The following is a 230,686-nucleotide window of genomic DNA, read 5'->3' as shown; positions in this document are numbered from 1 at the left end:
ATTACGCCGCACTCGTCTTTTTCGAAAAGGTCGTGGAGCGCGCTGCGCGGGAGGCTCCCGCCGTTAGCTTCGAATTGCTGCCTCTCGCGGACAACTACGATGACTGCCTCCGGCGCGGCGACGCCGATTTTTTGATTTTTCCGGAATTATTCATGTCGCGCACGCATCCCAGAGCGAGACTGTTCGACGAGACACTCGTGTGCGTAGGCTGCCGCTCGAACAAGCAGTTATCAGAGCGACTTACACTCGAGGAATACATGTCGATGGGGCACGTTGCGGTCAAATTCGGGAATACCCGAACGCCTTCCATTGAGGAATGGTATCTGCTCGAGCACGGCTTCAAGAGACATATTGAGGTCGTCGTCCAGGGATTCAGCATGATTCCATCCATGCTGTCAGGCACCGACCGTATAGCGACCATGCCTTTACGGCTGGTGAAGTATTTCGCAAAAACAATACCCCTGCGGATCGTCGAACTTCCGCTGCCACTCCCCACGTTCACCCAAGCCGTCCAATGGCCTGCCCTTCATAATGGCGATCAGGCAAGCCTCTGGATGCGCGAGGTGTTATTTCAGGAGGCGTCCCGTATAATTTCTCCACGACGGGCCAAGGGACGTCCAAGGCGTTCCTGAATTTTCGCGCGTCTCGCACCTAGACCAGGCTTTGCATCAATAGCCTGTCGTATACATGGATGCTAGCTGCAAGTGCGCCTGCGGCGTCGCCCGACGCGTGGGACTGCTCGACTCTCAATCGATCTTGCGATTGGCAACCGCTGGTCGGATCGACCGAGGCTGAGCGATCCTTGCCCCCATCTGCTGCCCTGCCTCATCCGGCAAGCCGAGCCACGGCTTCCGCAATCGGCATGTCGATCAGCGTGATCGCGTTTGCTGCAAGGAAACGGCGTTCGTTTTTGGTCAGCGTTGCCGCATCGATCACCGCAATTCGTGGGCCGTTGGAGCGCTTCATGATCTGTCGGGCGTAGGTGCGCAGCATCTGGTCGTCGAAGCGGCAGCCGACGAAGAACAGGCCCCGGTTGGTGCGCCGGTCCTGCACCACCTCAGGGATTGGCGTCTGGATATCGATTTCTGTCAGGACTTCGACATAGTCGGAATCTGAGACGAGGAAGTTTGCGGCCGGCCTAACGCTGCCGTGCGGCGTATAGAGAACCGTCCTTGCCGCTCGTCCGAGTTCGAGTTCCCTCCCTGAAAGATCGTAGGATTTTGTCCAAATGTCGCCGAATTCGTTCGCCCGCGTGACACCTTGTATCTCAACCACGTCTGTTCGACCGGTCTTAGCAAGGGCCGCGCGCATCGTCCCATCGTACCAGCTATCGATGATGAGGGAGAGCGGTAGGGTTGCGAACCAGGCGTGGAGCATGGTCGGCGCCACCGCTGCTGCGAAGATCTCGGCCATCCAGGTTTGAAGCGTACGGCGATGCCGGCGCTGTTCTATGAATTGCGCGACCGACCACATGTTGGTGCGTATCCTGGAAGGAGCGGTGGCCCGCAAGTTAAGTGCCGCGGCGACGGCTTCCGGTGTGTGCGGTACAGTCGGTTGCGCGCCGCTGAGCCGCAGGAGACCCGGACCGAGATAGGGGATGATCCCATCGGTGGCGAGCACTTCCTTCAATAGGTCAAGCCGCCTTTCGGCATCAAAGTTCCGAAAAATCACGAGACGCTCCGAGGTCAGAATCGTGTTCATGCTGTTTTCTCTCGCCGCCTAACTGCTATCCGCAGCATCAGTCCTTGTCGAAAATCCTCTTAGCCTCGACGGTGATCGGAAGAGGCGTATCCCGGGGCAGGTCGGGCAGGGCGATGCGCCAGCCGTTCTTGAGCGTTACAGCGCCACCCCATAGATCTTCCTTCTCGACCTTGATAATTGTCTCTTCGAGATCCTTCTTCGGAACATAGGCCGACAAGCCGGCGCTGGTTCTGCGGATCATTACCTTCATTTGGCTATCCCTTCATTGAGAACAGTGGCAGCCCTCTGGAGGCTCGTCAGTTCACGTGCGCGCATGCCGACAACGGTGCCGCGATCGACCCACTCGACGGCATAGACGTAGAACTGCTGGAGAAAGGTACCGATGTCGCGCACATAACCCTCGTCGCCCTTCCGCACCAGGTTTTCGCCGATATTTTTGCCGGGATAGGTGCCGTCATTCTTGACGTGGCGTGTGGCACGGACCCGCTCACCCGGCATGAATCGGGGCGGCTTGCGGATTTCCACTTCCTGTTCGCGTTGAAGGCCCATAGCGTTTCCTCCATTCCTCGGCTGCATGAAGTCAAAAGGAACCCGACGGCCCTCCGGAGGACACCGTGACTAGTCGGTAATCGCCTGGAGGTCAGGCGGGAACGCAGGTCTTTGGCACTGGACATACGGAGGCACATTGCTGCAATTCGAATTCTCCCTTGCATTCGGTGCACTTTTCCGGATCGATCACGTAGGCCTCTCCCTTGAACTTGATCGCGCCGGAGGGACATTCGAACTCACAGGCACCGCATTGGGTGCATTGGGATGCGATGATCCGGAAGGCCATTTTCAGCTCCTGGTTTTGTTGGAATGACGGGCGGTCAGGCCGTAGCCGCCAGTGGCTCGAGCCCAAATTCGGCGGCGTAAAGCGCGCTGATGGCCGTCTCGATGTAGTCATAGCCATAATCGTCCGTTACTCGGACTCCGGCCTTCGTGAGCTGATCCTTGGGGCAATCTCCTATTTTGGCGCACAACAGGATATCGATACCTTCGAGCGCAGCGATGACCTCATCGAGGGTGGACTCCTCGCCCCAGCCGCCGCGGCAATACTGCTCGACCTTGCGATGCCCGACGAGGTTGATCCCGATGGCCGAGGCTTCATAAACCTGGAATTCCTTCGCATGGCCGAAATGTTCGTTGATACGGCCGCCGCCTTTGGTGGCTACGGCGACGAGGAGTAACCCACTGGAGCCTGCCGTCTTGACCATCCCGATTGCCTCGCTCTTGGCCGCCACGTGATCACCTCGCTCGCGCGCGACCACCTCCCGATAGGTCTCGCGCTTGCTGGCGTCGTAGCTTACCTCGCCGGGAATCCGGTCTAGGGTAAATTCCCGGCCACGATCCTCGCCCAGCAGGCCGACCGCATCGGCCCGGCACTGCCGGCAATGGCGCATCAATCTGGCGCCCCCATCGAGACGATCTTGAAGCGTCTTCAGTTCGACCGCCCGCGGGCCGCGCTGCCCGGTCAGGCCGTAATGGGTGCCATGCTCCGGGTCGGAAATCAGCGGCATCACGTTATGCAGGAACGCGCCGCGCTCCTTGACCCATTTGTTCACCTCGATCAGGTGATCGTCGTTCACCCCGGGGATCATCACCGAATTGATCTTGGTGAGGATGCCGCGCGCGGTCAGCATTTCCAGACCCAACATCTGCCGCTCGTGCAGGATTTTGGCGGCTTCAAGCCCGGTAAAGCGGCGGTGGTCATGAAAAATCCAGGGATATATCTTCGCGCCGATTTCCGGATCGACCATGTTGATGGTGATCGTCACGTGATCAACGTTCATGTCAGCAAGCTCGTCGACATGGTCGGGCAGCGCTAGGCCGTTCGTCGAAAGGCACAGCTTGATGTCGGGGATTTCGCTCGCGACTCGTTCAAATGTCGCCTTTGTCTTCTTCCAGTCATAGCAGGCATCGCCCGGTCCGGCGATACCGAGCACGGAAAGCTGCGGGACTTCATTGGCGACCGCAATGACTTTTCGCAGCGCCTGATCCGGCGTGAGCCTTTCCGAGACGACCCCGGGCCGGCTTTCATTGGCGCAGTCATATTTACGATTGCAGTAGTTACACTGGATATTGCAGGCTGGTGCGACTGCGACGTGCATGCGTGCGAAATAGTGGTGCGCTTCTTCTGAATAGCAGGGATGGTCCTTGATCTTCTCCCAGGTAGCAGGGTCCACGTCGTCCGGCTTTGCGGGCGAGCCGCAGGACGAGGATGCGCAAGCACCGGACTTCGCGGTCGCCAGCAGCTGGTTCATGGTTGTCGTGCTGGTCAGGCTTTTAAGCGAAATCATCGGTGAGGACATTGAAGGCTCCGTTGCTGCATAACGTCGCGGTACAAAACGCAAGAGCCATGCCAACGAAAAGCGCTATTCCCTTCAATCGGTTAGCTTTTTTTGTCCGATTCCCTCCATTTCCTAGCCGACATGGTTTTGTGAGGTTTCCGACTGTGGACAGACAAGGGTTCGAAAGACGCCGCGCCTCAAACACACGAGGGGAGGCGGGGCAAGTTCGGCTTGACGGTCGACGTCACCAGCAGGCTTAGAACTTCTTTATCTCGATTTGGTGCCGGCGTAGAGCATAACCGACCTGACGCGGGGTGAGGCCGAGGACGCGAGCCGCCTTGGCCTGAACCCAGCCGGACTTCTCCATCGCATCGATCAGTCGCTCGCGCTCGGTCAGACGGGCACCCATTGCGGGGCAAGCAGGATCGTTCGGGTCGCAGGCGTTGGAGCACGACGCCTCGCTCTCCGAGCCGCCGACACGCCTGACTGTGAGCGGTGATCCAGCCGGCATTCCCCTGGCGAGGTCATCGGTGGCATTGCCGCCGTTTGAACCGTCGGCTCCTTTCCACAGTAGCGAAGAGAGGCACTGGCTGTTCTGGCAGGCGAAATCCGACTGAACGATCGTCGTGGATTGCGCGAGTGTTGCCGTCCTTCGCACGCAATTTTCAAGCTCACGGACGTTCCCAGGGAAACGGCATTGCGAGACCAGGTGGAGCGCCGACGGCGCGAAAGCGAGTTCGCGGCCGTTCTCCTTGTTGAATCGTTTGAGGAAAGCCTTTGCAAGGCGCGAAATATCGCCGGGTCGCTCTCTGAGCGGCGGCAAGACAATTGGCACCACACTGATGCGGTAATAAAGATCAGCCCTGAACTCTCCATTGGCGACAGCTGTCTCGAGGTCCCTGTTGGTGGCGCATATGAGCCGCACGTCGACTCTTAGCGTTCTGGTGCCGCCAACCCGCTCCAGTTCACCTTCTTGCAAGACGCGCAACAGCTTGGCCTGAAATGCAGGCGAGATCTCGCCGATCTCATCAAGCAACAGGGTTCCGCCATTGGCCAGTTCGAAACGGCCCGCGCGCTGCGAGATAGCCCCGGTGAAGGCACCCTTTTCATGCCCAAACAGCTCTGATTCCAGAACGCCTTCAGGCAATGCGGCGCAGTTCAACCTTACGAAAGGTTTCTTCCTCCGGGGTGAAAGCTCATGGATGGCCTGTGCGAAGAATTCCTTGCCGGTGCCGCTTTCGCCCCGCAGAAGGACGGTGGTATTGGTTGGGGCCACGGCCGAGACGGTTTCGAGCACCTGCTTGACTGCGGGACTTTCCCCGACGATCCAGTCGATTTTGGCAGGCAGACGCCCGCCGGTGTCGTTCCTCTCATCGTCTGGGGATTTTTCCCGTCTGCATTGCTCCTCCATGAGCCGCTGGCCATCCATGCCAAAACTGCGATGGAGCCAGATAGTCTGGCCGACAAGGTTGGCAACCATTGTGAGAAAGCGAACGTCTTCGTCATAGGGCAAGCCAGTGGCGTCACCCCTGACGCGGACGACCGACAGCGTTCCAAGAATCCTGCGCTCGGCCTTTACCGGGACACCAATAAAGCGACCTGGGATGGCGCCACCGTTCGAGGACGTCTGAAGGTGAGCCCGGAAGAGCTCCGATTTGCTGGCATCCTGTATGACGACGGGTGCCCCCGTAGCGACGATCTCGTCTATTGCGGCCTGCGGTATAACTCGGTCACGGCCGGATGGAGGTGAGGGCGTGACGCCGGCAGTCGCGACAATTTCTGGCTCGTTTTCATCGTCGAGGACGACGATTGCTCCATGACGCAAGTCGAGCATCGAGGAGAGAATGTTCACGACATTGGTGAGCATGATCTCCGGCCGGGTGGGGGCCATCAGGACTTTCGATATCTGGTAAATTACGCTGGAAATATCCGTCTTGGTTTTAATGGATGAATCAGACCGCCTTCCTTCATCGAACCGATCATGCAGCATGTGAACTCCTCAAGGGTTGTCAGGTGCTCCTCCAAGCGCCTTTTTTCTTCTGAACTCTGGAAGCATATGATTCCAAAGCCCTATTGTGCACATTTTCGACAACCTGAAAAATCCAATGCTGCTTGCGACATTCGCGGGAGGGCCTGCGAGCTAGTCATCCGAACTTGAAGAGGACACCGAAGCCGCCTCGCGGGTAATTCCACTCGATCTCACCACTTGCCTCGCAAAGGACTCTGCATGTGCCGCACTCCATGCACCCGTCGGCGGTGATCTCCACTTGGCCCTTGTCATTCAACTCATAGCATTTGGCCGGGCAGACGCTTGTAAGGGCGTAGAGTTTCGCGCTCGGCGACTGGTGCGGTCGCACTTTAATGTGCGGGCGTCCTGAATCGACCACATAGCGATTTTGATAAAGCTTTTCCTCTACGCGCAAGTTGGTGACTGCGATCGTCATCTCATCTCTCCTTCAGCGCCAGGCGAATGCCAAGCGGACTGCGTCACTAACGAGCCCCCAGCGCGAGCGCTCCTTGACGAAGGCCGCCGTCGTCGCCCGTTCCTTGTCGAGCTTCGGGGTGCTATCGACACGCATGAAGTTCTGTGCAGCCTGCGACAGCAATTGCGGATACGTCGTGAAGAAATTGCGGGAATTGGTGTGGAGCAGGGCGGGCATGTCCTTGTATTTCCGCAAATCTTTTATGACGAAGGACTTGTCCAGCTTCGACTTGTAGAGGGCGAGGTTCTCCTTGATCATTGGGTCCCCGCGTTTCTTGACCTGCAAGATGGCTTCACCGGCGAGGCGCCCGGACGTCATGGCGAGATTGGATCCCTCCCTGTGCACGGCGTTGTTGAGCTGCGCGGCGTCGCCTGCGACCACCCAGCCATTGCCGAAGAGTTGCGGGATTGCCTTGTAACCACCTTCCGGAATGAGATGAGCGGCATATTCCTTGACCTCCGAATCTGCGATCAGCGGCCGGACCGACGGATGGTTCTTGAAGTTCTCGAGCAGGTCGTAAGGGCTCTCCATTGTCGCGGCAAAATCCGAGACGAGGCAGCCGATGCCGATCGAGATCGACTCTTTGTTGGTGTAGAGAAAGGCGAGCCCGGCCATGCTGCGGGAGATGGTGCCGGCTGCCTCGATCACGCAGCCTTCGTTGGCCTTGAGGCCGAAGCGCTGGTCGATCACCTCTTCGGGCAGGAAATGCATTTCCTTGACTGCAAGCGCCACGGTTTCGGGTTTCGGCGTCTCACGCAAGCCAGCCCGCGTGCCGAGCAGCCCATTGACCCCTTCTGCGAGAACGACCACGTCCGCAAGGATCACGTCGCCGGTACGGTCGGTGTGAACGCCGATCACCTTTCCATCTGCATCGCGGGCGAGTTCCGTCACCGTCGTTTCGCACAGAACCGTCGCTCCCGCCTCGCGCACCTGGCGCGAAAACCACTTGTCGAACTGGGCGCGAATGACCGTATAGCGGTTTGGCCTCGACTCATTGAAGTCATCCGAGCGGTATTGCATCCCGACGTGGGATGTGTCGTCCATCATCCAGAAGCGTTGCTCGACCAGATGCCGCTCGAGAGGCGCATCATCCCGAAAGTCCGGGATGATTCTCTCCAGCATATTTGAGTACATGATGGCGCCCTGGACATTCTTGGAGCCCGGATACTCGCCGCGCTCCAGCTGCAGCACCTTCAGGCCGCGGCTCGCCATGGTGTAAGCGGCTGCGTTGCCGGCCATACCGGCCCCGATAACTATGGCGTCGAACTTTTCCTCGGTCATGGTCGTGCCCCTCAGTTCGCAAGCTTATCGCGACTGTGCGGCGACAGCCTATGGGTGAAGACTTCCGTCAAGGACGGCAGGAAGCGGATCGCATCGGTCACCACGCCGAGGTGAGCGAAATCGAAAATCGGCGCGTTTCGGTCGGTGTTGATCGCCACTATGAGATCAGCTCCCCCGACGCCAACCCGGTGCTGGATGGCGCCCGAGATCCCGGCCGCGATGTAGAGTTTCGGCCGGATGGTCTTGCCAGTTTGGCCGATCTGCCGATCAGCCGGCATCCAGCCCTTCTGGACCAGCGGGCGCGAACAGCCATATTCGGCCCCAATCGCCCGCGCGAGATTCTTTACAAGCTTCAGGTTCTCCGCCGCGCCGAGACCAAGGCCTCCGGCAACCACGACGTCGGCATAGGCGAGATTGGCGGTCGACGATTGGCCGTCGGAAAGAAAACCGAGGGCCTTGGTAACGATCTCTTCCTCTACCATCGGGACGTCGTGCTGAATGACACGCCCGATCGGCTTGTTCACGCGCTGCGGCATGGCCATGACCCTCGGCCGCACTGTTGCCATCTGCGGACGGCAGTTGAGGGTGTAGATTGTGCATAGCAGGGAGCCGCCGAAGGTCGGCCGTGTCGCGGCGAGCGAGCCTTCCGCATCCACATCAAGTTCGGTGCAGTCGGCCGTCAGTCCCGTCAACAACGTCGTCGCCACGGAACCGGCAAGATCGCGGCCGAGCGTGGTCGCACCGAGAAGCAGAATCTCCGGTTTGTATGTAGTGACCAAGTCCGTCATTGCTTTGGTGAAAGGCTCATTGCGGTAGTCTTCGAGGAGCGGCGCCTCGACCAGATAGGCAAGATCGGCGCCGTAAGCAAAGGCCTCGGCAACGGCATAAAGGGTGGCCTCTCCCGCCGGTCCGAGAACGACGCCGGCAAGCTCGACCCCTAGCTTGTCAGCGAGCTTGCGGCCTTCACCGAGCAGTTCGAAGGAGACGGGATGGACCTGGCCCCGCTCCAGCTCGATGAAGACCCAAACGTGCCGGTAGTCCTTGAAATGCTCGGGCAGTTCCTTCTTCATGCCGGCGCGGCCAGCGGCTGGAGGAGGGGTGCCTTGCTTCGTGTTCAACATCGTTGCTCCTTGCCTTCACGCGTCGCCATCGAAGGCGAGTTCGTCTTCCAGCGCCGGCTGGCGCGAGAAGATCCCGGCGATCAACGCATCGGCAAGATCGCGCGGCGTCTTTTCGGTGGTGTCGATTTGCTCCGCCTTTTCGGCCCGCGCAGCAGGGGCAAAGACGCGCTTGACGACGGTTGGAGATCCGCGCAGGCCGCATTTGGTGAGGTCCTCAATACCGGCGTCGGCCGCGCTCCACTTCACGATCCGGCTGCGCGCGGCGCGTAGCGCATCGTCGAGGGAGCCACGGCGGATCTCATTGGTGCCTTCCAGCATTGTAATGAGGCAAGGGAGCTTGCTCATCAGCGTCTGCGTGCCGCCTTCCGAGCGGCGCTCTACTGTGATTTCGCGCGTGTTTAGATCAATGGAGGCGATCTTCGCGACGTAGGTGAGCTGCAGGAGGTCGAGGCGCTTGGCGATGCCGGGCCCGACTTGGGCGGTGTCGCCGTCGATCGTCTGCTTGCCGGTGAAGACGATATCAGGCGTACCGAAGGTCTCGCCGATCTTCGCGATAGCTTGAGAAAGAGCGAATGAGGTCGCCAGAGTGTCGGAGCCGGCGAAATATCGGTCGGTCAAAAGTACCGCGCGGTCGGCGCCGTAAGTGAGCGCCTTGCGCAAAGCGTCCTCTGCCATGGGCGGCCCCATGGTGAGCACGGTGACCTCGCCGCCATGGGCGTCGCGCAATTTGAGTGCCTCCTCCAGGGCGAACAGGTCATAGGGGTTGATAATGGTTGGCACACCCTGGCGCATGATTGTGTTCGTCACCGGATGGACTCGTATCTGTGCGGAGTCCGGCACCTGCTTGATACAGATTACGATGTGCATGGCGGGTTCTTGCTCCCTCCTGTTCGGATGGCGGGCTTGGGACTTCATTTCCCTGCAAGCATCATTTGTGCCAAACGCGCCGCGCTCCCCCTATCGTTTTGAAAAGAGGAGCCTTTCCAGTTCAGAGGATGTCTGCGTCAGCGCCGAGTTGTCGGTTTCGCGACATCGGCGTGTCGCAACCGCGACGGGCTCATTTCTTCTCGATCGGCTTCAGGACGGAGTCGAACGGCACGAAGGCGCGGCCCGGTGGAGCGGAATTGTCCGGGTCGTGGTCCTTGAGCACCTTGAAGACCCGGTGCGCGAGCGGGGAGGAAGTCGCGAAATCCTCGTAGGCCCGTTCCAGCATGGCGCGGGCCCGAGCCGCGATCACCTGGTCGGGCAGACCGGAGAAGTCCTCTTCGCCGAGATATTGTCCCATACGCTTCATGATATGGAGACGTGAGACGTTGAGCACCTTCGGGTCATAGGATACGCCGAGCGCTGCGAAGAACTCCTCTGCAGCCGACAGACCCTTCAGCCGCGCGAGGATCTCTTTGACATCAATATGATGACTCTCATCAAAACACCTGCTCATTCCCATTCTCCCAACCGGTGGTCTCAAGTGTGTTCCCGCATCTGAGCTTCAGCCGTAAAGTGCGCGCTTCGAGGGAGGTGATGCGGTTGGCTGGCGAGCGATCGGGTCGGCAGCCGGGACGCCGGCTGAAGCGAGAGATACGGCAAGCCCCAACTGTTCTGCCGTAGCGAAGGCGACACCAGGCGCGTGCTCGCCGTCGCAGGGTCGAAAGAGTGAAGGCTTCATGAGCGGCGGCCGCATCTTCTATCTTGCCTTATCCGGATTGTGGTCTTCTGCACGTGCCTTACGACGGGGAGTGTCACGCATCTCCTCCACGATTCCGGGCATGACTTCGAGCACCCGGTCGACATCCTCCTCGCCGTTGTCGCGTGAGAAGGAGAACCGCACTGTCCCTTGTGCCGCCGTTTGAGGAATATTCATCGCGCGCAGGACATGGCTCGATTCCAGCGAGCCGGAGCTGCAGGCCGAGCCGGAGGAGCAGGCGATGCCATGGCGATTGAGTAGACGCAGCATGCCACCGCCTTCGGCGTGTTCGAAGGCGATGTTCGCGGTGTTCGGCAACCGGTCCAGCGGATCGCCGGTGACGAAGGCGTCTGGAACACGCTGGAGAACGCCTTTCTCCAGGCGGTCTCGGAGCGCTTTTACCCGTGTGTTCTCGTCATCCATGAATTTTGAGGCAAGTTCGGCCGCTTTGCCGAGTCCGACTATGCCGGGTGTATTCTCTGTACCCGCGCGCCTGCCGCGCTCCTGATGCCCCCCCTTGATCAGCGAGCGGAAGCGTACGCCGCGTTTTACGTAGAGCGCGCCGATCCCTTTTGGACCGTGCAGCTTATGGCTGGAGAGCGAAAGCATGTCGATTGCAGTCGATTTAAGGTCTATTGGAATCTTCCCGACCGCCTGGACCGCGTCTGTATGAAAAAGGGCACCGACCAGCTTGGCTTGCGCGGCAAGCTGAACCACGGGAAAGATTGTACCGGTCTCGTTATTCGCCCACATGAGCGAAACGATTGCTACATGCGCGGTGAGGGCGGCCCTGTAGGCATCGAGGTCGAGTCGGCCATAGTGATCCACCGGAATGCGGTGCACCTTGACGCCGCGGGTTATCTCAAGGTGCGCGCAGAGTGTCAGCACGGCCGGATGCTCGACGGCGGAAGTCACGATCTCTGTGCGCTCAGGCATCACCTCTAGCGCCGAAAGGATCGCCGTAGTGTCGCTTTCCGTCCCGCCCGAGGTGAATGCGATCTCATAATCGAACTCTGCGCCGATCAGCGCTTGCAACTGCTGGCGCGCCCTTCTCACCGCCACGCCGACGGAGGAGCCGAAAGCGTGCGTCGAAGAGGGATTTCCGAATTGATCCGTGAAGAATGGCAGCATGGCTTCAACCACTTCCGGATCGACCCGTGTCGTTGCGTTGTTATCGAGATAGATAGATCTCATGGCTGCATTCTCGGGGGGCGAGGAATGACGTGAACATTCATGTGCTCTGCCGCCCTGCTTGCGCGTGCAGTTGATGATGACCGAGGCCTGCAGACACGGGATCGAGGCGCGCGGCGGGGTGAGGGAGCTTGATCATGGCCGACGTTGACAAGGCTGCAGCCCCCGCAGCCCTCAGGTGAACGCATGCCCTTGACAGCTTTCCGACAAGCCGAATTTGCCGTATCGACGGCGGCCTTTGTTTTGCGTACAGGCCTCCTCTCACGTCGTGGCGCCTTCCGTGAACATTGCTGCATGGCCGCCGACAAGCATTTGCTCCACCGCTTTGGAGCCCGCGCCCCAGCCGCCAACAGGCTTCGTGTCGCAAATGGCCCGCTCGCTGGCAGTGAGGCAGTTGATACGGATGCCTTTCTGATCACGCCTTTATCGACACCAAAGCCTTTGCAGACGAGGGCGCCTGGCTCGTGATCCCAGGAGCGTCCCCTGCCGCGGAAATCGGCGCTCCTGGTAAAATTCACATCCGAACGGTGCGTTCTGTTCGGCGGCTGGCCGTCGATGAACCCCGCTTTCACCCGATGGATGAGGCGGTGCGCTTCGTCGGCAGTCGTTCCAATGATGAGTTCGGCAATCACTGACGAAGAGGGGATCGCAGAGCTGCAACGCAAAGACTGGGATTTCGCGGCTGTGACCGCTTCGGCAACAGGATCGACTGTGGTCATCAGTTCAAGCGTTTTGCTGCAGGAGATGGCGCCGGTCGCAGCGGCCTTGAGAACGCCGGCATTCATCGCGTTTAAAAAGTATTCCCCGACCATTTCCCAATAGTCCCACATAGGTTCGCTCACTATGTCAGGTGATCAGCCAAAGGACTTGCCGCAGGAGCACTTCTCTCGCGCGTTTGGATTGTCGAAGACAAACCCGGAGGAATCGACCCCGGTGACGAAGTCGACGGTCATACCGGCAATTTGGGGTTGCGAACCTGCGTCCACGAACACCGTAACCCCATCTGTCTCGATGACCACGTCGCCCTCACGCGCCAAGCTTTCCATTCCCATGACGTATTTGAAGCCCGCGCAGCCGCCTGCCTGGACCATGATGCGAAAACCTTCCACCGGCTCGGGGGCTCGGGAAAGCGCAGCTTTCATGCCGGCGACGGCATTCTCGGTGAGCGTGATCATGCGATGGTTTCTCCTCATTCCGAAGGGGTTTAGCGGGGTAACCGAGCAACCACCGTGCCAAGGAGAAAAGCATGTATAAACAACATCATGCTTTAACACTCTAGTGTCCCGTGTCCGACATCGTCGAACATGGGACAATATGGGGTGCGGAGGCCGGCCAATTCGCTTTGAAACCCGTACCGTCGTGTGGTTTGCCTACAGATGCTGGTCTTCGACTCGCCAGGGCCTTCCGCGGCGCTGTCAGGTGCGCGAAGGGGCCGCCAGGTGCGGCCGGTGTTTGACAATTAACGTAGACCTTGTGTGCCGTAAGGTTCGGCCTTGCGCATCGATCTCTTCACTCGGCCGAGTCCAGCGTCTCGAAGTGAAACGGGCCGCGTACACCGGTAGAAAAACGCTCAGCCGCATTGAGAGCTATTGCTAATCTTTCGCGAGGCGGAGAGTGGGAGCGGGCAAAAAGCGCGCCCAGTGCTATTTCTTGTCCGCATCCACAGGCGTCAAAGCCATCTACGGCCTCGCCAACCTGATAGTCGCAACCGATTTTGAAGAGCCGTCCGGCATAGCCGACAAGGAAGATGCCACCACGCTCGGCTTCGTACTGCCGCTGTGCGTAGCCACCATCTCGCAGACATTGGCGGAGCCCGTTCACAAAGTCGGTTACCATAAAAGCGTAGACATCAGTATCGGCATGCCTTTTTGGCAGCTCGAAGGAATGCGCCAACAACTGGCCCATCCTGAACGAGGTCGTAAAACCGAAGATGAAGTCCTGCTTGCGGAAGACCTTCCGATCGGCCCGGATGGTAAGGGAATGGCCGGCCACGCCAGCGCTGTCGCCGCCAATGTGAACTGACCCGTTGTCGATTAAACCGACAATGCACGTCATCCGCTGTGCTCCTCATATGGGCTATTCCAGCCTTCTGGATGTTGATTGTCGCGGCAATCAGCTCGACTGAAGCCACAGCGCTTGCGTCTGCCTCGAGTGTCAGTTGCAAGGATCATACCAAGCAGCGCCCAGCTCCCGTGATCGAAAGCGCGCTCGGGACTCCCGGTCCGTGTTAGGATGCCGACAGGCCTCTTCTAGACGATCGTATTCGGTGCAAGAGGACACGGGCGCTGTCGGCTTTTGTCGATTCCGAGACATCGTATTCGATCCATTTTCTGCTGCATGCTCATTTAAGTTGTTGAATACATCTCGGAATCAGTTCCGAGAGCTTTGCTACGCAGCTGGCACGAGTTTTGAAGGTCCCGTGTGACAAGGCGGCTGGAGCTGCCGACCGATATGACATCGGTCGATGGGAATGGAAGGACAAGCACCATGTCAGACCTGCGTCAGATCCGCGTTTTCTCGGGAACGGGCATCACCCGCGGAGTGCGAATATCCTATCGGCCCAGTCGGCAACGACACTCACAGTCGCCCAGCACCGGCGGATGGCCTCGTATGGACCTCGAGATGGACTTCGACGAACATGTGCTTGCCTGTGTCCTTTCGCGTGCGCTCGAGGAGATCGAGGCCGGCGAGGCGACGGCGACCGAGGCAACCGGTCTTTCGCGCGTCGAGTTGTTGGATATCCTGACCCGCAGTTTTCCCACAAGCCTTATCCACGGCTTCTCCTTGGAAGAGGTGACCGATCCCGAGATTGGTACGGAGGAGGAACTTCTGCGCGGACTGCTTCTAACGCATGCGCGGCCGGGCGACCCCGCGAGCGCCCGTTTTGCCAAGATCATCGCCCGGCGTGCCTTGCGCAATGACCATCTCTGGCAGGACCTCGGCCTCTTCGACCGGTCCGAGCTCAGCCGCTTGCTTGCCACGCACTTCCCGAACCTGGCGGCCGGCAACACCGGAAACATGAAATGGAAGAAGTATCTCTATTCCAAGCTCTGCGAGGCTGAGGGTTTTTCGCTTTGTGCAGCGCCCAGTTGCCGGGAATGCCACGAGTTCAAGGGTTGCTTTGGCTCGGAAGAGGGCGAGAGCCGCCTTGCACCGATCAAGAGCGGGACCGATTTGGACTAGAGCCGCTTTCGCGGGCGGTACGAGGCCGCCAGGGCTTGATCGCCATTAAAGGCCCAGCCGCTTTTCCCGGCGGCGTTGCACGGAGGTGGGGATGTTCATCGCCTCTCGATATTTTGTGATGGTGCGGCGCGCGATGTCGATACCCGTTTTCCTGAGTTGGGCCGCGATCTCCTCGTCTGAAAGCACATGATCGAGTGTTTCTGCGGTGATCATTGCCTTGATGCTATGGCGGACAGCTTCGGCGGAGTGTGCCTCGCCGCCTTGGGAGGAGGCGATTGCGACTGTGAAAAAATACTTTAATTCGAAGACGCCGCGCGGAGTGAGCATGTACTTGTTGGATGTCACCCGACTTACAGTAGACTCGTGCATGTCAATCGCGTCAGCGACGGTCTTAAGATTGAGAGGCCGAAGATGCGCGATGCCATGTTCCAGAAACACATCCTGCTGGCGAACGATTTCAGTCGCTACCTTGAGGATCGTCTTGGCGCGCTGATCGAGGCTGCGAACTAGCCAGCTTGCGTTTTGGAAGCATTCGTTGAGGAATGCCTGATCTTCTGAATTGTGTGCCGTCAGCCGAGAGACTTCGGCAAAATAGGTCTGATTAATCAGCACTTTGGGCAGCATGTCCGGATTAAGCTCGATTTGCCATCCACCTCCGGGTGAGGGCAGGACCCAGACGTCGGGTATGATATAGTCCGGACCTCCGGATTGGTATCGGTTTCCAGGCTTTGGATCGAGGGTACGGATTTCATGCAACATGTCGAGAATGTCGTCCTCATCGACACCACATTGGCGCTTCAGTGCCTGAAAATCGCGTTGCGCCAGCATCTCAAGATTGGCAACCAATGCTGCCATCGCGGGATCGAAACGGTCTCGCTGGCGCAGTTGTATCTCGAGGCATTCGCTGAGAGTTCGTGCGAATATTCCCGGTGGATCAAAGAGCTGCAAGGTTCCGAGAACCCGCTCTACATCGGCCTCTGCGACATTCAGCCTCCGGGCCAGTTCCAAAAGGTCTACATGAATATACCCAGTATCTTCCAGATGATCGGTAAGCTGGCTAGCGATCAGCCGCTCCTTTGGGGTGAATCCAGTAAGCGCCACCTGACGAGAGACATGGTCGTGCAATGTTTCCGTCGAGGCGGCAAACTCTTCGAGGGCGGGCCTTTCCCCCGCGGCAACATTGGCTGTGTCGCGGATTGATTTCCATTGCCTGAGCAGTTCCGTGGTCTCGGCCCTCATCGGCACGTCACCGTCTTTTTCGCGCGCGCCGATGTTCGGGTCTCCCCCCGAGACCGGCGACAGATCGCCCGCCGTCGCACAGTCGTTTGACGCCAACTCGAGGAACGGGTTCTTCTCTATTTCCTGCTCGACGAACTGATGCAGTTCGGCATGCGCCAGTTGCAACAAGCGTATCGACGCGATGAGTTGCGGCGTCATAACCAGCGATTGCTGCTGGCGTTGAAGAAGGCTTACAACGGACTCCATGTAGAGCGAAACTCCTGTCGAGCGACTACTGGGCTGTGCGTAATGGTAGCTGCGGGACGTTGGCTCCTTTAGGTCATGCGGCGGCGGGGGCCTTTAGCCGTTCAAGAACGTTCTGCGGAGAAGAGACGCCATAGGGATCGGCTTCGCAGTTGTCGGAGAAACCTTCCTCCTCGAACCACTGCTCGATCACGCCGTCATTGATTACGGCAGCGTAGCGCCAGGAGCGCATTCCGAATCCGAGATTGTCCTTGGCGACCAGCATGCCCATCTTGCGCGTGAATTCTCCCGAGCCGTCGGGAATGAGCGTGACCTTTTTCAGCCCCTGAGCCCTGCTCCAGGCGTTCATCACGAATGCATCGTTGACGGAGAGACAGTAGATTTCGTCAATGCGCTCCTTCTGGAACTCGGTGTAAAGGTCCTCGAAATCGGGCAGTTGATAGGTCGAGCAGGTTGGCGTGAAGGCACCTGGCAGCGAGAACAGGATGACGCGCTTGCCCTTGAAATAGTCGTCGGACGTCTTGTCTTCCCACCGGTACGGGTTTGGCCCCGCGATAGACTCATCGCGAACACGCGTCCGAAAAGTGACGAACGGGACCTTCTTTTTCACAGTCATCAATATTGCTCCTCTACTAGAAAAACGGACGCATCGCTCTCGATTGCGGCTGATGCGTACGGACCTTCGACCGACATTCCGGTCGTCGTGCAATTGCCATGCCATGTTATTGAATGCAGGAGGCGCACTGCTCTTGCATGGAGCAGCCTTGGTTTGCGCGGGAGGGTGGCCGCGCCCTCGCCCTCGCCAAGACCTGGGTTTGCATGCTTGGGGCTTTGTGTCCCGTCGTGTAGCCGCAAACCTTCCTGTCAGAAGCCGGACAAGAATGTCGGAAGCCGACCAAAAGTACCCCGGGGCCGGTCCATCGGTGCGGAGACGGTCGCCGTTCCAAGAATTAACCGGATGGGCTTCTAACACGCATCGCATCGATCTGAACGGCGAGAGTCTCCATCGAAATCAACGTCGGAAATCTTAACTCACTATGCGAATGAACTGACAACGATCACCGCCAGCAGACCCCATCCCATTGGGGCGAGATCATCCTGGATTCCGGGGCGCAATCATCTCGGAACAAAGGGGCGGCTTCACCGGAACCGGCGGCTACACGGCGCTTGCCGACTGCTTGCGCGACACTCGGCCTCCGAGCGAGCAAGGATTTGAGGTTCGCTTCGAGACACCGCCGGGCGAGCAGGCGCAGGTCGGGTCGAGATCGTGTCCCGTCAGGTGGTGTGGGTCCTGAGGATTAGGTGGCCATCAGTTTTTTCCGGCAGGGTCGGGTTGTTCAAGACCAACCTGATGGAAAGACCACCGATGACCGACGAGATGATGAACGTGCGCTCGCTTGTTGAGAAGAGCGCCGACGCGGATTTGTTGCGCGAGATGATTGGCTTTGCGGCCGAGCGGCTGATGGAGCTGGAGATCGGCAGCGCGACCGGTGCTGGCTACGGCGAGAAGAACCCGATGCGGCTCGCCCAACGCAACGGCTACCGTGACCGGGACTGGGAGACACGGGCTGGAACGGTCGAGCTTCGCATTCCGAAGCTGCGCAAAGGTAGCTATTTCCCGAGCTTTCTGGAGCCGCGTCGCATGGCGGAGAAGGCTCTGGCGGCGGTTATCCAGGAAGCTTACATCCAAGGCATCTCAACGCGTTCCGTCGACGATCTCGTCAAGGCGATGGGTATGAGCGGCATCTCCAAGAGCCAGGTGAGCCGCCTGTGCGAAGAGATCGATGTCAAGGTGAAGGCCTTCCTCGAAAGACCCATCGAGGGCGATTGGCCCTATCTCTGGATCGATGCCACCTATCTGAAGGTCCGGCGCGGTGGCCGCATCGTTTCCGTTGCCGTCATCATCGCCGTCGGCGTCAATACCGATGGCCGGCGCGAGGTTCTGGCATGGAAGTCGGCACTTCCGAAGCCGAGCCGATCTGGATCGGAATTCCTGCGTAGGCTCACGCGTCGAGGTCCGCGCGGTGTGAAGCTCGTCGTCTCCGATGCCCATGAGGGCCTCAAGGCCGCCGTCACCAAGGTTCTCAGCGCCACTTGGCGAAGATGCCGGGTTCACCTCATGAGGAACGTGCTGGCGCATGCCGGAAAGAGCGGCAGGCGCGATACATCGGAGGCTGCGAGCACCCAGTGGCGCAACGTCGCCGACCAGATACGGCCGAAAGTGCCCAAGCTCGCCGCCATCATGGATGATGCCGAAGAGGATGTGCTCGCCTACATGACCTTCCCGAAAGAGCACCGGGCCAAGCTGCATTCGACAAATCCGATCGAACGTCTCAATGGCGAAATCAAGCGACGCACCGAGGTCGTTGGCATCTTTCCCAACGACGATGCCATCGTCCGTCTCGTCGGCGCATTGCTGCTCAAGCAATACGATGAATGGGCGGTGCAGCGTGCCAGGTACATGACACTTGAGACAATGGCATCAATGAGCGATGATCCGCAAATCAGCCTGCCTGCAGTCGCACGCTGATATCCCCTCCGGCCCGCGCGGGAAACACGGCCCATTGCCGGAAGTTACACCACTCCCTGAGACACGATCCAGGTCGATTTTGCCCGGTGTCATGTCGGCTTCACCGATGAATCGACGACCTCGAGGATTGTCTGGTTGTTTTCGATGGTGCTGGGCTACAGCCGCCTTACCTGGGCGCGCGCTTCGTCATGCATCAGAACCTGCCGACCGTGGTGCGTTGGCACGTCGCTGCGTTTGAGGCGTTCCCGCGAGATCCTTTACGATCGCATGAAGACCGCGGTCTCCGGCGAAGGCGAGACAGAGGGTATTGTCTATAACCGTGCGCTTATTGATCTGCGCGTCACTACGACTTTCATTCCGGGCATGCCGTCCCTATCGGGCCAAGACGAAGGGCGCCGCTGCGGTTTCCCGAGGCGTGTGCCAAGCCGCGAACAGTTACAGGTCGCAACTTAAATGCTGGGTACTGTCGCAATGCCGACAGAATCGTATCGTCGCGAAAAATTGGAAACCTGCGCGGAAAGCTAACCCATTTAGCAGGAACGCTTTATCCTGTTGGCACGTCTCATGCTGCTTGGACTGCGAATTTTTGTCGTTGGTGCCGCACGGCAGTGGTTCCCAAGAAAATCGCGCATGTAGGACCAGGGATCGGGGCGGAGATGAGTAATTCCAATGCAAATTCACGACATTCATCACCCGATGGTCGCGGAACGCGTGTCAGTGCCGCGTGCCGCCCAACGCGGCTTCATTTCTATCTCGATCAGCCCGACCTCCTCAGACTGGCCTTCGGAGGCACGCCGACCGCAAAGCGGACGATATCGTCAATAAACTTTTGGCCCAGGCCGGGGTGCCGCGGTCTCGAGCGCCGCGACCGGCGATCTGGTGGGCGTACGGCTCTCATGCAGATACGCGGTGGGACGATGTCAAATGGTTCGAAACAGGTTGCGAGGCCGACCTTCGCGTTGCTGAGTCAATTTTCGAACGCCCCCTCCGTTGGTACCCGCTCAGCATGGACAGCGGGTCTAACCAGGAGGCGGAGCGATGCTTCGACATTTGGCAGACCCGCAAATGCGATAACGACACCGGCGTACTGTTGTTCGGTCTTGCCCTGTACATGGCATTGTCGATGCGAATCGAAGTCGAGGTAGCCGTTGCTCTTTGGCTTTGTCTGATCAGAGGTCGGTACAGGTCTTGCCACTGCATTGATTGGCCTGAATTGGAAATTTCTCTTTGACTGAGGTGTCGCGCATGCTCGGTTCTGTTCCACAGCGGCGACGAGGGCGCCTGGCTGACAAGCAGATAGGCGCATCATACAGCGCCTTCACATTGGGCGAGCCTCTTTGGGGCACGCTGGGCTTGGCTACAAATCTTCAGTGCGCCATCGGCGTCGCGTGCATGGCGGCCGCGCTAGCAGGCAAGTGGCGCTCAACGATTTGGAGGTGCATCTCAGTGAAGAATCAAAGCGCAATTGAATACGGCAACTTTGGCGACGTAGCAAAGTTCTATTTATCGAGGCCTCCATATGCCCATCGCCTCATCTCCATGCTTTCATCGTTTGCGAAGAGCTGTCAGACACCAAGCACAGTTGCGGATATCGGCGCCGGCACCGGGGCACTGACAATCCTTCTTGCCGATATGGGATGGATCTGCCGCGCAGTCGAGCCCGACGGCAGGATGTTAGAAGTAGGAAAATCCATCACATCGGGGCGGAACGACATCGAGTGGGTCCAATCCTCGGCTGAGGCGACAACACTCAGGTCGGCCGACTTTAGTTGGGTATGCGTCGGGAACTCATACCACTGGATGAAGCGTGAAGCTGCTCTTCGCGAGTTTCACCGTATTCTCAGGCCGGGAGGTATAATTTCCGTGATCTTCAACCTGTCGGACTTCGATGCTGACGATTTTCAAGCCCGGATCGAGGAAGAGATTCGCCGGAGGGCGCCCGACATTAAAAGAGCTCGGCCTCCGATCGAGGCAGCGATGGAAAAGTTGGAGGAAGACCTCGATTCCTCAGGTCTGTTTGAAAGCTGCGTGAGACTAACAGCGCGCCACATTGTCGAGATGAGCATCACCAACTATCTCGCATCGTGGAATACATCGCACGACCTTCGCAGCCAGATGAGCACAGAAGAGTGGAGCGATTTGCTGGCTTTCATTGAAGATGCTTCCAAAAAGCGAGGCCAACTTTCTCTTGTGTTCAAGACGAGCGCGTGGACGGCGGAGAAGCGGCACTCTGGGTGACCCGATCCAAACGATATTCTGCGGCTCTCTGTTGGACATTGATCACGGAGCCATTGTCTATGTCGATATACGAAGTCGAATCAGCCAGTGGCATCGCCCCGGTTCGCGCACTTATTGAGGAGTGGGGGATTGAGCCATTGGTCAATTGCGGCGGCGTCCGTACTCGATATGGAGGATCACGGACGCTGCCTGAGGCAATTGCGGAGATGGAGACGATCCAAAACCAATTCGTTGACATGGACGAACTAAACGTCGCCGCCGGCTCCGCGATGTCGCGACTCTTAGATGTGGAATGGGGTTTGGTTACAGGCGGGGCTTCCGCCGCAATAACGCTCGCAACGGCCGCGGCCATTGCCGGCCGCGACCCTTTCATCGCGATGTCGATGCCGTTTCACTGTCTGGAGCGTTCAATCGTGGCCCTGCCGAATGGCCACCTAAGCCCGTATGACATGGCAATCACAGGTGCGGGAGGAATATTGGTCGAAATCGGGGATATCGATGAGCTCTTTGCCGTCCGCGACAAGATCGCCTTAATGTTTTTTGTCGGCCTACGTGAAGCCGATGGCGCGATTACATTTTCTGCATGGCTGGAGGCGGCAGCCCGATTTGACGTCCCCGTCTTAGTCGACGCTGCATCTGAATTTCTGATTGGGCCAGAGCGTTGGACGCAGCGTGGCGCCGGCCTCGTCGCATATAGCGGCGCCAAGAGAATAGGTGGCCCAAGCGGTGCAGGTCTCCTCCTCGGCCGCCGTGACCTGGTGAAGGCCGCGACGCTACACACCGCACCCAACTTTGGGATCGGAAGAAGCATGAAGGTTAGCCGCGAGGAAGTTGTCGGCATGTTACGAGCGGTGGAACTAAACGCGAAGAATGGTTGCATGCTTTGGCAGCCAGACCGCGAGTTGGAATGCAGAGGAATGCTGGAATCGATTCGACTCGGGCTGTGCTCAATAGAAGGTGTTCGAGCCGAAGTTGTGGAGGGCACGCCAGCACTACCAATCCCGAGACTCAGGATAGAATGGGCGCCGAGCGCGATCACACGAAGCGGACCTTCCATCCTCGCCGCACTCCGGGACGGACGGCCAGCTATCGTCGTTGAAGAACAATGGGTAGCGGAGCACTCCATTACAATTGACGCGTTTTGCATGCAGCGCGGCGAAGAGGACGTTGTTCTCCGCCGTTTGGTCGAGGAGTTGGAGTCCCCACAGAAGGTGCAAGTCGAGCCGATTTCTCGCGGAAACAACTTAAGAAGGTCCGAGAGCTGCTGGACTTTGGCGACCTACTTCAATTCGTCTCCTCGCACGGGGCGTCTCGTCTTTTCGCAAGGGGACGGTCCTGTGCGAGGAGAATACGTTGATGACGATTTAATTGCGGAAGTACAAGGCTTTCGGAGGGGCGCCGTGCTGAACTTCTTTCTCAACACAGAGAAGTTCGGGAATCAGATCGTTATCAACTTTGTTGGCGCGGTACATGGCGACAAAGCAACTGGCACCGCCACATTCGGACGAATGCTTCCACAGAAGAACGCCTTCCTCCCCGACTTGAATAGAGACAAAATCCGTTGGACCGCAGAAAAATTGAACCCGGCCGGTCAGGACCGCGGTTTGTAAGCCGTGAAACCAGTGCGGAAACTCCTGATTGACAAGCCGCCCGGTCCCTCAGCGACGTGTGCGGATGCGGTGCAAGTTGAAAACAGTGTTCCTTTTCCTGGTGGTGACCCGAAGCCCGTGTCGCATCGCGGCTGCGTGCATACCGGAAGCTCTCGCCCCCTCGGATCGTGTGCATTTAGCCGGCGCTCCGCTGGCTCGCCGAAGCACGAGATGTGCAGACGGCAGGCGGGTTCGTCCGCGCTTAGCGCCCCTCGATGCAATCGGACAGTTATGTCGGTTTTGGTGATTTGACGACAGAGCTTTGTTTGGTCGGTTTTCGGATGTTCTTGGCTAACCTGCTGAAGGAAACCCAAGAACTTCCTTTTTTGATGCTGTGAACCAAATTGGCATGAATTTTGAGTCTGCCTATCGAGAGGCCGCGAGATCTGTTTGCGAGGAGCAACGCGATGGTGTTGCTGAGTAAGATCCTAAATGTGATGCGCTCTTACGGAGCATTCCTGCGCAGGGTGATGGTTCCGGCACTCGACGACCTGATTGGCTCCGGTGCGACAAAGGCCCATACAGACCAGTTCCCTCTAGATCTCATCGAGAGACATGGCCTGCAACTTGTCGACGTGCGCTGTGATGCTTTCCGATGGCACGAGATCGACGGCGAGGGCGGAATGCCAAGCGCATGTTGGCATTTTGAGTGCCTCTGCCAAGTCGGAGCGCCAGTGAGCCCGTGTCAGTGGCGTCTATTGCCGGGGAGTAGGCCATGATCCGCGCTCATTCAGAGATCGTTCGCACGAATAGCTTTTCCGCATCGATGGCTGATGGCGACGATTTGCTTCAAGAGGGGACGGCCGGTGACATTTTCCGGAAACTTGGAGCGGAACCGATAATCAACTGCACCGGCGTTCGCACATTGTATGGAGGCGGCAATCCAACTGAGGCTGTGATCGCGGCGATGAACTTGGCGAGCCGGGCTTTTGTCGATTTAAACGAGCTTGCAGAGGCGATAGGAAGGAAATTGGCCTCGCTTACCGGCGCAGAGTGGGGCTTTGTGACAGCAGGAAGTGTTGCCGCGCTATCTCAGGCGATCGCCGCGTGTGTCGCCGGCAACGATCCGGAGAAGATGAAAAAATTGCCGCTGCAACGCGGAAAAATGGTGGTAGTCGCCGCTGACCAGAGAATGCCGTACGAGGCCGCTATTCGAGCGGTCGGTTGCACCGTGACCGCCATCAAACGTGCTTCCGATCTTGATGACATGCCTTTAGAGGACATTGTTGCAATTTGCCTCGTTGGGCATGATATCCCAACATCCGCGCTGCCCTTCGAGCAGATGGCCAAGCGGGCCAAAGGCTATCGAATTCCTCTGATCGTAGACGCAGCCGGGTTGGCGCCCACCTTTCCAAACACTTGGCTCCTAAATGGCGCCGATCTCCTAATCCATTCAGGCGGAAAATATATTAGGGGGCCGCAATCAACCGGATTTCTCTTGGGCTCTAAGCGTTTATGCCGCGCAGCCTACTTGAACGGTCCACCCGGCCAGTCGTTCGGTCGATCGATGAAGGTCGGAAAGGATGAGATCGTTGGTGCGTACGTTGCCTTGGAACAATGGGTCGCAGGAGGAGAAGCGGCGCGCGCGATGAATCGGTGGCGCGCTTGCATTGCGGAGCTGGAACACGAATTTCTACGCTTGCCCGAGCTTTTCGTCGAGAGAATCGAACCAGATTCTGCGTTCTGTAATCCGCGGATTGCTGTTTCGTGGGATCGAGCGACATTTCCGATCTGCTCGCAGGTGATAGCCGAGAGACTAAGTCGAGCACTCCCGCGTATTATTTTGCATGATTATTGGCACGCACCTCAACGGATCGTTGTCGATCCAACCAATTTAACGTTAAACGAAGCCAAAATCGTCGGCCGTTCTATCGTCAGGGAAATTGCTGCCCCATCGGAACTCGCTGTTCTGCCAGCGAAGGAGGCGCTGAACGTATCAGGACATTGGGAACTCTCGGTTGAGTTCCTACACGGCGCTGCCACGCACGAATTCGTGCTGTTCCAGGACGGGCAAACCATTGCCGGAAACCATTTTGGCACCGAGGTTTCGGGAGTATGCCACGGCACCATTGTGGGACCGAGCTTAACGCTGATCTCACGGCTGCCCGGAGATCCCATGGGGTTGGACTATGAATTCGAAGGAATCTTGCACAGCGATTTGCTAACCGGCGTCGTGCATCTTGGCGCATCAACACCCAAACACAACGGCCTAAGCTTCAGGCGACAGTTCGGTCACGCGAATTGGAGCGGTCGACGCGTTGGCACATCGAACAACTCCAAAGGAGGAGACAATGCAAGTTGCTGACCGGCAGTCGTTCGGAATTTTCTCCGAAGTGGCAGAGACGTACACAAGGCGTCCGCCCTTTTCAAGGCGTCTTCTCAAAATGCTGGCCCATCAAACAAATGAGCAAGGCGAAAAGCCAACCTTCGCCGATGTTGGTGCTGGGACTGGCGCCATTGCTTACGCATTAGCCGACATCGGTCTTTCAGGTTATGCGATTGAACCTAACATTGAAATGGTCGCCGCGGGGCAGAGGCTTGGCGCAAGCTATCCGAACGTATCCTGGATCAACGCCGCCGGTGAAAAGACAAGTCTTCCCGACAGTTCGGTCGATTGGGTTTGCTACAGCTCCTCTTTCCATTGGGTAAATACGCGTGAGGCGCTTCAAGAGAGCATGCGAATTCTGCGGCCGCGCGGCTTCTTCACTATCACTTTTTTCCTCATGGACCTGGATAGTGACCCCTTCCAGATCGAAATCGAGAGTAGAATTCGCGACATGGCACCAGCCCTGAAGCGGGCGCGACCGCCGATCATGGCGCAGATGTCGACCTACGAGTCACTTCTCAACCAATATACAGGCCTCAAAAATTGCATCTCCCTCGCAACCACAGAGGCAATTGCGATGACTGAGGAGCAGTATGTTAACTACTGGGCCGGCTCGTATGACATTCCGAGCCAGGTTTCGCCGGAACTCTGGACCTCAATTCTGCAGATGATCGCCGAGACCTTTCGAGCCCGGCAACCCAGCAGTTTACGGTTCCGTTCTACCGCATGGCATGCTCAACGGGAGAGCTGAAATGCGGCAGAAGGGTGAACGCCTGAAAATCCGACGGGACCTGCTGGGGCATGTAGAGAAGGTGGCCGGCGATGCAAACCGGTCGCCTCAAGCCGGCATCCCGGGTTCTTGGATAATTGATTTTGAGATAAACGGCATTCGATCAACGGCGGGATTGGAGGTTTTGGAGGACGATGGCGCCCTTTCTGTACGGTTCCTGGAGGCCGGAACATCAATTCTAGGCCAGGTCCGTCATGCTGATCGCTTGTTCCTGCAGATAAGCTTTCGCGCCACCCACGATATCCTTCCTGCCAGTGGCATTCTCGAGGGATTTTTTCTTGGGGATGTTGCCTGTGGCCACATTTACGAAGCGACCGGGGAGGATATCCATCAAGCCAGATACATGTGGCGTGCGAGGCGAACTTCTGAAGTGTTGCACTAAGCCAGACGATCACGAATATGAGCACAGAGCGAAGTTGCGAGCGACCGTCTATCTTGCGGAACGAAAAATGTACTGTTGCTGCAATAGGCATTGCACTAATCATAAATTACGGCACATTATATTATTGTGTATCAGTGATTGTCAGCGACGTTGCTAAAGCATTTGCAGTGACGAGTGAATGGATATTTGCTTGTTTTTCCTTCGCCTTGTTTGCAAGCGCCCTGGTGTCCTTGATGGCGGGTCGGCTGATGGATACGCACGGCGCGGGCACCACGATGAAAGTCGCGTCTGTTGTAGGTGCGGCAAGCTTGGGATTGGCAGCAATCGCATGGAACGTCGCAGTGTTCGCCATCGCTCTATTTGGCATGCAAGTCGCGTCAGCATTTCTATTCTACGAAGCTGCATTCGTGTTTCTGGTGCAGCGAGATGTGGGACAGGCAAAGCGGCAAATCACTACGCTGACATTGATCGTTGGGTTTTCGTCAACATTATTCTGGCCGCTCACTGATTGGCTGCTCGCCTTGATCTCGTGGAGAGGGGTGTTCGCGATCTACATGGTCGCCGACATTCTCGTGGCTCTTCCATTGATCGTATGGGCGGTCGGAACAGGCTCCGTGCACTTAACCAGCCGAAATGACGACCATCAACGGCAGGTCAGCTCGGCACACCCTCCCAAGATGATAGATGTGGCATTAATCGCGATCGGTTTTTCTCTCACGACGTTCATCTTGTCGGCCTATCTTGGCCAGATGATCCCCATCCTTTCATCACTTGGTCTCGGCGCCACCGCACCATGGATCTCAGCGCTATTCGGACCGTCGCAGGTGCTGATACGTTTCTTTGCTGCGTCGTTAACCAGTACGATGCCCCCAGTGAAACTTACCCTCCTCTCGAGTATCCTGCTTTCGGTGGCTGGACCCATCCTTGAATTGAGCTCTGGCACCGTTTTTGGAGCAGTGATTTTTATGGTCCTGCTTGGATTTAGCTCCGGCCTGAATAGCATTTGCCGTGGAACGCTTCCGTTATCTGTGTTCGGAAGCCACGGTTATGGCAGGCGAGTGGCGTTGATTACCGGCGTGAGATTGCTGACCGCATCGGTTGCGCCGCTCGTTTATAGCGTCATACAGCAACAATCCGGGGCAACTATCGCATTGGCGGCTCTTACCGCCTGCGGCCTGGGAAGTATACTTGCCTTCGTGCTTCTCGCCGCCCTGCAACCCGTTAGCGATGGTAGATTGCCACTGTAGGCCCAGCTATAAATCCTCAACCACAAGCTCAACCCGATCTGACGACCAGCGGGTTTCTGAATAGCTAATCGGATGCAATTCCAAGTCGACGTCTACCTTTCGCGTGATGAGGACTGGACGTGAAGTCGGTTGAAAAAGACGCCTTGCCTCGTCCTCCGTCGGCGGTCTTGAACTGATGCGGGTGGTACGTCGCATATAATCGTTTATTCCGAATGATCGATAGGTATCGGTCGTGCTTTTGAGCTCAGCATAAACACGTGCGACATCCGGAAACCGGGTCGCTGAGAAATAGACCTCGCTGAGCGCAATAATAACTCTCCCGGCATATGAGTCGACAAAGATCCTCGTCACAAGCTCATCATTAGATAGCGATAGCGCTGCACGCACCTCCTCAGGCGCAGCAATCGTTTCGCTTCCAGTGATTCGATAATTTGCTTCGAGCTGCTGATCTTTCAGATTTTGCGTGAACCGCGTGCGCTCCGAGATCCGGTAGTGAATAACTTGCTCATGAACGAATGTTCCACGTCCCTGTTCGATGCGAACAAGTCCCTTGGCTTCAAGTTCCGACATTGTCTGTCGAAGAGTATGTCGCCCGACGTTAAAACGCGCCATCAATTCTGGCTCGGTGGGAAGCTTTGATCCTGCCGGATATTTTCCTGCGATCAGCTCCTCCGCAAGAACAGCCTCTATTTGCTTCCAGACAACGAGTCCCCGACGTCTTCCGCGGGTCTTTTGACCATCATTCGGCTTCATCTCATTCGACATCCGCTACTCCAAAAAATACAAGCAAAAAAATTCTTCATCCCTGTCACACTCTCGTAATCATCCGGATGTTTGATCCTGTCGTCTTTACGACATACAAATCCGTGGCGGAGTGGCTGCCTCGTCGTTGGTTTATATACGATAAGTATCGGGGGAATTTTTATGTTTAGTCGCATGTTTAGCGTGCCTGTGCTCACGCTCGGATTGATCGCAACGGCGATGCCGGCGTTCTCTGCAACGCTTCGAGTCGCGCATAACTTAGGATACGGCGGGCGCGAGTCAGTAGACCCTATTTCGCCGGTAAGATTTTTCCCTATAAATCAGATGCTGTACGATCCACTAGTGTGGCCAGATAACAATGGAAAGCCCAGTCCGGCGCTGGCAACCTCATGGTTCAACTCTCCCGACTTTCGAACGTGGACTTTTACCATCAGGAAGGATGTTCGGTTCCATAATGGGGACGCCATGACGGCACGGGATGTCGCCTTCTCACTTCAGCGAGTTCTCAGCCCGAAGTTAGCGAGTCCCGTAAGGTCCGTTCTCAGCTTCATCGAAGACGTAAAGGTCATCGATGCTTCTACAGTTGCCGTCCACTTGAAGCAGCCCCACGCCGATTTTCCGATCGTGCTCATGGACTACCGCGTTCGCGTTGTCTCTGCAAAGTCGCTAGCTGACAATACTGACGCGATATACGACAGCGGTATCGGGACAGGCCCATTCAAGCTTCAAAACTTGGATCCCGAAGGCACCACAGTTCTGGTTGCAAATCTGGATTACTGGGGCGGAAAGCCGGGCGTGGATGAGGTAGATGTAATCGCAATCCCCGATACGGACGCACGCAATCAAGCATTGTTGGCCGGTCAGATTGATATGTCAGAAGTTACTGGAACCGAAGAGAGACTATTTGGCGGTACCAGCAACTTTGTAGTTCAGAAAATCCCGGCTGGGGCATGGAACCCGATCGTCATGCGGACAGACACGCCGCCTTTTAATGATCCACGTGTGCGAAAGGCTCTCAAGTTGCTCGCAGATCGCAAAGCGCTGCTCCGTTCGGTGCTCGGCGAAGAAAACGGAATTGTGGCCTGCGACGAGCCAGTCTGGCCGGGAGACCCCTACTTCGATGCAGAAATTAAATGTGAGCCCGACCTCCCCATGGCAAAGAAGCTGCTCAGCGAAGCAGGTTTTGCTGACGGATTAACGCTTGATCTCTATACGTCGTCAGTCGAACCGAGCATGATCCCTCTTGCAGAGGCGTACCAAGCGCAAGCCGCTCAGGCAGGTGTTAACATCAATGTTCGCGTGGTCCCTGCCGATGGATACTGGACCAATATCTGGCTCAAACCAAATTATCCGTTTGTGGTTGGCAACTGGGGACAACGGCCGGCGGATCAGGTCCTGAATGAAGTTTTTCGCTCAAATGCAAAGTGGAATGAGTCGGCTTGGAACAGGCCGGACTTCGACAGCCTCCTGGACGAAGCGCGCAAGAGTGGGAGCTTCGACGAACGGAAAGCGGTTTACGGGAAGGCTCAGAAGGTGCTTTCGGAAGAAGGTGGCGCATTCGTGCCTTTCTTCAAATACGAGACTCGTGTCTACAGTCTTGACGTAACACATGTCGATGCGGTGCCAGATATTCTTATGCGCTGGCAGAATATCGCCAAACAGTAGAACGGTAGACTTGGCATCATGCTTATCCGGGCAGCGCTGTCGCGTATTGTGACCCTCTTTTTGACACTCTGTGTATGCTTCGTTGCACTCGAGGCATTGCCCGGAGATGCATGCACAAGCTTTCTCGAGCAAGATGCACAGGATTCTCTGTTGCTTAACAATTGCCGGAGTCAACTTGGCCTTGATCAAACTTTCCCATATCGGATCGGAAAGTTGATATCGGGGTTATTTCATGGTGATCTAGGAACATCCTTGGCAAGGAACCGACCTGTTGCGGAAATCCTAGCGCCACGGCTCCTGAATACCTTTCTTCTCGTAGGGTTTTCGGCCCTAATTGCGATTCCGATCTCTTTTGGGTTTGGAATAGCTGCGGCCGTGAAACGCGACTCTTTTTTTGACATAGCCTCCTCAGCATTAATTATAATGGCGATGGCTATACCGGAGTTTGTAATAGCCACGATATTAATACTAATATTTTCGATTTTTCTTAGAATACTTCCAGCTGTTTCGATAATCTCAGGAAACGACACAGTTATACAGATTCTTGCAAATGCCGCCTTGCCGATCGGTGTTCTTTCTATAGTTATGATCGCCCACATTATGCGAGTTATGCGTACCTCTATGATAGATATCCTTGACAGTGACTTTATAAAGGTTGGAACATTCCGCGGCCTTTCTTTCTCGCGGCTCGTATTTCGCCACGCCTTACCGTCTGCGCTTCCGCCAGCGCTCAATGTAACCGCTATGAGTTTGGCGTCTCTCTTGGGTGGCGTAGTCGTCATCGAGCGAGTGTTTAACTACCCCGGACTCGGCACGTTAACACTTCAAGCAATTCACGACAGGGATATGCCTGTGGTTCAAGCGACCGTGATCATCTTCACAGCAACTTATGTCGGGCTCGGGATGCTGGCCGACTTCGCCTCATCACTTGCAGATCCCAGCCTTCGGAGAATTAGGGTATGACCACATTTGCTGTCATGGTCTCAAGAGCAACTGATCATACAACGAGAGGATTCTTCAAGTTCGTCCGGTCTTTAATTTCCACACCCTCGGGAAGCTTAGGGGTAACACTCGTTGGGGTGCACCTACTGGCAGCTTTTTTCGGAGGACTGCTGGCATCGCACGATCCGATCCGCCAAGATTCGACGCAAATTCTTACAGCTCCGGGTTTCGATCACATCTTCGGAACCGATCAAATGGGAAGAGATGTTTTTTCCCGAACACTTGTCGGCGGACGCATCGCCATGGCTATGACAGGGGTGAGCGCGATTCTCGCAGTGGGCTGGGGTGCTGTTGCAGGGATCGCGGCGGCAATGCGGGGAGGTATCGTTGACGCCGTTCTAATGCGCTTAGTCGAAGCCGTCGGCGCTCTACCCTATCTTCTTTTCCTTCTTTTGCTTGCAAGTATCTCATCCGCTGGGGTTTACGCTCTAATTCCAGCACTCGCTTTGTTTTACGGAACAGCGGTGGTTCGGGTGGCAAGGGCGGCAACTCATGCAGTCGTTTCTTCGGACTTCGTGGCAGCCGCACGTGTGCGTGGTGAGACGAGCAGGCAAATCTTGCTTCGAGAGATATTGCCGAACGTCCTTGACGTTATAGTCGTAGACGGGGCTCTTCGATGGTCTTCGATGCTTCTCGGCTTTAGCTCACTGTCCTTCTTAGGTTTTGGTGTGTCACCCCCGACACCCGACTGGGGACTGATGGTCTCCGATGCGCGCAACGTCCTGTCCGTTGCGCCGTGGGCTGCACTATGCCCCTGCGTGGCGTTGGCATCGCTAATACTTGGCTTCAACTTTCTTGCCGACGCCGTGGCCAAATCTATCGGAATCGATCGCTGCCTGGCCATTTAGCGGAGTGAACTGATGCAAGAAGCACCTCTTCTTAAGATTGAGAACCTTACGGTTGGCTTGGCCAATAGCAAGGGTCGTCCGGTTATCAAGGATATCAATCTTGAGATCTTTCCGGGCGATACGATCGGTATCGTAGGCGAGTCAGGTAGTGGGAAAAGTACTCTCGCGTTGACAATGCTTGGACATTTCAAAGGTGGCCTCAAGGTGGAGACGGGGAAGGTGACGCTCGCAGGCATTAACGTCCTGAAGGAGACTGTCGCCCGGCTCAAATCGATCTATGGCAACGTGGTCGGTTACGTCCCGCAAAATGCAGGAAAATCACTTACGCCGTCGAAAAGAATCGGCCGTCTGATAGAAGAGGTCCTTGAATGCAACACGGGTCTTCCAAGGCCGCGACGTCGCGAACGGATGTTGAATTTGTTACGCACTGTGCAACTGCGGAACGTCGAAGACATCGCGCAGCGCTATCCCTATCAATTGTCCGGAGGGGAGCAACAAAGATGCGCGATAGCGCTGGCGCTAGCCGGAGATGCGAAGCTTTTGATTCTCGATGAACCGACTTCGGCGCTCGATGCGACTACTCATGATGAACTCCTTTCGACAGTGAGACGTCTTATTTTCGAAAAACAGCTTGCGATTGCATGTGTCACACATGACATGGGAGTTGTAGCGCGGCTGTGCTCACGTGTTGCGGTCATGTATGCGGGTTCGATTGTGGAAATCGGTAGTAGCTCCGAAATACTCAATGCTCCACAGCATCCGTATACTCAAGGCTTGATTCAATCGATACCAAAGCTGGCGCACAGTTGGCTCCCCGCCGCGATAGCAGGGACGCCCCCCAGCATGGGCGTCCCTATTTGCGGTTGTGCCTTTGCTCAGCGATGCCCCGTCGCCATACCCGAGTGCTCAGTTAACGAACCACCGATATTATATTCTAAAGCGAGCCTTCTCCGGTGTCACAATCCACAGCCGCAGATATCACCTCAGGTTTCAATGATGCGGCTTCATAATGTCATTCAATCGCGACCGGGCAAGTCCTTGCTCGAAATCGACAAGCTCGTGGTACGGCACCTAACCGCAAAAAGTCTGTTTCGCAGGCGCGCGATGGACAGGGCGTATCGGGGTTCAGCAGTGCTGAGGGATGTGTCTCTTTCAGTCCGTGCTGGGACCATCGTCGGGGTAATAGGAGAATCAGGATCTGGAAAATCTACTCTTCTCAGGGCTATTGTTGGCGAAGGACTCATCGAGAGCGGTGAAATCAAATATCGAGGCGAGGCGCTCCCGTGGCGAAATTCGTCGCGATCGCTTGAACTTCGGCGGCAGGTCCAACTGCTTTGGCAAAATCCCCACGCCGCACTGAACCCTCGTCAAACGGTCTTCGAAGCAATCGCGGCGCCGCTACGTCTTTACTTTAATATGTCACAATCGCAGCAGTCGGATCGAGCCCTCGAGTTGTTGGAACTCGTGAGGCTTGGAAGGCAGCATCTCGATCGCAGGCCTAACCAATTATCGGGAGGGGAGGCGCAACGTGTTGCTATCGCCCGAGCCTGCGCGGCAACCCCCGATTTGATGTTATGTGACGAGATTACATCCGCATTGGACGCGTCGGTCCAAGCGGCAATTCTCACCCTAATTGAGACCATCAGTCGGACCACCGGGGCTGCGTTTCTCTTTGTTTCGCACGATCTCGCGGTAGTGCGGGCGATAGCAGATACGGTGATCGTGCTTAGAAATGGCGAAATCTGCGAGACAGGTTCGACTGAAGCCGTCCTTACCAGCCCAGCACACCCGTATACTCGATCCTTGATCGATTCATTCCAAGCCGACAACCGTAGCCCAAGGGAACAAACCCTTTGTTCGCTGCAGAAGCATAGGAGAATGCACGCATATGGCGAGTAAATCAAAAATTATACTTATTCTGATCGACGCTCTTGGCGCAGAATATTTTGCACGCAATAGGCATCGCCTTCCATATTTGAGCAAATTAGCTGATAGTGGTCTTTTTATTGAGAGAATCAAACCGGCCGTGCCAGGAACGTCGCGGCCCGGCCGAGCGACGATTCTGACCGGACAAGACACCTCGATCAACGGCGTATATGGCAACTCGATCCTCCTGAATGACGAATTTACCCCCGTCTCCGGCTTAAACATCAAGGCGACGACAGTTGCGGAGATCGGGCAAGCCTCCGGTCTCGACGTTGCCGGTTTAGGTTTCGGCCTTCTGCGGCCAGATCATACCGCATGTCACATCGATCCTTGGTGGGAGCATGTCGCTCTCAAGTCAAACATTAAGATTCCAAATTCACGCAGCTCGAAGACCATGGCGCCGATTAGACGCGATCCAGATGGTCGATTGGCGGGTGTTCTCGATGGACCGGCCATCAGTTATGGCCCCCAGGAATCTCCGAACGGCATTTTGCACTCCCAAATGATCGGAATGGCGAGTGACCAACTTATGTTGCAAGCCGCCGGGGATTTGGCATGCAGCGATACCCCTCCGGATATCATTATCACCGAGTTCTCTGTAACAGACACTATTCAACACTATCATGGCTTCGAGTCTGCGGCGACGACGTGGGCTTACCAAGCCGCGGACATGGCGGTCGGTTTGCTTCTTTATCGGCTGGAACTGGCAAAACGTCTCGATGATTATGTGATCATGATCACAAGCGACCATGGTCAAGGCCCTGTGCACACCGCCATCTATCCTGGTTTCCTTCTTCCTAATCATCGATGGAACTCAGAAGGTGCATCTCTGCACGTAGCTACAGAAGATGAAGACGATAGAGCTCGCGTGAACGAACGGTTGTCGCAGTTCGGCGTTGCAGCGCTTGACGGAAAACACCTTCCAGAAGAGGCCCTTGCCCGTGGAATCGTGACTTACGCTGCACCCGACGGTTTCGCCTTTGAAAGCCCGAATGATATCAGCGCTCCTGTCGGCGAACCAACAATCGTCTCGACACATGGTCTCAGGCCGGGCAATGCGCACGATGATGGAATGGCGATCATCATAGGCGGTGACGCAACCGGAAAAATAGATCGTGCGGATCTGAGAATTTTTGCACCGACCATCGCCGCCTTGGCTGGTTTGCGGACCTTTGACTTCCCTGTCGCACCTATAACTCTTGGGAGGTTGGATTGAGCCCAATATATGGGAAAGAACTGGGATCGAGACAGTGTGGCTCTCGTGAGTTCGCTTTGGTCAACGCGCAGGTTGTTCTTCCAGACCGCGTGGTGCGAGGTGGCCTTCAGATTCACGACGGCGTGATAGTCGACATAAACACGGCTACACACCGCGGAGGCGATGCGCACGCTGATTTCGAAGGAGACTATTTGATCCCGGGTCTGGTCGATCTTCATACCGACAACATCGAACACCATTTCTTCCCGCGACCCGGAGTGGAATGGCCTTCTGCTCATTCCGCGGTCCTTGGAGTGCTCGAGTCCTCGCACGAGAGAACCTCCTTGATGTTCTCACCTCAGATTATGTGCCAGCAAGCCTCCTTCAATCTGCCTTCGATCTGACGTCGCAGCGACTCAGCCTATGCGAGGCTATTGCATTCGTTAGCTCAAAGCCTGCGCAGATAGTTGGATTTGCATGACCGCGGGAGAATCGCCACGGGCTGTAGAGCTGACCTTGTCCGCGTGCGCCTCTACTGAGGCGTGCCGCAAGTCATGGGGGCCTGGGTGCAGGGTAGGCAATGTCTGAGGCCGAACGGGAGCCGAATGCTTTCGACTCGAAACTAATGAAGCGAGCGACAGCACGGCTTTGACTGGCCGCCCTCGGTGCAGCCGGTTGAGCGTTCGCTCCTTCATGGCGAGATCCGCCTGAGGGCACATGTGCGTCGTGGCGGGACCTTAATGACCCAGCCATAGGGCAATGATGCTGATGTGCGGCGGTGGCGAGTGCCAAACCAGAGGTGGTGTCAGGCCCCACCTCGTGCGCGTGAGCGCAGCCAATCTTTTGCCACTCGGCGAACTCATCCAGGTCGACGAAGGCTTCTGCCGCTGCGGTCATTGCGGCGATCACTTCGGCGCTCGGATTACTTGCATCGTAGTTCGTCCGAACGCCGCCGCAGTTGATCACCGGTTGAACGCCGAGTGACCTGTAGACCCATCCTGGCGTTTCGGGATCGAATTTGTCGAACGAATGCGGGACTTCAGAGGCGCGGACCGACGGCATCACGGCATCACAATGCTCCCCTGTGAAGGAGAATCGCTGAAGCCGCGATGGCGAATACAGTGATCAGCAGGTACATGACCTTATTGGGGGAAGGCACGCGAAACGAGGCTACATGAGCAATGCCGAGTGCGATAAACGCGACATCGACAGTCAGAACGAACGCGTCCGGCTGCAAGATGTGCCGGAACAGGAGCAGTGCCGCCAGCAATGGAATGTCGTACGATAAAGGCACACCAAGAAAGCGTCCGTCACTCGATTTCCCGAAATTCGCGAAGTAGCTCAGGCGGATTGTCCCGGCTAGCAGCAGCAGCGTCGCAATGAAATAGGAAAGTCGCGAGACATTGTTCAACTGAACAATGATCACGGCCGGGAGGACCGCCCCGTAAATAATATCGCCAAAGCCATCGAGGCTTTTTCCCATCTTTGCCATATCAGGCTCACGATTGCGGGTCCGACCGGCGACGACACCGTCGAGGTGGTCGGCGAGGACCGCCCACAAACCAGCGGCAACAGCGAGATCAAGGCGCTGGTCCACCGCTAAACAAAGCCCAACGGACGAGCATAACAGGCCGAACATCGTGATCGCATTGGCCGGATCCACGAGATAGCGAAGCATTGCCCTTCTCCTCGACCCAGCCGCTAACACGCGATTTCGCGGGCGTTCAGGAACATTGCCGCTGCAATGCGCAGATCGTCCTCATTGTCGATCTCATACCACCTGACGTGGTCACATCTGGCAGCGGCGATACGCAAGTCCTTTCTCTGCACCAGGTCGGAGATCAACTCTTCGGTATAGGACTTTACGGCGCCACAGTAGATGAGACCGTCGAGATGCGGGACGATCGTCTCGCGGAGATCAGTGCCGGAAAAGCGCATCAGATTCATCGTCTTAAAGAGCTGCGGCGGCCCGTCAATCAGGTTGGCGGCCGTCTGCTTCATCCGAACTTCGGCGATGTAGTCGTTCTCGGCCAGGACAACAGCAGAGCCTTCCATCGATGGGTCGAAAGGTGCGACCGCGGCGACATTTTCTGCCTCCCGCATTTCAAGATGACGAAGTGCATCCAGCTCGAAAAAGACATCCCCTTCGAGGAGGTAGGTGTCGCCGGACAGCAGGGCATAGCGCGCCAACCAGAGGGAGTACGCGCTGCCGGTCTTGTCGAAGACCGGAGACTCGACATAGTTGATTTCGAGATTACCGAAGTGGTTGCCGCAGGAATACTGAATAGCATCCTTGCGGTAGCCAACGACGATGGTGACTTCCTCGACGCCGACAGCTTCAAGGTTGCGCAGCGCGTTGTGGAGGATGGGGGTACCGTTGACTTCGACGAGCGGCTTCGGCCGCAGGTCGGTCAAAGGCCGCATGCGAGATCCGCAACCTGCGGCGAGTATGACTGCCGTCTTGGGAGCATTCGTCATCCATGTAGTTCCCTTCTGTTGGCGCCGCTGCATGATCCTGTCATTCCCAGGCGTTCAGGACCTCGACGAGCCGGGTGAGGCCGATGGCCAGTTTTACGGGCGGTACCCCGTAGGAGAGGCGAAGGCCAGCCGGGTCACCGAATGTCGTGCCCGAAACCGCGGCCACCCCCGCTCTCGTCAGTAGAACGTGCACGACATCGTCGGCCGTCTTGGCCTCGTCATTGCCGAATCTCAGGCGCAGCAGACCGGAAACGTCGAGGTAGAAATAGAAGCCCCCCGTCGCCCTCGGCACGGGAATCCGCGTCAGGGCTGAAAGCGCGCCGAGACCCGTCTGCCTGGTTTCCGCAAGGTGCGACCGCAGTTGGCTCTCATAGCTGCCATCGCTGTTTAGAAGGTGTGTGAGCGCTGCGTGCTGCGCGATCACGTTCGGGTTCGAGGTTGTATGTGATTGCAGGGCCTTCACCGCGCTGATCACGTCTTGCGGCCCGGCAAGATAGCCGATCCTCCAGCCCGTCAGTGCCAGCGACTTGCTGAAGGAGTTGACGATCAGAGTGCGCGGGCGAACGTCCGGGAGGATCGAGACGATCGGACAATGGGCATCGTCAACGTGGATGAAGTCGCCATAGCATTCGTCGAAAATGATCCATAGATCGCGTTCGATCGCAAGCTTCCCGATGCCGACCAACGTTTCGGAGCCATACACGGCGCCGGTCGGATTATTCGGGGTGTTGACAACCATGGCGCGGGTTCGGTCGGTGATGGCGGCCGCGATATCCTCGACTCTCGGTACGTAGCCATTGGCGCGCGTCTCCACGTGGACGGGCTTTGCGCCAGCGAGCAGTACCTGGGCCGGAAAAGTTGTCCAGTACGGCGCAGGAATGATGACCTCGTCACCAGGATTGAGCAGCACCATAGCAGCGTTGAACAGCGCCTGTTTGGCGCCACACGTTACGGCGACCTCATCGGCGCACCAGACCTGGCCGGTATGGCCGGAGATCTTCTGGGCGAGCGCCTGGCGAAGCTGTATCATTCCGATGGTGTCGGTGTAACGGTTGATGCCCCTGCGGATCGCATCGATCGCACCGACCCGGATCATCGGGGCAAGATCGCTCCAGATCTCGCCGGCAGTCAAATCGATAATCTCTTTTCCCGACTCGGCTGCCGCCTTAGCCGCAGCGCGCGCCGCAGCCGTCCCCGACGATTTGAACAAGGCTGTCCGCTCCGCAAGCATGAGCGCTTCCTCGAATTGATGTCGGAGTCGCCGCGATTCTCTCAGCGGCGTGCTCCGTCATCTGTGCTTCGGCAGATAGCGATCTTCGGCCGCTGCCAATTCATCGTAACCCAAGAGGCGGAAGACCTCGTCGAGTGTGGCAACTTCCGGCTCAACTCCGGCTATGCTCTCCTCGGCGGCTATGCGAGAGCACACCGCGCGCATCCCGGCGACTGCAGCCCGCATCGCGTGGTTGGCCCAGATCACCGTCGAGATGCCGGCTTCTCGATAAGCCGAGACCGGCGTGCGGTAGTATTTCGTCGGCACAATCACGATCGGAAGTGTCTGCCACTCTTTCGCGAAAGCGAGAATCTCGTCCGCATCGCTCTTACGTGAATGGATCAGGATCGCGTCGGCGCCGGCATCGGCATAGGCGTCCGCGCGGCGCAGCGCCTCGTCCAGACTGCAGCCGGCGATCAACGCTTCGATGCGAGCGACCAGCAAGAGGTCGTCCCCCGTCGTGTCCTTGATGGCTTTTAGGCGCCCGGAAAACTCATCGATATCGACCAGCGGGTGGTGGTCTCCCAGGAAACTGTTCCTCTTCGGAAAGGCCTTGTCTTCCAGGCAGAGGCCGGCGCCGCCATGCTGCAAGAGCTTCATCGCCAGTAGCCGGGCGTTGTTGAAATTGCCGAATCCAGACTCGCCGTCGACGAGGATCGGTAGTCCGCTGGCGTCGGCCATGCGCTCCACCACATCCACGACTTCAGTCCAACTCGCCTCGTTTGCGTCTCGATAGCCGAGCGCCGAGGAGATCGAAAGTCCGGAGGCCCAAAGCCCCTTGAAGCCGGCCTGAGTGGCGATTGCTGCCGAAAGCCCGTCATGGGCCTCCATGAGGAAAGACAGATCGCTGGAGAAAATAAGCGCACGAAGGATCGTCGTCGGGTCCTCAACGGCGTCGATCGGCCTGGCTATAAAAGCTGCCCGATTCATTGTCATCCCTCCTTCATAAAAGCCGAGGCTGAATGCATTCTTTACGAAAGGCAATAGTCTAAGAGAGTATATTTAGAAGAATATCCTTGCGCTGAATTTCGTCAGCGAATTTGCAGTTGGGAACCGTCGCAAGATATGTAATAATGTAACGTCGGTATATTTAAAAATATACCACATTAGCAATGCGTCCGTTCTGACAATGAATGTCACAATATTACTATGGCCTAGAGCCGAGTCACAAAACATCTATTAATTGTTGTCGCCAGATATATGGGGCGTGTGACAGAACGAACTTTCCTGGCATGCCGTTTGGATATCGTTAAAAAAACGACAAAGGAGAGTGCAGAGATGTGGTTCTGTGAAAAGGCCGCCCGGTGTCATGGAATAGACCTATCAAAATTTCCCAGCGAACCGGCGGCGCGTGGAAAGGCCGACGCAGCCTATGATGCAGTGGTTCAATTGCTCTGCAGCCATGCCTTGGTGCCGGGACAGCATCTCAGCGACAGGGACCTGGCGTTGAAACTCAAGATTGGCCGAACTCCCTTACGCGAAGCACTTATCCGACTTGCAGCTGAAGGAAAGATCGTATCCCTTCCCCAAAGGGGCTACTTCACGAGGCCCCTCATCGAGTGGGCTCTGTTGGACTCATATGCCGTGGCACGCGAAATTCTTACCTTCGCATTGGCGCGTGTACGGCCGCAGGCTGCCTGCCATTCCGCCCCCTGTGATGAATCGACGCCGGCCAAACTCGCACTTGGAGCGGAAGCGATTTTCACCGAAATCGCCCAGGCGGCATCGAACTGCGAGATGTGCAAAATCATCGACAAGTTCTGTTTTTGCACTCACACCGTACGCATGGAAATAGCCGCATCTGAGCTTTCACCTTCTTTCGGGAGAAGCATCGCAACGCTAACGGCCGCGATGCGCCAACTCGGCAGCGCAACGGGCGTGGTGGAATCGGCATTAATAAGCCACTTTGACTTAGAGCAGAGTGCTCTGCCGCGTGTCGTGCAGGAGATGAACACACGATGGCTCACAAGCTTCCCCCTTGTAGCGAGAAGCTTGTAAGTCAATTCCCGCGTTCCAAGGAGGGAAGGCAGGTCCAATGTACAGGCCTACACCAGGAGGAACTCACCCCTTCCAAGTTCATCGGGGCAATTTGCGGTGCTCCCGTTGAAGTGAGGGAGCACCATAACTGCAACATCCAAGGTATGCCCAATCGTCCACCGGGGATTCGGTAGGAGCGCATCCTTATGCTTTCCGCTTCAGGATCTCGGTCAATCGGGTGAGCTCCGCTGTCTGATGGAGCAAGTTGGGGCTCCCTGCTGCACCATGACCTCCTTGCCGCTCCGCCAGTGGCGGAGCGTATTAGTCCAACACCCATTAGGTCGTAAGCCTTATTATGCCGCACGGCCGAGTTCAGTCGCTGTAATGCTACCTTATTTGATGCGGCATTCGGCATAATCCAGCAGGCTTTGCGCAGGCTCACGCCTCGCTACCAAAGTAGCTTGAGGCCCGACATCAGCAAAAGAGCAGCGAGGATCGCGCGCAACCAACGCTCTGCCAGATATCGGCTTCCAAAGAATGCGCCGATCGATCCGCCCGCCGCTACGGAAAATAACCAAAATGGCAACGATGTTGGCAAGGCATCCCAATATGCATAGGCGCCTATCAAGGCGGCGGCAGAGTTGATCAGATTATAAGCTGCTGTTGTAGCTGCTGTTTGATGCGCGCTTCCCCAATTCATAACCAGCATTAATGGGGCAAGGAACACGCCGCCGCCCGTACCGGTTGTCCCCGCGAAGAAACCGATAATAGCTCCTGTCGCTAAAGCAGGCCAGAAGGGCGGCACGCTTGGTGAGGCGACAGTTGCACCTTTGCGAAGTGCAGACCGGGCCATTTGGGCGGCAGAGAGCACGAGGATCACACCCACAATCGGATAGTAAAGTTCTTCCTGAAGATGAACTGCTCCGCCGACAAGGGAGAGCGGGAAACCCAAAATGGCAAAAGGATAGACATTCCGCCACGATAAGCGTCCAGACTTCATGAAATGGAACGTGCCGATCGCGGCGACCAAGAGGTTCAGGGCAAGGGCTGTAGTTTTCATGGCCGCCGGGGCGAAACCGACAAGTGCCATTGCGGCGATATAGCCCGACGCTCCAGCCTGCCCGACTGCCGCATATACCAATGCGATGGCAAGGAAGACGGCCGCGAGCCCGATCACTTCAGTATCCAACGGCTTGCCCACTTTCTCGGGTCACTTCCTTGATGCGTGCAGCGCGTGACCACTGCCGGATGCTCGACCGCGGAAATCACAATCCTCTGTGCGTTCAGACATCACCTCAACTGCCGAAAGTATTGCTGCATCATGACTTTCAGTCCCGCCCCGAGGTGAGGGCGATATCATAGTCGAACTCCACGCCTATCAGCGCTCGCATCTGCCGGCGCATCTTTCTCCACCGCGGCCCTAACCGAGGAGCAAAAAACATGCCTCGACGAAGGATTTCCGAATTGATCGACGGCGGTTTGGGAGAGCCCGGCGTTTACGGCGGCGGTGGTATTTAGGGTGAACCTTGGCGCTTGGAACGCCTCAAGGGCTGGCAATTTCCCGGACGGGGCAATAAGCGGATTGATGTGCAGATACTCCATGCCGCCTGCCGTTCGGCGACCAAGGCGACCGCACTGATCAAGCGGATCAGCGTGCACACGCTGCGGTACAGCGTTGCCGCCCATCTGCTCGCCAGGTGGTGGAATTATGATTTTCTCCGAATGTGATCAAGGCTCGATTAGGTTGGGTCTGCAGCCGACGCAATGTGCAGAGCTTCATCAAGCTGAACAACACTGCGGCTGCTCCTGGATGGCCCACGGTCAAGGGAGCGGAAAGGGAAAGCGCCGCGCTTGGGGAGCGCGGCGCGGTTCCGCATGGGTTTTCTGGATTAACAGAACGTGAAATCCGACGCGGTCAGGCTCAAGCCGGCCAAGTGGAGCAGACTTTGCACGTTGCCCAGGTGCGCGAAGTCCTCCACGTGGTTTTCGGAGGTAACATAACCCAGATCCGCCGTCATGGTCCTATTATCGAAATAGACAATGATATCGCCTGCAGCCTCGCCGGAAATATCCCTGGCTGCGGCCGAGCCATCGGCGAAACTGTGATCAGTGATCACTACGACGTGCTCGCCGTTCGCGCCATCGGCGGGGCCGCTGTAGAAGGTGTCCACCTGATTGCCACGCGCGGCGTGATTAACGAAATTCGCTTCAAGACCATCGCTGCCAAGGCCTACCGCATCGAAGGCGAAAGTATCTTGCGCTGGGTCAAAATCCTCAATGGTGGTGTGGTCCTCCGCTTTTGGCCCGTAGTTTTGATCAATCCCGGGAAGCGGGTTGTGGAACTGGAACACAAAGGTGTCGTGGCCGGCACCTCCGGTCAAAGAGTCCCTGCCGTCGCCCGCGAAGAGGGCGTCGTCGCCGGGGCCGCCGTAGAGCTTGTCGTTGTCCGCACCGAGGATGGCCGGAGCGGGGATGCGCGGGTTGCCGCGGCCAAGGTCGCCGTAGAGATAGTCGTCACCCTCGTCGCCAAAGACGTGGTCATTGCCCACGCCACCGAAGACTCGGTCATTGCCCTCGCCGGCCGAGATGGAGTCGTTGCCGGCACGACCGTCGATCCAGTCATTTCCCGTGGGATCGACTATAACATCATCACCATTGCTGCCAAAGAGACTGTTGCTACCCTGGCCGCCTAGAAGTGTCTTTTCCATCGCGAGTCCTCTTTATGAAACAGCCCCACGACGCCACTGGGCTCATTCATATGCCGTATCGGGCAACTAGAGTAATTGATTGTTTGGATAGAACACATCGACATCGCGGATGCATCCACGTGCGCTTCGCCGCAAACTGGAACCTACATGACCAGTAATCTGAACTGATCTGAAGCCTCTCCCGCGTGGAGGTAGTCGCCCACGTCGTGCTCAAGTGCTTGATGCAGGGCATTTCATCCTGCTTACGCCGGTTCATGTTTAGGCGAGTGGTTGAGTTCGGATCGCGGCGCTTGCATGCGTTCCTCGGCGCGTGTCGATCCGCCAGCCTCCTTGTGTCCAAAGCAGAACAACTATGTCGCAAACCGCACCAAAACAGTTGCCGAAGAGACATAGGCGCCGGTATGGACAAGTGGTTCCGGGTCAACGGCACGCAACTTGCTTCGATAATTTTGCAGGGCGGATGTCCGCAGTGCCTCAAGGAGCTAACGGGTGATTGATCAGCATCTGAACTTCAGCGCGCGTAAGCTGACGGCGGTTCTTCATGGAGCAGGGGCCGACCAGGATACTGTGCTGCTTAAATTAGCGACGATCTCATCCGCGCTGGTGCGTGGGTCGGCGCATCGTGCAGCGGAATCTCAAGGCGCCTGTGACGGGCCGCGCCAGTAATCAACATCGAGGTCGCCGGGCGATTTCAATCGAGCGCATAAGTGCATGACCTTGAGGGGAGACCAAGTCGTGAGCAAGCCGATTCCAGATCATGTCCCGCCGGAAATGGTAAGGGACTTTAGTTTGTTCACGTCGCCCGGCATGGGGCCTACGCCAGACGGGGATCCTCACGCAGCTGTCGCCTGCGCCCATGACGCGCTGCCCATCTTTTATTCTCCCAACAACACTCGCGACGGCCGGGGTACCTGGGTCATTACGCGTGCCAAGGACCAGCGCAGGGTACTACACGACACCGCAACATTTTCCAGCCATCGCAGCATCTTCGCCTCCGCGCTCGGCGAAAACTGGCCGATGATACCGCTGGAACTCGACCCACCAGCCCATGGTGTCTTTCGCTCGCTGCTCAATCCGCTGTTGTCGCCCAAGCGGGTGATGGTTCTGGAACCGGCCATCCGTGAGCGCGCGATCGTGTTGATCGACGGGATCTCCGCGGCGAGCACAAGCTGCGACGTTATGAAGGATTTCGCTTTTCCCTTTGCGGTCAGTATTTTCCTTCATTTTCTTGGCCTACCGGATGAGCGGCTCGACACGTTCGTCGGCTGGGGAAAGGATCTGCTCCACGGCGAGGGCGTCAAGCGAACGGCAGCCGCCCGGACGATTGTGGCGTTCATCGATGATCTTGCGGCCGAGCGCCGCAAGGAACCGACCGACGATTTCATGACCTTCGTCGTGGAGGCTAAGGTCGATGGTCGCCCGCTGACCGATGAGGAAGTCCGTGGCATTGGCGTACTTGTGTTCGTCGCCGGCCTCGACACGGTCGCAACGGCAATAGGATTTGACCTGGCCTATCTCGCTCGCAATCCGAAAGACCAGCAATTGCTGCGGAGAGAACCGGATCGAATTGGGCTCGCGGCCGAAGAATTGCTGCGCGCCTATTCCACCGTGCAAATGATCCGCGTGGCAAAGAAAGACATCGACTTCGAAGGCGCGCCGATCCGTAAGGGGGACTACATTTCCTGTGCCACGATGATCGCCAATCGCGATCCGGCAGAATTCGAGAACCCGAACACGATCGATTTGGCACGGGAAGACAACCGCCACACCGCCTTCGCTTATGGTCCCCATCGTTGTCTTGGCTCGCACCTCGCCCGGCGGGAGATCGTCATCGCTCTGGAGGAGTGGCTGTCCCGCATCCCTGACTTCCGTATCAAGGAAGACACGGTGCCCATCACCTATGGCGGCCATGTGTTCGGAATCGAGAATCTGATTCTGGACTGGTCCTGAATATAGGCGAGGGAGCAAAGACATGGAGGTACCGCATGCGCATCATCGTCCACCGTGACAAATGCCAAGGGCATGCTCGCTGCTGGGCGCATGCGCCTGACGTCTTCAAACTGGATGACGAGGGCTACATCCTACCCGGTGACATCGAGGTCGCGGAGCGGGACGAACTACTCGCGACACGAGGCGCTCGATCCTGCCCCGAACGTGCGCTTGAAATCGATCGCGCATTCGATGCGTTGCTCGATCGGTTTTTGTTCAATCAAGCGTGTGGAGGGTTTAACACCTAAATAGAGTTTCGCCGGCACAGGACGGCGCATGGCCTCCATCCAGACACCGCGCTCGTGAAGCCACCCAACAGTGTCAATGCCTTCGGCACTGTGTTTCACATCGGTGCGCAGCGCCAGGCCGTTTTTGGCTGCAGTGCGGCTGCCTTAGTCCGAAATCGTTGCTGCGTAATCGAATACGCAATCGCGCCACTTCAATCTCAGAACCTGCTACCAAGCCATGGACCACAAAAAAATCGTCGAATTGCTTGACCGGGAGGCGATCCGCGACTGCCTCTATCGATACTGCCGGGGGATAGACCGCGCGGATGAGGCGGCGCTGCGCAGCTCCTACTGGCCGGATGCCTATGATAACCACGGGGCCTATGCCGGCTCGGCTGAAGGCTTCATCGAGTTCGCGCTCGGCGTCTTCAAGACCGAACCGCGCAACATCCATCAGATCACGAACATTCTGATCGAGTTCGTCGGCCCGGGAGAGGCCGCCGTCGAGAGCTACTTCACCGCGCTGCAACGCGGACCGGACGGCGGCAGGACGATCCGGCAGGTTCTGCTTTGCGGTCGATACTGTGACCTGTTTCAAAAGAGGGAAGGGGAGTGGCGAATTGCCGAGCGCACGGTGGTCTACGATTGGCTCGAGGAGCAGAGCCCGCAGACGGCCTCGGAGATAGAGCGGTTCGGTCTCCGCCGGCCGATCGGAGTATCGCATCCGGACGATCCGGTCTACGCGCTTAGGAAACGCCGCATCCCTTCAAGAGCGAGAAAGTGAGGCAATCGCTGCTGGGCTGGAACGCGCTGCGTCGAACCGGGACAGACCTGGTCGTCACCACCACGGGCTGCTGTACCGCGACGCGGCCTTACCCTGAAATCGCCAACGCTGGTCAGGAGAACGTATCTCATGAAGCAAGCAGAGCGCGTCGTCATCATTACAGGCGCTGCAGATGGAATCGGCCGTGCCCTGGTCAATGCTTTTGCCGCGGACGGAGGCACTGTCGTCGCCGTAGACCTCCCGGGCAGCGGCATCCTTGAATTTGCCGACAGTCTCGGCCACCCGCATCTTGGACTTGAGTTCGATGTCTCGCGAGAGGAGGATATTGTTGCGCTTTATAACCGGGTCGAAACACAGTTCGCGCGCATCGACGTGGTCGTCAATAACGCGGCTGTCGGGCCTTGCATGGATGCGACCGTCGACACCAATGTCGACGCTTTCCGACGCGTCTTGGCAGTAAACCTGGTCGGGCCCTACGTCATGGCGCGGGAAGCGGCACGGCGGATGGAGCCCGGCGCTGTCATCGTCAACATAGCCTCGTTGGCGGGCGTGGTAGGCAATCCCAAACGCAACGCCTACGCCGCCTCCAAAGCGGGCCTGATCGCGATCACGAAATCTTTGGCGTGCGAGTTGGCGCCGCGCGGCATCCGCGTGACGGCAGTAGCGCCGGGCTATGTGCACACGCCGATGGTCGAGCAACTGGAACGCGCCGGCGCGGCGGATCTCGCCGCTGTTCGCCGACGCGTGCCGATGGGGCGGATGGCGCATGCCGACGAGATCGCCCGGACCGTGCGGTTTCTGGCTAGCCGGCACGCGGGTTACATCAACGGTTCGGTGCTGACCGTTGACGGCGGTTGGATGTCCTTCAACCAGCCGGGTAATGCAAACCTGTCCGCGGATGGGACGCCAAGAGCCGAACTCCTCGGTCCGGCCGGGCACGTCGGTGCGCGAATCGTGCTTGTCACAGGCGCGGCGAACGGTATAGGCGCAGACGTCGCTCGCCGTTTTGCCGCAAACGGCGATACTGTCGTCATTGTTGATAAAGATGGTGCCGCAGCGGCAGAGCTCGCGGGCTCTCTCGGTGGCAAGCATATGGCGAAATCCGTGGACGTTGCCGTCGAGCGTGACGTAGTGGCGCTGTTCGAGGAGTTGCGAGTGCGCTTTGCCAGGCTAGACGTCCTCGTCAACGCTACTGTCGTGATCGACAGTTTTGTCTCAAGCCTCCAACAAACAACAGATGAGATCAAACGCGTCCTGGATGTCAATCTCACGGGCGCCTTCATCTGCGCGCGTGAAGCGATCAAGACGATGCGCCCCGGCGGCGTGATCCTGAATGTCGGCACGACCCACACCTTTCTGCCCTTCGCGCCGCGCCACGCCTATGAAGCATCCCAAGCCGGGATCGAAATCCTGACGAGGTGCATGGCGGCCGAACTCGGGCCCGTTGGCATTCGAACAGCCGCCGTCATGTCCGGCTACACCAGCACGTCGGCCGTCGCTCAGTCCGCAAACGTCGGCAGCATCGCGCCGAAAGGGTTTCGGCCGAGTATTCCCGTGGCCGGGATAGGAAATCCGGAAGAAATGGCTGACGCAACATTCTTCCTGGCTTCGCCTGACGCCTCATACGTCAACGGTTCGACCCTTTGCGTGAACGGCGGCCGCTCTTCTTCTAGCGATGCTGGATTTGCAAGCGACCTCGATCCGGAACAGCCAATGGAGGTCGCCAAATGGCTGTGGACTATGCCCTAGGCGACCGCGGCGACCCGTCAAAACAATCCCAGGCATAGGGAACTCGCGACCGCGAATGGCAGGCGAATGCCGAAAACCGTTGGGCCGCAAATATCACCCGTTGCGGCCACGACATTCGCGAACCTCTCGAAGAGCCCGATGGACAACCCTCTCCGCAACCGAAGGAATTGCCATGGAATTCGCGACATTCATCCTTGCCGCCCAGCGCGGCTATCATCAATCGTCCGACACAGTCATCCGCAACTCGATCGAACAGGCAGTGCTTTCCGAGCAAGCTGGCTTCAACACCGCGTGGTTTGCCGAGCACCATTTCAACAACTACAGTCTGGTGCCGTCGCCCTTGATGATGGTGGCGCATTGTGCCGGCCTGACGAGCACGATCCGCCTCGGTACCGCCGTCTGCGTACTGCCGCTCTATCAACCGCAGCGCCTGCTTTCCGAGGTCGGCTTCACCGATATCGTTTCGAATGGTCGCCTTGAGCTCGGCGTCGGCTCTGGATACCAGAAGTTCGAGTTCGAGCGCTTTGGCGTCGATGTCGACGAGGCGCCGGCCGTCTTTTCGGAATACCTCGACATTGTCCTCAAGGGGCTCAACCAGGAGATCTTCGAGCACGACGGCCAGTATGAGACGATACCTCCCACCGCGATTTCAGTGCGCCCCATCCAGAAGCCGACCCCGCCGATCTGGATCGCGGCCGGGTCGGAGCGCAGGATGAGAAGGGCCTATCGCGAGGGCCACAATCTGTTCGTCACAGCGTTTCACGACGGCTTGGATGCTTTAGGCGCGCGGCGCGAAAGCATCGAGAACGCGGCCGCCTCAGAGAGCAAGAATGTCACCGATGCCAAGATATCGCTGCTGCGCTGCTGCTTTGCCAGCGACCAGGAGGCGGAGATCAACAGCTATCTCGACAACGCCCGCTTCCAGCGACGGCTATCTGAAGCGTTGCATCAGCGCCGCCAGCAGAGCCAGGACGGCTATCTGCTTGAGGAAACCCCGACGCAACAGGACCTGTCGTTCGAGAGTATGCGCGAGAACCTGCCGATCGGCAGTGTAAATCGGGTGATCGATCGCCTGCTGGAAGAAATTAGTGTTCTGAAACCGTCTCAGATCGCCATTCAGACCCAGTTGGGCGATTTCGACCAGAAGACGATGCTCCGGCAGATCGAGCTCTGGGGAGACAAGATCATTCCGGCGGTCAACTCGGTCACGCACAACGGCCCGGCCGAGACTCCATCCGGGCCATGCTCAACGTGAGGTGCCGATAAGGCCGACGTAGGCGCACTTCAAGCAACGTCTCTCAGAACGTGCTGTGTACCCGTTGGCGACGGGCGGCTTGTCCGGCACCCGCGGCAAGGCTGGACCGGAAGCGAACCGCGATACAAACCAGTCATCCGATCCATGTCGGCTGCCCCCCTACGAAAGTGTGCCGGCGTCCGCCTTGATTTCGAACAAATTGTATTACTAATTAAGAATACTGGTGGTTTGAAGTGGCATACATCCACACTATGGATAGGTGAAGATATGCGGTTCAAGGGCCTTGATCTGAATCTCCTCGTCGCGCTCGACGCTCTGATGACCGAGCGTAACCTCACGGCGGCGGCCCGCAGCATAAACCTCAGCCAGCCGGCGATGAGCGCGGCCGTCGCCCGGTTGCGCACCTATTTCCGTGATGAGCTGTTTACGATGGCTGGCCGCGAATTTATTCCAACACCGCGTGCTGAAGGACTCGCATCCAAGGTGCGCGAGGCTCTGCTGCACATCCAGCTCTCCATAGTTTCCTGGCAACCGTTCAACCCGGCCCAGTCGGATCGTCGCTTCAGGATCATCCTTTCCGATTACGTCACCCTTGTGTTTTTTGAAAAGGTCGTGGAACGTGCGGCGCAAGAAGCTCCCAGAGTAAGCTTTGATTGTCTGCCGCTTGCCGACGACTTCGAGGAGCTTCTCCGGCGCGGTGACATCGATTTTCTGATTATGCCGGACGTGTTCATGTCGACGCATCCTCACACAGCACTGTTTGAGGATAAATTCGTGTGCGTCGGCTGCCGGACGAACGAGCAGCTGTCAGAGCCACTTACATTCGAGAGATACATGTCGATGGGGCATGTTGCAGTCAAGTTCGGGAATATGCGGAGACCCACCATCGAAGGGTGGTATTTGCGCGAGCACGGTCTCAAGAGACGTGTCGAGGTTGTTGTACAGGGTTTCAGCATGATTCCGCCTATGCTGGTGGGGACTGAGCGTATAGGGACCGTGCCCTTGCGGCTGGCGCAGCATTTCGCAAAGACAACTCCCCTGCGGATCGTCGAACTTCCTCTGCCACTTCCCCCGCTCACCGAGGCCGTTCAGTGGCCGGCCCTTCACGATAGCGATCCGGCAAGCCTGTGGATGCGTGAGATGTTATTCCAGGAGGCATCCCGTATGGGTTTGCCGCGTGCCCCGGAACCACGGGAGGCTCCTGGATTTGATCTCGTCGTTCAATAGCTCTTGCGCGATGAGGCGCTGCTCGCAAAAAGTGCGCTTTGTCATCGCCACGCTTCCATGAAGACGGGATTGCTCTCCCTTTTTGAAATCTCTCGACATTGCATCCTCGGCGCAGGCCGGCGGATACTCTTGCCGAAGCGTGCGGCCAGCGCGCTTCGGTTAAGCTGTTGTCGCGACAGAGTCAGACGCGAGCCCAGCGTGCGCCTGTCGTCGTCCGCGTGCGCCATCCCTCATTCGGCGCTTGCCGAATGCGCTTTTTAGCACTCTCCACCGAAGAGTGCTAAAAAGTTGGTCGCCTCCTCTTGAATTCAATTTTCGACAGAACCAGATCAACTACTGCCAGTTGCCGGAACGGACTGTCCGTACGGAGTCCATCGGTTCGGCAAAGGGCATTCATCGATCCGTTTATCCAGGAGGAAGGCATGAAGTTCCAACCACTCCACGATCGCATTCTCATCCGCCGCGTTTCGTCCGAAGAGAAAACCAAAGCCGGAATCATCATCCCGGATACGGCCAAGGAGAAGCCGCAGGAAGGCGAAGTGATCGCCGTCGGTCCGGGCGCTCGCAACGAGCAGGGTCAACTCGTTGCACTCGACGTCAAGGTCGGAGATCGCGTGCTCTTCGGCAAATGGTCGGGCACGGAGATCAAGATCGATGGCGAGGACTTGCTGATCCTGAAGGAAGCCGACGTGCTGGGGGTCATCGAAGATTTGGGCGCCGATAAGAAAGTCGCTTGAGAGCGTGCGACCGACCAAAGTTCAGCGAAGGAGTGAACCATGCCTGTCAAAGAAGTAAAATTCCATTCCGATGCCCGTGAACGCATGCTGCGCGGCGTCGACACCCTTGCCAACGCCGTCAAAGTGACACTTGGCCCTAAGGGCCGCAACGTCGTCATTGACAAGTCCTTCGGCGCGCCACGCATCACCAAGGACGGCGTTACCGTGGCGAAGGAGATCGAGCTCGAAGACAAGTTCGAGAACATGGGCGCGCAGATGCTGCGCGAGGTTGCGTCGAAAACGAGCGACATTGCCGGCGACGGCACCACCACCGCGACGGTGCTGGCCCAGGCGATCGTCAGGGAAGGCGCCAAGGCCGTTGCCTCCGGCATGAACCCGATGGATTTGAAACGAGGCATCGACCTTGCCGTCGATACGCTCGTCGCCGAGCTGAAAGCCAACGCGCGCGACGTTTCCAAGAACGAGGAAATTGCCCAGGTCGGCACTATCTCGGCCAATGGTGATGCGGAGATCGGCCGCTACCTTGCCGAGGCGATGGAGAAGGTCGGCAATGATGGCGTGATCACGGTAGAGGAAGCCAAGACCGCGGAGACGGAACTCGAGGTGGTCGAGGGAATGCAGTTCGACCGGGGTTACATCTCGCCTTACTTCATAACGAACCAGGACAAGATGCGGGCGGAGTTCGAGGATCCCTACATCTTGATCCATGAAAAGAAGCTCTCCAACCTGCAGGCCATGCTGCCCCTCCTCGAAGCCGTCGTGCAATCGGGTAAGCCGCTTCTCATCATCGCCGAGGACGTCGAAGGCGAAGCGCTGGCCGCACTCGTCGTCAACAAGCTGCGCGGCGGACTGAAGGTCGCGGCCGTGAAGGCCCCTGGGTTCGGCGACCGGCGTAAGGCCATGCTCGAGGATGTTGCAACCCTGACGGCAGGCACCGTGATCTCCGAAGACCTCGGCATCAAGCTGGAAAACGTCACGCTCGACATGCTCGGCCGTGCAAAGAAGGTCTCGATCGAGAAGGAGAACACCACAATCATCGACGGCGCCGGCGCGAAAACCGACATTGATGGGCGCATCGCGCAGATCAAGGCGCAGATCGAAGAGACGACATCCGACTATGATCGCGAGAAGTTGCAGGAGCGCCTTGCCAAGCTCGCCGGCGGTGTCGCAGTCATCCGCGTCGGCGGCTCGACGGAAGTCGAAGTGAAGGAGCGGAAGGACCGCGTCGACGATGCGCTGCATGCAACACGTGCGGCAGTCGAGGAAGGCGTCCTGCCGGGTGGCGGCGTGGCACTGCTGCGTGCAGTCAAAGCCCTTGATGGCGTGCAGACCGCCAACGACGATCAGCGGGTCGGTGTCGATATCGTTCGCCGCGCAATCGAGGCTCCGGTGCGGCAGATCGCGGAAAACGCCGGTGCCGAAGGCTCGATCATCGTTGGCAAGCTGCGCGAGAAGCCGGAATTTTCCTATGGCTGGAACGCCCAAACGGGCGAATTCGGCGACCTCTTCTCGATGGGCGTGATCGACCCGGCCAAGGTCGTCCGTACCGCGCTTCAGGATGCGGCCTCGATAGCCGGCCTGCTGGTTACTACCGAAGCGATGATCGCCGAGAAGCCCAAGAAGGACGCTCCGCCGGCAATGCCTCCGGGCGGTGGGATGGACTTCTAACTAAGCCTGAAACAGCGTTCCAACTCGGCGGCTAGCCGGGAGCTTTCAACAAGACGCACGTTCGGTCCTCTCCGAGAGAAGCTGAGGTCGTTGGCGCCTCAGCGATTCTCGGTGGGACCGATGTCAGAGCCTCACCTGTTTGCACGAAGCTGCCAGACCTGCCCGGTTCGTGTCACTAAGCGAAGCGTCGCCGTCTTTTGAGACACGCGCGCAGCGTGGAATGCCTCGGACAGTCCGCTGATCGTCTCAAGCCTTAAGGTGCCGAGCAGTGAGGCCAGTTGAGAGTGCCGTCGGCGCCTCGACTTTCCATCGGATGCACGCCCTGATTTCCTCGGTCGGCGCGGCTCTGGCCTGGCTGATGAACAGATTGACGCCAGGTGGAGCGCCGCGACAACTTGTGAGCTCTGTGCCGCTTGTGACCTAGCCAAGTCATGACGGTTTGCCGTCGATCCAGAGCCGGCGAGTTTTCGCGTCCGCCTGGCGCATGAGCTCTTTGAGATTTTCCTTGTCCAATGCTCGCGTCGATCCGCATGCGTCGCATTTGAAAGTCTCGGCGTACTTCAACTGAAAAATGTTGCGTTTAGCCCTGAGGCCGCATTTCCAGCACGCGATTTCGAAGTCAGCGTCAGCGTCTTCCAAGAATTTCCCCCGTTTGTGGGACCGCCAGGGCGCAGCATTTGCCTGTGACAGAAGCAAAGATGCGTGAGAGGGTCGAGACCCGGTGGCGTGACATGCCTAATCCGGCGCGGCGGCGAACGAAACCCGGCGCTCAAATGGCCGCCAACGATTTCTAGAGCAAAACGGCCCCTAAGGCAGCAACTGCGGCCATGGTCATCAGGATCAATCCAACGATCCTCAGCATTCTTGTTCGGCGTGTTCGCACGCCAGTCCAATCGTAGCTCATCATGCGCTCCGCGGTTTCTTGGTCCGGGGCGCCGACCATGAGCAATTTTGGTTAACAAATGGCAACCAGAGCTGTGCCTCCCGGCGCGGCGGCCCCGCAGGCTATCTGTTGTAGGCTTTCAACTAAGCTCGCAGTATCTACTGAAAAGCGAAAAGCCCGGAGTTTCGCCCCCGGGCTTTAGAATTGGACGATACCTTCAGCAACTGCTACGCCGCTGCTGGAAAATCAAAGTCGACCTTGACGTCGAGCGGCACGTCGAGGGCTTTATAAGCAGCTTCGATTTGATCCATCTGAGATTTGTGATCAAAACGGAAAAGGCGATCCACCTGTTCGCGATGCCAACCGGGACGACGCGCCAATTCGGCGGGCGAAAGGTCCTTGGCTTTTGCAGATCACGTGAGGACAGGTACTTCCACATATCGGCCGACACCCTTGGTTTCCGCCAAGGGCAGCGGAATTTCTTCTCGGCAACGCGCGCACCGATAGCCTCTTCGATCGCTTTGAGCCCCTCCAGGCAAGCCTTCGGTTGTGTATCGCCAAAAGTGGTGATTTCAGGAAATGCGGGAGCGGTTACCATCCACGAGATGGTGCCGTCCTCAGTCTCGTCCATCGAGAGTGTGAATTCGTAAAAACGGGACATGTTACTTAATTCCCAGGACTCTCAGAACATTCGCCACGAGACCTTTTCCCATCTCCCTGCCAATCCATGAGCGGAGAAATCTGTCTTACGGTCCCGCGACGAGCAGCCTGATGGTGGCCCGCCCTCAGGGCCAGTTAGCCGGAGCGCAGAATGTAGCGCCGATTGCTTGGAACCGTTGTCCGAGCATTTGCCGAGTAAAGCGCGGTGAACTTCTTTATGTCCGCCGCATCGACCTCAACCGGATCCATCGCGATCATCCAATCGACAATCTCACTGCAGGGCGGCGTCGTCAGGGACCCTTCGTAGGACCAGTATTCGAGCGAAGGTGGCAGCAAGCCGGATGGATCGACACCGGCAACCTGGTTTTCTTGTCCCGCTTGCCTGGGGAATGCCGCAGCCAACGCGGTGAACGCCGGATTGGCCGCGCCAGGAACAAAGAACACGCCGAGTACACCGAGCGCATGCGATTCGGCATGCCGGTGTACAAAGTGCACCTCCATAGCGAAATTTCTGCCATCGACCAGGTGTTCGCTCGGAGCGTGAAAATGATACTGCAGCAATTCGTAGGCCGTGTAGCCACGGCGCAGTAGGCCGCCAGGTACCGCGTTGACCTGGATCGTGTGGCCGTTGTTGACGATCGAACCGCCTTTCTTCCAGTCGATTGCCAGATCCGGAAGTTCGGCCTCGATGCTGCCTGTGATGTTGAGCGGCGATTGCTGCGAGCCCAGCGAGCAGGCGCTGTTCGCCTTGCTCAAGGAACCCCAGCGAGCGGGCCCGGCGTCGCCTTCATAGCCCCAGTGGGCGCCCTCGGCGGCAAAGGTCGGCTTCACGCAAAGCGGGCATGCTCCAAGCAGCGCCATGCCCTTGAGAAAATTACGTCTTTCCATTGTCATCCTGTCTCATTCTGACGGCAGTCGATTGAAGATGGAGCGTCGTCAAAGCGGTCACGGACTGGGAGAAGAGTACCCCGATTACACCGTGCGTCGCTACTACCATGGTACCGAGAGGTTGCAAAGTCATGCACGGCAGATTGGAGGCATCTTCCGCCGGCGGCGGGGGATTGGGAAGGTTTTCTTATGTTCTCGACGGGCTATAGGCCTGCGAAAGCAGCCGGCATGCCAAGCGACCCAGCGTTCACCCACTCGTCTCGCAAGGACTGCCGGACGCCTGGCAAATTTCGCCCGCCGTCAGCAATATTCCTGTAACCAGTCAACGCGATCGTCGGTCGGGCCTTTCATGAGCGAAGTAGGCACCGATGTTCTCCATCGGGCTGATCTGTATCGCCTGGTAGATCCGGACCGGCATAGCCGCGGAGACGCGGTTTTTGCCTTTCTCGTACTCCTGGATCTGCCGGAACACACGTCATTCGCCAGCAACTACTGAGTCATGCCCAGCATCTCGCGTGCTGCACGTATTTGGGCGCCGATATCCTGATTTTATGGTCTTGTCGTCTATATAGGCGTCGGCGGGCATCACTTACTCAGTCAGCAAGACGGCTCATGATTGGCACGCTCAGCGCGCGCCTGGCAAGGCAACTGGAACTTGCCGCGCCAGATGCCGGCGCCTCGTGACCGAGCGACCTCTTGGGCGCGGGCGTACGCGCCTTTGCTGTATCTCTCCCAATCCACAGCATTGCCGCTCTCGACAAGCCAGCGATTGACCTCGCGACCGTCATTGCGAAAGCACACGCCCACGAACCGCTGATATCGATCACGCTCGACAAACTCGCATCGGGTGGGGCGGGATTCGGCGAGAAACCGGTCGAGCGCGAAGGCGGCCTCTTTGCCGCACCGGTAGGCGCCCCCGTCGCCGTCCTCGCATTTCTGCCAGCTCTCCGGGGCGTCTACGCCATGCAGGCGAACGCGCTCACCTCTGATTTCGATCGTGTCTCCGTCAATGACGGTGGCGCGGCCAATGATTGGACCGGCAGAACGGGCGGGCAATGCGGCGCCCAGCGCGACCGCGACGAGTAGCAAATGCGAAAGCTTCATTGGGCGGGTTCTGTGGGATCGAGGATATCCGCAGTGTCGTTCTTCGGCGAGCCGACCTTCCTGTCGATTTTCCACATGGTCATCAGTTCGGCCGGGAACGGCTTCATCAGGTCAAATGGGTCCGGCTCGATCGACAGCCAGCGTTCGTAATCCTCCGGGTGCAGGATGACTGGCATCCGGTCGTGAATCTTCGCCATCATGTCGTTAGGTGGGCAGGTGATAACGCAGAAAGTGCGGATATCCTCGTCGGTCGCAGGATTCCGCCAGATCTCCCAGATGCCGGCAAGCGTGAAAGGCTCGCCCGATTTCATGGCGATGGCGTAGGGCTGCTTGTTCTTGCCGGTGCCGAAAATATCCTTCCATTCGAAAAAGCCATCGATCGGCACCAAGCAACGCCGGCTGGCGTAGGCCTTCTTGAACATACCGTTGTTCGCGATGCCCTCGCACCGCGCGTTTACGGGCGGCGGCCGGCCGGGCTTCTGCTCCTTGATCCAGCTTGGAATCAATCCCCATCGCGCGCTGACGAAGGTCGGGCCGAAAACGTCTGGCTCTCGGACCACGTCGCGGATGATGATCGGATAGTAGAGCGATGGCGCGCCGTTGTAACGCGGGAACTGGTTCGCCAGCCCTTCGACGCGTTCGGTTGCGGCGAAAGAGAAATTGCGCAGCAGGTCTCCAAGCGTGCTCTTAATGTAGATGCGTCCGCACATCTGCTTTCCTCCATCGCGGCAAAGCTATCGGGGCCGCTGCCGGCGTCAACATCCTTTCCACTCGGGCCTATGCTCGAAGCAGAACCATCGTGGCTCGTCCTTGCCGGCAGCGTATCCGAAGCCGCCCCATTTCGCGCAGCCGGGATACTCGCAATAATGAACGTAGAGCGCCGTATCCTGGCGTGGCTTGGTCGTAGCGCTGGCCTCATCGCTCATGTTCATTACTCCCCGGCTGAAAAGCTATGCCTGCCTCAACCTTCAGCCGCCTTCCGGCCGTTCCCGAACTGGTCTTCGAAGGCGCGGTCCCAAGCAGTGCTCGACGGCGCAACGCCGCATTTCAGTTGTTCGAAGCGATATCGCTGCAACAATGCAGACGAGATCATCTGTGCCATGCTGACGCGCGCCCGATCCGCCTTCACCCGGTCCCGGTCGCATGCCTTCCGTCGCAGTTCGATCGGGATCGCATACAGCGTCTGTGTGATGAAAGGGGTAATCGCAGGATAGCGCAGCACCTGCTCCCCATCGAAGACGGCAAAGGAGCAGAAGGATTCGGCGATTTTGGCGGCAACGTTCTGCACACCGTGAACCTCGACGGTGCGGCGATATTGGTCGAGGCCGGCAATGGCGCGCCTTCGATCGGGTGACAGAACGGTCAGGTCGACCGCAATCATGTTTCGGACTTCATCTTCGAACGCTCGCATGGCGCACCTTCTCTGCCCGCAGCAGCGGTTGTTGGTCCCCTGGGTTGCTGGATTGGCGCGCCGCAGCGCCGATGAATGTTCCTATTATGTTCTCATTGCGAGGGGAGTCAATGTCGCAGGGCTGCCGCAGGACCACATTGGCGGCGACTAACCCATTTGTGCAGCTTTTGCTAATTTGTGCTCTGAACTACCATCTTCGCGCGAAGTTGCCGGAGTAGGGGCATGAGTTATCGCCAAAGACGTCGCAAGCCACAGCAGCCCTCGGTGTTCCGAACGGCGCCGGGGCTAGTAATCGCGGCCGTCGCGGTAGGTGCGGCAGGCGGCATGACCGCACCTGACTTCATTGCCAAGTGGGTCAGTCTGGGCAGCATTGGAACTTCCTGCGACATCAAGGGCAATATCAGCATCGATTCAGACGAGCGTATTTTTCATGTGCCTGGACAGAAGTATTACTCCGAGACCCGAATACGACCGGAATACGGGGAGCGCTGGTTCTGCTCTGAGGAAGAGGCGTGGGCCGCAGGGTGGCGGAAGGCATACAGATGACTGTCCCTGGCGATTTTCTCAATCAGGAAATGGGTCTCGCCCTGTTGGTTGGAAGTTTTGTCGGACTGCTGGCTTACTTTGCGCTGTCGAGACTCATTGGCCGCGGTCGGCTGTCCAAGAAAAAATCAGCAGCCGAGCGGCAATTCAGGAACGTTTACTCCATCATGGATGAGGGCCGTCGACAGTCTCTGATCCGATACTACATGGAGAAGTACGAATGTGGCCGCGAGGACGCCATGCGCCGGGCCGTCGAGGAGCGTCAACGCGACGCTAAAAGGTGGTAGTGGCCTCAGCCAGTTTCTCGGCAATGATCTCCTGATTGTCACCCGCCCAGCCGCGCCCATAGATTTCCTTCAGGATCTCAATCCAGTAGGGCGGCATGGAGTCGTCCAGCATCTCGTCTGTCACGCAATGGGCCACTGCCAACATGCAGGTCGCCCGGAGTTCGTCGTCCGTCATTCCCTTGATCTCTGCGATATAGTCCATACCAGATCTCCCTTCCACGGCGAGGGTAGGCGGGGAGAAAAAGTATGGCTACTCGCAAAAGTGCGAGTATCGGCCGCCAGGCGATCATCCCAATAGCCGATGCGACGGTTTTCTCGATCCGTGCGTTAATGGCCGCATGAAGCGAAACGTGAGTTCCGCAACAATCAAGATGCCCTTGCTAGAGATCGACAACGATCTGCGGGGCATGCTGCTGTCAGATCGTGGGCGGGCCACGGCTGCCGTGGCCATTCACCTGTGCCTGCGAATAGGACATGACTATGTTTTCTGGCGAGGCTCGGACAGGGCGACCTTGGACGAGGTGAACCGAGAGATCGTTGACGCTATCTGGCGCGTCCCGCTGAGCACAATCACGCAATTCGCCAAAGCCGAAGACAAGGCGGGGGCAACGGACGCCACCGCACATTCTCGCGGGGCTGACGGCCGCTTTCGAGGTCCAGTACGTCCGTGAGCCTTATGGCGGCGACTGATCTCGTTTGCGTAGACGTGATCTAAACGCATCGATCAACTGGACAAAACAACCGTTTGTGTCACCATTAGACAGCCAACATAATTGGCGTTCATCTAGCCCGCTGACCCCTCTCTCGATCGCGGGCTCTTTTTTGTTCCGGCTTCTCGATCACGCAGCTTTCAAACGGTCGCTCAGCTCCGCTGCGTCCCTCACGCCCGCTTGGTAGAGCGTGAAGAGCCTCTTTGCGAGCGCTTCGGCTTCCGGACTGTTGCACTTGATCTCGTTCGCTTCCAACGCGGCATTGAAAATGCACTGAAGCAATTCGATTTCCTTGGGCCGGAAAAAATCGGAGTGAAATTCGCGGGAAGGATACATTGCGCGACCTCCTTGGTTGGGGCGAAAGCGCGATTGTGTCTCAGCCGGCGGCGCCCGTGTCATTTGCACCATCCTGCGCCCCGATGAGACGCCTGGCTATTGAAAAAGAATGTTGGTCGGCTTTTGTGCCGGCGGTATGGCATGCGTTATTTCGCGGAGTTGTGCATCGTAGCGCCTGTGAACTCTTGCCGCCGACGTCTTCTCCCCGAGGCTCTTCATCCTTGCCTTTCGGTAGGCTCGCTCGCGCCAGCCGATGACGAGCCTTGAGATCCCGATGCAGTGATTGAAAGCTCCCACCTGCAGTCGCTTCGGGACGATCGAGCAGGACGCGACGCTGTCGGGTTTGTCCAGTTCGCGACACGGCGGCGTTCGGCCAGCGTGCTAATGCACCTCACCCAAGACCTTGCAATCAAACTCCAAAAGGAGGCTCTGCGCAGTTGGCACGACTGGTGATTCCTGTCTTCGGCGAGAAAACGTCGATGCTTTCTACATGGTGCGGAGGCTGAAACTGCAAATCGCCTGTTTGTCATGGCGGCTGACATTCCTAGGCCCTCAAGGGAGCCGATATCATGCTTCTCGACATCTGGAGGGTCTCGCGCGAGCGAGGTACGAGTAGCCGGCAGTGCAATAGACATAGTCGCGGGCGTGGCGTCATTGACCGAGGCGGCGATGGTTCGAACATCAGGATATTTCAGGGGCGTTCCAGAAAGCGGTCGATCCATCCAGTGTCAAACCAAAGGAGCGTGTGATTCCGACGATTGTTATTCGCAATGCTGCCATCGTGGATGGCACCGCGGACCGTCCCGCGGATCCGGTCGACGTTCTGCTGGCGGACGGATTCGTTGCCGAAGTCGGAGAGCGCGTGAAGTCACCGGCGGGCGCCCATGTTTTCGACGCGAAGAGGCGCATCGTCTTACCAGGGCTGATCGATTGCCATGTGCATGTCGTCGCCGCGAAAGGAAACCTTGCTGCCAACGCCGAACTGCCCAACACGCTCGCCGCGCTCTATGCCGCGAATACGATGCGCGGGATGCTGAGCCGCGGTTTTACGACGGTCCGCGACCTGGGCGGCGCTGATCAAGCGCTGGTGGACGCTGTCGAACGCGGGCTTATCGAGGGCCCGCGTCTCGTCATTTGCGGAAAGGCGCTGTCTCCGACGGGCGGCCACACCGATTATCGGGACCGGCATGATCGGCGCCCTGCAGATTACTATCCTGACAAGCTGGGTGCGCTTGGTCGCATTTGCGACGGCGAAGCGGAGGTGCGACGGGCGGCCAGAGAGGAGCTGAAGGCCGGTGCGCGCTTCATCAAGGTCATGGCCAGCGGCGGTGTGTCCTCGCCCACCGACCCTATAGATGCGCTCGCCTTCAGCCTTCCAGAACTGCAGGCGGCGGTCCAGGAGGCGGCGCACCAACACACTTATGTGGCCGCTCATCTCTACAGCGACGAAGCGATTTCCCGGGCGCTAGAAGCCGGGGTACGCTCGATCGAGCATGGCAACCTGATTACCCCGGCGACCGCCAAGCGGGTACGCAAGGCGGGCGCAGTTGTGGTTCCCACCAACATCACATACGCGGTGCTGGCGCGCGAGGGCGCCGAACATGGGATACCGGCGGCTTCGCTCGAAAAGATCGATTTCGTACTGTCTGCGGGCCTCACGGCATTGCAGACGTTGCGTGACGCTGGGGTAACAATGGGCTACGGCTCGGACCTGCTCGGAGGGATGCACGAGCACCAGGCGCAAGAATTTGAGCTGCGCGGCCGGGTTCTGCCGGCACACGAGGTGATCCGCGCCGCCACCCTGGATGCCGCCCGGGTCCTTCAGCTGGAGGGCAGGGTCGGCATCATCGCACCAGGCGCTTTCGCGGACGTGGTCGTGGTCGACGGCGATCCACTGAAGGACCTGTCGATCCTGTCCGACACCACGCGCATCCGCACAATCATCAAAGGGGGCCGTGTTGTGAAAGACAGCTAGCCGCCGACACGCTGTCCCCGAAGAACCAAAGTCGCTGCTGTGAGAGCTCACTCGGGGTTAATGGATAGTACTGGGGTGCTGTCAGGCACTAGGTTGTAACTGCTTCTGCCGCGCGCGGGATGAATATCAAGAGCAAGTAACTCGGCAGCCAGGGGTATGTGCGTCGTGCAATCCGTTTCGGCACTGGCTACCAAAGCAATGCGGACTGCAACCCTCGAATGACATTCCGGTTTGTCGGGTACGTGACACGCCGATGTTCGCCCAGCGTCCAGCTATCAAGCGCTGACTAATGGCAGAACAATAATCTCTGACCACGTTCCTGCCTGGCACAAATTTTGAACGTCACGCATCAGCGGCGGCAGAAAGCTGCCGTCCTGCATCGTGGTGAAAAACGCGATCGGAGAACGAAGGCAAAAGCAACATGTTAGGTCTGCGTCAGATCGTATTCTATTGGAAGAGAGGCATCCGAACATTCACCGCCTCGGTAAAGACGCCCTATACTCTTGCCGATCTCGGTCAGAAGATTCTGATCGCGGGCTGCGACCTCAAGGCTCACACGACCCGGCTTAGGTCGCTTATCATGATCGGCGTGGCGATCGCATTCGCAGTCTCCGCGCGCGCTTTTCCGACCGTGTCTGATCCGCTGCCCGCTGATCTGATCTATCTAACCTTTCCGCACCGCTCCTTTTCCGAAATGAAGGAATTCGACGAACATGCGAAGCCGCGCGTCATGGAGCGTCAGCGGCGCCTGCTTGAGAAGCGATATGACCTTTCTGACCGTCCCATGGAAGGTGTGATGATGTCGGGTCGTCGGAAGGCGGTTCAAGCCGGCGTTCGTGTCAAACTTCCGAAGGGCGTAAGCTGGGGCGCTTTGGCCGAGAAGAGCCCTGACGAGATCAGAGAGCAGGGATTACTGCCGGCCGGCTTTATGCCGCTGCCGCATGTAAAGCACGCAACTGGCGGTCAAGTCTTTCCTGAGGTGCAGATTAATGAAATAGGCCGCCAGGAAGGCAGGGATCTTAGGCGTTTCGATGTCGACTTCGACCTCCCCAATCACCTGACGCCGGAGTTCCCGCCGCCAATCTTTCTAACCTCACATCCGGAACTCGGTGACGTTTCACACGGCGAGCTTCTGACGATCCGGAACTTCAATGAGATCATGAACGGCATCATCACGCCGGTGCAGATGGACGGGCTTCGACTTCTACTAACCCCGTTCCCGCAAGAAGAGTTCAACGAAACCGCGGACCGCAAAGCTGCCGAGGAGAGCCTGGGCGTCGCCTGCCTGGACTGCCATTCGAACTTCCATACCAATGCCGCTTTCCACCTGACCCCCGACGTCCGGCCACAGACGCAGCGGTTTCGTCTCGACACGACCAGCCTGCGCGGGCTGTTCAATCAGCAGATTCATGGTTCGAAACGGTCGCTGCGGTCGGTCGAAGACTTTACTGAGTTCGAGCAGCGCACCGCCTACTTCAACGGCGACCATGTGAGCGCCGCTAGAAAGGGCGTGAACCTACTCGATCGTGCAAGCCAGGTCTCAATGATGGCTCAGATGCAGAACATGATCGACTTCCCGCCTGCGCCCAAACTCGACGCGTTCGGACGCCTCGATCCAAGCGGGACGAGCGAGCAGGAATTGGAGGGCGAACGGGTGTTTATGGGCAAGGGTGGCTGCGCCGTTTGCCACGTCCCGCAGACTGCCTTCATGGACAACAACATGCACGACCTCAAGCTCGAGCGCTTCTATAAAACCGGCCAGAGCGCCAACGATCTCGTGATGTCACCGGATGGTCCGATCAAGACCTTCACACTGCGCGGTATCAAGGACTCGCCGCCCTATTTGCACGATGGGCGGCTGATGACACTCGCCGACACGGTCGAGTTCTTCAATCTGGTTCTCGGAACAAAGCTTACGCAGCAAGAAAAGGATGCGCTGGTTGCCTATCTGCTTGCCCTGTGACGCGGACACAAGCATGCTTGCTGCGGAGAAAACCAGCGCGTTCGAAGAGACCCTCAGCGATACGGTCACTGACTGGATAAACGTGTGGAGAACAGCACGAAACGCGAAGTGTTTATCGCCTCGACTCAATCGGTGGCATATGAAGGCAAGTCACTGCTTGAGGTATCCAATTGGCCTATCGCTTCCTGCATACCGCTGACATTCATCTTGATTCGCCTCTGAAGACGCTAGCGTTGCGCAATCCGGAACTCTCCGATCTCATCGGCTTGGCAACGAGGAGAGCGTTTATCCGTGTGGTCGATCTTTGCCTGGAAGAGCAGGTGGACGCGCTTGTTCTCGCCGGCGATCTCTATGATGGCGATCAGACGTCGATGAAAACGGCGCGCTTCATCGCCGAGCAACTCCGGCGTCTTCATGAGGCGGGCATTCGAACGTTCATCATCCGAGGCAATCACGATGCACTGTCGAAAATCACGACGGAGCTTGTGATGCCGGAGACGGTGAAGGTGTTCGGCCCGAGCGCCGAAGCGGTGGTGATCGACCGCGGCGCCGGCCACTCTATTGCAATCCATGGCCTCAGCTTCGCGAAGCCGCACGCCCCGCAAAGCCTGCTTCGCCACTACGCTCTTCCGATCCCGGACGCGGTCAACATCGGCATCATGCATACGAGCCTCGGCGGATCGGAGAAGCATGACCTCTATGCTCCGTGCAGTGTCACGGACCTGCAGCAGAGCGGCTTCCGCTACTGGGCGCTGGGTCATATTCACAAGCGTTCGGTGGTCGAAGACGCCACCACGGTCATCGTTATGCCTGGCATGCCTCAGGGGAGGGACGTCAATGAAGACGGGCCTAAGTCGGTCTCGCTGGTCACGATCAGGGACGACCGGTCGATCGTCGTCGAGGAGCGGCCGACGGCGATCGCGCAGTTCGAGCGCCTTGCCATTGACGTGTCGGGGGCAACCGACTGGACGAGCATGATCGGCGAAGTCTCGTCCCGGCTCCACAAGCTACGTGCTTCTGTCACGGCGGAACACCTGGTGGCACGCGTCCAGATAACCGGATGCAGCGACCTGGCTTGGCGGCTGCGTCGTGATGTCGACCTCGTCCGCACTGAGCTGGAGACGCGCGGGACCCTCATTGGAAACCTCTGGATCGACAAGGTGCAAACCGTCTGCCTGCCTCCTGGCAGCGTCAGCAGTCGGGTGGGAGCGGCAGGCGAACTGGCGACCATCATGGAAGACGAAGTGACTCGGTCGGAAGGCTATCGCCAGGAGCTCAGAGCAATCGCCGACGAACTGCGTGCGCAGCTTCCTGCCGAGCTTCGCGAGATGTTCGGCTCCGACGAGGTATCGTTCGAGGAGAGTCTCGCCGATATTGCCAGGGACGGGTCCGCCGAAATCATGGCACGTCTTCGCCGGGAGAAGGTCGACTGATGCGCATAAACCGCCTTGACCTAACGCGTTACGGCAAGTTCACGGACGGCGTGATCGATTTCGGACCTCCCCCCGTCGGCTTGCCCGATCTTCATATCATCTACGGGCCGAACGAAGCGGGAAAGTCGACGACATCCGACGCCATCCTGGACCTGATCTTCGGCATCGGCACCACGAGCAGATACGGCTTCCTGCATCCCTACGCGTCAATGCGGATAGGCGCGAACATCCGTACCGCCGGGCAGGATCGAGAATTCGTCCGAATCAAGCGTCCGCAGAACAGCCTGCTGGATGAGGAGGAGCGGATTCTGTCAGACGCTCTGATACGGGCCGATCTTGGTGGCGTCGACCGGAACGCCTTCACGACGATGTTTTCACTTGATGACGAGACGCTTGAGAAAGGCGGAGAGAGCATTCTTGCAAGCAAAGGCGATCTCGGCGAGCTGCTTTTCTCCGCAAGCGCAGGTCTGTCGGACCTTAGTCGCCAGCTCCTCGCGATTCGCGGCGAGACCGACGCCTTCTACAGGTACCGTGCGCGTAGCGGCGGCCTGGGCGAGCTGAAGGCGACACTGCAGGATCTCAAGCAGCAGCGCGAGGCAATCGATCTGCAGGCGAGCGACTTCCAGCGCCTTGTAACCGAGAGGGATCGGTTGAACCGGCTGTACGACAGCGCGATCGCGGAAAGGGCGCAAACGCAGAAACGGATCGACGAAATCAGGCGCATCCTGCAGACAATCCCGCCTATGGGGCGGCTGTCGGGGCTGCGGCTAAAGCTTGCCAACCTCGAGGTGGTCCCGGAGCCGCCGGAATCCTGGCGGCAGGAATTGCCTCAGCTAAAGAGCAAGGAGATCGAATACCGCGTCAAGCTGGACGACCTTTCCCGTTCGTCGGCTTTGCTGGAAGAGGAGACGGCGGCCCTCGAAGCGGATCCCGTCGCTCTCAAGCTTGCCGCCAGCATGGACGAATTCTCTGAACTCAAGGCCAGATATCTCACGGCCGAGAAGGACATCCCGAAGCTTTCGACGCGCGCGGCCGAGCTTTCGATCGAAAGCATCCTCCTTCTTCTAGGACGGCCGGGCGAGACGTCGCCGAGCCGGCTCGTTCTCGACGCCGCGATGGTCGGAGCACTGAGAGCGCTGATCGGCTCGAAGTCCGGCGTGGACGCTCGGACGGCAGGCGCCGCGGACGAACTCGCGAAGGCGGAGCGCGCCCTGGCGGAGGAAGGCGTCGGGTTTGAAGAGGTCGATGCGCTCCAGTCGGCGGAAAGGACCAGGGCGTTCGACCTGCTTGCCGCGACTTTGAAGGCGCAGCCCCGGTCGGAAGAGGAACTCGTGTTTCGGTCGCTTTTACGGCGGCGCGACGCCGCGTCCGGCGCGCTATCGGAAGCGATGACCCGTCTCCTTCCTTGGCACGGCGCCGTTGCCGAACTCGGCACGATGGCGTGCCCTTCGGCCGCGACACTCGAAAGCTGGAAGAAGGTGTTCCAGAGCAACGAAGAGGTTTTGAGGTCAGCGCGTGCGGAACTCGAGCGGCTCGAGGCCGAGGCACGACGGTTGGACGCCGAGATAGAGGCGCTGCGTAGTCAGGCCGGCGAGATCGATGAGGCTACCGCAACGGCAAGTCGCACATCCCGTGACAGGGCGTGGACGGAACATCGTCAGGCGATGGACGCCGCTTCGGCGGACCTGTTCGAGACGGCGATGAGGGCCGACGATCGTGTGCTCTCTCAACGCCTGCTGCATTATGCGGAGCTAGGCAAGCTCAACCAGCTTCTGCTGCGCCGCGCAACAGTGGGATCGGATATCCAAACAGCTGTTGACTCCCATAGGCGGGCAGAGGCGGAGCTCGGGAAGATCAGATCGGAGGTCGCGGAAAAGGTGAGGGAGATCTCTCCCGACCTTCGGTTCGCGCCGGATCCACAGGAACTGGAAGAATGGCTCCGTAAGAGAGATGCGACTCTTAAGGCACGCGACGATCTTGTTGCCGTCGAGCAGGATATGGCTGATGTCCGGGATCGCGTAACTCAAGCGAAGCGTTCGTTGACGGAGGCGTTGAACGGTGTCGCGGTGCGCTTCCATCCGGATGCCGATCTAGCAGGGCTGGCATCCGTGGCGGACGAAGCATTGGCAGCGTTCAACCACGCTAGGGCCCGAGCGATGCAGATGGAACGTCTCAGGAAGGACGTCCTCGAGCGCCGAAAGGCGCTCGACGTCGCGGAGCGCGCAGCGGCAGAATGGGCGCTGGACTGGAAGACGACCTGCGAAGAATGCTGGCTTGGCGAGCTGGATCACGTTCCCGGCGTCGGATCGGTCACTGAAATCCTGTCGACGCTCGAGAAGCTCGCATCAGCCATAGAGGCGAAGGACGGATTGGCCGACCGCATCCAGAAGATGGAAAAGGACAAGGCGCAGTTCGAGGCGAGGGTGCTCGAACTCTGCAGCAAGCTCGCCATCCCTGCGGACGGATCACCGAGCGAGCTCGCCCAGGCGGTGGTCGAGAAGGTCCAAGGCGCGGGACTTAATCAGGAGCGCCTCGAAAAGCTGGAGCGCGATTTCGATACGATCCGGAAGGAGAAGCACGATCTGAGGCTGGAGCAGCAGCTTCTGGAAGCGCGGGCGCGCAAGATGATCGAGTTCTTCGAAGTGGAGACCCTGGACGAGGTCGAGGCTCATTCCGACCTCGCAGGCAGGCGTCGCGAACTGTCGCAATCGATCTTCGAGCTGGAGCAGGAGCTGGTCGAAAGCAGCGGAGCGAGCGGCATCGCCGGTGTCGAAGAACTGGTCGGCGCCGCGGACAAGGCGGAACTCGAAGAGGAGCTTGCCCGGCTCACGCCAGTCCTGGAGGATCAGGACCTCAGGTGCAGCGAGGTGTTCAGAGACCGTTCCAGGGCGCAGGACGCCCTTGATGCCATTGGTGGCGACTCGAAGGTCGCGGAAATCGAGGAGCAGCGGCGAACGACGCTTCTGGAAATAGAGGAGGGCGCCCGCCGATACATGGAGCTGCGCGCGGGGAGCACGGCCGCGGAGCACGGTCTCCGGCTGTACAGGGATCGTCATCGCAGCGGCATGATGGCTCGGGCGTCGTCAGCCTTCAGGACGATCAGCCGTGGAGCCTATCAAGGCGTCGCCGCCCAGCCTGGCAAGGATGGCGACGTCCTGATCGCGGTGACGGCTTCAGGTGGTTCGAAAGCTGCAGACGAACTGTCCAAGGGTGCTCGCTTCCAATTGTATCTGGCTCTCCGTGTCGCTGGATATCACGAATTCGTCGAAAACCGGGTATCGGTGCCTTTCATCGCCGACGACATCATGGAAACGTTCGATGATTTCCGGGCGGAGGAAGCCTTCAGGCTGTTTGCAGAGATGGCGCGACATGGACAGGTCATCTACCTGACGCATCACCGGCACCTCACAGACATCGCGCGGCACGTCTGCCCCGGCGTCCGGCTCCACGATCTCGATGACGTCGGAGCGACGAGGCTCGAGGTCGTCGCGGCCGAATAGATGACGCTGAGCTTCATACTGGACGTTGCAGCTTTCGCTATCGCGTGAGAAACCTACTATGGCAAACGACACCATTTCGACGCTCGCGCTCCTGATCGAGGGCGACAACGCCTGGCCGAAGATCATTGCCGGCCTGCTCGCCGGAGCCCAACTACGGCACGGCGAGCGTCAAGCGTGTCGATGGCGATTGGACCAGACCCAATCTCAATGGTTGGAAGAGATGCCTCTTGAGCATTCGCTCCAGCCGGTTCAGCAGTTCTCCTATACCTCGGCCAAGAAGGCTACCGGCGCGATGATCATCGATGCCATGAAAGCGCCGGGCGAAGAAGGGCCGGCAACGCCTGCCGCACAGGAGATTGTTGCGCCGCTTCCGCGAGTCATATGTCCCGCCGACATTGACGAGCCACGCGCCGTGCCTTGCCGCGAACAGCAGCCAGCTTACAAAGTGCAGAGCATAGCTCGAAACCGATGTTCGCCAAGCTATCGCAACGATTGCACGTAGTTCTCAGTCAAGCAGGGCGCCGATCGGAGAAGTACGCTCGCTTGCGATGTTGGCCATGAGACCTTCAGCCCACGCTCGCAAACCACCATGAACGCTCATTCCGATTCTCGATGCACCGTGGACGTTGCCAGCGGCTCGCGAAGAGTTTCGGCCGCCTTCTTATTCATAGGACCAATGTGTTCGATGCAAAATATGGATTTTTGGCCAGGGCCTTACAATGCTAGAGGGCTTTGGGGCGGGGTACATTAAGAGGAGACTTCTCGATGAGCGATTCACCTCGAAGGTCCTAAAGTGGGACGGCCCCCCTACTACATCGATGGCAGCAATCATACCGTCGGTGAGACCGGTGGTGCAGACACCTTTGTTTACAAGTCGGACAGCGGCGTCGATACGACGGCAGACTTCGGCTCCGCCCACTTTGTCGACGCCACTCCGACTTTTCCCGAGCCCTTTTTAGGCCACGACTGGTGGCAGCTCTGAGCGAAGTAAGTAGTCTGAAGAACCGGCAGGGCTAATGCTGCCGGTTCTTCAGAACAGCGGACGTAGCCTCATTGAACGGTTTATCCAAGGCCGAAACAACCTTGCATTGAAATAATATGGCCGGTGTTTTTTGCCTTCGGAAAGCTCGCTGCCGCAACTGTGCTCGGCTCTCTTTCAGCCCTCGGCTGCGACCACGAATAGTTTATGACCTTGTCGCACCGGGTGTCCAATGTTTTGGCTCAGTCTCGGTATCCATTCCGGATTGCTGCCAGTTAACCGAAACTAAGGTCAATTGCATACAGGAGGGACTGAGATGTCCGAACAATCTTCCCTGCGCGCCTTCGACGTAAAGGAGGCCACCGGCGATCTCGCCAACCATCGCGTTGATGCCGAGGGGCTGAAACGCGCTTTGCGCGCCCTTGGCGGCGGCGTGAGCATCATAACGGCAGGGGAGGGCGAGACCCGGAGTGGAGCGACGGTCACGTCGGCGACCGCCCTTTCGATCGATCCGCCGCGCATGATCGTCACCCTTAACCGTTCCGCTTCAACTTTGCCTGTCGTCGAGCGATACGGCCATTTCTGCGTCAACGTGGCGGGACCCGACCACGAAACACTTGCCAACCAGTTCGCCGGCCGCGGCGGGCTGAAGGGGGCGGAACGGTATCTCGGCGCAGAATGGACCCGCCTCGTGAGCGGAGCGCCGGTCCTCGAGGATGCGGCGGCGGCCATCGACTGCAAAGTCGAGGAGGTCATCGAAAGGCACAGCCACGCGATCGTTCTGGGCCGCGTCGTCGGTATTCGCTTCGGCAATCGTGGTTCATTGGTCTACCGCGATGGGCAGTACTATGCCCTTGGCGGGTAGCTACGAGGCCTCCTCTATGGGGTCAATACGGTCAGATGGCCTGCCATCATTCCAGCACAGGACAACTGATAAAGACGGTGTCGCCGGTCTGGCGTCTGACGACCGTACAATCCGACACTGTTCTGTCGCCTTTGTTTAGTGCGCGACACCGGCCTATTTCGCCGAGCTCTTGTCTGCCTCAGGCTAATCCGCTGAAAAGCAATTACAATTTTTTTCTTCTGCGGGGTCGGCCAAATTGGCACGAGTTTTGAAACTCCTTCCTTGCGAGCCGGGAGGCGCCGACCGACCTTCATTTCGTGGATGACACCGCGATCGATGGAACGAAGAAAGAAAAGCAAAATGTCAAATCCGCATCAGATAGCATTCTTTGGGAAAGGGCCCTCGGCGAAACCGCGCCCTACCAAAAAGGCTCGCCGCCCTCGTCGACGCTTGCGCAGGAAAATCTTGATGTTCGGCGGGGACTCAAAGGCTCACTACACTCGCCTTATCCTGAACTCGAAGGCGCAGGATAACGTTCTGCATCTCGCCGCGCGGTGTGCCTAGAGTGTTCCACGTTGGCCGATCTTGATAACCGAGTCGGGCTACGCCGCGGAGAACGTCGTCTACATGCCGTCTTACGTCATTCGCTGCCCGCGGCGCCTGCTGGTCACCTTCCGCGCTTCCGTCGCTTAGAGAGTGAAGTGCCGCCATGTCCGAACAACCCTTGCCGACGCTGCCGATGTGGCGCGTCGATCACATCGAGCCCTCGCCCGAGATGTTGGCGCTACGCGCCACCGGTCCGATTCACCGCGTGCGCTTCCCGTCCGGGCACGAAGGCTGGTGGGTGACAGGCTACGACGAGGCCAAGGCGGTGCTGTCCGACGCGGCGTTCCGGCCCGCGGGAATGCCGCCGGCGGCATTCACCCCGGATTCGGTGATTCTCGGTTCGCCCGGGTGGCTGGTCTCGCACGAGGGGGGCGAGCATGCCCGGTTACGCACGACCGTGGCGCCGGCCTTCAGCAACCGCAGGGTGAAGCTGCTCGCGCAGCAGGTCGAGGCGATCGCCGTGCAGTTGTTCGAGACGTTGGCGGCCCAGCCCCAGCCCGCCGACCTGCGGCGCCACCTCTCCTTTCCGCTTCCGGCGATGGTCATAAGCGCGCTGATGGGCGTGCTCTACGAGGATCACGCCTTTTTCGCCGGGCTGTCCGACGAGGTGATGACGCACCAGCATGAAAGCGGCCCGCGCAGCGCGTCGCGCCTGGCCTGGGAAGAACTGCGCGCCTACATTCGCGGCAAGATGCGGGACAAGCGCCAGGATCCGGGCGACAACCTGCTGACGGATCTGCTCGCGGCGGTCGACCAGGGCAAGGCGACCGAGGAAGAGGCGATCGGCCTGGCGGCGGGCGTGCTGGTGGCGGGGCACGAGAGCACCGTCGCGCAGATCGAATTCGCCCTGCTGGCCATGTTCCGCCATCCGCAACAGCGCGAACGCCTGGTCGACGATCCATCCCTGGTGGACAAGGCGGTGGAGGAAATCCTGCGCATGTACCCGCCGGGCGCGGGCTGGGACGGCATCATGCGCTATCCGAGGACCGACGTGACCATCGCGGGCGTGCATATTCCTGCGGAGAGCAAGGTGCTGGTCGGCCTGCCGGCGACGTCGTTCGATCCGCGCCATTTCGACGACCCGGAAATCTTCGACATCGGACGCGACGAAAATCCGCACCTGGCGTTCTCCCACGGGCCGCACTACTGCCTCGGCGAGGCGCTGGCCAGGCTGGAACTCAAGGCGGTGTTCGGTTCAATCTTCCAGCGCTTCCCCGGGCTGCGCCTCGCCGTGGCGTCCGAAGAACTGAAGTTGCGCAAGGAGATCATCACTGGCGGCTTCGAGGAGATGCCGGTGTTCTGGTGATGCGTGGACGCCGGGGGGATCGGGATCTTCTCCGCAATTGACCGGCGCAGCTGGCGCGCGCCGGTCAGATCAGCCAGCCAACAGGTAACCAAGATGGACGTGCAAGAAACGGCGGCAGCATGCCGGGACGCCTTCGCCGAACTGGCGTCGCCAGCGTGCATCCACGACCCGTATCCGTTCATGCGGTGGTTGCGCGAGCACGATCCGGTGCATCGCGCGGCCTCGGGCCTCTTTCTGTTGAGCCGCCATGCCGACATCTACTGGGCGCTCCAGGCCACGGGCGATGCGTTTCGGGGACCGGCGCCGGGCGAACTGGCGCGATATTTCCCGCGTGCGGCGACCAGCCTGTCGCTCAAACTGCTGGCGTCCACGCTAGCGATGAAGGACCCACCGACGCATACGCGTCTGCGCCGGCTGATCTCGCGCGATTTCACCATGCGCGAGATCGACAACCTGCGGCCGAGCATCGCGCGCATCGTCGCAGCGCACCTGGACGGCATGGCGCCCGCGCTCGAGCGCGGGGAGGCGGTGGACCTGCATCGGGAATTCGCGCTGGCCTTGCCAATGCTGGTCTTCGCCGAACTGTTCGGCATGCCCCAGGAGGACATGTTCGGGCTCGCCGCCATCATCGGCGCCATCCTGGAAGGCCTGAGCCCGCACGCCAGCGATCCCCAGCTCGCCGCGGCGGACGCGGCCAGTGCCAGGGTGCAGGCCTACTTCGGCGACCTCATAAAGCGCAAGCGCACAGATCCCCGTCACGATATCGTATCGATGCTGGTCGGCGCACACGATGACGATGCCGACACGCTGTCGGATGCGGAGTTGATCAGCATGCTGTGGGGCATGCTGCTGGGCGGCTTCGCCACCACTGCTGCGACCATCGACCATGCGGTCCTGGCGATCTTGGCGTATCCCGAACAGCGGCACTGGCTGCAGGGAGACGCCGTGGGGGTCGAGGCATTCGTCGAAGAAGTCCTGCGCTGCGACGCGCCCGCCATGTTCAGCTCCATTCCGCGTATCGCCCAGCGCGACATCGAACTGGGCGGCGTGGTGATCCCGAAGAACGCGGACGTGCGCGTGCTGATCGCGGCCGGCAATCGCGACCCGGACGCCTTCGCCGATCCCGACCGCTTCGATCCCGCGCGGTTCTACGGCACCAGTCCTGGCATGTCGACCGGCGGGAAGATCATGCTGAGCTTCGGCCACGGCATCCACTTCTGCCTAGGTGCGCAACTGGCCCGGGTGCAGTTGGCCGAGAGCCTGCCGCGCATCCAGGCGCGCTTCCCCACGCTGGCATTGGCCGAGCAGCCGACCCGGGAGCCCTCTGCGTTCCTTAGGACGTTCCGCACGCTGCCGGTGCGGCTGCATGCGGGCTGAGATGCGCGTCGTGATCGACCAGGATCTGTGTGGAACCACCGGGCAGTGCGTGCTGACGCTGCCGGTCGCCTTTCGCCAGCGCGAAGCGGATGGCGTGGCCGAAGTGTGCGTGGCGACGGTCCCTGAGGCGCTGCACGCCGCCGTACGGCTCGCGGCCAGCCAGTGCCCGGTCGCCGCTATTCGGGTCATCGAAAGCGACTCTGGCGATGGCGAGCCCGCAAGGGCCGACCCTTCGCCCTCTCCGGCAGAGGTCGGGCGGCATGCCGCGAAAGACCAATGTAATCCAGGAGGACACGATGGGACGGTTTGAAGGCAAGGTGGCCGTGGTGACCGGTGCCGGCGCCGGCATCGGCAGGGCATGCGCCCTCGCCATCGCGCGCGAGGGCGGCAGAGTGGTGGTGGCCGACATTGATGGCTCGGCGGCCATCGCCTGCACCGCGCAGATCGCGGCCGAAGCGGGCCACGCGCTGGCGCTGACCATGGACATCGCCGATGCGCAGGCGGTGGCAGCGCTATTCGAGACGGCGGAGCGGCACTTTGGTGGGGTCGACCTGCTGGTGAATAACGCGAGCGCCATGCATCTGACCCCGCGCGACCGCGCGATCCTCGACCTGGACCTGGCGGTTTGGGATCAGACCATGGCGACCAATCTGCGCGGCACGCTGCTCTGCTGCCGGCAGGCCATCCCACGGATGATCGCCCGCGGCGGTGGCGCGATCGTCAACATGTCGTCGTGCCAGGGGCTCAGCGGTGACACCGCGCAGACGTCCTACGCCGCGTCGAAGGCGGCGATGAACATGCTGTCGGCCTCGCTCGCCACCCAGTACGGTCATGCGCAGATCCGCTGCAACGCGGTTGCGCCGGGTCTCATCATGACCGAGCGTCTCCTCGCCAAGCTGGACGAGTGCATGCAACGGCATCTGCGCCGGCACCAGCTCCTGCCGCGCGTCGGCCGCCCCGAGGACGTGGCGGCGCTGGTGGCGTTCCTGCTCTCCGACGATGCTGCGTTCATCACCGGCCAGGTCGTGTGCATCGACGGCGGCATGCTGGCGCATGTGCCGACGTACGCCGACGGTGGCAACAGCCGCGCCGCGCGGCCTGCCGGCGACACCGTCGAAGCGGCCGCTGCGCCAGGGAGGTGATGGACATGCTGCTCAACCCGCTGAACCGTGGGCACCGGCTGCGGTGCGACATCCCGGTCATGCCCGGCGCCTTCCCGTTGGTCGGGCATCTTCCCGCCATCATTTGTGACCTGCCGCGCCTGCTGCGGCGCGCGGAACGGACGCTGGGCAGCCACTTCTGGCTGGACTTCGGCCCTGCCGGACACCTGATGACCTGCCTGGATCCGGATGTGTTCGCATTGCTCCGGCACAAGGACGTGTCCTCGGCGGTGATCGCAGAGATCGCGCCCGAAATCCTTGGCGGAACGTTGGTCACTTTGAACGGTAGTGCGCACCGGCAGGCGCGCGATGGGATCAAGGCGGCGTTCCTGCCCAGGGGGCTGACCGAGGCCGGCATTGGCGAGCTGTTCGAGCCCGTCATCCGGGCCCGGGTGCAGGCGTGGCGCGACCGCGGTGAAGTAACCATCCTGCCCGAAACCGCCGACCTGATGCTCAAGCTCACCTTCAGTCTCATGGGCATCCCCGCCCAAGACCTGCCGGAGTGGCATCGCAAGTACCGGCAACTGCTGCTGTTGATCGTCGCGCCCCCGGTCGACCTGCCCGGAACGCCCTTGCGGCGCGGCCGCGCCGCCCGCGACTGGATCGACGCGCAGTCGCGCCAGTTCATCCGCAACGCGCGCGCGCATGCCGCGCGCACCGGTTTGATCAACGACATGGTGAGCGCCTTTGATCGCAGCGACGATGCGCTCTCCGATGACGTCCTGGTCGCCAATATCCGGTTGCTGCTGCTTGCCGGTCACGAGACCACCGCCTCGACGATGGCCTGGATGGTGATCGAGCTGGCGCGGCAGCCTGAGCTGTGGGACGCCCTGGTCGAGGAGGCGCAACGCGTGGGCGCTGTGCCGACCCGGCACGCGGACCTGGCGCAGTATCCGATCGCCGAGGCGCTGTTCCGCGAGACGCTGCGCATGCATCCGGCGTCCTCGCTCGTACCGCGTCGCGCGACGCAGGAACTACAACTCGGCCAGCGGCGCATTCCCGCGGGCACAAGTCTATGCATCCCGCTGCTGCATTTCTCGACCTCGGCGCTGCTGCACGAGGCGCCTGATCAGTTCCGCCTGGCGCGGTGGCTGCAACGCACGGGGCCGATCGGGCCGGTGGACATGCTGCAGTTCGGCAGCGGGCCACACGTCTGCATCGGCTACCACCTGGTATGGCTGGAACTGGTGCAGTTCAGCATCGCCTTGGCGCTGACCATGCACAAGGCCGGGGTGCGGCCGCGGTTGCTGAGCGACGCCGAAAAAGGCCGGCGCTATTTCCCGACAGCACAACCCTCCATGAAAATCCGCGTCGGATTCTCATGAGCTGGCGTCGCATACCCCGCCTGGCGTGGCAGCGACGCCGGCGATGCGCGGCATTGCTGCACTCGGCGCGCGCGCTCGGTGCGACGCCGGCAACACCGCGGCGGCTCGGCGCTCGCGGTGGCCGTGTCAGGTACAAGGACATGAACAACATGCAGACCGGTTCCACACTACACGACGACCGAACTGGCGTTTCCGCGCTTGGCGGATTGGGCGCGCAGGCGCGCGGCGCACCCGGCAGGCTGCTGCCGGAGATCTGGATGCAGGACGGCGCAAAGCGGGTCGAACAGGTGCTGGCGCGTCTTCTCTGCGCCGAAGACGACGGTGAGACCGAGCTGATGGCGGCGATGCGCTACGCCACCTTGCATGGCGGGAAGCGCACCCGCGCCTTGCTCTGTATGGCTGCCGGCGCACTAGCCGACACGCCGGCGCACATGCTCGACGACGTCGGGGCCGCCATCGAGATGATGCACGCCTGTACCCTGGTCCATGACGACCTGCCCGCGATGGACGACGACGTGCTTCGCCGCGGCCTTCCGACCGTGCACGTCAAGTTCGGCGAAGCCACTGCGATCCTGGTCGGCGATGCGCTGCAGGCGCACGCCTTCCTGACACTGACGAGCCTGGATGCTCCGAGCGACAACCGTATCGTGCTTGTGCGCGAACTGGCGCAGGCGGTATCCGCCGAGGGTGCCGCAGGCGGCCAGGCCATGGATCTGTCGCTGGTCGGAAAGCACGTCGAGCTGGACAGGATCGTGGCGATGCACCGCATGAAGACCGGAGCGCTGGTGCGCGCGTCCGTTCGCATGGGCGCCCTATGCACCATCACGGAGGATGCCGCACACGCTGCACTGTACTGTGCGCTCAATCGCTACGGCGCCTGTCTCGGCCTGGCGTTGCAGGTGATCGACGACATTCTCGACGCGACAGCGGATACCGCGACGCTGGGCAAGACCCCCGGCAAGGACGCGGCGGCGCAGAAGCCGACCTGCGCGTCGATCATGGGGCTGCAGGCAGCGCGCCAGTTCGCGCTGGAATTGTTGCACGACGCCGGGGAGGCCATCGCCCCGCTGGGACCGCGTGCGGAACGGTTGGCGCAGATGCTGCAGCGGGCCAATGCGTATCTGTTCAAGCACGCGCCATGCGCATGAGCGCGCCCGTACGCATGGAGTCGCCCCGGTGCCGCTGCGATCGGCCGGCGGCAGCGGTGCATGCTGCACTGTGTCCGAGTCCGCGGCGCCGATCGCAGCGGTTGCCCAGAACAGCTGCGGCGCACGCGGCGCGCTGCGCGCAAGCATATGCGGCGGGCCGCGACGGGCCTGCGGCGACATGCGCGGCGTCTGCCCGATCCTGGTTCTCGTCAAACGTCTGCAGAAGGAACATCCCGCGTGAACGCGCTGTCCGAACAGATCCTTTCCGAATTGCGCCACCTGCTGAGCGAGATGAGCGATGGCGGCAGCGTCGGTCCGTCCGTCTACGACACAGCGCGAGCTCTGCAGCTCCACGGCAACGCCACCGGTCGGCAGGACGCATACGCGTGGCTCATCGCGCAGCAACAGGCCGATGGCGGATGGGGAAGCGCGGACTTCCCGCTGTTCCGCCATGCGCCCACGTGGGCGGCGTTGCTGGCATTGCAGCGTGCCGATCCTCTTCCCGGCGCTGGCGACGCAGTCCAGGCTGCAACCCGGTTCCTCCAGCGCCAGCCCGATCCCTACGCGCATGTGGTGCCGGAAGACGCGCCGATCGGCGCGGAGCTGATCCTGCCGCAGTTGTGCGGCGAGGCCGCATCCTTGCTGGGCGGCGTGGCGTTTCCGCGCCACCCGGCGCTGTTGCCGTTGCGGCAAGCGTGCCTGGTCAAGCTGGGGGCGGTGGCCACGTTGCCGAGCGGCCATCCGTTGCTGCACTCCTGGGAAGCCTGGGGGACATCGGCGACCACCGCCTGCCCGGATGACGACGGCAGCATCGGCATCAGTCCGGCGGCCACCGCCGCGTGGCGTTCGCACGCCGTGACACAGGGGAGCACGCCGCAGGTCGGGTGCGCCGACGCGTATCTGCAGGCGGCATCGCGGGCGACGCGCAGCGGCATCGAAGGTGTCATTCCCAACGTCTGGCCGATCAATGTGTTCGAGCCATGCTGGTCGCTGTACACCCTGCATCTGGCCGGGCTGTTCGCGCATCCCGCGCTCGCCGAGGCGGTGCGCGTGATCGTCGCGCAGCTCGACGCCCGCCTGGGCGTGCACGGTCTGGGCCCGGCCTTGCACTTCGCGGCCGATGCGGACGACACCGCCGTTGCGTTGTGCGTCCTGCGCCTTGCAGGCCGCGACCCGGCGGTCGATGCGTTGCGCCATTTTGAAATTGGCGAGCTGTTCGTCACCTTCCCCGGCGAGCGCAATGCCTCGGTGTCGACCAACATCCATGCCCTGCATGCGTTGCGACTGTTGGGAAAGCCCGCCGCCGGCACCAGCGCCTACGTTGAGGCCAATCGCAACCCGCACGGTCTATGGGACAACGAAAAATGGCACGTTTCGTGGCTGTATCCCACAGCGCATGCGGTCGCTGCGCTGGCGCAAGGCAAGCCCCAGTGGCGCGACGAGCGCGCGCTGGCGGCGCTGCTGCAGGCGCAGCGCGACGACGGCGGCTGGGGCGCCGGTCGCGCGTCCACATTCGAGGAAACCGCCTATGCGCTGTTCGCGTTGCACGTGATGGACGGGAGCGAAGAGCCGACAGGGCGCCGGCGCATCGCGCAGGCGGTGGCGCGTGCGCTGGAGTGGATGCTCGCCCGCCATGCGGCGCATGCATTGCCGCAGACGCCGCTGTGGATCGGCAAGGAACTGTATTGCCCCACCCGTGTGGTGCGCGTGGCCGAACTCGCCGGGTTGTGGCTGGCGCTTCGTTGGGGGCGGCGCGTCCTGGCTGAGGGAGCAGGAGCGGTGCCATGATCCAGACAGAACGCGCGCTGCAGCAGGTGCTGGAGTGGGGGCATTCCCTGACCGGGTTCGCCGACGAGCATGCCGTGGAAGCGGTCAGGGGCGGCCAGTACATCCTGCAGCGCATCCACCCGAGCCTGCGCGACACCAGCACCCGCACCGGCCGCGATCCGCAGGACGAAACGCTGATCGTGGCGTTCTATCGCGAACTGGCGCTGCTGTTCTGGCTCGACGATTGCAACGACCTTGGCCTGATCGCGACGGAGCAGCTCGCCGCGGTGGAGCAGGCGCTGGGGCAGGGCGTGCCGTGCGCGCTCCCCGGATTCGAGGGCTGCGCGGTGCTGCGCGCTTCGCTGGCCGCGCTCGCCTACGATCGTCGCGACTATGCTCAGCTTCTCGACGATACTCGGTGCTACTGCGCGGCGCTGCGTGCCGAACACGCGCAGGCGGCAGGGGCGGAACGCTGGTCCTACGCCGAGTACCTGCACAACGGCATCGATTCGATCGCCTACACGAACGTGTTCTGTTGCCTGTCGTTGCTGTGGGGGCTGGACATGGCGACCTTGCGCGCGCGTCCGGCGTTTCGCCAGGTCCTGCGGCTCATCTCTGCGATAGGGCGCCTGCAGAACGATCTGCATGGACGCGACAAGGACAGGTCGGCCGGCGAGGCCGACAACGCGGCGATCCTGCTGCTGCAGCGCTATCCGGCTATGCCTGTGGTGGAGTTCCTTAACGACGAACTGGCCGGCCATACACGCATGCTGCGCCAGGTGATGGCGGAAGAGCGTTTTCCCGCGCCGTGGGGACCGTTGATCGAGGCCATGGCGGCCATCCGCGCGCAGTACTACCAGACCTCGACCAGCCGCTACCGCAGCGACGCTGCGGGGGGAGGTCAGCGTGCGCCGGCCTGAACGCGCGGGAGGCGGCGGCGTGGGCGCGCTGCCGTCGGTCCGATCCGACGCAACGCCGTCGCCCGATCGACGGATGGAGCGAGCATGAGCGACACCGCCCTGAGCCGGCGCAAGGACGACCATCTGGACATCGTGCTGGATCGGCGAACGGCGCCGGCCACGGTCGGCGCCGGCTGGGAGTACATCCGTTTCGAATACTGGGCATTGCCCGAGTTGGACCTGACGTAGATCGACCTGCGCGCCTCGCTGCTGGGCAAGACTATGCGCGCGCCGCTGCTGATCAGCTCCATGACCGGCGGCATGCCACGCCCCGAGGCCATCAACCGGCATCTGAGCGAGGCAGGGTAAGCCTTGGGGGTCGCCATGTGCGTCGGTTCGCAGCGCGTGAGCCTGCAATCCCGCAACTCCCAGGGGCTGACGCGCGCTGCGCAGCCTGGCCCCATTCCCTTGCTGGCCAATATCGGCGCCGCCCAACTGCGCGAGGCCGAGGGCCTGGACCTGGCACGCCGGGCGGTGGATGCGCTGGAGGCTGATCGACTCATCGTCCATCTCAATCCGCTGCAGGAAGCGGTACAGCCGGAAGGCGACCGCGACTGGCGCAGCGCACATCGCTCGCGCCGCCCGCAGCGTGGGCGTGCCGATCGTGGCCAAGGAAGTGGGGGCGGGCCTGTCCGCCTCGGTGGCCTGTGCGCTCGTCGAGGCGGACGTGGCGGTGATCGATGTCGTCGGCGCCGGCGGCACCAGTTGGGCCGTAGTAGAGGGCGAGCGCGCCCGCGATGCAGCCGACCGTGCAGTGGCGATGACGGTCGCCGATTGCGGAATCCCGACCCCGGCCGGCGTGCAGGCGGTACGTCGGGCACTGCCGACGGTGAAGCTGATCGCGTCGGGCGGGATCCGCGACGGCGTCGACGTTGCCAAGGCCATCCGCCTGGGCGCGGATATCGCCGGGCAGGCGGCCGGCGTGCTGCGAACGGCTACGGTATCCACCGAGGCGGTTGTCGCACATTTCGAGATCGTCATCCGCCAGTGGGCCGTCGCCTGCTTCTCGACCGGCTCGGCTGATCTGGCGGCGCTGCGTCAGGCGCGCTTGTTGCCCTCGGCGCACCTGCCCGCCGGTTGATGCCGGCGTCGCCCGCACGTGGCGGTGGGCGCCTAGTCTTACCGAATCGGAAAGTCGCGGATGCGGGGATTCGCGCTGGTCGCGGATTTGTTAGGGTGCTGCTTCGTGATCAGGGAGGCGCGCCCGCCATGCCCGACTGGACAGCCGAGAGTGAAGCCGCATTCGACGCCTATGTCGATGCTTGATCGGGGTGATCAGTCACACCGACCGAGCTGAGCCCCTGAAGGGATCGGAACAAGGTGCGCCGGGAGACCGGCAAGGAGTAGATGGTGCAAATCCATTGCAATGAAGGCGTAGCGGGCGCCGCCGAGCTATCGTCTTCCGGCAAGCTCAACATGCGGCGGTCTCACCATTGCGCTGACAGCTCTGTCGGCTTTGTCGAAACCGCGACACAGGATTGTTGCGCGGAATTGTTCGTTTTTGTTCTAGCCTAAATAGCTGAAAAACAAACAAAAGACCTTTCCTTGATCTCGTTCAGCCAAATTGGCACGAGTTTTGAAGCCTTCGTTGCGAGGCGGCGCGAGCTGCCGACCGCCATTGCGATGGATGGAACGAAGGAAGGAAGGCAACATGTCAGATTTGCGTCAAATCGCATTCTACGGCAAGGGGGGCATCGGCAAGTCCACCACCTCTCAAAATACGCTCGCGGCCCTTGTCGATCTCGGGCAGAAGATCCTCATCGTGGGCTGTGACCCCAAAGCCGACTCCACCCGCCTGATCCTGAACTCGAAGGCGCAAGACACGGTTCTGCATCTCGCGGCCGAGGAGGGTTCGGTGGAAGACCTCGAACTCGAGGACGTGCTCAAGGTCGGCTACAGAGGCATCAAGTGCGTCGAGTCCGGCGGCCCCGAGCCCGGTGTCGGTTGCGCCGGCCGCGGCGTCATCACCTCTATCAATTTTCTTGAGGAGAACGGCGCCTATGACGATGTCGACTACGTCTCCTACGACGTGCTCGGCGACGTGGTCTGCGGCGGATTTGCGATGCCGATACGCGAGAACAAGGCCCAGGAAATCTACATCGTTATGTCCGGCGAGATGATGGCGCTCTATGCCGCCAACAACATCGCCAAGGGTATCCTGAAATACGCCCATTCCGGCGGCGTGCGGCTCGGCGGGCTGATTTGCAACGAGCGCCAGACCGACCGCGAGCTCGACCTCTCCGAGGCGCTGGCTGCCAAGCTCAATTCCAAGCTCATTCACTTCGTGCCGCGCGACAACATCGTCCAGCACGCCGAGCTCAGGAAGATGACAGTGATCCAGTATGCGCCGGACTCCAAGCAAGCCGGAGAGTATCGCGCGTTGGCCGAGAAGATCCATGCCAATTCGGGCCAGGGCACCGTCCCGACCCCAATCACCATGGAGGAGTTGGAAGATATGCTGCTCGACTTCGGCATCATGAAGACCGACGAGCAGATGCTTGCCGAACTCCAGGCCAAGGAAGCCAAGCTGGCGGTTGCCCACTAGGGACCCTCCCCCCCTCGCCGCCAGCAGGGGCGCGCCGGCCTTGACCGGCGCGCCCCCTTCCAAGAACGGCGCCTCGTCGGCGAGGCGTCTCTCGAACCTTGAAAGGGAACAGGCCCCATGAGCCTCGACTACGAGAATGACGGCGCTCTCCATGAGGAGCTTATCAAGCAAGTGCTGTCGCAGTATCCGGACAAGGCGGCGAAGCGCCGCAAGAAGCACCTCAGCGTCGCAACGAACGGGCAGGAGGCCGACGAGGAGGGCGAGGTCCTCTCCGAATGCAGCGTCAAGTCGAACATCAAGTCCATTCCGGGCGTGATGACGATCCGCGGCTGCGCCTATGCCGGCTCCAAAGGTGTGGTTTGGGGTCCGATTAAGGATATGGTCCATATCTCACATGGGCCAGTCGGTTGCGGCCAATATTCCTGGTCGCAGCGCCGGAATTACTACGTCGGTACGACGGGCATCGACAGCTTCGTGACCCTTCAGTTCACTTCTGATTTTCAGGAGAAGGACATCGTTTTCGGCGGCGACAAGAAGCTGGAAAAGATCATCGACGAGATCGAGGAGCTGTTTCCCCTGAACAATGGCATCAGCGTGCAATCGGAATGCCCGATCGGCCTGATCGGCGACGACATCGAGGCGGTGTCGCGCAAGAAGGCCAAGGAGCACGAAAAGACGATCGTGCCGGTGCGCTGCGAAGGCTTCCGCGGGGTCTCGCAATCGCTTGGTCACCACATTGCCAATGACTCGATCCGTGACTGGGTCTTCGACAAGACGGACGTGGAGTTCGAGGCCGACCGTTACGATGTTAACGTCATCGGCGACTACAATATCGGCGGCGACGCGTGGGCTACGCGCATCCTCTTGGAGGAGGTGGGGTTGCGCGTCGTCGGCAACTGGTCGGGGGATGCGACGCTTGCTGAGGTAGAGCGCGCGCCGAAGGCCAAGCTCAATCTCATCCACTGCTACCGGTCGATGAACTACATCTGCCGGCACATGGAGGAAAAGTACGGCATCCCCTGGATGGAATACAATTTCTTTGGTCCCTCCCAGATCGAAGCTTCTCTGCGCAAGATAGCCAAGCATTTCGGGCCCACAATCGTGGACAAGACCGAGGCGGTCATCGCCAAGTACCGCCCCTTGGTCGATGCGGTCGTCGACAAGTATTGGCCCCGCCTCGAAGGCAAGACGGTGATGCTCTATGTCGGCGGCCTACGCCCTCGTCACGTCATCACCGCCTATGAGGACCTCGGCATGGTGATAGTCGGCACCGGATACGAGTTCGCTCACAACGATGACTATCAGCGTACCGGCCATTACGTGAAGAATGGCACGCTGATCTATGACGACGTGACCGGTTACGAACTGGAAAAGTTCATCGAGGGGATCCGACCTGACCTCGTGGGCTCCGGGATCAAGGAGAAATACCCGGTGCAGAAGATGGGCATCCCATTCCGCCAGATGCACTCCTGGGATTATTCCGGCCCGTATCACGGCTATGACGGCTTCGCCATCTTCGCGCGCGACATGGATCTGGCCATCAACAACCCGGTCTGGGACCTCTACGACGCCCCCTGGAAGAAAAAGGCCCTGCCGCCGATGGCGGTCGCGGCCGAATAAGAAAATGGCCTCCCAGCAGCAGGGGGGCCGATGAACGCCCGCGATCCTTGACCCGCGGGAAACCTGAAACGTCTCGATGTCCTGTGCCGCCGTCTGGCGCGACAGAAGGAAAGAGGTGACCATCCATGCCGCAGTCGGCCGAAAAAGTCCTCGACCATGCTCCCCTGTTCCGCGAGCCGGAATACAGGAAGATGCTCGCCGAGAAGAAGTTGAATTTCGAATGTCCGCATCCGGATCAGATTGTTACCGATCAACGCGAATACACCAAGACCTGGGAGTACCGCGAAAAAAACCTCGCCCGCGAAGCCCTTGTCGTGAACCCGGCCAAAGCTTGCCAGCCGCTCGGTGCCGTCTTCGCGGCCGCGGGCTTCGAGCGGACCATGTCCTTCGTTCATGGCAGCCAGGGCTGTGTTGCTTATTACCGTTCACATCTGTCGCGACACTTCAAGGAGCCCTCATCAGCGGTTTCGTCCTCGATGACCGAGGACGCGGCGGTGTTCGGCGGCCTGAAGAATATGGTCGACGGACTCGCCAACACCTATAGCCTCTACGACCCGAAGATGATTGCCGTCTCGACCACTTGTATGGCAGAGGTCATCGGCGACGACCTGCACGGCTTCATCGAGAACGCCAAGAACGAAGGTTCAGTCCCGGCCGACTTCGATATTCCTTTCGCACATACGCCCGCCTTCGTCGGCAGCCATGTCGATGGCTACGACGCCATGGTCAAAGGTGTTCTAGAGCACTTCTGGAAAGGCCAGGAGCGCAAGGAATCCGGTGGAACCGTCAACATCATTCCGGGGTTTGACGGCTTCTGTGTTGGCAACAACCGTGAGCTCAAGCGCCTGCTCGACCTGATGGGCGTGTCCTACACCTTCATCCAGGATGCCTCCGACCAGTTCGACACGCCGTCGGACGGCGTGTATCGCATGTATGACGGTGGTACGATGATCGAGGACGTGAAGGCGGCACTCAATGCCGAAGCGACACTGTCGCTGCAGCACTACAACACCCGCAAGACGCTGGACTATTGCAACGAGGTCGGGCAGGCGACGGCCTCATTCCATTATCCTCTCGGTGTCCAGGCGACCGACGATTTCCTGATGAAGGTCTCGGAGATTTCCGGCAAGGATATCCCAACGGCAATCGGTATGGAGCGCGGCCGACTTGTCGACGCGATGGCGGATAGTCAGGCCTGGCTGCACGGCAAGAAATACGCAATCTACGGCGATCCTGACTTCGTCTACGCCGTGGCTCGGTTCGTGATGGAGACCGGCGGCGAGCCGACCCACTGCCTCGCCACCAACGGGACAGCAGCCTGGGAAGCCGAGATGAAGGAGTTGCTTGGGTCCTCGGCCTTCGGCAAGGATGGCCAGGTCTGGGCGGGCAACGACCTCTGGGCGCTGCGCTCGCTGCTCTTCACCGAGCCGGTGGATCTGCTGATCGGCAACTCCTATGGCAAGTATCTGGAGCGCGACACTGACACGCCGCTGATCCGGCTGACGTTTCCGATATTTGACCGGCACCATCACCATCGCTTCCCTCTCATGGGCTACCAAGGGGGTTTGCGCGTCTTAACGACCATCCTCGACAAGGTCTTCGACAAGCTCGATCGCGAAACGATCAAGGTAGGTGTCACGGACTATTCGTATGACCTCACCCGCTAAGAGCGATAGCTGGCCTTCGAAAAAGGCCAGCCATCTTCCGATGAACTTGGAGTCCGGCGCGATGCCCCCGCTCACGGCCAAAATCCAGGATGTCTTCAACGAGCCAGCATGCGAGAAGAATCTCGGCAAGGATGCCAAGGCGCGCCAGAAGGGCTGTTCGAAGCCGCTGACCCCCGGAGCGGCTGCTGGCGGCTGCGCTTTCGACGGGGCCAAGATCGTGCTGCAGCCGATCACCGATGTTGCGCATCTGATCCATGCACCGATCGCCTGCGAGGGCAATTCCTGGGACAACCGCGGCGCGGCTTCGTCGGGGCCAACGCTGTGGCGCACAAGCTTCACGACCGACCTGACCGAACTCGACGTGGTGATGGGGCAGGGCGAACGAAAGCTTTTCAAAGCGATCCGCGAGATAAATGAAACGTATGCGCCGCCAGCGATCTTCGTCTATTCGACATGCGTGACGGCGCTGATCGGGGACGACATCGAGGCGGTCTGCAAGCGCGCTGCGGAAAAGTTCGGCTTGCCGGTGGTGCCCGTCAATACACCGGGCTTCGTCGGCTCCAAGAACCTCGGCAACAAACTCGCCGGCGAGGCGCTGCTCGATCATGTCATTGGCACGGTTGAGCCCGACGATATCGGCCCTCACGACATCAATATCCTCGGCGAATTCAATCTTTCCGGCGAGTTCTGGCTGGTTAAGCCGCTTCTGGATCGGCTCGGCATCCGGGTGCGCGCGTGCATTCCGGGCGACGCCCGCTACCTCGATGTTGCCTCGGCGCACCGCGCCCAGGCGGCCATGATGGTGTGCTCGACCGCTCTCATAAATCTCGCCCGCAAGATGGAGGAGCGCTGGGACATCCCGTTTTTTGAGGGCTCCTTCTACGGCATCAGCGACACCTCGGAAGCACTCCGGCAGATCGCTAGGTTGCTTGTGACGAAGGGTGCGGATCCGGAGATCCTCGAGCGCACGGAGACACTGATCGCGGAGGAGGAGGCGATTGCGTGGAAGAAACTTGAAGCATACCGGCCGAGGCTTGAAGGCAAGCGCGTACTGCTCAACACCGGCGGGGTGAAGTCCTGGTCGGTCGTCCATGCGCTGATGGAGATCGGCATCGAGATCGTCGGCACCTCCGTCAAGAAATCGACGGCCGAAGACAAGGAACGCATCAAGCAGGTACTGAAGGACGAGAACCATATGTTCGAGTCGATGGCGCCCCGCGAGCTTTACGCCATGCTCTCTGAGGACAAGGCCGACATCATGCTGTCTGGCGGGCGCACGCAATTTATCGCGCTGAAGGCCAAGACACCTTGGCTGGACATCAACCAGGAGCGTTGCCACCCCTATGCCGGCTATGCCGGCATGGTGGAACTCGTCCGCCAGATCGACCTCGCCATTCACAACCCGATCTGGCGCCAGGTACGAGAACCGGCACCGTGGGAATACCAACCTGCCGTGGAGGACGAACTGCCAAGCACACATGAGATCGAGACCGTCCATCCCTTCAAAAGCATGTCCGCACAACTGCCGACGACTTCGACGAACATTGAGGAAAGCCGATGACCCGCATTTTTCCCCAAACCAAATGGGCGGCGGTCAATCCGCTAAAGTCCTCGCAGCCGCTGGGCGCTGCGCTCGCCTTCCTTGGGGTCGATGGTGCGGTACCGCTGTTCCACGGCAGCCAGGGCTGCGCCAGCTTTGCGCTGGTACTTTGCGTCCGGCACTTCAAGGAAGCCGTCCCCTTCCAGACAACGGCGATGGATGAGGTGGCGACGATCCTCGGCGGCATGGATCATCTGGACGAAGCGATCCTCAACCTTAAGACCCGCACGAACCCGAAATTGATCGGGGTCTGCACCACGGCGCTGGTGGAGACCCGTGGAGAGGATTTCGCAAGGGATCTCGCGAACATCAAAATGATGCGCGCCAAGGAACTCGCAGGCACCGAGATCGTGCTGGCCAACACCCCGGATTTCGAAGGCGCGATCGAGGAGGGCTGGGCCAAGGCTGTCACCGCGATGATCCAAAGGATTACACTGCGTGGCGAGCAGCCGCGGCAGGCGAAGAAGATTGCGATCCTGCCCGGCTGGAACCTCACGGTCGCTGACATCGAGCATTTGCGCGAAACGGTAGAAAGCTTCGGCCTTAAGCCAGTGATTCTGCCCGATCTCTCCGGCTCGCTCGACGGGACGGTGCCTGACGACCGTTGGGTGCCGACCACATATGGCGGCACCACCGTCAAAGACATCCAGGAGCTTGGCACGGTGGTGCATTGCATCGCGATCGGCGAGCATATGTACCGTCCGGCGGAGGTGCTGCAGAGACTGACCGGAGTGCCTTATGCGGTGTTTCAGTCGCTTACAGGTTTGACGAACACAGACCGGTTCATCTCGCTGCTTGCCTGGATTTCCGGTGGGCCGGTGCCAGCGAGAGTCCGCCGTCGCCGCGCACAGCTAGAGGACGCCTTGCTCGACGGGCATTTTCATTTCGGCGGCAAAAAGATTGCCATCGCCGCCGAGCCGGACCAGCTTTACCAGCTCGCGACTTTTTTCACCGGCATGGGCGCCGAGATCCCGGCGGCCGTAACAACGATCGGCACCTCGAGAATTCTCAAGAAAGTGCCGGCCGAACAGGTCCAGGTCGGCGATCTTGGCGATCTCGAGGGTCTTGCCGCGGGCGCTGATCTTCTCGTCACCCATTCGCACGGCCGCCAAGCGGCCGAGCGCCTCGGCATTCCGCTCATGCGCATCGGTTTCCCGATCTTCGATCGACTGGGCAGCCAGCATAAGCTCACAATCCTCTATCAGGGGACGCGCGACCTGATCTTCGATGTCTCGAACATCTTCCAAGCCAACCAGCACGCACCGACGCCCGAGTCGCTTAATCCGTTCCGAAACCGAGAAATGCCCGATGGCCTCCGTTCGTCGCCTTTCGCTCGCCGCTGACCGGGTTCACCCACTGATGCCGCAACGGCAAGCTGGTGCGTTGCGCGTGGCGATCGCCACGCAAGACATGGAGAGCCTCAACGCGCATTTCGGGTCGGCCAAGCGCTTCGCTGTCTATGACGTGACGTCCGATGCCTGGAATTTCGTGGAAGCCGTCGCCTTTGAAGATGTTTCCGACGAGAGCGGGAAGCATCGGACCGAGGGCGATGACCGAATTACTCCGAAAGTGGAGGCTTTGAAGGGCTGTCACCTGCTCTTTTGTCTGGCGATCGGCGGCCCTTCGGCAGCCAAGGTCATTTCGGCGAAAATCCATCCGATCAAAGTACCGCAGCCTCAATCCATTAAAGACGTGCTGTCGCGAACCCAGACCATGCTCAAGACGGCTCCTCCGCCTTGGTTGCGCAAGGCGCTAGCGGAGGCAGGCGCCACCGAAAGGAAGCCCTTTGAGGATGAGGACTGAACGATGAGAACACCGAAAGCTACTGCGGATGGTTCTGCTGTCGACGCGGACGAGACGGCCCTTGCCACGCCTTTCCTCAAGTGCCTCATGCGGCTGATCCGCGCTCAGGACTCCTACGGATCGTGGGAAGGTAAGGCGGATGCTGAGCTGCTGGCCGACTTCATCGTCACCAAGAAGCAGCGCCGTGAGATCCCGATCATCGGCGATCCCGACCCGGACGTGCTGTGGAGGCTGCAGATTTTTTACACCTGCGTTGGGCTTGTGATCGAGCAGCGCTCCGGCTTGGTGGTATCGTCGACCATGATGATGAACCATGAGGGCTTCGGCCGCGTACTCCTCACGACCGGGCGGTTGGTTGTCCTGTCGAAGACCCTTCGCGACGTCCATCGGTTCGGCTTCGACAGACTTGGAAAACTCGCTGAGGCAGGTGCGAAACTGGTCGATGATGCGGTCGCGGCCATTGAAGCCTATCCAGACGTGGCACGGGCGTGAAGGGGCCGATACGAGGAAGTATGCCATGTCAGACCTTGAAGAACAGCGGAAGAAGGTCCGAAAGCTGCAGTCGCGAGCGGGAGCTGCGAAGATGGAATTGCACGACCTCGCCGAGGACCTCCCAGTCAACTGGACCGAGATCAAAGTGATTGCCGAGAAAACATTCGACGCCTTTGCCGAGTTGGACGCTGCGAAGAGAGAGCTCAACGCGTTGGAGAACTTACGATGACGAGCGCTTTCCTTACCCGTGACGGTTCGAACTGGATGCCGGAATATCTGACCGCTATCGATGGTGCGACCTGCATCGGTTGCGGTCGCTGCTTCAAGGTCTGCTCGCGTGAGATCATGCATCTTTACGGCATCGACGACGCGGGTGAAATCCTCGGTATCTGCGACGACGAGGACGACGACTTTGATGGTGAGCTCAATCGTATGATCATGGTCGTCGACCATGCCGGCGGCTGCATCGGCTGCGGAGCCTGTGCCCGCGTTTGTCCGAAGAACTGCCAGACCCATGTTGCGGCTGACAAGGTCGCAGCATGATAACGGAAAAACCAGGAGAACGGCTGTGCACTTCAGAGTCTTCTGTCGCGTCCTGCTGCTGGTCCTGTGTAACAACGCTCTAGCGGTCTACTTCCTCTCGCTTTCCATCCGCAAAGTAGTGGTCACAACGCTTTTCAGTTGGCTGCTTCTTCAGGTCGCTTATTTCGGAAGCCTGCTCTTTCTGATCTGGCGGGATTGCCGCGCTGAGAGAGGTGCCCAAAGGACTGAGTATTGCCAGAAAGTTCGTGACCAGTCGCAAGAGTACCATAAGGGCGATAAATGACCCTCCGATGTTGCCGCGCCTTGCGTCAAAACGTGTAACCCGTCGCCCTTTGCTTGGGCGGACGATAACAAACAGTGCTCAGCTTCGCCTACTTTGGACGACCATGAACATCGCTATTGAGGGATACCGTGTCTAGGATGGCCAGAGGCGACCCGATTCAGGTGGTGCCAATCCGAGGGAGTGCGGCTTTCCCGTTGCGTAGGCGTTGCTGATACAGCGTACGGGTTGCTTCGGCGTTGCTGGAAATACCGCGCGCATCTGGGACATCGGAGAGCGCTGTCGAGCTCAAATAGGAAAACGTCTCTCAGAGTGCGTTCGCATAGCGAGCTTCAGCTCTATCACATATCACTGGAGAGAACATGCTGGAAAAGTTTGAACGCTACCCGCTTACCTTTGGGCCTACGCCCATCGAGAAGCTCGACCGCCTCGGCAAGCATTTAGGCGGAAAGGTGGAAATCTATGCCAAACGGGAAGACTGCAACTCAGGCCTCGCGTTCGGCGGAAACAAGCTCCGCAAGCTCGAGTACATCGTCCCCGACGCGATCGCGTCGAACGCCGATACGCTCGTGTCGATCGGCGGCGTGCAGTCCAACCACACACGGATGGTTGCTGCGGTTGCGGCTAAGATAGGCATGAAATGTTTGCTGGTACAGGAAAGCTGGGTGCCACATGAGGATGCCGTCTACGACCGCGTAGGCAACATTCTTTTGAGCCGGGTCATGGGAGCAGAGGTGTGTCTGGTTGATGAGGGCTTTGACATTGGCATCCGCCGCAGTTGGGAACAAGCGCTCGATGAGGTCAAGCAAAGGGGCGGTAGACCCTATGCGATCCCAGCGGGGGCCTCTGTTCACAAATATGGTGGTCTCGGGTACGTCGGCTTCGCCGAGGAAGTACGCGCACAGGAGAAGCAGCTTGGATTTACTTTCGACTATGTCCTGGTTTGCACTGTGACGGGCTCGACGCAAGCCGGCATGGTGGTCGGGTTCGCCAAGGACGGGCGACAGCGCAACGTGATCGGCATCGATGCCTCGGCTACCCCCGCCGGAACCAAGGCGCAGGTGCTACAAATTGCCCGGCATACCGCAGAGCTTGTCAACCTCGGCACGGAAATCGTCGACGATGACGTGGTGCTGCTCAAGGAGTACGCGCACCCTTGCTACGGGATCCCGTCCGAGGAAACGAAGGAGGCTATCCGCCTGTTTGCGCGGCTGGAGGGCATCATTACCGATCCCGTCTATGAGGGCAAATCGATGCAAGGCACGATCGGCTTGGTCCGAAAAGGCTTCTTTCCAGTGGGATCGAGAGTACTCTATGTGCATCTCGGGGGCGCGCCGGCGATCAACGGTTACGGCTACACGTTTCGCAACGGCTGATGCGCGACAGCATTCAGATGATTCGCGAGGGCGGCAAGCTGCTGCTGTGACGGCCAACAGATCGTTTTCGCCGCGCATAAAGCGGCGGATGCGCTGCTGACCTTATCGCCGCGCCACCCGCCATGATTCGGATCGCAGAACCAGCTCGCGCGTGCGAAGTGGTTGCAAGGGCGAGAAGGCACCGACAATCATGTTGATGATCGGTTGTGTGCCGGCTCGCCATTCTGCCCTAACCAAGCGCTGGCAGTCCGAGTTGGCGGCGGCCATCGTTAGAAGGTACCCGTCTGTTGCCGCGGTAAGCCCCGGCGTCTCTAGGCCCTCCAATCAGGGAAACTTGCGAGGCTGGCACCCGACGAGTGCCAGGCTGTGAATAGGGGGTCAAATCTTCGCTTCGCTTGACACAGAGTAGATACTCGGCATGCAGAGCTCGGCCAGGCTGACACCAAAGAACCAACGCTTCACAGCCGACCCAGCGGTCTGCTGCCCGAGGTTCGTCGAGTGGCCGGGATAAACTTGCTGCTCATCGATTAACCGAACGTTCGCTCGCGGGTAACGCAGTGATTTGCGCCCAGTACCGCGCACCGGTGATGGCGACACTGCCTGATACCCTGGACTGCATGGCACCAACGTTCCCGGTTACTCAGGAGGAGCCTGCTTCCGCCGCTTTCCTCTACCATGCTTCGGGATGATCTGGCGTTCGGCTCAAGCACCCACTTCGAACCGGGCAAACCGTCCCAGGTCGTGCAGTGACCGCACGCCAGAAATGAATAGGATGTCATAGTGTACTCCACCTGCTGCTGCAGCAGCTAAGTCGGGAACTATGCCGAGCACGTGGGGTCTAACGGAACCTAAACTTAGGGACGGCAATGCTCGGCAATGAGGAATCCTCAAAAATCGTGCCATCCACCAGAAAGGGCCTAATAAAATGTCTAGATATGATTCAATCATTTAAATGAAAGTATAGCAGGAATCCTGGCCACCAGGGTGTCGCGGTCTTTACAAACCGGATAGTCTGTTGCGCGGCGTCCCCCGGGACGGCGGACAGGATTCCGCCCGCGAGGAAGCGGAATTCACGCTCCCAACCGCGTTCGCGTTGACCGATGTTCCACGAAGATTCCAACATAGCACGATGGCGGTGATGAAGCCTAGGGACGTGTTCGTAGCCAGTAGTCTCTTCTCGCGTCAGTCCTGAAGCCAAGCGTCGATCTCCGCCTCTCTCCGTGCCCGCTTCGGGCATCGTAGTTTTGCAGTCGCCCATGCGGCATTTAGATTACACCAGACGGCTTCCCGGCCAGAGCAGCCGTTTACGGCGAGAGTGGATGGCCAAGCGTTGTGGGTCCCCGGCGAACGGAACGTATATCTGTCGCAAATAGTGCCATCCGACACCTTGCTGGCCGCTTTGTCAGGTCAGCGACACAGGCGTGTTCAGCCGATCCCTTGGTTTTAGCAAACACTAAATAGCTGAAAAAAATCAAAGGTCCTTTCCTTGGACTCGCTCATCCAGATTGGCACGAGTTTTGAAACCCTCATTGCGAGGCTGCGCGAGCTGCCGACCGACATTGCGCGATCGGTGGAACGAAGGAAGGAAGGCAACATGTCAGATTTGCGTCAACTCGTATGCCAGATCGACCGTGCCATTCACAACCCGATCTGGCGCCAAGTGCGAGAGCCGTCACCGTGGGAATACCGACCTGCGGCGGAGCACGAGCTGCCAAGCACACATGAGATCGAGATCGTCCATGCCTTCAAAAAAGTATCCGCGCAACAGCCGACGGCTTCGGCGAACGTTGAGGAAAGCCGATGACCCGCATTCTTCCCCAAACCAAATCGGCGCCGGTCAATCCGCTAAAGTCGTCTCAGCCGCTGGGCGCTGCGCTCGCCTTCCTTGGGGTCGATGGTGCCATCCCGCTGTTTCATGGCAGCCAGGGCTGCACCAGCTTTGCACTGGTACTTCTCGTGCGGCACTTCAAGGAAGCCGTCCCCTCGCAGACCACGGCGATGGACGAGATGGCGACGATCCTCGGCGGCATGGACCATCTCGAAGAGGCGATCCTCAACCTTAAGACCCGCACGAACCCGAAGCTGATCGGGGTCTGTACCACCGCGCTGGTTGAAACTCGTGGCGAGGATTTCGCAAGGGATCTCGCGAACATCAAGATGATGCACGCTAAAGAACTCGCAGGCACTGAGATCGTTCTGGCCAACACGCCGGATTTCCATGGTGCGATCGAGGAGGGTTGGGCCCAGGCGGTCACCGCGATGCTCCAAAGGATTACGCTGCGCGGTGAGCGGGTTCGGCAGTCGAAGAAGATTGTGATCTTGCCAGGCTGGAACCTCACGGTCGCTGACATCGAGCATTTGCGCGAAACGATGGAAAGCTTCGGACTGAAGCCAGTGGTTCTGCCGGATCTCTCCGGCTCGCTCGACGGGACGGTGCCAGATGATCGCTGGGTGCCGACCACCTGTGGCGGCACTACGGTTAAGGACATTGAAGAGCTTGGCACGTCGGTGCAATGCATCGCGATCGGCGAGCATATGCGCCGCCCCGCGGAGGTGCTGCAAAGACTGACCGGAGTGCCTTATGCCTTGTTTCATTCCCTTACAGGATTGAAGGAGACAGACCGTTTTATCTCGCTGCTTTCTTCAATCTCCCGTGCACCAGCGCCAGCGATAATCCGCCGTCGCCGCGCACAGCTTCAGGACGCCTTGCTCGACGGACACTTTCATTTTGGTGGCAAAAAGATTGGCATCGTCGCCGAGCCGGACCAGCTTTACCAGCTCGCGACTTTCTTCACGGGCATGGGCGCCGAAATCCCGGCGGCCGTCACCACGACCGGCACCTCGAACATTCTCAAGAAAGTGCCGGCCGAACAGGTCCAGGACGGCGATCTTGGCGATCTCGAGGGTCTCGCCGCGGGCGCTGATCTTCTCGTCACGCATTCGCACGGACGACAGGCGGCCGAGCGCCTTGGTATTCCGCTCATGCGCGTTGGCTTCCCGATCTTCGACCGACTCGGCAGCCAGCATAAGCTCACGATCCTCTATCAGGGGACGCGCGACCTGATCTTCGATGTTGCGAACATCTTCCAGGCTAACCAACACACGCCAACGCCCGAGTCATTCGATCCATTCCGTAAGCGAGAAACGACCAGATGACTTCCGTTCGTCGCCTTTCGCTCGCCGCCAACAAGCTCCACGCATTGACGCCGCGACAGCAATCCGGTGCATTGCGCGTGGCTATCGCGACGCAAGACATGGAATGCCTCAACGCGCATTTCGGTTCGGCCAAACTATTCGCGGTTTTTGACGTGACGGCCGATGACTCTGCTTTCGTGGAAGCTGTAGCCTTTGACGATGTTGCCGACGAGAGCGGGAAGCACCGGACTGACGGCGATGATCGCATCATTGCGAGGGTGGAGGCGTTGAAGGGCTGCCACCTGCTGTTTTGTCTGGCGATCGGCAGTCCTTCGGCAGCCAAGATTATTTCGGCGAAAATCCATCCGATCAAAGTGCCGCAGCCTCAGTCTATCGAAGACGTCTTGTCGCGAATCCGGACGATGCTCCGGACGGCTCCTCCGCCTTGGTTGCGCAAGGCGGTGATGGAGGCAGGCGCCACCGAAAAGAAATCCTTTGAGGATGAGGTCTGAACGATGAAAAAACCGAAAGCTGCTGCGGATGGCCCCGCTGTCGACGCGGACGAGACGGCCCTTGCCACGCCTTTCCTCAAGTGCCTCATGCGGCAGATCCGCGCCCAAGACACTTATGGAATGTGGGAAGACAAATCCGACGCCGACCTCCTGGCCGATTTCATCGTCACCAAGGAGCAGCGCCGTAAGATCCCGATCATCGGCGATCCCGACCCGGACGTGCTGTGGAGGCTGCAGATTTTCTACACCTGCGTGGGGCTTGTGATCGAGCAGCGCTCCGGCCTGGTGGTATCGTCGACCATGATGATGAGCCATGAGGGCTTCGGCCGCGTACTTCTCACGACCGGGCGGTTGGTCGTTCTGTCGAAGACACTTCGTGACGTCCATCGGTTCGGCTTCGACACACTTGGCAAACTCGCTGGGGCAGGTGCGAAACTGGTCGATGATGCGGTCGCAGCCATCGAAGCCTATCCCGACGTGGCGCGGGCGTGATCGGACCGGTACGAGGAAGGAGATCATGTCAGACCTTGAAGAACAGCAGAAGAAGGTCCGCAAGCTGCAGTCGCGGGCGGGAACTGCGAAGATGGAATTGCACGACCTTGTCGAGGACCTGCCAGCTGGACCGAGATCAAGGTGGTCGCCGAGAAAACATTCGACGCCTTTGCCGAGTTGGACGCTGCGAAGAGAGAGCTCAGTGCGTTGGAGAACTCACGATGACGAGCCTTTTCGTTACCCGCGACGGCACAAACTGGATGCCGGAATATCTGACCGCTATCAATGGCGCCACCTGCATCGGCTGCGGCCGCTGCTTCAAGGTCTGCTCTCGCGAGGTCATGCACCTTTACGGCATCGATGACGCGGGTGAAATTCTTGGTATCTGCGACGACGAGGACGACGACTTTGATGGCGAGCTCAATCGTATGGTCATGGTCGTCGATCATGCCGGCCGCTGTATCGGCTGCGGAGCCTGCGCCCGCGTTTGTCCGAAGAACTGTCAGACCCATATTGCAGCTGACAAGGTCGCTGCATGATAAGGGACAAACCGGGAGAACGGCTGTGCACTTCAGAGGCTTCTGTCGCGTCCTGCTGCTGGTCCTGTGCAACAACGCTCTAGCTGTGGAGCCTCAACAGGTTGTCCTGGGTCAGGCCGAGTCTACTGATAGGCGGTTTGGATTGTAGACTGCCATGCGGACGATGCCAATTGTAGCGGTGGAGCCAGACCGGCAGGTCGGCGGCCCGCTGCTGCGAGGTTTCGTAGGCCTTGGCATAGGCCCATTCGCGCAGAGCGGTTTGGACGAGGCGTTCGGCCTTTCCGTTAGTCTTGGGCGTATAGGGCTTGGTGCGGATGTGCTTGATGCTGAGCCGCCGCAGCGCCTTGGCGTATCGCTGGGAGCCGTTGTCGGTCATGACGCGATGGACCTTGACGCCATGCGCCTTGAAGAAGCGCAAGGCATTGAATCGAAAGCGCAGACAGGAGCGCCGCGTCTCGTCGGGGAAGATTTCCGAATAGGCCAGGCGTGAGTGGTCGTCGATGGCCAGATGGACGTATTCCCAACCGATGCCGCGGCTGTTGCTCTGCCCCGTGCGATCGCCGGTGATGCGATGGCCGGTTCGGTTGAATTTGCCGAGTTTCTTGATGTCGATATGGATGAGCTCGCCGGGCTTGTCGCGTTCGTAGCGCCGCACCGGCTCAGCCGGGGCCAAGGCCTTGAGCTTGTTCAGGCCAAGGCGCTTGAGGATGCGGCTGACCGTGGCTGGCGAGACACCCGTCTCCGTGGCGATGTGTCGGCCCGTTATGCGCAGGCGACGTAACGCCTCGATCCGGGCGGCGGTGGCCTGCGGCGTCGGATGATACAGGCGGTGCGGTCGGGAACTGCGATCTTTGAGGCCAGCCTCGCCCTCGCGTCGATAGCGCCCCAACCATTTGTAAACGGTCTTCACGCAGACGCCGAAAGCCGTGGCAACGGCTGCCGGCCGCTGTCCTTCGATGAGCACGCGGTGCGCGATTACTGCTCGACTGCGCGGTGTGAGGCGGGCATTCTTATGGATGTCCATTCGGTCCCCTGAGAATCACTGAAGCTTCGACAACCTCAGCTTTCCCGGCCGCGACCGAATGGACAACCTATTGGAGCTCACATCTAGCGGTGTACTTCCTCTCGCTTTCCATCCGCAAAGTAGTGGTCACAACGCTCGTCAGTTGGCTGCTTCTCCAGGTCGCTTATTTAGGAAGCGTGCTCTTTTTGGTCTGGCGGTCTAGATGGGCCCAGAGAGGTGCCCAAAGGGCTGAGCATTGCCAAGAAGTTCGCTACCAGTCGCTAGAGTATCATGAGGATGTTCAATGAACCCTCCGATGTCCCCACCTTGACTCAGATACGTAACACGTCGCCGCTCGCGTGGGCGGACGATGCCAAACAGTGCTCAGATTCGCGGTACTTTGGACGAGCCATGAACATCGTCATTGAACGAATGCGCAGTCTAGGATGGCCAAAGGCGACCGATTCAGGCCGTTCCAACCCGAGGGAGATGCGGCTTTGCCGTTCCGTAGGCGTTGCTGGTACCGCCGTGTACGGCTTGGTTCGGCCTTGCTGGAAATACGAACGGACCCATCTGGGACATTGGAGAGCGCTGTCGTGCTCAAATAGGAAAACGTCTCTCAAACTGCGTTCGCATAGCGAGCTTCAGCTCTATCACATATCACTGGAGAGAACATGCTGGAAAAGTTTGAACGCTACCCGCTTACCTTTGGGCCTACGCCCATCGAGAAGCTCGACCGCCTCGGCAAGCATTTAGGCGGAAAGGTGGAAATCTATGCCAAACGGGAAGACTGCAACTCAGGCCTCGCGTTCGGCGGAAACAAGCTCCGCAAGCTCGAGTACATCGTCCCCGACGCGATCGCGTCGAACGCCGATACGCTCGTGTCGATCGGCGGCGTGCAGTCCAACCACACACGGATGATTGCTGCGGTTGCGGCTAAGATAGGCATGAAATGTTTGCTGGTACAGGAAAGCTGGGTGCCACATGAGGATGCCGTCTACGACCGCGTAGGCAACATTCTTTTGAGCCGGGTCATGGGAGCAGAGGTGTGTCTGGTCGATGAGGGCTTTGACATTGGCATCCGCCGCAGTTGGGAACAAGCGCTCGATGAGGTCAAGCAAAGGGGCGGTAGACCCTATGCGATCCCAGCGGGGGCCTCTGTTCACAAATATGGTGGTCTCGGGTACGTCGGCTTCGCCGAGGAAGTACGCGCACAGGAGAAGCAGCTTGGATTTACTTTCGACTATGTCCTGGTTTGCACTGTGACGGGCTCGACGCAAGCCGGCATGGTGGTCGGGTTCGCCAAGGACGGGCGACAGCGCAACGTGATCGGCATCGATGCCTCGGCTACCCCCGCCGGAACCAAGGCGCAGGTGCTACAAATTGCCCGGCATACCGCAGAGCTTGTCAACCTCGGCACGGAAATCGTCGACGATGACGTGGTGCTGCTCAAGGAGTACGCGCACCCTTGCTACGGGATCCCGGCTGAGGAAACGAAGGAGGCTATCCGCCTGTGCGCGCGGCTGGAGGGCATCATTACCGATCCCGTCTATGAGGGCAAATCGATGCAAGGCACGATCGGCTTGGTCCGAAAAGGCTTCTTTCCAGTGGGATCGAGAGTCCTCTATGTGCATCTCGGGGGCGCGCCGGCGATCAACAGCTACGGCTACACGTTTCGTAACGGATGACGCGGGGGGTGCGGTCGCGTCGAACCTAAGATGATACAGACCTGGTCCGGAAGCGGATCGCACGGCCTTCATGGGTGGCAATCGGCCGCATGGTTAACCGCCTGCCGCCGTGGAGGCGGTGTCGCGGTCGTGCGGACCGGCTCGCCCTAGCGCGTTCCGCGTGAGGTATTCGGCGGATGCAACAGCGTCTTCCGTCGCTTCAGCTGCTGGAGCCACAGGGAGCCTGGTGGCGCATCTTCGCGGCCATGTCGGATGATTCGGATCTCAAGTACCCCATGATTGCTCGTACCCATCAGCACGCTGCGGGCCAAAACCTACGGCCCGCCCGTTCGCAACTGCTATCCGGATCGGCGTGATCATTCTGCATAAATAGTCGGCCCTGAACAAAGGCTAAATCATTGATTTTCTGGCAGTGGAAGATCTGGAGAAGTATCCGATTTCGCCATGAGAACGGTGAGCGCGGCCTTGATGAAGGCACACCAAAGAGCCAGTCCCGCCAGGATGAGGCGCAGATTGTGACCTGCGGCCACGAGCAGTGCATTGATGGCGTCGCCAGCATGCCCGAGAAGGAAGTTGCGGTCCAGTCTGCCATCGGCCTTCATATGACCGATCGTCGTTTCAGCTCCCGTCGCATGGTCGGCGTCAGCCCGCGCCGGCTTCCGGCAATCATCACCGACGCCGATCCGGTGTAATCATGACCGCGATAGCCCTTGTCGACGTAGATGCGATCCGGATCGATACCACCGGTGCGTGAGAGCGTGTGCCCGTCATAGGGATTGTCTTCGAACGCCTTGGCCGCCAGAACCAGCCCTTCGCGGTTCGTCGCCGCGATCCCTACCTTGCAACCGAACTCGTATGGCGTGCGAGCCTTGCCCGTCGAGATGCAGACGACCTCGGGAGCATGCAGCGAATAGAGCTTGTTCTTGTCCTTGGGCTTTTGCGCCAGCAGCCGTTCGACAAGCCCGAACAGCCGGGCGAAAGTCCTCTCCAGTTCGACGTTGCCGGCGATCTTGCGGCCGATATCGCGCAAGACGCGGCCGAGAAAGGTGCGCAGTCGCTTCAGTTCACGGCGCATGCGGCGGAATTGCCGGGCCTGGGCATAGCGGGCCGACGCGCACCGCCGCTGCTTTCGCCAGACGCGTGTAGCTCTGCCTCAGCTCGATGCTATGCTTCTTGGCGTGACGGACCAGCATCTGCAGAGCCTTCAGATACAGCCTGCTGTCGGTCGGATGAGCGATCGCTTTCGGTTGCACCGTCGTATCGACATTGACCCGCTCCAAAGATTCCGGCCTGGCCGTTCCCGTCTGAAGCGCCGCCTCGACGCTGGCCTTCAGCAATTCTCCGGCCCCTGCGGCCCGATCCGCTTGCGCCAGCGGGTCATCGTGCTCGCGTCGATCGGCGCTTCGTGCTGGAAGAACTCAAAGCCGCAGAAAAACTGCCACTACGGGTTTTCCACCCAGCGCTCGACCACCTCCTCGTCCGACAGGTCGTGGACATGCTTCAGGTAATGCAGCCCGACCATCAGCCGCGTCGGCTTGGCGGGCCGGCCAACCAGCCGATAGAACCCACCGAACGCCTCGTTAAATCGTGCCCATGGGACCACACCCGCCAATCGCACCAGCGCGTGGCGCGGGTTGATGATCGCGTCCAGACGGTCGCGAAAAAGATCATTCTTACCGGAAGAGGGACGACTTGGCCGCATACCAAAAACACCAGAAATCAGCTACATCATCGGCGATTTCCGGCAGTTTCCAATACTTCAAAACAGATGGGAATCCCATGATTGCAGGGCGTTGAGAGGTTTTTCAGCGGCGACTAAATATCCGGCCGTACGCCAAGATGGACATCCGCGGTTCTTGATCTGAACGCACCGAAGATGCAGGTTTCAAGAAAACATAGCAGCGCAACCGATGTTGAAAGATCTTGCCTCATTATGTTGATGTTCGAATTTGGACCACTCGGGACAAGCTGCTAAGAGATGTATGCGCTTTTTTACAATTCGATAATTCCGAGTCTTAAGGCTCTTATAGCAGCGACCGTTCTACGAGAAGCATTTAATTTTCGCATTACGTTTTTTACATGGAAATTGACAGTGTTTTCCGATATTTCTAAAATCATTCCTATGTCCCAAGAAGATTTCCCTTTTGCCACCCACAGAATACACTCTTTTTCTCTTCTGGAAAGAACAGGTTCTGTCTTGATGCTATTCATCGGCCGAACTCGAATTAAAGGGCGCCTCTTCGGCTGTCTCCAGTAGATGTATCAACATGACCACAGAAAAACTGAACGGACACTCTGGTGGCTCTGAGACTCAAGGGACAGCAGTTGTCCGCGCGGTTTCCATGATCTCTCCAACTTAGTTGGCCTCTTGCGTTGCAAGTTGTCACTGGTGCGAAAAAACTGCCGGCTATAGAGACTGCTTTGTGCGCCGTCGTCCGCAGCCCCGTATCGTTAGCTCGATTAATGCGTTGCGCGGACCTGAGAACTGTTGCTTGCCTGCCTTCGTTCGATCGGGCGACGTCATTGGCTAGCAGCTTCTACGGCTCTCGCCCCAGGAACTTCAAAAATCGCGCCAGCTTGGAAAAATAAGGGGTTGGGATAAAATTGCCGAATTTTATCAATGCATTAAATGGCTGTGCAGCAGGAAGCCAAGTGTAACACCGCCGCGTCGCTGACTCGACAAATGCGACAGTTGTCCGGTGCTGGACCCTTTCCAAGGGAATGACGGGCACCAGTCTATCGCCGCACTGTCCTGTTTAGAAGCGCTCGGCCATGACGGGCCAACGAACGTGTACGGGTTTGGTCCCGTCGTCATTTAAATCAATCCACGTCTTGCTGGCGTTCCCGGTCCTCGACTGGTTAGGCTGGCAAGCGCCTTCGCGCTTTCCGTTCCGGCCAGCTTTAGATGTTCTTCGCGCGGGTCTTGCTTCTCTTTGGGGATCGGTCCTTGGCCCTCCCACCATGGAATCGGAAGAATGACGCGGTGCAAACTAGTATGGTTTTCACGGCCAACCTCCAGACTGTTCGATTGATTCATGGTTGCAACCATTCGAAGGCTGTCTATCCAATATGCAGCTCCCCGTAATGCAAGAGGCTTCTGGCCCTTTTCGACGTGTGATCGAGTGCGGTCTTCTGTCAGGCCTTCATAAGCGGCATTTCCAGAAGCCGCTGGCCGGTATGGTGATCTGCAAATCAGGTCCAAATCTCAACAACGAGCGCATTGGCTCTTTGGCTCCAGCTGGTTTTCCTGATCCGGATCTGTTCGATCGTTGCGCCCATTCGGGTCGTCGCCTTCTCACACCCCCTTTACCGGTGCCGGGCTGTTTGCTGCAGGTCGATCATGCAGCCGCAGCCGACGCCGGATTCCGATAATCCTCGTTCGTTCTCAGCATCGCCCAGATTACCCGCGCCATCTTGTTCGCCAGGGCGATCGCCACGAGCATTCGCGGCTTTCTCGCCAGCATATGCGCCAGCCAAGATCCCGTGGAGATCGAACTGCGACCTAGCCAGTTCAAATGTGACATGGCCCCGATGATGAGCAATTGGCGAATGTCGGCTTGTCCCTCTTTCGAAACCCGCCCGAGGCGTTCCTTACCTCCCGAGGAATGCTGCCGTGGGACAAGGCCCAGCCAAGCCGCGAAGTCCTGGCCGCGTTTGAAGCTGGCCATGTCGGGTGCGAATGCTTCAACCGCCAGCGCGGTCAGCGGACCAACTCCCGGCATGGTCTGCAGCCGCCGCACTGTTTCGGTTTCTGCCGCAAGCTTCCTGAGCTGCACGGTCTTGGCCTCGATCCGCTGCGTCTTCCACGCAATCTGGTCGATAAGGTCCTGGCATTCGTGGCGGACCAGTTCGGGCAGATTGCTCTTTGGTTCCTCGACGATCTCCTTAATGCGAGTGAGGTGGTGGATGCCTTGCGCGACGACCTGGCCGTATGCGTAGAGAATGGCACGCAATGCATTCACCAGATCGGTGCGCTGATGGACGAGGCGCTGGCGGGCTCGGAACAATACTGCCTTGGCCTGCTGTTCTTCCGACTTGGGCTCGACGAATCGCATCTCCGGCCGCTGGGCCGCAATCACAATCGCCTCGGCATCGGCGGCATCGTTCTTCTGGCGCTTTACGAAAGGCTTCACATATTGCGGCGCGATCAGCTTCACCTCATGGCCGAGCCTGGTCATCTCCCGAGCCCAGTAATGGCGCTGCCGCAGGCTTCCATCACAACCACTGCCGACGGATGCTCCGTCATGAACTTGTGAAACTGGAGGCGTGACAGCTTCTTTCGAAACTTCACATGGCCGTTCATCGACGCGCCGTGGAGCACGATTACATTCTTTGCCAAATCCACCCCAATCATCGTATTCTTCATATTGCCGTCCTCTCCGCTTGGTGGCTGAAACACCACATTTTGGCACACTGCGATGCCGTCTAGGGAGGGCGGCAACCATCCCATCTCAACTGGTTGTTCTCGATTGGGCCGAGTCTGCTGATTGGCGTTGTGACTTTAGGCTGCCGTGTGGCCTGTCCAATTGTATCGATGAAGGCGGGCAGCTCGGCGGCGCGCTGGTCTGACGTCGGGTATGCGACGGCATAGGCCCATTCCCTGAGCGCGGTCTGGATGAAGCGCTCTGCCTTGCCGTTGGTCTTCGGCGTGCAGGGTTTTGTGCGGATGTGCCTGAGGCCCAGCTTGCGGCAAGCCCTGGCGAAGGCTTTCGACCTGTAGCAGGAGCCGCTGTCGGTCATGACGCGCTCGACCGTGATGCCGAGGCTTTCGTAGTAGGCGACCGCCGCCCTGAGGAAGCCGACGGGCTTTCTTGTCTTTCGTCCGGCAAGTTTTGCGAGAAGGCGACGCGCGAGGTGTCGTCAATGCAAACGCGGACGAACTCCCAGCCGATGCCGCGGCTGTTGGACTCGCCGGCGCGGTCGCCGGTGATGCGGTGGCCGACACGGAAGAAGCGCCCGAGCTTCTTGATGACGATGTGGATCATCTCGCCGGGCTTGTCGCGCTCGTAGCGGCGCGCCGCGAAAGACCCGCCCGCCTGAGCACCCGGCTGACCGTCGCCGCCGACACGCCGGTCTGCTTGGCGATGTGCTTGCCCGTCAGCCGCTGGCGGCGCAGCATGGCAATCTCGTCGGCAACCTTTGCCGCGGTCTGTTTCGGGCTCCTCTTCGGCCGGGAAGACCACCATGCCGGCCGTCCGACCCAGCGTCCCACGACCTTCGCCGTCACACCGTATGTCCGCGCCGCAACAGCTTTGGAAAGACGGCCTCCAACAACAGCAAGCGCCATCTCCTCTCGACGCAATGGTGTCAAACGGGCATTCTTGTGGATGTTCATTAGGTCCTCCGAGAGTCACTGAAGCTTCGACGACCTCAGATTTCCCGGCCAAGCCCGAATGGACAACCTATTGTAAACTCGCAGCTAGAGCACCATTGACAACCAGATACACGCTCGAATTCCGCACATGTTCACTGCCATCGGCGCTGAAGTCGCCGCGTAAACTATCTGATCTGGTAGTAGATCGAGAGCGTGAGCTCAAGTTAAATAAATGGAGTTCTCATGCCGAGTATACAGAAAATGCTCAACATTAAGAGATCCGCTGTCACCGACCCACGTCAGGTGATCGACGGTTCTGCCAAACGCATTACTCGATCTTGGTCCGCAGGTCCATCGATTGATGCAGGCCATTGACGTCAACGCCATGAAATGGAGCGGGACATCAAGGGGCGTTGCAAGCGCGCATATGGAATCCGGCGCTCATAAGACGAACCAGAGGGAAGCGTCACGCAATGTGCTCGAAGCTAGCCGACAGAGCTGCGGCAAGCGGGACGGACGCCGCGCTTTCGCCTAGGAACATGGTGCGGCCGAACCACTCGTCCAACTGCCGGATCCGGTGACTCAATGCCGCATGAGGCACATGTATTTAGCCGGCGGCGCGCGAAAAGCTCATTAGGTGCCGAGGAGCGGAATCATACGTAAATTCGCCTCAACTATCTCATGAGGGCCCTCGTTGGTCAGAAGCAGAAATCATGCATTTAAAGAGGATCTGCCGGCGGTCGATCTGAGCCCGATGGCCCTGTTCGTCAAATTCGCTCATAGGAGGACGCCATGTTCGTGCGCAGCCTGCAAGATGTTGAAGCAACCGACCACTTTGTTGAGTGGGGCAGCGGCACCAGCCACCGCCTACTGACAGAAAAGGACGGGATGGGCTTTACCGTTTGCCATACGGTGGTCCGGGCGAACACTGTCTCGCTGCTCCAATACCGGAATCACCTCGAAGCTTGCTATTGCATCGCTGGAGAGGGCGAGGTCGAGGACATGGATAGCAATGTCTTTCGCATTCGTGTGGGCGACATCTATGTGCTCGACAAACACGACAAACATTACTTACGGGGGGGGCTCGACCAGGACCTGATCCTCGTCAGCGTGTTCAATCCACCGCTGAAGGGAACAGAGCGCCACAACCTCAATGACTCCACTGGGTCGGCATATTGAGCGGGCGAAAAGATGGGGCGCGAGAAGAATTTCACCTCAGACACGCCAGTACAGGAGCAATACTGGATCGTTCGCTTTCCGCTTCAAACAGATTCTGTTCGGGGGGACTCACATCACCTCGGAACACCCCCAACATCAGGAACGGGAGGCTACCAGCGTGCCTGCCTAATCGCCGCGATCACACTGCCACTGTCACGCGTGTCGACCAGAACACATTCGGTCCAACCAACCGGTGCCAATATCGGTCAGTACCATCGCCTACACGGAGCTCCCCGACAAAGATGTACCGGAATGCGCCACAAAATCGACCTCGATGACGCCGGCGCGGAACGGCTGATGCGAACATGCTCTATGAGGCCGTCCATTCGCTGCTGACGCGAGTGCAGAAATGGTCGTGGTTGAAGGCCTGGTCGTCGCCCCCGGCGCGATGGTTGACGGTGATCATGCACAGAATGTGGAATGTGGAGCGACGGTTCGGAGTTCCGCTGGACAAGGAAGACACTGTGGCCTGAGCCTGCTCAATTAGGTTGGATAGGTGCAACGATCAAGACGCCCATTTAAATTGGCTTTCAGCGTCAGAAGTTCGGCTGAACATTTGCATGGAGAAGGCCGCCTGGACTTCATGGCGGAAGGGGCCGTAAGCAACAATGACGCGTTAAGGTTTAAAATGCTGTCTCTCTAAATGGAACCAAGAAATGCATGTCGACGTGAAAAATGTGCTTGTCGAATATGAGGAACGTTATCGCCACGATTCCGAGGCGCTGCTTTCTCTACCGGATTCACCGCAGGCCGTTTTACTTCCAGTTGGACCCGATGCTGGCCAATTCCTGAATTGCCTTCTCAAGGGATTAAAGGCGCGCTCGATTCTTGAGCTTGGGACGTCCTACGGCTACTCGACGATCTACTTGGCCGAGGCTGCATGCGCGAATCGTGGAATCGTGACGAGCTGCGATTTTGATAGGGAAAAGCAAATCTTCGCGAACGATATGCTGAGACGAGCCGGACTGGCGGATCATGTTGTGTTCCGTTCAGGAGATGCAATTGAAATAGTTGAGGGCTTACAGGGGGAGATCGAGTTCTGTCTGATCGATCTCTGGTATAGCTCTTATATTCCAGCGTTTGAGGCACTTTATCCAAAGCTTGCTCCGTTAGCCTACGTCATCGCCAATAAGATAACTAGCCCAGATCCGCACGCTGGTGAGGGGTACCGCCAACACATCCGCCTGAGGAAGGACATCGAGTCGATCCTGCTGCCCATAGGGTATGGCTTGGAGCTCTCGATGCGTGCAGCAGCTGATTTTTCTGTCGAAGAGGAATAACGGATTGCTCGGCAGATTAAGGAACTTCGTGGAGACAAGTGGCATTGCGCCGTGGAGTAATAGCATGAAGATAATGTCGTTCAAGCCGGACCATGATGGCACAATTGCAGCAGTGGATGCATCAGCGGGCGAGCTGATTTATTCATACGAGGCTGAGAAGGATAGCTTTCGCAGATATTCGACCATTAACCCGATGACAATCCTTGAAGCCGCTGGGAGCATGGACGCCATTCCGGATGTCATTGCGGTCGGAGGTTGGGACACAGGATTCAGCCACGACGCGGTAGGCTACTACGGCATAGCACAGGGATCCGATGTTGTCGGCGAGAGGACCATTTTCGGCCGCAAGGTGCATTTCTATTCCTCGACGCACGAGCGCTCCCATCTCTGGGGTTGTTACGGCATGTCGCCGTTCCCCGCCGGCACGCCTTGTTACGCACTGATCTGGGAAGGATGGTGCGGCGATTTTTACGAAATCGATGAGCACCTACAGGTCGTTCATAAGGGAAAAGTGATGGCGAATCCTGGCCACAAATATAATTTCCTTTATGCGCTCGCCGATCCGAGCGCAGGAGGAACACGTTTAGAAAACGCAGGCAAGCTAATGGCGCTTTGCGCCTATGGGCAGACGGGATCACCTAGCTCGGAGGAGCAGGCGCTAATCGATTTCTTGCTTCCAAACGATGTGTACCCCTTGTCCAAGGAAGATCTGCGGAGTTCGCCATACTACAACATTGGGGTAACCCATCAAAAATTCACAAATCTCGCCAGGCGAGTTTCGGACGCCATCTTCGATTCGTTTTATACATTTGCGAAGAAGAACTTGATAAAGGGTTATCCGCTGCTGATTTCCGGCGGGTGCGGGTTAAACTGTGAATGGAACCGCCGATGGGTCGAAACAAACCTTTTTTCCGACGTTTTCATTCCACCGTGCGCAAATGATGCAGGCTCCGCAATCGGGACCGCAGTCGACGCGATGCGGCATTTCACAGGCAATCCTAAAATCAAATGGAACGTCTATTCAGGCCAGCCCTTCATACTTGACGAAATCGACCGCACCGGGCTTGAGGTCCAACCACTCGACTACGGCCAAGTGGCCTCGGCTTTGCTTAGTGAGAAGGTGATCGGCTGGGTACAGGGGAATTGCGAAATCGGGCCACGAGCGCTCGGCAATCGGTCAATTCTCGCTGCGCCTTTCTCAAAGGCGACCCATGAGCGCTTAAACCGAGTCAAGAACCGGGAGGGTTTCCGCCCGGTCGCACCGGTTTGCCTGGAGCAGGACGTCGCGCTTCACTTCGACCTGGTACGCCCGTCGCCCTACATGCTTTTGTTCCAGAGAGTCCTCGATAGCCGGTTGCAGGCCATCACGCATGTCGACGGCACAGCACGGGCTCAGACCGTTTCGCAGATGCAAAACCCACGCCTGTTTCAATTGCTCACTTCGTTCAAAGCAAAAAGCGGGGTCGGCGTTCTTTGCAACACATCGCTGAACTTCAACGGTACCGGGTTCATCAATCGTGCAAGCGACTTGCTTGCTTATGCCCGGGCTGTAGGCCTCGACGGATTCGTGATTAATGATGCCTTTTATCTCCTCGAGGAGGCACCTCTCACGGCGTCGAGTTGACAGCGAAAGAGCGCGTAACGAAGGGAAAGTGTCCCTCCGAGCCACGGTCGAAAATGGGTGATGACCGGGCGTCGTCAAGGCTCGGATACCAATGCGCGTTCAGGCATTCCGCGTGGAAGCTACCGTTGAACGCCTCAATGAGGTCGGCTTTCCTGGCCGTGCAGGACTGTCGGGGGAAAGGTCTAGGTGAATCGAAATGCCGCAGGCGCATGCCCCGTCAGATGGCGGTTTTCCCTCTATTTTCTGGTTGTCGAGACTCAGAAAAGGAGACGGAGCATGCGCTTTGCACCTAGCATCTTTGGCCCGCGGCTGAAAGCGATTGATCGCCGCAGCTTCCAGGCGATTGTCGATCGCCACGCCGGCGATGCCTATGACAAGCGCTTCACCAGCTGGGATCATCTGGTGGCGCTGATCTATGCCCAGTTCAGCGCCGCCAGCAGCCTGCGTGGGTTGGAGGCGAGCTTCAACGCCAACAGCCAGCAGCATTACCACCTCGGCAGCGGTCGGCTGCTGCGCTCGACGCTGTCGGATGCCAACCGGCGGCGGCCCGTCGCCGTCTTCGCCGAAGCCTTCGCGCATCTCACCGGCCAGTTCGACCGGCGGGCGCGGCGCGAAGGCAAAGAGATGCTGCGGCTGATCGATTCGACCCGATCCCGCTCGGCAAATTCTGCGATTGGGCCAAGTCGAACGGCCGCATCCGCGGCCTCAAGCTGCATGTCGTCTACGACCCCAAGGCCGATTGCCCGCGCATCCTCGACATCACCGATGCCAATATCAACGACGCCCAGATCGGCCGCACGGTCAAAATCGAGAAGGGCGCCACCTATGTCTTCGACAAGGGCTATTGCCATTACGGCTGGTGGACGGCGATCGCCGAAGCCAAGGCCGTCTTCGTCGCCCGCCCCAAGTCCGACATGGGACTCAAGCTGCTGCGCCAACGGCGCATCAAGCTTGCCGAGGGCGACGGCTTCACCGTTATCGAGGATGTCCGGGTGCGCCTCACCAGCAAGGGCGATTCCAAGCTGCCGATCGCCTTGCGCCGTATCACCGTCAGGCGCACGGACGGCGACACGATCACGCTTTTGACCGACGACTCAAGCGCCCGGCCGTCGCAATCGGCCGGCTCTACAAGGGCCGCTGGCAGATCGAATTGCTGTTCCGCTGGATCAAGCAGCACCGCAGCACCTCAAGATCCGCAAGTTCCTCGGCCACAACGACAACGCCATCCGCCTGCAGATCTTCGCCGCGATGATCGCCTATGCGCTGCTGCGCATCGCCGCCCGCCTCTGGCGTGTCGGCCTGCCGATCCTGCGCTTCACCGACCTTGTCACCCACTGCCTGTTCCAGCGCAAAAGCATCGCCGCCTTCGATAAGCCGCCGCCCGTCGATCCAAGCCGGCCAAGGCCGCGAACCATCCCCAACCAGATGGCCTTCGCCTATGCCTGAACTTTCCCCGGACAGCCCTGCCGGCCGTGAGAAGGCCAGTTTGACGCCACGCTGATAGGCAGAGGTCGCGGGAGACAATTCGCTGCCCTGATCGCCCGTATCGTCGTCGGATAGCCGATGCTCCGGCAGGCCCTGACCATTGTCGCCACGCCATCCTCGGAACGCGGATCGACGACCGGCGAGAATGTGTCGACGACCGCCAGCACACGGTTACGGCATTGGTCGTGGAGGAAATCCATCGCCAGACCTGGTTGGAGTGGGTGGCCTCGTAGCGATCCTTCTGCAGTTTTGCCCACACGTTCCTGAGCTGGAAGCCCATCTCCTTGTAGTGGTGCAGATTCGGTCGGTATTGTGACCGCCCAGCCATCGCAACGCAACAGCATATGCACGCGTCGATAGCCGTAGCGGACACGTGTCTGGGCAATTTCCTTGAGTCTGGTCTTCAGCTCGGCCTGCGACCAGAGGGCGCTCTGGATCGACATCTTCCAGTCCTTGCGGACTTCGTCAATGAGCCGTCGGCGACCAACAGGCCTCAGCGCTTTCGCTTGATAAACATCCTGCAGCATCGCCTTGTCGAGCGTCAGGTCGGCGACGATCTTCTTCAGCCGGTTGTTCTCTTCCTCAATCTGACGCATGCGCTTCAGCCTCGGATGGCATCATCCCGCCGTAGCGTTTGCGGAGTTCATCATGCTGATATCGACCGCGAAGACAACCATGCAACCGGCAGTGTCGTTCCAACATCAGAATCTTGGCACTCTAAGTGCGATTGGCCACCCCATCAGTTCACATCAGTGCAATAGCTGACAACGAACTTCTTGTTAAGGTCAAGGGTGACATGAGATATCTGCTTTTCCTTTAACTCCTTCGAACCGAGTGAAACGAGCTGACCTTTCTCGTCGACCGTGTCGATCAATCTCCGACCGCGGAGTTTCAAGAAGGCCTCCAGCTTTGTCCACTCCACGAGACTTTCCCTCTCGCTCGCGAAGCTTCTCCTGAAGAGGAAGGATAGTGCCTCTGTATGAATGGATCGATCCCATCTCTCGCAGTCACACCCAACCTGATGGTCTAGAGACGCGACGCAGCAAGCCAGTCCTAAGGTGTGCGCAATGCTGAAATTGAAGGATCCCTTAGTAGGATCAAAGAACGGTTTTCCCGAGGTCCTGTCGTAATCGATACGACTTCTACTTACGTCGTGACCGAGTGCCAGTCCTGCATGATGTAGAGCGATCCTTCCTGCGATAAACTCTGCTCGGGCAATCGAGCTTCGAATTTTGGCAACGCGATCCCTTTCGCTAGGCGCAAGGAAAGTCCAAGAATATTGTTCCCTCGGCGACCATCTTTGGAGGGTGATCACCACACCGTCCATTTTCAAAAGGGCCGGCAGCTCCAAACTAACGGATAGTAGGGTGCGTTGATCAGAGTTGCATGTCTGCATCTTGCCATTCTCACCTGATCTGCGTGGCCGTGAGGATCCAGCTAAGGCTTCAATCTAATCAGACGCCGTGCATGCTAGTGATCCGTTGGCACACGACCAAGACCACAAACAAGGCTGGCAACTCCGTTGCTTCAGCTTCTTCAGCGTCGAAGCAGCCCTGCAGTAATTTGACCTGTGAGAATGATAATGGCTACTACCAACGTTGGTAGTAGCGCTGCGTAATCGTCAGTTTAAATAACAGAGAATGGTGAATGTAATAGCGCCCGCCTTGGGATTGTCGTGTCAGGCACGAGGCGCTCACCGGATAAGAGTGACGCGGAGTACCTAATCGACGATCAGGGGCTATCCGCGCCTAGTTTGCTCCGTCTCACGGGTAACAGGGTTCACGATCTCGCTTCAATAGTAGTCGCACTGACTTACTTGTGGCAAAACTTCCGAGGACGCCCATGACCGGCATCAACGTGTCCAGCCAATCCTGCGTCGAATCCTGCCGCACCGTATCTGAGACCTTTGTGGAGTGCGCGCGGAAATATCCTGAAAGTACCGCAGTTCAGTGCGGTGACGAGCGAATGACTTACGATGAGCTATTTCGTGAGGCATCGGGTGTGTCACGTCGGCTATGGGAGTGCGGTGTGGGCACAGGTGACATTGTCTTGATTAATCCGTCCCGTCACTTAGACACGGTATACCTTATCGTAGGAATTTTACTTCGGGGAGCGATAGTGTGTCCGCTCGATATTCGCGCGCGCGAGGCGAAGACGCGCCATATCGTAGAAACCTCAGGGGCTAGGTTTGCACTTTTTACGCCCAACACTCCCGTCGCTGCCGATGTGGGGGAGCTTCTCGATTCTTTCCGTGTCCAAACGGTTCTTGTCGAGCGGCAAGCAACCTGCGACTTCTCAAGTGAACAAAATCACGCAATACCCGACTCAGGCTGCTACCTCCTCTTCACGTCCGGTACGACCGGGACCCCGAAAGGGGTGCTTATGTCAAATAGGGGGCTCGCCAACCTAGTCGGTTGGGACACACATCATAGACGATGCGAACCTGGTACAATGCATCTACAATTCGCATCGTTCCATTTCGATATAGCCTTTCACGAGTTGTTTGCGGCGATCAGTTCGGGAGGGGCGGCGGTTTTAGCGACAAGTGAGCAGCGGCGGGATATTGGCCTGCTTCTAGATTTACTTTCTTCAAGTCGCATCGAAAAGGCGTACCTGCCGTTCAGTGTGCTAAATCAGCTGGCACTTGCGTCGTCTTCATTCACCAAACCCCTATACCTCACGGACATTACAACGTCTGGGGAGCAGTTGAAGATCAACAGCAATATTCGGGGTCTTTTCCAACGTCTCGGAGCTGTACTTTACAACAATTATGGGTCGACAGAGGTGCAAGACGTTACGTCACTACAACTCGACGGAGATCCTGAACAATGGCCGGATTTACCATCAATCGGGTTTCCCATTGCAGGCATGCAGGTAGGTGTACTCACTGCCGGAGGGGTTACGTCGGATCCAGGATCTGAAGGACAAATCGTAGTGAGAGGGCCACAGGTTGCTATGGGGTACATGCAGAGGGACACTGACGGTCTCTTGGCCCTTCCTGCAACTTCAACATGTGCAGCTAACGAGTATCTCTCGGGCGATCTCGGAGCTATCCTGGCTGATGGCAGCATTGTAATCACGGGTCGGATTGACCGACAGGTGAAGATCCGCGGCCAACGGGTTGACGTCGCAGCTGTAGAAACCGCCATGGAACGTTCTCGATACGTCGGACAGGCTGCGGTTGTAGCAACTGAGATCAGTGGACGAGTCGAGCTGATTGGTTTCGTAACGCGGGCCGAAGAGTCTGCTGGGGAGATCCTGCAGGAAGATGTTAGAATGAATGTTCGCGTCGCCCTGGATGAGGTAGCTGTACCTTACCGAGTCTATACGGTCTCGACGTTTCCCGAGACGTCGACCGGAAAAGTTGATCGCCGAGCGCTTGAGGCGATGGCATCCTCCGCCACTGCCGTACTTCCCGTTAGGCGCAAAAAACAAAATTTCGAGCGAGCAGTCTCCGACATCTGGAATGATGTCCTCCCTGGTGGTGAGGGGCGAAGTTTTGGTGAAGCAGGAGGGGATTCACTTAGTGCCATGCAACTGGTGACGCGCCTGCAGCAAGAACTGCAGGCTGACATCTCGGTAGCAGACATTTCAATTGAGACTACGCAGAAGTCGATTCTCCAAATTGCAAGATTTCGTGGCATCGCAGGCGAATGCCAGCTGACCTCTGTTCCTTCCGGGCGAAAGGACGTGGCAATCATCGGCATGGCAGGTCGCTTTCCTGGATCGGACTCAATTGACGCTCTTTGGCGCGGACTTCTAAGGAATGACGTCTTCCTGACGACATCCACGAACGACCCACCGACACTGGCGGAGCGCGACGATTTCGTCAGGACCGGCGGATTTCTTGACGACCATGATCATTTCGATGCCGCTTTCTTTGGAATCAGTGAGCGTGAGGCTTCGCTGATGGATCCGCAGCATCGCGTTTTCTTAGAATGCTCATGGCATGCGCTCGAGAGCGCCGGCTATGCACCGACGAGGGTGCCTTATCGCACAGGCGTCTACTCGGCCAGTGGCTCGAACACTTATCTCATCAACAGTATTTTACCCACGGTGACGAAGGAGGCCGATGGCGTTTTCTTGAGCCACCGGCTCATTCGGGATGTCGAAGAGATTCTCATCGAGCAAGGCAACTCTCCCGAACAAGTCTCGATGCGAGTATCGAACAAGTTAAATCTGACAGGCCCTAGTGTTTCTATAGGTTCGGCCTGCTCAGGTGCACTGGTCGCAGTCCATCATGCTGTCCAGGCCATTCGTGCCGGAGAGGTTGACATGGCAATTGCAGGTGGCGTATCGATCTGCACGCCGCAGCATGTCGGTTATTTTGCACACGAGGGGCTGATTCTATCGCCGACGGGCTGCTGCAGACCGTTTGATGCGGCGGCCGACGGAACCGTGTTTGGAAACGGATGCGCGGCTCTCGTTTTAAAAGACTATGAGCTCGCGGTTCGTGATGGCGATCAAATCCTCGCCGCGATCGTTGGTACGGCGGTCAACAACGACGGCGACCGCAAACTGAGCTATACGGGGCCAAGCCTGGAAGGTCAGGTTGAAGTTATCAACGCAGCTCTGGCGGACGCTGGTCTTATTGCCTCCGATATTGACTATGTTGAGGCGCATGGAACTGGCACAGCGGTCGGCGATTCCATTGAGATCGCGGCGCTCCTATCGACCTATGGCGAACCCACTGTCGCTGAAGATTGCCTAGTCGGATCCCTAAAGGCTAACATCGGTCACCTTGATGAAGCGGCAGGTGCAGCTGGATTGGTTAAAGCAACCCTCTGCGTTCAAAAAGGCAAAATTCCAGCCATCCCGACGTTCCGGAATGCAAATGAACGCGTGACCCTAAACGGATCCCGCCTGAAAATTGCCCACGGGCAAGCGCAGAACTGGCAGAATCGACCAGGAAGACCAAGACGAGCAGGCGTCACGTCCTTGGGGATAGGAGGGACCAATTGTCACATTATCCTTGAGAGCCGCGAAAACAGTCGCGAATCTGACCAAGAGCCTTGCAGTTCTCAGCAGCATGAGTTCTTCGTGCTGTCGGCTCGAACCCCTGAACAACTGATCACTCTTTGTCAGGAAATGTACAACGTTGTCGCTTCATCGAACCAAGACCTGGGTTTGCGAGATATATGCATGACCTCCTGCGTCGGCCGCCGGCCGGAACGATTCCGGATCGCTCAGCCCGTTTCTAGCAAAGTCGAGTTGTCCCAGTTCCTTGATGATGTAATTAAAGGAGCGCTATTGCCATCTGACAGTGCACGTCCAACTAAAGTTGCGGGGCTATTTACTGGTCAGGGATGTCAGCGTACAGAGATGGGAACAGAGCTTGCGGGCGTTTTTCCTGTGTTCAAGAAAGCGATGGAAGATTGCTTCAAGCGCATAAAAGCTACTCATGGGATCGACGTTGAGCAGGTGGTGGGAGAAACGCCCGGCTTGCAACCAAGAATAAATCTCACCCAGTTTGCGCAGCCGGCGATCTTCGCGTTCGAGTACGCCATGACGTGTTTATTTCGGGCTTTTGGGGTTCGCCTTGAGCAGGTGGCCGGCCATAGCTTGGGTGAGATTGCGGCGTGGGTTGCTGCCGATGCCCTGTCGCTGGACGACGCGTGCTTCCTCGTTTCTGAGCGGGGACGATTAATGGCGGATATTCCCGCCGGACTTGGTGTAATGGCCGTCGCCAAAGGAAGCACGCAAGGTATTGCACTCCTCGTCTCCAATTTAAACGACAGTGTGACTGTCGCGGCGTTTAATTCACCGAATACTGTCGTATTGGCCGGTGGCCGAGATGCGATGGCAAAGCTTACTGATGCTGGCGACGTGTGCGATTGTAGCGTCACCTTGCTGCCAGTATCTCACGCATTCCACTCCGACCAGATGCGCTCCATTCTTAACGAGTACACATCTGCCATAGCGCGGCTTTCCTTCTCTGACCCCGTAATTCCCGTCATCTCTTCGGTCACAGGAGCGCCTCTTCCAGGCAATCTTGATTGGACAGGATATCTTACGGATCACGTCATGAAACCGGTTCGCTTTGACCACATGCTTCAGTATATGCTTGAAGATAGATCAACGGTTTTTATTGAGCTCGGGCCTAGACCAATGCTTGTTGGTCTGGGTATGGAAAACGACCCCGACGCTGAGAGGACCTGGATTGCCTCTTGCCGCAGTTCTTGTGAAGTAAAAACATTCCTCACGGCCGTAGCGGAATTGTACAAACTTGGCGTCGATATCCGATTCGATGCTCTTGCATCTCGGGAGCCGTGGCACCGCATATCATTGCCGACGTATCCGTTTCACAGGAAGCGATTCTGTTGTACTCCGGAAACTCATTCGGCTCCGTTTACTACGCCGGTAGCGGCCGTTCGCCCTCGCGATCAGCCTAGTGACTCGAGTAGGGGCGGGCTCAAATCAGCAGATCAGGATCAAACCGCAGAGGACGTCTTGCGGCTGATCACAGAGCAGATTGCTATTCTTCTCGGAGAACGGGACGTTTTAGCTATCGATCCGGATGTCGAATGGCGCGAGCTTGGACTTGATTCGTTGGGTCTGATCGAACTCCGTAATGAGCTGCGGCAATCGGTTGGAACGACCGCATCTTCGACCGTGATCATGAGTACCCGAACCCCGCGCCGCCTTGCTACGGAATTACACGAGGCCGCCTCCCGAATGCATACAACATCGGAACGTTTGACTGCGAAAGATGCTCGGCTTCTTCTTATTCCCGGCATCACAGGAGAGCCAATGGACTTCGCAGGTCTCATCCCGTTACTTGGTGATCTGTCATTTGAAGTCCTTGAGTATCCAACAGGGCTTGATCCCTGGCAAGATGAAATTGAACCGTCTGACATAATCGGCCCGATGACAGCTCGTGCCAAAGAGGCAGCAATTGGTAACCGCGTAATTCTAGTCGGTTACTCTTTTGGCGGAAGAATCGCAAACGAGGTTGCCGTTGAGCTTCAACGGCAGAATGTCGACGTCGCGCGAGTGATCATTTTGGACATCCCGACGAGCGCCTCTAAAGCAATTCCGGTAAGTGGGCGGGCCGCACGACCTCTGGACCAAAAGAGCTTCAATTTAATGGTTTCAGACACGCCGGCCAAGGCATTCGATGCATTGGATCTTGCTTGTGCCAGCAGAGCGGTCGATCCCAGTCTGAAACAAACAGCCGCGATCTATTGGGCAAACACCGTTATTGCACCAAAATTCGAAGCCAGCGAAACGACCATCCCGCTCACATTCATAAGAGCGGGAACGGCCGGGGCTCTTGGCAGCCAATTGCCAAACGAGGACGCGACTTCGGCTGATCCCACATGGGGATGGAAGAACGTCGCAGCCAACGTAGACGTTCATGTCATTCATGGAGACCATTTCACCATTATGCGGCATGATAACGCGCCGCAGATTGTACATTTGATAAAGCAAGTTCGTATCACGCCGGCGGAGCCTGCAATTACCCACAAATAGTCCACTCCCTCACGGAGAGTTTGCGTAAGCTTTGAATCGGACGAATTTGGAAGGTCACGTGAGGTCGGTTTGCTGTAACCGGCCGATTGCTACCGCGGAGATTTTGCTTTGATGCGGGCGATAAGTTCTCCGTCGTCAACAAAGCTGTCGAGGAAGTCGTTCCATTCCTGAGTTGAGCGGCGAGCATAGGAGAGCATCTGTTCCAGTTCCTCCATGCCGTCGTCTGTCAGGGCGGTGATGGATTCGTCCTCACCGTTATAGACGCTGATGATACTGCCGTAGGTCAGGTTGTCATCGTTGCTGACGATCGCCTGAAGAAGCTCTGGATCCTCGCCAAGAATTTCGGCGACATACTTGATGGTGCGGACATAAGTGACTGTTGCCATCAGGCCGCCTCGGCGCAGATGACGGCAATAGGTGACCAATTCCAGGGGAGCAGTTCATCGAGGCGATTGATCTTATGATCGTGGATACGGTCGAGCACATCGGCCAGATAGGTCTGCGGATCGAGGCCATTCAGCTTGGCCGTTTCGATGATCGTCATGGCACGCGCCAGTGTCTCCGCACCGGTATCTGCGCCGGCAAAGAGCCAGTTTTTCCTTCCAATTCCAACCGGGCGCAGGGCCCGCTCAGCAGCATTGTTGTCGATCGCGACCCGACCGTCTTCCAGGAAGAGGGAGAACGACGACCAACGGCTCAGGCCGTAGCGGAAGGCTCGCGCCAGGTCGCCCTTGCCCGGAATGCGGGTCAACTGCGCCTCGGCCCAGACGCGCAAGGCTTCGACTTTTGCCTTGCTGTGCTTTTGACGCGCGGCGAGACGGATATCGGCAGGCTGACCCGCAATCTCACGTTCGATGTCGTAAAGCGCGCCGATACGGTCGAGAGCCTCGCGTGCGATCTCGGATTTATTCGAGGTCCAGATATCATGGAAGTCGCGTCGCCAGTGTGCCCAGCAGGCCGCCTCACGGAAGCGGGATGTCCCATCCCCTTCAGGGTCATACAGCTTGCCGTAGCCTTTGTAGCCATCAGCCTGAAGGATGCCGCTTGCCTGCCTGAGGTGATGGTGGAGGTGCTCTTCCTTCCAGTCGGGGGCGAAGTAATAGACCGCACCCGGTGGAGCCGCGCCCGCCCATGGGCGTTGATCGCGGACGTACGCCCAGATCCTGCCCTTCTTCACCCCTTTGCCCAACCCCTTGTCCCGCAGAGAACGGTCGAGCACGCGGATCGGGGTGTCGTCGGCATGGAGGAGGTCACTGCCCATGATCGCGGTCTCGATCCGCTCGATCAGCGGCTGGAGCACCCGCATGGCACGACCGCACCAATCAACCAGCGTGCTGTCGGGGATGTCGGCGCCCATGCGGGCGAAGATCTCGTTCAGGCGATAGAGGGGCAGATGGTCGTCGAACTTCGAGACCAGAATGTAAGCCAGAAGCCCGGCTCCTGCCATGCTGCCCGGTATCGGGCGGCTTGGCGCCGGCAACTGCACCATCTTCTCGCAGCAACGGCAGGACTTCTTCAACCGAGCGACCTCGATGACCTTCGTCTGGGCAGCGATCATGTCGAGGATTTCGCTGGTGTCCTCGCCGACAAGGCGCAGCTCTCCCCCGCAATCGGGGCAGACTCTGCCGGGATCGATTTCCCTGCGCTCGCGCACTGCCTTTTCTGATACGCGTGGACGCCTGCGGATCACCTTCTCCCTGGAAGAATCCGTGGACGCCTCCGGGACGATCTCATCGTCCTCGTCAATTGGTTTGGTGCTGTTCTCCGACACTGCGATCAACAGATCCTCCAGCGCCAGTTCCAACTGCTGGATTTCGCGCTCGATCTTCTCGGAGGATTTGCCGAAGGCCTGTTTCCTTAGCCTGGCGATGCGCAGCCGCAGGTCCTGGATCAATTGGTCGTGCGCCCGCAACGTCGCCGACATCTTCGCATTTTCCGCCTGCAAGGCAGCGATCATCGCCTTCAGGAAGGCGGGATCATCGGGAAGATTTTGGGTCGCGTTCGACATGAGCCTTCAGAATTTTGTAATACAGGCAGAAGCCCTGCCCATCAAAATAAAGGAGCTTCAAACGATCACCACGTCTGCCTCGAAAGGCGAAGACCGCGCCCCCGGTCGGCTTCTGGCGCAACACGTCCTGCGCCAGCGCAGCCAGGCCCTCTATTCCTTTGCGCATGTCCGTAACCCCGCAGCCAGGTACACTCGCACGCCCGTCCCTGGTCCGATCATGCCGCTTCCACCGCCCGAATAAGCCGCGTCAGGACACTGGCGTTCACGCCGCTGTCGAAGCAAAGGCTGCGACCGCGGGGCAATCGTGACTCGATCATCCCAGATCGGTCCTGTTGATCGCCATATTGCTCGGTCTGCACGGCACTCATGTCGACGGGAATAAACACCGCATTGGCGGATGGCGACAACAATCCCTTCTTCTTCAGCTCGCTGCGCCAGGTGTAAATCTGCTGCCGCGTCACGAGGTGCCGATGAGCTACCTCCGTCACCGTGGCTCCAGAAACCCCAACCGACATGACGATCTCGCGCTTTTATTCGTCGCGCCATCGACGCCGCCGTTCCTGCCCAAGAATCTCCACGCGCATTGTAACCCTCGCCTAAGACACGACGTCGTTAAACACGTGTCTTAGGCCATCAGGGCCCAATCCGGCAAGCGGTCACAATCGGGCGGTTACGATGCAGAGCAGAGCGTTTGGCGCTGGATATGCCTGCCACGCGTGGTGAAGAGCGGCGGCTGCCGAAATCGGAGAGGAGCGGCTCCTTTTCCTCTCCAGCCAAGGTGAGCGCGTCACTGCCGAACGGTGTGAATCTGATGTTGGAATGCGGTGATCTGGACGCGTTGGCAGCAATAATCGGAGCATTGGGTCATGTTCAGACTGGGCGCTGCCCCTCAGGTCTACCTGCATCGCGTACCGATCGACCTTCGGGCTGGCATCAACAGCCTTGCTGTACTGGTTCAGGAGACGATCGCACTGATCATCTTGGAGCCGGTCACGGTTCGCTCGGCTGCCCTTTACAGACGCGCCTTCAATTTGGAGAGCGCCTTCTCTATGGTAATCGCAGCTTGCGGTCGAGCTCGACCTTGTCGCGGACGTAAATCGCCTCCTGCCGGTAGGGCGACAGGTCATCGGCATATTTGGAGACGGCAATCTGGGCGAGAAGCGCTTCCGTCGGAATGCCGCCCTCGGTGATGTTTGCCCGGGGCTGGCGCCTGGATGACCCGTCCTCGTTTTTTAATGGCATACTTCGGGCGACGGGTGACGATGACGCGGAACCTCGCCGGCATGACATCCAGCCGCTCCGACACGTCCTCACCGATCAGCACCTTCTGTTTGCCGGCATGCTCTGGCAGAGCCCTCCGGCTCTATGACCACGTCGATCCGCTCCAGTTGCGATGCGAAGCCCTTGCCTGGCTGCGACGGACGTTTGCCATCCGGACGCTCGCGGCCCTTGTTGACCCGTGCCCTGATCGCCGTGATGCCGGTTTCGATTTCATCGAAGACAAAGGCTTGCTGCTCGTCGCCGGTGCTTGGGCGCCGAGCTTTTCCGACCGCCGGCCGAAGCGGGCGCGATCGAAGGGCCTCAGGATCTGCGTCAGCTGCTCGACGCGCTCATCGGCATCAGCGTTGCGCGCCTTGAGATCAGCGATATCGCTCTCAAGGGCATCGGCGCGCGCCGCCCTTTCGGCCATGGCAAGCTCCATGGCTTTCAAATTTTTACGTCATCTGGGAGTTTGAGATCGGCCCGGCCAGAGCACGTTTTGCTTCGGCTTTTCTGCCCTTCAGGTTGCTGATGCACTTCGCCGCAGGGCTTTACCCAACAATCTCCCGCGGCTTCACCGGCACGACCCGAACCCGCTTCCAATCCATTCCATCGATGAGCGCCAGAAGCTGGGCATGGTTGAGCTTACTCTATCCGCCGTTTGGCCCGGAAGACGTAAGGCGCCGTTGAACGGACTATTGCCGGCATTCCCGCAGCAGTGACAGCAAGCTGTCCGAGCCTTGCGGAAGTCGACAGGATGGCTGGCCAGGAAAGCCATCAAGACAGTGGTTAAGGCTCTCGACCGATGAAGCAGTCGCCTCGGCAACTTGAAATGACGGCTGAGCGGGGACGCAAAGAGCAATGGCCGTCTTCGCCTCGTGTCTGGTGTCCTGTGTAAGCGGACTGCACAGTTGTGAAAGGCTTCTGAGTTTGTAAAGCCTTCCTTCACCTTTTCCAAATGAACGTTCATCCCCGGTTCAAATTTAATTAAACCTCTGTTCAGGACACTGTAGCTTCATCGGAGCGTCAAAATACATCAAGAAACGTTAATGGCTCTTTGAGGCAGAAGCGCGTAGTATTCTCGGGACAGCAACTGTAGAGAGCGGTGTGTTAAGCGTGCGCTCTCGGGTTGGTAAAACGGGCCTTCGGCTCCATCGACAAATTTTTCGCGTTAACGTGATCAAATTGGCGCCGATTTGCAGGCGACTTCGATCGCTCGGCTTCCAACAGCCAGCACGCCAACAGCTTCAAAGGATCGGCAAGCAATATCAACGGTTGGACCTCCATGAGCTCGCCGCTTTGGGAGGGGTCACCGTCACTGCTTCCGTCCAACCAGGCCCAAAACGGCCGGATAACAAAATTCATGAGAGTATAACTCTCCCGGAAATGTCAACAATTTTGTAGACATCGTGAAGCATTCACAGGTGAGATACGACGGCATACAGGCAGGGACTTGGACACACCTGATCGAATTAACTGCGGCTCATAACATGACTCTAACAGAAGATGTTTCCACCAAAGTCACTACGCTGACCTTTGACGCACTTCCTCAGCAGGTTCGCGACAAAGCCAAGCTTCTTGTTTTGGATCTGGTTGGCTGCATGATTGCGGGGAGCAGAACGCGCGGCGCGGTGCAGTTGATGCCCCACCTAACCTCTACCGACTCGGGTGGTAATTGCAGAGTGTTCGGCACGTCGCTGAAGTTCCATCCCGGCAACGCAGCCCACGCTAACGCCAATAACGCCAGCATGCTCACCCTTGATGACTCCTATGTCCTTTTTGGTCACCCAGGCTCTTCTGTGATTCCGGCGGCTCTTGCAGTTGCCGAAGAGATCGACGCCTCAGGCAAGGATCTGATCACGGCTATTGTTGGCGGCTACGAAATGTCACTCCGATTGGGTGCCGCCATCAGGCCCAGTGAAAATCGCGATCGCGAGGTGAAGGGTCTCGGTACTTGGCAAATATTCGGGGCCTGCACTGCGGCAGGCCTATTGCATCGGTTCGATGCTGACCAGATGGCCGACGCTTACGGGCTTGTCCCAATGCATGCTCCGCTGCCGTTCCTGCGGAAGTTCCACTCGCGGCCAATGAGCCTTCTTAAAAACAACTACGGTTGGGCAAACAAAGGCGCGATCATGGCCGTAGATCTCGTCCGTACGGGGTTCCATGGCAACCGCACCATCTTCGATGGGGACGACGGGTTTTGGATAATGGCTGGCTCGGACCGTTTTGAGCCCGAGGAAATGCTTGGCCGTTGGGGCGAGCGATATTTTACCATTGAGACAGGCTTCAGAGCGTTTGGTGTGTGCCGATGGATACATACTTCAATCGATTCGCTTCGTTCGATACTGGCCCGCGACAAGTTCGACCGTCAGGACATTGAGCGGGTTCAAGTCGAAACCGTGTCTGAATTTGTACGTGACTTCAACGGTCCGTGGCCGGAGTCAACGATCGAGGCGGCGTTTCATATCCCTTATGCACTCGCGCTCGAGCTGCATGACAAGTCTTCCTCCACCGGGCTCCGGGAGGAAGACCTTGGAGATGAGGAATTAAAGAAAACCGCAACGAAGATCAGGCTCTCTACGCTGAACCATGCCGATGACAAATTTTACTCGAAAAAGCTGCTGCCGGCTCGTGTAACCGTCATCCTTAAAAACGGTGAGACTCTATCTGCCGAGGCAGAGATTCCGACCGGAGCCCCGGGTGGTCCGGCTTTTGGTCAAGCTGAGGTCGAAGCCAAGTTTCTTACCCTGGCGACACCGCACATAGGTCAATCAAACGCAAATCATCTGATGGAAGCGCTCCTTAAGTTGGAGGCTCTCTCCGTGCGCGAAGCATTGCAATTCTGCGCGACACCCTGATGGCACCGAACATGCGCACCGCCATCACCGTCGCACGCCGACTTCGAAATTACCTCAATAATCAGGATCAGGTCATAAATGTCGACTCAAAGCACCGAGCCCAAACTCGATCAAAGGGAACCTTCAGGAAGCGCTTTTTACGCCGGTCGCGGCGTTAGCCAAACGCCAATGATTACGCACGCGAAGGGCATTTTTTTCTGGGACACAGAAGGAAAGCGCTATCTCGACGGATCTTCTGGAGCGGTCGCCGCGAATATCGGCCACGGGAACGAGCGTGTGCGTGACGCAATGATGGAGCAGGCCAGTCGATTCAGTTACGTGGTCCGCACAGCTTTCACCAGCGAGGCGACCGAAACCCTTTGCAAGATGGTAGCGGATCTTGCCGGGCTGGGTTTTGATCAAACGTTTCTTGTTTCGGGTGGCTCTGAGGCCATTGAGGCCACTTTAAAGCTCGCTCGCCAATATGCTGTCGTGACCGGCCAACCGAAACGGTCCAAGATCCTTGCGCGACTGCCAGGCTACCATGGGTCCACGATGGGTGCCGCTGCTGTCACGGGGGATCCTGACCGCGACGAGATGTTCGGACCGATGATGCGGATCATGCCAAAGGTCCCAGCACCATTGAGCTACCGCATTCCTGAAGGCTTCGATGTCGACTCCTATGCTGACTACTGCGCCAATGAACTTGAACGACAAATTCTCGCGGAGGGTGAGGACACCGTCTTGGCCTTCATCATGGAGCCGGTTGGCGGCGTTGCGACCGGCGCGCTAGTCGCTCCGGATCATTACTACAAGAAAGTGCGGGAGATCTGCGATCGGTATGGTGTGTTACTGATTTTTGATGAGGTGATGTGTGGCGCGGGTCGGACGGGCACCTTCTTGGCTGCTCATCACTGGCCAAATGCCCTGCCGGATCTTGTAGCCTGCGCGAAGGGATTGAGTGCAGGCTATACACCGCTCGGCGCCATGATTGCGCCGAACAGGATCGTCGACAAGGTGGTTGAATCAGGCGGCTTTCTGCACGGTCACACATATTCCGGCAACCCCCTTTCGTCGGCGATCGGTGTCGCGGTTCTCAGGGAATTGGTAGATCAAGACCTAATGACGAATGCAGAGCGAATGGGGAACCTCCTGCGGCATAAGCTAACCGTGTTGAAGGATCGGACTAATACAATTGGCGACGTGCGAGGATTGGGTCTGCTGAATGCCGTGGAGATCGTCGAGGACAAGGCGACGAAGGCAATTTTTCCGGCGTCCAGCCAAGCCTCTTACCGAGTTTCAGCGATCGCCCGCGATCTCGGCCTACATATTTATGGACGCCGCGCCGCGAGCGGAAAATTCGGCGAGTGGTTCATGGCAGCTCCTCCGCTCATCATAGCCGAAGACGAAATCGACCTCTTCATGGAACTGCTTACAGAGACGTTCCGCATTTTTGAGAGTGAGATCCGATGAGCGGTGCTAGCACCTATTGTCGGCTCAGACACCCTCAACAATCCGGCCTAGATATCCAGGAGAAACTTCCCGTGAATACGATGAACCGCGCGGGCGGTATTGCGCTGGACAATGATCTGCTAGGAGCAGCAACGCGATGGCGCCGGGAATTCCACTCTCATCCTGAGCTTCTCTTTGATGTCATCCGCACAGCAGCGCGTGTTGCCGATCTATTGCGTAGCTTCGGATGCGATGAGGTGGTAACCGGTATCGGCCGAAGTGGGGTGGTCGCAATAGTCCGTGGCGGAAGGGCCCCAGAGAGCCGAACTATTGGCATCCGCGCGGACATGGACGCTCTGCCGATCCCGGAGGCAACCGGCCTACCGTACGCATCGACTGTACCCGGCATGATGCATGCCTGCGGTCATGACGGACATATGGCGATCCTCTTAGGAGCGGTAAAGCACCTCGCGGAGACTCGTGCATTCTCCGGCACACTGATCGCCATCTTCCAGCCAGCGGAGGAGGGCGGCGGCGGTGCAAAGGTGATGATAGAGGACGGCCTTTTTGAGCGGTTCAGCATCGAGGACGTATATGCTCTTCACAACATGCCGGGGATGGAAGTTGGAACCTTCGCTCTGTCTGACAGTGTTATGCTGGCTGCATCCGATCGATTTAACCTTAAGATAGTCGGCAGCGGCGGCCACGCTGCGCGACCCCACGAGGCCATCGATCCCATTCCAGTGGCAAACCATATCGTGAGTGCCTTGCAGACGATAGTATCACGCGGTGTCGACCCACTCGATCCAGCAGTGCTCTCGGTCACATCCATCCATGCCGGAGATGCCTATAACGTCATTCCCTCCGAGGTGATGCTGAAGGGATCTGTCCGCACATTGTCAGACGTCAATCGCGCAAAGGTAGAAAGCCGGGTGGGAGCAATGGTCACTTCCATAGCCGAAGCCTTCGGTGCAAGTGTTGAACTCGACTATTGCCGCGGCTACCCGCCGACCGTGAACCATGCCAGCCAGGCGCGCGTCCTAGGGGATGCGGCCATGCGTGTCGGGGGAACTGCCGCCGTGCAGCGCGACATTCCTCCGATCATGGCTGCGGAAGATTTTTCGTATATGTTGCAGGCGAGACCCGGAGCCTTCATTTTCCTGGGTAACGGTGCGACAGAGCCTCTGCATCATCCAAGGTACGATTTCAACGATAGTGCACTTTCCTACGGAATTGCCCTTTGGGTCGAATTGATGAGTGGGCAGGATAATTAGTATGCATCTGGTCCGGTCAGCGGAGGCGACATTGCGACACGCAGGTACGGTATATAGCTCCGCTGGAGCCCGCAGCACTCGATTGTCCCAGGTTCTGCCCAACGCCGACAAGGCGGTCGCAGGTTAACAAGGAGAGACCTCATGCTTTTCCTGCACCAGTTCAACCGGATGCCGGGACCTTCAATTTGGTAGGACCAACCACATTACGACGCCGATGTGTTCAACGTGCCGCGCAGCCTTCGCATAGGCGTTTAGAGCGCGTCTAGTAGTCGATGAATCGATTGTGGTGTCGTGGCATGTTGATGTCCAATTCAACGTCCACTTTGATGGAGGTGGATTAATGAAAAGAGCACTTCGGTTCGGGTTCGGCGGACTGCGTGCAACTCCGATGTGCGGCAGCCGCGTCGTCGGGCTGATCGGGGAGTGCAAGGACATCCCCCTAAACGAGATGGTGGCTCCGGGATCGGCCTTCAGGGTGACCTGCTCCCCTGGAATGTCCTCGGTTTGAGGTTAGTCTGTTCTCCGAAGATGGAGACAGAGAATGAAGCGTTCCCGTTTCAGCGACGAGCAGATCATTGGCATTTTGAAGGAGCATCAGGCCGGTTTGTCAGCCGTTGAGCTGTGCCGCAAATACCGTGTCAGCGATGCGACCTCCTACAAGTGGCGCTCGGCGGCCGCAAAAGAGCGCTGGGAACATGAGCGCCGATGGCGATCCGCAGGGACCGAACCAGCGCTGTCGCTTGGATTTCGTCTCGGATGCGCTGGTCGATGGCAGGCGCTTTCGTGTCCTTTGCGTCCTCGATGACTTCAGCCGCGAGTGCCTTGCCACCGTAGTCGACAACTCGCTGTCCGGCGAGCGTGTCGGCCGTGAATTGGGCAGGATCGCGCTCGGCACGGGCTATCCCTGCATGATCGTGTCGGATAACGAAACCGAGTTGACCTCGAACGCCATCCTCAAATGGCAGCAGGACCATGTTGTCGAGTGGCATTACATCGCGCCGGGCAAGCCGACGCAGAACGGGTTCCTGGAGAGCTTCAACGGACGCTTGCGCGACGAATGCCTCAACGAGCAACTGTTCACCGGCTATCACCATGCCAGAGAAATCATCGAAGATTGGAGAAACGACTATAATCTGAACCGCCCGCACACGAGCCTCGACGGCTTGACCCTTACGAGTTTGCAACCCGGTCCCTACAGGACCCAAACCTGAACAGAGCTAACTTATAAACGCGGACAAACAGGAGAACAGGTCACTCATCATCGCCCCCGCGACCGACAGGGGATGAGGCCGACATGGAACGTCGCTCGCGCTCCGCAGACAAGAGTAAACGCATAAGTTTGCAAGACGCATTTACGACGCATCAGGAATTTGGGCTACATGAATCTGCGTCTGCCACACGTGGGCGCAGATCCTTCCTCCATCATTGCATACAATCGTATGCCAAATCGATGTGTTTCGACCTAGATGAAGGGGCTGGCAATCTGCGGAAATCCTCACCCCAACGCAGGGTCGAAGAAAATTCGTTTTTGATTCGAGCGTCGACGTAATGTAAGTCGCACCGAGATTTTGAAGAGCACCCATAGCACCAAGACTGTCCGCTAACGACATAATAACACCGCCGTGCACCGCTCCAGCAGAATTGATATGATGGCCCTCAATGTCGATGTGCGCGATGATTCGTTCCTTTGTCACCTTGTCAAGTACTATGCCGAGGTTCTTCTGAAATCCTTGTGTTGGCATACGCCTGATGTCCTCTTCGCTCCAGCAGCCTGGCACGGTTCGAATCGGCACGAAAGTGGTATTCTGTGTCATACGATTCCTTCATCTAGTGGGATAAGCGGCGTTTGGTGTCGTGTAAGTCCGTGCAGCCTTGGTGTCGAAGAACCCGTCCACAGGAGCCGTTAAAGGCGCTGCCGTAATCGTCCAGTTTTCTATGCTTTGGTACTTCGGCGCAGCTCAAACACTGGCCTGCTCTCCCCGCTTGAGGCGGAGCATTTGCCGGGCTTCGGCGGGGGTAGCAATGTCCAGGGATAAAAGGGTGAGGATGTCCCGTATCCGCGCCACCTGCTCGGCGTTCGAATGGGCAAGTCTTCCTTTATCGAGGTAAAGGTTATCCTCCATGCCTACACGCACATTGGAGCCCATAGTCGCTCCCATTGTGCAGAGCCGGAACTGGTGTTTGCCAGGCGCGAGAACCGACCAATGGTAGTCAGTACCGAAGAGACGATCGGCAACGTTGCGCATGTGGGTCATATTGTCGGCATCAAGGCCTATTCCCCCACTGAACCCAAAAACCGTCTGAATGATGAAGGGTGGCTTCAGCAAGCCGATATCCGCGAAATAGGCGACGTTATATAGATGTCCTACATCATAGCACTCGCACTCGAACCGAGTACCAACGGCTCCGACTTCGTTTATCGTTCGAGTAATGATTTCCTCGGTGTTTGGATAAATGCGCGCGGGTGCTGCGAGGAACAGTTCTCGCTCCCATGCATGCTTCCAATGATCAAATTTCGCTGCGATCCCTTGTCTTCCATAAGGAGAGAGCGAGCCCATATTGAGCGAGGCTAGCTCCGGTCTAAATCGGATAGCGGCCGCTATTCTCTCTTCCACGGTCGTGTTCGGACCACCACTCGTCGTGATGTTGATAATGGCATCCGATACGCGACGAATCTTCTCAATGGCAGGCGCATATACGTCCGGATCTGGCGTTGGGCGACCGTCAATTGGGTTTCGGGCATGGAAATGAACGATTGCGGCTCCCGCATTCGCCGCCTCGATAGCGTGATCGGCGATCTGTTCGGGAGTGATCGGCAGATATGGAGACATTGTAGGTGTGTGAGCCGCACCAGTCACAGCGCAGGTGATTACGACTTTTCGCTCATTGGACATGAGATACTCCGCTAAGAGGCTCGAATTTGAAGCTTTGGTCAGTTTACCCGGGGGCTAGCTGGGCACGCGAGCACCAAGAGTTATTCTCAGTGCCCAAACCTTATGGTTTCTGACCTATACGGAGTGGTCTCAAATGTGCGGCGACAATCAAGGGGTCTTCCGCATATTTGGTGCAGGTCCTTGTTCCACTCTCCCTCGCGGAGTGCTTTGGCGAGCCAGGCGGCTGCCAGAAGCCTGCTTCGCAGCAATTGATGACCCGCCCGCTCATACATCTGCCCCTTGATCGTTTTGAGGCGGTTGATCCGACCCTCAACGGGGCTCGTGCGCCAGGCCAGTCATCGATGCCGACCACGCGCGGGCCTCCGGCGGCTCGACCTCGGCTACGCGGATCATCCGCAGCAGCGTGTCGCCGCTGACCGGCATGGCCAGTTTGTGCGACAGGCGCGAGCCGGGCGCGGCCGCCGACAGTGAAGCCGATCGCCAGTTGGCTTTCGCAGAGGCGGGATGTGCGTCTCGCTTTCGGGGCACCGTTTCCGGCAGCCGCTCGGTGGAGATCCGCCCGCGGCATTTGCGGATCGGCGAACGGAACCGCCTGGCGTGCAGTCGGATCTCGACAACCCGTCCCTGCCACGGCAGATCGGCCAACCGTCGTACGTAGTGGCTGTGGATGCGGCGCGTCTGGCGACCGCAACACGGGCAGCACGATGCCTCCGCCTTCGGCCGGGCGACGAGCACTACCCTATCGGTCTGGGGAAGAATCTGGACAATTGAAAGTTCAGGGGAAATCAGCGAGCGGAAGGCATGGAGCACGGCAAATCACGGGCGTCGACTGCGATTCCGACCTTATGACCTTATTCGCACGATCCGTGAATCCCGCCTGCTGCACCAAAATATACGGAAGAACCCAATCAAGGTGAGACGCGCATTGCCTCGTCGAAAACGCTCCCTGATTGTTGGTCGTTGCCTCACCTGATTTGCTTCCTGCATTTCTGGTGCGAGCAAATCAGATGAGGCAGATCAACATGGCAACGAGGAGGGGAACTGATCGGAGCGCTGGCGACGCGTTATGTCAAGAGTGATCGGGGTGAAGAGTCACGGATATTCGATGAATTTGTTGCCAGCCATCAGCGGCTGCCATGCGGCTATTGCGCGAAGCTGCCAATCGCCGTCGAAGTGCAAGGCGGCCGCGGATCTATGACGAGGCGGCGCAGCAAGCGCTGGTGACCATCTGGGAAGCGTCCGATCGCGTTTGCGGCAAAGGGTTGAAGCCTTTGACCCCGGTTCTGGTTGACTCGATGGAGCGCCCATCGGCATCTCTGCCTTTCGCCCGAGGTCCGCTCGCTGTCTTACAGAGAGCGAGGGGAGCTTCATGCAGACTCTAGTTTTGACGGTCAGTGGTTGGAGAGAATGCTCGCGGGCGGTTATCGAGTTCACGCGGTGCCGACCCTATCGCAAGAGAAATCAGGCATTTGTCGAGCAAAAGAGCGGCGCCGTTGTCCGTCGCAGCGTGGGCTATCGACGGTTTGAAGGCGTTGAAGCCGCCGCGGTTCTGGCTGATCATTATCGGTCGGTTTGGCTTGCCAAGCTCTCGCTTTCATTCCTTATTTTAGACGTGCTATCCACGCACACCTTTGGGCGTGGCCCCGAAATGACGCTTAAAGGCAGTGCAAAAGTTGGAAGTATGACAATACCCCACCTCGAAGGCCACCCGTTTGAGAGGGATTGCGCCGCTCTCGAGCATGATCATTGCACGCTTCATCCTACGCTCATTAATGTATTGGCCGTAACTCATGCCCGTTTCCGCTCGGATTTCATCCGACAAGTCTTCGGCGAGCACACCGAAGGTAGCAGCGACGTCCGACAAGGAAGGAGGATTCTTAAGGTTTGCATCTACCATGGACTTCACCTGCTCGACGCGATCAACTTTAAGATCAGGGCGGGAAAGGAACCCGCTATCAGATAAAAGCGAGCTTACACTAAGACAAAGGAGTTCCTGGGACTTGATGGCAATGTAACTTTTGGAAAGCAGTGGATGAATACTCGGGCTAAGAAGTTGCTCGGTCGCAGACATCACCGAGTAGGGAAGCGGACGAGAATACCAAAATGAATCCGAACTTTCGGCTTGTTCCGAAAACCTAGGAAAACATTTCGGGTAAAATCCCAGCAGCGAACTCAGTCTGTTTGGCCAGATGCCGACTGAAAGCGACAACTCATTGGCACCGCTGTCCCAAGCACTACGTTTTATGAGGCCTCGGGGCTGATAATAGACCGCGAGCGTTGGCGTGGACAATTCATGGCTGCGCGAGGAGCCCAGCTCGATCCTCCGTGATCCAGATAAATGGAGGAGAAATACCAGCCGCCCAAGGCCAGTCTCGTCGTCGAAAAATCCATCCTTGGCCTGCAATTTGCGTATCGTTAGGCTAAGGTTTTGATAGTCGAAATAGCCGTCCACGTGGCCGGAGGCGCTCTCTGTAGGAGGCAATAGCCGATAGACACCTGCTGTATCGTCTGTCCGATGGATTTGAAAACGGCTTCCCTCATTCAGCCGCCGAACAAAGTCGTCAGTCCCGATCATGCTCGATCCACATGAGCGGGCCGTCGGCGTTGGTCAGGGAGCGATACTGAGGGTGCAAACCCCAAATCATCACGTTCCACCTCACTTTTTTTGATAGTTTAACATAATTCCGTACACTACCGCTTGTTCAAATGTCAACTACGGTGAAGTTGCAGACGACTTATAGAGTGGCGCGAGACTACCGGAGCTTTGTGCATGAGCGATGATCTCATCTCCAGAGAAAGCCTTTTGATCTGGAGAAGAACCCTTGGCCAAGTGTGTACAAGGACTTGGTTACTATGGGACTATCTCAAGTCCGAAAAAAGGATATTGAAGTCAATCAGTTGCAATTTCGCGGATTTGCATAAAGCTTTCTATGGAAAGCGGCCATGGGTGGACTGAGTGCTCCCTGAGCCAATATGAGCGAGGGGTGTTAGTAAGCGAAGTGACGGATAGGGGGTGGTCGACTTCGCTTCAGTCTTCGATGAACGCGCGCTGTCTGGTCGAGCGATTGCGGCCTATGATTATCGACCTTGTTCAAGCCAGCGTCCCTGCGACGGTACTCAGTGGAAGCGGTCCAGTTACTGGTTAGCCTCGATCACATACGTTCGCTCATGCCGCCCAGCGCGTGCCCCTAGCGAAAGTCCGTCATCTCAATCCAACTCCGATGCAGTACGACGTTCAGTTGCGAGCGAGAGCAACCTTGCACGCTTCATGCCCCGGCGCTTCACCACGACCACCAAGCGCTTGCGGGCGGAAAAAACGTGCGGTTCGCGTCAGGATGATATAGCCGCATCAAAGGTGCCGATCTGACAGGTGTTGCACCTCCTGAGTCTGATCCCAACCTGACCTTCGCGGCCTCAATAGCGGACGTTGGTGGCAGTGGAGCTTCTTCCTCGCGACGAATGCGGCGAAGTCCGACGGGACGAGAGGTGACGAGACGGTGAGGAGAAGAAGGCGCCAAATGAGCCAAGGCGTCATCCGACGCTGACGAGACATCCCGGGCGCCCCTACTGTCGAATCCCTCGACTCCTGAAACGGTCAACTGGTTGATGGGGAATCCACGAAGCGAGACTGCTTTGGCGTGTTTCACCGGGATTGGATCCATTGCTGTGTAGAATGCAGTATTTCCCGGAAAATTTACATTCTCGGGACTGTCCCCGTAAGGACCATTCTTTGTTGAGTGAAAAAACCGCTTGCCGGAGACGACGGCGAATCGCAATTTAGCCTCTCTGCGCGGAGGACGTCTCCACTGCTCTGCGATAGGCCGGTGCACAGGGGGAGCTGCGCCTTCGGCATGGTGCTCGTGTCGACATGACCCGGACGGTCTTAGAAGGTCGTGATCGAGGCGACAGATGATAACTACATGGCGGGGTCTCGCCTGGTGTCGCTGTTTGTGCGCAGACTGAAGGTTGCCAATCCGCTGCAGGTCAAGGCGATCGTACAGGCGCATGTGAACACGCAAAGGTCGATACAAACACGCTGGTGAATTTGTATATCGCGGACTGTCTCCGGAGATGATGGTCCCGGTCTGGTATATGATAATCAAAGGGACAGACTATCTCTGGACTCGCGGCAGTCGCCTACAAAGTGAAATCGATGGAGTCGCAGGCAGGAAAACCGCAGACGGAAGGCAATACGCCTGCCTGGCCGGCATACTACCGGCCGGAAGCTGTGAGACCAAAACATGCAACTCGCGGAACATGTCCAGAAGAGAATAACGAACCTTCATCGAGGCTTCGCATCGGCGCCGGCCAGATCAAAAGCGCGCGGCCGCCCCAACCCGACAGGGCTCCGAACAAGGAGGCCGCCGGAGCTTTCAGCCGATGCACCGCGCTTCACCACGAGTTCGCCCGTGCAGAAGAATAGAACACCGGCAGCGCGCCGACACGAGGGGTTTTGGTCGCGAATTCGAGCGAATGGCCATCAGGCGGACGATGCAGGTGTGAATGATGATCTGCGGAAGGCCGCGAGGCGCGAATTCGAGGCGGACGGCCTGAGCTTCGAATGATCCCGCTCATAATGAATCGCGTCGGGGCATAATTTGCATGTATTTATGCCCGGCTTCTTGTCGAGTACCGTTAAATCGAGTTGAGGAAGACTATTCGATCAATTCCCGCCGCGCGGCTTAACGATCGCCAGCTGGATCTGCAAAGAATTAAAATAAGAGTGGGAAATGTAATGAAGGGTGAAAATGTCACAGTTCGCGGAGTCGCGAAGCTCTACGGAGCGGTCACGGCGGTAGAGGATGTATCTATTGATGTGAGGCCGGGAGAGTTTCTCTCGCTCTTGGGCGCCTCGGGTTCCGGCAAAACGACCCTGTTGATGATGATCGCGGGCTTTGAGCTTCCGTCTGCGGGTCTCATCGAGATCGGTGCGAACGATGTCACGCATGTTGCCCCTCACAAGCGCAATGTCGGGATGGTCTTTCAGAAATATGCCCTATTCCCCCATATGTCGGTGCACGACAACGTGGCGTTCCCCTTGCGTATGCGAAAAGTGGATCGCGCAGAAATCCAGCGGCGGGTGAGCGAGGCGCTCATCATGGTCCAACTCGACGCCTATGGCAGTCGAATGCCCTCCCAGTTGTCGGGAGGGCAGCAGCAGCGGGTTGCCCTCGCGCGGGCCCTGGTCTTCGAGCCCCCCGTGCTTCTGATGGACGAGCCCCTCGGCGCACTCGATAAGAAACTGCGCGAACAGTTGCAGATCGAGATCAAGGCGCTTCAGCAGCGTCTTGGCGTTACCGTTATCTATGTGACCCACGATCAGGAGGAGGCGCTGACCATGTCGGACCGCATCGCGGTGATGGGCAACGGCCGGATTGCCCAGATCGGTAGCCCCTCTAGCCTTTATAGCGAGCCGGCCTCTCCGTTCGTCGCGGAATTCATCGGCAAGATGAACTTCCTGCCGGTGGAATACCTCGGACCCTCCCAGTCCGGTCCACGGATTAGGGTCTCCGACGCCTCGACTCTCAGCGTGACGCGCTCGCTCAATGGACACGCCCCGGAGCTTTCTCCGGGACTGTCGCTGCAGGCTGCCATCCGGCCGGAGAACATTTCCCTCACCGCACGGGGCTTCGGAGGCCAAGACGCAATCGCCGGCACGGTGGACACCTCAATTTATCTCGGCACACACCAGATTCTTCTAGTCAACATCGATGGTCGCAGCGGCCCGCCGCTCCATGTCCAGACCCCCGTAAGCCAAGCCCTGTCGACATTCGCACGCGGCGATGCGGTCGACATCGTGTTCCAAACCAATGCCATTCATCTTTTTTCCGGCAAGGGCGACAGCCAATGACTAGCCTTGAGATAGGACGAGCGAATCCGACCACGGCAACGCGCTTCACACGTCTGTTCCTGGTCACTGGAGCCAGTGGCAGATACCCCCCGATCCTGGCGGCGATGCTGATCCTGCCTCTCCTTCTGCTCTTGTTCTTTAGCTTTCTATACCCGGTTGGCCGTATGCTGGTCGGTAGCTTGTTCGACCCAGGCTTCACCGTCGACAACTATGTTCGGATCTTCATCGAGCCGCTCTACTTGAAGGTTTTGCTGCGCACGCTCTGGATCGCATTTGCGACGACGGTCGGTGCCTTCGTTCTTGGATATCCGGTTGCCTACGCCATGGCGCGGGCGGGTGGCAAGATCACCCTCTGGATTGCAGTCTGCGTCCTGGTCCCGTTATGGACCTCGGTTCTTGTGCGCTCCTATGCCTGGATCATCCTGTTGCAGCGCAGGGGCGTCCTCAACGACATCCTCATTGGTACCGGCGTCCTCAATCACCCGCTTAAGCTCATCTATACCGAAGGCGCTGTATTGCTCGCCATGACACATGTGCTGATGCCCATCATGATCCTGCCCATCTACAGCTCACTACGCACCATTCCGAAGGAACTGCCCCAGGCCGCTGCGAATCTTGGCGCCGGGGTGTTCACAACGTTTCTGAAAGTCACCTTGCCGCTCAGTCTGCCTGGTGTTTTCGCAGGCACATTGATGACCTTCATCCTGGCGCTCGGTTTCTACGTCACGCCAGCCCTCGTGGGCGGGCCCCAAACGCTAATGATGGCGACGTTGATCGGACAGCAGACGATGGTTCTGCTCAACTGGCCGTTCGCGGGCGCGCTGGCGATGCTTCTTCTTACGGTTACATTAGTCCTCACTTTCATGTTCCGCAGGTTCCTGGCCAGCTCTGGAGGATTCGGCAATGTCTGAGACCATCGCTTTAAGCCAAGCACGCCCGTTTCGTCCTCTCGCGCTCGGGAAGATCGCCGCCGGCCTCTTTGTTGCGCTCATCCTGTTCTTCCTGATCCTGCCCACGCTGATCGTCATACCAATCTCGTTCGGCAGTGCTCCCTATATCGAGTTTCCGCCCTCGGGGCTGACCCTGCACTGGTACGTCGAGTATTTCAGTGACCCTGACTGGATCGCTGCGACGCTTTTCAGCCTGCGCATCGCCTTCTTCACCACGATTTCTGCCACGATCATTGGGACACTTGCCGCTGTCGCCCTGGTACGTGGCGGTCTGCCAGGAAAATCATTTATTCTTGGTTTGGCGCTCAGCCCCCTGATCGTTCCTCACATTATCATCGCGATCGCGCTATATCTGTTCTTCGCGCCGCTTGGGCTGACGGGAAATTTCTTCGGCTTTCTCTTGGCTCACACCATGCTGACCGTTCCCTATGTGGTCGTTGCCGTCTCGGCGTCGCTTCAGCGCTTCGACCCCATTCTCGAAATGGCGGCTCTCAGTTGCGGGGCCGGACGCGGCCGCACCTTCTTTGAAATCGTCCTGCCGCAAATCACCCCCGGCGTGATCACTGGCGCAGTCTTCGCTTTCATCTCTTCGTTCGATGAAGCTACTGTCGCCTTCTTCATCTCTGGGATTGGAGGCAAGACGATCACCAAAAAGCTGTTCGAGGACATCGACTTCAATCTTACCCCGGTGATCGCAGTCGTCTCCACAATTATCGTTGCCATCACAATCCTGCTGATGGGGACGATACGTCTATCCGAGAACAGGGCGAATTCCTGATCCCCCGTCGCCACTGAGCCGGCGCCGGGCCGCAGCTGAGGCTGTTAGTTCAAGGATCGGCTGGAGAATATACGGATCATCATGCTTGATTGTCGGCCGAATTTCTCCGGCGCGTGGAGCGCACCGAATAAGAAAAGCGGCCTCCCTCATAACTGACTGAAAATGCCAGAAACTTCTCGAACTATAAAATTGAGTGCGTCAGTCGCTGAAGTGACGCGCGCTTGCATGATTTGCAACTCATCTCTCGTCAAAGATTAGGAAAGCCCCTGAGGAGGAAATGACAATGAAAACTAAACTCGTGATTGGCCTTTATGCGCTCGCGGCATTGTCGCTCGCATCGTCTGCAGCCCCCGCGAGGGCTCAGGATCGCCAAGTCGTCGTATCCGGCTCTGGCGGCTCCTATGAAAAGGCTATGCGCGAATATTGGTTCGACCCCTTCGAAAAAGCCACAGGCATCAAGGTTGTCTCGGTCCCGACCGGTAGCACCGAGGAGGGTCGCGCCAAGGTGGAGGCCATGATCAAATCCGGCAACGTTACGTGGGACATCTTTGGCGAAGGTGAAATCGAAGCCGAGGCACCGGATCATTTGACGAGGGCAGACGACATTTCAGACTTCTGCATGCAATTCAAAGATCGCTCAGACCTAGTGCCCGGCTCATGCAGGGCATCAAGTATCTCGCTTCTCCGCGGCGCCACATTGATTGTCTACAACAAGGAGCGATTTCCCAATGGCGGGCCGAGCACCTGGAAGGAGTTCTGGGATGCCAAGAATTTTCCCGGTGTTCGCTCTTTTTCCGCAAGCGCGTCAGCTCGCACGCAGTTAACGGCGGCTCTTCTGGCCGATGGGGTGCCCACAGACAAGCTCTATCCGATGGACGTGGACCGCGCCTTCAAGAAGCTCGACGAGTTGCGCCCCGATGTCGGCCTATGGTGGACGAACGGCGATCAGCAGGTTCAAGGTTTCCGCAATGGTGAATATGACGCCGGAGTCATGTATATGACCCGCGTTATGGCGCTGAAAAATGAAGGACAACCCATCGCTTGGTCCTATAACGGTGCGATTATGTTGGGCGATCGGTACGCCGTTGTGAAAGGTGCGCCCCACAAAGCGGAAGCGCTTGAACTGCTCAAGTTCTACCTTGATTCACCCGAAATCCAGGGCAAGATTTGCGAGGCGCTGTCCTGCGTGCCGCCAAGCAAGGATGCGGTCAAGTACATGACTGAGCAGGCGCGCGCCACCATGCCCTCGGACGAGGAGATCAGTTCCAAAATGGTGGTCCCGGACCCCAAGTGGATCAACGACAACCAGCAAATGCTGATCGACCGCTGGAACAGCTGGATTCAGAAGTAGCCTCCCGCAGGCGCGGGGCCGCCGAGTGGTCTCGGCAGCCCAAACTCCCGGCGCAACTCGATTTCGACTATAAGAAATTGATGTGCTCGGGTCGCGGCCCTCCTAGTCTAAGCCGAGTGCTCGACGTCGGCGTGAAGTGAAAGGTGGAGCGCTGATGACGCTCGACCCGGTGTGCGTGGCGAGATCTGGTGCTACAGCGACCGCTTTTCGTATCGGCCCGGCGAAAAGGTACGCCTGCAAGTGAGTTCGACGGCGCCCGTCTTTGCGATCGAGATCGTGCGCGATGGCGCAATCGAGGCGACGGTGTTCCAACGCAGCGGCATCGCTGCGCGCTGGCAGGACACGCCGGAGCACTGCTCGGTAGAGGGCTGCGGTTGGGATACAACCTTTGAATTCCCCATCGGCGACGATTGGGCGTCGGGGGGCTATCGCATCACGTTGACCGCGAAAGGCCGGGACGAGAGGCCGATCCGCTGCCATCATTTTCTGATCGTATTGCCGAATAGGGGCCGCAAACCCGGACGCATCCTGCAGGTGGCGGCGACCGGAACCTGGCTCGCCTACAACACCTGGGGCGGCTCCAGCCACTACGAAGGTATCATCGGGCCGAACCGAGACCAGTCTGCGCGGCTCGTGTCGACGCAGCGGCCTTGGGGCCGGGGCTTCATCGTGCTGCCGCCCGAAGCGCCACGCGCGACGATCGAGGTGGCGATGCCGCCCATGACCTCGCCGCGTGCTCCACACCTGGAATGGGCCTACGCCACCGGTCATTCGAAGAAATACGCCTCGGCCGGCTGGGCGACCTATGATGGCCATTTCTTCCGCTTCGCCGAGCGCGCCGGCTACGGCATCGATCTCGCCAGCCAGCACGAGTTGCACTTCTCGCCGGAGATCCTGCTCGACTATGATTGCGTCGTGTTCACCGGCCATGATGAGTACTGGACCTGGGAATGCGTGATGCGGTGGACGCCTATGTCGACCAGGGCGGCCATGTAGCGCGGTTCGCCGGCAACTTCGCCAGTCAGGTCAGGCTTGAGGACGAGGGCCGCTACCAGGTCAGTTACTGGGGGTGCCCCGAGGACGACCCGGTTCTCAGAAGTGACGATGTGCGTCGCGCCGCCCTTGAATGGGAAACGCCGGAAGTTGCCCGCCCCGGCAGCCAGACCTTTGGCCTCAACGCGAGCGACGGCGTCTATGCCGGCTGGCGCGGCTTTGCACCTCGCGGGGTGCGCGGCTTTCCGATCTATCGTCCGGAGCACTGGGCCTTCGCCAAGACCGGGCTTTTTTATGGCGACGTGCTCGGCGACGAAAGCCATATCTTTGGCTACGAGGTGGATGGGCTGGATTACGAGCTCCGCAACGGCCTGCCCTACCCTTCGCCGACGAGTGGCGCACCGGATGGGCTCGAAATCCTGGCTGTCGGCATGGCCACTAACATCGAGGAAAACGCCGATCTCGCATCCGGAGACTACGTCTGGTACGGGGACGCGAGCATGCCCAATAAGTATGGGAACGGCATGATCGTCAACTTCAAGCGCGGCAAGGGCGAGGTATTCCATGCCGGCACTTGCGAGTGGGTGGCAGGCTTCTGAGGCGCGATCCCATGGTCGAAATCGTCACCCGCAATGTGCTTAACGGCTACCTCGGCCGCAGGTAGAGTCCCGCGCGACTGTTCCAAACTGAAACACGGACGAGGCACAGCGTGCACTCTCCGTACTAAGTCAATCGAAATGTAAAGCGGGAGGAACTCATTTTGTTCGAGCGACCACTCGACTTCGCGACGGAGTTCTCGGCATCTTTGCCGTCAAACGTGGTCACCAATGGACGTCCAGATGGCAAAAACTGCAGAGGTCCGCGATCTGGGCACGGATAGTCAAACCAACAACCAGCCGAGAATCTTCGACAGTAAATTGTCCGGTGACCGGCGCGCCTGTATCGCAACAATCATCGCCCCCTGAGGAAATGTGATGGAGGAGAGCATCGGAAACATCTTCAAGAGAGCACTCGCCGCCGTCGCGCTTACAGCAAGTTTGACGTTCACGGCATCGGCACAGGATCAGCAAGAGCTTGTCATCGTCACCAGCGGTGGGACCTCTGAGAAAGCACTAAAGGAGAATATCTTCGACCCATTCGAAAAGGTCAGCGGCGTTGAAATCCGCTCGGTCAGCACGAGCGATTCTTTGGCGAGTGTCAAAGCGACGAGCGGGCAAAATCGGTGGAATGGGACATCATTTCCCCCCCAAGCTGAGGACATCAACCAAGCCAACAGCGGCTATTTGACATTTTCGGCAGGAACTGTGAAAAGGTCCCGAATGTCGCTAACGAAGGCGTCGATGGCTCCTGCATAGCGGGTGGGCTCGGTATTTCGCGCACCATCGGCGCTGGAACGCTCGTCTATGACACCTTGGCTTTTCCGAACGGCGGCCCAAAGTTTTGGGCGGATTTCTGGGACGTGAAACGCTTCCCTGGTCCGCGCACGCTTCCAGCGGAGGTACCGGAATGGGTGCTGACCTTTGCTTTGCTGGCAGATGGCGTGCCGGCGGAAAAGCTTTTCGCCCTGGACCTTGGTCGGGCCTTCAAAAGCTCGATCAAATCAAGCCCTATATAACGGTCTGCTGGAAGTCGGGCGACCAGAGCCAGCATATTTTCCGCTCGAGGGAGGCCGTCATGGGAATGCTTTGGTCCGGTCGGGCGTTGGCGCTGCGCAAAGAAGGGCTAAAGCTTGAACTCGTGCTCAATGGCGCTGTGCGAGATATCTCGCCTTGGGCGATGCTGAAGGATGCGCCACATAAGGAGGCAGCGTTAGAGTTTCTCAATTTCTTCATGACCCGACCCGCGGCGCATCTCGCTTTTGTGAAGGCAATCAACTACGAAACGTCAAACAAGGACGCTGTGTCGCTGATGCCGGAAGCCGAACGTCGCAACCTGCCGACTGCGCCGGAGAACTGGTCGAACACGTTTTCGTTCGACAGAGACTGGCTCGAACAAAATCGCGAAAGGCTATATGAGCGCTGGTATACTTGGACGCTGAATTAGGCAACATGGCAAGCGTTGAGGCCACCGTACTCGCCGGCCGGGCACGTATTGAGTTTTGTAGGCTATTCGTAAACCAGCAGGCCTATCGACCATAAACGCTTGTCTGTTATATTCGTTGTCGTCATCCTGTTCCAGTTGTTCCGAAGATTACGACCACCTGCAGGGTGAATACTGTGGTCATGGTTCGGGCTGGAGAGCCTTCATGGCGGTTGAAGCCGACCCAGAGGTTGTAAACGAGTCAGGGTTCCGGTTGCTGCCACGCGCGTCCGGGCTCGCGGTCCGTCATCGGCAATACGATCAGGAAACGAAGACAGAGTTGGCTCCCCGGCAAGGCCTTCCGCCCTCAAGGTGTGCAGTGGCCGCCCAACTGCCGATCGTCGTCGATGCGGCACTCGAAGCTTGTATCCCAGCCGCAGCCCTCTCCCGAGCACTGCTCGGATGTGTCCTGATGCCGCTTCGCTCGGGAGCTGTGTGATGATGGTCACTTTCGGTTATGTCGGATGACCTTTTTTGCGCTCGAACAGAGGGTCGCCACGAACCTCCTTTGAAATAGAAGGTCAAGGAGGCCCATCCTCTGCAGCCGTCTTCAACATCGGCGTCTATTCCGGTGCAGCTTGAGAACACCGCGGATCGAGCCTTCCGGACAGAGCAGCGCGTTTGCGCTTGATATGCCTTCCAAGCATGACGACGAGAGGTTGGCGAAATCCGAGCGGAATTTGTTCACTTTGTTCGCCAGAGACGTCAACGTGCGTGGAAATGAATGCTTACGGATGACCATCGAAATGTCCCCTAATTGTCGGTTGTCGAGCGAGCCGCGCCCGAAGACGACGCCATCGCCAACGACCGCCTTAAAGGATCGCGCTTCCACTCCTCCTGCGTGAACCCTTCCATCACGGTGTTGCCAGCGTGCACGAACTCGCGGACGCAGTATCGCTGATCTTGGGAATGCTTCCGTCGATTCAATGCGGCCTGGTACGCGCCCCTGCCCGGGGAATGATGGGCAGCACAATCTTCGAGGCGTGCACGGGTGTGTGGTACACGGTCTGCTTGGCGGTGACGGCCTGGTTCATCGACGTGAACAGACCCCACACGTTCAGATGCGCGTTTGGGAAGTTGCTGCCCGCAACGAACATGCGCAGCTGTTGCCCCGGCCTGATCACGTAACTCGCATAGCCGAGGCCGGTGGTTAGCTCCGTCGGCTCGCCGGGCATCAGCGGCTGGGGCGGCTGCAGATCCTCCGTGTTGCGGTAGCGCGCGCAGCACGCCAGGCTCCCGCGTCAGCGGCCATATGTAGACCGACGGTTCCACAACGAGTACGCGCGCAGAGACGTCCGTGTCGGGCGCGGTGGAGGAGATCCAGAGCTTCGCAAGGATTTGCCCGGTGATCTCCGTCTCTCGGTCGAACGGCGCTGTCGTATATGTCAGGACGTCGTCGCGCGAGATCACAGACTCACAGTCGACGACGACTCCTTCGCCGGAGGCGTCAAGGTGCGGAGTCCTGAGCGGGCGCCGCGGGTCGTAGACGAACGTCGCCGGCCCATGGCCGGCAGCGGGCCGCATCGCCCCCTTCATCGGCGTGTCTGTTCGACCTTCAGTTATTTGGGAGACTTCGGGTGTGCTTCCACGCCGATGATGGGCGGCTGTCGCTTGTCCCAGCGGACTTCCTTCTCTAGGGAATGGGCGAGCTGGAGGAGCGTCGCTTCGTCGCCATAACGGCCTACCAATTGAACACCTAGAGGAAGTCCATCGAGTGACTGATGCATCGGCAAAGAGATAGCCGGGAGTCCGCTCACGTTGATTGGGAACAGAAATGTAGTGAGAGTGCTCGCGGTTTCGGAGTTAAAAATCGAACCATATTCTCCTATGCGGAAAATTGGGCGCGGAAAGACCGGGCACAGAAAGGCGTCGAACGAAGCGAGGCTTGCGGCGATTTCACGAGCGCTGTGGCGGAGGGTATCGATGTCCATCGCATGGGTAATGGCATCGACGGTGGTGCCTTCCTCGATGCGGGCTCTGATCACGGGTTCGACATCGTCAGCGGTCAGCGTCGCACCGAATTCCGCTTCCGCCATCATGAACTGACGTGCTAGCAACACGGCCGCAACACGAATGTAGGCTTGCCGACAGGCTTGGAGGTCGAAGGTTAGATCGTACGGTTCGAGATCGTGGCCCATGCTCTCAAGCAGACGGGCCGTATCTGCAATGGATGTGAAAACCTCACCATCCAGCTTATGCCCAAATGGCAACGATGTGGTAACCCCGATACGCAAGCGACCGGGGTCGCGGGACGATAGTTGAAGAAACGATCCCCCGGGGATCGGAGGCGTATACGGCTCGCCAACGAGCGAGCCGCTGATAGCATCGAGGTACGCAGCGGTGTCGCGAACGGTTCGCGAGATGCACCCCGAAACCTCCATACCGTAGAATCGATCCGCCGCCGGATACACAGGGATGCGTCCTCGGGAAGGCTTGAGGCCGACGGTTCCGCAAGCACCAGCAGGCATTCGGATCGAGCCCCCACCATCGCTCGCGCCTGCGATCGGCACGATCCTCGCCGCGACGGCGGCGGCCGCACCGCCACTCGAACCGCCAACCGAAAATGCCTGATTCCACGGATTACAAGTGGGACCGTGTAGCTTGGGTTCCGTCGTTAGTGCCGAACCGACTTCCGGAGCGTTTGTGATTCCGAAGGGGATCAATCCCTCCCTGCGCAATCGTCGAACCTCTTCGGCGTCGTCCGTACACGGTTGCGTGTATCGGTCGTAGAACCTTGAGCCGTTGGTAATCCGAAACCCAGCCACGCTCGTCGACACGTCTTTCGCAAGGTAAGGCACACCGGCAAATATCCCGGTGCAATCGGACTGTGCGGCGAGTTTGCGCGCTACGGTGTAGTCGGTGCTGACCACCGCATTGAGTACGGGATTGAGTTCTTCAGCCGCCGCTATCGCGGCCTCCATAAGCTCCGAGGGTTTAATCTCTCTGCTCTTTATCAGATCCGAAAGCGCGAGCGCATCGCTGTCTCGGTAGAGAAATCGGATGTCTTCGGATAAACCACTCATCTGTCAACCTCACATAAGATACTTCGCACCAATAAGATTCCGCGAGAACGACTGCGCCGCGATCGGCTCCTTAACCGACCGCGCCGATCAAGCGGTCGACCCTCAACAATGCGACAGCGGAGGCATATCTCAGCCTTTGCGCGCAGCCGCAGATGACATCTGCGGAAATGCTCCAGGGCCTCGTCCGCCACCGGAGGACCGTTGGCTCCCGACTTCCAGCCATCGCCACCAGGAGTTCCACGCGCTCCTGCGGCGCCGACTCGAAAGGGCGGCGATGCACGCTTCCGTCTCGACGTAAACTAAAATCGCCTTCGCGGCACGCCACCGGTACGCCCCGCCGGGTCGAAGTCGCCCGCTCCTTCAACGAAGCTCAATGCGCCTGGGCTGGCGGAAAATTGCGCACGGCTGCGATCGGCAATTGCCAGATGGAGATTCTGTCATCTACTTTTCCAATCCCCTTTCGCGACCCTAGTCCATCGATCTTGATCGCAGCGAGATCCACGAACTTACAAATCAAAAAAGCACTTAGCTAAAGTTGGTGAATGTCGAAGAGCTTGAATAGATCGCCCGCGTTATGCGCGTCGGCGCTTCGTTATGAAACAACCGGAGCTAAGCTTCCTCGCCAGGACTGTCCGCGCTGTTTTGGCGTATTTCAAATTGGCGCTTAAAGCGCGGTACAGAAGTTGGAGATGTGGCGCTAACCGACCTCGAACCGTTGAGGAGGAGATCACCCCTCCTCTGCAGAAGAATTGTCCGCTACATTCTCGCTCGGTGATGCATTCGGTGTAACTGGGTGGCCATTTGTTTGTGCAACTCATCCGGCAGGCCCTGAGCGGATACGCCGAGTGCAGTAGCAAGCTCCGACGGAGAGGGCGGGTTCTTCAGCTTGGCGTCAACGATGATCTTGACGTGTTCGACGCGGCTCAAGATCGCGCCGTTGGAGCAGACGATTTGGGACGACGGCGAAGGTGTGGCAACGGCGCTGTTGGATCATCCTATAATCGGCCCTTTCGACATCTGCCGGCGCGAACTCTCACCGTTGCTCCAGCGCAAGCCCACCGATGGCACAAGCGCTGTGCCCAGAATGCTCTGCGGCGGGCTCTAATAACAAAAATCGGCGCGCTCATAACGAACTGAAAATGCCAAGAAACCCGAAAAGCTTACACTGAAGATGTCTCCAGGCGACATCGACCATCTGCACCCCTTGGTGCGGGGCATGGTTCCTCGGAGACAGCAATGGGCCTAAACGACGCATCGCAGTCATGCCGTAATGCCCGCAAAAGAGAAATGGGAGAAAGCCTCATGAGAAACATCTTCAAGAGAGGGATCTGGGCCATCGCGCTTGTCGCGAGTGTCATTTTCACGGTAACGGCACAGGCGCAGCAAGAACTTGTTATCGTCACTACCGGCGGCGCCTTTGAGAAGGCACTGAAGGACAATTTCTTCGACCCGTTCGAGAAGCTGAGCGGCGTGAAAGTCCACTTAGTCAGCGCCACGGCAACGGAAGCTTGGACTAGGGTGAAAGCGATGAGCAGCTCAAAGTCGGTGGAATGGGATGTCATCTCCCCCAACGATGTTGATCTCAACAAAGCTTTCGCCGGCTATCTTTATAATTTCGGCGAGAACTGCGAACAAGTGCCGAATGTCGCCAAGGATGGCATTGACGGGACATGCATGGCGGATGGGCTGGGCATTCTTCGAACCGTAGGCGCTGGAACACTCGTCTATGACACTCAGGCTTTCCCCAACGGCGGACCGAAATCCTGGCAGGATTTCTGGGACGTGGAACGCTTCCCCGGCCCGCGCACATTGCCGGCTGATGGCCCAGAATGGGTTCTGGCCATTGCTTTATTGGCGGATGGAGTTCCCGCGGATAAGCTCTTTCCCCTCGACCTTGATCGCGCCTTCAGTAAGCTCGATCAGATCAAACCTCATATCACAGTCTGGTGGCATTCGAATGACCAGAGCCAGCAGGCCTTTCGCTCCGGCGAGGTCGTTATGGGCATGCTCGCTTCCGGCCGCGCCTTGGCGTTGCGCAAAGAAGGGCTCAAGCTTGAACTCGTGCTCAATGGTGCCGTTCGCGATGTCGCACCCTGGGCGATGCTGAAGGATGCTCCGCATAAGGACGCAGCGCTAGCCTTTCTTAATTTCTTCATGACACGGCCCGAGGCGCATCTCGCATTCGTCAAGGCCATCAATTATCAAACCTCAAATAAGAACGCGACCTTATTGATACCCGAAGCCGAACGCCACAACATGCCGACCGCGTCGGAGAATTGGTCGCGCACGTTTTCCATCGATCGCGATTGGTACGAACAGAATCGCGAAATGCTGTACGACCGCTGGAACGCTTGGATGATGAAATAGGCGACACCACAGAGCGTAAAGGGCCGCCGCGCCGGCCGGCGGCCCCAGGGCAAGCAGACCAAACACCGACTTCCCAATCCCTATGCGTCTATCTCGGGCGCGATCCGCTTCGGAAACTGCCGGAATGAAGCACAATCGAGATCGACCATCGCCCGCCCTACAGCAACCCAGTTCCCGCACCGGGGAGGTCTCCAGCCGGAAGACCGTCGATTGAGATGCCGGATCCGGCCCGAAGGCAGTGCGTCCTAGGCCATCTTGAAGACTGGATCGGATCGCAGCCGGTTGGCGTCGTTGCCACCCTGTAGCCGAAGGCGATCATCTTCATGCGAAAGCCGGTCGTGTCCGCAATGCTGTGGACGATCTTGTCTGGGCAGCGCGGATCATCGATGCACCGCGCCAGACGCTCAGCCGCACGCAGCCGCTTTTCCACCTCGGCCACTCGATACTTTGCGCTACGCGGTCGTTGAGCTGCCGCCCTGGTCCAGAATGTCCCACGGCACGGGAATGCGGACCCGCCGCGTGGCGATGCAAAGCTCCATCAGGTTGATGTCGTTGCAGCCGACTTTCCAATTGGTCCGGTGGAGGCAAAGCCGATAGGGCGGCGCCAGTCCAAGCAGCGCCACCATCGCCCCGGCCATGCCCGTCGGATTGAACATGATGGAAGAACCACTGCAGGCGCCGGCATCAGTTTGGCCGGCCCGCAGAAGGCTGCGGCAAGATAGCATAGGTTCACCGTACGCGAGCGGATCATGCCCAAGGTCAGCATTACCAGTGTCTGCCGGCGGTCGCTGCACAGACTAACACAGCGCGAACATCGCCACGAAAGCGTCGGGAAGAATTGGCATCGAAGGATGCTTCTTTGGCGAGATGAATCCTTTATTCCAACTGGCCGCAAAACGTTGGGGGCAGACCTTCTCCACGCGGCCCTTGCAAGGCGAACGACCGTACCGTTTTCCGCGCAGGACGGCTATCTGCCCGCCAAATGGTTCCCCTGCAAAGAAAATCTTCCCGTGAACCCTCCAATTATGTATCGCCTCCGAAAATGCGACCAGAATCCCGGCGGCGCTCACTCGAGACTTCTTCATAACGAAGCGCCGATACGCATAACGCGGACGACATTTTCAGCTTCTTCGTGTCCATCTATCCTTCAGCTAAATGCTCTCGGAGATGAAGTCGTGAATCTCGTCAAACATAGCCTTCCAGAAGCGAGGCTATTGACCGGCGGATCTTGGGAATGGACATGGCTCAATCTGGAAGGACAGTGCTGTGCGACAGTCGACTCCCAAATTTGGAGATCCGCTCCAACGGCTGCGGCTCGAATTCTCCGGGTAGGTGCCCGCGAAGAGAAGAGATGACATATATAACCTTGGGTTTACCATCATGATACAGCTTCCAAAGGATTTTCCTAATTTCGGGCTGACGCGTCAGCAGCAGCTGCTGGCCATAAACAGCCACTATTACGAGCGACCCGGCATGGACGGTGTGCGTGGCGAGATCTGGTGCTACAGCGACCGCTTTTCGTATCGGCCCGGCGAAAAGGTACGCCTGCAAGTGAGTTCGACGGCGCCCGTCTTTGCGATCGAGATCGTGCGCGATGGCGCAATCGAGGCGACGGTGTTCCAACGCAGCGGCATCGCTGCGCGCTGGCAGGACACGCCGGAGCACTGCTCGGTAGAGGGCTGCGGTTGGGATACAACCTTTGAATTCCCCATCGGCGACGATTGGGCGTCGGGGGGCTATCGCATCACGTTGACCGCGAAAGGCCGGGACGAGAGGCCGATCCGCTGCCATCATTTTCTGATCGTATTGCCGAATAGGGGCCGCAAACCCGGACGCATCCTGCAGGTGGCGGCGACCGGAACCTGGCTCGCCTACAACACCTGGGGCGGCTCCAGCCACTACGAAGGTATCATCGGGCCGAACCGAGACCAGTCTGCGCGGCTCGTGTCGACGCAGCGGCCTTGGGGCCGGGGCTTCATCGTGCTGCCGCCCGAAGCGCCACGCGCGACGATCGAGGTGGCGATGCCGCCCATGACCTCGCCGCGTGCTCCACACCTGGAATGGGCCTACGCCACCGGTCATTCGAAGAAATACGCCTCGGCCGGCTGGGCGACCTATGATGGCCATTTCTTCCGCTTCGCCGAGCGCGCCGGCTACGGCATCGATCTCGCCAGCCAGCACGAGTTGCACTTCTCGCCGGAGATCCTGCTCGACTATGATTGCGTCGTGTTCACCGGCCATGATGAGTACTGGACCTGGGAAATGCGTGATGCGGTGGACGCCTATGTCGACCAGGGCGGCCATGTAGCGCGGTTCGCCGGCAACTTCGCCAGTCAGGTCAGGCTTGAGGACGAGGGCCGCTACCAGGTCAGTTACTGGGGGTGCCCCGAGGACGACCCGGTTCTCAGAAGTGACGATGTGCGTCGCGCCGCCCTTGAATGGGAAACGCCGGAAGTTGCCCGCCCCGGCAGCCAGACCTTTGGCCTCAACGCGAGCGACGGCGTCTATGCCGGCTGGCGCGGCTTTGCACCTCGCGGGGTGCGCGGCTTTCCGATCTATCGTCCGGAGCACTGGGCCTTCGCCAAGACCGGGCTTTTTTATGGCGACGTGCTCGGCGACGAAAGCCATATCTTTGGCTACGAGGTGGATGGGCTGGATTACGAGCTCCGCAACGGCCTGCCCTACCCTTCGCCGACGAGTGGCGCACCGGATGGGCTCGAAATCCTGGCTGTCGGCATGGCGACAAAATTGGAGGAGAATGCCGATCTCGCGTCCGGAGATTACGTCTGGTACGGGGACGCGAGCATGCCCAATAAGTATGGGAACGGCATGATCGTCAACTTCAAGCGCGGCAAGGGCGAGGTATTCCATGCCGGGGTTAGCGAATGGGTGGCAGGCCTACTGAGGCGCGATCCCATGGTTGAAATCGTAACCCGCAATGTGCTCAACCGGTATCTCGGGCCGGTGTGATTGCGTATTCCGGTGAAGCCGGACACCCATGGTTGCGCAATAAGGCAGCATAGACGGGCGATCTGGCCGCAAGCCCAAGGCGGGGCGCATCCCGCAGGTGACGGCGACCGGAACCTTTCTATGTTGATGTCCCACCCTTCGCGCTTCAGCATCAAAGTCACCAGCGCCTTGGCCATCCCCATCGGGTTGAACTTGATGGAAGAACCACTGCAGGCGCCGTCAAGTGGGCGTCAGTTTGGCCAGCGAAGGCTGCGGCAAGATAGCATGGGTCCATCGTATGCGCCATGATCATGCCCAAGATCAGCATCACCAGTGTCTGCCGGCGGGCGACGCTCAGACTAATACAGCGCGCCAACGTCGCCGCGAGAGCGTCGGGAAGAAGTGGCATCGAAGGACTTCTTTTGGCGAGATGAATCGTTGAGTCCAACTGATTCCCGGCCGCCAAACGTTGGAGGCAGACCTTCTCCACGCGGTCCTTTCAAGCAAACTCAAAAGGCGAACGACCGTCGCAGGCTATCTGCTTGCCAAATGGTCCCCTGCAAAGAAGATCTTCCTCTTGATACCTCCAACTAATCGCCTCCGGAAAGTGCGACGAGAATCCCGGCCGCGCTCGCTCGAGACTTCTCCATAACGAAGCTCTCAAGCGAAGGGAAAATTTACCCCTTTGGCGAAACGAAAGTCTGACCCCCTTCATTGATTTCGCGTTTCGTTTGTTTCGAGCGGCGCTTCTCGCGAAGGCGGTAGCTATCACCACGGATGGTAATCACCGTGGAATGGTGGGGTAAGCGATCCAGGATCGCCGTCGCCACCACGGGATCGCCAAATCCGCTTTCCCGTTCACCGACAGAACGGTTTGATGTGATCAGGATCGATCCTTTTTCGTAGCGTCGGGGCACCAGTTGGAAGAACAGGTGCGCGGCGTTCGCCTCGAAGGGGAGATAACCGAGCTCGTCGATGATCAGCAATTTCGGCCGGGCGAGCATCGTCAACTGTTTGTCGAGTGAGCCGTCGCTGTGGGCTTTGGCTAACATCGCAACGAGGGTGGCCGCGGTAACGAGGGATAAGAACGGGCTCCCGATGGAGATCTCGGCTGTGCGCCGCGGCTACCAACAATGCGCTTCGTTCCGATCAAGGAGGAGATGCAGCAGGAAGTTCTGGTAATTCACCGGGTTCGTGAGATGCTCATTCGCGAGCGCACCCAATTGATCAACGGAATCCGAGGACATCTGGCGGAGTTCGGCATCATCGGCCCCAATCGGTCACATAAAATCGGTCTCTTGACCAAGCTGATAGAAGACCCCGACTGCGATGAGCTTCCGGCAGTCGCTCGGCATGCGTTGCAATACCTCGTCAACCAGCTTCGCGAAGGCAGTGCTAAACTTTTCAAGATCGATCGCGACTTGATTGCCGTCGCGAGGAACAGCAATGTCTGCCGGCGCTTGATGAGCATTCCCGGCGTCGGTGTCATCACCGCCACCGCATTGGTTTCCTCGATGAGAGAGCCCACGGACTTCAAATCGGGCCGTCATTTCGCGGCCTGCTTGGGATTAGTTCCGCGACAACATTCGACTGGCGGCAAGGAGAGCCTTGGTGGGATTAGCAAGCGCGGGAATGGTTATCTGCGAAGATTGCTCATCCACGGCAGTCGCTCAATCATGCGTTGGAGAGGTCGTTCCTGGACCTGGCTAGCAAAGCTGAGAGACAGAAGACCTGCCAACGTTGCAGCGGTCGCGACCGCTAACAAGACAGCACGTGTCGTTTGGGTTTTGCTCCGCTTTGGCGGGACCTACAACCACCCAACCCGGCCAGTGGCAATAAGTATGGCATGATTCTCGAGTTCGGCCACCGCTGGTCGAAGCGGTTGCGAGGATAGAAGGCGAATGATGGCAAAGCCGGGTTAACCGGAATCAGCAGAGCCCGTTGGGCGCATCGAACTTCGAGTTCGCGTCGCGTGGTTGGGCGCTGATTTGCGGATCTACCATCAAGGCCGGTATCACAGGGTGTGATACGCTGAGAGGCCGAATAGATGACTGCAGCCGCGGCGCTCGCCAAATTTCGCTAATTTACTCCTTGCAAAACCGGGGGCGTCCATAGATGCGCCCAGCACAGCGCCTGCGTCAACGGAACGGGATCACGATCCACCTTGAAAAGCGGGTTGTAGCCGCCATAGGCGTCCGCCTGCAGAATGCCGGTGATGCTCCTGCCGCCGGTCGCACGAGGCATAATAGAGCGCCGCCGGCGGCGATGTTCCGCCGAACGGCCGGTCATCCCTGATATAGGTCCAGATGCGACCAGTATCGGTCTTGCCGCGGGCGAGGATCGGCACGGTGGTGTCGTCGCCATGCAGACGCTCGGCGGCCAGCACATGCGCCTCGCGCGGCGTCACATGGAAGGGTGCCGGCGGCTGGCTGATCTTCTCGCATTCGCGGCAGGAGAACTCCTCGCGCACGGTCTGGATCACCTTCCACTGGCGCGGAATCACCTCCAGCGTCTCGGTGATGTCCTCGCCCGGCTTGGAAAGCTTGGCCGAACCGCAGCACGGGCAGTTTGGTGGAGCGGCGATGACGACGCGCTCGCGCGGCAGATGCTCGGGGAAAGGTTTGCGCGACGGACGCTTGCGCTCGAACGCCCTGACCGTGGATGAGCGTGCCGTCATCTCCGCCGCCAGTTCGTCTTCGCTGGCGTCGGCCTCCAGCTCCTCGAGCTGCAACTCCATCTGTTCGAGAAGCCTGGCCTTGCGCTCCGCGCGGCTGCCGTGGATGTCGCGCTTCAGCTTCTCGATCTCCAGCCGGAGCCGGGCAATCAGAGCATCCGAATGCGAGTTCACGGACTGGGCTCGAGCGGCAACGGCTTCCGCTTCACGGGGAGCCGCGCGCTCGGCGAGGATCATCGCATGCGCACTGGCGAGGTCGTCGGGAAGCTGATCGGCCGCATCGGTCATGGCGGGATGGACTCATATTCGCTCCCGCCGTGCCAGCGGTTTTGCTCATCCTGCCGACGTCGGACGCCAGGTTTTTTGCGGCATTCGCCAGTCGATGCCTTCAAGCAGATAGCCAAGCTGCGCCGGCGTGATCACCACCGTGCCGTCGGCCGGCGACGGCCAGATGAACCGGCCGCGCTCCAGCTTCTTCGTCAACAGGCAGGCACCCTGGCCATCGTGCCAGATCACCTTGATCAGGCCGCTACAGCGGGTTTCATAATGCATCCCTTTGTCAGATTCCGGGGAGTCGGATGACCTTATCGTATTGACAATCCTCGTAAAACTTCGGCCTCCGATCGATCACGCGCTGGACACCTATCCGCACGGTCTCGGAGGTGAGTGCTTCAACAGGCACCATCCAAGAGGAGCCCGGCAAGATTTGTGTTGCCGGCAATATACCCTTGAGCGCAAGGCTCTTCGCCGATCCGACACAGATGCCGAGCTGCTCGGCGGCCTTCATCAGGCTGATCATCTGGTCGGCGGCTTTGGTGGGATCATGTTCTGGTATTCCCAAGCGCTCGCGCATGTTGCGGACGCACACGGTCGTCCAGCCCTCGCCATCGCCGGTCTTGCAGTGCATTCGATTGAGCGTTACCGCCAGCTCACGACCTGGCCAATGTCCGCCAAGCTTTCGCAGCGCCTCGACGGCGGATGGGGCTATGTCGCTCGGATATCTGCCGGTCTTGACGCGTGCAACGCGCACCTCGGTGTGGCGACCGCCGGTCCAGTGGATCAGCAGCACGGCCTCGTTGGTCGCATCGTCGAGGTCACAAACGATCTCCTGAACCAGAATATGGATGAGCCGCTGCTTTGTACGCGTATCGGTCGACGGCGCGTTCCAAGCCGCCGGCAAATCATAGGCAAGCTGAAGGAGCCGACCGCGATCGATTGCTGGACGTGCGGCCGAAAGTGCAGATAGCTCATCGATTTTCCCTTCAAGCGCGCTTACGCGTTCGAGCGCATCATTCCACCGCTCCTCCAACTCGCGAGCGACATGCCGCTTGGCCGGATCCACAAGCTACCGCGCGCCTTCAAGTTCTCGCTCAACGGCGGTGATGATATCACTCCTGGACCGCTCGACCTGATCCGAGGCGAAGATCGCCGCCTCGACAGCGCGGTCCGAGACCGCTTCCAGAATCTGGGCGGCGATTGCGCGATCGATTCTGACGCCGCCAATACCGATGCACAGGCCGACACCGACGTGCGCGTCGTCGCCGCGGCACTGATAGCGGTGGGCGTTGCCCTTCGCACTGCCGTAGAAGACACGCATCATTCTGCCGCAGCGTCCGCAGCGCGCCGATTTGCGCGCGCAGTTCTTCTTCATGTGCGCGTTCTCAAGCAGAAGCTTTTGATTCTCTTCATATTCCTGCCAACTGATATAGCCGCGATGATTGTCGCGCAGCAGCACGTTCCATTCATCCCTGGGCTTGCGCAGCCCGTTGGCCTTGCGAGCGCGGCCACCGACAATCAGCGTCCGCTGTGCGCGTCTGCCAAAGGCGTAGGCTCCGGCATAGAGCGGGTTGTGGAGGATCTGCATGACGCTATGATAGGCGGGCGCCTTCCAGATCAGCTTGCAGATCTCGACGTTGCGCAAGACGACAGGCATCTTGATACCGGCCGACCGTAGCCACAGGAAGACCTGTCGGGCGCTCCCCAGCTCGCGGAATTTGGCGAAGACAAGCCGGATCGTCTCAGCCACATGCTCGTCCGGATCGATCTCGATCTTGCCCGCCTCGCTCCAGCAGAAGCCCGGAGGCAGCATAAAACGGAACTCCCCGCGCCCGGCCTTGGAGTCGCGGGCGGCAATGCCGCGCTGCCGAGGAGCGCGTATATCAGCGTGAACAGCCGGCGGGCGGTGTCGTTGTCGATGTTCACTTTCGCCGACAACCGGCTTTTCAGCAGTTCGGCAGCCTCGTTGTGGATGCCGCGCCGGCCCATGTCGATTGCTTCCAGCCGCTCAGGACCAGGGTGGCGGACGGCGTCATAGTAACTCTCGCAGATGCGGGTGTAGTCCTGTAGCAGCCGGCGGAAGGGGGTGAGCGACAGGTAGTGACTGACGACGTGCTCGCCCGCATCGTCGGCAATATGCAGCACCATGCGCCCATCTACGGCTTCGATCTTGAGGCGATAAGGCCCGCCGTCGTGACCGACCGGCATGAATGTGTTGCAATCTAGCAGGTCGATGATCGCGAGCGCCTGCTCTCGCTCAATGGTCGCGTCCCGGCCACCGAACGACCGATCGAGCGATACGTCGTAGAGACGGTACTCGGCCGAGGTCATGACCCTGCCCTCCCCTCACAGGGCTTCCACGCACATGGCGACACCCATGCCGCCGCCGATGCAGAGCGTCGCCAGTCCCTTCCTGGCGCCGCGGCGCTTCATTTCGAAGAGCAGTGTGTTGAGCACGCGGGCGCCGGAAGCACCGATCGGATGGCCGATGGCGATCGCGCCACCGTTGACGTTGACGATCGACGGATCCCAGCCGAGGTCCTTGTTGACCGCGCAGGCCTGGGCGGCGAAGGCCTCGTTGGCTTCGACCAGGTCGACATCGCCGATCGCCCAGCCGGCTTTCGCCAGCGCCTTGCGCGAAGCCGAGATCGGGCCGGTGCCCATGACCTGCGGATCGACGCCGGCCGTTGCCCAGGAAACGATGCGGGCAAGCGGCTGGATGCCACGCCTGGAGGCCTGCGCCTCCGTCATCAGCAGGGTGGCGGCGGCGCCATCATTGAGGCCGGAGGCGTTGCCGGCGGTGACCGTACCCTCCTTGTCAAAAGCCGGGCGCAGCTTGGTCATCTGGTCGAGCGTTGCGCCATGGCGGATATATTCGTCCTGGTCGACGGTGACGTCGCCCTTGCGGGTCTTGACGACGAAGGGAATGATTTCCTCGGCGAAACGCCCAGCTTTCTGTGCAGCCTCGGCCTTGTTCTGCGAGGCGAGCGCGAAGGCGTCCTGCTCTTCGCGGCTGAGCTGCCACTGGCGGGCGACGTTCTCGGCGGTGATGCCCATATGGTAGCCGTGGAAGGCGTCGGTCAGGCCATCCTTGATCATCGTGTCAATCATCTTGTAGTCGCCCATCTTCACCCCGCCGCGAAGATGCGCGCAATGCGGCGCCATCGACATCGACTCCATGCCGCCGGCAACGATGATGTCCGCATCGCCGGTGGCGATCTGCTGCATGCCGAGGGCGACCGCCCGGAGGCCGGAGCCGCAGAGCTGGTTCATGCCCCAGGCGGTTCTTTCCTGTGGGATCCCGGCCTTCATTGCCGCCTGGCGGGCCGGGTTCTGGCCTTCGCCGGCCTGCAGGACCTGGCCGAGGATCACCTCGTCCACCTCGCCGGCTTCGACGCCGACGCGCTCGAGCACGCCCTTGATGACGGCGGCGCCCAACTCGTGCGCGGGCGTGTTGCCGAACGCGCCGTTGAAGGTTCCGACCGCGGTACGTGCGGCGCTGGCGATGACGATCGATGGGGTGCTCATAGTGATCTCCTCTCTTGTTCCTGCGAAGCCGACAGCGTGCCGGGTCCAGCGTCTCGGCAATAAGCCGAAGCCCTAGTTGACGATGGTCGCCTCGGTGGCGCTGCGGATCTCGCCGTCGCTGACACCTTCGGCCAGCTCGACCAGCTTCAGCCCGCCCTCGACGACGTCGAGGACACCGAGATTGGTGATGATCCGATCGACGACGCTCTTACCCGTGAGCGGCAGGGTGCAGGCCTTCAGCACCTTGGACTCGCCTGCCTTGTTGGTGTGGTCCATGACGACCACCACCCGCTTGACGCCGGCAACGAGATCCATCGCGCCACCCATGCCCTTGACGAGCTTGCCGGGGATCATCCAGTTGGCGAGATCGCCGTTTTCGGCAACTTCCATGGCACCGAGGATCGCCATGGCGATCTTGCCGCCGCGGATCATCGCAAAGCTCTGTGCCGAGTCGAAGAAGGCCGAATGCGGCAGCGCCGTCACCGTCTGCTTGCCGGCATTGATCAGATCGGCGTCAATCTGGTCTTCGGTCGGAAACGGGCCGATGCCAAGCAGGCCGTTCTCCGATTGCAGCGTCACATGCACGTCGTCCGGAATATAATTGGCGACCAGCGTCGGTATGCCGATGCCGAGATTGACGTAGGTGCCGTCTTCGAGTTCGCGGGCAGCGCGCGCCGCCATCTGGTTTCTGTCCCAGGCCATGTGTCTCCCCCTGCCCTCAAGCCGCTGCGCGCACGGTGCGCTGCTCGATGCGTTTCTCGTGCTGACCCTGGATCAGACGATGCACGTAGATCCCCGGCACATGTATCTGGTCAGGATCGAGGCTGCCGATCGGCACGATCTCCTCGACCTCGGCGACGCAGATCTTGCCGCAGGTGGCCGCCGGCGGATTGAAGTTGCGGGCCGTCTTACGGAAGACGAGGTTGCCGGATGTATCCGCCTTCCAGGCCTTGACGATCGAAAGATCGGCGACGATCCCGGTTTCGAGCACATAGATCTCGCCGTTAAAGATCTTCTGCTCCTTGCCCTCGGCAACGACGGTGCCGGCCCCGGTCTTCGTGTAGAAGCCGGCAATGCCGGCGCCGCCTGCACGCATGCGCTCGGCAAGCGTCCCCTGTGGGTTGAACTCCAGTTCGAGCTCGCCGCTAAGGTACTGCCTCATGAACTCGGCGTTCTCGCCGACATAAGACGAGATCATCTTCCTGATCTGCTTCGTCTTCAGCAGCACGCCAAGCCCGAAGTCGTCGACGCCGCAATTGTTCGATGCGATCGTCAGGTCTTTGGCGCCCGCCTCGCGGATGGCGTCGATCAACAGTTCCGGTATGCCGCAAAGGCCAAAACCGCCCGCGGCAATGAACATCCCGTCAGACAGCAAGCCTTCAAGCACCGAGCGGGGATTGGAAAAAATCTTGTTCACGTCACTACTCCTCCGTCTGGAGCTGTACGAGCCAACCGCCATCGCCGCAGAGGGCCAATTTAACCAGCTGCTCAGGCGACGATGTGTACGATGGTTCCCGCCTCAAAATGCTATCAAACTGCTGTCTCCATTACTCGTCTCGTTTTCGAGCCGAAATGTGAATTCGGCGCACATATCTTCGAAAGGACACATGGACTGACGATCGGCGACTTGATGAAAATACGCTGAGGTGCATCGGAGCTTTTTTTCGTGCTTTCGATGTCGAGTGGACGCGCTGCGAACGGATGAATGAGATGAATGTGCGCCTATTTCCTATTCAGACGCGACCAGACCGAGCAACCAACCCCACGGCGACACAAGGCCGCTTCTGACCAAATTCGGTCCGCGATCAATTGTCTGCACGATTGCGAAAAATCGAAAAATGCGCCGACAGCGATCTGCACCGGGTGGCAAAGTTGCAGGGAAGTTGCCTTAGATGCTGCGATTTGTAGATACTGCCTCCACGGGGGACGAACTGGCGGCCTTGATCGCAGGGCGGCTAACGCCGTGCAAGTGAGCTCGCAAGAACCGTGTACCCCATTCCACGAACTGGACAAGCAGCACGTAGACGAGCCCGGCGGCAATGAGTGGGGTGATGTTGTCGGAAAACGCAGTTCCGAAACGCTGCGCTTCGCCAAGGAGGTCCCGAACCGTGATGACGCTCGCGATTGCCGACGCCTTAATCGTGAAAATCGTCTCATTTGCGATTCCTCCTAGGCAATTTCGCAGAGAAAGGGGCAGGATTATGCGCCTAACAACCCTTGGACCCGACAATCCGAGCGCGTACCCCGCTTCGATTTCGCCAGGCTTGATCGCAAGAATGCCGCCGCGAACCACCTCCGCCAAGTAGGCGGCATTATTCAAGCTAAAGGCAAGCAGACACGTGACGAACGGCGAACTGAAGACATAAGTCCACAGCGGACCATTACGCAATATCGAAAGCTGCGGCACACCGTAGTACAGAAAATAAAGGAGGATCAGCAACGGCACTCCCCTGAACAGGAAGATGTAGAGGAACGCGAGCGCGCGAGCCATCGGTCCACCGAACTGCCGAAGCAGGGCCAGCCCGATTCCACCAACGAGCCCGATTGTCACCGATAGAACGGTTATGAGAATGGTAACTTGTAGCCCGCGGAGAATCGCCAGCCAAAGGTCAGTCGACAATAGGAGTTCAGTCATCATGATCTTACAAGGCTCCGGCCGAACCGTGAACGCTGCTCGAGATAAGATTGCAACAATCCAGCGATCGCAGTAATAACGAGGAAGCACACGGCAGCGATCGCATAAGGCGCAAACGGCTCCCTCGTTGTCCCAGCGACGATCTTGGCGCGCCTGGTAACCTCTTCGAGGCCGATTGCGGAAGCAAGCGCTGAGACTTTCAGGACAACGAGAAACAGATTTCCGAGCGCTGGTGTCGCATTCATGAACATCAGCGGAAGGGTCACGCGTCTTACGACTTGCCCCGGTTCGAGACCCAACGCTTCAGCCGCCTCGATCAATCCTTGGGGAATCGCCCTACGTGCATCCCCGAAGATTTCGGCGCAATAGGCTCCGAATTGAATACCGAGTGCAAACGCAACGGCAGCAAATGGTGACACATCCGGATAGGGGGTGCCAAAGCGTGCTGCCATGACACGCAACGCAACATCAGATCCGTAGTAGACGATGAAGATACAAAGAAGCTCCGGCAAGGCGCGAAAAAGCGTGATATATCCCCGTGCAAGAACTACGAGCACGCCTTTCTCACTGGTGTTGCTCAAAGCAACTACCGCGCCGATAAGCATAGCGCCCACAAAGATCGCGAGCGTTGTGCCAATTGTCACCGTCAGTCCTTCGATGATAAAGCCCAGATAGGGAAGAGTTGCGGTCATGGCAGATCTCCGAAGACCCGGTCAATTCGCCGGCATTTCAACCCCAAACCACTTCTTCGTGAGTTGAGCGTGGGTGCCGTTGGCGATTAGGGTTGCAAGCCCATCGTCGAACGACTTTGCGAGAGATTTATCGTCAAGACGTATGATAAGTCCCTTGCCGAGGCCGGCATATTTCGCGTCGAAAATTGGCTCTCCGGCAATCTTATACGCGTCGGACTTGACTTGAATATAGGCAGGCTGCAGCTGCGCCAACTCACCCAACACGGCATCCAAGCGCCCCGAGTCCAGGTCCAAGACTGCCGCGTCCATACTATCGTATGTATTCACTTGAACAACAGATGCCATGTTCTCGTTCAGATACTTTTCAAGAACGCTGCCGGCGACCGTGCCGACCGTCTTGCCGGTTAAGGTATTCGTGGTGCCGTCAACGGTCGAGGCTGTCAAAGCCATATAAACAAGCGGACTTTTGAGATACGGCCCCGGCATCGCATACTTTTTCTTTCGCTCTTCGGTGATAGCCATGCCGGCGGCAATCACGTCAATCTTGCCGGCTTCGAGTGCAGCAAAGATGCCATCGAACGGCACATTACGAAGGTCGCACTGCAGTTTTTCACTGGCGCAGATCGACTTGACGAGATCGACGTCAAAACCCTTCAGCTCCCCGTCGGTGCCGACGGATGCAAATGGTGGGTAAGACCCATCAAAACCTACGACGACTTTCTCCTGGGCCAAGGCGGGAAGTGCAGATGCCAAGGTTAGCGCAGCAGTGGCTAGAAGTACCGAGCGACGTGGAGTACTCATTGTTTTGTTCCCTCTTTCGTTGGTAGTTATTGCACCTGTTTGCGTTGGCGCATCACGCTCCCCTGTCATTCACAGCGGGACATCGTCGCGACGGAACCGACTGAGGAAGCTTTGAAGTTCCTCTGACCTCGTGCCGCGTAGAACTTCGTCCGGTGAGCCCTCCTCCCGGATTGCACCCTTACTCATGAAGATGACTTTGTTCGCGACATCCCGCGCGAACGCGATCTCATGAGTGACGACCAGCATGGTGCGGCCCTCTTGAGCCAGCGACTGCATAACGCTCAAAACCTCGCCCACAAGCTCAGGATCGAGCGCTGACGTCGGTTCATCGAACAACAGCACTTCCGGTTCTGTTGCGAGCATTCTCGCAATTGCGACCCGCTGCTGCTGGCCGCCGGAAAGTTGACCCGGATATGCATGGGCCCGCTCGGCAAGCCCAACCCGCGCCAAGAGCGCCATTGCACGCTCCTCCGCGTCGGCACGCGAGGCGTGCAACACTTGCAGCGGCCCCTCCATGACATTTCCGAGGGCGCTGCGATGGGGCCACAAATTGAACGATTGAAACACCATACCAACGCGCCGCCGAAGGGCAATCAGTCGGGCGCGCGCCGCGCGATTGGGCTTTAAGAATTCCTGCGCCTCAAAGCGTTCGCCACCCAGAACCACGGCTCCAGAGGACGGCTTCTCCAGAAAATTCAGACACCGCAGCAGGGTGCTTTTACCCGAACCCGAAGGGCCGATCAGTGTGACAATATCGCCCTTCGCGGCGTCGATGCTAACACCTCTCAGCACCTCCACAGGACCAAACGACTTGTGTAGATTGCGAACTTCGAGTAATTGCTCTCGCGGCAATGTCGAGCTTGGGTCCACATCATTCCCCTTATTTATTCAGCTGCGGCAAACTTTGCCCATTTGCTCATAGCAGCAGGCGATTTCCTCACTGGCTATCGCTCTATTCTCTAGACTGCATGCTCGCCGACGACGGCCGCCAATTCAATTGATCTTTTATGCACAACATGTGAATCGAGCTCACAATTCCGCTCGGCGATTGGAGTCGGAGAAGCTTACATCCATTAAATGAATCACATAATGGGCACCGAAGTGAGAGGAAGGCAGCCCGTCCGTCAGCGGCAGAAGCGGTTCTGGAGAGTGGCTTGGGAACAGCGGGCGGCTTACAAGCCGCTGCTATGATGCCAATGGAAACTGGCTAGGGGCGAACCGCAAGCGTCCTCAACTGACCTCTTATATCGTTGAAACGAGGGCTTCGCAGACAGGTCCCTGCGATACACCGTCAATCAGAATTTCGGCCGTTATGAGTCTTCGTCGCGGATCAACCTGAGACGGTGCAGTGGCACCAAGTAATATCTCGCCTTGCTGCCCTGGCTGAAGCGTAATGCTTTCGACCTCGCCATCTGAGGCCCAACCAAGTGCCGGCCGGAGGCGAGCGCCGTACACAGCCGTGCGCTCCAAGTTGTTGCGGATCTTAACCGTGTATGTAAGCTTGGCGTTTGGCCGGGCTTGCGAAAGATATGGCAGCATTCGTGCCCAGAATATATCGATGAAATGATTGGCGGGTTCATCGACTATATCGCGAAGGGCTGCTTCCTTACGTTCGATATAGTCCGTGTACTCGGAAATCCTCGACTGATCCATGGCGATCAACTTTCCATGCCCCGGGCACACAAGGTCAGGTTTTACCGCCCGCATTACATTCGCGCACCGGCGATGCATGTCCAACTGAAAGCTGTTGCGCATGACCGTCGTCTGGATGGCAATCTCGCGCTCAATCCCTCCGGCCCCCGGATTGAAAAGGAACAGATTGTCTCCGCCGAAAACGATCCGCTTGCCGTCGATGTTGCCTAGAATTATTGCGTGGTATTCGGTCTGTCCTGGAGCGTAATGAACTTCAAAATCGAATCCCCTCCATTGAAATACCTCACCATCGCGCAGAATTCGTTGCACTTCGATCGGCTTATGGAAGCAGCAGGGGGTGCTCGCCCATGCGGCGGGGGCGGCAATGACATCGGCAATACAGTCGAGAGCCCAGCACTGCGTACCGAAATGTCGCTGGAGGAACGGTATTCCACAGATGTGGTCGTCATGAATGTGGGTTGGCACAACGAGTTCAATATGCCTCACTCCATAATCGTCGCGCAGTTGGTCAATATGATGCTCGACGAATCGCAGGGCCTGCACCCCATCGGAATCGGCCCCGGCATGGAGATGCCCCTCCGAGGCCAAACCGTAATCAATCAACATTGCGTGGCCGCTGCCACTCAGCACAATGTAAAAATTGGAACATGTATAAGGTCCTGCCCACAGCAGATGTTTGTTAATTTGCTGTAGCCTACTCTCACGAATGACCTGGCTTTCATTGAAATTATTATTGTCACGGCCCGATGTACAAAGCCTGCCGACGATGGAAAGCGCTTCGAGCCTCGATTCTAATTTTTCAATATCTCCCTTGACCTCGGTGATCGCTGCCCCGTGAGATGGGTAGGCGCTCTCGACCTTTTCCTTTTTTAGGGCAAGGATCGACTGCATTGTAAATTCGACGCCAAGAAGATCACCATAGCCATACTCCATCGCGTGCAGTTGGTAGAGTTTTCCCCCGCATGTCATCAGATCGCCTATGAACGCAACTTTCTTACCGTCGACATCGACGATCAGGCTCACCATGCCGTATGTATGACCTTTCGCTGGGAGTACTCGGAACTTGTACTCCTTCCAGAAAAAAGTGCCGTAGTCTTCGAGAACAGCATCGACCGGAAGATTTTCTCCTAGCGAAAAAAACGTATTGCTGTCGTTGTAGTTGTCGTAGATGCGCCGAGCCTGCCAATAAGCCTCGACATTGTCGAACAGATGGCGTTCGTATTCCGGCACTGCAATTTTGGCTCCGGCGCTTTGAACAATAGGCGTTCCCCAGCACTGATCCCTATGATGATGCGTATGTAGAACCCAGTCGACCCGTTCGATGCTGATAGCGTGAAGATGCTGCAAGACAGCGCCAGAGCCTGTATCGATCAGCAGGCACTCCAGGCCACTTTTCAGAATGTACACATTACAAGTATCTCGAAATGTCCAAAGGTGTTCGGAGAGTTGGATGAGAGACATTTGACCTCCTTTTAAGGTGCTGAGATGCTTGCGCGCGGCAGTGCCGAAAGGCGGTGGATCATTGAGGTGAAACCAACTAGCTCAAAACAGGAGAAGATCTGTCCGCCGGCCATCGCTCTTCCCGGTGCCCACATGCTCGGTGACGAGAGCAAGTCGTTCAATTGATCTTTTGAGGCGAACACGTGAATTGCATTTACAGTACGCCTCTTTCCCATAACGGCCGAAGGGGCGTCTGCGGCAGAAGCCGCCATTTGAACCGGGCGCGCAACGGAGAAGAGGCGAGCAATGGGGAGGCAGCCTGCGTTCCTGCGTCAAGAATAGCATTGGCCTTGCAGCTGTTTCGTGAATTCTGCTCACAGGAAAGCGCGCGGATTCACTTGTTATTTCTTGTTCGGCCCAGTTTTCTGAAGGGCCTCGGAATACCGATGATTTTTATCTCAAGGACACGAAAGGTCTGCCGATGAACATCTCCGTACCACTTCAGGGCAAGGTCGCTTTGGTAACCGGATCAACAAGCGGCATCGGATTGGCAATTGCTCGGATGCTGGCTGCCAATGGGGCCGATGTGGCATTGAACGGCTTCGCGTCTTCAGAAGAGATTGCAGCGATCAATAACGACATCTGCAAGGAGACTGGGCGCCAAGCGAAGCATTTCGGTCACGACCTGTCAAACCTCAAGCAAGCAAGCGATCTGGTTGGGGCTGTCACCGCCGAGCTCGGCAGAGTAGACATCCTGGTCAACAATGCCGGTGCCCAGCACTTGGCAGATATTGAGGAGTTCCCGGACGAGCAATGGCAGCGCCTTCTCGCGATCAATCTGACTGCAGCTTTCTGCACGACAAGAGCGGTCTGGCCCCAGATGAAAGAGCGTGGCTGGGGGCGAATCGTCAACACAGCTTCGACCCTCTCGTTCACCGCGGAAGCGCGCAAATCCGGCTATGTGGCGACCAAGCATGGCATACTTGGCTTGACGAGAGAGATTGCTCTCGAGGGGGCTCAGCTTGGTATCACGTGCAATGCCGTTTGCCCGGCGTGGGTGTTAACGCCGTTGGTCGCGAAGCAGGTCGAGGCGAAGGCTGCGGAGCTTCAATATTCTTTTGCCGAAGCTGCCCGGAACTATTTTCTGACGGATATGCCCACCCGCCGTTTCGTGGAAACGGACGAAATCGCGGCCGGCGTTCTGTTCCTCTGCAGCGACGCTGCCAAGTCGATTACCGGCATTGCCCTTCCGATCGACGGCGGGAGCTTAGTGGTCTGAAAGCGGTCGCACCCGGTGCGATCGCCCTGCAACGCGGTGCCGCAACCACGATAGGGTTGCGTCGGACTTGCGGCGCATAGCAAATCCGCTCTGCTATTCAACGGGCGTTGCGGCCTTTGCCCGGCCGCAACGCCCTCCGTTCATTATGGGTTTTATCCGCGAGGCTGCAGGTTGAGCAACGTCCGCGTCTCCAAGGCAGAGCGAATTCTTGCCCCCATCGCCTCGGCGATCTGGCGAGCCTTGGCAACCAGCTGCGCATTTGTTGCGAGGACGCCGCGTTCCAGGTAAAGGTTATCTTCAAGGCCGACTCTGATGTTCCCGCCCATGAGCACCGCTTGAGCGGCCATCGGCAGCTGCATGGCGCCCAGGCCAAACCCCGCCCAGGTGGCATTGGACGGCAAGGCGTTTCGCATTGCCATCATCGCGTCCGGCGTAGCGGGGGCGCCATACTTGATTCCGAGACAAAGCTGGAAGAGTGGCGGCCGTGAAATACGCTCTTCCTTGATCAGCTGCTTTGCCAGCTCAATGTGGCCAAGCTCGAAAACTTCGATCTCAGGAAGAACAGAGGCTTCCTTGTAGCTATCCGCCATTTCCCGCAACCACGTAGGTGTTGTTGCATAGAGCGAGTCGTCGAAGTTCAAAGACCCGGTGTCGAGACTGGCGATTTCCGGCTTCAGCTCCAGGATGTGTTCCATACGCTGGGTCGGACCGACGAAGTCCGTTCCGACGGCCAGAGGAATTGGGGAGCTTGCCGAGCCGAACAGGATCTCACCTCCCATCCCGCCAGTAAGGTTGATGATCACGTCCTTGTTGCGCTCACGGATTATCGTGACGAGTTCTCGATAGAGTCCGATATCCCGGCTACCAAGTCGGGTTTCTGGATCGCGGACATGAAGATGAACAATGGCCGCGCCCGCTTCATGCGCCTCGAGCGCGCTATCTGCGATTTCCAAGGGCGTGACCGGTACATGTGGGCTTTTAGCTGCGAAGTCGCCTCCGCCTGTTACGGCGCAAGTAATGAAGGGTTCGCGATTCATGTTTATCTCCGATGATTGATGTAGCTTTCCGCCCGGCGGCATCAGCGCCGATAGGATCAGCGCTGGACCGTTGAATGAACGCTTGGTCGGGACGGCTGGTTAGAAGCCTCGTTTACTGTGAAGCGTATTCATAGCTAACGGAGACTTCGGGCCTCGAAACAAGTGAAAGTTGGCGAGGGAAACGTGAATGAGATTGACATTTCCGCTTAGTCAGAGGCGGGAGGGGCTGTCGGAGGAAGTCGCCATCGTTCGCGCACTAACATGAACGATCCTAGCCGATGTGGTCGGACAGGAAACTTGTGCGAGTTTGGGAAAACGGTCTTTTACTGTGCAAGACACCTCATCACCGGCGCAGCGTCAGCTCTGCAAGACAATACAGAGAAATGGTTGCACAGCTAGGTTTTTGGGACGCCGATCTTAATCGTGCCGGGAAGAGACTGCATCCATTGCGCAAAACAAAGGGCGCTACGTGGAACCGGCCGGTTCTTAGGTGTGAGAAGCAGGTATGATTTTTCCTCTTCGATGGCCACAGTCGACAAGGAGACAAGCGTCTTCGCCCTCAGCTGAGACAGGACAACGCTGCGAGGCAAGAGCGCCACCCCCTCCCCCGCCAGACATGCAGCTAACGTTAGATTGCCGTCCGGAAAGATTGTTCCTGTTTCGGAAAGCTGCGGATCGACATCGAAATCGATCGAAATCTTTCTAAGCCAGAGACCCCAGAACTTTCGATCATCATCATGCAATAGAGTCAGACGCGGCAAATCCGTGGGATCCTGATAGTTGTTGCGCTGCAGATACTCCGGCGAGGCGACTGCCACCGTCGTTCCGTCCAGAAGTGGGATGGCGACAAAAGCTGGAAAGTCACCTGGATTGCCATGCTGAATGCCGACATCCACGGAATCTGGGTCGAGGACCTTAGCTGCCCGTGCATATTGAATCGCTACCTGAACATCCGGAAATTTACCCCAAAAATCGTGCATCTGCGGCATCAACCAAGCAACAGCGAACATCGGTAGACACGACACCCGCACCATTGGAGAGGAGCTGCGCTGCCGCAAAAGTTCGGTTTCCGCGTTGATGCTTTCGAACGCCTCGCAAACCTTGAGCTTGTAACGTTCGCCCGCCTCGGTCAGCCGGATGCCCCGGCCGTTGCGTTCGACAAGCGGAATGCCAATCCACTCTTCCAGTTTTCTGATCTGATGGCTGACAGCGGAGTGGGACACGCAGAGTTCGTCGGCCGCTCGCGTAACGCTGAGCATTCGCGCGACGGCTTCAAAGGATCGAAGTGACTGCAATGGCGGGAGCTTCATGCTCAACTCGTCTATCATATTCACATATCCACCTGCAATAAGAACCGATCTTGGCAGACCTTTCGTTGTATACGTCGAAGGCAGAATGGGAGGCGATGCGAGCAGGTCCATGGGTAGCGCGTAAGAGGTCAATCTCACTGCGCCAGGTTTACTGCGCATTCAACACGAGTTGAGGATCGTCGCCGAGCTGAAGCAACCAGTTGGAGCCAAACTGAATGAACAAAGCGATTTCTAAAGTCACCTGCGTGGGCGCTGGCTTGATCGGCTCAGGCTGGGCGGCACACTTCATGCGGAGTGGCCTGGATGTGACTGTCCACGATCAGTCCGCTGGCCGCGAAGCCTATTTGAGGGAGTCATTAGACAGAGCGATGCCGTCTTTACAGGAGCTTGGGCTGGCACCCGGCGCATCGCCATCCCGCGTAAAGTTCACGACGGATCTTGAGGAAGCGCTCTCGGATTGCCAGTTCGTCCAAGAGAGCGCCACGGAAGACGCCGATGCCAAGATCGCTTTGATTTCGCAGATCGACAACTTAGCGCCAGCCGAAGCTGTTATTGCTTCGAGTTCGTCTGGTTTTCTTGCGGCCGATCTGAGGCGCAACGCGAAGCACAGGGAGCGGATTATTATCGGCCATCCATTCAACCCTCCTTATCTTGTTCCGCTCGTGGAATTGGCGGGGGGTGATGTGGCGAAGCAGGCGATTTCTATCGCAACCGAATTCTATAAGACTACAGGTTGCGAAGTCGTCGAACTGGTACGAGAAATCGACGGCTACATCGGTAACCGGATCCAGTTTGCCGTTTTCCGTGAAGTTCTCTACTTATTCTCGCAGGGTGTAGCGGATCTCGAGGCAATCGACAGAGCGATCGTAGCCGGCCCGGCTATCAGATGGGCTGTGATAGGCCCCTCCTCGGTATTCTATCTCGGAGCTCGCGATCCTTCCCTATACCAGGAGTTCGTCGATCTGCTCGCGCATGAGATGGAAAGCGGCTACACGGCTCCTGCGTCCTTCAAGGCGGACAAGGCTCTGATGAACGCTTACGCCGATCAAGTGTGCCGAGGTATCGGCGCTGAAGGCCAGAGTAAACTGGTCGCTCTGAGAAACGAAGGGATCGCCAAAATCAGGCTGCTTCTTGAGGACGTCAGGAAGCATAATGGTGGCGCCCAATGAGTTGGGTAGTAACCTGGGAGGGAAAGGTCGAACGCGACTGGATCGACGAGCTCGATCACGTCAACTTTCTACAGTACCAGCGCGTGGCTGATATGGCCTCGCTGGATATCTGGAAGCGGGCGAACGACTCGCTGGCGAGCAAGCTCGAATTTGTGATGACGGAAACCCACGTTCGTTATTTGCGAGAGTTGCGTCTCGGAATGAGTGTAGAGGTAGTTTCAGCGTTGGTTGCTTTCGACAACAAGAGATTTCAGCTGCTCCACCACATCAGAAGTGGCGAGGAATTGATGTGCAGTGTCGAGACGCTCAACTTGTGTTTTGACCCCGACAGCCGCAAGGTGGCGAACTTCAACGAAGATATCACCCGCCACTTTTTGTCCTGGCCAACTCCGTCGGCGGACGTCGTGCCGAAGCTCTCGATAACACGCAAGCAAGAATAGCTGATCAGACGATGCGTGGTGGCGGTGCTGCGCTGCCTCGTTCTTGTGCTCTAAAGACAATTAAAGCGATGCGTACCTTTAATCAGCTATCAGCCTTGGCCCATGGGGGCGGGCTCAGGGCATCGAGGCTGACGGGCAGGTCAGACGGATGTGCGGGAGAATGGTGGCGTGCGGAGCTTGTGCACGAGGCCAATGCGCCAAAGGAAAATAAAAGGGCTAAAACCTGAAGGATTCAGCCCTTTTATTTCCCGGGTTCAGTTGCCTTATCAGTAGGCCGAGCCTGATGAGTCATTCAGATTGTGGCGCTCTGTGCCCTTGAGTGGCGGGTTGAAGACGCTGACGAGGATCAGGTCCTGGTCGCGACCGCCGCGCAAATAGTGCTGGTCATGTTTGTCGAGCACATAGATGTCGCCCTTGCGGATCGGGAAGACATTGCCTTCCATGTCCTCAACCTCACCCTCTCCATCGATGCAGTAGCAAGCCTCGAGATGGTTGCGGTATTCAAGCAGCGAAACCGTGTTTGCCCTGACTACCGTGTGGCAGACGGTAAAGCCCATGCCGTCCTTTTCCGTCAGCAGGCGATGGCTGGTACCGCTGCCCCACTCGACAAAGCAATCAGTGGCTTCGACATCTTGCAGGCTGCGCACGAACATGGCGTTCTCCTCGGATTAAAAAAATTGACAGTTGCGGTAACGCGAGTGCAGAATGATCGCGATGCCTCTCCCTTATCTGCTTGATTTTCAGAGCGAACAAATGATGATTCCTAACCGGATAGTTTAGGAGTGTTTACATATGCTGCCGCCCCTCGGTGCCTTGCGCGTGTTCGAGGCCGCCGCCCGTCTCGCAAGCTTTTCGCGCGCCGCCGACGAGCTGCATGTAACCCATGCTGCGGTGAGCCATCAGATCCGGCAGTTGGAGGAATGGTTCGGCCGCCCTCTGTTTTTGCGAGAAAAGCGCGGCGTCCGCCTCGCCTCGGAAGCGGAACGGCTCGCGGAAGCGCTTTGTGCAAGCTTCAACCGCATTGCCGCTGAAGCAGAAGCCTTGAGACGCAGGACGAAATCGGAGATCACCGTCGCCTGCATTCCCTCGATCGCAACACGCTGGTTGATCCCGGCACTTAGCAATTTCCTCGCCACTCATGCCGACATCATGGTCAAGGTAGTCTATGCCATGGCAGAGCAGCGTTTGCGCGAAACCGGCTGCGATGTGCTCATCACACTCGGCGCGGACACGTCGGACGGTGTTCTTTGCACGCGGCTATTTTCCCGGGTGAACAAACCCGTTGCGAGCCCGCGCTATCTAGAAGGAAAAAGCGATCTGACGAGTGCCGAACAGATTGCAACAGCGGACCTCCTGCACGACGAGACAATCACTCATTGGGAGCAATGGTTCTCGAAAGCTGGCCTCCTGCCAGGTCGAGCGCCAACAGGTCCGGTTTTCCAGGACTTCAATCTGCTCGCGACCGCCGCCATTGCCGGGCACGGCGTTGCGCTTTGTCCGGTCGAGGTCTGCAGGCGGGAAATCCAAAACGGCGATCTCATCGTCCTCTCGGATATCTCAGTTCTTGACACCGAAAGCTATTTCTTGATCAGCAAGGCTTCACGCCAGAAGGCGGTGGCTGCCTTCTGCGATTGGTTCCGACAGGTCGTCGATCCGGCAACGGGCTGAGTTTGTACGCTCCGCTGGACTAAGCACCGGCCCGGCTCGGTGGCCAGCGACCTCGTGAGAGCCCGCAAGCTGGAGACTGCGCCACCGATCTAGCGGTTGCCCAGGGGACGTGCCCTCCGAAGATGCACCTTTTGGGGGGTTGTGACGCAATCTGGCACCGCAGCGAGGGTCGCGCCACGGGCTCGAGGACTACCTTGAGATGAAGTACCTCTGCATGGGTGCGCTGCCCGCCCGAAGACATTGGCGGGCCATGGGGATATCAGCAATTCCTCGAAGTGCTTGCCGACCCCCAGCACGAGCGCCACGACGACCTCGTCAAATGGTGGGGCAGTGACCAGTTCGATCCCAACCACATCGACAAGCCGGCGATCGAACAGGCACTCCGCGCACTCGCGAAAAATGGACCAGAAAAATCCGCGCCAAAGCATAGCGCGTCCGCTGCGGCTCACGCCGGAGGGTTACTTAACTGGTTGAGGCAGCTTTTGCGGCTGGTGCTCGTCTGTCTGTTCGGGGGAGCGAACCCGCACGCCGCTTAAGTTCACGGCCGACCCATTAGTCTCGGTCGAAACCAACACTGATCCGCTGGCGCCCGGCCTTAGACCCCCATCCAGCCGTTGCGTGATCAATAGCCTGGGTGAAACCGGTCACGATTCGAGAGCTGTTCAGCCTGTGCCGATTCCGAAATACCGCGTATGGGCGACGTCGAGGATGCGATTGACCAAGCTTGAGAAGCTGTGCCCGGCCGTCTTCGCGGCCAGGACATAGGAGGCGCCCATAGCAAGTGACGGATCGTGGTTGATCTCCAAGACAAAGGGCTGGCCGGAGCGATCGATCCGCAGGTCGACGCGAGCGAAATCCCGACACTGGCAGGCATGGAAGGTCGCAACCGATATCTCCTGCAGCATTGTCGTAAGATTGCTTCCGAGTCGCGCCGGGCAAATCCTCTGCGCCGCCGCCATCCGTCTCTTGTCTTTCCACCTGGCAGTATGCGTTTCGCGATCGCCGAAGTCTTTCTCCACAAGAGGCAATACCTCAAGCTCTCCGTTTCCGAGCAGCGCGACGGTGATCTCTCGCCCCTCGATGTATTCTTCCACGAGAGCATCCTGCGCAGACTGAGTGACGGTCACTTCCACGGCTTGCCTCAATTGAGCGGGCTCATATACGAACAGCAATCCGCGGCTGTTGTATTCGCGACTCGGCTTCACTACTACTGGGAATCGTAGGTCGCCGGTGCTCTCCGTGCCGCGACGCATCAGGCGAAAGTTCGGCGTTGGCACGCCGGCATCACGGATAAGCCTCTTCGTGATGACCTTGTCGAGCGCCAGCCCACACCCGAGTGGGCTGGATCCGGTGTACGGCACGCCGGCCATCTCGAGCATGGCCGGAACATGGCTGGAAGGGCATTCCCCCTGAATTCCGGTCGCCTTGACGAAGACGATTCCCGAGGGGCGGGCTTGCGAATCGGGGGGCATGAACCGTTCGAGCGCAGCGAGCAGTCCTTTATCGCCTTCGCACAGCAGCGTCTGGTGGCCGCCCTCTTGCAATGCCGCCACCACGCTTTCGACCTCCTCGCGGTCGTCGACTTCGGGATTAGGGTGACCGAACCGATTGATCACACCCGTATTGTCATGGTTCCACACGACGGCTACCCGCATGAGCTACTCCTTGGATGTTTGCTCCGATCACGTTTATACGCTCGGATTTGGTTGACCGAGGGGAACAGCAGTCTGGACCCCCCGCCCTGCCTGTCCGGCCGGCCACCGTCGTAATAATCTGTTCCGTAACTACGTTCTCCGTCGGCCAGGGACGTGAGGGGACGCAGATTGTTCCAGTTCGCCAAGGGCCGGAAATGGTGTGATCGACCAACAGATTAAATCGACGGCACGCTGAAGTATCGCCGTGGTCTGAGCACGGCTTGGTGAAACGGCGATAACCTGTCCGATCGTGTCTCGGTGATCGCCTTTCCTGACGATCGGCATCCTGGGTTCGACATACAATTTGACCTCGGCGACACCTGATACCGCAGCCGCCCGGCTGTCCCCATCGATCCAATCGAGGATGCCGTCGCGATCAGGAAGAAGGTACCGCGCGGCAGCAGTCTCTGAATGCCTCCTGCGCAAATCGCATTTGTCGCCGATGACAAGCTTGATGTGCTCGGTGACGAGATCAACACCGTAAGCCAGCTGAACTAATTGAGAGCCGCCAGCAATACGCGGATTTACCTCAATGACGACTGGGCCACGCCTCGTCCATCGGAATTGAATATTCGTTGGCCCCCAGCCAAGACCGAGAGCTCGCAAACAGCTCAGCGAAACATCGGCGATACGTTTATATTCGTCATCAGTCAGCGGGGCCGGATGGATGCACTCACGACCGACGAAATAGGGTGGATGCCCGAAGTCTACGGCGGCAACCCCAATGACCTCATTTCCCATAAAGCTAGCACCATAGTATGGGCCTTGTGCGAATTCTTCGACCAGTATCCTCGGAGAAGCCAGCCATTTGTGCTTCCCACCCAACAGATAGGTCGTGTGTTCGGTCAACTCATCGACACTGCTGCACAATCGGACACCGATGCTACCGTAGCCGACGGCTGGCTTAAGAACCACCGGCAGCCCGATCTCCGCGGCAGAGCTTTCGACGTCCATCGCATTCGTTGCTAAGCGGTAAGCAGGCATTGGTACGCCGGCCTCCGCAAGGAGCTGACGTTGAACGAATTTGTCGCAGCATCGTTCAATCGATGTGGGGTTCGGTCCGGGTAGATCGAAATGCCGGCAGAGCTTGCCAACCGTTGCATAGACCTCCTCCGCAGCGCTCGTAATGCCAGCAATGTCATAGGTTGCACGTAGCCGGGAACATTCGTAGATCAGCGTATCCAGATTATCTGTATCGACACGGATTGCCTCAATTCCTTCGGTCGCAAGATAGTCGTTCCGAGCTGGATCAGCCGACAGAATAATTGGATGAAGACCAAGACGCTGGGCCGCTTGGATGTACAGCGGACCATTGCTCGAAGTCCCGTCAATCATGATGAGCGCTCTTCTTTTCATCGGTGTTAACCCTTCTTGGTGTGCTGTGCGGCGATCCGAAGGTAGATGAGCAGCGGCTTTTTTCAGCTGTGCCCCACCGCAGGACTTCGCTGTGAAGGTACCACTGTCAGCGATCGGCGTTGATGAAGATCCTATGAATTTAGTTGAAGGATCCGTTGCAACTTTTGGCTTTCAATAGAATTCTGCGCCAACGGTCACGGGCGGGCGTTTGATTAATTTCGAGAACGGGCATTTGTTTTGAAAAGGAGCGTTGGATTGTCACCTAATGTGAGCACCAAGCGTACAACATAATCAACGAAGTCCCTGCGACGGCTGCAACCATCCCGCCGAGGTCGCTGAGAGTACGATTTCGACACATGTGCCATAATCTGCTCGGATAACATTGCGAAACCACGAGGAATTGACGAATGCCGCCCTCCAGGTCCGCATTTCGGCGGGGGAACAGTTCCACGGTGACAGTTCTGGAAACGTGGATAGGGGGTGCTCGTTTACGACGACGGTAGCCGGTGATGCGCCGCAGAATATAGCCGCGCGCTTTTTTGCGGGCATACCGCTTGATCTTACTCAGGCTGACGAGCCCACCACTAAGCTGCTCGCGAGTGCGCCAATGTTCGGCGACATTGATATTATCCATTACCAGGCGCCTGGTGCGGGGATTTTGGGCAGATCGCCCCTCTTCTTCCGATGCCGGAAATAGCGTAATCGACCAACTAATCGACCCGACTGCACGCCGAAGTGCCGCCGGTCTGACCATGGCTGGGTAAAGCGGCGATGACATGTCGATCGTGTCCGGGTAATTACTCTTCCGGACTGTCATGGTCTTGGGCTTGACATTAACCTCGGCGACACCTGATAGAGTGTGGCGAGGAGACCCCCGTCTGGCGTAGGGTATTAGCGGTCGGATATCAGTCGTGCAGATTGTGAGCCGAATTGAGCTTCTATGCCTGCGCCTGATTCTGGAACTTCTCTGTTCGGCGTCTTGAGGTCAAGCGCTGTCGAGCCTTCCACTTTCACCGATTTTGAGGTCGGTCACGGAGACTCGCTTCTCTCCAGGATCGGGGTTTTGCCCCTCCCATTATGGGGTCAGTAGAATGAAGTTGAACAATCTCAGACGCGTCCTGGTAAATTCCGATCGGTACAAGTTCCATACCGGACTTACTTCATCGTCCCGTGAAGCACCTCTTTCCACCGGCGGGTGGAGTCTAGTCGTCTAAAGTACTCAGGCCTTAGGGCCAGTCCTTGGTTCTTTGACCACTGGAATTCTGTGCCATTACCCACATGCGATGCGTGATCACAGCCAGTCGGCGTGCCAAAGTCACAATTGCCCTTTTGATGGGCGCGACGTTGGCGATATTCATCGGCCACGCCTTAAGCCAGGACCATTTTTGAACACGATCAGCATGACTTGAGCGGCTTCATAGAGCAGCGCTCCCATCATTGTGTCACCACATAGGGAAATCCGGCCGACGCGATTGCTCTCACCACATTGGTTCATCACCGGGGTCGGCCCTAACGCAGGGCCAACGGCTTTGAAGTTTTCAAAGCGCCCTCGTATGTCGATCGTGCTGACAAAGCCCAAAGCGACAACGGGCCTAACGCCCCGGAATGGCCATCAAGCGTCGGCAGGTCACATCCTCAGGAACGATGGAGAGCACCTTTCGGTGCAGAACTTCGAAGCTCTCGTAAAGCCTACTGTCGGGTTTGTCGCGTCCGCGACGCGGTGGTGGTTGAGGGTGGCTACTCGTGCATGTCGTTAAGCGACTGGCCCGACATGCAGAAAATCGTCTGAGGTTCATTTCGGCAAGTTGGCACGAAAATTGAGTGTAGTCATTGCTCATATTGGTGAGATCACGACCGATGAAGCGAAGGAAAGGATTATGTCAAGTCTGCCTCAGCTAAGTCGCGCGCACGAAAAGGGCATCGACTTTGCCGGCCGCCGGCAGCGCCGCGGAATAGGCATGGACGTTGAATGTCTGCATGGCATCTACCGCATCGGCCGTGCTGCGGGCTTAGTCGAGCGACTGAGCCGCAGTCTGATGTGCCTTTGTTCGGCAGCTCGCCACGAAAACGGGAGTGCCGGCCTACTTCTAGGCGAACATCAGAGCGGCTGGTACCTGACAATGATCGGCGCCGCTCAAGATATTGGGCGCGGCAAGAGCGTGCTGCAGATCGAGAATCCTTTGAAACTGCGGCTCTGCGGTTGGATCGTGTCACACATATTGCCTCCCAGATCGAACGCCAGTTGAAGGAGCATTTCGACCTGTGCATGCTCGCGGCTCGTTTCGTTATGGAATCCGCCGACGTTTTGCCTGTCCTCGTGCGCGTCGGCAAAGGGGGGTTTGCCGCCCAAGAGCGCCGACGCGCTCCAGATCGTTGGTCGCAACCTCGGCACCATCCCGGAGTGTCTCCGTATCTGGGGCATCCGGGGAACGGCTGGATCTCGACGGTAAACAAATGCGGGCCCCTTCTGTGATGCGGATACAGCAAGCATCTCCAGCATGCCTAGCAGTACTACTGAATCTAGTCCGACACGCTCAGCAACTTCTCGGAACTATCATTACAATCCTTGTTTCGGGCGCATCTGAGTCGGCACGGCGTTCCCGAATCCAACAGTATGCCGTTGGCTGGAAAAACCAATAGCTGGGAGATGATGATACTTTTATCAGGGAAACCCAGCCGAAAGTTGCAGCGCAGATACCTGCGCAACCGCTTTCAATCCCGAGGGCGAGGACTAGGCTGATGAAGCCACTGGTCCTGATTTGTTCAGAGGATCCCGAATTCTACCTCAACTTCAGCCACGTCCTGGAGGTGGACGGCTTCGCAAGCGATCTGGCTGCCAGCGTGGAGGAAGCGATCCGGCAGGTCACTGAGCGGGAGCCGCAAGCCGTTGTACTTGATTGCCAACCGACCAACGCTGTAGGGCCGACTATCTGTGCACGCATCAAAAGCGAGTTGCGGACTAGCGCTCTGCCCGTAGTCGCGTTGATCGCACCAGGCGCCGAGCACCAGCATCTCGATCTGCTAAAGGCCGGCATTGACGAAAGCTTTGTGCGACCCATCGCTCCAGCCAAGCTGCTCGCCTACTTGCGCGCGCAGCTGGCGATTGCGCGGCTGGGCCTCGACGGGGGCGAGAACGGCCGGCTGCTGATCTGGGGTGACCTGGAAATGCGGCTCGCCAGCCATCAGATACGCTGCTGCAATGGCCAACGAGTCCATCTGAGCTCGATCGAGTTCAACCTGCTGCGTTATTTGATCGAGAACCGCGGCAAGGTGTGCAGCCGCGGCGAGTTGATCGAGGCGGCCTGGCCAGACAACATCCATGTCGACGCGCGGACCGTCGATGTCCATATAAGCCGAATCAGAAAGGCCCTTAGTAGCGTGGCGGCCCACAATTGCATTCAAACCGTACGTTCCGCCGGCTATGCCTTAGAACAGGAGGAAACCTGACGCGTCTGTCGCCACAGAAACCCTGTGAAACTATCGCTTACTGCAATGGGCACACTCGGTAAGCTTTGATATCCAGCCCGCGTCCTAGAAAAACGCTGTGTTACGTCGGCTGGAGTGGGAAGCGGTTGGTGCGAGCTCTGGTTTTCATTTAGACTCGATGTTGGTCGTCTCCGGTGTAATATCCCGCCCTTTCGTCTGCATAGGGACTGTTTGTGTTCTCTAATGGTGCTGGATGTAGAGCGACAATCTGGCTGAGATTCTGGTGTCGCGGTTGTCGGCGACGGTATCATCGTGATTGTCGCTAGCAAGGGCTTCGTTGGGTTCTAATTGTCGCGCAGCGTCAATTTCGGCGGCGTTTCTGATTGTCGCGAAGGAAGCCGGCCTGCCGCGTTGACGTTTTGCTTCCATCGCGGACCGACGCCGGTAGCTTTCGACATTAATCTCAAAGATGGTCGCGTGGTGGACGAGACGATCGACGGCGGCGAGTGTCATGGCGGGATCGGGGAAGACCCTGTTCCATTCGCCGAAGGGCTGGTTGGCGGTGATCATGATCGATCGGCGCTCGTCGCGCGCGGAGATGAGCTCGAAGAGCACGCTCGTTTCCGCGGGTCCTTGGTCACCACCTGGTCGTGTTTGCCGCTGGCATGCGCACGCCCTCTTTGGAGCGTCATCAGATGCGTGCCGCCGATAAAGAGGTCAAGACGCTCGTCGTATAGGCGCACGCGCAGCCGGTGCCCGATGAGCCGTGACGGCACGGTGTAAAAGACCTTGCGCAAGGTGACGCCGCCGCTGCGCGAGACCCGCACGACAACCTCCTCAAAATCGCTGGCGCGTTCCCGGCTGCAGCGCCGCCCGCTCGGCGTCGATGCGCTTGCCATAGCGGGCATTACGCCGGCTGACGATCTCATCGATGAAGCCGCGATAGGCATCGAGATCGTCGAAGTCACGGGTGCCGAGTAGCAACAGGGCATCGCGGATCGCATTCTTGAGGTGGCCATGCGGGCTCTCAATCGCACCGTTCTCGTGGGCAATGCCCTTGTTGTTGCGGGTCGGCGTCATCCGGTAGTGCGCGCAAAGCTCTGCGTAGCGCCGCGTCAGGTCCTCCTTGGCATCGCAATCGAGATTGCGGAAGGCTGCCGACAGGCTGTCGCTGCGATGGTAAAGCGGCGCGCCGCCAAGAAACCAGAGAGCGTTCTGCAGCCCTTCGGCCAGCGCCACGAAGCTTTCACCACCGAGGACGACATGGGCGTGTTCGAAGCCGGAATAGGCGAGTCGGAAGTGATAAAGCAGGTGATCGAGCGGCTGGCCTGCGATCGTGATCCCCAGTTCGTTCATGTTGGTGAAGTCGGAAAGCCCCAGTCGGCCGGGCTCATGAACCTGGCGAAAGATGACTTCCTGCTCGTCGCCATTGATGGCCCGCCAGGCACGGATCCGCCGTTCCATTGTCCGGCGAACGCCTTCGCTGAGGTCAGGATGGCGGCGCAACATCTCCTCGAAGACGGCGACCGGGCGGATGCCAGGTGCCGCCTTCAGCAGCGGAACGACCTCGGCATCGAAAATGTCGGCGAGCGGGTCGGGACGCCGGCGGCCGCGCGGCGTCTTCACTTGTGATGGCAGTTGCGCGTTCTTCTCGATGCGATAGGCGGTTGCTCTGCTGAGCGACGCCTTCGCCGCAGCGACCTCAACCCTGTGCTCTTGTCGTAAGTTCATGAAAAGCCTCATCTCATGATCGGTTATGTGACAACCTGGCACAAAGGTGGTTCCCCGTTCTTCGAAGAACCCAACGTACCGGTCGAACCGCAATCACCAGATGAATCGGCGCGGCAGCAGCGGTAGAACTCCGTTCGGGCTACGCCCTCTCTGCGTTCCACCGCTGCTGCCGAGTCTCATCTTGATTGACGCTTCGTCTCATCTTGGTTGTCGCGCTGCAGCTGGGTGAAATGAGAACTTGCCCCGATCGAAATCAGGAACTGACCCCTCTCTCATGAGAGGACGAATGAATGACGATTGAGATCCGGTGAGTCCTGCATTGTCGCGTGATTGCCATGCCTTTGCCCGTTACTGCGGCTTCACGCTGCGTCTGCGCCCCCTTTTCCACCAGCGGCCGAGCGATGGACCTTCGCGGTGGTACTGTCGATCATCTGCATGTCGCATGGACTGGCCGCGACCAGGGCCGAAAACAGTTTCTGCCACAGGCGCGGCCGGCCCAACGATGAAAGCGGTTGTAAATCGTGGTTGGTGGGCCATAGACGGCCGGGCAATCCTGCCAACGGCAGCCGACCCGCAACACATGCACAATGCCGCTGATGACCCGGCGGTCATCGACCCGGCGCGCACCGGGCCGGTTCTTCGGCAGAAGCGGTTCGATAACGGACCATTGCTGATCGCTCAGCCAGAATTCGCTTCCCATGCTCAACTCCGTTATTTCGGAATAGAATCATGGAAATCAAACACTATCAATAGGCTGATTGCGTTTTAACCCTAGTGCTACGCCGCTTCCAGTCAGGCGAGGTCGACTACATGGGCGGCATCTCCAAGTGTAGTGACCGGCGGATGCGGACCCTGTTCTAAGCTCTTTGAGACCGCAAACGCCCGTTGATGCGAAAGGCGCGGATTGCTCTCGCCCGACGGCTGGCCATCATCATGCATGCAATGCTGCAGCACGACATCGACTTCAAAGCCGCGTAGCTGCCAGTCGCCCAGATAGGAGACCGAAACGAGCTCCCGAGCGGAGAGACGCCCCAAGGAGGGCTGGATGGCGCAGATTCTGTAGCATGCGGCCAGCCAGAGCGGCCTACTACGCTTTCAACACAGCCGATCCAAACCGAGCTTACCCGATCAAGTGCCACCTCAGCACGCAGAGGACGCAGGCACCCGAAAGTGTCGACAACGCCCATAAGCGAGCCGCCGGCCTTGACCAACAAAGAACACAATCGAATCGAACTGTATGCCGAACTTCTGATAGTCTCCATCACCACATCGCTGTTCACGCTTGGATTGGAAAAGGCAACCATACTTTTTCCGCCACGGCCTCATTTGGGCAGCTGTCTGGAGCAGCACCCCGTTCGAGATCAGCTTCGGTCCGTGGTCTGAGCGATCACACAGGATACCCACGCCGCATAGCCACCAGGCTGATCATTGCCTGGCCGCCCCAGCCATGAGACAGGTTGAACTGGCGTCTTCGCCCATGAAGCTTTGACCGAGTAAGTTTCACCAATGTGTTGCCGGCACCGCCCCCTCAGGCATCTCGAATGAGATACTTATCAAGCTTGCTCGCCAGGACGCTTACATGCGGCGGAGCTACCATCGTGTAGTGGTCACCCGGCACCCTGTGAATATCCAAGCATCCCCTGGCGAATTGCTTCCATCCGAGATCGCCATTATGCTGATTGGTGGATATGCGGAGCCCCTTCTCGGCCGTAAAAAGAACGGACCTGCTGTTGTTGAGTCGAGGCGTATATTCATGTAGAGCAATTCGATTTGCCTCAGCAACTGCCAGGATATGGTTGAGTTGCGTTTCGCCCACCTCCGTAATGTTGCCTGCCTGCGCTCCAAAATCAAGCAAGGCAGTGACCTGACGCTCACGGTCGACTAACTTCAACTTTTTCCAATGTTTCGTCAGCGCGGGGAAGAGCATGCTCAAGATTACAACTCGCTCGCTCAGCCAATCAGGAATGCGCCTGTTGCCTAACAAGGAATGACGGGTTGTGTGCTCTTCCTGCGTGTGAAGCGCTTTGGTGTCTAGCAATCCAAGTATTGCTATCTCCTCACCAGCATCGCGTAATTGACAGGCCATTTCCCAAGCAATGCTGCCGCCCATGGAGAAGCCGACAAGCTGATAAGGTCCGCGTTCTTGTACGCACTTAATGGCATCAATATATTCCCGCGCCATCTCCGGAATGCTCAGATGAGGACTCGCCTCTCCGTGCAGACCGCGTGCCTGTAGGCCGTACAGTGGCTGCTCCGCGCCCAGTGCTTTGGCAAGAGGCGTGTAGGCGAGTACATGTCCGCCAAATGGATGCGGACAAAACAATGGTGTACGCAAGCCGCTGGTTTGTATCGGCACCAATGCGCTAGAAGCCGCGCTTCTCGCGGACTTCGACAGGGCTATCGCGAGCGCTCTTGGCGTCTGGTGTTCCAGCAGAAGAGAAACAGCCACTTTCTCATCCGTAAGCTGCTCGATGCAATTGATGACGCTCAACGCACTTAAAGAATCGCCACCAAGATCAAAGAAACTGTCCGTCGGGGTAACGTTATCTAATCCCAATACGTCCCGGTAGACCGCCGCGATTTGGTGGTACAAAGCCGCGTCGGCAGGTATGTCAGCCCCAATTGAACTCAGTGCTTCTTCGGACCCAGCCGGTTTGACAGAGATGTCCTCGGTATTTGACCGACCCGACTCCATATTTTCGCTGTGCTCATTGGCGGCCGCCGTATGCCAGTATCGTTTGCGATCAAAGGGATAAGGGGGTAGTGGGATACGCTGCGGGGGGTGGTGGTGGTTCAGTGCATACCAATCAATGTCAACGCCGCTGGTCCAAAGGTCGCCCAGCGTCTGTAACAGTCTCGCGTGATCTCCTTGACCATGATCGCCCCCCGGCAAGGCTGAAAATGCGACGGGGCTACGCAGGTCGCCGCGTGATTTAAACTGCCTTGAATATCTGGTCAACGCTGCGCCCGGTCCCATCTCTATAAATAATTCGTGACCCGACTGCACCAGCCGGTCGAAGGCCAAACGAAACTGAACTGTCTCGCGCAGATTGCGGACCCAGTAGTCAGCAACCGGCACGTCCGCTTTAAGCCAGTCACCTGTCACCGTTGACATGAAAGGTACTTGCGGCGCATGAAATTCGATCTGTTCCGCATGAACCCTAAGCTCCGGCAGGATTGGATCCAGCAAGGCTGAATGCACGGCATGACTTGCGCGTATTCGTTTGCTCGCGATAGACTTCGCCTTTAGCCGCTCCTGAAACGCTGCGATCTCGGGCGCGGCCCCCGAAACAACGCACTGACGCGGCCCGTTTATGGCCGCGAGGGATAGACTTTCACTCCAATGAGGCTGGAGTTCGTCGGGGGACAGGCCGACTGCGACAATGGCGCCGGCGGGCACACGGGAGCTTAGCCGTCCCCTTATCAATGTCAGCCGGATGGCATCTGGTAGTGAAATAATGCCCGCTATGTGAGCGGCCGCATATTCTCCGATGCTATGGCCAATCACAGCCGCAGGGAAAATGCCCCACGACATGAAAAGCTTCGCCATTGCATATTGTGTAGCAAAAATGACGGTCTGTATTACTGCTTCCAGCTCGGCTTCGGATTTTGATTCCCCGTAAAGCAGCGCGCGAAAATCAATATGCGCGAGTTCCTCAATCCACCTTGCGCATTCATCGATTGCGCTGCGGAATACCGGCTCTTGTTCATAGATCTCCCGACCCATTCCAACCTGCTGCCCGCCCTGCCCGGAGAACATGAACACGGTGGGGTGCTCACTGCCTGGCACCTCTCGCGACGAGCTCTCCTGCAATCTCGCCTGATCGAGTTGGTCGGCCAGCTCCGCCAGATCGGATCCCACGAAACTTACGCGATATCTGAGGGCGCCTCGCCCCTTTTGCAGAGTGTATGCGATATTTGCTGCGTTGCGCTGCATGTTGCTTCGCCGCATCAAGTCGGCGAGTTGCCGAAGCATTTCGTTCAGAGACGATCTACTCGCCCCCGATACCGGAAATACGTGCAGCCTCCGACCGCTTTGCTCCCCAGTCCGCGGTGGGGCCTCCTCAAGTATAGCATGCGCGTTCGTGCCCCCAATGCCAAATGAGCTGACTCCGCCACGCCGTGGCTTTTCACCCCTTGGCCAAGCTGTGCACGTCTTGTTCACGAACAGCGGGCTCTCCTGAAAGTTGATATTCGGATTGGGCTCATGAAGATGCAGGCTGGCAGGAATGATGCCCTTGTCCAGCATCATGGCGAGCTTGATCAAACCCGTTACACCCGCGGCGGTGTCAAGATGACCTATATTTGTCTTCACCGAACCCGTTGCGCAAAATTGTTTCCTCCAGGTGTGGGAACGGAAAGCCTTGGTCAGGCCGGAGATTTCGATGGGGTCTCCAAGGTAGGTTCCCGTACCATGCGCCTCCACATAACCGATCGTGTCCGCAGAGACGTCAGCATCGATGAGAGCAGCTTGAATCACCGCAGCCTGTCCGTCGGCGCTGGGGGCGGTAAAGCCTACTTTGGCGGCGCCATCATTGTTGACGGCCGTCCCCTTTATGACTGCCCAGATATAGTCGCCGTCTCTACGGGCATCGCTCAGCCGTTTGAGAACGACGACCGCAGCTCCACTGCCTCTCACCGTTCCTTGTGCTTTAGAATCGAACGCTCGGCAGTGCCCGTCAGGAGACAAGATGTGGCCTTGCTGATGGAGGTAGCCTTTTCCATGGGGAAGGGAAATTGATGCGCCGCCTGCCAATGCCATGTCGCAATCGTTGCAGCGCAGGCTCTGACAAGCCAGGTGGACAGCAACCAGCGAAGTGGAGCAGGCCGTCTGAACTGACAAGCAAGGCCCGGTCAAGTTGAGCTTATAAGCGATTCGTGTCGCTGTGAAATCGCAGCCATTGAGAATGTGAACCTGCAGTTTTTCTGAATCCAGCAAGTTTTGGCCTTCCTCGCGATCAGCCAGATAGTGATTGGCGCCCACGCCCGCAAAAACGCCAACGCGACACTCCCTGCCACGCGATCCATATCCGGCGTGGTCGAGGGCTTGGTACGCTGTTTCCAACAGAATTCTCTGTTGCGGATCCATCCACGTTGCTTCCTTAGGCGAGATGCCGAAGAAGGCTGCATCGAACAGGTCAACTCCGCTGATAATGCCTTCGCGCCTCACGTAGTTTTGCTTGTTAAAAGTGTCGGGATCGACGCCGGCATTTCGCAATGTCTGTTCATCCAGATCCGAGATAGATTCTGTACCATCGACCAGATTAGTCCAGAAATGATCGACATCCTCCGCGCCCGGGAATCTGCCCGCCATACCGATGATCGCAACAGCATCCCGCTCGTTGTCGGGCTCGTTCGTGCTTGCGGTCAAGGCAATCGGTATCTCCGAATCTTGAGCAGGGCGATGACCAGCTGAAATAGTGCCCAAATGCGCAGCGAGCGTTCTTATGGTGGGGTGCTGAAACAAATCCAGGATTTTATAGTCAACGCCTAAGCGTTCGTGGATGCGCGCCTGAACTTGGACGATCGCTATGGAATCTCCGCCAAGATCAAAGAAATTGTCTTCTGCCCCAACAACAGAGTCCAGCATCAGTACATCCTTCCAGATGTCAGCCAGTTCCGTCTGCAGTCTGCTCGAGGCTAAGATCGGCGTTTTTGATCTGGAGGTGCCTCTCGGCTCAGGAAGAGCGCGCCTATCGATCTTGCCGCTGCGGTTGGTCGGTATCTGCGGGAGGAATACGAATTGCGATGGGATCATGTGGCTTGGCATCAGGGCGCGCAGAAAGGCCTGAAGATCGTCGGCATTTTCCGACGCCTCGCTTCGGCTCACCACATAGGCTGTAAGGTTTGTATTTTCATTGGGATGGTCTCTCAGCGTAACGCAGCACGCCTCGACGTTTTCGTGCTCCATCAGGCACTGTTCAATTTCAGCAAGTTCAACACGCATGCCGCGGATCTTGACCTGTTCGTCCTTCCGCCCCAAGAACTCAATCGAGCCGTCTCTCCGATACCGGGCCCGATCCCCCGTCCTGTATAGCCTGGATTGAGGTTTATCATCGAACGGGTTTGGTCGGAAAAGTTCGCGTGTGAGTTCGTCGTGGTTGAGGTAGCCGCGAGCAACGCCGACTCCACCGATGTAAAGTTCACCGGCAGCGCCAACCGGTACCGGACTGCCGTACCGATCGAGAATGTAGGCCTGGGTGTTGATCGCGGGCCGCCCGATTGGCGGTTTCTGTCCATTACCCTTCACCTCTGTTCGTATGCAATAAACGGTCGTTTCTGTGGGCCCATAGGAATTGAAAATACGGCGGTTCTCACCCCATCGCTCGATGAGGCTCGACGGCAAGGGCTCTCCACCTGACTTGATTGTGGTGAGATCAGGAAGGTCAGTCGACGGCAAGGTGGTCCACGCTGTCGGAGTAAGGCCGGCAGCGGTGATGCGCTCACGGCGCATGAACTCGACAAGTTCTGCCCCCGGCAGCGACGCTGATGGGGGCGCCATACACAATTGACCGCCAGAAGATAGGGCTAACATGAAATCAAAGAGCGATGCATCAAATCCGCAGGAAGCGAACTGCAGTACTCGGCTATCTGGCATCAGTTGATAGGTCCGCCTTAGATCCTCCGCCATATTGCAGGCGCTGCGATGTTCAACCATCACGCCTTTCGGCTTACCCGTGGAACCTGACGTGTAGATTACATAAGCCAAATCCGAGGGGCCGGCGGGGCAGTGCGGAGGCGTTACGTCATGCAGAGAAATCTCCGCCTCGTCCTTGTCAAGGAGAACCAACGCGCATCTATTCGCACCTTTAGGGTTCAGTTCTGATTGGTCTTTCCCAAAAGGCAGTTCTGCAAGCTCCGTCTTGGTGATGACGGCAGTGGCACCAGCGTCTCGCACAATGAAGCGCAGGCGCTGGGCTGGGACGTGCGGATCGAGAGGGAGATAGACGGCCCCCGCTTTCAAAACCCCTAGAAAGCTGACAATGAGATCGCACGAACGCTCAACGAGAATGCCGACGACGTCTCCGAGGCGGACACCTTTTGAAATCAGATGATGGGCAATCCTGTTTGCCCTTTCCTCAAGCGCGGCATAGGTGAGCGCTTCCGATGAGCAGCTCACAGCGATATTATGTGGGTAAGTGGCAGCCTGCGCTTCGATCAGGTTGTGAAAGCAAATATCGGACGGGAAAGGTTCAGCCGTCTCGTTCCAATCCATTAGAATCTGGTGCTCTTCCTCCGGCGACAGAAGTCTATAGTCGCCTACCCGTCGCGTTGGTGCATCTGCAATCGCCTCGAGCAGCACACAATAGTGCTTCGCCAGTTGCTCAATGGTGCTGCTATCCCACAACGCAGCATTGTATACCACGTCAAGGCGGAGACCTTCTTCTCCGGCGAGGATTCGGAAATCAAGATCAATCCAGATTTCGGTCTCGCAAAATCGGATTTGTGCAGGCAAGCCAGAGAGATCGACGTCGCATCGCCTGAAGCCAAGAGAGCTTACCGCCTCCGGAGTGAAGTTGAAAACCGCTTGCGCGAGTGGATTGCGACCAGATACGCTGGGGAGCTTAAGTCTCTCCACCAGCAGGGGAAGAGGAAAATGCTCGTGCTTGCGCGCGCAGCGCATCAGCTGACGCACTTGTTGCAGGTGGTCGAGGAAGACGGGATTTCCGGAAAGACCCTGCCGTAGAGCGCCCATGGCCACAAAGTAGCCGAAAGTCCCCGAAAAAATTTCTGTCGGACGACCGAGGCGTGGCATGTACAGGGTGATGACGTCCTGGTCACTATAGCGATGCAGCAGGACGTAATAGGCAGCGAGCAGGACGGTAGCGAGCGTCACTTTTTCCTTGTGTGCAAGTCGCTCCAATCGCGCGACCAGCGGCATCTTAAAATCCAAGGAGAAAACTGATCCAGTGTGCGTCGCGAGCGCAGCTCGTGGCCTGTCTGTGGGAAGGGTGAGGTCGGGCTCGTGATCGACAAAGTGGCCGCGCCAGTAGGCCCACATACGTTCTCCGTCGTTACCGGCGAGGTGGCCTTCCTGCCAAGCTACGAAGTCATCGTAGGAAGCCGCAGCAGCCAGCCTTGGCATCTCCGTGTTGCCACAACACGCCTGATAGAGCCTGCCGAACTCATGCAGAAAGGTGCGGATGCTATAAGCGTCAGAAATGATGTGATGGAAATTAAGGAGGAGGATTTCTTCCGCGGCACTGCGAATGAACAGGTGCGCGCGAAATACCGGCCCCTGTTCCAGATCGAAAGGGGCGCGAGCTTCCGCAGCAATAGATTGCTGGAAATCGGGCTCGTTGACACTCTGCAGCGGAACGACTTCCAAGCTCAAGGTGACTGTCTCGTGGATGCGCTGAACGACGCGTCCGCCTTCCTGGTGAAAGGTTGTGCGCAGCATCTTGTGGCGATCAATCAAAAGCTGAAGCGCTCGACGCAAGGCAGTACGGTTGAACGTTGCCTTTATGCTCAGCTCGACCGGCAGGTTGTATTCGCTGCCGGTCGGCCTCTTTTGATGATGCAGCCAAAGGCCCATCTGCCCATACGACAACGGACGCGTAACATAATCCATTGCTTTGCTCCAGCCACTTGGTTGTCGGAGCATGATACAAGCTGTTGCTAAGACGTGGTTTGAATGTTCTGCGAATTATTTTTACATCTCCGTGAAGATTCAATCTTCCTACGTAAATGCGCGTTCGAAATTAGAAATTTACAGCATCTCTGATTCGATTGATGCAAAACAGAAGTGAACAAATGCCCAAAGAAATTGACGATTCTTCCCAATTCCTAAAAATTAGGTCTTGTCTCTTTCCAGATCGCAATCTGCTCCTGTGTATAATTGCTTCCTTATCCGATGCCGCACCCTGAGCCTAGCTGGATAGATATGGCGGCCTTTGGCAAATTGTCGCGACGGGTTGCTACCCACCCGGGAGTTCCTGAAGTTGCGAAAGAATCGAGTGTCAGGGGCGATTGCCTGGCGCGTCCGCGTGCCGTAGCAAAAACATAGTCGCGTTCCAGCATGGAGGCGCGACCCGTTTCACTGTCGAAGGGGTGCCCGCCTCGGTCCCTGGATGAGGCTCAGGCCGATGTTGCCGTTGCCTTAGCTCGATTTTCTGACGTGATCGACATCGCTATTTGCGTCGAGGACGATATCAGACAGCGGCTTGGTGCGGCTGACCGGCCAGTGGCAGCACTCATCGGTCGGTCTGCGCGACGATCTGCCTGTTAGGCTGCGCGTTATAATCAGCGGTGGTCCTTTCTCGGCGGTGACCAGCTGCGCCGCAACTCGCGGTAGACGACGGCTCGCTCGGGTGGCTGCTGATCAAGTCGGTGCCCGCATCGCGTGTTCGCAGCCTTTCGCGCCACAGGCTTGGCTGATGCGACCCGGAATGGCCCCTTCGAACTTCAATAGACAGACAATAACCCGCGCCGCCTCCCACAGCGGACCGCTGTTGGCCGGTGAGCATGAGATTCAGCACGCTCGAAGTGTGGATCCTAAACAAGTTGTCCTCGGTGAGGCCGAGTCTGCTGATGGGCGGTTTAGATTTTAGGCTGCCATGCGGGCGATGCCAATCGTAGCGGCCAGATCGGCAGGTCGGCAGCGCATTGCTGCGATGTGTCGTAGGGTTTGAGATAGACCCATTCGCGCAAGCCCGTCTGGACGAGGCGTTCGGCCTTGCCCTTGGTCTTGGGCGCAACGGCCTGGTGCGGATGTGCTTGATGGCGAGCCGCCGCGTGAGCTGGACGGCTTCTACTTCGAAGCGAAGCTCTCATTGGATCAGGGGCAGATTTAGCATGCGACCTGCCGCTGGATCGCTTACAGCGATACCGTGCTGTTCATTGGATCCAAGACGCATCTGGCTGTGAGCCTCGGCCGCGAGGCTATCCGCCAGAATTACAACGTGCAGTTCGTCACGGCGACCACGCTGGTGACGGTGCTGGCAAAGGCCCCACCGACGGCTCGCTCGACAAGCAGTTGACGATCTTGTCGCGGCCGATATTCCTAATCGTCGACGAGATGGCGTCCCGGTGCTACGAGAATTTCGATCCTGATCACCTCCAACCGTTCAGGGGCAAATGGGCAAGTGCTTTTGAGGACCCTGTCGTCGTCGCGGCAATATCGGACCGCCTGCTTCGCCACTCGACGATGCTCGCTATCCGGGGCGACCGCTACCGGTCTCGCGAAAAGCGCCGCTCGAACCCAACGAAACCGTAAACCAATGAGGGGGCCGGTTCTTCAATTCGGCAAAGGGGTCAATTCGTCGTTTCGCTTGACATTGGCTGAAAGATGGCAATAAGCGCGCGGGAGAACGCTCGATCCCGGCGCCATCGCGTTGCTGCTCCTAGCAGATCATTGTCCAGCGCAATACCGCCCGCGCGGTTCATCGTATTCACGGGAAGTTTCTCCTGGATATCTAGGCCGGATTGTTGAGGGTGTCTGAGCCGACAATAGGTGCTAGCACCGCTCATCGGATCTCACTCTCAAAAATGCGGAACGTCTCTGTAAGCAGTTCCATGAAGAGGTCGATTTCGTCTTCGGCTATGATGAGCGGAGGAGCTGCCATGAACCACTCGCCGAATTTTCCGCTCGCGGCGCGGCGTCCATAAATATGTAGGCCGAGATCGCGGGCGATCGCTGAAACTCGGTAAGAGGCTTGGCTGGACGCCGGAAAAATTGCCTTCGTCGCCTTGTCCTCGACGATCTCCACGGCATTCAGCAGACCCAATCCTCGCACGTCGCCAATTGTATTAGTCCGATCCTTCAACACGGTTAGCTTATGCCGCAGGAGGTTCCCCATTCGCTCTGCATTCGTCATTAGGTCTTGATCTACCAATTCCCTGAGAACCGCGACACCGATCGCCGACGAAAGGGGTTGCCGGAATATGTGTGACCGTGCAGAAAGCCGCCTGATTCAACCACCTTGTCGACGATCCTGTTCGGCGCAATCATGGCGCCGAGCGGTGTATAGCCTGCACTCAATCCCTTCGCGCAGGCTACAAGATCCGGCAGGGCATTTGGCCAGTGATGAGCAGCCAAGAAGGTGCCCGTCCGACCCGCGCCACACATCACCTCATCAAAAATCAGTAACACACCATACCGATCGCAGATCTCCCGCACTTTCTTGTAGTAATGATCCGGAGCGACTAGCGCGCCGGTCGCAACGCCGCCAACCGGCTCCATGATGAAGGCCAAGACGGTGTCCTCACCCTCCGCGAGAATTTGTCGTTCAAGTTCATTGGCGCAGTAGTCAGCATAGGAGTCGACATCGAAGCCTTCAGGAATGCGGTAGCTCAATGGTGCTGGGACCTTTGGCATGATCCGCATCATCGGTCCGAACATCTCGTCGCGGTCAGGATCCCCCGTGACAGCAGCGGCACCCATCGTGGACCCATGGTAGCCTGGCAGTCGCGCAAGGATCTTGGACCGTTTCGGTTGGCCGGTCACGACAGCATATTGGCGAGCGAGCTTTAAAGTGGCCTCAATGGCCTCAGAGCCACCCGAAACAAGAAACGTTTGATCAAAACCCAGCCCGGCAAGATCCGCTACCATCTTGCAAAGGGTTTCGGTCGCCTCGCTGGTGAAAGCTGTGCGGACCACGTAACTGAATCGACTGGCCTGCTCCATCATTGCGTCACGCACACGCTCGTTCCCGTGGCCGATATTCGCGGCGACCGCTCCAGAAGATCCGTCGAGATAGCGCTTTCCTTCTGTGTCCCAGAAAAAATGCCCTTCGCGTGCGTAATCATTGGCGTTTGGCTAACGCCGCGACCGGCGTAAAAAGCGCTTCCTGAAGGTTCCCTTTGATCGAGTTTGGGCTCGGTGCTTTGAGTCGACATTTATGACCTGATCCTGATTATTGAGGTAATTTCGAAGTCGGCGTGCGACGGTGATGGCGGTGCGCATGTTCGGTGCCATCAGGGTGTCGCGCAGAATTGCAATGCTTCGCGCACGGAGAGAGCCTCCAACTTAAGGAGCGCTTCCATCAGATGATTTGCGTTTGATTGACCTATGTGCGGTGTCGCCAGGGTAAGAAACTTGGCTTCGACCTCAGCTTGACCAAAAGCCGGACCACCCGGGGCTCCGGTCGGAATCTCTGCCTCGGCAGATAGAGTCTCACCGTTTTTAAGGATGACGGTTACACGAGCCGGCAGCAGCTTTTTCGAGTAAAATTTGTCATCGGCATGGTTCAGCGTAGAGAGCCTGATCTTCGTTGCGGTTTTCTTTAATTCCTCATCTCCAAGGTCTTCCTCCCGGAGCCCGGTGGAGGAAGACTTGTCATGCAGCTCGAGCGCGAGTGCATAAGGGATATGAAACGCCGCCTCGATCGTTGACTCCGGCCACGGACCGTTGAAGTCACGTACAAATTCAGACACGGTTTCGACTTGAACCCGCTCAATGTCCTGACGGTCGAACTTGTCGCGGGCCAGTATCGAACGAAGCGAATCGATTGAAGTATGTATCCATCGGCACACACCAAACGCTCTGAAGCCTGTCTCAATGGTAAAATATCGCTCGCCCCAACGGCCAAGCATTTCCTCGGGCTCAAAACGGTCCGAGCCAGCCATTATCCAAAACCCGTCGTCCCCATCGAAGATGGTGCGGTTGCCATGGAACCCCGTACGGACGAGATCTACGGCCATGATCGCGCCTTTGTTTGCCCAACCGTAGTTGTTTTTAAGAAGGCTCATTGGCCGCGAGTGGAACTTCCGCAGGAACGGCAGCGGAGCATGCATTGGGACAAGCCCGTAAGCGTCGGCCATCTGGTCAGCATCGAACCGATGCAATAGGCCTGCCGCAGTGCAGGCCCCGAATATTTGCCAAGTACCGAGACCCTTCACCTCGCGATCGCGATTTTCACTGGGCCTGATGGCGGCACCCAATCGGAGTGACATTTCGTAGCCGCCAACAATAGCCGTGATCAGATCCTTGCCTGAGGCGTCGATCTCTTCGGCAACTGCAAGAGCCGCCGGAATCACAGAAGAGCCTGGGTGACCAAAAAGGACATAGGAGTCATCAAGGGTGAGCATGCTGGCGTTATTGGCGTTAGCGTGGGCTGCGTTGCCGGGATGGAACTTCAGCGACGTGCCGAACACTCTGCAATTACCACCCGAGTCGGTAGAGGTTAGGTGGGGCATCAACTGCACCGCGCCGCGCGTTCTGCTCCCCGCAATCATGCAGCCAACCAGATCCAAAACAAGAAGCTTGGCTTTGTCGCGAACCTGCTGAGGAAGTGCGTCAAAGGTCAGCGTAGTGACTTTGGTGGAAACATCTTCTGTTAGAGTCATGTTATGAGCCGCGATGACAGGACGCTTGTAGTGGGTAGGTGCGACAATTCAGATCTCACCTGCGATTACTTCAGTGTAAGCCAAATAGAAGTATTGGCCGTCGTGGGATGGTTATGCTCCCGAGGATTTTGTTATTGGGCAAACCCGGCGCGGATCTCATGCTGACCGCAAGGGACCCTGGCTGTGTAAAAACGCTAATGCCGTGGCCAATTGTGGGATATGACGTGGCTCAAGCGTTATGGTAGGCGGTTTTGCCTTCGAGCGCCCTCGGTTGTTGACCGCCTTGAACTTGCTGCCGTCGATCGCAACACTCGGCTTGGCGAGAAGCCCTATCTCGCGGCACAGCAGCACAAAGCCGGTACAGACCTTCTTGATGGCACCACCGTTATCGCGTCGAAAATCGGCGATGGTCTTATGGTCAGGGACAAGACGCCGAACCAGCCACATCACCTCGATGTTGCGTCCAGCTTCGCGTTCGAGACGCCGGCTCGACTGGATGCGGTTCGTAGATGTAGAGCTTGAGCAGGATCGAGGGATGATAACCTGGGCGCCAGGTATTGCTTGGCTCACAGCGCACGAATCCGAGATCGGCCAGATCGATCTCATCAACGAAGACGTCCACCACCCGAACTGGGCTATCCTCATGCACCCAGTCATCCAACTGCTCGGGACGCAGTGTACCCTGGCTCCTGTCGACACCCTCGATATACCGCTTCATGAAGCCCCCCTCGACTCATGTCAAAGGGTATTATGTCCGGCGTTTTCACACAGCCTGGGCCCGTTGAGGACATCCTGACGATGATGATTGGGCAGGCGTTTTCCCTCTCCTGCGTATTGTCAGCGCTCGCGCACGGCCGTGAGGTCCGCGCAGAAATTAGACGTTTAGTCATGGCATCGCTTGACGTTGCCTTTTTTTGCGGATGTTCGTCTATGAGCATGTGATGAGGTCGCCTCAAGGGGGCGCAAATAATCAGGCTTCGTGCAGATTATTCTTGAAGAGGCATAAATTTTTACTCGAACGAATAACACTCATCGCTCGCGCCGCGCTCTTTTATGAATAGATTCCTCCGACGACTAAACTTGGGAATTTGGATCTCCCAGCTCTATCGGATTTAGTCAGATGAGGCGAGCGGCGGAAGGCGCTCTCATCGGCCAGTTATGTTGTCGCTTCAAGGATTGAGATGAACAAGGTTTACGTGAATGCGGGCTTTGCCCTTAAGCATCTTTTGTTCGACGGGATGTTCATTGCCGCGGGCGGTTTTGGCCTTTGCGGCATACCGGAACTGTTGATCGACGCCATCCGCGAGGCGGGCGCCAAAGACCTGACGATCGCATCGAACAATTGCGGCGTCGACGACTTCGGGCTTGGCGTGCTGCTGAAGACGAAGCAGATCAGGAAGATGATCTCGTCTTATGTCGGCGAGAACGCCGAGTTCATGAGGCAGTACCTTAGCGGCGAGCTCGAACTGGAGTTCAACCCACAGGGGACGCTTGCCGAGCGCATGCGTGCAGGCGGCGCCGGCATTGCCGGCTTCTACACGAAGACCGGGGCCGGCACCGTCGTTGCCGAGGGCAAGGAGCAGAAGATCTTTAACGGCGAGATCTATGTGCTCGAAACCGGGATCGTCGCCGATCTTTCGATCGTCAAGGCCTGGAAGGCGGATACATCCGGCAACCTCGTCTTCCGTAAGACGGCCCGCAACTTCAATCCGCCGGCGGCCACCTGCGGCAAGATCTGCGTCGCCGAGGTCGAGGAGATCGTGCCGATCGGCAGCCTCGATCCTGACCAGATACATGTGCCGGGGATCTACGTGCATCGTCTGATCCAGGGTCAGCACGAGAAACGCATCGAGCAGCGCACCGTGCGCGCAGCGGCTTGAGGGCAGGGGGAGACACATGGCCTGGGACAGAAACCAGATGGCGGCGCGCGCTGCCCGCGAACTCGAAGACGGCACCTACGTCAATCTCGGCATCGGCATACCGACGCTGGTCGCCAATTATATTCCGGACGACGTGCATGTGACGCTGCAATCGGAGAACGGCCTGCTTGGCATCGGCCCGTTTCCGACCGAAGACCAGATTGACGCCGATCTGATCAATGCCGGCAAGCAGACGGTGACGGCGCTGCCGCATTCGGCCTTCTTCGACTCGGCACAGAGCTTTGCGATGATCCGCGGCGGCAAGATCGCCATGGCGATCCTCGGTGCCATGGAAGTTGCCGAAAACGGCGATCTCGCCAACTGGATGATCCCCGGCAAGCTCGTCAAGGGCATGGGTGGCGCGATGGATCTCGTTGCCGGCGTCAAGCGGGTGGTGGTCGTCATGGACCACACCAACAAGGCAGGCGAGTCCAAGGTGCTGAAGGCCTGCACCCTGCCGCTCACGGGTAAGAGCGTCGTCGATCGGATCATCACCAATCTCGGTGTCCTCGACGTCGTCGAGGGCGGGCTGAAGCTGGTCGAGCTGGCCGAAGGTGTCAGCGACGGCGAGATCCGCAGCGCCACCGAGGCGACCATCGTCAACTAGGGCTTCGGCTTATTGCCGAGACGCTGGACCCGGCACGCTGTCGGCTTCGCAGGAACAAGAGAGGAGATCACTATGAGCACCCCATCGATCGTCATCGCCAGCGCCGCACGTACCGCGGTCGGAACCTTCAACGGCGCGTTCGGCAACACGCCCGCGCACGAGTTGGGCGCCGCCGTCATCAAGGGCGTGCTCGAGCGCGTCGGCGTCGAAGCCGGCGAGGTGGACGAGGTGATCCTCGGCCAGGTCCTGCAGGCCGGCGAAGGCCAGAACCCGGCCCGCCAGGCGGCAATGAAGGCCGGGATCCCACAGGAAAGAACCGCCTGGGGCATGAACCAGCTCTGCGGCTCCGGCCTCCGGGCGGTCGCCCTCGGCATGCAGCAGATCGCCACCGGCGATGCGGACATCATCGTTGCCGGCGGCATGGAGTCGATGTCGATGGCGCCGCATTGCGCGCATCTTCGCGGCGGGGTGAAGATGGGCGACTACAAGATGATTGACACGATGATCAAGGATGGCCTGACCGACGCCTTCCACGGCTACCATATGGGCATCACCGCCGAGAACGTCGCCCGCCAGTGGCAGCTCAGCCGCGAAGAGCAGGACGCCTTCGCGCTCGCCTCGCAGAACAAGGCCGAGGCTGCACAGAAAGCTGGGCGTTTCGCCGAGGAAATCATTCCCTTCGTCGTCAAGACCCGCAAGGGCGACGTCACCGTCGACCAGGACGAATATATCCGCCATGGCGCAACGCTCGACCAGATGACCAAGCTGCGCCCGGCTTTTGACAAGGAGGGTACGGTCACCGCCGGCAACGCCTCCGGCCTCAATGATGGCGCCGCCGCCACCCTGCTGATGACGGAGGCGCAGGCCTCCAGGCGTGGCATCCAGCCGCTTGCCCGCATCGTTTCCTGGGCAACGGCCGGCGTCGATCCGCAGGTCATGGGCACCGGCCCGATCTCGGCTTCGCGCAAGGCGCTGGCGAAAGCCGGCTGGGCGATCGGCGATGTCGACCTGGTCGAAGCCAACGAGGCCTTCGCCGCCCAGGCCTGCGCGGTCAACAAGGACCTCGGCTGGGATCCGTCGATCGTCAACGTCAACGGTGGCGCGATCGCCATCGGCCATCCGATCGGTGCTTCCGGCGCCCGCGTGCTCAACACACTGCTCTTCGAAATGAAGCGCCGCGGCGCCAGGAAGGGACTGGCGACGCTCTGCATCGGCGGCGGCATGGGTGTCGCCATGTGCGTGGAAGCCCTGTGAGGGGAGGGCAGGGTCATGACCTCGGCCGAGTACCGTCTCTACGACGTATCGCTCGATCGGTCGTTCGGTGGCCGGGACGCGACCATTGAGCGAGAGCAGGCGCTCGCGATCATCGACCTGCTAGATTGCAACACATTCATGCCGGTCGGTCACGACGGCGGGCCTTATCGCCTCAAGATCGAAGCCGTAGATGGGCGCATGGTGCTGCATATTGCCGACGATGCGGGCGAGCACGTCGTCAGTCACTACCTGTCGCTCACCCCCTTCCGCCGGCTGCTACAGGACTACACCCGCATCTGCGAGAGTTACTATGACGCCGTCCGCCACCCTGGTCCTGAGCGGCTGGAAGCAATCGACATGGGCCGGCGCGGCATCCACAACGAGGCTGCCGAACTGCTGAAAAGCCGGTTGTCGGCGAAAGTGAACATCGACAACGACACCGCCCGCCGGCTGTTCACGCTGATATACGCGCTCCTCGTGCGAAGCGCTGACCACCGAGTTCTGCTGAGCTGAGGCAGCTGCGGCTCAAGATTTCCGACCAAGGAGGAACCCCAAGTGAATGCAATACCCCAACGCAACGTACAGGCCGGAGAAACCAGCTCCGCTGGCTTCCTGAATAGCGTTGACCAGAACTTCCGCCATGCAATGACGTTCCTCGACCTGCCGGAAGGCCTGTCGGAACGGATCATGCAGTGCAACTCGACCTACACCGTGCGCTTCGGCGTTCGCCTGCGAGGGCGCATGTACAGCTTCATCGGCTGGCGATCGGTCCATAGCGAGCATTGCGAGCCGGTGAAGGGTGGCATCCGCTATGCATCGAATGCCGATGCGGAAGAGGTCGAGGCGCTGGCAGCGCTGATGACGCTCAAATGCTCGCTGGTCGATGTGCCGTTCGGCGGCTCGAAGGGCGCGCTGAAAATCGATCCGCGCGAATGGACGCCGCAAGAGCTCGAGCGCATCACCCGCCGCTTCACCCAGGAACTCAACAAACGTGGCCTGATCGGCCCCGGCGTCAATGTTCCGGCACCCGACATCGGGACTGGCGAGCGGGAAATGGCCTGGATGATGGACGAGTTCCGCCGCGCCAATCCGACCGATGTCATCAATGCGCGCGCCTGCGTCACTGGTAAGCCGCTGTCGAAGGGCGGCATTGCCGGCCGGACCGAAGCAACCGGTCGAGGCGTCCAGTTCGCCATCCAGAGCTATCTCCGCGATGGGCGCACTGCCGGCCTGAACGGCAAGCGCGATCTGAAGGGTGCTGCGGTCATCGTCCAAGGCTTCGGCAATGTCGGCTACCACGCAGCAAAGTTCCTCTCTGAAGAGGATGCCGCTCGGATAACCGTCGTCGCAGAACGGGATGGCTATGTTGCCAATGCCGATGGTCTGGCGATCGACGCGCTGAAGCACCATCAGATTAAGACCGGCAGCATCCTCGGCTTCGAAGGTGCCACGTCCTATCCGGGTGATATGACGGGGATCGAGCAGACCTGCGACGTGCTCATTCCGGCGGCGATGGAAAATGCGATCCATGCCGGTAATGCAGACCGCATCAAGGCACAGCTTGTTGTCGAAGCCGCCAACGGCCCGGTCACCTTCGAGGCCGACAAGGTTCTGCGCACCCGAGGGATCACCGTTCTTCCCGATCTTTACGTCAATGCCGGCGGTGTGGTCGTCAGCTACTTCGAGTGGGTGAAGAACCTGACGCATATTCCCTTCGGCTTGATGGAGCGGCGCCGGCGCGAAAGGCGCAACCAGACCATCGCAACGGCACTCGAGCGCATGACCGGCAAGGAATTCCCCGCCGATATCCGCGACGAGTTCCTGGAAGGCGGCGCTGAAGTCGATCTCGTTCGTTCCGGACTGGAGGATGTCATGCGCAGCACCTGGACCCGCATCGCCGACCTAATGGAGGAACAGCCTGAGCTCGGTGATTACCGAACCGCCGCATATGTCGGTGCCATCCGGCAGATTGCCGAAGCCTACGAGGCGATCGGGATATGATTTCCAGGTTCCATAAGATAGGTTATGCGATGTTATAACGTATCGCGGCGGGCTCAAGTCAGCCGCAAGTTCGGAAACATACCGGAAGAACGTGCTCAGAAGATTTATGAAACCATGCGCAGACAGCTACTCAATCTTGACAGCTTTCAACCGAATCAGAATGAAGCGCTGCAATCGAGCCTGCCGAAGCTCTGCACTAGCGGCAGAATAGGCGCCGGAGCAACAGCGATGACCGCCGCCATGTTCCGGCTTTACGACGTGTCGCTTGATGGTTCTTTGAGCGGCCGCAACTCGCACCTAAAGCGCGAACAGACGATCGCCGTCGATGACTTGTTGGAGTACAACACCTTTGTTCCCGTCGGTCATGAGGGCGGGCCCTATCGTCTCAGTCTTGCATTGGCAGATGAACGCCTGGCGCTGCATATCTCGACGGAGAACGGCGCACATGTCGTGAGGCACTCCTTGTCGCTCACTTCGTTCCGTCGGCTGTTCAAGGACTACTTCCTGATCTGCGAAAGCTATGACAACGCCTTGATACACCCGATCCCGCAAAGGCTCGAAGCAATCGACACGGGCCGTCGGGCAATTCATGACGACGCCTCGGAACTGCTTCGAGCGCGGCTCGCACCGAAGATCGCTGTTGACAAAAATACCGCTCGGCGGCTGTTCACGTTGATCTATGTGCTCTTTGCAGAACGCGATCCGGCAGCGGTTCCAGAAGTGCCACAACCCAGTCTGAGGAAGCTCTGCACCGGTGCTGGAGTGGGCATCGCAATCGGCATTGAAGCCTCGCGAGCGGAGCAACGTCGATGAGCGCCGCCGCGTTCCGACTGTGCCATGTGACGCTTGACGGCTCGTTCAGCAGTCGCAGTCCCCACTTCGAGCGGGAACGCGCCATTGCCGTCTACGACCTGCTCGAGAAGAACACCTTCATTCTGGTCGGTCATGACGGCGGGCCCTATCGCCTCAGCCTCGCCTTGGCGGGGGCGCAGCTAGCAGTCGCAACCGAGGCGGGGACGCACATGTCATGAGCCATTTTCTGTCGCTCGCTCCCTTCCGCCGGCTGCTCAAGGACTACATCCTGACCTGCGAGAGTTTCTACGACGCAATGTCGGGCGCGAGCCCCGCCAGGTTCGAAGCAATCGACATGGGCCGTCGTGCCATTCACAACGACGCCGCCGAAGTACTGAGAGAGCGGCTCGCGGCCAAGGTGATCGTCGACAAAGACACCGCCCGACGGCTGTTCACGCTGATTTACGTGCTGCTCATGCGACGCTCGCCGAGCGCACCCTCCAATAATGACAACGAAGGCGCAGCCCCGCGCCACCAATTGGGACCGAGTCGCGGTCTGACTAAAAGGGAGCATAGCGGATGAGTGTGCTCAGAAGTATTGGCTTCGATGCAAGTTCGAATGATGCGATCCGGCGCAATCTTGATGCCGTCGAACCGAATTGGCGGTGGACGATCACGGCCCATTCGGATGAGGATTGCTCACTCAAGTTCAGGCGACAATATCTTCACACAGGCTCGATAGTGACCATCGAGCATTCCGTGGGTATCGGCGCCGTCGCCAGACGCAATACGGCGCGCGTCAGCATCTATTTCGTGCTGGCCGGCGCGATGGAAATTAGTGATCGCACGGCGCGCACGGTTCTATCGATCCCCGCGAACCACGTTGCAAGCGCCTGCGAAAGTTCTGGAAAACGTCTGGCTATCGAACCTCACAGTTCGTGGTTGGCGTTCCACATTCCCGAGCCCACCTTGCGGCGACACTTTGAGGACTTGACCGGGCGGCCATATGTCCAGGAATTCGTGCTGCCGCCGATCAGGTTTTGTGAAGGCGATCGGCTGGGCCTCTATCGAACGCTGAGACAGGCAGAAGAAGATCTTTCTTCCGTCTCTTCTGAAGTGAGACCGATAGTGGCAAAAGCGTACCAACAGTTGGCACTGGCGAAGCTGTTTGCCAAGACGCCGCACAACCTCGCCGAGGAATTCGGGCGCGGATCGCTGACGGATGCCCCAAGGCAACTCCTCAAGGCCGAGGCCTTCATGCGGGAGAACTTGGCCAACCCGATAACCATCGACGATCTCGCGGTCGCTGCAGGCTGCAGCCCGCAGGCGCTGCAGAGGATGTTCCGCAGCCATCGCGGCGACTCGCCCATTGGCATTCTCTGTAGTTACAGGCTGGCTGCAGCGCACGGCGCGATCAAGGCCGGCCGAATGACAAGTATTACCGACTTGGCAATGAGCCTTCAGTTTTCCAATCCCAGTCGTTTCTCGGTTCTCTACAGGAGCGCCTACGGCTGCAGTCCCTCCTCCGCCCTGCGCTTCGCACGCGATAAGGGCAAGATGGAGAATGCTGAAAGCGACGAATGCTGATGAAACAGACGGACCTGGATCACGCTATGTGGAAGCCGCTTGCAGTGAAGCGCACGACCGAGGTCTCTGCGGTCGAGACGTGCAAGTGTTCGTTACATACCGGCAAAATGATCCATGCCGAGCAACCCATCGATCCTGAACATACTTCGACCCTACGTGTAGCGACTCTTTCCCCGTCCTCTCGGAGTCATTCGGCTGTCGTTGAATCTGTTTCAACGGCAGCCGCTTTTTTCTCCAATTTCTGCGTGTGTCAATGAAATGGCGTGTGGCCAGATCGGCCGGATCGGACAGCGATACCGCAGCCGGTCCCGGGAGCGCCAGTACCTCACCTTTCCGTCGCCCGACCCCTCCCAGGGCGACCTGGCTGTCGTCGAACACGCTTCGGCGGCAGCCATCTTTTTCTCAATGCCGCACGAGGCGCGGCTGCGGACTCTACAGCAATCGCATGAGGCGTGACGTGACAGCAGCAACGGTTTCTACTGCCTGTACTACCGGCTTGCGACTGTGTGCCGTGTCGCTTGATGGTGACTTGAACAGTCAGGCCAATCCGCAACTGAAGCGGGAACAGGCCATCGCCATCTTCGATCTTCTGGACAAGAACACATTCACGCCAGTCGGACATGGCGGTGGACCCTATCGCCTTTGCCTTGCCCTGGCGAACGCGCGCCTTATGATGACCATCACGACCGACAAAGCGGAGCATGTCACGGGTCACCACTTGTCGCTTACGCCCGTCCGCCGGTTGCTCAAGGATTACGCGCTTGTCTGCGACAGCTACTACGACGCCATGGCGCGCGCGAACCCTGAAAGGCTCGAGGCGATCGATACGGGACGGCGAGCCATTCACAACGAGGCTGCGGAACTGCTCAAGAGGCGCCTGTGGTCAAAGGTTGCCGTAGACGCCGATACCGCCCGTCGGTTGTTCACATTGATCCATGTCTTGCTCATGCACAGCAAAGACTATGGCGGACGAATACAGGGTCGGGCATGATGGATTGGAAGAAATGGACCAAAATTCCCGAGTTTCGGGAATTTCTGTATCTGGCGGCGTTTCCCGATGACCGCCGCCGAATCCGAAACTCTCTCCGGGCAATCCGCTATTCCTCAGATCAGTACACTTTAAACTAGGATGCGGGTCTGTCGCGGCTTTAAGGCGGCACACCTGCGGCTTACTCACCCCCCCACAACGGCGCTATCAGTTGAACCCATAGACCACAGAGGGAGCCCGGCAAATGACCATGGCGGCCAAGGAAGACTCCACAACGCTAATGGCGCCCCTGAAGAATGCGACCTTCCGGTCGATCTGGCTCGCGACCCAAGTGTCGAGCCTCGGCTGGCTGATGCAGACTGTGGCCCTAAGCTGGCTCATGGCGACAATCTCGACGTCAGACACATTGGTTGCGCTGGTTCAGGCCTCATCGACCTTACCAGCGTTCTTCATGGCTGTCTTTGTCGGAGCCGTAGCTGACAATTTCAGCCGGCGCACGATCATGATTATCGGCCGCAGCCTGATGATGACGGCTTCCGCGTTGCTGACTGTTCTCATGGCCCTCGGCGTGACGGATCCGTGGATCATACTCGGCTTCAGTTTTCTGGCAGGATGCGGGATCGCGCTCAACGATCCGGCCTGGCAGGCCTCCGTTGGCGACATTGTCGAGCGGCGAGACCTGCCATCCGCCGTTACCCTTATGTCCGTCGGGTTCAATACGATCCGAAGCGTAGGTCCGGCACTGGGCGGTATCGTCATCGCCTCCTTCGGGCCACTGGTCACCTTTGGTCTTACGACCCTCGGCTTTGTTCCCCCGCTCGCCGCCCTGTGGCGCAACAATTGGAAGGTCCGCTCCTCAACCCTGCCCCGCGAATCCCTGGCGACCGCGATCTATGACGGGCTGCGTTTCACGGCCATCTCTTCGGAAATCAAGGCGACCATCGCGCGGGGAACACTGTTCGGTCTTGCCGGCATTTCGACATTGGCACTCCTGCCCCTGGTGGCCCGTGACCATCTGAAGGGGGGTCCCATCGCCTATGGCATTCTGATGGGGGGCTTCGGTGCCGGCGCCCTGTTGGCGGGCCTTACAAACGCATCGCTCAGGCGGACGCTCACGCAGGAGCGCTTGATAGTCCTCGCCTGCCTTGCTTGTGCGATGTGCTCGTTTTCGGTGGCGTTGACCTCTTCGCTTGTGATAGCAACGGTCTCGCTGGCTGCCGCCGGCGCCGGCTGGGTGACGGCGTGGTCCGGCCTTAGCGTGAGTGTTCAATTGGCAAGTCCACGCTGGATCACCGGCCGCACCATCTCGATCTACAGCGCGTTCACATATGGCGGCATTGCTGGCGGCAGCTGGTTATGGGGCGCGGTAGCGGAAAGTCATTCGCTCGCCATCGCGTTGCTATGGTCTTCGGGTACAACATTGCTGGTCGGCGCTCTCGGGTTGAAACTGCCGATCAGCAACCGGTCGAACTCGGAACTTGAACCTTTGGGCGAGTTTGCCATGCCGGCAATTGCTCTCGATCTCAAACCGCGAAGCGGTCCGATCCTCGTGACGACTGAATATTCAGTACCTGAACAGAATGTTGGACTCTTCATCGACCTCATGCGCGAGCGCCGGAGAGTACAGAGCCGCGTCGGCGCCCGCCATTGGACGCTCACCCGGGACATTCAGGAGCCGTCGCGGTGGGTCGAAGCATTCCGGACCCCCACCTGGACGGACTATCTTCGGCTCAATCATCGCCTCACGACCGCCGACAAGCAGTTGGACGAAAAGCTCCAGCTGCTGAACAGACAAGAAAATCCACCGCGGACGAGCATTCTGGTCGAACGTCCGACCGGCGCAGTCCGAAAATCCGATCCACCCATTCCCATCATACCGCAGCGGTGAGTTCCCCAAGCCTAATAAGGCTCAACTGCAGCAAGCAGCATCTGTTCACAAGCGCGATCCTGAGCCCGGAGCATACCGTCAGTCTTGAGGCGATTCCCAGACGCAATATGACGCGCTGCAGTGTCTTTTTCGTGCTGGCCGGCGCGATTGAAATCACTGATCGACGGGATCCATTCCCCGCGAATCACGTTGCAAGCGCCTGCGAAACTTCAGGAAAATGAATCGCTATCGAGGTTCGCAGTTTCGTGACGTTTCACATGCCTCAAGGCCGAGGCTTTCATGCGTCAGAACTTGTTCAACCCGATAACGATTGGCGATGACGATCTTGCCGGCGCCGCAGGCTGCAGCCTCGGGCGCTGCATAGGATGTTCCGCACCTACCGCGGAGACTCGCCGGTTGGCATTCTCCGTAGCTACAGGCTGCCTGCAGCACACGGCGCGATCAAGGCCGGCCGAACGGAGAGCATTACCGACTTGGCCCCGAGCCTTCGGTTTTCCAATCCCAGCCGCTTCTCGGTTCTCTACAAGGCCGCCTACGGCTACGGTGCTTCCCGCGTGAGCGCGGCCGGAGTGGCTGGCGCTGATGCCAAACGCTCATGAAGGGTATGTCAGCTGGGAGAAGGCCGAGGCGATCCGGACGATGGTCAGTAGCAATGTTCCCACCAGCCGGCATCATGGCGCGCCCAATCACGGCCGTGCGCTCCTCGCCGGGCTGATCTGTTGCCGGCGCTGCGGACGCAAATTGACCATCCGCTAGTCCGGGATGAAGCACCAGATTCCGTGCTACAGCTGCAGTCGCGGCTGGACGGATAATGCCGAGCCGCGCTGCATCGCCTTCGGCGGACTACGTGTTGATGACGCCATTGAAGAATCGCTTCTACAGGTCGTCCAGCCCGGCGCCATCGCGGCCGCCGCCGAGGCCGAGGCGCAAGCGGCCAGTCGCCGCAAGCCGGCCCGGCTGGTCTCTCCGGTGGCTCTGGCCAACAAGACAGAGCGCCTGGGCATTGCTGGCGCCCAACCAGGCCTATATCGCTCACGTTGGTGCTGCATAATCGAATCTTCCGTTTGGCAAACTCGAATAGGAATGCTGGACGGTAGGTAGCGAGGGGTGGTGAGATGTGATGGCAAACTGGTCGAACCGGGGGTTGGATAAATCAGAGATGCTCAAGGTGCATCGAGCGCGCTAATTTGATTGGAACCCGATCCGCGGACTTCATCAGGGCCTGCGGCCATATGCGCCGCCTTGCGAAGGCCGGACACATGGCTTGCACCCGACCAGAGCGCATCACAGATTTTCTCTCTTGCAACAAACGGCCGCTCCACACATGATGATCGCAGCACAACCCATCGCCCATTATCGCTCGACGATTTTCCGCGTGTTCAGGCGCCGCGCCTTTGTCGATCCGCAGCAGGTCAATAGCTGAGTTGAGCGATTGCTATTGCGTCACTGCCAATGAAATGGCGCGTGAGCGATCGCACGAAGGCCTCGGCCTGCGCATCAGTCCACAGCCCGGCACAACCATACGACCTTCCGGCGATACGGCCGTCGCTTCGACCACGAGACACACGGCAGGTCCGGTTTTTCGGACGGCTGCCCTACGCGACATCATTTGGAGGCTGAACAACGAGTCGGGTTTTACGCAAATTAACCATCACAGGGATTGGTAAAGGTCTGCGCCGCTTGCCGCCCGGTTTTGCTCTCATTCGCCTCACCATGATGGGGCATGGACACACGGGCTTTCCTGGACTTGGGCAGGATCTCGCGTAGCTGACCGCGCAAGTGGTGAACGCGCTGAAAGCGCTCGCTCTTCCTCTACACTGCTGCTCGCATGGGAAAGTCTCCCCTCGTCCTCGGCGAAGTACAGGCACACTCGATCGTGGCATCAAGGTATTCGAGCGAGCCCATAGGCGACCAGGAACCGGCCGTGCGGTCAATCAGGACCGAACGCATACAGCTGGAATCGAAACCGCCCGCATGGCCGGCTCGACGGGCGCTGGAAAGGACATGCCTGCCCTACCGCGTGTTCGATAGGGATCAGCGCGTGACCTATGTAGCAATCACTGCCAGCAAGCGGCCCTCCGATGTGTTGGCTCACATCAATGAGCGGCAGCAACAGGCGTCACCGAAGGTCAGGACCAATAGCAGAAGAACGGCTATACGCCGCGGGGTCGCAAGCCGGGCAACGTCAACGCTGGAAGGAAGATGACGACGTGAAACGTGGCCGAGCGTCCGGAGTCGTCATGTCCTGTTTGATCGTACTTGGAATTCCTCGGCTACGTCGGCAAGGACCCCTCCGCCCGAGATTTCGTCTTCTATGGCCTGCCGGCCCGCGTCGCACAAGCATGGGCCGGGACCATCCCTGCCGCACGCGAGCGCGCAATGCACAAAGGTCGTCCATCGCCGGTCTGAATTTGGCAGCATTGTGTATGTTTTCGCCCATTGCCCGGTCGATCTTGCGGATTTCCGCACACGATTATGTTGCGCTCCGGCGCTCGAAGAAAAATGCCTCACTATTTCAGGGTGCTAATCGAGCCGCGGTCCGTTGGCATGCCGTTTGCTCGATAGCTCTACAAGGCAGCGGTGCTGTCGATCTTCGGAAAGGTGGCCCGGGAGGCCCGGCCTGTTGCCGGACTGGGCCCGCGTGGAGGATATCATGATCGCACAACATTCCGCGGAGGTCCGCGGCAAGACACCGCTCTATCGGCATCTCTATGTCCAGGTCCTCGCGGCGATCGCTGCGGGCATCCTGCTCGGGCATTTCTATCCGGATGTCGGCACCGAGCTCAAACCGCTGGGCGATGCCTTCATCAAGCTCGTCAAGATGATCATCGCGCCGGTCATCTTCCTGACGGTCGCGACCGGTATCGCCGGCATGACCGATCTCGCCAAGGTCGGGCGCGTCGCCGGCAAGGCGATGATCTACTTCCTGACCTTCTCGACGCTGGCGCTCATCGTCGGTCTCGTGGTCGCGAATGTGGTCCAGCCGGGCTCCGGCATGCATATCGATCCGGCTTCGCTCGATATGAAGGCGGTGACTACGTATACCGAGAAGGCGCATGAGCAGTCGGTCACCGGCTTTCTCATGAACATCATTCCGACGACGCTGGTCAGTGCTTTCGCCGAGGGCGACATCCTGCAGGTGCTGTTCATCTCGGTCCTGTTCGGCATCGCGCTTGCCATGGTCGGCGAAAAAAGCCAGCCGGTGGTCGATTTCCTGCAAGCGCTGACGCTGCCGATTTTCCGCCTGGTGGCGATCCTGATGAAGGCCGCCCCGATCGGCGCTTTCGGTGCGATGGCCTTCACCATCGGCAAGTACGGCGTGGCGTCGATCGCCAATCTCGCGATGCTGATCGGCACGTTCTATCTTACCTCCTTCCTCTTCGTCTTCATCGTGCTTGGCGCGGTCGCGCGCTACAACGGCTTCTCGATCGTCGCGCTTATCCGCTACATCAAGGAAGAACTGCTGCTCGTACTCGGCACCTCCTCCTCGGAGGCGGCGCTGCCGGGCCTGATGAACAAGATGGAGAAGGCAGGCTGCAAGCGCTCCGTCGTCGGCCTCGTCATCCCGACGGGTTATTCCTTCAACCTCGACGGCACCAACATCTACATGACGCTTGCCGCGCTCTTCATCGCGCAGGCGACCGATATCCCGCTGTCCCTCGGTGACCAGATCCTGCTGCTGCTTGTCGCCATGCTGAGCTCGAAGGGCGCTGCCGGCATCACCGGCGCGGGCTTCATCACGCTCGCCGCAACGCTCTCGGTCGTTCCCTCGGTACCGGTCGCCGGCATGGCGCTGATCCTCGGCATCGACCGCTTCATGTCGGAATGCCGGGCGCTCACCAATATTATTGGCAATGCAACTGCGACGCTGGTCGTAGCGAGGTGGGAAGGCGAACTCGACCGGGCGCAGCTCTCTGCGGCACTTGCGGGTGAAGTGCCGGTCAAAACCATCCCGGCGGCCGTCCAGCCCGCCGAATAGTTGCCTCCCAGGGCAACGCACGGTAAGTGCGGCTTGGCGCGGTCTGGTTTTCCAGATTGCGCCCTTTTTTGTTCATGCACCAGAGACGGCTCTTGACTGTCAATCGCCGTTCAAACGCCTGCGCCGCCTTGACGGCAGTGCGCCTCGCGGACTCGTCCGCCCGAGCTAGTTCGGAAAGGCTAAAGGCCAAACTCCTTCGTCCGATGTAAAATCAGCATTTGCTGAAATGAGGTGGGACTCACTATGCCAAAGTGCAGCCTATGCGCCCTGATCGCCCTGGCCCTCCTATCGTGCGACGTCGCCTATTCGAGCGCACCATCCAGATCCCGGCCACAAGTTCCGGACTGCGGTGAATTGTGTACGCCAAGCGCCGATTGGCAAGTTCGATCGTAAGTGCGACATTCCGATTCTCGGCTAGCGTGGCGCCGATGGCCTTTGGCTACCGAGTGTCGCCCAAGGTGCGCCCGGGGGCTTCGGCCTCTAGTCAAAAGTGTCATCGATTGCTTCGGCAAGCGTCTGGCGGCGGCACTTCGACCCGAGATCGTCAGATTACCCGACATCTGGTTTGTCGAGTCCGCGACACGATGCTGTTCGATTCCTACGCCTTTCATAAGCCTTTGATAATACATAGAGAATTGTTCCTGCTCCTTCCCCTGCCGTAGTTGGCACGACTTTTGAAACTCCCTTGTCGCGAGGCGGCAGAAGCTGCCAACCGATTCTCATGTCGTGGATGGCAACATCAATAAACGTTCATTTCTGAAGCATCTCGGACGGACGCAGTGCAAAGACGCTACTTAGGTTTTAAACGCGCTTGCGGCGCTTACTGGCGCTCTTCCTCGGCTCCACATTCGGACAGACTGCCACCACGAAGCTCAACGCCAGACGACGATCACCACGAACTGCCGGGTCGAATCCGCGACCAATCCGGACTTCAGCTCGTCTGGCGTCGCGGGCGCCGACGCCGCGACCGCCCTCGCCGCCACATGCACCAGCGGGACGACCAACGAAATCGGCTTGGTCCTGACACCCGCACAGTCGAATACTCGCCTTTCCAGAATGCGGGCCCCACTCCGGTTCGGGGTACACTTCGATGTCGCGGCGGTCCTGGATCGACACTTCCCATCCTACGATGTCTTCTGCCTCGCGCCGGCTCAGACCCGGCGCCAGCCGGACCCCCACACCGATAACCGCACCCTGACCTGGTGATTGTCTCGCCCTACGAGGAAAACTCATGCTCAAGGAAAACCGGACTGCGAAGTCCGAATTTGTCGGAAGTCAGCTCATCGATGTCGTTACGGCTATCGATGAAATTGCGGCGTCGTTCCCGGACAGGATAGCGATTAAGCATGGCGCGGAGGAACTCACATATGGTGAGCTGCGATTGCTGTCGGATAGAATTGCGAGCACGCTGCGAGAGCGCGGCGCAGAGGGTAAAATCGTGGGGTATTTCGGTGACCGAAACCCCCATTGGGCAGCCACGGTAATTGCAATTTTGAAAAGCTGCTCAACATATTTGCCGCTCGATCCGTCTTTGCCGGTCTCCCGCATTTCTTTCATGGTCGAGCAGAGTGGATGCACTCTGATTATCGGGCCGGAAAGACCGGAAGAGCTTGACCTCTTTCAGGAAAACAGCACCGGCCGACAATTCTTGACGGTGCAGACGGCGCTACGCGGTGGCCGTGCCTCTCCTGGAATGCCAACTTCGGCTGAGGGCCATCTCGCTTACATTCTGTTTACGTCCGGTTCGACGGGGAGACCCAAGGGAGTGATGGTCAAGCGCGCAGGCCTGAACAACCACTTGAGGGCCAAACTGGATGCGCTCCAGCTAAGTGAGAAGGACTGTGTCGCACAAACTGCCTCGCATAGCTTTGACATCTCGCTTTGGCAGCTTTTGGCAGGGTTATGCGTCGGCAGTTGCGTCGCGATCATAGATGATTCGACAGTGAGATCTCCGACGGCCCTTCTTGAGGCATTGCAGGCAAATCGCGTCACAATTGCCCAATTCGTTCCATCGGTGCTAGCCGTCTTCGTTGAGTATCTCCAGACACTCTCAGTCAAGAAGCGGCTTTTTCGTGCGTTGCGCATGGTCTCCACGGTCGGCGAGCCGCTGACGCCTGCCTTGGCGCACGGGTGGCTGACACTTTATCCTCGAGTGCCAATTCTCAATCACTACGGACCGACCGAATGTGCGGATGGGGTTACACACCATTTGATATCTCTCCCGCCCAGTACAGCTGACACCTATTTGCCCGTCGGTAAGCCTATTGCCAATCTTACCGTTTATGTCGCCAATGGATCGCGTCTGTGCAAGACGGGAGAAGTTGGCGAGATCTGTGTTAGCGGAGTCGGTGTCGCTGATGGATACATCAACGATGGCGTGCGCACCAAAGACGTCTTTTTGCCGAACCCGTTCTCGGACCATCCATCCTATCGGCAGCTCTACAAGACCGGCGATCTCGGACGTATCAGGGCAGACGGCCTGCTGGAGTGTCTTGGTAGACGAGATCGCCAGATCAAGATCCGGGGGCACCGGATCGAACTTGGAGAAATCGAGTCTCGCCTCTGCGCTCATCCTTTGGTAAGTGCCGCCGTTGCTATCGCACCCGCCAACGAGAGCGTGAAGCTCACGGCTCGGGATATTACCAACACCGGCCGAGAAACTGGGCCAAGACGAATACTGGCCTATGTGTCGGCTCCTGCCGAACTTTCAGAGGGTGAACTCCGGAGCTTTGCTGCCGAAACGCTTCCTGGCTACATGCTTCCCGAGCGGATCATTCGTGTCGAGCGGATGCCTATCACCCGAAACGGGAAGGTGGATCTCGCGTTACTGCCCGATCCGACAACGGTTCGCCCGGAACTGCTGAGTCCGCCCGAACAACCAAAGACGGAGCTTGAAAACACACTACGAGATATTTGGTCCAGCGTTCTTCGGATCGAAGGCATTGGCGTCGATGACCAATTCATGGATCTCGGGGGCGACTCGCTCCGCGCGGTACTTATATTGGCTCAGATTCGGAGGCAGCTCGGAGCAAATGCGGATTTCAGGGTTGTTCTGAATGGGACCATCAGGTCGCTTGCATTGTCGATATCAGGCCAATCCGAAACGACAAAGGACGTGCTTCCCGCGTGTGGGAAGCTCAGACGAGCGCCCCTGACGCGAGTGCAAGAACACCTTTGGTTTCTCTGGCAGTTGGATCCGACCGCGAAAAATTACATCATTCAGGGTGGTGTGCGTATCCGAGGTGCTATCGACCCAACCGCATTCAATAAAATCTGGAACGATGTTGTTCAGGCGCATGACGCGCTTTCGGCACGTTTCAGCGACGAAGATGGGCCGGTTCAGATTTTTGATCATCCGCAGAGCTCCGATATAGAGTTGGTGGACGCTACTCACCTGCCTCAAGAAGAGGGCGAGGAGCTTTTGGCGGAGTTGCGGCGGACGGAGCTCAACAATCCCTTTGATCTCAGTCAGGGCAATTTGTTTCGTGCGCGCATGATCCGTTTTCGCGCCGACGACCATCTCATGCTGATAACCGCGCACGAAATCATCATAGATGCGTGGTCAATCTCTGTCCTGCTCAGGGAATTACAAACGAGATACTCCAATGCCGCTGCAGTCTCTCCAGCAAATCGCCCTTCACTGTCGACCTATGCGCTCTGGGAAAGTGTACATGTTACACCGGAGTCGCTGAGTGATCAGCGGCGCTATTGGCGTCGTCAGCTGGGCGACAATCCTCCCGTACTTTCGCTCGGGAATGATCGACTGCGGTCGAAAGCAGGTTCCTACCGCGGGAAGTCGCATGCGGTTCTCCTTGGCGGCGAACTGTCTGATCAAGTGCGGGATTTTGCGCGCCGGCACAGGTGCACGACTTCCACAACCCTATTGGCATGCTTCAAGCTGCTGTTGCGGATGTATAGCGGCCAAGACGATGTGATCGTTGGCATACCGCACGTGGTGCGCAGCCAGCCAGGCACCGAGGAGATCGTCGGATTTTTCCTCAACATGATGCCAATTCGAACCATGATCGACGTCAATAAGTCCTTCGCGGCTCACGTAACTCATGTGCAGGACCTCATAAGCGATGCGATCGCGAACTCGGCGTATCCATTTAGCTGGATGGTCAGGGATACCCGACTCTACCGCGAACCCGGTCGATCGCCGATCTTCCAAGCCATGTTCAACATGTACTCCGAGCCCGCGGAACCTCCTGCCAAGCGCGATTTGGAACTGACATTTCGCGAATACGACACAGGGTATGTGAAATTCGACCTTACGCTCTACGCACAAGACGAAGGCGATGCAATCGCATTGCAGCTGGCTTATGCGGAAGACGTATTTTCGAGCGATGTCATCGCTCGCATGGCCGAGAATCTTCGCCATCTCATTGCTGCCTGTGTCGAGGGATCGGCCGAGCCGATTGTCGCCCTGAGCAGCCTCAGCCCGTCGGACGTCGCCATTCTAAACTCGCTCAAAGGTGACGAGCGGTCATATGAAAGCGAGCCTACACTTGTAGAAGCGTTCGATCAGGTGAGCGCTTCAAATATCGATCGGGTGGCTTATTTCGGCGAGTTCGGAGCAATCACGTTTGGCCAACTGCGCGAACGCATGACTGCGATCCGGTCCGTTCTGCGAAGGTGCGGTGTGGGGCCGGGAGATATCGTTGCGATGCTGGTCGACAGGTCTCCAGATGTAGCGGCCACGACTTTGGCCATCCGGGATTTGCGGGCAACTGCCGTGCCTATATCGCCAGATTACCCGGAGGAACGTGTCGGCCATATCGTGAGGGACAGTGGCGCGAAGCTGCTTGTTCACGCCAGCGAGGAGGAAGAGGTCGATTTCGGTGTGCCGTGCGTTAATCTGTCTACCCTGGAGGCTAGATACGCCCCCGGGCCGCTCACGCACCGAACTGTCGAATTGGCCGATGAGGGCGCAGCCAGCCTGATATACACCTCATCGTCGACGGGTAAGGCGAAGGGCGTTCTCATACCGGAATCCGCAATACTCAATCGACTGAACTGGATGTGGCGATGCTTTCCCTTTGATCGCTTCGACGTGATGGCTGTACAGAAGTCAGCGGCACTTGTTGCTGCGACATGGGAGTATTTTGGGGGGCTCCTGAAGGGGGTGCCCACCCTGATTCTGACCGATGAGCAGTTGCACGACCCGGAACTTTTGTTGAGCCCTTTGGCACGGCATCACGTCACGCGGTTGTTTGCCTCTCCGCCCATTCTGTCCGGTTTAATTGCCGCTCAAAAGCGCCTGCAGAAAACGACCAACCTGCGCCTGGTTACAAGCAGCGCTGAACCGATGCCGCCTTCACTTCCCTTTCGTTGGCGAGAGTGTTTTCCAGATGTGCCGCTATGGAATTTTTATGGCACGACAGAGTGCGCGTCCAATGCAGCGGTGTACGGAACATCGGACGCCGACGATGGATCTTCGGCTGTGCCCGTCGGGCGCCCGATCGATAATGTGAGAATGTACGTCCTTGACGCCCAGTTGAAACGGGTTCCCGTCGGAGTCGCAGGTGAACTCTGTGTGGCAGGACGCTGCGTGAGCTCGGGCTATTGGAAGGATCCCGAGCGAACAGAACACTGTTTCGTTCCAAATCCGTACGATGAAGGTCAATACAGCGTCCTTTATCGTAGTGGTGATATCGCCCGCATCTCGGCCAAAGGTCTTCTGGAGATTTGCGGTCGAGCGGACAACCAAATTCAGCTTCGGGGTTTCCGAATTGAGCTTGAGGAAATTGAGACGGCGGTCGTATCTCATCCTGGCATCGCGCAGGCCGCCGCATTCGTAAAGGGCGAGGATGATGATCGGCGACTGCTTGCCCTTGTGGTCCCAGCCGACGACAGCCTGACCTCGGGAGACATTGTGAGCCATCTGCGGCAGACACTCCCATCTTACATGATCCCATCGGATGTAGAGATGGTGCACCATATGCCGCTCACCGCGAATGGGAAGATAGATCGGGCTCGTCTCCCTTCCGTCTCATCCCGTGCAATGCAAAAGACCAAGTCCGCCGAGCCACGGACGGAGAGGGAGCGACTCCTCGCCGATATCTGGCGAGAGCTGTTGGGCGCTAAATCTTTTGGCATCGATGATAGCTTCTTTGATGTCGGTGGAAATTCGCTTCTGAGTGTGCGGTGCGTTACACTGGCGCGTAACGCAGGACTGAGCTTAACAGTCAGCCAACTGCACCGGACACCAACCATCCGGGAACTGGCGACGTACCAAACGCCGGCCGCGACATCTGCTTTAGCGGCTTGCGACGGACCGCTGCCAGTGACCCCTGCGGTCTCACATTGGAATAGTTGTGTCGGAATCGGCGACCACTACAACATCGGCGATCTCTTCTTCATGCCCGCCGGCACTTTGAATGTCTCCGTTCTTGAACGCGCGCTTGCCTACGTTATCGGCCGAGAGGAAGCACTGAGGCTTCGAATCGCTGCATCGGAGAACAACCTATCTCAGGTAATCGGCTCGATACCGGAGCCCATCGTAGAAGTAATAGACCTTATCGGTATGGCCACCGCGCAACAACTCACGGTAATTGAACGCGGCTGCGCGAATCGTCAGCGCGCATTTCGATTTGACGGTCGGACACCTCTTATCAGAGTCTCAGCATTCCGGACATCAGAGAGTGGCGATTACTATTTGCTTGTTCTGCTGCACCACTTCGTAGCAGACGGGCTTGGATACAGACTGTTCCTGAACGCACTCGAGGCAGCTTGTGTTTCGTTTATCGGAGGCCGCACTACTGAAGATCCAGAGACGACGACCACCCTTTCTCAGTGGCTGAAGCGATTGGATAATTACGCGAATGGCGAAGCGGCAACCGAGCTCGAGCATTGGGAGGGCATACGGTATGACCTGTTTGACATACGTGTGAGCGACCGTGAGTCGGATGCGGCGGGGTTTTCAGCCGAAACTGCGAGGTGGCTCCACTATGTGGGCTCTGAGGAACATATCGATGAAGAATTCTGCAGGCCACTTTGGAAAGATCAGGCTACCTATCATCTAAGGTTCAGCGAGGAGACAACGGGGAAACTTCTCAAGGTTGCGGCGGCGTCTGCGCAATGCGAGGATTTTGATCTAGTGCTTGCGGCTATTTCGGGGGCATTTGGCCGCGCTTTCGGAAATTACTCCCTCTGGATCGACAGCCTCACTTCGACCAGGGGACAGCTATTCGACGACATCGACCCGTCTCAGATCATCGGCTATATCGGTGAACTGGTGCCGCTTCCGTTATCCCTTACCGGAACGGAGTCTCATCCAGACCGCGCCCGCTCCATATATCAGCAGCGCAACTCGTTGCCTCGCCGGGGCATAGGTTTCCGAGCTTTGAAGTTCTTGAACCGGAATCCCGCCGTGCGGGAGCGGATCGATCGCCTGCCGTTACCCCGCATCGGATTGAACTATCGAGCTAGACTCCAACGTCATTATCCGCGCCGTCTGTTATCCAGAGAGCCACACCCATTGTGGATCGGCGAAGATATGGATCAGTCGGTTATGAACTATCTCTTCTGGTTTCGCGTCGGATACCAATCGGGCGAACTACAAATTGAAGTGAGATACGATCCACGACAAGTTGGCTACGAAACGACCCGCAACCTCTGCACGATCTTGCGCGAGGAACTCATACAGACCGTCGATGCATTTCGGGAATTTGGTCAACCGGGCAATGACTGATGAGGCCGTCGGAGCGACCGATAAAGGGTGAAGACGAGCGCATGGCTTCACCGGCAGGGCATATCAGTTTGTCGGATGGCAAGGTTTCCCGCCTCATCATACGGCTCGCCATTCCCTCGATTGTCGGTTTGTCGCTCAATGCACTTCAGCAGTTCGTGAATGCAATCTTTGTTGGAACGCTCGGCGCGCAGGCTATCGCCGCCGTCAGCATAACTTTGCCCATCATACTCCTACTCACCTCAGTTGGGCAGGGCATTGGCGTCAGTACAGCATCTTTCGTGTCGCGCAATCTTGGCGCTGGCAACTCGCTAGAGGCGAGTCGAGGCGCAAGTTCGGCACTCGCTCTCGCGGCTCCGATCGGAGTCGCCCTTACTGTCGCTCTGAGTCTCAGTTTGCGCGATGTTCTCGCTTTGCTCGGCGCGAGTCCGACAATGATGCCAGCCGCGCTCGACTACGCATCGATGCTCCTATTCGGGTACACTCTCATGCTGTTGAACATGGTCAACGGATTCATCGTGAGGGCCGAGGGTAATACACGATATAGCATGTGGACCATGATTACGTCTTTTGCGCTGAATGCCCTGCTTGATCCCATTCTAATGTTTTCGCTGGATCTCGGAATTCGCGGCGCCGCGCTCTCTACACTGTTGTCTCAGATCGCTGCCACCAGCCTATACGCCTTATATTTTGTGAAACAATGTGGAATTGTCCGGGTCCGACCTTCCTACATCACTTTGAAGGGCGACCGCGTAAAGCAGATCGCCGCCATTGGAGCTCCCGCAACCATCACCGGTATTTTGTCTGCTGTTGCGTCCTTGCTCTTGAATAGGGCTGCCGCACCCTTCGGCGACCATTCCGTTGCCGCTGTGGGTATAGCCTTACGGTTGTTAACAATCGGGACACTCCCGATCATGGGCCTATGCATAGGATCCCAGGCGGTTCTCGGTTTCAGCTGGGGAGCACGGGATTTCGCTCGGGTACAGAAGGCCGCGAAGTTCATGCTATCCGTAGCCGTTGCATTTTCAGCTACCTTTTCTGCTGTGGTCGTGATTTCTGCCCGGCCAATCGTCCGACTTTTGAGCGATAGCGAGGACGTGGCTGAAATCGCTGTCTCGACCTGCATCATGTTCCATCTCTTCTTCGGGTTCTTTGGTGTTCAGTACGTTGTAATAACCATGCTTCAGTCGTTCGGGAGAGCACGTCTGAGCGCGGTCGTTTCCTTCGCGAGGCAAGGATATCTCTTCGTACCCGCCATACTACTGTTGCCGGATATTTGGGGCTTCAACGGACTATTGATCAGCCAGGCAGCTGCTGAGCTGATGGCAGGGCTGCTGGCTGTATTTGTAATACTCAGGCAGTTCGGCGATCTCAAAGGTAGGCTCCTTTCCCGGCCAACGAGCGGTGAAGGCTGAGAGCTGATGCGAACCTGACGATCATGTCGGATCTGCTTGGGATTGTAGCTGGCCAGCCGGATTCATGCCTACGCTTAGCTGCTAATGCTGAACCCGGCTCAAACGGCCTGGGCGGGAGCGCCGTCGGCCCCAAGCGCGATTTTGCATGAGGTTCCCAACAATACTTTGTGCTAGAGCGAGGAAGCCTCAGGTGATAGAAACGCTGCTTCCATCGAATGTTGCCGTGCACACTTGTCGAGCAAGTGAAGGCAGCGGGGTCCAAGTGATGGCCGAAGAAGAGAGTGCGATCGCCACCGCAGTCAAAAGCAGAAGGCGTGAATTCTCGATCGGGCGGTCCTGTGCTAGAGCGGCATTGTCCAAGCTTGGCTTTCCTCCGTGCGCGATTCCGAGTGGGCCTCACCGGGAACCGCTTTGGCCGTCTGGCATCGTTGGCAGCATAACTCATTGCGGTGGGTTCTATGCCGCTGCTGTGGCCTTGCAGGAAGACTACGTTGCGCTTGGAATCGATGCAGAAGTCGACGAGGAGCTGCCCTCAGGCGTGTTGTCGCTCATTTCGGGTGACGAGGAGCGATCTTGGATTGCCAACACATCCGGACGCCTCAATTGGGGACGGCTGCTCTTTAGTGCTAAGGAGAGCATCTTCAAGGCGTGGTTCCCGCTCACGCGTGAATGGTTGGGCTTCGAGGATGCTGTGGTCACTATCATCCCGGACAACGGCTCATTTGTTGCTCAGCTTCCGCACACACTCGTGCCGGCGAACGATTATCCGCGGAAGCTCCGCGGCCGCTTTCTTGTTGCAAATGGACTGATCCTGACTGCAGTTTTCATTGCGGGGCCGTGATCAAAGGTTGATCATTTTGCGCTGGAACCGGGCGGCAGAGGGCGTTGAGCCCGGATATTAACCTACAGCTTTCAGCGACCTCGCATATGCCGTCATTATGGGCGAATGCGGATAATGCCTTGCCCTCCACTCGTCATTGTTGCGCTCGGACTAGAGTCTCCACTTGCCTTCGAGAGGTGGAGAGCGCCGGAACGAGGCAACGTGGCTACTGCTCAGCCGTCTAAAAGTCCGGGTGGCGATCCATCGTCGAGTGTGTCATATCGAGCCCGCAAGTTGAAAAATAATGTCGACCGCAGGTCGCTTACGCAGGAATGATCGATGAGAGTATTGATTGCGGGGGCAGGAATAGCTGGACTTTCGGCGACACGAGCATTGGAAATGAAAGGCATCGAGTGCGAGGTCGTCGAACGGCGGGAACGGCCGCCGACCGAGGGCGCAGGTATCTTCCTTCTGGGAAACGCCACAAGAGCGCTCGGCGACCTGGGGCTGCTCGACGAAGTCAAATCCGTCGCCTATCCAATAGCTTCTCAACGAATCCTTTCGCCTTCGGGTTCAGTTCTGAACGACGTCAGGACCGCAAACGTCTGGAAGGATTGCGGGCCCTGTCTCGCCCTATCGCGCCAATCTCTGGCAGGCATCCTCGAGATGTCGCTGAATCCTGGCACCGTGAACTATGGCTTGGAGGCGGTTTCGACGGTGTCCCAGGGTGATAAGCGCATAGTTCGCTTCTCCGACGCTCGAGAAAGAGAATACGATCTCGTGGTCGGCGCGGCAGGCGTCAATTCGCCGCTACGAAGCGCAGTGTTCGGTCCGAATGCCGCTCGCCAGATCGACATCTCCTGCTGGCGTCTGGTCGTCCGCAACAACGGCGAGATCGATGGCTGGACGGCGATGATCGGGAAAGGCCGCACCCTGCTCGGCATTCCGATCAGTGAAAGGGAAACGTACATATACGCCGACTGTCGCTCGAGCGAATTCGACGACGGCTCCGTCGATGTTCTGAAGCGGCTGTTCGGCGACTTCGCCGGACCCCTAGGCCCGATTGTGGCGGCTCTAGATCCGGACACCGCAGTCCATCGAGCCGTTTTGCAGGAAGTTCCCGCAAGACGGTGGGTAGCGGATCGTTGTGTCCTGATCGGTGACGCAGCGCACGCCTCATCGCCGAGCATGGCCCAGGGCGCCGGCATGGCAATCGAGGACGCGGTCGTTCTTGCAGAGCTTGTCATCAAGGGCGGGTCGATCGAAGGTATCCTTCAACGGTTCCACGAGGCCCGCATTGGCCGGGTCGCATGGGTACAGAAGAAGTCACGCGCACGCGACAAGCTCAGAACGGGTTCGAGTACGATACGAAACGCTGTCCTGCGGCTGTTCGGCGACTCGCTGTACCGGCGCACTTACGAACCCCTCACACACCCGCTCTTGTCCTGATACAGCAAGGCCCGCCTAAGGTACGACATCTAAAGGATGAGGTCTTGGCAGCGAAATCGTGATATAACGTTACCGACGCGCCCTGCGCCACCCGGCCGCGCGTGCCTCCTCGGGACGCTGTCCATGACCGACCGTGAGTGGCGGCCGCCATCTTGATACCGGGTAGCGGCTCTTGCGAGCGAGGTTCGTCCGGCATGAATTCCCAGGATGAATCGCTCATCCCTGCGTGCTATGCGGGAGCCGTTTATGTTTCATCGGCTGTAGCTTTCAGCGGGAATCTTCTTCAACACACTCGTGAGCAATCCCTTCAACTCGGGCTCTTGAACACGAGCGGCGGCGTCAGTCGGCGAAAGCCACTCGAGTTGTCTTTCTCCCTGCTCTGGAAACTTGCTGTGGACTCCGTCCACCTTGAGCAAGTGCGCCGCGACAACCGGAGCAACTTTCCTGCCATTCGCGAGTGTCTTGAGATAGGTGTAATAGCCCCATGGGCGTTTCTTCGCCTTTCCTGTTATGCCAGCCTCTTCCCACGCCTCCCGCTCGGCAACACGGTGAGGTTTCAGATCCTTGATAGGCCACCCTTTTGGTATCGTCCATCGGCGAGAGCTTCGCGTTGTAATCAGAAGAATCTGAACGCTTCCGTTCTCGCCGAACCGGTGGCAGATCGCACCGATCTGCTCGACCGCGCCATTTTGCATGATGGTGGCGGCCAATGGCGCAAGGCGCGCAAGGTAGCGTTCATTGTTTTTCATTGCGCACCTACCAAGACAGGCGGTTTGACCAAAAAGAGCCACGCGGTCATCGACGCAGACGGCAGACCGAGTAACCTTTGATCGACGGCAGGGTTGAGTCCAGGACCATCCGATGGCAGAACCGATGCTGCAGGACATGCGTGAGGACGCGAACCTCTTACTGACCGCGCCTACGACACCAATACCTTCCAAGACTCTTGGCCAAAGAAAAACAGCTTGGGCTGACATTCCGCCATAACGAACCGCAAGTTCAGGTCCCCTCAGCAAAATGAGATCGAACGGTTCTTCAACAAACTCAAGCAGTTCCGCAGCATCGCGACGAGATATGACAAGGAACCCGCCACTTTCTCGCGGCCATAAGCCTGGCCGCGAGACGCATCTGGATCAGGTCGTTACGACCCCATGCCCCGCCGGCAGATATCGGACTAGAAACGATAGGTAACGCCCGCGCCGATCAGCCATGGATCGAGCTTGGCCTTGCCGCTGACACCGGCGCCACCGACATTGGCCTCGAAATCTGGTCTCAGGAAGACTTTCTTCGCATCGAAGTTCACGCCCCAGTGGTCGTCGACCATATAGTCGAAGCCAGCCTGTAGGGCGACGCCGAAGGTGTTCTTGACATCAAGGCTACGGGCACTTTTGCCTGACTGGTTGTAGAACAGCGTATAATTGACGCCGGCGCCGACATAGGGCCGAAAGGTGCCGAAATCAGTGAAATGGTATTGAAGGGTCAGGGTTGGCGGCAGCAGCCAAGTCTTGCCGATCTCTCCGAGCGTTGAAATTGAGCCACTGCCGTAAACATTGGCGTAGGTTGTGCCGAGGATGAGCTCGGCGGCGATATTCTCGTTGAAGAAATACGAGATGTCGAATTCTGGTATGACCGTATTCGAAAAGGAAAGGTCCGAGCCCTGCAACCCGTCGACGCGGCCGGAGTCGTTGGTGATCACGTTAAGCCCCCGCAAGCGTATCTGCCAAGGGGTCGTGTCTGCCGCTGCAGCAGCGGCGGGCGCCGTAAATTGTGCCGTCGTCAGATCCGCCGCTTCGGCGATGCAGGCAGCAACCAATGCTGCGGCGGTGATGATGGCGCGGACGATATTGCTGGATATCATTTTCCCTCCTTCGACCGAGATTCGTGGTTCTCGCCTTTCCTGAGTCCCTCACACCGGTACAGCTAGCGAGGGGGTTTACATCGGCTAACGCGGTGACCACCGCGTCCGGAGAGGCAAGCAAGCATCGTGCCGATTGGGAGCATTGTTGCAGATCAATTGGATGGCATTCATAGCGCCTTGTGCTATGTCCGACAGTTGTCGAAGTTCTAACAACGCGTGTAACGGGCAGTGCGTGCGCTTTGTCGTCTCCCGCACCCGTATGAAGCTGGAGCCATGCCATCAGCGCCACTGCAGCCGCCCCGCAGCTCAATGTGTACGGGCAGCCGGTATACGCTCAGCGTCCGACAGCATGGGCGGAATCATTCTACATCACAAAAATTATTTATCGTATCACTTTTATTCTTGCCAGCGACATTAAATGTGATACAACAAATGCATGAAGATCACCTACGACGAAACCAAGCGCAAAACCAACATCGCCAAGCACGGCTATGATTTCGCCGATCTGGACATGGAATTTTTCGCTTCGTCTGTGGTGGTCCCGGCCAAGGAAGGTCGCTTCACGGCGTTCTGCGCAATCGTGTTATTGCCGTAGTCTTCGCCCGCCTTGGTTCGGAAGGCGTTTCGATTATCTCCATGCGTGACGCCAGCCGGAAGGAAAGGAGCTTACTATGACCAATCTATCCCGCCGTATCCGCCGGATCTCCGACAAGGAGGAGGCAGACATTCAGCGCAAGATAGCCAGCGACCCAGACGCCCCAGAGGCCACCGACGAGCAGCTTAGGCAGGCAAAGCCTTTTGCTAAGGCCTTCCCGGACCCGGCCGAGAGCATCAAGCGTGCCAGAGGCCGACCGGCAGTTGAGAACCCAAGGCAGCAGATATCCATTCGCCTCGATCCGGATATCATTGACTATTACAAAAAGAACTGCGGCAAAGGCTGGCAAAGCCGGATGAACGACGACCTTAGGAAGGCTGCCGGGTTGAAGAAAGCCGGTTAACTACTTCGCCCTCACCTTGAGTCGCACTGTCTGGTCGTACGTCCTGCCGCCCGCCGTCACGACACGGTTGACGAGGCTGTAATTCGCCCCGTCCGTGCCGGAGGAGAGCCAGACAGTGGGAGGCGGCCTTTTTGCCCTTGAAGAATCCGAGTGCGTCGAGCCGTTCGCAGGACTTCATGCCAGTTGTTCGCTGGAGAACCTGTTAGCCGTCGTAGGGAGCGGCGGGGTATGCATACATAGAGTCACTTATAAACCCGGACAACCAGGGGAGCTGGTCGGCCAGTATCCTGCCCGAGGTGAAGGACGACGGCTCGTCGGACAGTTGGCTACGACTACTGTGACGCAGACATTACCGAATCTCTCGCCTCGGCCCACACATGTCTTCATACATCCGTAGGGTGGATCGGCGCCATCCAAGAAATCGATTTTGCGGTTCGTACGGGATGTTGCATTAGGGTACATGCCCAGGGACACGTCGACCTACACGCCGAGCCCCTCAGAACCGGTGTCAGGACACCTCCCAGACGTGTCCCTGGGTACTGCTTTTCAGGTAAAATCGCCGAGGAGGCGAGCGCGATCAGGCGCAGTTTTCCAGCGCGCTCGCAGGCAACGCGCTCGTGCGGTCGCTGCTTCGGCAAAGATATCCGCGCGGCGTGTCTGCCGCGTGCTGATAATTCGATCGCTCTTCAGCAAAGGACAACGACATGTGCCAAACGTACGTGCAGTCGCCGAACGGCTTGACGCGGGCTGCCGCTCGGCGGCAGCGCGAAGCGATTCCATCAACGGCGGTGGCGTGCGCTGAGCGCAAGTCTAATGCCCCACAAGAGCGTCAGAGGCGTGGAAGCTCAGGCTCGACACGGAGGCGGTGGACGAAACACGTGGTCAGCTGATCAAGCGCGTCATCGCCGGATCCGCAGTCAATTCCTATTTTTTGGTGGCCACTCCGTCATTTGCTGCCGCAGACGACGTTCTGTTTTCCTCCGACAATGGCACTTTCATCGCTTTCGGCGGAATCGGCCTTAGTAACATCAAGGCCCAGAAATTTGTCTACAACGGCGCACAGTCGTGCACAAACTCGGGTTGGGAGAGCAAAGGGCCACAAGTGCAGTCAGCTGAACTGGGAGAGCAAGGGGATCACCCCTTTTCACCGCCGGTGCAGACGCGCAGATCGACGACGACCGGAGCGTGAAGGGCAGCGTCAACTTCGGCACCGGCGGCAACGGTCATATGGTCGACACCGACTGGCTGAGTCCTGGGCTCGATGACTGGAGCGATCGCTCGACCCACCCCAACACCGATCATTATGTCGCCGGAGCAATCGAATTGGATCGGATCATCTACAGCAATGAGACCAGCAGTATCCCGATCGGCGCCGGTTTGCGCTACACTGACGTTCAGTGGACAGCCTATGGCGGATCGGGCACCCATTCGAGCGAGGATGGGTTCCGCGATCAGCCCGTTGTATGGGCAGACCGGGAAATTAGAAACAGCTATCGGCAAAAGGTTCCGGTTAGCTTCATCGGCCTGAGCGGCCATCAGGCCATCGGCGATCTCAGGATCCGCGGCGGCATTCAGGGCGACTTGAGCTTGGGTATCAGGGACATCGACGACCACTTCGGCGGCCCGGCGTTATCTGACGATATGGATCCGGCGCCGGCGATCGGCGCCACGGTTGCGGTCAACTACGCATTGACGCAGGTGCTTCGCTTTATCTGTCCGGTTCGTTCGAGCGCGTGTTTCACAACTGCGGCAAAATGGAAATACGGGACATGTTGGACGGAACCCGCCTCCCGTGGACGAAGGATGAGGCGGGGGCGAATTTCGAGGCGATCTCGATCTCCTTGGGGCTGAAGGGCTCGTTCTGACTTCCAAAGACGTCAACGCAAACATGAGGACGAGCACCGGGCCGGATCACGAGCTAGATGATTCGAACCCATTTGTGCATCATGCTCTAACGAGCAGCCCTGATCAGCGTCTCAGCAAGTCTCGTCTTTCCAGCGATGATTTCGGAGCCTTCATAGGAAAGATGACCGCTGTCTCGGTAAAGGAATTTGCCGTCGATCTCGGTCTTGCATGTTGTGTCGTCGCACAGATAGTCCTGGTAAGAGACAACCTCTACGTCAGCCTTCGAGGCCACTTGATTCAAGAGCTCGAGAGTGCGGGACCGCATTCGGCCGTAATCGCTGACATGTATCTTACAATCACTGTAGCGCCCGAGCATAACACCTCCCCTTGCCTTTCGCTCAAGGCAATCGGCAATATCGAAGCTTGCGACTGGCGGCGGAGCAACAACCACCACTCGCTTGCCCAGGGCGCGAACAGCTTCAACGAGAGACTTGATACCCTCGGCGGCTCCATCCACCGAAGCTTCAACCTCCGCGAAAGTATCGTTACTCCTCTTGAGCAGCATAAAGTCCTTCGATACGGCGGTGGCAAATGGGCTTGAAATGACGACAGTGCTCACCTCCGGCTGATTTTTCAGGATGTCCAAAACACTGTCATTGAAGCGAATACAGTCCTTGCCAAAGGCACGAGAGTAATAGGGAACGGTTGTTGAACTCTTCGAGAAGGCAGCAACGCCAATGGCGGGGAGGCATGCGTTCATGGTGAGCTGAGCCAGGCCAGCTTCCCCGACTGTTTTAGCCAAGCCGGGAACCAGTGCCATCGCAAACGAATCGCCCCAGACCAGCAATCGTGGTCTGTCCGTCGTCTGGCAGTCCTTCGGGATGCCCTGAGGAGGCGATCCGGGACTGAAAACACATGCGCTTCCCAGGCCGTAATTGATGCGTCGGATCTCAGAAAAGTCGACCTTACTTTGGGTTTCGGCAATGGCGACTGAGGGCGCGAAGCCGAGAACAACCGATACGGCGAGCAGGCCTGAAGCCATCCGCCTGCGAGATGTGATTAACCCCTGCCGGAACGGCTCCTCCACGAAACGGTGAAGAGCTAAGCTCGCAACAAAAGAGAAAGCAACTGCCGCATAGATTGCAAGCGCAGGCGGCTCTGCTATCCAAACAGCCCGCACATAGACGAGCACGGGCCAATGGATCAGATAGAGCGAGTACGAGATGTCCCCAATCCTCGCCATGCCTCGGACCGCCACATTATTCCTGCTGGGTGCAAGCAGGAGGATCAGCGTTCCCAAACCAACCAAGGCGGCATCCACGCCAGGGTGCTGGGAACCAACAGGAGCAATGGGAATAACGAGGAGAAGCGCGAGCGCCGGGAGGCGCAGCGCCGCAAGCTTGACAGCCACGCGAGAGCTGGCGGGAAGCAAAGCCCCGAGCGAACCAATGGCCATTTCCCAAAATCGGGTTGGTAGAAGATAAAATGCAGCGGATGGGTCACGAGAAGCCACGTAAAGACATAGCGCAACGCTGGCAATGAGGAGCGAACTAATTCCCGTCAGCCACCATCGCTTGGGCGTCAAAGCCAGGAAGGCAGGAAGCAGCAGATAATACTGTTCTTCGACAGCGAGCGACCAGAAATGCAGGAGGGGCTTCGTTTCGGCGGCTCCGCCGAAATAGTCTGACTGAAACCAAAAAACGATACCGGCGGTAAATGTAAGCGCACCGAGGACCTGAGTACGGAACTCCCGCAGGCCGACGTCTGACAGGAAGAAGGGCGCAGCCATTGTTGTGAGCGCAATGACGACATAGGCCGCCGGCAACAGACGCTTCGCACGTCGATAATAGAATTCCCAAAAGCTGAAGCGTGATTGCTCAAGCTGCGTCTTGATGAGGCCTGTGATCAGAAAGCCCGAAATCACGAAGAAAATATCAACGCCAAGATAACCCGCTGCGAACGGCTCGACACGGGCATGATAAAGGACAACCAGCAGTACAGCCAAACCCCGCAAGGCCTGGATATCGCTTCGAAATTCTCTCGGCATGGAAGACCTGATGAAATTCTCGATTTACGTGGATGAACTGAGGACTCGGGACACGTTGTCAGCCATAGCTGTCTGCAGGAACGAAGTGAAAAATGGCGCCGTCTGGAATCATTCGCTGGATTGATTTCGACCCGTTGTCCGTTTCCTCCCCAATGACGAAGAAAGTCGCCGGCAGCAGGTGTTGTGTGCTTGATTTCGGTCAATTGATGCTCCTCTAATGAAGCATGTCCGGTAATTCGTAAAATCGATTGTTTGGATGACGTGCATCCACGCGCTGGATCGCTCGCATACCCGCTTTGCTCTTCGAGAATACGAATGCGATGACCTGATAAAAGCCCCAGGAAAAAGGAAAATGGGCGAAACGATCACAGGTCATGCGACAGCCGATCCTGGATGGTGATGAGCGCTTTCTGCCAGATCCCGAGACGTTGCCTTTTCTGAAATTCATGTTTCCGGCAATTGGCGCGCGGGTCGAAAAACTTCTTTCCTCGGGCCTTGGCGAGGTCGCGATTTTGATCGCCATGTAAAACCATGCTTCCTCGACAATTGGCTTTATCGTCGGTTTGGCCGGCGGGGTGTGTCTCTGGGTAGGTTTTCGATGCCTTTCAAACAAGCCAGAGCGTAGGTTCTCGCCTCGCTTCAGATCGCGCAACACTCCGACCTTGAATGTCAGAAAAATGTTGGCTATTTTCTGACATATGAAAACCAATGCGACCTCGGTACCGGATCAGATCATGAGGCGCGCCCGTGCACGCGGGCGTGGTGGGGTTTTCACGCCTAGCGACTTCCTGGATGTGGCTGAACGCGCGGCGGTCGACCAGGCGCTCTCCCGACTGGTCAAGGCTGGAAAGCTTCGGCGCCTAGCGCGAGGCCTGTACGACTTCCCGAAGGTCCATCCGCAACTTGGTCCCCTTTCGCCGACTCCCGACGATGTCGCGCAAGCATTGGCGCGGGAGACTGGATCCCGGGTGCAGATCGCGGGTGCGCGTGCAGCGAACGCGCTCGGTCTTTCCACTCAGGTTCCGGCAAAGAGCATCTATCTGACCGACGGCCCCTCCCGCCGTGTCGTACTGGGCAAGCGCGTGGTCGATCTGCGTCACGCCTCGCCCAAGCATCTGATCGCTCCGGGCAGCGCGGCCGGCACAGTCGTACAGGCCCTTCGTCACATGGGGGCGGTACGTGCCCGCGACGTTGCGCAGATCGCGGCGCGTCGTCTTTCGGTCAGCGACAAGAAGAAGCTCGCATCGACTGCGGTCCAAGCTCCCGCCTGGATGCGGCCGACGCTTGTCTCGATCGCCAATGCAGCGTCGGGCGAGATCGATGGATAAGGTAGCTCTTCTTCCAGCCGGGGATCGGGCAGCACTCTTTGGCGAAACAGGCGCTGGCCGAGGAGTCGCCAATACGATCATCGAAAAGGACTTCTGGGTCTGCTGGACGTTGAAGCGACTTTTCGGCCTACCTGAGAAGGATCCCGCCACCCTTGTCTTCAAAGGTGGCACGTCCCTTTCCAAGGCGTTCGGCGCAATCCGTCGCTTCTCCGAAGATATCGACCTGTCTTTCGATCGAGCTTATCTCGGCTACACGGGCGACCGCGACCCCGAGAAGGAAGGCATCAGCAAGAAGCAGGCGAACAAACTTATTGAAGCCCTGGTGAGCGATGTCGAGAAGCACATTGCGGAGAAGCTGCTTCCGGCTCTTCGATTCGCCATCGTCGAGCAACTCGGCGAGCCGACCAAAGGCGAATGGTCGTTGGAAATCGACGCCAGCGACGCGCAGACGGTGAACTTCCACTATCCGACCGTGCTACCTACCTCCGAATATGAAGGCATGGCCTACATCACCCCACGGGTGAAGCTCGAACTCGGCGCGCGCGGCGATCCATGGCCCGCTGAACAGAGGATCATTCGCCCATATGCGGCGGAGGACTATCCCTACTTCTTTGAAGAGCCTGAAAGCACTGTCACGGTCCTCTCCGCCCGCCGCACCTTCTGGGAGAAGGCGACTGCATTGCATGCGGAGGCGCATCGCCCCGCCGAGTCTCCGACGCCGCAATATTTTTCGCGGCACTACTACGATCTCGCGATGCTCCTCGGCACGGACGAGGGCAAAGCCGCCGCCACCGATTTCGAGCTTCTCGCTCAGGTCGCCAAGCACAAGGCAACCTTCTTTCGTTCCGGCTGGGCCAGTTACGACACCGCCCGTCCCAGGCGCGCTACAGCTCTTGCCGGACGAAAGGCGGATCAAGGATCTCCGCGCCGACTACAGAGCAATGGCCCTCATGATGTTCGATGAGAGCCCGCCATCCCTCGACGAAATACTTGCGAAACTCGCGGCTCTCCAAGAAACAATAAACAAATAGCACAAGGCGACCCTGTGGGGAGAAAAGCCCATTAGCTCGTTACGATCCATTGACCCGCGCCTGATTGACGACTTCGTCGACTTCGCTCGAGGGCGCGGCTGCGTGCTGGATATCTCGGAATCACGTTTTCGGAACCACAAGGCGATCGAGTTCCTTGACTACGCCTAGATGTCATGAGCCTGTCGCGCTCGACGCTCCTGACAGGGCAAAAACTTGCCGCGGCGCAATCCGCAGCAACCTGGCTCAGCTGCGATCGGAGCGTTCGTCCTCGTAACGCGTTCGCCAGAAGGCTCGATCGGCTGCATCCGGTGCTTCGGACCGCATTCGCTGGAGCAACAACCGCGACGGCTAGCTATCGGCTTTGGCATGCCGGTTTACGATCGCTGGATGCCTGTGGCGGAGGTTTAGGGCAAAAAGCAGAGGGAGCTTTGTATCACGCCGCAGGACAGCGCCACCGCATGCAGGCTCAAGAGGTCCTTCAGTCCTTGTGCGGTAACGGCGAGGCATTTGCCGGAAACCGCAGTTCTTGGGTATGTTCACGGGCGGTTCACTGCGACCTAAGAAATCAGCTGCTTTTTGAAAGGTGAACTGGATCCATGTCGAAAATGCTCTAGCGAGCAGCACGGATCAATCTCTCAGCGAGTCTCGTCTTTCGAGCGATAATTTCGGAGCCTTCATAGGAAAGATGACCGCTGTCTCGGTAAAGGAATTTGCCGTCGATCTCGGTCTTGCATGTAGTGTCGTCGCACAGATAGTCGTGGTAAGAGACAACCTCTACGTCAGCTTTCGAGGCCACTTGGTCCAAGAGCTCGAGGGTGCGGGACCGCATTCGGCGGTAATCGCTGACATGTATCTTACAATCACTGTAGCGCCCGAGCATAACACCTCCCCTTGCCTTTCGCTCAAGGCAATCGGCGATATCGAAGCTTGCGACTGGCGGAGGAGCAACAACGACCACTCGCCTGCCCAGGGCGCGAACGGCTTCGACGAGAGCCTTGATCCCCTCAGCGGCTACATCTTCCGAAGTTTCAACCTCCGTGAACGCACCATCACGCCTCTCAAGCAGCATGAAGTCGTTGGATACAGGGGCGTCAAATGGGCTCGATATGACGACAGTTCGTATCTCCGGCCGACTTTTCAGAATAGCCAACACACTGTCATTGAAGCGAATACAATCCTCACCGAAGGCGCGCGGATAGGGAGAGGCTGCCCGCCTCGAGAAGGCAGCAACGCCAATGGCGGGGAGGCATCCGCTCATGGTGAGCTGAGCCAGGCCGGCTTCTCCGACTGTCTTGGCCAACCCGGGAACCAGTGCCATGGCAAATGAATCGCCCCAGACCAACAATTGCGGCCTGTTCGTCGTCCGACAGGCCTCCGGGACACCATGAGGAGGCGATCCAGGTGTGAGATCACATGCTCTTCCCAGGCCGTAATTGATCCGCCGGATCTCCGAAAAGTCAACCTTGCTCTGGGTTGCGGCAATGTCGACAGCGGGTGCGACGCCGAGAAGGACCGATGCGGCAACGAATCCTGGGGCTAGCCGTACACGCGAGGTGACCACCCCCCGCCGGAAGGGTTCCTCCACGAAACGGTAAAGAGCTAAGCTCGCAACAACTGAGAAGGCAATTGCCGTATAGATCGCAAGCGCAGGAGGCTCTGCCAGCCAAGCAGACCGTACATAGACGAGTACGGGCCAATGGATCAGATAGAGCGAGTACGAGATGTCCCCTATCCTTGCCATGCCGCGGACTGCCATATTATTCCTGCTGGGCGCAAGCAGGAGGATCAGGGTTGCCAAGCAAACCAAAGCGGCATCCATGACCGGGTTTTGGAGCCCAGAAGGTCCAAGGGGAATAAGCAGGAGAAGCCCAAGCGCCGGAAAGCGCAGTGCCGCAACCTTGACAGCCACGCGAGAGCTGGCGGGAAGCAACGCTCCGAGCGAACCGATCGCCAATTCCCAAGAGCGGGTCGGCAGAAGATAAAATGCAGCGGATGGGTGACGAAAGGCCACATAGAAACATAGCACTGCGCTGGCAACGAGGAGCGAACTAACCCCCGTGAGCCACCATCTCTTGGGAGTCAAGGCCAACAAGGCAGGGAGCAGCAGGTAGTACTGCCCTTCGACAGCGAGCGACCAGAAATGCAGGAGGGGCTTCGTTTCGGCGGCTCCGCCGAAATAGTCCGACTGAGACAAGAGAACGATATTGCCTGTAAACGTGAGCGCCCCGAGGACCTGGTTTCGGAACTCCCACATGCCCACATCTGACAGGAAGAAAGGCGCAGCGATCGTTGTAAGCGCAATGACGACATAGGCCGCCGGCAACAGACGTTTCGCACGCCGATAATAGAATTCCCAAAAGCTGAATCGTGATTGCTCAAGCTGTGTCTTGATGAGGCCGGTGATCAGAAAGCCCGAAATCACGAAGAAAATATCAACGCCAAGATACCCGAACGGCTCGATGCGGGCATGATAAAGAACAACCAGCAGGACAGCCAAACCCCGCAAGGCCTGGATATCAGTTCGAAACTCTCGTGACATTAGTGGACCTGTTGAAATTCTCGATTCAAGCGGATCAACTGAGGGCTCGCAAAGGGTGGTACTCAGCCACAGTTCGCCCGCAGCAAAGTTCATGCCTTTCTGCAGTCGTACGTTGCTTTAGCTTGCCGTTCTTCCGTTTCTTCGCCGGTACAAGACGTCGGCTTCACGTCGGCCACCACAACGAGGATTTCGGCGTGCAGAACGGATGAGGACCGTCGTCGAATGCCAAGTAAATGCAGTGCCGTCTGTGCACTCCGACCAAGCAACCACGTCGACCTTGATGAAGGCTCAGTCCGCCCAAACGAGCAGCGACACCGCTCGAGTCGCAGGCGATCGCGCAGAGCTCCGGTCCAACTTCGACTACCTTCGAGTCGCTTTGCGTTGAAGGCCCCTGTCGGCCCGACGATACAAAAGAAGTTGGCGACTTCGACATGGTCGGCGCGTTGCAACCCACATTCCCAGTGCAGCTTGCACCGCACCTGAGAGCACATGCAAAGACCTCCGCCTTCTTGCTCGTTCCCGAGGCAGGCCGCGATCGAAGCTGCGCC

Annotated in this window: 171 protein-coding genes and 36 pseudogenes (1 of these 207 only partly in view); 120 read left to right on the top strand and 87 right to left on the bottom strand. The window is 58.3% G+C overall.

Annotated elements, in window-relative coordinates:
• Positions 1–632, top strand: the 3' portion of a protein-coding gene (nodD1, locus tag QA637_RS30395) for a transcriptional regulator NodD1 (RefSeq protein ID WP_283067601.1). 313 nt of this gene lie to the left of the window's left edge; only the last 632 of its 945 coding nucleotides appear in the window; its start codon lies beyond the left edge, outside the window; it ends in the stop codon at positions 630–632.
• Between the two features lie 193 nt (positions 633–825).
• Here nodD1 and QA637_RS30390 read toward each other — a convergent pair whose 3' ends face one another.
• From QA637_RS30390 to QA637_RS30320, 15 genes are all read right to left on the bottom strand, one after another.
• Entirely contained in the window at positions 826–1,701 is an 876-nt protein-coding gene (locus QA637_RS30390; protein ID WP_283067600.1) for an SIR2 family NAD-dependent protein deacylase, read from the bottom strand.
• Between the two features lie 37 nt (positions 1,702–1,738).
• Positions 1,739–1,951: a putative nitrogen fixation protein NifT gene (gene nifT, locus QA637_RS30385; RefSeq protein ID WP_283067599.1), complete on the bottom strand. Its 213-nt coding sequence runs from the start codon at positions 1,949–1,951 to the stop codon at positions 1,739–1,741.
• Positions 1,948–2,250: a nitrogen fixation protein NifZ gene (locus tag QA637_RS30380; RefSeq protein WP_283067598.1), complete on the bottom strand. Its 303-nt coding sequence runs from the start codon at positions 2,248–2,250 to the stop codon at positions 1,948–1,950. Before QA637_RS30380 ends, nifT begins: the two co-directional genes overlap by 4 nt.
• Positions 2,251–2,341: 91 nt before the next feature.
• Positions 2,342–2,536 carry a 4Fe-4S binding protein gene (locus QA637_RS30375; RefSeq protein WP_283067597.1) on the bottom strand — a complete coding sequence of 65 codons (195 nt, stop codon included), beginning with the start codon at positions 2,534–2,536 and terminating at the stop codon, positions 2,342–2,344.
• A gap of 34 nt (positions 2,537–2,570) precedes the next feature.
• Positions 2,571–4,052 (bottom strand): nitrogenase cofactor biosynthesis protein NifB, encoded by a 1,482-nt coding sequence (gene nifB / locus QA637_RS30370; RefSeq protein ID WP_283068056.1) that lies wholly within the window; start codon positions 4,050–4,052, stop codon positions 2,571–2,573.
• A gap of 235 nt (positions 4,053–4,287) precedes the next feature.
• Entirely contained in the window at positions 4,288–5,922 is a 1,635-nt protein-coding gene (gene nifA / locus QA637_RS30365; RefSeq protein ID WP_428843192.1) for a nif-specific transcriptional activator NifA, read from the bottom strand.
• 253 nt (positions 5,923–6,175) lie between these two features.
• On the bottom strand, positions 6,176–6,475 hold the full coding sequence (locus QA637_RS30360; protein ID WP_283067593.1) for a ferredoxin family protein: 300 nt from the start codon (positions 6,473–6,475) through the stop codon (positions 6,176–6,178).
• Positions 6,476–6,487: 12 nt separating this feature from the next.
• Positions 6,488–7,795, bottom strand: coding sequence for an FAD-binding protein (locus QA637_RS30355; protein WP_283067591.1), 1,308 nt, complete (start codon positions 7,793–7,795; stop codon positions 6,488–6,490).
• Between the two features lie 11 nt (positions 7,796–7,806).
• Entirely contained in the window at positions 7,807–8,916 is a 1,110-nt protein-coding gene (locus QA637_RS30350) for an electron transfer flavoprotein subunit alpha/FixB family protein (RefSeq protein WP_283067589.1), read from the bottom strand.
• 15 nt (positions 8,917–8,931) lie between these two features.
• A complete protein-coding gene (locus tag QA637_RS30345) occupies positions 8,932–9,783 on the bottom strand; it encodes an electron transfer flavoprotein subunit beta/FixA family protein (RefSeq protein WP_283067587.1) in 852 nt (283 codons plus the stop codon).
• 190 nt (positions 9,784–9,973) lie between these two features.
• The gene (nifW, locus tag QA637_RS30340; RefSeq protein ID WP_283067585.1) at positions 9,974–10,357 is read right to left on the bottom strand and encodes a nitrogenase stabilizing/protective protein NifW; all 384 of its coding nucleotides are present in this window, start codon (positions 10,355–10,357) and stop codon (positions 9,974–9,976) included.
• 243 nt (positions 10,358–10,600) lie between these two features.
• On the bottom strand, positions 10,601–11,794 hold the full coding sequence (gene nifS, locus QA637_RS30335) for a cysteine desulfurase NifS (protein ID WP_283067584.1): 1,194 nt from the start codon (positions 11,792–11,794) through the stop codon (positions 10,601–10,603).
• Positions 11,791–12,576, bottom strand: coding sequence for an iron-sulfur cluster assembly scaffold protein (locus QA637_RS31130; RefSeq protein WP_428843197.1), 786 nt, complete (start codon positions 12,574–12,576; stop codon positions 11,791–11,793). The genes nifS and QA637_RS31130 overlap by 4 nt, the downstream gene beginning before the upstream one ends.
• Before the next feature lie 69 nt (positions 12,577–12,645).
• Positions 12,646–12,966 (bottom strand): iron-sulfur cluster assembly accessory protein, encoded by a 321-nt coding sequence (locus tag QA637_RS30325; RefSeq protein ID WP_283067580.1) that lies wholly within the window; start codon positions 12,964–12,966, stop codon positions 12,646–12,648.
• A 334-nt stretch (positions 12,967–13,300) separates the two neighbouring features.
• Entirely contained in the window at positions 13,301–13,846 is a 546-nt protein-coding gene (locus QA637_RS30320; protein ID WP_283067579.1) for a hypothetical protein, read from the bottom strand.
• 432 nt (positions 13,847–14,278) lie between these two features.
• Between QA637_RS30320 and QA637_RS30315 the strand changes: the two genes are divergently transcribed.
• Positions 14,279–14,974: a nitrogen fixation protein NifQ gene (locus QA637_RS30315; protein WP_283067578.1), complete on the top strand. Its 696-nt coding sequence runs from the start codon at positions 14,279–14,281 to the stop codon at positions 14,972–14,974.
• A gap of 45 nt (positions 14,975–15,019) precedes the next feature.
• Here the strand turns inward: QA637_RS30315 and rpoN are convergent, their stop codons facing one another.
• Together rpoN and QA637_RS30305 are read right to left on the bottom strand one after the other, a co-directional pair.
• Complete coding sequence (gene rpoN / locus QA637_RS30310) at positions 15,020–16,459, bottom strand: RNA polymerase factor sigma-54 (RefSeq protein WP_283067576.1); 1,440 nt, start codon at positions 16,457–16,459, stop codon at positions 15,020–15,022.
• A gap of 73 nt (positions 16,460–16,532) precedes the next feature.
• Positions 16,533–17,072: a peroxiredoxin gene (locus QA637_RS30305; protein WP_283067574.1), complete on the bottom strand. Its 540-nt coding sequence runs from the start codon at positions 17,070–17,072 to the stop codon at positions 16,533–16,535.
• Positions 17,073–17,807: 735 nt separating this feature from the next.
• Between QA637_RS30305 and QA637_RS30295 the strand changes: the two genes are divergently transcribed.
• The 8 genes and pseudogenes from QA637_RS30295 (at position 17,808) to QA637_RS30260 (ending at position 27,618) form a co-directional block, all read left to right on the top strand.
• Positions 17,808–18,986 (top strand): IS256 family transposase, encoded by a 1,179-nt coding sequence (locus QA637_RS30295; protein ID WP_428843191.1) that lies wholly within the window; start codon positions 17,808–17,810, stop codon positions 18,984–18,986.
• Between the two features lie 69 nt (positions 18,987–19,055).
• Positions 19,056–19,380 (top strand): annotated as a pseudogene (locus QA637_RS30290) (IS21 family transposase); the annotation flags it as partial.
• Between the two features lie 851 nt (positions 19,381–20,231).
• Positions 20,232–21,224 (top strand): class I SAM-dependent methyltransferase, encoded by a 993-nt coding sequence (locus QA637_RS30285; RefSeq protein WP_283067571.1) that lies wholly within the window; start codon positions 20,232–20,234, stop codon positions 21,222–21,224.
• A gap of 59 nt (positions 21,225–21,283) precedes the next feature.
• Positions 21,284–22,834 carry an aminotransferase class V-fold PLP-dependent enzyme gene (locus QA637_RS30280; protein WP_283067569.1) on the top strand — a complete coding sequence of 517 codons (1,551 nt, stop codon included), beginning with the start codon at positions 21,284–21,286 and terminating at the stop codon, positions 22,832–22,834.
• 754 nt (positions 22,835–23,588) lie between these two features.
• Complete coding sequence (locus tag QA637_RS30275) at positions 23,589–25,178, top strand: hypothetical protein (protein ID WP_283067568.1); 1,590 nt, start codon at positions 23,589–23,591, stop codon at positions 25,176–25,178.
• Entirely contained in the window at positions 25,165–25,950 is a 786-nt protein-coding gene (locus QA637_RS30270) for a class I SAM-dependent methyltransferase (protein WP_283067566.1), read from the top strand. Before QA637_RS30275 ends, QA637_RS30270 begins: the two co-directional genes overlap by 14 nt.
• Before the next feature lies 1 nt (position 25,951).
• Complete coding sequence (locus tag QA637_RS30265; RefSeq protein ID WP_283067564.1) at positions 25,952–26,371, top strand: hypothetical protein; 420 nt, start codon at positions 25,952–25,954, stop codon at positions 26,369–26,371.
• A 134-nt stretch (positions 26,372–26,505) separates the two neighbouring features.
• Positions 26,506–27,618, top strand: a complete 1,113-nt coding sequence (locus QA637_RS30260; protein ID WP_283067562.1) for an MFS transporter — start codon at positions 26,506–26,508, stop codon at positions 27,616–27,618.
• Positions 27,619–27,624: 6 nt separating this feature from the next.
• On the opposite strand, the gene phnF is transcribed toward QA637_RS30260, so the two are convergent.
• Positions 27,625–28,383, bottom strand: a complete 759-nt coding sequence (gene phnF / locus QA637_RS30255; protein WP_283067561.1) for a phosphonate metabolism transcriptional regulator PhnF — start codon at positions 28,381–28,383, stop codon at positions 27,625–27,627.
• A 159-nt stretch (positions 28,384–28,542) separates the two neighbouring features.
• Here phnF and QA637_RS30250 point away from each other — a divergent pair, with 159 nt between their 5' ends.
• The 5 genes from QA637_RS30250 (at position 28,543) to QA637_RS30230 (ending at position 35,037) form a co-directional block, all read left to right on the top strand.
• Positions 28,543–30,045, top strand: a complete 1,503-nt coding sequence (locus QA637_RS30250; protein ID WP_283067560.1) for an ABC transporter substrate-binding protein — start codon at positions 28,543–28,545, stop codon at positions 30,043–30,045.
• 252 nt (positions 30,046–30,297) lie between these two features.
• On the top strand, positions 30,298–31,008 hold the full coding sequence (locus QA637_RS30245; protein WP_283067558.1) for an ABC transporter permease: 711 nt from the start codon (positions 30,298–30,300) through the stop codon (positions 31,006–31,008).
• Entirely contained in the window at positions 31,005–31,895 is an 891-nt protein-coding gene (locus QA637_RS30240; RefSeq protein ID WP_283067556.1) for an ABC transporter permease, read from the top strand. Before QA637_RS30245 ends, QA637_RS30240 begins: the two co-directional genes overlap by 4 nt.
• A 12-nt stretch (positions 31,896–31,907) precedes the next feature.
• A complete protein-coding gene (locus QA637_RS30235; protein WP_283067555.1) occupies positions 31,908–33,794 on the top strand; it encodes an ABC transporter ATP-binding protein in 1,887 nt (628 codons plus the stop codon).
• Positions 33,784–35,037: an alkaline phosphatase family protein gene (locus QA637_RS30230; protein ID WP_283067554.1), complete on the top strand. Its 1,254-nt coding sequence runs from the start codon at positions 33,784–33,786 to the stop codon at positions 35,035–35,037. Before QA637_RS30235 ends, QA637_RS30230 begins: the two co-directional genes overlap by 11 nt.
• 1,048 nt (positions 35,038–36,085) lie before the next feature.
• Here QA637_RS30230 and QA637_RS30225 read toward each other — a convergent pair.
• The 4 genes from QA637_RS30225 to aepX are packed head-to-tail and all read right to left on the bottom strand — an operon-like array spanning position 36,086 to position 39,694.
• On the bottom strand, positions 36,086–36,694 hold the full coding sequence (locus QA637_RS30225; protein ID WP_283067553.1) for a CDP-alcohol phosphatidyltransferase family protein: 609 nt from the start codon (positions 36,692–36,694) through the stop codon (positions 36,086–36,088).
• 23 nt (positions 36,695–36,717) lie between these two features.
• Positions 36,718–37,494 carry a phosphocholine cytidylyltransferase family protein gene (locus tag QA637_RS30220; RefSeq protein WP_283067551.1) on the bottom strand — a complete coding sequence of 259 codons (777 nt, stop codon included), beginning with the start codon at positions 37,492–37,494 and terminating at the stop codon, positions 36,718–36,720.
• 40 nt (positions 37,495–37,534) lie between these two features.
• Positions 37,535–38,725, bottom strand: a complete 1,191-nt coding sequence (locus tag QA637_RS30215) for an aminotransferase class I/II-fold pyridoxal phosphate-dependent enzyme (protein ID WP_283067549.1) — start codon at positions 38,723–38,725, stop codon at positions 37,535–37,537.
• A 57-nt stretch (positions 38,726–38,782) separates the two neighbouring features.
• Positions 38,783–39,694 (bottom strand): phosphoenolpyruvate mutase, encoded by a 912-nt coding sequence (aepX, locus tag QA637_RS30210; protein ID WP_283067547.1) that lies wholly within the window; start codon positions 39,692–39,694, stop codon positions 38,783–38,785.
• Between the two features lie 348 nt (positions 39,695–40,042).
• Between aepX and QA637_RS30205 the strand changes: the two genes are divergently transcribed.
• Complete coding sequence (locus tag QA637_RS30205; RefSeq protein WP_283068055.1) at positions 40,043–40,762, top strand: GntR family transcriptional regulator; 720 nt, start codon at positions 40,043–40,045, stop codon at positions 40,760–40,762.
• Positions 40,763–41,189: 427 nt separating this feature from the next.
• Here the strand turns inward: QA637_RS30205 and QA637_RS30200 are convergent, their stop codons facing one another.
• Complete coding sequence (locus QA637_RS30200; RefSeq protein WP_428843190.1) at positions 41,190–41,942, bottom strand: sulfite exporter TauE/SafE family protein; 753 nt, start codon at positions 41,940–41,942, stop codon at positions 41,190–41,192.
• 332 nt (positions 41,943–42,274) lie between these two features.
• Between QA637_RS30200 and QA637_RS30195 the strand changes: the two genes are divergently transcribed.
• Positions 42,275–42,469 (top strand): site-specific integrase, encoded by a 195-nt coding sequence (locus QA637_RS30195; protein WP_283067545.1) that lies wholly within the window; start codon positions 42,275–42,277, stop codon positions 42,467–42,469.
• Between the two features lie 161 nt (positions 42,470–42,630).
• On the opposite strand, the gene QA637_RS30190 is transcribed toward QA637_RS30195, so the two are convergent.
• Complete coding sequence (locus QA637_RS30190) at positions 42,631–43,449, bottom strand: calcium-binding protein (RefSeq protein ID WP_283067543.1); 819 nt, start codon at positions 43,447–43,449, stop codon at positions 42,631–42,633.
• Positions 43,450–44,220: 771 nt separating this feature from the next.
• On the opposite strand from QA637_RS30190, the gene QA637_RS30185 reads away from it, so the two are divergent.
• The 8 genes from QA637_RS30185 to groL all read left to right on the top strand — a co-directional run bounded on the left by QA637_RS30185 (position 44,221) and on the right by groL (position 53,085).
• Complete coding sequence (locus QA637_RS30185) at positions 44,221–45,399, top strand: cytochrome P450 (RefSeq protein ID WP_283068052.1); 1,179 nt, start codon at positions 44,221–44,223, stop codon at positions 45,397–45,399.
• Between the two features lie 35 nt (positions 45,400–45,434).
• Entirely contained in the window at positions 45,435–45,686 is a 252-nt protein-coding gene (locus QA637_RS30180; protein WP_283067542.1) for a ferredoxin, read from the top strand.
• 217 nt (positions 45,687–45,903) lie between these two features.
• Positions 45,904–46,449, top strand: coding sequence for a nuclear transport factor 2 family protein (locus QA637_RS30175; protein WP_283067540.1), 546 nt, complete (start codon positions 45,904–45,906; stop codon positions 46,447–46,449).
• Positions 46,450–46,578: 129 nt separating this feature from the next.
• A complete protein-coding gene (locus tag QA637_RS30170) occupies positions 46,579–48,198 on the top strand; it encodes an SDR family oxidoreductase (RefSeq protein ID WP_283067538.1) in 1,620 nt (539 codons plus the stop codon).
• Positions 48,199–48,370: 172 nt separating this feature from the next.
• The gene (locus QA637_RS30165; protein WP_283067536.1) at positions 48,371–49,453 is read left to right on the top strand and encodes an LLM class flavin-dependent oxidoreductase; all 1,083 of its coding nucleotides are present in this window, start codon (positions 48,371–48,373) and stop codon (positions 49,451–49,453) included.
• 267 nt (positions 49,454–49,720) lie between these two features.
• Positions 49,721–50,680 carry a transcriptional regulator NodD2 gene (nodD2, locus tag QA637_RS30160; RefSeq protein WP_283067534.1) on the top strand — a complete coding sequence of 320 codons (960 nt, stop codon included), beginning with the start codon at positions 49,721–49,723 and terminating at the stop codon, positions 50,678–50,680.
• 422 nt (positions 50,681–51,102) lie between these two features.
• Positions 51,103–51,417 (top strand): co-chaperone GroES, encoded by a 315-nt coding sequence (groES, locus tag QA637_RS30155; protein ID WP_283067532.1) that lies wholly within the window; start codon positions 51,103–51,105, stop codon positions 51,415–51,417.
• 39 nt (positions 51,418–51,456) lie between these two features.
• Positions 51,457–53,085, top strand: coding sequence for a chaperonin GroEL (gene groL, locus QA637_RS30150; protein WP_283067530.1), 1,629 nt, complete (start codon positions 51,457–51,459; stop codon positions 53,083–53,085).
• Positions 53,086–54,763: 1,678 nt separating this feature from the next.
• On the opposite strand, the gene QA637_RS30145 is transcribed toward groL, so the two are convergent.
• The 5 genes from QA637_RS30145 to QA637_RS30125 all read right to left on the bottom strand — a co-directional run bounded on the left by QA637_RS30145 (position 54,764) and on the right by QA637_RS30125 (position 58,031).
• Positions 54,764–55,516, bottom strand: a complete 753-nt coding sequence (locus tag QA637_RS30145) for a carbonic anhydrase (protein WP_283067528.1) — start codon at positions 55,514–55,516, stop codon at positions 54,764–54,766.
• Between the two features lie 597 nt (positions 55,517–56,113).
• On the bottom strand, positions 56,114–56,620 hold the full coding sequence (locus QA637_RS30140; RefSeq protein WP_283067526.1) for a thermonuclease family protein: 507 nt from the start codon (positions 56,618–56,620) through the stop codon (positions 56,114–56,116).
• On the bottom strand, positions 56,617–57,330 hold the full coding sequence (locus tag QA637_RS30135) for an SOS response-associated peptidase (RefSeq protein WP_283067524.1): 714 nt from the start codon (positions 57,328–57,330) through the stop codon (positions 56,617–56,619). The genes QA637_RS30140 and QA637_RS30135 overlap by 4 nt, the downstream gene beginning before the upstream one ends.
• A 45-nt stretch (positions 57,331–57,375) precedes the next feature.
• Positions 57,376–57,546, bottom strand: a complete 171-nt coding sequence (locus QA637_RS30130) for a hypothetical protein (RefSeq protein WP_283067522.1) — start codon at positions 57,544–57,546, stop codon at positions 57,376–57,378.
• Between the two features lie 35 nt (positions 57,547–57,581).
• Positions 57,582–58,031, bottom strand: coding sequence for a hypothetical protein (locus QA637_RS30125; protein WP_283067520.1), 450 nt, complete (start codon positions 58,029–58,031; stop codon positions 57,582–57,584).
• A 222-nt stretch (positions 58,032–58,253) separates the two neighbouring features.
• Between QA637_RS30125 and QA637_RS30120 the strand changes: the two genes are divergently transcribed.
• Positions 58,254–58,577, top strand: coding sequence for a sunset domain-containing protein (locus QA637_RS30120; RefSeq protein WP_283067518.1), 324 nt, complete (start codon positions 58,254–58,256; stop codon positions 58,575–58,577).
• A complete protein-coding gene (locus tag QA637_RS30115) occupies positions 58,574–58,861 on the top strand; it encodes a hypothetical protein (protein WP_283067517.1) in 288 nt (95 codons plus the stop codon). The genes QA637_RS30120 and QA637_RS30115 overlap by 4 nt, the downstream gene beginning before the upstream one ends.
• On the opposite strand, the gene QA637_RS30110 is transcribed toward QA637_RS30115, so the two are convergent.
• Complete coding sequence (locus QA637_RS30110; protein ID WP_283067515.1) at positions 58,848–59,063, bottom strand: hypothetical protein; 216 nt, start codon at positions 59,061–59,063, stop codon at positions 58,848–58,850. The genes QA637_RS30115 and QA637_RS30110 overlap by 14 nt on opposite strands.
• A 637-nt stretch (positions 59,064–59,700) precedes the next feature.
• Positions 59,701–59,907, bottom strand: a complete 207-nt coding sequence (locus QA637_RS30105) for a hypothetical protein (RefSeq protein ID WP_283067513.1) — start codon at positions 59,905–59,907, stop codon at positions 59,701–59,703.
• Positions 59,908–60,655: 748 nt separating this feature from the next.
• Here QA637_RS30105 and QA637_RS30100 point away from each other — a divergent pair.
• The 33 genes and pseudogenes from QA637_RS30100 (at position 60,656) to fdxB (QA637_RS29945) (ending at position 96,853) form a co-directional block, all read left to right on the top strand.
• Positions 60,656–61,882, top strand: coding sequence for a metal-dependent hydrolase family protein (locus QA637_RS30100; RefSeq protein ID WP_283068051.1), 1,227 nt, complete (start codon positions 60,656–60,658; stop codon positions 61,880–61,882).
• Between the two features lie 421 nt (positions 61,883–62,303).
• Complete coding sequence (locus QA637_RS30095; RefSeq protein WP_283067512.1) at positions 62,304–63,845, top strand: cytochrome B6; 1,542 nt, start codon at positions 62,304–62,306, stop codon at positions 63,843–63,845.
• Positions 63,846–64,015: 170 nt separating this feature from the next.
• On the top strand, positions 64,016–65,278 hold the full coding sequence (locus QA637_RS30090) for a metallophosphoesterase family protein (protein WP_283067510.1): 1,263 nt from the start codon (positions 64,016–64,018) through the stop codon (positions 65,276–65,278).
• Positions 65,278–68,778, top strand: a complete 3,501-nt coding sequence (locus QA637_RS30085) for an AAA family ATPase (protein WP_283067508.1) — start codon at positions 65,278–65,280, stop codon at positions 68,776–68,778. The genes QA637_RS30090 and QA637_RS30085 overlap by 1 nt, the downstream gene beginning before the upstream one ends.
• A gap of 58 nt (positions 68,779–68,836) precedes the next feature.
• Positions 68,837–69,088: pseudogene (locus QA637_RS30080) on the top strand (PIN domain-containing protein); the annotation flags it as partial.
• Between the two features lie 985 nt (positions 69,089–70,073).
• Positions 70,074–70,622, top strand: a complete 549-nt coding sequence (locus tag QA637_RS30075) for a flavin reductase family protein (RefSeq protein ID WP_283067506.1) — start codon at positions 70,074–70,076, stop codon at positions 70,620–70,622.
• Positions 70,623–70,922: 300 nt separating this feature from the next.
• The gene (locus tag QA637_RS31125; RefSeq protein WP_428843189.1) at positions 70,923–71,165 is read left to right on the top strand and encodes a P-loop NTPase family protein; all 243 of its coding nucleotides are present in this window, start codon (positions 70,923–70,925) and stop codon (positions 71,163–71,165) included.
• Between the two features lie 145 nt (positions 71,166–71,310).
• Complete coding sequence (locus QA637_RS30070) at positions 71,311–72,513, top strand: cytochrome P450 (protein ID WP_283067504.1); 1,203 nt, start codon at positions 71,311–71,313, stop codon at positions 72,511–72,513.
• Positions 72,514–72,606: 93 nt separating this feature from the next.
• Positions 72,607–73,890: a cytochrome P450 gene (locus QA637_RS30065; protein ID WP_283067502.1), complete on the top strand. Its 1,284-nt coding sequence runs from the start codon at positions 72,607–72,609 to the stop codon at positions 73,888–73,890.
• Between the two features lies 1 nt (position 73,891).
• Positions 73,892–74,200, top strand: coding sequence for a ferredoxin (locus QA637_RS30060; protein WP_283067500.1), 309 nt, complete (start codon positions 73,892–73,894; stop codon positions 74,198–74,200).
• Positions 74,187–75,032 carry an SDR family oxidoreductase gene (locus tag QA637_RS30055; protein ID WP_283067498.1) on the top strand — a complete coding sequence of 282 codons (846 nt, stop codon included), beginning with the start codon at positions 74,187–74,189 and terminating at the stop codon, positions 75,030–75,032. Before QA637_RS30060 ends, QA637_RS30055 begins: the two co-directional genes overlap by 14 nt.
• On the top strand, positions 75,032–76,375 hold the full coding sequence (locus tag QA637_RS30050; protein ID WP_283067497.1) for a cytochrome P450: 1,344 nt from the start codon (positions 75,032–75,034) through the stop codon (positions 76,373–76,375). The genes QA637_RS30055 and QA637_RS30050 overlap by 1 nt, the downstream gene beginning before the upstream one ends.
• 149 nt (positions 76,376–76,524) lie before the next feature.
• Entirely contained in the window at positions 76,525–77,523 is a 999-nt protein-coding gene (locus tag QA637_RS30045) for a polyprenyl synthetase family protein (RefSeq protein WP_283068050.1), read from the top strand.
• 237 nt (positions 77,524–77,760) lie between these two features.
• Positions 77,761–79,311: a hypothetical protein gene (locus QA637_RS30040; protein ID WP_283067496.1), complete on the top strand. Its 1,551-nt coding sequence runs from the start codon at positions 77,761–77,763 to the stop codon at positions 79,309–79,311.
• Positions 79,308–80,210, top strand: a complete 903-nt coding sequence (locus QA637_RS30035) for a terpene synthase family protein (RefSeq protein WP_283067495.1) — start codon at positions 79,308–79,310, stop codon at positions 80,208–80,210. Before QA637_RS30040 ends, QA637_RS30035 begins: the two co-directional genes overlap by 4 nt.
• Positions 80,211–80,294: 84 nt before the next feature.
• Positions 80,295–81,330 (top strand): annotated as a pseudogene (gene fni, locus QA637_RS30030) (type 2 isopentenyl-diphosphate Delta-isomerase).
• 570 nt (positions 81,331–81,900) lie between these two features.
• Positions 81,901–82,794, top strand: coding sequence for a nitrogenase iron protein (gene nifH, locus QA637_RS30025; RefSeq protein WP_283067494.1), 894 nt, complete (start codon positions 81,901–81,903; stop codon positions 82,792–82,794).
• 117 nt (positions 82,795–82,911) lie between these two features.
• Positions 82,912–84,414 carry a nitrogenase molybdenum-iron protein alpha chain gene (gene nifD / locus QA637_RS30020; RefSeq protein ID WP_283067492.1) on the top strand — a complete coding sequence of 501 codons (1,503 nt, stop codon included), beginning with the start codon at positions 82,912–82,914 and terminating at the stop codon, positions 84,412–84,414.
• A 125-nt stretch (positions 84,415–84,539) separates the two neighbouring features.
• A complete protein-coding gene (gene nifK, locus QA637_RS30015) occupies positions 84,540–86,081 on the top strand; it encodes a nitrogenase molybdenum-iron protein subunit beta (protein ID WP_283067490.1) in 1,542 nt (513 codons plus the stop codon).
• A 61-nt stretch (positions 86,082–86,142) separates the two neighbouring features.
• Positions 86,143–87,642, top strand: a complete 1,500-nt coding sequence (gene nifE, locus QA637_RS30010; protein WP_283067489.1) for a nitrogenase iron-molybdenum cofactor biosynthesis protein NifE — start codon at positions 86,143–86,145, stop codon at positions 87,640–87,642.
• Positions 87,639–89,024 (top strand): nitrogenase iron-molybdenum cofactor biosynthesis protein NifN, encoded by a 1,386-nt coding sequence (gene nifN, locus QA637_RS30005; protein ID WP_283067488.1) that lies wholly within the window; start codon positions 87,639–87,641, stop codon positions 89,022–89,024. Before nifE ends, nifN (QA637_RS30005) begins: the two co-directional genes overlap by 4 nt.
• Entirely contained in the window at positions 88,990–89,484 is a 495-nt protein-coding gene (gene nifX, locus QA637_RS30000) for a nitrogen fixation protein NifX (RefSeq protein WP_283067487.1), read from the top strand. The genes nifN (QA637_RS30005) and nifX (QA637_RS30000) overlap by 35 nt, the downstream gene beginning before the upstream one ends.
• 3 nt (positions 89,485–89,487) lie before the next feature.
• Positions 89,488–89,976 (top strand): NifX-associated nitrogen fixation protein, encoded by a 489-nt coding sequence (locus QA637_RS29995; protein WP_283067485.1) that lies wholly within the window; start codon positions 89,488–89,490, stop codon positions 89,974–89,976.
• 25 nt (positions 89,977–90,001) lie between these two features.
• Positions 90,002–90,205, top strand: coding sequence for a CCE_0567 family metalloprotein (locus tag QA637_RS29990; RefSeq protein ID WP_283067484.1), 204 nt, complete (start codon positions 90,002–90,004; stop codon positions 90,203–90,205).
• On the top strand, positions 90,202–90,519 hold the full coding sequence (gene fdxB, locus QA637_RS29985) for a ferredoxin III, nif-specific (RefSeq protein ID WP_283067482.1): 318 nt from the start codon (positions 90,202–90,204) through the stop codon (positions 90,517–90,519). Before QA637_RS29990 ends, fdxB (QA637_RS29985) begins: the two co-directional genes overlap by 4 nt.
• A complete protein-coding gene (locus QA637_RS29980) occupies positions 90,428–90,802 on the top strand; it encodes an exopolysaccharide production repressor protein (protein WP_346283794.1) in 375 nt (124 codons plus the stop codon). Before fdxB (QA637_RS29985) ends, QA637_RS29980 begins: the two co-directional genes overlap by 92 nt.
• Positions 90,803–91,161: 359 nt before the next feature.
• Positions 91,162–92,175 carry a 1-aminocyclopropane-1-carboxylate deaminase gene (locus QA637_RS29975; RefSeq protein ID WP_283067478.1) on the top strand — a complete coding sequence of 338 codons (1,014 nt, stop codon included), beginning with the start codon at positions 91,162–91,164 and terminating at the stop codon, positions 92,173–92,175.
• A 1,486-nt stretch (positions 92,176–93,661) separates the two neighbouring features.
• A complete protein-coding gene (locus QA637_RS29970; protein ID WP_283067476.1) occupies positions 93,662–93,979 on the top strand; it encodes a hypothetical protein in 318 nt (105 codons plus the stop codon).
• Positions 93,976–95,331, top strand: a complete 1,356-nt coding sequence (gene nifN, locus QA637_RS29965; RefSeq protein WP_346283793.1) for a nitrogenase iron-molybdenum cofactor biosynthesis protein NifN — start codon at positions 93,976–93,978, stop codon at positions 95,329–95,331. The genes QA637_RS29970 and nifN (QA637_RS29965) overlap by 4 nt, the downstream gene beginning before the upstream one ends.
• The gene (gene nifX / locus QA637_RS29960) at positions 95,328–95,822 is read left to right on the top strand and encodes a nitrogen fixation protein NifX (protein WP_283067474.1); all 495 of its coding nucleotides are present in this window, start codon (positions 95,328–95,330) and stop codon (positions 95,820–95,822) included. Before nifN (QA637_RS29965) ends, nifX (QA637_RS29960) begins: the two co-directional genes overlap by 4 nt.
• 3 nt (positions 95,823–95,825) lie before the next feature.
• Positions 95,826–96,314, top strand: a complete 489-nt coding sequence (locus tag QA637_RS29955) for a NifX-associated nitrogen fixation protein (protein ID WP_283067472.1) — start codon at positions 95,826–95,828, stop codon at positions 96,312–96,314.
• A 25-nt stretch (positions 96,315–96,339) separates the two neighbouring features.
• Positions 96,340–96,539, top strand: a pseudogene (locus tag QA637_RS29950) (CCE_0567 family metalloprotein).
• Positions 96,536–96,853, top strand: a complete 318-nt coding sequence (gene fdxB / locus QA637_RS29945; protein WP_283067470.1) for a ferredoxin III, nif-specific — start codon at positions 96,536–96,538, stop codon at positions 96,851–96,853. The pseudogene QA637_RS29950 and the gene fdxB (QA637_RS29945) overlap by 4 nt, the downstream one beginning before the upstream one ends.
• Before the next feature lie 79 nt (positions 96,854–96,932).
• On the opposite strand, the gene QA637_RS29940 is transcribed toward fdxB (QA637_RS29945), so the two are convergent.
• Entirely contained in the window at positions 96,933–97,877 is a 945-nt protein-coding gene (locus tag QA637_RS29940; RefSeq protein WP_283067469.1) for an IS481 family transposase, read from the bottom strand.
• An 89-nt stretch (positions 97,878–97,966) separates the two neighbouring features.
• On the opposite strand from QA637_RS29940, the gene QA637_RS31120 reads away from it, so the two are divergent.
• From QA637_RS31120 to QA637_RS29930, 3 genes and pseudogenes are all read left to right on the top strand, one after another.
• Positions 97,967–98,164, top strand: a complete 198-nt coding sequence (locus QA637_RS31120; RefSeq protein ID WP_428843188.1) for an exopolysaccharide production repressor protein — start codon at positions 97,967–97,969, stop codon at positions 98,162–98,164.
• Positions 98,165–98,530: 366 nt separating this feature from the next.
• Entirely contained in the window at positions 98,531–99,544 is a 1,014-nt protein-coding gene (locus QA637_RS29935; protein ID WP_283067468.1) for a 1-aminocyclopropane-1-carboxylate deaminase, read from the top strand.
• 126 nt (positions 99,545–99,670) lie between these two features.
• Positions 99,671–99,894 (top strand): annotated as a pseudogene (locus QA637_RS29930) (IS5/IS1182 family transposase); the annotation flags it as partial.
• A gap of 40 nt (positions 99,895–99,934) precedes the next feature.
• On the opposite strand, the pseudogene QA637_RS29925 reads toward QA637_RS29930, so the two are convergent.
• The 4 pseudogenes from QA637_RS29925 to QA637_RS29910 all read right to left on the bottom strand — a co-directional run bounded on the left by QA637_RS29925 (position 99,935) and on the right by QA637_RS29910 (position 104,879).
• A pseudogene (locus QA637_RS29925) lies at positions 99,935–101,246 on the bottom strand (IS5 family transposase).
• 290 nt (positions 101,247–101,536) lie between these two features.
• Positions 101,537–101,734 (bottom strand): annotated as a pseudogene (locus tag QA637_RS29920) (helix-turn-helix domain-containing protein); the annotation flags it as partial.
• Between the two features lie 1,148 nt (positions 101,735–102,882).
• Positions 102,883–103,910, bottom strand: a pseudogene (locus QA637_RS29915) (IS110 family RNA-guided transposase).
• Between the two features lie 59 nt (positions 103,911–103,969).
• Positions 103,970–104,879, bottom strand: a pseudogene (locus QA637_RS29910) (IS481 family transposase).
• A 771-nt stretch (positions 104,880–105,650) separates the two neighbouring features.
• On the opposite strand from QA637_RS29910, the gene QA637_RS29900 reads away from it, so the two are divergent.
• The 4 genes and pseudogenes from QA637_RS29900 to QA637_RS29880 all read left to right on the top strand — a co-directional run bounded on the left by QA637_RS29900 (position 105,651) and on the right by QA637_RS29880 (position 110,426).
• Positions 105,651–106,037 carry an ectoine synthase gene (locus tag QA637_RS29900; protein WP_283067466.1) on the top strand — a complete coding sequence of 129 codons (387 nt, stop codon included), beginning with the start codon at positions 105,651–105,653 and terminating at the stop codon, positions 106,035–106,037.
• A gap of 695 nt (positions 106,038–106,732) precedes the next feature.
• Entirely contained in the window at positions 106,733–107,356 is a 624-nt protein-coding gene (locus tag QA637_RS29890; protein ID WP_283067464.1) for an O-methyltransferase, read from the top strand.
• Positions 107,357–107,420: 64 nt separating this feature from the next.
• Positions 107,421–108,980 carry a carbamoyltransferase C-terminal domain-containing protein gene (locus tag QA637_RS29885; RefSeq protein ID WP_283067462.1) on the top strand — a complete coding sequence of 520 codons (1,560 nt, stop codon included), beginning with the start codon at positions 107,421–107,423 and terminating at the stop codon, positions 108,978–108,980.
• A 276-nt stretch (positions 108,981–109,256) separates the two neighbouring features.
• Positions 109,257–110,426, top strand: a pseudogene (locus QA637_RS29880) (IS4 family transposase).
• Here QA637_RS29880 and QA637_RS29875 read toward each other — a convergent pair.
• Together QA637_RS29875 and QA637_RS29870 are read right to left on the bottom strand one after the other, a co-directional pair.
• Positions 110,417–111,061: a hypothetical protein gene (locus QA637_RS29875; RefSeq protein ID WP_283067461.1), complete on the bottom strand. Its 645-nt coding sequence runs from the start codon at positions 111,059–111,061 to the stop codon at positions 110,417–110,419. The pseudogene QA637_RS29880 and the gene QA637_RS29875 sit on opposite strands and share 10 nt — an antisense overlap.
• Before the next feature lie 143 nt (positions 111,062–111,204).
• Positions 111,205–111,387 (bottom strand): hypothetical protein, encoded by a 183-nt coding sequence (locus tag QA637_RS29870; RefSeq protein WP_283067460.1) that lies wholly within the window; start codon positions 111,385–111,387, stop codon positions 111,205–111,207.
• A 920-nt stretch (positions 111,388–112,307) separates the two neighbouring features.
• On the opposite strand from QA637_RS29870, the gene QA637_RS29865 reads away from it, so the two are divergent.
• Complete coding sequence (locus QA637_RS29865) at positions 112,308–117,938, top strand: type I polyketide synthase (protein WP_283067458.1); 5,631 nt, start codon at positions 112,308–112,310, stop codon at positions 117,936–117,938.
• A gap of 89 nt (positions 117,939–118,027) precedes the next feature.
• Here QA637_RS29865 and QA637_RS29860 read toward each other — a convergent pair whose 3' ends face one another.
• From QA637_RS29860 to QA637_RS29845, 4 genes are read right to left on the bottom strand one after another with little or no spacing between them, the layout of a single operon-like run.
• Positions 118,028–118,324: a hypothetical protein gene (locus tag QA637_RS29860; RefSeq protein WP_283067456.1), complete on the bottom strand. Its 297-nt coding sequence runs from the start codon at positions 118,322–118,324 to the stop codon at positions 118,028–118,030.
• Positions 118,324–119,946, bottom strand: coding sequence for an IS66 family transposase (gene tnpC, locus QA637_RS29855; RefSeq protein WP_283067454.1), 1,623 nt, complete (start codon positions 119,944–119,946; stop codon positions 118,324–118,326). Before tnpC ends, QA637_RS29860 begins: the two co-directional genes overlap by 1 nt.
• Positions 119,915–120,112, bottom strand: coding sequence for an IS66 family insertion sequence element accessory protein TnpB (gene tnpB / locus QA637_RS29850; protein WP_428843187.1), 198 nt, complete (start codon positions 120,110–120,112; stop codon positions 119,915–119,917). Before tnpB (QA637_RS29850) ends, tnpC begins: the two co-directional genes overlap by 32 nt.
• Positions 120,113–120,161: 49 nt before the next feature.
• The gene (locus QA637_RS29845; RefSeq protein WP_283067452.1) at positions 120,162–120,461 is read right to left on the bottom strand and encodes a transposase; all 300 of its coding nucleotides are present in this window, start codon (positions 120,459–120,461) and stop codon (positions 120,162–120,164) included.
• A gap of 179 nt (positions 120,462–120,640) precedes the next feature.
• On the opposite strand from QA637_RS29845, the pseudogene QA637_RS29840 reads away from it, so the two are divergent.
• Positions 120,641–120,829 (top strand): annotated as a pseudogene (locus QA637_RS29840) (IS66-like element accessory protein TnpA); the annotation flags it as partial.
• Positions 120,830–121,005: 176 nt separating this feature from the next.
• Here the strand turns inward: QA637_RS29840 and QA637_RS29835 are convergent.
• Positions 121,006–121,743, bottom strand: a pseudogene (locus QA637_RS29835) (transposase domain-containing protein); the annotation flags it as partial.
• Between the two features lie 953 nt (positions 121,744–122,696).
• Here QA637_RS29835 and QA637_RS29830 point away from each other — a divergent pair.
• The 5 genes and pseudogenes from QA637_RS29830 to QA637_RS29815 form a co-directional block, all read left to right on the top strand.
• Positions 122,697–124,067, top strand: a complete 1,371-nt coding sequence (locus QA637_RS29830; protein ID WP_283067450.1) for an MmgE/PrpD family protein — start codon at positions 122,697–122,699, stop codon at positions 124,065–124,067.
• A gap of 78 nt (positions 124,068–124,145) precedes the next feature.
• Positions 124,146–125,519, top strand: a complete 1,374-nt coding sequence (locus QA637_RS29825; RefSeq protein WP_283067448.1) for an aminotransferase family protein — start codon at positions 124,146–124,148, stop codon at positions 125,517–125,519.
• Positions 125,520–125,599: 80 nt separating this feature from the next.
• Positions 125,600–126,772: a M20 aminoacylase family protein gene (locus QA637_RS29820; protein ID WP_283068048.1), complete on the top strand. Its 1,173-nt coding sequence runs from the start codon at positions 125,600–125,602 to the stop codon at positions 126,770–126,772.
• A gap of 541 nt (positions 126,773–127,313) precedes the next feature.
• Positions 127,314–127,397: pseudogene (locus QA637_RS31115) on the top strand (transposase); the annotation flags it as partial.
• Between the two features lie 47 nt (positions 127,398–127,444).
• A pseudogene (locus QA637_RS29815) lies at positions 127,445–127,938 on the top strand (integrase core domain-containing protein); the annotation flags it as partial.
• A gap of 186 nt (positions 127,939–128,124) precedes the next feature.
• On the opposite strand, the gene QA637_RS29810 reads toward QA637_RS29815, so the two are convergent.
• The 3 genes from QA637_RS29810 to QA637_RS29800 all read right to left on the bottom strand — a co-directional run bounded on the left by QA637_RS29810 (position 128,125) and on the right by QA637_RS29800 (position 130,311).
• A complete protein-coding gene (locus QA637_RS29810; protein ID WP_283067446.1) occupies positions 128,125–128,586 on the bottom strand; it encodes a PaaI family thioesterase in 462 nt (153 codons plus the stop codon).
• 144 nt (positions 128,587–128,730) lie between these two features.
• Positions 128,731–129,666, bottom strand: a complete 936-nt coding sequence (kce, locus tag QA637_RS29805; RefSeq protein WP_283067444.1) for a 3,5-dioxohexanoate:acetyl-CoA acetone transferase — start codon at positions 129,664–129,666, stop codon at positions 128,731–128,733.
• Positions 129,667–129,975: 309 nt separating this feature from the next.
• Positions 129,976–130,311: a hypothetical protein gene (locus QA637_RS29800; RefSeq protein ID WP_487247769.1), complete on the bottom strand. Its 336-nt coding sequence runs from the start codon at positions 130,309–130,311 to the stop codon at positions 129,976–129,978.
• Between the two features lie 362 nt (positions 130,312–130,673).
• Between QA637_RS29800 and QA637_RS29795 the strand changes: the two are divergent.
• A pseudogene (locus tag QA637_RS29795) lies at positions 130,674–131,266 on the top strand (hypothetical protein); the annotation flags it as partial.
• A gap of 15 nt (positions 131,267–131,281) precedes the next feature.
• Here the strand turns inward: QA637_RS29795 and QA637_RS29790 are convergent.
• Positions 131,282–132,241 carry a helix-turn-helix transcriptional regulator gene (locus QA637_RS29790; protein ID WP_283067443.1) on the bottom strand — a complete coding sequence of 320 codons (960 nt, stop codon included), beginning with the start codon at positions 132,239–132,241 and terminating at the stop codon, positions 131,282–131,284.
• 2,160 nt (positions 132,242–134,401) lie between these two features.
• Between QA637_RS29790 and QA637_RS29785 the strand changes: the two genes are divergently transcribed.
• From QA637_RS29785 to QA637_RS29750, 8 genes and pseudogenes are all read left to right on the top strand, one after another.
• Complete coding sequence (locus QA637_RS29785) at positions 134,402–135,517, top strand: ABC transporter ATP-binding protein (protein WP_283067442.1); 1,116 nt, start codon at positions 134,402–134,404, stop codon at positions 135,515–135,517.
• The gene (locus QA637_RS29780) at positions 135,514–136,428 is read left to right on the top strand and encodes an ABC transporter permease (protein WP_428843186.1); all 915 of its coding nucleotides are present in this window, start codon (positions 135,514–135,516) and stop codon (positions 136,426–136,428) included. The genes QA637_RS29785 and QA637_RS29780 overlap by 4 nt, the downstream gene beginning before the upstream one ends.
• Positions 136,421–137,245: an ABC transporter permease gene (locus tag QA637_RS29775; RefSeq protein WP_283067441.1), complete on the top strand. Its 825-nt coding sequence runs from the start codon at positions 136,421–136,423 to the stop codon at positions 137,243–137,245. The genes QA637_RS29780 and QA637_RS29775 overlap by 8 nt, the downstream gene beginning before the upstream one ends.
• 283 nt (positions 137,246–137,528) lie before the next feature.
• Positions 137,529–138,596: an ABC transporter substrate-binding protein gene (locus QA637_RS29770; RefSeq protein ID WP_283067440.1), complete on the top strand. Its 1,068-nt coding sequence runs from the start codon at positions 137,529–137,531 to the stop codon at positions 138,594–138,596.
• A 168-nt stretch (positions 138,597–138,764) separates the two neighbouring features.
• Positions 138,765–140,253 (top strand): annotated as a pseudogene (locus QA637_RS29765) (N,N-dimethylformamidase beta subunit family domain-containing protein); the annotation flags it as partial.
• A gap of 175 nt (positions 140,254–140,428) precedes the next feature.
• Positions 140,429–140,554: a hypothetical protein gene (locus QA637_RS29760; protein WP_283067439.1), complete on the top strand. Its 126-nt coding sequence runs from the start codon at positions 140,429–140,431 to the stop codon at positions 140,552–140,554.
• Positions 140,555–140,563: 9 nt separating this feature from the next.
• On the top strand, positions 140,564–140,944 hold the full coding sequence (locus QA637_RS29755) for a hypothetical protein (protein ID WP_283067438.1): 381 nt from the start codon (positions 140,564–140,566) through the stop codon (positions 140,942–140,944).
• 151 nt (positions 140,945–141,095) lie between these two features.
• Complete coding sequence (locus tag QA637_RS29750; protein WP_283067437.1) at positions 141,096–141,632, top strand: extracellular solute-binding protein; 537 nt, start codon at positions 141,096–141,098, stop codon at positions 141,630–141,632.
• Between the two features lie 959 nt (positions 141,633–142,591).
• Here QA637_RS29750 and QA637_RS29745 read toward each other — a convergent pair.
• The 3 genes and pseudogenes from QA637_RS29745 to QA637_RS29740 all read right to left on the bottom strand — a co-directional run bounded on the left by QA637_RS29745 (position 142,592) and on the right by QA637_RS29740 (position 144,691).
• Positions 142,592–142,843 carry a CocE/NonD family hydrolase C-terminal non-catalytic domain-containing protein gene (locus QA637_RS29745; RefSeq protein WP_283067436.1) on the bottom strand — a complete coding sequence of 84 codons (252 nt, stop codon included), beginning with the start codon at positions 142,841–142,843 and terminating at the stop codon, positions 142,592–142,594.
• Between the two features lie 106 nt (positions 142,844–142,949).
• Positions 142,950–143,192, bottom strand: a pseudogene (locus QA637_RS31110) (CocE/NonD family hydrolase C-terminal non-catalytic domain-containing protein); the annotation flags it as partial.
• Positions 143,193–143,227: 35 nt separating this feature from the next.
• Positions 143,228–144,691 carry an amidase gene (locus tag QA637_RS29740; RefSeq protein WP_283067435.1) on the bottom strand — a complete coding sequence of 488 codons (1,464 nt, stop codon included), beginning with the start codon at positions 144,689–144,691 and terminating at the stop codon, positions 143,228–143,230.
• Between the two features lie 1,302 nt (positions 144,692–145,993).
• Here QA637_RS29740 and QA637_RS29735 point away from each other — a divergent pair.
• The gene (locus QA637_RS29735; protein ID WP_283067434.1) at positions 145,994–147,058 is read left to right on the top strand and encodes an ABC transporter substrate-binding protein; all 1,065 of its coding nucleotides are present in this window, start codon (positions 145,994–145,996) and stop codon (positions 147,056–147,058) included.
• 86 nt (positions 147,059–147,144) lie between these two features.
• Here the strand turns inward: QA637_RS29735 and QA637_RS31105 are convergent.
• Positions 147,145–147,491: pseudogene (locus QA637_RS31105) on the bottom strand (transposase); the annotation flags it as partial.
• Between the two features lie 19 nt (positions 147,492–147,510).
• Positions 147,511–147,714 carry a hypothetical protein gene (locus tag QA637_RS29730; protein WP_283067433.1) on the bottom strand — a complete coding sequence of 68 codons (204 nt, stop codon included), beginning with the start codon at positions 147,712–147,714 and terminating at the stop codon, positions 147,511–147,513.
• 724 nt (positions 147,715–148,438) lie between these two features.
• Here QA637_RS29730 and QA637_RS29725 point away from each other — a divergent pair.
• Positions 148,439–150,028 carry a N,N-dimethylformamidase beta subunit family domain-containing protein gene (locus QA637_RS29725; RefSeq protein ID WP_283067432.1) on the top strand — a complete coding sequence of 530 codons (1,590 nt, stop codon included), beginning with the start codon at positions 148,439–148,441 and terminating at the stop codon, positions 150,026–150,028.
• 656 nt (positions 150,029–150,684) lie between these two features.
• Here the strand turns inward: QA637_RS29725 and QA637_RS29720 are convergent.
• Positions 150,685–151,092: pseudogene (locus QA637_RS29720) on the bottom strand (ATP-binding protein); the annotation flags it as partial.
• Between the two features lie 48 nt (positions 151,093–151,140).
• Between QA637_RS29720 and QA637_RS29715 the strand changes: the two are divergent.
• Positions 151,141–151,857, top strand: a complete 717-nt coding sequence (locus tag QA637_RS29715; protein ID WP_283067431.1) for an IS110 family RNA-guided transposase — start codon at positions 151,141–151,143, stop codon at positions 151,855–151,857.
• Between the two features lie 229 nt (positions 151,858–152,086).
• Here the strand turns inward: QA637_RS29715 and QA637_RS29710 are convergent.
• From QA637_RS29710 to QA637_RS29655, 12 genes and pseudogenes are all read right to left on the bottom strand, one after another.
• A pseudogene (locus QA637_RS29710) lies at positions 152,087–152,918 on the bottom strand (IS66 family transposase).
• A 96-nt stretch (positions 152,919–153,014) separates the two neighbouring features.
• Positions 153,015–153,233, bottom strand: coding sequence for an IS66 family insertion sequence element accessory protein TnpB (gene tnpB / locus QA637_RS29705; RefSeq protein ID WP_428843185.1), 219 nt, complete (start codon positions 153,231–153,233; stop codon positions 153,015–153,017).
• 7 nt (positions 153,234–153,240) lie between these two features.
• Positions 153,241–154,827: pseudogene (locus tag QA637_RS29700) on the bottom strand (recombinase family protein); the annotation flags it as partial.
• Positions 154,827–155,288 (bottom strand): annotated as a pseudogene (locus tag QA637_RS29695) (UPF0262 family protein); the annotation flags it as partial. The pseudogenes QA637_RS29700 and QA637_RS29695, both read right to left, overlap by 1 nt.
• A 15-nt stretch (positions 155,289–155,303) precedes the next feature.
• The gene (locus tag QA637_RS29690; RefSeq protein ID WP_283067430.1) at positions 155,304–156,485 is read right to left on the bottom strand and encodes an acetyl-CoA C-acetyltransferase; all 1,182 of its coding nucleotides are present in this window, start codon (positions 156,483–156,485) and stop codon (positions 155,304–155,306) included.
• Positions 156,486–156,557: 72 nt separating this feature from the next.
• Positions 156,558–157,187 carry a 3-oxoacid CoA-transferase subunit B gene (locus QA637_RS29685; protein WP_283067429.1) on the bottom strand — a complete coding sequence of 210 codons (630 nt, stop codon included), beginning with the start codon at positions 157,185–157,187 and terminating at the stop codon, positions 156,558–156,560.
• A 16-nt stretch (positions 157,188–157,203) separates the two neighbouring features.
• On the bottom strand, positions 157,204–157,845 hold the full coding sequence (locus QA637_RS29680) for a CoA transferase subunit A (protein WP_428843196.1): 642 nt from the start codon (positions 157,843–157,845) through the stop codon (positions 157,204–157,206).
• Positions 157,846–158,373: 528 nt separating this feature from the next.
• Entirely contained in the window at positions 158,374–159,123 is a 750-nt protein-coding gene (locus QA637_RS29675; protein WP_283067426.1) for an amino acid ABC transporter permease, read from the bottom strand.
• A complete protein-coding gene (locus tag QA637_RS29670; RefSeq protein ID WP_283067425.1) occupies positions 159,120–159,812 on the bottom strand; it encodes an amino acid ABC transporter permease in 693 nt (230 codons plus the stop codon). Before QA637_RS29670 ends, QA637_RS29675 begins: the two co-directional genes overlap by 4 nt.
• Before the next feature lie 21 nt (positions 159,813–159,833).
• A complete protein-coding gene (locus QA637_RS29665; RefSeq protein WP_283067423.1) occupies positions 159,834–160,613 on the bottom strand; it encodes a transporter substrate-binding domain-containing protein in 780 nt (259 codons plus the stop codon).
• Positions 160,614–160,682: 69 nt separating this feature from the next.
• Positions 160,683–161,483 carry an amino acid ABC transporter ATP-binding protein gene (locus QA637_RS29660; RefSeq protein ID WP_283067422.1) on the bottom strand — a complete coding sequence of 267 codons (801 nt, stop codon included), beginning with the start codon at positions 161,481–161,483 and terminating at the stop codon, positions 160,683–160,685.
• Between the two features lie 372 nt (positions 161,484–161,855).
• On the bottom strand, positions 161,856–163,727 hold the full coding sequence (locus QA637_RS29655) for an MBL fold metallo-hydrolase (RefSeq protein WP_283067420.1): 1,872 nt from the start codon (positions 163,725–163,727) through the stop codon (positions 161,856–161,858).
• A gap of 460 nt (positions 163,728–164,187) precedes the next feature.
• Between QA637_RS29655 and QA637_RS29650 the strand changes: the two genes are divergently transcribed.
• Entirely contained in the window at positions 164,188–164,985 is a 798-nt protein-coding gene (locus tag QA637_RS29650; RefSeq protein WP_283067419.1) for a 3-hydroxybutyrate dehydrogenase, read from the top strand.
• A gap of 152 nt (positions 164,986–165,137) precedes the next feature.
• Here the strand turns inward: QA637_RS29650 and QA637_RS29645 are convergent, their stop codons facing one another.
• Entirely contained in the window at positions 165,138–166,022 is an 885-nt protein-coding gene (locus QA637_RS29645) for a beta-keto acid cleavage family enzyme (RefSeq protein ID WP_283067418.1), read from the bottom strand.
• 395 nt (positions 166,023–166,417) lie between these two features.
• Positions 166,418–167,350 carry a LysR substrate-binding domain-containing protein gene (locus QA637_RS29640; protein ID WP_283067416.1) on the bottom strand — a complete coding sequence of 311 codons (933 nt, stop codon included), beginning with the start codon at positions 167,348–167,350 and terminating at the stop codon, positions 166,418–166,420.
• A gap of 197 nt (positions 167,351–167,547) precedes the next feature.
• On the opposite strand from QA637_RS29640, the gene QA637_RS29635 reads away from it, so the two are divergent.
• Both QA637_RS29635 and QA637_RS29630 read left to right on the top strand, forming a co-directional pair.
• Positions 167,548–168,501 carry a 3-hydroxyacyl-CoA dehydrogenase NAD-binding domain-containing protein gene (locus tag QA637_RS29635; protein ID WP_283067414.1) on the top strand — a complete coding sequence of 318 codons (954 nt, stop codon included), beginning with the start codon at positions 167,548–167,550 and terminating at the stop codon, positions 168,499–168,501.
• Positions 168,498–168,941 (top strand): acyl-CoA thioesterase, encoded by a 444-nt coding sequence (locus tag QA637_RS29630; protein ID WP_283067412.1) that lies wholly within the window; start codon positions 168,498–168,500, stop codon positions 168,939–168,941. The genes QA637_RS29635 and QA637_RS29630 overlap by 4 nt, the downstream gene beginning before the upstream one ends.
• Positions 168,942–169,207: 266 nt before the next feature.
• Here the strand turns inward: QA637_RS29630 and QA637_RS29625 are convergent, their stop codons facing one another.
• Positions 169,208–169,594, bottom strand: coding sequence for an ectoine synthase (locus tag QA637_RS29625; RefSeq protein ID WP_283067411.1), 387 nt, complete (start codon positions 169,592–169,594; stop codon positions 169,208–169,210).
• A 139-nt stretch (positions 169,595–169,733) separates the two neighbouring features.
• On the opposite strand from QA637_RS29625, the gene QA637_RS29620 reads away from it, so the two are divergent.
• Entirely contained in the window at positions 169,734–170,609 is an 876-nt protein-coding gene (locus QA637_RS29620; RefSeq protein WP_283067410.1) for a LysR substrate-binding domain-containing protein, read from the top strand.
• A 218-nt stretch (positions 170,610–170,827) separates the two neighbouring features.
• A complete protein-coding gene (locus QA637_RS29615; protein ID WP_346283792.1) occupies positions 170,828–171,145 on the top strand; it encodes an IS1096 element passenger TnpR family protein in 318 nt (105 codons plus the stop codon).
• A 126-nt stretch (positions 171,146–171,271) separates the two neighbouring features.
• On the opposite strand, the gene QA637_RS29610 is transcribed toward QA637_RS29615, so the two are convergent.
• The 4 genes and pseudogenes from QA637_RS29610 to QA637_RS29595 all read right to left on the bottom strand — a co-directional run.
• Complete coding sequence (locus QA637_RS29610) at positions 171,272–172,165, bottom strand: D-alanine--D-alanine ligase family protein (RefSeq protein WP_283067408.1); 894 nt, start codon at positions 172,163–172,165, stop codon at positions 171,272–171,274.
• A gap of 228 nt (positions 172,166–172,393) precedes the next feature.
• Entirely contained in the window at positions 172,394–173,659 is a 1,266-nt protein-coding gene (locus QA637_RS29605; protein ID WP_283067407.1) for an ATP-grasp domain-containing protein, read from the bottom strand.
• A gap of 262 nt (positions 173,660–173,921) precedes the next feature.
• Positions 173,922–174,293, bottom strand: a complete 372-nt coding sequence (locus tag QA637_RS29600; RefSeq protein WP_283067406.1) for a hypothetical protein — start codon at positions 174,291–174,293, stop codon at positions 173,922–173,924.
• Positions 174,294–174,901: 608 nt separating this feature from the next.
• A pseudogene (locus tag QA637_RS29595) lies at positions 174,902–175,350 on the bottom strand (transposase); the annotation flags it as partial.
• A gap of 126 nt (positions 175,351–175,476) precedes the next feature.
• On the opposite strand from QA637_RS29595, the gene QA637_RS29590 reads away from it, so the two are divergent.
• Together QA637_RS29590 and QA637_RS29585 are read left to right on the top strand one after the other, a co-directional pair.
• A complete protein-coding gene (locus QA637_RS29590) occupies positions 175,477–175,905 on the top strand; it encodes a hypothetical protein (protein ID WP_283068071.1) in 429 nt (142 codons plus the stop codon).
• Between the two features lie 493 nt (positions 175,906–176,398).
• A complete protein-coding gene (locus QA637_RS29585) occupies positions 176,399–177,106 on the top strand; it encodes a response regulator transcription factor (protein WP_283067404.1) in 708 nt (235 codons plus the stop codon).
• Positions 177,107–177,325: 219 nt separating this feature from the next.
• On the opposite strand, the pseudogene QA637_RS29580 reads toward QA637_RS29585, so the two are convergent.
• From QA637_RS29580 to QA637_RS29570, 3 pseudogenes are all read right to left on the bottom strand, one after another.
• Positions 177,326–177,709 (bottom strand): annotated as a pseudogene (locus QA637_RS29580) (ATP-binding protein); the annotation flags it as partial.
• Between the two features lie 26 nt (positions 177,710–177,735).
• Positions 177,736–178,858, bottom strand: a pseudogene (istA, locus tag QA637_RS29575) (IS21 family transposase); the annotation flags it as partial.
• A 329-nt stretch (positions 178,859–179,187) separates the two neighbouring features.
• A pseudogene (locus tag QA637_RS29570) lies at positions 179,188–179,516 on the bottom strand (IS5 family transposase); the annotation flags it as partial.
• Positions 179,517–179,581: 65 nt separating this feature from the next.
• On the opposite strand from QA637_RS29570, the pseudogene QA637_RS29565 reads away from it, so the two are divergent.
• Positions 179,582–179,794 (top strand): annotated as a pseudogene (locus QA637_RS29565) (IS110 family transposase); the annotation flags it as partial.
• Between the two features lie 550 nt (positions 179,795–180,344).
• Here QA637_RS29565 and QA637_RS29560 read toward each other — a convergent pair.
• Together QA637_RS29560 and QA637_RS29555 are read right to left on the bottom strand one after the other, a co-directional pair.
• On the bottom strand, positions 180,345–187,388 hold the full coding sequence (locus QA637_RS29560) for a hybrid non-ribosomal peptide synthetase/type I polyketide synthase (RefSeq protein WP_283068024.1): 7,044 nt from the start codon (positions 187,386–187,388) through the stop codon (positions 180,345–180,347).
• Between the two features lie 916 nt (positions 187,389–188,304).
• A pseudogene (locus QA637_RS29555) lies at positions 188,305–188,550 on the bottom strand (integrase core domain-containing protein); the annotation flags it as partial.
• 96 nt (positions 188,551–188,646) lie between these two features.
• On the opposite strand from QA637_RS29555, the gene QA637_RS29550 reads away from it, so the two are divergent.
• Together QA637_RS29550 and QA637_RS31100 are read left to right on the top strand one after the other, a co-directional pair.
• The gene (locus QA637_RS29550; RefSeq protein WP_283068022.1) at positions 188,647–188,796 is read left to right on the top strand and encodes an ATP-binding protein; all 150 of its coding nucleotides are present in this window, start codon (positions 188,647–188,649) and stop codon (positions 188,794–188,796) included.
• Positions 188,797–188,834: 38 nt separating this feature from the next.
• Positions 188,835–189,032, top strand: a complete 198-nt coding sequence (locus QA637_RS31100) for an ATP-binding protein (protein WP_428843195.1) — start codon at positions 188,835–188,837, stop codon at positions 189,030–189,032.
• A gap of 250 nt (positions 189,033–189,282) precedes the next feature.
• Here the strand turns inward: QA637_RS31100 and QA637_RS29545 are convergent.
• The 3 genes and pseudogenes from QA637_RS29545 to QA637_RS29535 form a co-directional block, all read right to left on the bottom strand.
• A pseudogene (locus tag QA637_RS29545) lies at positions 189,283–190,490 on the bottom strand (aminotransferase family protein); the annotation flags it as partial.
• Between the two features lie 242 nt (positions 190,491–190,732).
• The gene (locus tag QA637_RS29540; RefSeq protein ID WP_283067450.1) at positions 190,733–192,103 is read right to left on the bottom strand and encodes an MmgE/PrpD family protein; all 1,371 of its coding nucleotides are present in this window, start codon (positions 192,101–192,103) and stop codon (positions 190,733–190,735) included.
• A gap of 258 nt (positions 192,104–192,361) precedes the next feature.
• Positions 192,362–192,821, bottom strand: a pseudogene (locus tag QA637_RS29535) (transposase); the annotation flags it as partial.
• A gap of 463 nt (positions 192,822–193,284) precedes the next feature.
• Between QA637_RS29535 and QA637_RS29530 the strand changes: the two are divergent.
• The 18 genes and pseudogenes from QA637_RS29530 (at position 193,285) to QA637_RS29440 (ending at position 218,492) form a co-directional block, all read left to right on the top strand.
• Entirely contained in the window at positions 193,285–193,983 is a 699-nt protein-coding gene (locus QA637_RS29530) for a CoA transferase subunit A (RefSeq protein ID WP_283068021.1), read from the top strand.
• Positions 193,984–193,999: 16 nt separating this feature from the next.
• Positions 194,000–194,629 (top strand): 3-oxoacid CoA-transferase subunit B, encoded by a 630-nt coding sequence (locus QA637_RS29525; RefSeq protein WP_283067429.1) that lies wholly within the window; start codon positions 194,000–194,002, stop codon positions 194,627–194,629.
• 72 nt (positions 194,630–194,701) lie between these two features.
• Positions 194,702–195,883: an acetyl-CoA C-acetyltransferase gene (locus tag QA637_RS29520; protein ID WP_283067430.1), complete on the top strand. Its 1,182-nt coding sequence runs from the start codon at positions 194,702–194,704 to the stop codon at positions 195,881–195,883.
• Positions 195,884–195,898: 15 nt separating this feature from the next.
• Positions 195,899–196,396 carry a UPF0262 family protein gene (locus QA637_RS29515; RefSeq protein ID WP_283068020.1) on the top strand — a complete coding sequence of 166 codons (498 nt, stop codon included), beginning with the start codon at positions 195,899–195,901 and terminating at the stop codon, positions 196,394–196,396.
• A 42-nt stretch (positions 196,397–196,438) separates the two neighbouring features.
• Positions 196,439–197,884, top strand: coding sequence for a Glu/Leu/Phe/Val family dehydrogenase (locus QA637_RS29510; protein WP_283068019.1), 1,446 nt, complete (start codon positions 196,439–196,441; stop codon positions 197,882–197,884).
• 228 nt (positions 197,885–198,112) lie between these two features.
• The gene (locus QA637_RS29505) at positions 198,113–198,697 is read left to right on the top strand and encodes a UPF0262 family protein (protein WP_283068017.1); all 585 of its coding nucleotides are present in this window, start codon (positions 198,113–198,115) and stop codon (positions 198,695–198,697) included.
• Positions 198,694–199,259, top strand: a pseudogene (locus QA637_RS29500) (UPF0262 family protein). The gene QA637_RS29505 and the pseudogene QA637_RS29500 overlap by 4 nt, the downstream one beginning before the upstream one ends.
• Positions 199,256–200,263: a helix-turn-helix transcriptional regulator gene (locus tag QA637_RS29495; protein ID WP_283068016.1), complete on the top strand. Its 1,008-nt coding sequence runs from the start codon at positions 199,256–199,258 to the stop codon at positions 200,261–200,263. Before QA637_RS29500 ends, QA637_RS29495 begins: the two are co-directional and overlap by 4 nt.
• Before the next feature lie 457 nt (positions 200,264–200,720).
• Positions 200,721–201,254: a UPF0262 family protein gene (locus QA637_RS29490; RefSeq protein WP_283068015.1), complete on the top strand. Its 534-nt coding sequence runs from the start codon at positions 200,721–200,723 to the stop codon at positions 201,252–201,254.
• 241 nt (positions 201,255–201,495) lie between these two features.
• Complete coding sequence (locus QA637_RS29485; RefSeq protein ID WP_283068013.1) at positions 201,496–203,139, top strand: MFS transporter; 1,644 nt, start codon at positions 201,496–201,498, stop codon at positions 203,137–203,139.
• A 365-nt stretch (positions 203,140–203,504) separates the two neighbouring features.
• The gene (locus QA637_RS29480; protein ID WP_283068012.1) at positions 203,505–203,738 is read left to right on the top strand and encodes a helix-turn-helix domain-containing protein; all 234 of its coding nucleotides are present in this window, start codon (positions 203,505–203,507) and stop codon (positions 203,736–203,738) included.
• Positions 203,698–204,096: pseudogene (locus tag QA637_RS29475) on the top strand (recombinase zinc ribbon domain-containing protein); the annotation flags it as partial. The gene QA637_RS29480 and the pseudogene QA637_RS29475, both read left to right, overlap by 41 nt.
• A gap of 1,019 nt (positions 204,097–205,115) precedes the next feature.
• Positions 205,116–205,353 (top strand): annotated as a pseudogene (locus QA637_RS29465) (hypothetical protein); the annotation flags it as partial.
• Between the two features lie 439 nt (positions 205,354–205,792).
• Entirely contained in the window at positions 205,793–207,118 is a 1,326-nt protein-coding gene (locus tag QA637_RS29460) for a dicarboxylate/amino acid:cation symporter (RefSeq protein WP_283068011.1), read from the top strand.
• 1,231 nt (positions 207,119–208,349) lie between these two features.
• Complete coding sequence (locus QA637_RS29455) at positions 208,350–214,811, top strand: non-ribosomal peptide synthetase (RefSeq protein WP_283068009.1); 6,462 nt, start codon at positions 208,350–208,352, stop codon at positions 214,809–214,811.
• Between the two features lie 41 nt (positions 214,812–214,852).
• Positions 214,853–216,223 (top strand): MATE family efflux transporter, encoded by a 1,371-nt coding sequence (locus tag QA637_RS29450; RefSeq protein WP_283068007.1) that lies wholly within the window; start codon positions 214,853–214,855, stop codon positions 216,221–216,223.
• Between the two features lie 190 nt (positions 216,224–216,413).
• Positions 216,414–217,064: a 4'-phosphopantetheinyl transferase family protein gene (locus QA637_RS29445; RefSeq protein ID WP_283068005.1), complete on the top strand. Its 651-nt coding sequence runs from the start codon at positions 216,414–216,416 to the stop codon at positions 217,062–217,064.
• Positions 217,065–217,382: 318 nt separating this feature from the next.
• Positions 217,383–218,492, top strand: a complete 1,110-nt coding sequence (locus QA637_RS29440; RefSeq protein ID WP_283068003.1) for an FAD-dependent monooxygenase — start codon at positions 217,383–217,385, stop codon at positions 218,490–218,492.
• A 251-nt stretch (positions 218,493–218,743) separates the two neighbouring features.
• On the opposite strand, the gene QA637_RS29435 is transcribed toward QA637_RS29440, so the two are convergent.
• Together QA637_RS29435 and QA637_RS29430 are read right to left on the bottom strand one after the other, a co-directional pair.
• The gene (locus tag QA637_RS29435) at positions 218,744–219,241 is read right to left on the bottom strand and encodes an NUDIX hydrolase (RefSeq protein ID WP_283068001.1); all 498 of its coding nucleotides are present in this window, start codon (positions 219,239–219,241) and stop codon (positions 218,744–218,746) included.
• A gap of 425 nt (positions 219,242–219,666) precedes the next feature.
• Entirely contained in the window at positions 219,667–220,350 is a 684-nt protein-coding gene (locus QA637_RS29430; RefSeq protein WP_283067999.1) for an OmpW/AlkL family protein, read from the bottom strand.
• A 436-nt stretch (positions 220,351–220,786) separates the two neighbouring features.
• Between QA637_RS29430 and QA637_RS29425 the strand changes: the two are divergent.
• Both QA637_RS29425 and QA637_RS29420 read left to right on the top strand, forming a co-directional pair.
• Positions 220,787–221,025, top strand: a pseudogene (locus QA637_RS29425) (BrnT family toxin).
• Positions 221,022–221,348, top strand: a complete 327-nt coding sequence (locus QA637_RS29420) for a BrnA antitoxin family protein (protein WP_283067997.1) — start codon at positions 221,022–221,024, stop codon at positions 221,346–221,348. Before QA637_RS29425 ends, QA637_RS29420 begins: the two are co-directional and overlap by 4 nt.
• Here QA637_RS29420 and QA637_RS31095 read toward each other — a convergent pair.
• Positions 221,349–221,438, bottom strand: a pseudogene (locus tag QA637_RS31095) (phage fiber-tail adaptor protein); the annotation flags it as partial. It lies immediately after the preceding gene.
• A gap of 775 nt (positions 221,439–222,213) precedes the next feature.
• Between QA637_RS31095 and QA637_RS29415 the strand changes: the two are divergent.
• Positions 222,214–222,537 carry a peptidase gene (locus QA637_RS29415; RefSeq protein WP_283067995.1) on the top strand — a complete coding sequence of 108 codons (324 nt, stop codon included), beginning with the start codon at positions 222,214–222,216 and terminating at the stop codon, positions 222,535–222,537.
• A 38-nt stretch (positions 222,538–222,575) separates the two neighbouring features.
• Positions 222,576–223,199, top strand: a complete 624-nt coding sequence (locus QA637_RS29410) for an omptin family outer membrane protease (protein ID WP_283067993.1) — start codon at positions 222,576–222,578, stop codon at positions 223,197–223,199.
• Between the two features lie 100 nt (positions 223,200–223,299).
• Here QA637_RS29410 and QA637_RS29405 read toward each other — a convergent pair whose 3' ends face one another.
• On the bottom strand, positions 223,300–225,240 hold the full coding sequence (locus QA637_RS29405) for an acyltransferase family protein (RefSeq protein ID WP_283067992.1): 1,941 nt from the start codon (positions 225,238–225,240) through the stop codon (positions 223,300–223,302).
• 214 nt (positions 225,241–225,454) lie between these two features.
• Positions 225,455–225,763: a hypothetical protein gene (locus QA637_RS29400; RefSeq protein ID WP_283067991.1), complete on the bottom strand. Its 309-nt coding sequence runs from the start codon at positions 225,761–225,763 to the stop codon at positions 225,455–225,457.
• A 211-nt stretch (positions 225,764–225,974) separates the two neighbouring features.
• On the opposite strand from QA637_RS29400, the gene QA637_RS29395 reads away from it, so the two are divergent.
• Together QA637_RS29395 and QA637_RS29390 are read left to right on the top strand one after the other, a co-directional pair.
• Positions 225,975–226,568, top strand: a complete 594-nt coding sequence (locus QA637_RS29395) for a DUF6088 family protein (RefSeq protein ID WP_283067989.1) — start codon at positions 225,975–225,977, stop codon at positions 226,566–226,568.
• Positions 226,561–227,599, top strand: a pseudogene (locus QA637_RS29390) (nucleotidyl transferase AbiEii/AbiGii toxin family protein). Before QA637_RS29395 ends, QA637_RS29390 begins: the two are co-directional and overlap by 8 nt.
• Before the next feature lie 610 nt (positions 227,600–228,209).
• Here QA637_RS29390 and QA637_RS29385 read toward each other — a convergent pair.
• Both QA637_RS29385 and QA637_RS29380 read right to left on the bottom strand, forming a co-directional pair.
• Positions 228,210–230,231 (bottom strand): acyltransferase family protein, encoded by a 2,022-nt coding sequence (locus QA637_RS29385; protein WP_283067987.1) that lies wholly within the window; start codon positions 230,229–230,231, stop codon positions 228,210–228,212.
• Entirely contained in the window at positions 230,228–230,629 is a 402-nt protein-coding gene (locus QA637_RS29380; protein ID WP_283068044.1) for a GNAT family protein, read from the bottom strand. Before QA637_RS29380 ends, QA637_RS29385 begins: the two co-directional genes overlap by 4 nt.
• Between the last annotated feature and the right edge of the window lie 57 nt (positions 230,630–230,686).

Source organism: Sinorhizobium terangae (genome assembly GCF_029714365.1).
GTDB classification, from domain to species: domain Bacteria; phylum Pseudomonadota; class Alphaproteobacteria; order Rhizobiales; family Rhizobiaceae; genus Sinorhizobium; species Sinorhizobium terangae.
Note: the sequence above shows the minus strand (reverse complement) of the source record. Positions and strands in the feature narration are given on the sequence as shown.

Bases quoted from the DNA above. Each gene is read 5' to 3' on its own strand.
- QA637_RS29515 (WP_283068020.1), top strand. From the start codon at position 195,899: ATGACCTCGGCCGAGTACCGTCTCTACGACGTATCGCTCGATCGGTCG.
- phnF (WP_283067561.1), bottom strand. From the start codon at position 28,383: ATGTCGAATGAGATGAAGCCGAATGATGGTCAAAAGACCCGCGGAAGA.
- QA637_RS30345 (WP_283067587.1), bottom strand. From the start codon at position 9,783: ATGCACATCGTAATCTGTATCAAGCAGGTGCCGGACTCCGCACAGATA.
- QA637_RS29935 (WP_283067468.1), top strand. From the start codon at position 98,531: ATGCTGGAAAAGTTTGAACGCTACCCGCTTACCTTTGGGCCTACGCCC.
- QA637_RS29645 (WP_283067418.1), bottom strand. From the start codon at position 166,022: ATGAATCGCGAACCCTTCATTACTTGCGCCGTAACAGGCGGAGGCGAC.
- QA637_RS31125 (WP_428843189.1), top strand. From the start codon at position 70,923: ATGACACCGCGATCGATGGAACGAAGAAAGAAAAGCAAAATGTCAAAT.
- QA637_RS30375 (WP_283067597.1), bottom strand. From the start codon at position 2,536: ATGGCCTTCCGGATCATCGCATCCCAATGCACCCAATGCGGTGCCTGT.
- QA637_RS29820 (WP_283068048.1), top strand. From the start codon at position 125,600: ATGAACCGCGCGGGCGGTATTGCGCTGGACAATGATCTGCTAGGAGCA.
- QA637_RS29640 (WP_283067416.1), bottom strand. From the start codon at position 167,350: ATGATAGACGAGTTGAGCATGAAGCTCCCGCCATTGCAGTCACTTCGA.
- QA637_RS30230 (WP_283067554.1), top strand. From the start codon at position 33,784: ATGGCGAGTAAATCAAAAATTATACTTATTCTGATCGACGCTCTTGGC.
- QA637_RS29525 (WP_283067429.1), top strand. From the start codon at position 194,000: ATGGCCTGGGACAGAAACCAGATGGCGGCGCGCGCTGCCCGCGAACTC.
- QA637_RS30315 (WP_283067578.1), top strand. From the start codon at position 14,279: ATGTCAGACCTGCGTCAGATCCGCGTTTTCTCGGGAACGGGCATCACC.
- nifW (WP_283067585.1), bottom strand. From the start codon at position 10,357: ATGAGCAGGTGTTTTGATGAGAGTCATCATATTGATGTCAAAGAGATC.
- QA637_RS30190 (WP_283067543.1), bottom strand. From the start codon at position 43,449: ATGGAAAAGACACTTCTAGGCGGCCAGGGTAGCAACAGTCTCTTTGGC.
- QA637_RS30350 (WP_283067589.1), bottom strand. From the start codon at position 8,916: ATGTTGAACACGAAGCAAGGCACCCCTCCTCCAGCCGCTGGCCGCGCC.
- QA637_RS30225 (WP_283067553.1), bottom strand. From the start codon at position 36,694: ATGCTTCGCTATCTCGTGGATCCGGCCAATGCGATCACGATGTTCGGC.
- QA637_RS29380 (WP_283068044.1), bottom strand. From the start codon at position 230,629: ATGTGCTCTCAGGTGCGGTGCAAGCTGCACTGGGAATGTGGGTTGCAA.
- QA637_RS29410 (WP_283067993.1), top strand. From the start codon at position 222,576: ATGGTCGACACCGACTGGCTGAGTCCTGGGCTCGATGACTGGAGCGAT.
- QA637_RS29680 (WP_428843196.1), bottom strand. From the start codon at position 157,845: ATGTTCATTGCCGCGGGCGGTTTTGGCCTTTGCGGCATACCGGAACTG.
- QA637_RS29560 (WP_283068024.1), bottom strand. From the start codon at position 187,388: ATGGATTATGTTACGCGTCCGTTGTCGTATGGGCAGATGGGCCTTTGG.
- QA637_RS30275 (WP_283067568.1), top strand. From the start codon at position 23,589: ATGATCCGCGCTCATTCAGAGATCGTTCGCACGAATAGCTTTTCCGCA.
- QA637_RS29485 (WP_283068013.1), top strand. From the start codon at position 201,496: ATGACCATGGCGGCCAAGGAAGACTCCACAACGCTAATGGCGCCCCTG.
- QA637_RS30130 (WP_283067522.1), bottom strand. From the start codon at position 57,546: ATGAGCGATGAGGCCAGCGCTACGACCAAGCCACGCCAGGATACGGCG.
- nifN (WP_283067488.1), top strand. From the start codon at position 87,639: ATGACCCGCATTTTTCCCCAAACCAAATGGGCGGCGGTCAATCCGCTA.
- QA637_RS29770 (WP_283067440.1), top strand. From the start codon at position 137,529: ATGAAAACTAAACTCGTGATTGGCCTTTATGCGCTCGCGGCATTGTCG.
- QA637_RS30270 (WP_283067566.1), top strand. From the start codon at position 25,165: ATGCAAGTTGCTGACCGGCAGTCGTTCGGAATTTTCTCCGAAGTGGCA.
- QA637_RS30380 (WP_283067598.1), bottom strand. From the start codon at position 2,250: ATGGGCCTTCAACGCGAACAGGAAGTGGAAATCCGCAAGCCGCCCCGA.
- QA637_RS29775 (WP_283067441.1), top strand. From the start codon at position 136,421: ATGTCTGAGACCATCGCTTTAAGCCAAGCACGCCCGTTTCGTCCTCTC.
- QA637_RS29605 (WP_283067407.1), bottom strand. From the start codon at position 173,659: ATGAAAAGAAGAGCGCTCATCATGATTGACGGGACTTCGAGCAATGGT.
- QA637_RS29955 (WP_283067472.1), top strand. From the start codon at position 95,826: ATGAAAAAACCGAAAGCTGCTGCGGATGGCCCCGCTGTCGACGCGGAC.
- QA637_RS30320 (WP_283067579.1), bottom strand. From the start codon at position 13,846: ATGACGTGCATTGTCGGTTTAATCGACAACGGGTCAGTTCACATTGGC.
- QA637_RS30220 (WP_283067551.1), bottom strand. From the start codon at position 37,494: ATGACGAATGCTCCCAAGACGGCAGTCATACTCGCCGCAGGTTGCGGA.
- fdxB (WP_283067482.1), top strand. From the start codon at position 90,202: ATGACGAGCGCTTTCCTTACCCGTGACGGTTCGAACTGGATGCCGGAA.
- QA637_RS29875 (WP_283067461.1), bottom strand. From the start codon at position 111,061: ATGCGTCAGATTGAGGAAGAGAACAACCGGCTGAAGAAGATCGTCGCC.
- QA637_RS29780 (WP_428843186.1), top strand. From the start codon at position 135,514: ATGACTAGCCTTGAGATAGGACGAGCGAATCCGACCACGGCAACGCGC.
- QA637_RS30050 (WP_283067497.1), top strand. From the start codon at position 75,032: ATGGACATGCTGCTCAACCCGCTGAACCGTGGGCACCGGCTGCGGTGC.
- tnpB (WP_428843187.1), bottom strand. From the start codon at position 120,112: ATGCGCAAAGGAATAGAGGGCCTGGCTGCGCTGGCGCAGGACGTGTTG.
- aepX (WP_283067547.1), bottom strand. From the start codon at position 39,694: ATGAATCGGGCAGCTTTTATAGCCAGGCCGATCGACGCCGTTGAGGAC.
- QA637_RS29400 (WP_283067991.1), bottom strand. From the start codon at position 225,763: ATGGCGATCAAAATCGCGACCTCGCCAAGGCCCGAGGAAAGAAGTTTT.
- QA637_RS29760 (WP_283067439.1), top strand. From the start codon at position 140,429: ATGGCAAAAACTGCAGAGGTCCGCGATCTGGGCACGGATAGTCAAACC.
- QA637_RS30265 (WP_283067564.1), top strand. From the start codon at position 25,952: ATGCGGCAGAAGGGTGAACGCCTGAAAATCCGACGGGACCTGCTGGGG.
- QA637_RS30065 (WP_283067502.1), top strand. From the start codon at position 72,607: ATGGACGTGCAAGAAACGGCGGCAGCATGCCGGGACGCCTTCGCCGAA.
- groES (WP_283067532.1), top strand. From the start codon at position 51,103: ATGAAGTTCCAACCACTCCACGATCGCATTCTCATCCGCCGCGTTTCG.
- QA637_RS29670 (WP_283067425.1), bottom strand. From the start codon at position 159,812: ATGACCGCAACTCTTCCCTATCTGGGCTTTATCATCGAAGGACTGACG.
- QA637_RS30235 (WP_283067555.1), top strand. From the start codon at position 31,908: ATGCAAGAAGCACCTCTTCTTAAGATTGAGAACCTTACGGTTGGCTTG.
- QA637_RS29890 (WP_283067464.1), top strand. From the start codon at position 106,733: ATGCATGTCGACGTGAAAAATGTGCTTGTCGAATATGAGGAACGTTAT.
- fdxB (WP_283067470.1), top strand. From the start codon at position 96,536: ATGACGAGCCTTTTCGTTACCCGCGACGGCACAAACTGGATGCCGGAA.
- QA637_RS30070 (WP_283067504.1), top strand. From the start codon at position 71,311: ATGTCCGAACAACCCTTGCCGACGCTGCCGATGTGGCGCGTCGATCAC.
- groL (WP_283067530.1), top strand. From the start codon at position 51,457: ATGCCTGTCAAAGAAGTAAAATTCCATTCCGATGCCCGTGAACGCATG.
- QA637_RS29810 (WP_283067446.1), bottom strand. From the start codon at position 128,586: ATGACACAGAATACCACTTTCGTGCCGATTCGAACCGTGCCAGGCTGC.
- QA637_RS29735 (WP_283067434.1), top strand. From the start codon at position 145,994: ATGAGAAACATCTTCAAGAGAGGGATCTGGGCCATCGCGCTTGTCGCG.
- QA637_RS30125 (WP_283067520.1), bottom strand. From the start codon at position 58,031: ATGCGAGCGTTCGAAGATGAAGTCCGAAACATGATTGCGGTCGACCTG.
- QA637_RS30105 (WP_283067513.1), bottom strand. From the start codon at position 59,907: ATGTATCCTTCCCGCGAATTTCACTCCGATTTTTTCCGGCCCAAGGAA.
- nifD (WP_283067492.1), top strand. From the start codon at position 82,912: ATGAGCCTCGACTACGAGAATGACGGCGCTCTCCATGAGGAGCTTATC.
- QA637_RS29520 (WP_283067430.1), top strand. From the start codon at position 194,702: ATGAGCACCCCATCGATCGTCATCGCCAGCGCCGCACGTACCGCGGTC.
- QA637_RS30355 (WP_283067591.1), bottom strand. From the start codon at position 7,795: ATGACCGAGGAAAAGTTCGACGCCATAGTTATCGGGGCCGGTATGGCC.
- QA637_RS29675 (WP_283067426.1), bottom strand. From the start codon at position 159,123: ATGATGACTGAACTCCTATTGTCGACTGACCTTTGGCTGGCGATTCTC.
- QA637_RS29495 (WP_283068016.1), top strand. From the start codon at position 199,256: ATGAGTGTGCTCAGAAGTATTGGCTTCGATGCAAGTTCGAATGATGCG.
- QA637_RS30035 (WP_283067495.1), top strand. From the start codon at position 79,308: ATGATCCAGACAGAACGCGCGCTGCAGCAGGTGCTGGAGTGGGGGCAT.
- QA637_RS30085 (WP_283067508.1), top strand. From the start codon at position 65,278: ATGCGCATAAACCGCCTTGACCTAACGCGTTACGGCAAGTTCACGGAC.
- QA637_RS31130 (WP_428843197.1), bottom strand. From the start codon at position 12,576: ATGAATGCCGGCGTTCTCAAGGCCGCTGCGACCGGCGCCATCTCCTGC.
- kce (WP_283067444.1), bottom strand. From the start codon at position 129,666: ATGTCCAATGAGCGAAAAGTCGTAATCACCTGCGCTGTGACTGGTGCG.
- QA637_RS30280 (WP_283067569.1), top strand. From the start codon at position 21,284: ATGTCGATATACGAAGTCGAATCAGCCAGTGGCATCGCCCCGGTTCGC.
- QA637_RS29625 (WP_283067411.1), bottom strand. From the start codon at position 169,594: ATGTTCGTGCGCAGCCTGCAAGATGTCGAAGCCACTGATTGCTTTGTC.
- QA637_RS29900 (WP_283067466.1), top strand. From the start codon at position 105,651: ATGTTCGTGCGCAGCCTGCAAGATGTTGAAGCAACCGACCACTTTGTT.
- QA637_RS30305 (WP_283067574.1), bottom strand. From the start codon at position 17,072: ATGACTGTGAAAAAGAAGGTCCCGTTCGTCACTTTTCGGACGCGTGTT.
- nifK (WP_283067490.1), top strand. From the start codon at position 84,540: ATGCCGCAGTCGGCCGAAAAAGTCCTCGACCATGCTCCCCTGTTCCGC.
- QA637_RS29725 (WP_283067432.1), top strand. From the start codon at position 148,439: ATGATACAGCTTCCAAAGGATTTTCCTAATTTCGGGCTGACGCGTCAG.
- QA637_RS30175 (WP_283067540.1), top strand. From the start codon at position 45,904: ATGGACCACAAAAAAATCGTCGAATTGCTTGACCGGGAGGCGATCCGC.
- QA637_RS30045 (WP_283068050.1), top strand. From the start codon at position 76,525: ATGCAGACCGGTTCCACACTACACGACGACCGAACTGGCGTTTCCGCG.
- QA637_RS29480 (WP_283068012.1), top strand. From the start codon at position 203,505: ATGTTCCGCACCTACCGCGGAGACTCGCCGGTTGGCATTCTCCGTAGC.
- QA637_RS29405 (WP_283067992.1), bottom strand. From the start codon at position 225,240: ATGCCGAGAGAATTTCGAAGCGATATCCAGGCCTTGCGGGGTTTGGCT.
- QA637_RS30055 (WP_283067498.1), top strand. From the start codon at position 74,187: ATGGGACGGTTTGAAGGCAAGGTGGCCGTGGTGACCGGTGCCGGCGCC.
- QA637_RS29860 (WP_283067456.1), bottom strand. From the start codon at position 118,324: ATGGCAACAGTCACTTATGTCCGCACCATCAAGTATGTCGCCGAAATT.
- QA637_RS29395 (WP_283067989.1), top strand. From the start codon at position 225,975: ATGAGGCGCGCCCGTGCACGCGGGCGTGGTGGGGTTTTCACGCCTAGC.
- QA637_RS29865 (WP_283067458.1), top strand. From the start codon at position 112,308: ATGACCGGCATCAACGTGTCCAGCCAATCCTGCGTCGAATCCTGCCGC.
- QA637_RS30205 (WP_283068055.1), top strand. From the start codon at position 40,043: ATGTGGTTCTGTGAAAAGGCCGCCCGGTGTCATGGAATAGACCTATCA.
- QA637_RS29440 (WP_283068003.1), top strand. From the start codon at position 217,383: ATGAGAGTATTGATTGCGGGGGCAGGAATAGCTGGACTTTCGGCGACA.
- QA637_RS29825 (WP_283067448.1), top strand. From the start codon at position 124,146: ATGTCGACTCAAAGCACCGAGCCCAAACTCGATCAAAGGGAACCTTCA.
- QA637_RS30295 (WP_428843191.1), top strand. From the start codon at position 17,808: ATGGAAAGACCACCGATGACCGACGAGATGATGAACGTGCGCTCGCTT.
- nifN (WP_346283793.1), top strand. From the start codon at position 93,976: ATGACCCGCATTCTTCCCCAAACCAAATCGGCGCCGGTCAATCCGCTA.
- nodD2 (WP_283067534.1), top strand. From the start codon at position 49,721: ATGCGGTTCAAGGGCCTTGATCTGAATCTCCTCGTCGCGCTCGACGCT.
- QA637_RS29435 (WP_283068001.1), bottom strand. From the start codon at position 219,241: ATGAAAAACAATGAACGCTACCTTGCGCGCCTTGCGCCATTGGCCGCC.
- QA637_RS29940 (WP_283067469.1), bottom strand. From the start codon at position 97,877: ATGGACATCCATAAGAATGCCCGCCTCACACCGCGCAGTCGAGCAGTA.
- QA637_RS29990 (WP_283067484.1), top strand. From the start codon at position 90,002: ATGTCAGACCTTGAAGAACAGCGGAAGAAGGTCCGAAAGCTGCAGTCG.
- QA637_RS29460 (WP_283068011.1), top strand. From the start codon at position 205,793: ATGATCGCACAACATTCCGCGGAGGTCCGCGGCAAGACACCGCTCTAT.
- QA637_RS29600 (WP_283067406.1), bottom strand. From the start codon at position 174,293: ATGGATAATATCAATGTCGCCGAACATTGGCGCACTCGCGAGCAGCTT.
- QA637_RS29585 (WP_283067404.1), top strand. From the start codon at position 176,399: ATGAAGCCACTGGTCCTGATTTGTTCAGAGGATCCCGAATTCTACCTC.
- QA637_RS29975 (WP_283067478.1), top strand. From the start codon at position 91,162: ATGCTGGAAAAGTTTGAACGCTACCCGCTTACCTTTGGGCCTACGCCC.
- QA637_RS30360 (WP_283067593.1), bottom strand. From the start codon at position 6,475: ATGACGATCGCAGTCACCAACTTGCGCGTAGAGGAAAAGCTTTATCAA.
- QA637_RS29885 (WP_283067462.1), top strand. From the start codon at position 107,421: ATGAAGATAATGTCGTTCAAGCCGGACCATGATGGCACAATTGCAGCA.
- QA637_RS29385 (WP_283067987.1), bottom strand. From the start codon at position 230,231: ATGAACTTTGCTGCGGGCGAACTGTGGCTGAGTACCACCCTTTGCGAG.
- QA637_RS29845 (WP_283067452.1), bottom strand. From the start codon at position 120,461: ATGTCGGTTGGGGTTTCTGGAGCCACGGTGACGGAGGTAGCTCATCGG.
- QA637_RS30325 (WP_283067580.1), bottom strand. From the start codon at position 12,966: ATGATCACGCTCACCGAGAATGCCGTCGCCGGCATGAAAGCTGCGCTT.
- QA637_RS30115 (WP_283067517.1), top strand. From the start codon at position 58,574: ATGACTGTCCCTGGCGATTTTCTCAATCAGGAAATGGGTCTCGCCCTG.
- QA637_RS29455 (WP_283068009.1), top strand. From the start codon at position 208,350: ATGCTCAAGGAAAACCGGACTGCGAAGTCCGAATTTGTCGGAAGTCAG.
- QA637_RS30110 (WP_283067515.1), bottom strand. From the start codon at position 59,063: ATGGACTATATCGCAGAGATCAAGGGAATGACGGACGACGAACTCCGG.
- nifX (WP_283067487.1), top strand. From the start codon at position 88,990: ATGGCCTCCGTTCGTCGCCTTTCGCTCGCCGCTGACCGGGTTCACCCA.
- QA637_RS30170 (WP_283067538.1), top strand. From the start codon at position 46,579: ATGAAGCAAGCAGAGCGCGTCGTCATCATTACAGGCGCTGCAGATGGA.
- QA637_RS30215 (WP_283067549.1), bottom strand. From the start codon at position 38,725: ATGCTTGCGGAGCGGACAGCCTTGTTCAAATCGTCGGGGACGGCTGCG.
- QA637_RS29620 (WP_283067410.1), top strand. From the start codon at position 169,734: ATGCTGCCGCCCCTCGGTGCCTTGCGCGTGTTCGAGGCCGCCGCCCGT.
- tnpC (WP_283067454.1), bottom strand. From the start codon at position 119,946: ATGTCGAACGCGACCCAAAATCTTCCCGATGATCCCGCCTTCCTGAAG.
- QA637_RS29635 (WP_283067414.1), top strand. From the start codon at position 167,548: ATGAACAAAGCGATTTCTAAAGTCACCTGCGTGGGCGCTGGCTTGATC.
- QA637_RS29745 (WP_283067436.1), bottom strand. From the start codon at position 142,843: ATGCCCGGCGAGCCGACGGAGCTAACCACCGGCCTCGGCTATGCGAGT.
- QA637_RS29785 (WP_283067442.1), top strand. From the start codon at position 134,402: ATGAAGGGTGAAAATGTCACAGTTCGCGGAGTCGCGAAGCTCTACGGA.
- QA637_RS29995 (WP_283067485.1), top strand. From the start codon at position 89,488: ATGAGAACACCGAAAGCTACTGCGGATGGTTCTGCTGTCGACGCGGAC.
- QA637_RS29540 (WP_283067450.1), bottom strand. From the start codon at position 192,103: ATGACTCTAACAGAAGATGTTTCCACCAAAGTCACTACGCTGACCTTT.
- QA637_RS29450 (WP_283068007.1), top strand. From the start codon at position 214,853: ATGGCTTCACCGGCAGGGCATATCAGTTTGTCGGATGGCAAGGTTTCC.
- QA637_RS29650 (WP_283067419.1), top strand. From the start codon at position 164,188: ATGAACATCTCCGTACCACTTCAGGGCAAGGTCGCTTTGGTAACCGGA.
- nifS (WP_283067584.1), bottom strand. From the start codon at position 11,794: ATGAGATCTATCTATCTCGATAACAACGCAACGACACGGGTCGATCCG.
- QA637_RS30240 (WP_283067556.1), top strand. From the start codon at position 31,005: ATGACCACATTTGCTGTCATGGTCTCAAGAGCAACTGATCATACAACG.
- QA637_RS31100 (WP_428843195.1), top strand. From the start codon at position 188,835: ATGGCGTCCCGGTGCTACGAGAATTTCGATCCTGATCACCTCCAACCG.
- QA637_RS30250 (WP_283067560.1), top strand. From the start codon at position 28,543: ATGTTTAGTCGCATGTTTAGCGTGCCTGTGCTCACGCTCGGATTGATC.
- nifE (WP_283067489.1), top strand. From the start codon at position 86,143: ATGCCCCCGCTCACGGCCAAAATCCAGGATGTCTTCAACGAGCCAGCA.
- QA637_RS29420 (WP_283067997.1), top strand. From the start codon at position 221,022: ATGACCAATCTATCCCGCCGTATCCGCCGGATCTCCGACAAGGAGGAG.
- QA637_RS29750 (WP_283067437.1), top strand. From the start codon at position 141,096: ATGGGTGCTGACCTTTGCTTTGCTGGCAGATGGCGTGCCGGCGGAAAA.
- rpoN (WP_283067576.1), bottom strand. From the start codon at position 16,459: ATGGAGTCCGTTGTAAGCCTTCTTCAACGCCAGCAGCAATCGCTGGTT.
- QA637_RS30135 (WP_283067524.1), bottom strand. From the start codon at position 57,330: ATGTGCGGACGCATCTACATTAAGAGCACGCTTGGAGACCTGCTGCGC.
- QA637_RS30390 (WP_283067600.1), bottom strand. From the start codon at position 1,701: ATGAACACGATTCTGACCTCGGAGCGTCTCGTGATTTTTCGGAACTTT.
- QA637_RS30140 (WP_283067526.1), bottom strand. From the start codon at position 56,620: ATGAAGCTTTCGCATTTGCTACTCGTCGCGGTCGCGCTGGGCGCCGCA.
- QA637_RS29655 (WP_283067420.1), bottom strand. From the start codon at position 163,727: ATGTCTCTCATCCAACTCTCCGAACACCTTTGGACATTTCGAGATACT.
- QA637_RS29740 (WP_283067435.1), bottom strand. From the start codon at position 144,691: ATGAGTGGTTTATCCGAAGACATCCGATTTCTCTACCGAGACAGCGAT.
- QA637_RS30145 (WP_283067528.1), bottom strand. From the start codon at position 55,516: ATGGAAAGACGTAATTTTCTCAAGGGCATGGCGCTGCTTGGAGCATGC.
- QA637_RS30075 (WP_283067506.1), top strand. From the start codon at position 70,074: ATGTCCGAACAATCTTCCCTGCGCGCCTTCGACGTAAAGGAGGCCACC.
- nifA (WP_428843192.1), bottom strand. From the start codon at position 5,922: ATGGCCCCCACCCGGCCGGAGATCATGCTCACCAATGTCGTGAACATT.
- QA637_RS30285 (WP_283067571.1), top strand. From the start codon at position 20,232: ATGCTCGGTTCTGTTCCACAGCGGCGACGAGGGCGCCTGGCTGACAAG.
- QA637_RS29690 (WP_283067430.1), bottom strand. From the start codon at position 156,485: ATGAGCACCCCATCGATCGTCATCGCCAGCGCCGCACGTACCGCGGTC.
- QA637_RS29980 (WP_346283794.1), top strand. From the start codon at position 90,428: ATGCCGGCGGCTGCATCGGCTGCGGAGCCTGTGCCCGCGTTTGTCCGA.
- QA637_RS30060 (WP_283067500.1), top strand. From the start codon at position 73,892: ATGCGCGTCGTGATCGACCAGGATCTGTGTGGAACCACCGGGCAGTGC.
- QA637_RS29430 (WP_283067999.1), bottom strand. From the start codon at position 220,350: ATGATATCCAGCAATATCGTCCGCGCCATCATCACCGCCGCAGCATTG.
- QA637_RS30180 (WP_283067542.1), top strand. From the start codon at position 45,435: ATGCGCATCATCGTCCACCGTGACAAATGCCAAGGGCATGCTCGCTGC.
- QA637_RS30185 (WP_283068052.1), top strand. From the start codon at position 44,221: ATGGTAAGGGACTTTAGTTTGTTCACGTCGCCCGGCATGGGGCCTACG.
- QA637_RS29505 (WP_283068017.1), top strand. From the start codon at position 198,113: ATGACCGCCGCCATGTTCCGGCTTTACGACGTGTCGCTTGATGGTTCT.
- QA637_RS29530 (WP_283068021.1), top strand. From the start codon at position 193,285: ATGAACAAGGTTTACGTGAATGCGGGCTTTGCCCTTAAGCATCTTTTG.
- QA637_RS29730 (WP_283067433.1), bottom strand. From the start codon at position 147,714: ATGTTCAATCCGACGGGCATGGCCGGGGCGATGGTGGCGCTGCTTGGA.
- QA637_RS29830 (WP_283067450.1), top strand. From the start codon at position 122,697: ATGACTCTAACAGAAGATGTTTCCACCAAAGTCACTACGCTGACCTTT.
- QA637_RS29715 (WP_283067431.1), top strand. From the start codon at position 151,141: ATGCGCTTCGTTCCGATCAAGGAGGAGATGCAGCAGGAAGTTCTGGTA.
- nifH (WP_283067494.1), top strand. From the start codon at position 81,901: ATGTCAGATTTGCGTCAAATCGCATTCTACGGCAAGGGGGGCATCGGC.
- QA637_RS30120 (WP_283067518.1), top strand. From the start codon at position 58,254: ATGAGTTATCGCCAAAGACGTCGCAAGCCACAGCAGCCCTCGGTGTTC.
- QA637_RS30095 (WP_283067512.1), top strand. From the start codon at position 62,304: ATGTTAGGTCTGCGTCAGATCGTATTCTATTGGAAGAGAGGCATCCGA.
- QA637_RS29630 (WP_283067412.1), top strand. From the start codon at position 168,498: ATGAGTTGGGTAGTAACCTGGGAGGGAAAGGTCGAACGCGACTGGATC.
- QA637_RS30165 (WP_283067536.1), top strand. From the start codon at position 48,371: ATGGAATTCGCGACATTCATCCTTGCCGCCCAGCGCGGCTATCATCAA.
- nifT (WP_283067599.1), bottom strand. From the start codon at position 1,951: ATGAAGGTAATGATCCGCAGAACCAGCGCCGGCTTGTCGGCCTATGTT.
- QA637_RS29790 (WP_283067443.1), bottom strand. From the start codon at position 132,241: ATGATCGGGACTGACGACTTTGTTCGGCGGCTGAATGAGGGAAGCCGT.
- QA637_RS29755 (WP_283067438.1), top strand. From the start codon at position 140,564: ATGGAGGAGAGCATCGGAAACATCTTCAAGAGAGCACTCGCCGCCGTC.
- QA637_RS29665 (WP_283067423.1), bottom strand. From the start codon at position 160,613: ATGAGTACTCCACGTCGCTCGGTACTTCTAGCCACTGCTGCGCTAACC.
- nifB (WP_283068056.1), bottom strand. From the start codon at position 4,052: ATGTCCTCACCGATGATTTCGCTTAAAAGCCTGACCAGCACGACAACC.
- tnpB (WP_428843185.1), bottom strand. From the start codon at position 153,233: ATGCATTATGAAACCCGCTGTAGCGGCCTGATCAAGGTGATCTGGCAC.
- nifX (WP_283067474.1), top strand. From the start codon at position 95,328: ATGACTTCCGTTCGTCGCCTTTCGCTCGCCGCCAACAAGCTCCACGCA.
- QA637_RS29685 (WP_283067429.1), bottom strand. From the start codon at position 157,187: ATGGCCTGGGACAGAAACCAGATGGCGGCGCGCGCTGCCCGCGAACTC.